165 protein-coding genes, 1 other RNA gene, 9 pseudogenes and 1 riboswitch (1 of these 176 running past the window's edge) are annotated in these 193,075 nt (G+C 55.6%); of the genes and pseudogenes, 92 read left to right on the top strand and 83 right to left on the bottom strand.

The window, feature by feature from the left end; translation table 11 throughout:
- Together DDA898_RS04900 and DDA898_RS04895 are read right to left on the bottom strand one after the other, a co-directional pair.
- A partial coding sequence (locus DDA898_RS04900) for an Ig-like domain-containing protein (protein WP_161624722.1) occupies positions 1–3,141 on the bottom strand: 3,141 nt, incomplete at its 3' end.
- A gap of 284 nt (positions 3,142–3,425) precedes the next feature.
- The gene (locus tag DDA898_RS04895) at positions 3,426–3,821 is read right to left on the bottom strand and encodes a winged helix-turn-helix transcriptional regulator (protein WP_013316671.1); all 396 of its coding nucleotides are present in this window, start codon (positions 3,819–3,821) and stop codon (positions 3,426–3,428) included.
- A gap of 655 nt (positions 3,822–4,476) precedes the next feature.
- On the opposite strand from DDA898_RS04895, the gene DDA898_RS04890 reads away from it, so the two are divergent.
- Positions 4,477–5,724: a conjugal transfer protein TraF gene (locus DDA898_RS04890; RefSeq protein ID WP_038910407.1), complete on the top strand. Its 1,248-nt coding sequence runs from the start codon at positions 4,477–4,479 to the stop codon at positions 5,722–5,724.
- A 66-nt stretch (positions 5,725–5,790) separates the two neighbouring features.
- Here the strand turns inward: DDA898_RS04890 and DDA898_RS04885 are convergent, their stop codons facing one another.
- From DDA898_RS04885 to DDA898_RS04870, 4 genes are all read right to left on the bottom strand, one after another.
- The gene (locus DDA898_RS04885; protein ID WP_038910405.1) at positions 5,791–8,856 is read right to left on the bottom strand and encodes an efflux RND transporter permease subunit; all 3,066 of its coding nucleotides are present in this window, start codon (positions 8,854–8,856) and stop codon (positions 5,791–5,793) included.
- Positions 8,856–10,001, bottom strand: a complete 1,146-nt coding sequence (locus DDA898_RS04880; RefSeq protein WP_081639217.1) for an efflux RND transporter periplasmic adaptor subunit — start codon at positions 9,999–10,001, stop codon at positions 8,856–8,858. Before DDA898_RS04880 ends, DDA898_RS04885 begins: the two co-directional genes overlap by 1 nt.
- A gap of 129 nt (positions 10,002–10,130) precedes the next feature.
- Positions 10,131–11,300 (bottom strand): sensor histidine kinase, encoded by a 1,170-nt coding sequence (locus DDA898_RS04875; RefSeq protein ID WP_038910404.1) that lies wholly within the window; start codon positions 11,298–11,300, stop codon positions 10,131–10,133.
- Positions 11,297–11,992, bottom strand: coding sequence for a response regulator (locus tag DDA898_RS04870; protein ID WP_013316666.1), 696 nt, complete (start codon positions 11,990–11,992; stop codon positions 11,297–11,299). The genes DDA898_RS04875 and DDA898_RS04870 overlap by 4 nt, the downstream gene beginning before the upstream one ends.
- A gap of 142 nt (positions 11,993–12,134) precedes the next feature.
- On the opposite strand from DDA898_RS04870, the gene DDA898_RS04865 reads away from it, so the two are divergent.
- The gene (locus DDA898_RS04865; RefSeq protein WP_038910403.1) at positions 12,135–12,920 is read left to right on the top strand and encodes a MipA/OmpV family protein; all 786 of its coding nucleotides are present in this window, start codon (positions 12,135–12,137) and stop codon (positions 12,918–12,920) included.
- A 411-nt stretch (positions 12,921–13,331) separates the two neighbouring features.
- Positions 13,332–14,441: pseudogene (locus DDA898_RS04860) on the top strand (SDR family oxidoreductase).
- 387 nt (positions 14,442–14,828) lie between these two features.
- On the opposite strand, the gene DDA898_RS04855 reads toward DDA898_RS04860, so the two are convergent.
- Positions 14,829–15,653, bottom strand: a complete 825-nt coding sequence (locus tag DDA898_RS04855; RefSeq protein WP_038910402.1) for a hypothetical protein — start codon at positions 15,651–15,653, stop codon at positions 14,829–14,831.
- A 278-nt stretch (positions 15,654–15,931) separates the two neighbouring features.
- Here DDA898_RS04855 and DDA898_RS04850 point away from each other — a divergent pair, with 278 nt between their 5' ends.
- The gene (locus DDA898_RS04850) at positions 15,932–16,660 is read left to right on the top strand and encodes a sulfite exporter TauE/SafE family protein (protein ID WP_033111655.1); all 729 of its coding nucleotides are present in this window, start codon (positions 15,932–15,934) and stop codon (positions 16,658–16,660) included.
- On the opposite strand, the gene DDA898_RS04845 is transcribed toward DDA898_RS04850, so the two are convergent.
- The 3 genes from DDA898_RS04845 to DDA898_RS04835 all read right to left on the bottom strand — a co-directional run bounded on the left by DDA898_RS04845 (position 16,657) and on the right by DDA898_RS04835 (position 18,830).
- On the bottom strand, positions 16,657–17,121 hold the full coding sequence (locus DDA898_RS04845) for an NUDIX domain-containing protein (RefSeq protein WP_033111654.1): 465 nt from the start codon (positions 17,119–17,121) through the stop codon (positions 16,657–16,659). The two genes, DDA898_RS04850 and DDA898_RS04845, sit on opposite strands and share 4 nt — an antisense overlap.
- Before the next feature lie 116 nt (positions 17,122–17,237).
- Complete coding sequence (locus DDA898_RS04840) at positions 17,238–18,131, bottom strand: LysR substrate-binding domain-containing protein (protein WP_038910401.1); 894 nt, start codon at positions 18,129–18,131, stop codon at positions 17,238–17,240.
- Between the two features lie 165 nt (positions 18,132–18,296).
- Positions 18,297–18,830 (bottom strand): TIGR00645 family protein, encoded by a 534-nt coding sequence (locus DDA898_RS04835; protein ID WP_013316660.1) that lies wholly within the window; start codon positions 18,828–18,830, stop codon positions 18,297–18,299.
- Between the two features lie 331 nt (positions 18,831–19,161).
- Here DDA898_RS04835 and DDA898_RS04825 point away from each other — a divergent pair, with 331 nt between their 5' ends.
- The 4 genes from DDA898_RS04825 to queF all read left to right on the top strand — a co-directional run bounded on the left by DDA898_RS04825 (position 19,162) and on the right by queF (position 23,894).
- Complete coding sequence (locus tag DDA898_RS04825) at positions 19,162–20,892, top strand: polysaccharide lyase family protein (RefSeq protein ID WP_038910398.1); 1,731 nt, start codon at positions 19,162–19,164, stop codon at positions 20,890–20,892.
- 663 nt (positions 20,893–21,555) lie between these two features.
- Positions 21,556–22,170, top strand: a complete 615-nt coding sequence (locus tag DDA898_RS04820; protein WP_038912441.1) for a helix-turn-helix domain-containing protein — start codon at positions 21,556–21,558, stop codon at positions 22,168–22,170.
- Positions 22,171–23,046: a queuosine precursor transporter gene (locus tag DDA898_RS04815; protein WP_038910397.1), complete on the top strand. Its 876-nt coding sequence runs from the start codon at positions 22,171–22,173 to the stop codon at positions 23,044–23,046.
- Positions 23,047–23,051: 5 nt separating this feature from the next.
- Positions 23,052–23,894, top strand: a complete 843-nt coding sequence (queF, locus tag DDA898_RS04810; protein ID WP_038910396.1) for an NADPH-dependent 7-cyano-7-deazaguanine reductase QueF — start codon at positions 23,052–23,054, stop codon at positions 23,892–23,894.
- Here queF and DDA898_RS04805 read toward each other — a convergent pair.
- Positions 23,869–24,825, bottom strand: a complete 957-nt coding sequence (locus DDA898_RS04805) for a LysR family transcriptional regulator (protein ID WP_038910395.1) — start codon at positions 24,823–24,825, stop codon at positions 23,869–23,871. The genes queF and DDA898_RS04805 overlap by 26 nt on opposite strands.
- A gap of 121 nt (positions 24,826–24,946) precedes the next feature.
- Here DDA898_RS04805 and DDA898_RS04800 point away from each other — a divergent pair, with 121 nt between their 5' ends.
- Positions 24,947–26,032, top strand: coding sequence for a tartrate dehydrogenase (locus tag DDA898_RS04800; RefSeq protein WP_038910394.1), 1,086 nt, complete (start codon positions 24,947–24,949; stop codon positions 26,030–26,032).
- A gap of 314 nt (positions 26,033–26,346) precedes the next feature.
- Here DDA898_RS04800 and DDA898_RS04795 read toward each other — a convergent pair whose 3' ends face one another.
- On the bottom strand, positions 26,347–27,015 hold the full coding sequence (locus DDA898_RS04795; RefSeq protein ID WP_236616704.1) for a hypothetical protein: 669 nt from the start codon (positions 27,013–27,015) through the stop codon (positions 26,347–26,349).
- Between the two features lie 193 nt (positions 27,016–27,208).
- A complete protein-coding gene (gene azuC, locus DDA898_RS23885) occupies positions 27,209–27,286 on the bottom strand; it encodes a stress response protein AzuC (RefSeq protein ID WP_224063015.1) in 78 nt (25 codons plus the stop codon).
- A gap of 329 nt (positions 27,287–27,615) precedes the next feature.
- On the opposite strand from azuC, the gene DDA898_RS04790 reads away from it, so the two are divergent.
- The 8 genes from DDA898_RS04790 (at position 27,616) to ydfZ (ending at position 35,213) form a co-directional block, all read left to right on the top strand.
- Positions 27,616–28,809: a multidrug efflux MFS transporter gene (locus DDA898_RS04790; RefSeq protein WP_038900445.1), complete on the top strand. Its 1,194-nt coding sequence runs from the start codon at positions 27,616–27,618 to the stop codon at positions 28,807–28,809.
- A 159-nt stretch (positions 28,810–28,968) separates the two neighbouring features.
- Positions 28,969–30,261, top strand: coding sequence for an ABC transporter substrate-binding protein (locus DDA898_RS04785; RefSeq protein ID WP_050570310.1), 1,293 nt, complete (start codon positions 28,969–28,971; stop codon positions 30,259–30,261).
- A 60-nt stretch (positions 30,262–30,321) separates the two neighbouring features.
- The gene (locus tag DDA898_RS04780; protein ID WP_038910393.1) at positions 30,322–31,194 is read left to right on the top strand and encodes a carbohydrate ABC transporter permease; all 873 of its coding nucleotides are present in this window, start codon (positions 30,322–30,324) and stop codon (positions 31,192–31,194) included.
- Positions 31,191–32,018, top strand: coding sequence for a carbohydrate ABC transporter permease (locus DDA898_RS04775; RefSeq protein ID WP_038910392.1), 828 nt, complete (start codon positions 31,191–31,193; stop codon positions 32,016–32,018). Before DDA898_RS04780 ends, DDA898_RS04775 begins: the two co-directional genes overlap by 4 nt.
- A 9-nt stretch (positions 32,019–32,027) precedes the next feature.
- Positions 32,028–33,116 (top strand): ABC transporter ATP-binding protein, encoded by a 1,089-nt coding sequence (locus tag DDA898_RS04770; protein ID WP_013316647.1) that lies wholly within the window; start codon positions 32,028–32,030, stop codon positions 33,114–33,116.
- Complete coding sequence (locus DDA898_RS04765; RefSeq protein ID WP_038910389.1) at positions 33,106–33,873, top strand: MBL fold metallo-hydrolase; 768 nt, start codon at positions 33,106–33,108, stop codon at positions 33,871–33,873. The genes DDA898_RS04770 and DDA898_RS04765 overlap by 11 nt, the downstream gene beginning before the upstream one ends.
- Positions 33,866–34,852 carry a LacI family DNA-binding transcriptional regulator gene (locus tag DDA898_RS04760; protein ID WP_038910388.1) on the top strand — a complete coding sequence of 329 codons (987 nt, stop codon included), beginning with the start codon at positions 33,866–33,868 and terminating at the stop codon, positions 34,850–34,852. The genes DDA898_RS04765 and DDA898_RS04760 overlap by 8 nt, the downstream gene beginning before the upstream one ends.
- A gap of 154 nt (positions 34,853–35,006) precedes the next feature.
- Complete coding sequence (gene ydfZ / locus DDA898_RS04755; RefSeq protein WP_013316644.1) at positions 35,007–35,213, top strand: putative selenium delivery protein YdfZ; 207 nt, start codon at positions 35,007–35,009, stop codon at positions 35,211–35,213.
- A 71-nt stretch (positions 35,214–35,284) separates the two neighbouring features.
- On the opposite strand, the gene DDA898_RS04750 is transcribed toward ydfZ, so the two are convergent.
- Positions 35,285–36,187, bottom strand: coding sequence for a LysR family transcriptional regulator (locus DDA898_RS04750; RefSeq protein ID WP_038910386.1), 903 nt, complete (start codon positions 36,185–36,187; stop codon positions 35,285–35,287).
- Positions 36,188–36,361: 174 nt separating this feature from the next.
- Here DDA898_RS04750 and DDA898_RS04745 point away from each other — a divergent pair, with 174 nt between their 5' ends.
- The 6 genes from DDA898_RS04745 (at position 36,362) to DDA898_RS04720 (ending at position 42,980) form a co-directional block, all read left to right on the top strand.
- On the top strand, positions 36,362–37,336 hold the full coding sequence (locus DDA898_RS04745) for an alpha/beta hydrolase (RefSeq protein ID WP_038910385.1): 975 nt from the start codon (positions 36,362–36,364) through the stop codon (positions 37,334–37,336).
- Positions 37,337–37,916: 580 nt separating this feature from the next.
- On the top strand, positions 37,917–38,615 hold the full coding sequence (locus tag DDA898_RS04740; protein WP_013316640.1) for a 4Fe-4S dicluster domain-containing protein: 699 nt from the start codon (positions 37,917–37,919) through the stop codon (positions 38,613–38,615).
- Positions 38,608–39,564, top strand: a complete 957-nt coding sequence (gene nrfD, locus DDA898_RS04735) for a cytochrome c nitrite reductase subunit NrfD (protein ID WP_038910384.1) — start codon at positions 38,608–38,610, stop codon at positions 39,562–39,564. The genes DDA898_RS04740 and nrfD overlap by 8 nt, the downstream gene beginning before the upstream one ends.
- Before the next feature lie 2 nt (positions 39,565–39,566).
- On the top strand, positions 39,567–40,946 hold the full coding sequence (locus tag DDA898_RS04730; protein WP_038910383.1) for an MFS transporter: 1,380 nt from the start codon (positions 39,567–39,569) through the stop codon (positions 40,944–40,946).
- Positions 40,947–41,007: 61 nt separating this feature from the next.
- The gene (locus tag DDA898_RS04725) at positions 41,008–41,358 is read left to right on the top strand and encodes an FMN-binding protein (RefSeq protein ID WP_013316637.1); all 351 of its coding nucleotides are present in this window, start codon (positions 41,008–41,010) and stop codon (positions 41,356–41,358) included.
- Positions 41,359–41,420: 62 nt separating this feature from the next.
- Complete coding sequence (locus DDA898_RS04720; protein WP_038900435.1) at positions 41,421–42,980, top strand: FAD-dependent oxidoreductase; 1,560 nt, start codon at positions 41,421–41,423, stop codon at positions 42,978–42,980.
- 31 nt (positions 42,981–43,011) lie between these two features.
- On the opposite strand, the gene alkB is transcribed toward DDA898_RS04720, so the two are convergent.
- Positions 43,012–43,665, bottom strand: a complete 654-nt coding sequence (alkB, locus tag DDA898_RS04715; protein ID WP_038910382.1) for a DNA oxidative demethylase AlkB — start codon at positions 43,663–43,665, stop codon at positions 43,012–43,014.
- Positions 43,666–44,281: 616 nt separating this feature from the next.
- Here alkB and DDA898_RS04710 point away from each other — a divergent pair.
- On the top strand, positions 44,282–44,956 hold the full coding sequence (locus tag DDA898_RS04710) for a DNA-3-methyladenine glycosylase family protein (RefSeq protein ID WP_013316634.1): 675 nt from the start codon (positions 44,282–44,284) through the stop codon (positions 44,954–44,956).
- A 100-nt stretch (positions 44,957–45,056) separates the two neighbouring features.
- On the opposite strand, the gene DDA898_RS04705 is transcribed toward DDA898_RS04710, so the two are convergent.
- Positions 45,057–45,521, bottom strand: a complete 465-nt coding sequence (locus DDA898_RS04705; RefSeq protein WP_050570197.1) for a multidrug/biocide efflux PACE transporter — start codon at positions 45,519–45,521, stop codon at positions 45,057–45,059.
- A 106-nt stretch (positions 45,522–45,627) separates the two neighbouring features.
- Here DDA898_RS04705 and DDA898_RS04700 point away from each other — a divergent pair, with 106 nt between their 5' ends.
- Together DDA898_RS04700 and fumA are read left to right on the top strand one after the other, a co-directional pair.
- On the top strand, positions 45,628–46,494 hold the full coding sequence (locus DDA898_RS04700; RefSeq protein ID WP_013316632.1) for a LysR family transcriptional regulator: 867 nt from the start codon (positions 45,628–45,630) through the stop codon (positions 46,492–46,494).
- 449 nt (positions 46,495–46,943) lie between these two features.
- A complete protein-coding gene (gene fumA / locus DDA898_RS04695) occupies positions 46,944–48,587 on the top strand; it encodes a class I fumarate hydratase FumA (protein WP_038900430.1) in 1,644 nt (547 codons plus the stop codon).
- A gap of 443 nt (positions 48,588–49,030) precedes the next feature.
- Here the strand turns inward: fumA and norR are convergent, their stop codons facing one another.
- Complete coding sequence (gene norR / locus DDA898_RS04690; protein ID WP_038910380.1) at positions 49,031–50,557, bottom strand: nitric oxide reductase transcriptional regulator NorR; 1,527 nt, start codon at positions 50,555–50,557, stop codon at positions 49,031–49,033.
- Between the two features lie 162 nt (positions 50,558–50,719).
- Between norR and norV the strand changes: the two genes are divergently transcribed.
- From norV to tehB, 3 genes are all read left to right on the top strand, one after another.
- Positions 50,720–52,216, top strand: a complete 1,497-nt coding sequence (gene norV / locus DDA898_RS04685; RefSeq protein WP_038910379.1) for an anaerobic nitric oxide reductase flavorubredoxin — start codon at positions 50,720–50,722, stop codon at positions 52,214–52,216.
- A 9-nt stretch (positions 52,217–52,225) separates the two neighbouring features.
- Complete coding sequence (gene norW / locus DDA898_RS04680) at positions 52,226–53,389, top strand: NADH:flavorubredoxin reductase NorW (RefSeq protein WP_038910376.1); 1,164 nt, start codon at positions 52,226–52,228, stop codon at positions 53,387–53,389.
- A 130-nt stretch (positions 53,390–53,519) separates the two neighbouring features.
- The gene (gene tehB / locus DDA898_RS04675; RefSeq protein WP_038912438.1) at positions 53,520–54,383 is read left to right on the top strand and encodes an SAM-dependent methyltransferase TehB; all 864 of its coding nucleotides are present in this window, start codon (positions 53,520–53,522) and stop codon (positions 54,381–54,383) included.
- Positions 54,384–54,459: 76 nt separating this feature from the next.
- Here the strand turns inward: tehB and ribB are convergent, their stop codons facing one another.
- Positions 54,460–55,113, bottom strand: a complete 654-nt coding sequence (ribB, locus tag DDA898_RS04670) for a 3,4-dihydroxy-2-butanone-4-phosphate synthase (RefSeq protein WP_038900426.1) — start codon at positions 55,111–55,113, stop codon at positions 54,460–54,462.
- 125 nt (positions 55,114–55,238) lie between these two features.
- Positions 55,239–55,400, bottom strand: a riboswitch (FMN riboswitch).
- A gap of 160 nt (positions 55,401–55,560) precedes the next feature.
- On the opposite strand from ribB, the gene ubiK reads away from it, so the two are divergent.
- Positions 55,561–55,845, top strand: a complete 285-nt coding sequence (ubiK, locus tag DDA898_RS04665) for a ubiquinone biosynthesis accessory factor UbiK (protein WP_038910375.1) — start codon at positions 55,561–55,563, stop codon at positions 55,843–55,845.
- 52 nt (positions 55,846–55,897) lie between these two features.
- Here ubiK and yjeH read toward each other — a convergent pair whose 3' ends face one another.
- A complete protein-coding gene (yjeH, locus tag DDA898_RS04660) occupies positions 55,898–57,151 on the bottom strand; it encodes an L-methionine/branched-chain amino acid transporter (protein WP_038900424.1) in 1,254 nt (417 codons plus the stop codon).
- A 163-nt stretch (positions 57,152–57,314) separates the two neighbouring features.
- On the bottom strand, positions 57,315–58,241 hold the full coding sequence (zipA, locus tag DDA898_RS04655; RefSeq protein WP_081639216.1) for a cell division protein ZipA: 927 nt from the start codon (positions 58,239–58,241) through the stop codon (positions 57,315–57,317).
- Positions 58,242–58,463: 222 nt separating this feature from the next.
- On the opposite strand from zipA, the gene cysZ reads away from it, so the two are divergent.
- The 5 genes from cysZ (at position 58,464) to crr (ending at position 63,354) form a co-directional block, all read left to right on the top strand.
- Positions 58,464–59,234, top strand: coding sequence for a sulfate transporter CysZ (gene cysZ, locus DDA898_RS04650; RefSeq protein WP_038900423.1), 771 nt, complete (start codon positions 58,464–58,466; stop codon positions 59,232–59,234).
- A 162-nt stretch (positions 59,235–59,396) separates the two neighbouring features.
- Positions 59,397–60,365 carry a cysteine synthase A gene (gene cysK / locus DDA898_RS04645; RefSeq protein WP_013316621.1) on the top strand — a complete coding sequence of 323 codons (969 nt, stop codon included), beginning with the start codon at positions 59,397–59,399 and terminating at the stop codon, positions 60,363–60,365.
- A gap of 405 nt (positions 60,366–60,770) precedes the next feature.
- The gene (gene ptsH, locus DDA898_RS04640; protein WP_013316619.1) at positions 60,771–61,028 is read left to right on the top strand and encodes a phosphocarrier protein Hpr; all 258 of its coding nucleotides are present in this window, start codon (positions 60,771–60,773) and stop codon (positions 61,026–61,028) included.
- 47 nt (positions 61,029–61,075) lie between these two features.
- On the top strand, positions 61,076–62,803 hold the full coding sequence (gene ptsI, locus DDA898_RS04635) for a phosphoenolpyruvate-protein phosphotransferase PtsI (protein ID WP_013316618.1): 1,728 nt from the start codon (positions 61,076–61,078) through the stop codon (positions 62,801–62,803).
- 41 nt (positions 62,804–62,844) lie between these two features.
- Complete coding sequence (gene crr / locus DDA898_RS04630) at positions 62,845–63,354, top strand: PTS glucose transporter subunit IIA (protein WP_013316617.1); 510 nt, start codon at positions 62,845–62,847, stop codon at positions 63,352–63,354.
- A 289-nt stretch (positions 63,355–63,643) separates the two neighbouring features.
- Here crr and DDA898_RS04625 read toward each other — a convergent pair whose 3' ends face one another.
- Entirely contained in the window at positions 63,644–64,198 is a 555-nt protein-coding gene (locus DDA898_RS04625; RefSeq protein WP_038910374.1) for a winged helix-turn-helix transcriptional regulator, read from the bottom strand.
- A gap of 536 nt (positions 64,199–64,734) precedes the next feature.
- On the opposite strand from DDA898_RS04625, the gene DDA898_RS04620 reads away from it, so the two are divergent.
- On the top strand, positions 64,735–65,700 hold the full coding sequence (locus DDA898_RS04620; protein WP_038910373.1) for an enoyl-CoA hydratase-related protein: 966 nt from the start codon (positions 64,735–64,737) through the stop codon (positions 65,698–65,700).
- A gap of 103 nt (positions 65,701–65,803) precedes the next feature.
- On the opposite strand, the gene DDA898_RS04615 is transcribed toward DDA898_RS04620, so the two are convergent.
- Positions 65,804–67,207, bottom strand: coding sequence for an ATP-binding protein (locus DDA898_RS04615; RefSeq protein WP_038900420.1), 1,404 nt, complete (start codon positions 67,205–67,207; stop codon positions 65,804–65,806).
- A gap of 2 nt (positions 67,208–67,209) precedes the next feature.
- On the bottom strand, positions 67,210–67,890 hold the full coding sequence (locus DDA898_RS04610) for a response regulator transcription factor (RefSeq protein WP_013316613.1): 681 nt from the start codon (positions 67,888–67,890) through the stop codon (positions 67,210–67,212).
- Positions 67,891–68,117: 227 nt separating this feature from the next.
- Between DDA898_RS04610 and DDA898_RS04605 the strand changes: the two genes are divergently transcribed.
- A complete protein-coding gene (locus DDA898_RS04605) occupies positions 68,118–69,335 on the top strand; it encodes an efflux RND transporter periplasmic adaptor subunit (protein WP_038900419.1) in 1,218 nt (405 codons plus the stop codon).
- A gap of 3 nt (positions 69,336–69,338) precedes the next feature.
- Positions 69,339–71,285 (top strand): MacB family efflux pump subunit, encoded by a 1,947-nt coding sequence (locus DDA898_RS04600; RefSeq protein WP_038910372.1) that lies wholly within the window; start codon positions 69,339–69,341, stop codon positions 71,283–71,285.
- Positions 71,286–71,320: 35 nt separating this feature from the next.
- Here DDA898_RS04600 and cysM read toward each other — a convergent pair whose 3' ends face one another.
- From cysM to DDA898_RS04580, 4 genes are all read right to left on the bottom strand, one after another.
- On the bottom strand, positions 71,321–72,202 hold the full coding sequence (gene cysM, locus DDA898_RS04595; RefSeq protein WP_038910371.1) for a cysteine synthase CysM: 882 nt from the start codon (positions 72,200–72,202) through the stop codon (positions 71,321–71,323).
- A gap of 85 nt (positions 72,203–72,287) precedes the next feature.
- Complete coding sequence (locus DDA898_RS04590; RefSeq protein WP_038910370.1) at positions 72,288–73,187, bottom strand: Dyp-type peroxidase; 900 nt, start codon at positions 73,185–73,187, stop codon at positions 72,288–72,290.
- Positions 73,188–73,413: 226 nt separating this feature from the next.
- Positions 73,414–74,709 (bottom strand): cytosine permease, encoded by a 1,296-nt coding sequence (locus tag DDA898_RS04585; RefSeq protein WP_038910369.1) that lies wholly within the window; start codon positions 74,707–74,709, stop codon positions 73,414–73,416.
- 14 nt (positions 74,710–74,723) lie between these two features.
- Positions 74,724–75,413: a helix-turn-helix transcriptional regulator gene (locus DDA898_RS04580; protein ID WP_038900415.1), complete on the bottom strand. Its 690-nt coding sequence runs from the start codon at positions 75,411–75,413 to the stop codon at positions 74,724–74,726.
- Between the two features lie 361 nt (positions 75,414–75,774).
- On the opposite strand from DDA898_RS04580, the gene DDA898_RS22065 reads away from it, so the two are divergent.
- Entirely contained in the window at positions 75,775–76,062 is a 288-nt protein-coding gene (locus DDA898_RS22065) for a helix-turn-helix domain-containing protein (protein WP_071604503.1), read from the top strand.
- A gap of 120 nt (positions 76,063–76,182) precedes the next feature.
- Here DDA898_RS22065 and DDA898_RS04575 read toward each other — a convergent pair whose 3' ends face one another.
- From DDA898_RS04575 to DDA898_RS04545, 7 genes are all read right to left on the bottom strand, one after another.
- Positions 76,183–77,457, bottom strand: a complete 1,275-nt coding sequence (locus DDA898_RS04575; protein WP_152490668.1) for a glycosyltransferase — start codon at positions 77,455–77,457, stop codon at positions 76,183–76,185.
- Positions 77,458–77,904: 447 nt separating this feature from the next.
- Positions 77,905–78,495: an RpoE-regulated lipoprotein gene (locus tag DDA898_RS04570; RefSeq protein WP_038910368.1), complete on the bottom strand. Its 591-nt coding sequence runs from the start codon at positions 78,493–78,495 to the stop codon at positions 77,905–77,907.
- Between the two features lie 191 nt (positions 78,496–78,686).
- The gene (locus tag DDA898_RS04565) at positions 78,687–80,348 is read right to left on the bottom strand and encodes an ABC transporter ATP-binding protein/permease (protein WP_038910367.1); all 1,662 of its coding nucleotides are present in this window, start codon (positions 80,346–80,348) and stop codon (positions 78,687–78,689) included.
- Positions 80,345–83,119 carry a M16 family metallopeptidase gene (locus tag DDA898_RS04560; protein ID WP_038910366.1) on the bottom strand — a complete coding sequence of 925 codons (2,775 nt, stop codon included), beginning with the start codon at positions 83,117–83,119 and terminating at the stop codon, positions 80,345–80,347. The genes DDA898_RS04565 and DDA898_RS04560 overlap by 4 nt, the downstream gene beginning before the upstream one ends.
- A 100-nt stretch (positions 83,120–83,219) precedes the next feature.
- Positions 83,220–85,790: a TonB-dependent receptor plug domain-containing protein gene (locus tag DDA898_RS04555; protein ID WP_038910365.1), complete on the bottom strand. Its 2,571-nt coding sequence runs from the start codon at positions 85,788–85,790 to the stop codon at positions 83,220–83,222.
- Positions 85,791–85,832: 42 nt separating this feature from the next.
- Positions 85,833–86,702: a TonB family protein gene (locus DDA898_RS04550; RefSeq protein WP_038910364.1), complete on the bottom strand. Its 870-nt coding sequence runs from the start codon at positions 86,700–86,702 to the stop codon at positions 85,833–85,835.
- Between the two features lie 356 nt (positions 86,703–87,058).
- Positions 87,059–87,484: a GNAT family acetyltransferase gene (locus DDA898_RS04545; RefSeq protein WP_012770957.1), complete on the bottom strand. Its 426-nt coding sequence runs from the start codon at positions 87,482–87,484 to the stop codon at positions 87,059–87,061.
- A gap of 211 nt (positions 87,485–87,695) precedes the next feature.
- Here DDA898_RS04545 and hemF point away from each other — a divergent pair, with 211 nt between their 5' ends.
- A complete protein-coding gene (gene hemF / locus DDA898_RS04540) occupies positions 87,696–88,634 on the top strand; it encodes an oxygen-dependent coproporphyrinogen oxidase (protein ID WP_038910363.1) in 939 nt (312 codons plus the stop codon).
- Positions 88,631–89,080 carry a YaiI/YqxD family protein gene (locus DDA898_RS04535; RefSeq protein WP_038910361.1) on the top strand — a complete coding sequence of 150 codons (450 nt, stop codon included), beginning with the start codon at positions 88,631–88,633 and terminating at the stop codon, positions 89,078–89,080. The genes hemF and DDA898_RS04535 overlap by 4 nt, the downstream gene beginning before the upstream one ends.
- Before the next feature lie 435 nt (positions 89,081–89,515).
- Here DDA898_RS04535 and maeB read toward each other — a convergent pair whose 3' ends face one another.
- Positions 89,516–91,795, bottom strand: coding sequence for an NADP-dependent oxaloacetate-decarboxylating malate dehydrogenase (gene maeB, locus DDA898_RS04530; protein ID WP_038910360.1), 2,280 nt, complete (start codon positions 91,793–91,795; stop codon positions 89,516–89,518).
- Positions 91,796–92,168: 373 nt separating this feature from the next.
- On the opposite strand from maeB, the gene tal reads away from it, so the two are divergent.
- Positions 92,169–93,119, top strand: a complete 951-nt coding sequence (tal, locus tag DDA898_RS04525; protein WP_013316591.1) for a transaldolase — start codon at positions 92,169–92,171, stop codon at positions 93,117–93,119.
- Between the two features lie 80 nt (positions 93,120–93,199).
- Here tal and nudK read toward each other — a convergent pair whose 3' ends face one another.
- The 3 genes from nudK to grpE all read right to left on the bottom strand — a co-directional run bounded on the left by nudK (position 93,200) and on the right by grpE (position 96,161).
- Positions 93,200–93,784, bottom strand: a complete 585-nt coding sequence (nudK, locus tag DDA898_RS04520; protein ID WP_013316590.1) for a GDP-mannose pyrophosphatase NudK — start codon at positions 93,782–93,784, stop codon at positions 93,200–93,202.
- Between the two features lie 158 nt (positions 93,785–93,942).
- The gene (locus tag DDA898_RS04515; RefSeq protein ID WP_050570194.1) at positions 93,943–95,178 is read right to left on the bottom strand and encodes an Nramp family divalent metal transporter; all 1,236 of its coding nucleotides are present in this window, start codon (positions 95,176–95,178) and stop codon (positions 93,943–93,945) included.
- Positions 95,179–95,573: 395 nt separating this feature from the next.
- On the bottom strand, positions 95,574–96,161 hold the full coding sequence (gene grpE / locus DDA898_RS04510) for a nucleotide exchange factor GrpE (protein WP_013316587.1): 588 nt from the start codon (positions 96,159–96,161) through the stop codon (positions 95,574–95,576).
- 153 nt (positions 96,162–96,314) lie between these two features.
- Between grpE and nadK the strand changes: the two genes are divergently transcribed.
- The 3 genes from nadK to bamE all read left to right on the top strand — a co-directional run bounded on the left by nadK (position 96,315) and on the right by bamE (position 99,394).
- The gene (gene nadK, locus DDA898_RS04505; protein WP_013316586.1) at positions 96,315–97,193 is read left to right on the top strand and encodes an NAD(+) kinase; all 879 of its coding nucleotides are present in this window, start codon (positions 96,315–96,317) and stop codon (positions 97,191–97,193) included.
- An 83-nt stretch (positions 97,194–97,276) separates the two neighbouring features.
- On the top strand, positions 97,277–98,938 hold the full coding sequence (gene recN / locus DDA898_RS04500; RefSeq protein WP_038910358.1) for a DNA repair protein RecN: 1,662 nt from the start codon (positions 97,277–97,279) through the stop codon (positions 98,936–98,938).
- Positions 98,939–99,049: 111 nt separating this feature from the next.
- Positions 99,050–99,394, top strand: coding sequence for an outer membrane protein assembly factor BamE (gene bamE / locus DDA898_RS04495; protein WP_013316584.1), 345 nt, complete (start codon positions 99,050–99,052; stop codon positions 99,392–99,394).
- A 56-nt stretch (positions 99,395–99,450) separates the two neighbouring features.
- Here the strand turns inward: bamE and DDA898_RS04490 are convergent, their stop codons facing one another.
- On the bottom strand, positions 99,451–99,744 hold the full coding sequence (locus DDA898_RS04490; protein WP_013316583.1) for an RnfH family protein: 294 nt from the start codon (positions 99,742–99,744) through the stop codon (positions 99,451–99,453).
- Complete coding sequence (locus DDA898_RS04485) at positions 99,737–100,171, bottom strand: type II toxin-antitoxin system RatA family toxin (RefSeq protein ID WP_038910357.1); 435 nt, start codon at positions 100,169–100,171, stop codon at positions 99,737–99,739. The genes DDA898_RS04490 and DDA898_RS04485 overlap by 8 nt, the downstream gene beginning before the upstream one ends.
- A gap of 155 nt (positions 100,172–100,326) precedes the next feature.
- On the opposite strand from DDA898_RS04485, the gene smpB reads away from it, so the two are divergent.
- The 11 genes from smpB (at position 100,327) to DDA898_RS04440 (ending at position 112,123) form a co-directional block, all read left to right on the top strand.
- Positions 100,327–100,809, top strand: a complete 483-nt coding sequence (gene smpB / locus DDA898_RS04480) for an SsrA-binding protein SmpB (RefSeq protein WP_013316581.1) — start codon at positions 100,327–100,329, stop codon at positions 100,807–100,809.
- Positions 100,810–100,859: 50 nt separating this feature from the next.
- Positions 100,860–101,240, top strand: a transfer-messenger RNA (tmRNA) gene (ssrA, locus tag DDA898_RS22060).
- Positions 101,241–102,023: 783 nt separating this feature from the next.
- Complete coding sequence (locus DDA898_RS04475; RefSeq protein ID WP_012883992.1) at positions 102,024–102,542, top strand: Hcp family type VI secretion system effector; 519 nt, start codon at positions 102,024–102,026, stop codon at positions 102,540–102,542.
- A gap of 163 nt (positions 102,543–102,705) precedes the next feature.
- Complete coding sequence (locus DDA898_RS04470) at positions 102,706–105,015, top strand: type VI secretion system Vgr family protein (RefSeq protein ID WP_038910355.1); 2,310 nt, start codon at positions 102,706–102,708, stop codon at positions 105,013–105,015.
- A 14-nt stretch (positions 105,016–105,029) separates the two neighbouring features.
- Positions 105,030–105,641 (top strand): DUF4123 domain-containing protein, encoded by a 612-nt coding sequence (locus tag DDA898_RS04465; protein WP_038910354.1) that lies wholly within the window; start codon positions 105,030–105,032, stop codon positions 105,639–105,641.
- Positions 105,628–106,014, top strand: a complete 387-nt coding sequence (locus tag DDA898_RS04460) for a hypothetical protein (protein WP_027713009.1) — start codon at positions 105,628–105,630, stop codon at positions 106,012–106,014. Before DDA898_RS04465 ends, DDA898_RS04460 begins: the two co-directional genes overlap by 14 nt.
- A gap of 28 nt (positions 106,015–106,042) precedes the next feature.
- Positions 106,043–107,008 (top strand): HNH endonuclease, encoded by a 966-nt coding sequence (locus DDA898_RS04455; protein WP_038910353.1) that lies wholly within the window; start codon positions 106,043–106,045, stop codon positions 107,006–107,008.
- Between the two features lies 1 nt (position 107,009).
- Positions 107,010–107,534 carry an SMI1/KNR4 family protein gene (locus DDA898_RS04450; RefSeq protein ID WP_038910351.1) on the top strand — a complete coding sequence of 175 codons (525 nt, stop codon included), beginning with the start codon at positions 107,010–107,012 and terminating at the stop codon, positions 107,532–107,534.
- A gap of 48 nt (positions 107,535–107,582) precedes the next feature.
- Positions 107,583–108,347: a cell division cycle protein 123 family protein gene (locus DDA898_RS04445; RefSeq protein WP_038910350.1), complete on the top strand. Its 765-nt coding sequence runs from the start codon at positions 107,583–107,585 to the stop codon at positions 108,345–108,347.
- A gap of 11 nt (positions 108,348–108,358) precedes the next feature.
- A complete protein-coding gene (locus DDA898_RS22055; protein WP_071604502.1) occupies positions 108,359–108,658 on the top strand; it encodes a PAAR domain-containing protein in 300 nt (99 codons plus the stop codon).
- A gap of 393 nt (positions 108,659–109,051) precedes the next feature.
- The gene (locus tag DDA898_RS04440; protein WP_038910348.1) at positions 109,052–112,123 is read left to right on the top strand and encodes an NACHT domain-containing protein; all 3,072 of its coding nucleotides are present in this window, start codon (positions 109,052–109,054) and stop codon (positions 112,121–112,123) included.
- A 464-nt stretch (positions 112,124–112,587) separates the two neighbouring features.
- Here DDA898_RS04440 and DDA898_RS04435 read toward each other — a convergent pair whose 3' ends face one another.
- From DDA898_RS04435 to DDA898_RS21700, 3 genes are all read right to left on the bottom strand, one after another.
- Positions 112,588–114,267 (bottom strand): hypothetical protein, encoded by a 1,680-nt coding sequence (locus DDA898_RS04435; protein ID WP_038910347.1) that lies wholly within the window; start codon positions 114,265–114,267, stop codon positions 112,588–112,590.
- Positions 114,264–115,166 (bottom strand): hypothetical protein, encoded by a 903-nt coding sequence (locus DDA898_RS04430; protein ID WP_038910345.1) that lies wholly within the window; start codon positions 115,164–115,166, stop codon positions 114,264–114,266. Before DDA898_RS04430 ends, DDA898_RS04435 begins: the two co-directional genes overlap by 4 nt.
- Before the next feature lie 123 nt (positions 115,167–115,289).
- The gene (locus DDA898_RS21700) at positions 115,290–116,477 is read right to left on the bottom strand and encodes a DUF6932 family protein (RefSeq protein ID WP_152490667.1); all 1,188 of its coding nucleotides are present in this window, start codon (positions 116,475–116,477) and stop codon (positions 115,290–115,292) included.
- 522 nt (positions 116,478–116,999) lie between these two features.
- Between DDA898_RS21700 and DDA898_RS22765 the strand changes: the two are divergent.
- Together DDA898_RS22765 and DDA898_RS04415 are read left to right on the top strand one after the other, a co-directional pair.
- Positions 117,000–117,286: pseudogene (locus DDA898_RS22765) on the top strand (damage-inducible protein J).
- Complete coding sequence (locus DDA898_RS04415) at positions 117,283–117,594, top strand: type II toxin-antitoxin system RelE/ParE family toxin (RefSeq protein ID WP_033569625.1); 312 nt, start codon at positions 117,283–117,285, stop codon at positions 117,592–117,594. The pseudogene DDA898_RS22765 and the gene DDA898_RS04415 overlap by 4 nt, the downstream one beginning before the upstream one ends.
- Before the next feature lie 47 nt (positions 117,595–117,641).
- Here DDA898_RS04415 and DDA898_RS04410 read toward each other — a convergent pair whose 3' ends face one another.
- From DDA898_RS04410 to DDA898_RS22045, 14 genes and pseudogenes are all read right to left on the bottom strand, one after another.
- Positions 117,642–118,880 carry a TraB/TrbI/VirB10 family type IV secretion system protein gene (locus DDA898_RS04410; RefSeq protein WP_038910344.1) on the bottom strand — a complete coding sequence of 413 codons (1,239 nt, stop codon included), beginning with the start codon at positions 118,878–118,880 and terminating at the stop codon, positions 117,642–117,644.
- 2 nt (positions 118,881–118,882) lie between these two features.
- Positions 118,883–119,781: pseudogene (gene trbG / locus DDA898_RS04405) on the bottom strand (P-type conjugative transfer protein TrbG).
- Positions 119,778–120,482, bottom strand: a complete 705-nt coding sequence (trbF, locus tag DDA898_RS04400) for a conjugal transfer protein TrbF (RefSeq protein WP_038910343.1) — start codon at positions 120,480–120,482, stop codon at positions 119,778–119,780. The pseudogene trbG and the gene trbF overlap by 4 nt, the downstream one beginning before the upstream one ends.
- A 2-nt stretch (positions 120,483–120,484) precedes the next feature.
- Positions 120,485–121,648 carry a P-type conjugative transfer protein TrbL gene (trbL, locus tag DDA898_RS04395; protein WP_038910342.1) on the bottom strand — a complete coding sequence of 388 codons (1,164 nt, stop codon included), beginning with the start codon at positions 121,646–121,648 and terminating at the stop codon, positions 120,485–120,487.
- Positions 121,648–122,379 (bottom strand): P-type conjugative transfer protein TrbJ, encoded by a 732-nt coding sequence (trbJ, locus tag DDA898_RS04390; RefSeq protein WP_038910341.1) that lies wholly within the window; start codon positions 122,377–122,379, stop codon positions 121,648–121,650. Before trbJ ends, trbL begins: the two co-directional genes overlap by 1 nt.
- Complete coding sequence (gene trbE / locus DDA898_RS04385; protein WP_038910339.1) at positions 122,379–124,829, bottom strand: conjugal transfer protein TrbE; 2,451 nt, start codon at positions 124,827–124,829, stop codon at positions 122,379–122,381. The genes trbJ and trbE overlap by 1 nt, the downstream gene beginning before the upstream one ends.
- 10 nt (positions 124,830–124,839) lie before the next feature.
- Positions 124,840–125,112, bottom strand: a complete 273-nt coding sequence (locus DDA898_RS04380; RefSeq protein WP_038910338.1) for a VirB3 family type IV secretion system protein — start codon at positions 125,110–125,112, stop codon at positions 124,840–124,842.
- Positions 125,109–125,456, bottom strand: coding sequence for a TrbC/VirB2 family type IV secretion system protein (locus tag DDA898_RS04375; RefSeq protein WP_050570190.1), 348 nt, complete (start codon positions 125,454–125,456; stop codon positions 125,109–125,111). Before DDA898_RS04375 ends, DDA898_RS04380 begins: the two co-directional genes overlap by 4 nt.
- Complete coding sequence (gene trbB, locus DDA898_RS04370) at positions 125,453–126,463, bottom strand: P-type conjugative transfer ATPase TrbB (protein ID WP_038910337.1); 1,011 nt, start codon at positions 126,461–126,463, stop codon at positions 125,453–125,455. The genes DDA898_RS04375 and trbB overlap by 4 nt, the downstream gene beginning before the upstream one ends.
- Entirely contained in the window at positions 126,460–126,900 is a 441-nt protein-coding gene (locus DDA898_RS04365) for a ribbon-helix-helix protein, CopG family (protein WP_038910336.1), read from the bottom strand. The genes trbB and DDA898_RS04365 overlap by 4 nt, the downstream gene beginning before the upstream one ends.
- Positions 126,897–128,846 carry a conjugal transfer protein TraG gene (locus DDA898_RS04360; protein WP_038910335.1) on the bottom strand — a complete coding sequence of 650 codons (1,950 nt, stop codon included), beginning with the start codon at positions 128,844–128,846 and terminating at the stop codon, positions 126,897–126,899. Before DDA898_RS04360 ends, DDA898_RS04365 begins: the two co-directional genes overlap by 4 nt.
- A gap of 217 nt (positions 128,847–129,063) precedes the next feature.
- Positions 129,064–129,324: an entry exclusion lipoprotein TrbK gene (locus tag DDA898_RS22050; RefSeq protein WP_201765884.1), complete on the bottom strand. Its 261-nt coding sequence runs from the start codon at positions 129,322–129,324 to the stop codon at positions 129,064–129,066.
- 37 nt (positions 129,325–129,361) lie between these two features.
- Positions 129,362–130,264 (bottom strand): LysR family transcriptional regulator, encoded by a 903-nt coding sequence (locus DDA898_RS04355; RefSeq protein ID WP_038910333.1) that lies wholly within the window; start codon positions 130,262–130,264, stop codon positions 129,362–129,364.
- Positions 130,265–130,440: 176 nt separating this feature from the next.
- A complete protein-coding gene (locus tag DDA898_RS22045; protein ID WP_071604501.1) occupies positions 130,441–130,746 on the bottom strand; it encodes a helix-turn-helix domain-containing protein in 306 nt (101 codons plus the stop codon).
- Between the two features lie 139 nt (positions 130,747–130,885).
- On the opposite strand from DDA898_RS22045, the gene DDA898_RS04350 reads away from it, so the two are divergent.
- From DDA898_RS04350 to DDA898_RS23040, 3 genes and pseudogenes are all read left to right on the top strand, one after another.
- On the top strand, positions 130,886–131,224 hold the full coding sequence (locus DDA898_RS04350; protein WP_050570188.1) for a helix-turn-helix domain-containing protein: 339 nt from the start codon (positions 130,886–130,888) through the stop codon (positions 131,222–131,224).
- Positions 131,225–131,626: 402 nt separating this feature from the next.
- Positions 131,627–131,781: pseudogene (locus tag DDA898_RS22760) on the top strand (ISAs1 family transposase); the annotation flags it as partial.
- Between the two features lie 185 nt (positions 131,782–131,966).
- Positions 131,967–132,098, top strand: a pseudogene (locus DDA898_RS23040) (ISAs1 family transposase); the annotation flags it as partial.
- A gap of 188 nt (positions 132,099–132,286) precedes the next feature.
- Here DDA898_RS23040 and DDA898_RS04345 read toward each other — a convergent pair.
- The gene (locus tag DDA898_RS04345; RefSeq protein ID WP_038910332.1) at positions 132,287–133,909 is read right to left on the bottom strand and encodes a hypothetical protein; all 1,623 of its coding nucleotides are present in this window, start codon (positions 133,907–133,909) and stop codon (positions 132,287–132,289) included.
- Positions 133,910–133,987: 78 nt separating this feature from the next.
- On the opposite strand from DDA898_RS04345, the gene DDA898_RS04340 reads away from it, so the two are divergent.
- Both DDA898_RS04340 and DDA898_RS04335 read left to right on the top strand, forming a co-directional pair.
- Positions 133,988–135,277, top strand: a complete 1,290-nt coding sequence (locus tag DDA898_RS04340; RefSeq protein ID WP_038912430.1) for a site-specific DNA-methyltransferase — start codon at positions 133,988–133,990, stop codon at positions 135,275–135,277.
- A 348-nt stretch (positions 135,278–135,625) separates the two neighbouring features.
- A complete protein-coding gene (locus tag DDA898_RS04335) occupies positions 135,626–135,955 on the top strand; it encodes a helix-turn-helix domain-containing protein (protein ID WP_107768169.1) in 330 nt (109 codons plus the stop codon).
- A gap of 35 nt (positions 135,956–135,990) precedes the next feature.
- Here the strand turns inward: DDA898_RS04335 and DDA898_RS04330 are convergent, their stop codons facing one another.
- From DDA898_RS04330 to DDA898_RS22035, 5 genes are all read right to left on the bottom strand, one after another.
- Positions 135,991–137,931 carry a relaxase/mobilization nuclease and DUF3363 domain-containing protein gene (locus tag DDA898_RS04330; protein ID WP_038910331.1) on the bottom strand — a complete coding sequence of 647 codons (1,941 nt, stop codon included), beginning with the start codon at positions 137,929–137,931 and terminating at the stop codon, positions 135,991–135,993.
- A 200-nt stretch (positions 137,932–138,131) separates the two neighbouring features.
- Complete coding sequence (locus tag DDA898_RS04325; protein WP_050570186.1) at positions 138,132–138,677, bottom strand: S26 family signal peptidase; 546 nt, start codon at positions 138,675–138,677, stop codon at positions 138,132–138,134.
- Between the two features lie 310 nt (positions 138,678–138,987).
- The gene (locus DDA898_RS04320) at positions 138,988–139,815 is read right to left on the bottom strand and encodes a replication initiator protein A (protein WP_027711209.1); all 828 of its coding nucleotides are present in this window, start codon (positions 139,813–139,815) and stop codon (positions 138,988–138,990) included.
- An 11-nt stretch (positions 139,816–139,826) separates the two neighbouring features.
- A complete protein-coding gene (locus DDA898_RS04315) occupies positions 139,827–140,123 on the bottom strand; it encodes a helix-turn-helix domain-containing protein (RefSeq protein ID WP_012768890.1) in 297 nt (98 codons plus the stop codon).
- 83 nt (positions 140,124–140,206) lie between these two features.
- Positions 140,207–141,004 (bottom strand): DUF2285 domain-containing protein, encoded by a 798-nt coding sequence (locus tag DDA898_RS22035; protein WP_071604500.1) that lies wholly within the window; start codon positions 141,002–141,004, stop codon positions 140,207–140,209.
- Positions 141,005–141,308: 304 nt separating this feature from the next.
- Here DDA898_RS22035 and DDA898_RS23960 point away from each other — a divergent pair.
- The 3 genes and pseudogenes from DDA898_RS23960 to DDA898_RS22030 all read left to right on the top strand — a co-directional run.
- A pseudogene (locus DDA898_RS23960) lies at positions 141,309–141,565 on the top strand (IS5 family transposase); the annotation flags it as partial.
- A 382-nt stretch (positions 141,566–141,947) separates the two neighbouring features.
- Positions 141,948–143,456 carry a dGTPase gene (gene dgt, locus DDA898_RS04310; RefSeq protein WP_038910329.1) on the top strand — a complete coding sequence of 503 codons (1,509 nt, stop codon included), beginning with the start codon at positions 141,948–141,950 and terminating at the stop codon, positions 143,454–143,456.
- Between the two features lie 5 nt (positions 143,457–143,461).
- A complete protein-coding gene (locus tag DDA898_RS22030; protein ID WP_071604499.1) occupies positions 143,462–144,097 on the top strand; it encodes a primase 1D-like protein in 636 nt (211 codons plus the stop codon).
- A 368-nt stretch (positions 144,098–144,465) separates the two neighbouring features.
- Here the strand turns inward: DDA898_RS22030 and DDA898_RS04305 are convergent.
- Positions 144,466–144,778 (bottom strand): annotated as a pseudogene (locus tag DDA898_RS04305) (DUF736 domain-containing protein).
- 595 nt (positions 144,779–145,373) lie between these two features.
- The gene (locus DDA898_RS04300) at positions 145,374–145,883 is read right to left on the bottom strand and encodes a JAB domain-containing protein (RefSeq protein ID WP_038910328.1); all 510 of its coding nucleotides are present in this window, start codon (positions 145,881–145,883) and stop codon (positions 145,374–145,376) included.
- 393 nt (positions 145,884–146,276) lie between these two features.
- Here DDA898_RS04300 and DDA898_RS23575 point away from each other — a divergent pair, with 393 nt between their 5' ends.
- The 4 genes from DDA898_RS23575 (at position 146,277) to DDA898_RS04280 (ending at position 151,641) form a co-directional block, all read left to right on the top strand.
- The gene (locus tag DDA898_RS23575) at positions 146,277–146,486 is read left to right on the top strand and encodes a hypothetical protein (RefSeq protein ID WP_027711199.1); all 210 of its coding nucleotides are present in this window, start codon (positions 146,277–146,279) and stop codon (positions 146,484–146,486) included.
- Complete coding sequence (locus tag DDA898_RS04290; protein ID WP_038910327.1) at positions 146,441–147,616, top strand: tyrosine-type recombinase/integrase; 1,176 nt, start codon at positions 146,441–146,443, stop codon at positions 147,614–147,616. The genes DDA898_RS23575 and DDA898_RS04290 overlap by 46 nt, the downstream gene beginning before the upstream one ends.
- Before the next feature lie 358 nt (positions 147,617–147,974).
- Positions 147,975–149,174: an integrase domain-containing protein gene (locus tag DDA898_RS04285; RefSeq protein ID WP_038910326.1), complete on the top strand. Its 1,200-nt coding sequence runs from the start codon at positions 147,975–147,977 to the stop codon at positions 149,172–149,174.
- Between the two features lie 25 nt (positions 149,175–149,199).
- Complete coding sequence (locus DDA898_RS04280) at positions 149,200–151,641, top strand: ATP-binding protein (protein ID WP_038910325.1); 2,442 nt, start codon at positions 149,200–149,202, stop codon at positions 151,639–151,641.
- Here DDA898_RS04280 and DDA898_RS23375 read toward each other — a convergent pair.
- Both DDA898_RS23375 and sid read right to left on the bottom strand, forming a co-directional pair.
- Complete coding sequence (locus DDA898_RS23375) at positions 151,638–151,781, bottom strand: hypothetical protein (RefSeq protein WP_162471544.1); 144 nt, start codon at positions 151,779–151,781, stop codon at positions 151,638–151,640. The genes DDA898_RS04280 and DDA898_RS23375 overlap by 4 nt on opposite strands.
- 134 nt (positions 151,782–151,915) lie before the next feature.
- Positions 151,916–152,680: a capsid size-determining scaffold Sid gene (sid, locus tag DDA898_RS04270; protein ID WP_038910323.1), complete on the bottom strand. Its 765-nt coding sequence runs from the start codon at positions 152,678–152,680 to the stop codon at positions 151,916–151,918.
- Positions 152,681–153,223: 543 nt separating this feature from the next.
- On the opposite strand from sid, the gene DDA898_RS04265 reads away from it, so the two are divergent.
- From DDA898_RS04265 to DDA898_RS22020, 6 genes and pseudogenes are all read left to right on the top strand, one after another.
- Positions 153,224–153,484, top strand: coding sequence for a helix-turn-helix transcriptional regulator (locus DDA898_RS04265; protein WP_038910322.1), 261 nt, complete (start codon positions 153,224–153,226; stop codon positions 153,482–153,484).
- Between the two features lie 49 nt (positions 153,485–153,533).
- A pseudogene (locus tag DDA898_RS23570) lies at positions 153,534–153,833 on the top strand (ash family protein); the annotation flags it as partial.
- A 47-nt stretch (positions 153,834–153,880) separates the two neighbouring features.
- Positions 153,881–154,078 (top strand): host cell division inhibitor Icd-like protein, encoded by a 198-nt coding sequence (locus tag DDA898_RS23565; protein ID WP_038910320.1) that lies wholly within the window; start codon positions 153,881–153,883, stop codon positions 154,076–154,078.
- Positions 154,071–154,283, top strand: coding sequence for a hypothetical protein (locus tag DDA898_RS23560; RefSeq protein WP_038910319.1), 213 nt, complete (start codon positions 154,071–154,073; stop codon positions 154,281–154,283). Before DDA898_RS23565 ends, DDA898_RS23560 begins: the two co-directional genes overlap by 8 nt.
- A gap of 10 nt (positions 154,284–154,293) precedes the next feature.
- On the top strand, positions 154,294–156,618 hold the full coding sequence (locus DDA898_RS04250) for a primase-helicase zinc-binding domain-containing protein (RefSeq protein ID WP_038910317.1): 2,325 nt from the start codon (positions 154,294–154,296) through the stop codon (positions 156,616–156,618).
- 241 nt (positions 156,619–156,859) lie between these two features.
- Positions 156,860–157,453 (top strand): hypothetical protein, encoded by a 594-nt coding sequence (locus DDA898_RS22020; protein ID WP_071604498.1) that lies wholly within the window; start codon positions 156,860–156,862, stop codon positions 157,451–157,453.
- 238 nt (positions 157,454–157,691) lie between these two features.
- Here DDA898_RS22020 and DDA898_RS04240 read toward each other — a convergent pair whose 3' ends face one another.
- From DDA898_RS04240 to DDA898_RS04225, 4 genes are all read right to left on the bottom strand, one after another.
- Positions 157,692–158,609 (bottom strand): nucleotidyl transferase AbiEii/AbiGii toxin family protein, encoded by a 918-nt coding sequence (locus DDA898_RS04240; protein ID WP_038910315.1) that lies wholly within the window; start codon positions 158,607–158,609, stop codon positions 157,692–157,694.
- Positions 158,593–159,138 (bottom strand): type IV toxin-antitoxin system AbiEi family antitoxin, encoded by a 546-nt coding sequence (gene abiEi, locus DDA898_RS04235; protein WP_038910313.1) that lies wholly within the window; start codon positions 159,136–159,138, stop codon positions 158,593–158,595. Before abiEi ends, DDA898_RS04240 begins: the two co-directional genes overlap by 17 nt.
- Positions 159,139–159,773: 635 nt before the next feature.
- On the bottom strand, positions 159,774–161,183 hold the full coding sequence (locus tag DDA898_RS04230; RefSeq protein ID WP_038910312.1) for an MATE family efflux transporter: 1,410 nt from the start codon (positions 161,181–161,183) through the stop codon (positions 159,774–159,776).
- A gap of 32 nt (positions 161,184–161,215) precedes the next feature.
- Complete coding sequence (locus DDA898_RS04225; RefSeq protein ID WP_038910310.1) at positions 161,216–162,694, bottom strand: efflux transporter outer membrane subunit; 1,479 nt, start codon at positions 162,692–162,694, stop codon at positions 161,216–161,218.
- Positions 162,695–162,819: 125 nt separating this feature from the next.
- On the opposite strand from DDA898_RS04225, the gene DDA898_RS04220 reads away from it, so the two are divergent.
- The 6 genes from DDA898_RS04220 (at position 162,820) to DDA898_RS04195 (ending at position 170,806) form a co-directional block, all read left to right on the top strand.
- Complete coding sequence (locus DDA898_RS04220; protein ID WP_013316478.1) at positions 162,820–163,437, top strand: TetR/AcrR family transcriptional regulator; 618 nt, start codon at positions 162,820–162,822, stop codon at positions 163,435–163,437.
- A 93-nt stretch (positions 163,438–163,530) separates the two neighbouring features.
- Positions 163,531–164,646, top strand: a complete 1,116-nt coding sequence (locus DDA898_RS04215) for an efflux RND transporter periplasmic adaptor subunit (RefSeq protein ID WP_038910309.1) — start codon at positions 163,531–163,533, stop codon at positions 164,644–164,646.
- Positions 164,643–167,708 carry an efflux RND transporter permease subunit gene (locus tag DDA898_RS04210; protein WP_038910308.1) on the top strand — a complete coding sequence of 1,022 codons (3,066 nt, stop codon included), beginning with the start codon at positions 164,643–164,645 and terminating at the stop codon, positions 167,706–167,708. The genes DDA898_RS04215 and DDA898_RS04210 overlap by 4 nt, the downstream gene beginning before the upstream one ends.
- 43 nt (positions 167,709–167,751) lie before the next feature.
- Positions 167,752–168,558 carry an oxidoreductase gene (locus DDA898_RS04205; protein WP_038910307.1) on the top strand — a complete coding sequence of 269 codons (807 nt, stop codon included), beginning with the start codon at positions 167,752–167,754 and terminating at the stop codon, positions 168,556–168,558.
- 45 nt (positions 168,559–168,603) lie between these two features.
- Positions 168,604–169,890, top strand: a complete 1,287-nt coding sequence (fabF, locus tag DDA898_RS04200; RefSeq protein WP_038910306.1) for a beta-ketoacyl-ACP synthase II — start codon at positions 168,604–168,606, stop codon at positions 169,888–169,890.
- A gap of 100 nt (positions 169,891–169,990) precedes the next feature.
- On the top strand, positions 169,991–170,806 hold the full coding sequence (locus DDA898_RS04195; RefSeq protein WP_038910304.1) for an SDR family NAD(P)-dependent oxidoreductase: 816 nt from the start codon (positions 169,991–169,993) through the stop codon (positions 170,804–170,806).
- A 206-nt stretch (positions 170,807–171,012) separates the two neighbouring features.
- On the opposite strand, the gene DDA898_RS04190 is transcribed toward DDA898_RS04195, so the two are convergent.
- A complete protein-coding gene (locus DDA898_RS04190) occupies positions 171,013–171,387 on the bottom strand; it encodes a winged helix-turn-helix transcriptional regulator (protein WP_038910303.1) in 375 nt (124 codons plus the stop codon).
- Between the two features lie 92 nt (positions 171,388–171,479).
- Here DDA898_RS04190 and DDA898_RS04185 point away from each other — a divergent pair, with 92 nt between their 5' ends.
- The 4 genes from DDA898_RS04185 (at position 171,480) to DDA898_RS23880 (ending at position 174,692) form a co-directional block, all read left to right on the top strand.
- Entirely contained in the window at positions 171,480–171,887 is a 408-nt protein-coding gene (locus DDA898_RS04185) for a DoxX family protein (protein WP_038910302.1), read from the top strand.
- 56 nt (positions 171,888–171,943) lie between these two features.
- A complete protein-coding gene (locus tag DDA898_RS04180; RefSeq protein ID WP_038910301.1) occupies positions 171,944–172,579 on the top strand; it encodes an NAD(P)-dependent oxidoreductase in 636 nt (211 codons plus the stop codon).
- A gap of 490 nt (positions 172,580–173,069) precedes the next feature.
- Entirely contained in the window at positions 173,070–173,852 is a 783-nt protein-coding gene (locus DDA898_RS04175) for a transporter substrate-binding domain-containing protein (protein ID WP_038912427.1), read from the top strand.
- A 684-nt stretch (positions 173,853–174,536) separates the two neighbouring features.
- Positions 174,537–174,692, top strand: coding sequence for a double zinc ribbon domain-containing protein (locus DDA898_RS23880; protein ID WP_071604587.1), 156 nt, complete (start codon positions 174,537–174,539; stop codon positions 174,690–174,692).
- A 52-nt stretch (positions 174,693–174,744) separates the two neighbouring features.
- Here the strand turns inward: DDA898_RS23880 and DDA898_RS04165 are convergent, their stop codons facing one another.
- The 3 genes from DDA898_RS04165 to DDA898_RS04155 all read right to left on the bottom strand — a co-directional run bounded on the left by DDA898_RS04165 (position 174,745) and on the right by DDA898_RS04155 (position 178,095).
- A complete protein-coding gene (locus DDA898_RS04165) occupies positions 174,745–175,677 on the bottom strand; it encodes a nucleoside recognition domain-containing protein (protein WP_033111613.1) in 933 nt (310 codons plus the stop codon).
- A 246-nt stretch (positions 175,678–175,923) separates the two neighbouring features.
- Positions 175,924–177,036 (bottom strand): o-succinylbenzoate synthase, encoded by a 1,113-nt coding sequence (gene menC, locus DDA898_RS04160; protein WP_038910299.1) that lies wholly within the window; start codon positions 177,034–177,036, stop codon positions 175,924–175,926.
- Positions 177,037–177,063: 27 nt separating this feature from the next.
- Positions 177,064–178,095: an MFS transporter gene (locus DDA898_RS04155; RefSeq protein WP_236616728.1), complete on the bottom strand. Its 1,032-nt coding sequence runs from the start codon at positions 178,093–178,095 to the stop codon at positions 177,064–177,066.
- 364 nt (positions 178,096–178,459) lie between these two features.
- On the opposite strand from DDA898_RS04155, the gene DDA898_RS04150 reads away from it, so the two are divergent.
- Complete coding sequence (locus tag DDA898_RS04150) at positions 178,460–179,383, top strand: LysR family transcriptional regulator (RefSeq protein WP_038910298.1); 924 nt, start codon at positions 178,460–178,462, stop codon at positions 179,381–179,383.
- A 102-nt stretch (positions 179,384–179,485) separates the two neighbouring features.
- A complete protein-coding gene (mltB, locus tag DDA898_RS04145; RefSeq protein WP_038912425.1) occupies positions 179,486–180,589 on the top strand; it encodes a lytic murein transglycosylase B in 1,104 nt (367 codons plus the stop codon).
- Positions 180,590–180,962: 373 nt separating this feature from the next.
- Here the strand turns inward: mltB and iolB are convergent, their stop codons facing one another.
- The 8 genes from iolB to iolG all read right to left on the bottom strand — a co-directional run bounded on the left by iolB (position 180,963) and on the right by iolG (position 190,599).
- Positions 180,963–181,790, bottom strand: coding sequence for a 5-deoxy-glucuronate isomerase (gene iolB, locus DDA898_RS04140; RefSeq protein ID WP_038910297.1), 828 nt, complete (start codon positions 181,788–181,790; stop codon positions 180,963–180,965).
- A gap of 24 nt (positions 181,791–181,814) precedes the next feature.
- On the bottom strand, positions 181,815–182,705 hold the full coding sequence (iolE, locus tag DDA898_RS04135; RefSeq protein ID WP_038910294.1) for a myo-inosose-2 dehydratase: 891 nt from the start codon (positions 182,703–182,705) through the stop codon (positions 181,815–181,817).
- 26 nt (positions 182,706–182,731) lie between these two features.
- Positions 182,732–184,696 (bottom strand): bifunctional 5-dehydro-2-deoxygluconokinase/5-dehydro-2-deoxyphosphogluconate aldolase, encoded by a 1,965-nt coding sequence (locus DDA898_RS04130; protein WP_038910293.1) that lies wholly within the window; start codon positions 184,694–184,696, stop codon positions 182,732–182,734.
- 54 nt (positions 184,697–184,750) lie between these two features.
- Entirely contained in the window at positions 184,751–185,884 is a 1,134-nt protein-coding gene (locus DDA898_RS04125) for a Gfo/Idh/MocA family protein (RefSeq protein ID WP_038910292.1), read from the bottom strand.
- A gap of 17 nt (positions 185,885–185,901) precedes the next feature.
- Positions 185,902–186,936 carry an ABC transporter permease gene (locus DDA898_RS04120; protein WP_033112216.1) on the bottom strand — a complete coding sequence of 345 codons (1,035 nt, stop codon included), beginning with the start codon at positions 186,934–186,936 and terminating at the stop codon, positions 185,902–185,904.
- A 16-nt stretch (positions 186,937–186,952) separates the two neighbouring features.
- Entirely contained in the window at positions 186,953–188,500 is a 1,548-nt protein-coding gene (locus tag DDA898_RS04115) for a sugar ABC transporter ATP-binding protein (RefSeq protein WP_038900355.1), read from the bottom strand.
- A 56-nt stretch (positions 188,501–188,556) separates the two neighbouring features.
- Positions 188,557–189,495, bottom strand: a complete 939-nt coding sequence (locus DDA898_RS04110; RefSeq protein WP_033111610.1) for a substrate-binding domain-containing protein — start codon at positions 189,493–189,495, stop codon at positions 188,557–188,559.
- Positions 189,496–189,612: 117 nt separating this feature from the next.
- Positions 189,613–190,599, bottom strand: a complete 987-nt coding sequence (iolG, locus tag DDA898_RS04105; protein WP_038910291.1) for an inositol 2-dehydrogenase — start codon at positions 190,597–190,599, stop codon at positions 189,613–189,615.
- 152 nt (positions 190,600–190,751) lie between these two features.
- Between iolG and DDA898_RS04100 the strand changes: the two genes are divergently transcribed.
- From DDA898_RS04100 to DDA898_RS23955, 4 genes and pseudogenes are all read left to right on the top strand, one after another.
- Positions 190,752–191,165 carry a hypothetical protein gene (locus DDA898_RS04100; protein WP_038910289.1) on the top strand — a complete coding sequence of 138 codons (414 nt, stop codon included), beginning with the start codon at positions 190,752–190,754 and terminating at the stop codon, positions 191,163–191,165.
- Positions 191,166–191,308: 143 nt separating this feature from the next.
- The gene (locus DDA898_RS04095) at positions 191,309–192,058 is read left to right on the top strand and encodes an AAA family ATPase (RefSeq protein WP_038910288.1); all 750 of its coding nucleotides are present in this window, start codon (positions 191,309–191,311) and stop codon (positions 192,056–192,058) included.
- Positions 192,059–192,365: 307 nt separating this feature from the next.
- The gene (locus DDA898_RS23020) at positions 192,366–192,611 is read left to right on the top strand and encodes a hypothetical protein (RefSeq protein WP_152490666.1); all 246 of its coding nucleotides are present in this window, start codon (positions 192,366–192,368) and stop codon (positions 192,609–192,611) included.
- A 299-nt stretch (positions 192,612–192,910) separates the two neighbouring features.
- Positions 192,911–193,075: pseudogene (locus DDA898_RS23955) on the top strand (PAS domain-containing protein) (its annotated part continues 618 nt past the right edge of the window); the annotation flags it as partial.

Genomic DNA, 193,075 nt, shown 5'->3' with positions numbered 1-193,075 from the left:
AGCGTTAATCACCACGGTGCCGTTGCCGGCGGTAGCAGCAGTGACGGTTAACAGGTTGCCGTCCACATCGACGTCATTCGCCAGCACGTCGACGGTGACCGGGGTGTCTTCCGCTGTGATAGCGGTATCCGCGCCGGCCACCGGGGCGTCATTGACTGCAGTCACGGTAATGGTCAGGGTGCCCGTAGCCAATCCTCCCTGACTATTGCTGACGGTATAGGTCACCGTATCGGTGCCGTTGAAATTGGCATTCGGCGTGTAGGTCAGCGTACCGTCCGAATTAATGACTACAGTTCCATGCCCCGCAACAGCCCCTTGTATTGTCAAGGGCGAGCCGTTTGCACTGGTATCATTTGCCAACACATCCACCGTTACCGGCGTATCCTCCAATGTACTTGCGCTGTCTGGGTTTGCCGAAGGAGCACTATTCACCGGCGCGATTGTCACCGTTAACGTCCCCTGCGCTGTGCCGCCGGCACCATCGCTGACGGTATAAGTCACCGTATCGCTACCACTGTAATTCGTGTTGGGCGTATAGGTCAGGGTACCGTCAGCATTGATCACCACCGAGCCATGCCCGGCACTGGCGGCAGTGACCGTCAGGCTGTCGCCGTCCACATCGCTGTCGTTGGACAGCACATTGACCGTCACCGGGGTATTTTGACTGGTGGCTGCCATATCCGCCCCGGTAACCGGTGTATCATTCACAGCGGTAACCGTCACGGTCAGCATTCCTGTCGCCACGCCGCCGGCACCATCGCTGACGCTATAAGTCACGGTATCGGTGCCGTTAAAGTTGACATTGGGGATATAAGTCAGCGTGCCATCAGCGTTAATGGTGACGGAACCATGCCCAGCCGATGCGGAGGTCACCGTCAGACTGTCGCCGTCCACATCGCTGTCGTTCGCCAGCACATTCACCGTCACCGGGGTGTCTTCCGCCGTGGTCGCGGTGTCGTTCACCGCCACCGGCGCGTCATTGACCGGGGTGACGGTCACCGCCACCGTGGCCGTGGCGGTGCCGCCGTGGCCGTCGCTGACGGTATAGCTGATAGTGTCGCTGCCGTTGTAGTTGGCCGCCGGGGTATAGGTCAGGGTGCCGTTGGCGTTGATCACCACCGTGCCGTGGCCGGCGCTGGCGGCGGTGACCGTCAGGCTGTCGCCGTCCACATCGCTGTCGTTGGCCAGCACATTCACCGTCACCTGGGTGTCTTCCAGCGTGGTGGCGGTGTCGTTGGCCGCCACCGGCGCGTCATTGACCGGGGTGATGGTGACCGTTACCGTACCCGTCGCGCTGGCGCCCAATCCGTCACTGATCTTATAGGTAATGGTGTCGCTGCCGTTGTAGTTGGCCGCCGGCGTGTAGGTCAGCGTACCGTTGGCGTTGATCACCACCGTGCCGTGTCCGGCCGTCGCCGACGTCACGGTCAACGTATTACCATCAGCATCGGTGTCATTCGCCAGCACGTTCACCGTCACCGATGTATCTTCCGGCGTGGTAGCGCTGTCCGGGTTGGCGACCGGCGGCGTATTAATGTGGATGGTAACGGTGGTGGTTTCCGTGGTGCCATTACTGGTAACGGTATAGGTAAACGAATCATTACCCAGATAACCGCTATTGGGGGTGTAGACCGCGTTGCCGGTGCTATCAATCACCACCGTACCGTGTGATGGCGTGCTGTAAGACGTCACCCGCGCGTTGATATTTTCAAAAGTATCGTTCGCCATCACGTTGAAGCTGACCGGCGAGCTGACATTGGTGATGACGGAATCACTGACAATATCCGCCACCGGCGCAATGCCGATTGGCAACGTGGCGGTAATCGGTATCGCCAGCAAGGTGTCGGTTAACCCGATAGTAATGGTTACCGGACCGTTATAGTCCGCGTCCGGGGTATAGATCAGGCCATTCAGCGCGGCATTAATATCTGCAATATTACCCTGCATGGTGATGTTGCTGTCGTTGATGCCGTCGCCCTGGCTAAACGACAGATTGGCGGTCTGGGATAGCGTCAGCGACCCCAGCGGCACCGACAATGAGATCCTGGCGATGCTGCCGTCGAGGTCGCCAATGCTGATTTTGGTGCCCAGAACATTGGCGAAGACTATCGGCGTATCTTCATTGAACAGATTAACCAGCACTGGTAACGACAAGGTAGGCAAGCTATTGACCGTGACCGCCACCGTACCCGGCAGCAACGCCGACAGTCCTTTACTGTCCGCAATGGTATACGTGATGGTGTCGACGCCGAAATAACCGGCATTAGGGGTATAGGTCAGCGTGCTGTCGGCATTGACCGTGACCTTGCCAAATAGCGCGCTGGCTCCGGTTACCTTGATGGCATCGCCTTCCAGATCGATGTCGTTCGCGGTCACATTAATGATGGTCGAGCTATTTTGGCTCACCAGCGCCACATCGGCCACGGCGGTAGGCGCGGTGTTTATTCCCAACAACAGGTTGGCATGCCAGCCTGTCGGATTGATGGATTCGGTTTCGATACTGCCGACATGGCTTTCCAGCACCCAGTCGCCATCAACCCCGGTAATATCGGATGACGCCGCCACGTCCGAATCCAGCGATGACGACAGCGCGCTCAATAACTGTTGCCCGGCTTCATCCCCGACATTACAGCCATAAATTAAAACATCGGCGGAGCTGTTTAGAGATAAATTGATTTGCTCCAATATAGTTTGGTAGCTATCAATATTTTCCGCCGAGACTAGGCTATTCCCTAATTCAATCTGTCCACTATCACCGTGTGAAATAATATGAATCGCATCGACATTTTTATAATTAGAAAGAATATCAGCAATTTGATTCAACCCATCCTGATTACTATCCAGAATATAAACCGACGCATTGGCTGGTAATTGCGAGACCAGCGCGTCTTTATTTGGCAACGCGCCGTCAATAAAGAATACCTCGACGCGAGCGGGCGGCGTCTCGATCTGGCTAACAGCCTGAATTAAATCGGTATTGGTATGTTCCTGCGCCGTAGAATCGGCACTACCGTCATGGTTGGCGGCGTCTGGCTGGTCATTGGCGACCTGATCCGCCGTGGCAACAGCGGCGGCATCAAACATTAAACGGCGCTCAAGCACCATGCGGGTCGCGTTATACAGAGTTCGTTGCTGAGCCATAAGCATCACCGATATTGACAGGTTTGAGAAACAGGCAGCCGCCCCCTGCGCCAACCGGCAGGATATCCATGGCAAAAATCTGTTATTAATTTAAAAAATCAAACCTGGTGTAAAAATCGATAACGCTAAAATAGAAAAATGCGAAAGCATTAACTTAAAATTAAACACAGCTTTCTGGTTTTATCAACAATAAAACCGGTAGAAATCATTAGGCTGTGATCATTCACTCGCGCATAAAATATCGCTAAATGAAGGCGGAAATCCGGCATGATTCCCACCACATTTCAGGCAGAGGTTTTCCGCGATCGCGTCGTCCCCGACTCGCGCCAGTGTTCAGCGATGCGCGGCATGCTTTCTTCAATCCAGTCCACCAGCACCCGCACCTTCTCCGCGGCTTCTTTCCCCAGCGGGGTCAGGCTGTATTCCACGTGCGGCGGCACCACGTCATAAGCCACCCGGTTGATCAGACCGTCGCCTTCCAGAGATTGCAATGTCTGGGCCAGCATACGTTCGCTGACGCCATTGATCAGGCGGCGCAGTTCGCTGAAACGGAGCGTTTTCGATTCCAGCACAATCAGAATCAGGATGCCCCAACGGCTGGTGATGTGCTGTAGCACTTCGCGTGACGGGCAGGCTGCCACCAGCAAGTCACCGCGCTGAAATTTTTCAATTGTCCGCATACCTTACCCTTTGCCGCTCACTGAATCGCATTGCGCCTGTACGTTTCAGGGTAAGGAGGCCCCCTTAAATAAGCAATCGCTTTCGTGCGTCAATCTCTTCGGCCGCATCAGGCATCGACAAGCCGTATCAGCATAAAAGAATCTGATGGAATAGCGGTTGATTTAATGCCGCCGAATACGATTGTGGAAAAAGCAGTGAAAGAATCCGGATTACCGCAAAGTGAATATTCTTTTTATCTGATGGGGACTATGGTTTAAAAATAGACATAAGCTATTCAGCAATTCAAGAATTTCATTCCCTCAAATAAGATGAATTAAACCCCTTTATTCGCTCAATCAATAAACCCAATAAATTCAATCAATTAATTAATCACTATACCCCATCACACCGGAAACCGGGTAAAGGGCTATCGCCGCCGGAAATGAAAATGCTAGGCTGTGCCACTATTGTCGTAATGACACACCGAAAAGCAGTCTCAGTTTGACGCGAGATATTCATTCCTTTCAACCAAGGTCTGTTTTTGCTCAGCCTGCACAAGGGTGTCCTCTGGTTTTATTTATTTTAGTTACCGCGTTTATATCTATAAAAAAATTACGAGCACACAGCAAAAAGGAATTTTTTCCTCAATACCTTCGTTGATAAAGGAATGCTCGTATGCATAAAAAATCACTCGTCCGCGCCATGACGGTAGCGGGTCTGTTTTCTCCTGCCATAACCTTTGCCGCCGGAACCTGGTCGGATGCCAGGAACGATGCCATGGGCGGAACCGGGGTCGCTTCATCGCACTACGGCTCCGCCGCGCTGGCCAACCCGGCGCTGCTGACCAAAGCGCAAGCCAGCGACAACGTCAGCTTAATCCTGCCGTCGGTAGGCGTGGTGGTGTCCGACCCTGAAAAAGTCGAAGATAAGTTTGACCGCATCAAAAACAGTTGGGATAGCATCAAAGACGTGCTGAATTCCAGCAGCGGTATCACCAATCCGCTGCTGCGTCGGTTGGCGCTGCAACAGGGCATCTCCTCCTTCCAGTCGCTGAGAAGCGATCTGAATAGCATCAATGATGACCGTGCTTACGGCGATGCCGCCGCCGCTACCGTGGTGGCGGTTCCCAACGAAACGTTGCCTTTCGCCGTCGTCGTCAAAGGCTGGGGCGTGGCGAATGCCAAAGCCGTGGTGACCGACCGCGATCTGGCTTATCTGGATAGCGTGGCGGCGGGCACCACCATTCCGACGTCGGCCGACCTGAACAATTTCACCTCCCGGGCCGAGGGCGCAGGCGCGCTGGTGACCGAATACGGCGTAGCGATGGCGAAAGCGTTCAGCATCGCCGGTCAGCCGTTTTCCGTGGGTATCACCCCCAAACTGCAACGGATCGACACCTATAACTATATTGCGTCGATCAATAACTACAGTTCTTCTGATTTCCGCAATTCGGAATTCAAGAAATCCAGCTCCGGCGCCAACCTGGATCTCGGTTTCAGTACCGATCTGACCTCGCGCTGGAGCGCCGGGCTGGTGGCGCAGAACCTGATTGGCCGCCGCATCGACACCAAAGAGGTGCAGGGCATACAGCGAACCTTCCACCTTCGGCCGCAGGTCACCGCGGGCACCGCCTGGAGCACGGACGCACTGACGCTGGCCACCGATATCGACCTGACGCCCGCCAGCGGTTTTGATTCCGAGAAGAAAAACCAGTACGCCGGGGTGGGAGCGGAATACCGCGTGCTGTCCTGGGCGCAGTTGCGCGTCGGTTACCGCGCCAATATGCGCGACAGCGACAAGAATCTGGTTACCGCCGGTCTCGGTCTGTCGCCGTTTGGCGTACACCTTGACCTGACCGGCATGGTCGGCACCGAAAGCAAACACACCTACGGCGCCGCCGCCAAACTGAGCTTTACCTTCTGATCCTACGCCCCCGGCATCGTGACGGATGCCGGGGAACGGCTCGAATGATTCGTCCCCTTACCCGCGTTACCCCTGCGTTTTTCCGCGCGTTTCCCACTGCATCACCAGACTGATCGCCGCTGGCAACACCGTCAGCGTCAGCAGCGTAGCGACGATCAACCCACCGATGATGGCGTAGGCCATCGGCCCCCAGAATACCTGGGTAGCGATCGGGATCATCCCCAAAATCGCCGCCAGCGCGGTCAGCAAAATCGGGCGGGAGCGATGACGGGCGGCGTGGATAATCGCCTCGTTGATCGGCATGCCTGCGGCCGTGTTGGTGTCTACTTCGCTAATCAGGATCACCGCGTTACGGATGATCATCCCCGCCAGCGCGATCACCCCCAGCAGAGCGACGAAGCCCATCGGCGTGCCGGTCGGCAGCATCGCCGCCACTACGCCAATCAGCCCGAACGGCGCCATCAGCAGCGCCAGCATCATGCGCGAGAAACGCTGCAACTGCACCATCAGCAAAATCAGCATCACCAGCAACGTCACCGGCAGCACCTGATACACCGAATTGTTGCCTTTGTTGGACTCCGCCACCGACCCACCCTCTTCGATGTGGTAACCGGTCGGCAACGACGCCTGATAGGCCGCCACCTGCGGCGCCAGCGTGGCCGATAAGGTCTGGGCGCGCACGCCCGGCGCCAGGTCGGTCTGCACGGTGATAAAGGGCAGACGCTGCCGGCGCCAGATGATCGGCTCATCCACGCCGTACCCGACGGAAGCAATTTGCCCCAGCGGCACCCGCTGGCCGTTAGCGGCGCGCAGTTGCAGGCTGGCGACGGTATCCAGATTCTGACGCTCCTCATCCCGGGCGCGTACCACCACCGCCACCATCCGGTTGCGATCGCGTACGCTGGTCACGGCCGAGCCGGAGAAAATGGTCGCCAGCGCGCTGGCGACATCCTGCGAGCTGATGCCCACCGCCCGCGCTTCGGTCTGGTTGACGCCGACGCGGATAGCGCGTTCCGGTTCACCGGCGGTGAGGTTAACCTCGCGCGCATCAGGATTGTTGCCAATCAGCGTCGCCAGCCCGGTGGCGTACTCGCGTACCTTGTCGATATCCGGCCCGGTAACCCGGTACTTAAGCGGCCAGCCGACCGGCGGCCCCAGTTCCAACGGCGATACGCGGGTCACCAGGTGGCTGAAATCCTGCTGCACGCGTTTTTCCAGCCGGGCGCGCAGCGCATCCCGTTCTTTTAGCCCTTTCGCCACCACCACCAGTTGCGCGATGTTTTCATTCTGCAACAGCACATCCATCGGTAAATAGAACCGCACCGCGCCGGACCCGACATAGGTGGAGAAATGATCCAGGTCCGGATCGTTCTTCAGCGACTGCTCCAGCCGCACCACTTCCCGTTCGGTGGCCTCTTGCGTTGCATTACGCGGCAGCGTCAGGCTGACCAGCAGTTCCGGCCGGTCCGAGGCCGGGAAAAACTCGCCCTCCAGCCGACCGGCAGCCCATACCGCCAGCGCCAGCAGCGCCACCGATAACAACAGCGTGCGGCCGCGATAGCGCAGCGCCGTCGACAACAGACGGTCATAGGCCCGCGACAGGCGGCCGGCGTTGTGATCATGGGCCTTCATCGTCTTCGGCAGCAGCCAGACGCCAATCAGCGGCGAGAACAGCACCGCCACCACCCAGGAGCTGAGCAGCGAAATCAGCACCACAATAAACAGCGAATAACAGTACTCACCGGCGCTGGAGGCGGCAAATCCGACCGGAATGAAACCCGCTATCATCACCAGCGTGCCGGTCAGCATCGGAAACGCGGTGGTTTCGTAGGCGCGGGTGGCGGCCTGCTCGCGGGCCTCGCCCTTCTCCAGGCTGGACACCATCGCCTCTACCGTGATCATGGCGTCGTCCACCAGTAGCCCAAGCGCGATAATCAACGCGCCCAGCGAAATGCGCTGCAAGCCGATACCGGCTATCTCCATGCCGGTGAACGTCATCGCCAGCACAATCGGAATCGATGCGGCCACCACCAGCCCGGCGCGGCTGCCCAGCGAGACGAACGACACCGCCAGCACGATCACTACCGCTTCCAGCAGCACCTTAACAAAACCGCTCACCGAGGATTTCACCACCGATGACTGGTCCGCCACGTTGGTGACCTCAATGCCGTGCGGCAGCGATGCGCTAATCGTCGCTATTTTGCCGCGCAACGCCTGACCGAAATCCAGCATGTTGCCGGTCGGCGCCATGGAGATCGCCAGCCCGATGGCCGGCTGCCCATTGACGCGAAACGCCGGCGCCGGCGGCTCTGCCGCCTGACGGTGAACCGTGGCGATATCGGTCAGCGGGATAAAGCGACCGCCGATGCGCAGCGTCACCTGACGCAGGCTCTCTTCGGAAACAAACGCGCCGCTGACGCGCAGTTCCACCTTGTCGTTCGCCGTGCGAATAGTCCCGGTCGGACTGACGGCGTTTTGCGCCTGTAACGCCGCCGTCACCTGCTGTAGGTCCAGCCCCATGCCGGCCAGTTGTCGCGGGGAAAACGCCACCACGATGTGCTCTTCCTGCACGCCCAGCACATCAATTTTGCCGACATCCGACGTGGCAAGCAGTTCAGTGCGGATATCATCCACCTTGTCGCGCAGCTCGCGCGGCGAGTAGCCGTCGGCGGTAAAGCCATAAATCGTGCCGAAGGTATCGTCGAACTCGTCGTTAACCGCCGGTTCGCTCACCCCGTCGGGCAGACTGGGGGTAATGTCCTTCATCTTTTTGCGGACGGTGTACCAAATGCCCGGTACCTCGGATGGCGGCGTGCTGTCGCGCAGGTTGACGAAAATCACCGCTTCGCCGGGGCGGCTATAACTCTCGATAAAATCAAGGTAAGGGGTTTCCTGCAGTTTCTTTTCCAGCACATCGGTGACGAAACTGACGGTGTCCTGCACCGTGGCGCCCGGCCAACTGGCGGACACCACCGCGGTTTTGATGGTAAAGGCCGGGTCTTCGTTGCGCGGCAGGCGTTCGTAACTCATGACGCCCGCCGCCACGATCACCAGCATAAAAAAGGCCACCAGTTGCTGATGAGCCAGCGCCCAGGCAGAAAGATTCCACTTTTGCTTGAATCCGGATGACATTATTGCGCCTCCGCCAGGGTGACCTTCTCGCCGGCCCGCAGTTTACTCACGCCGGCGGTGACCACCTTATCGCCGGTGGACAGACCGTCGGCGACAACGATTTGCGAATCGCTGTAATGACGCAGGGTGATCGGTTGCAGCCGCAGCGTCTGCGTCTGCGGGTCGACCACAAACACCGCGGGGTTATCGCCCTGACGGGTCAGCGCCGACGCCGGCAGCGCAATGGCGGTACCACCGGGCAGCGTTACCTCACCCTGTACGGTGGCGCCTAGCACCATCTCTTTCGGCGGTTCAATCAGCGAGACGCGTACTCGCCAGGTGCGGGTTTCGGCATCGGCCAGCGGGCTGACGTCGCGCACATGCCCCTGGGTTTTGATAGCCGGGTTGGACAGCAGGGAAACCGTCACCAGCGGATCCGTCAGGCCGCTGGTAATCAGACGTTCGGAAACATTGAACACCGCGTCGCGGCCGGCAAACGTCGCCAGCCGTACCACTTCCTGACCAGCATTCACCACTTGACCGGGATTGGCGCTAACCGCGGTGATCACGCCGGCGACCGGCGCGGACAACCGGGTATATTCCAAACGATCCTGCGCGCTTTTGACGCTGGCCTGGGCGCTTTCACGTACGGATACCGCCGAGGCCCAGTTCGACTGCGCCTCATCCAACTGCGATCGGGCAATAGCACCGTTGGGCACCAGTTGCTTCATACGGTTAAGATTCTGTTCCGCCAGCCGTTCCGAGGCTGCTGCGCGGGTCAGATCGGCTTTGGCGCTCTGCAACTGGTTTTCGCTGTCGCGGGTATCCAGCGTGGCGATCACCTCGCCTGCCTTTACCACCGTCCCCACATCTACCGCGCGCGACACCACCCGCCCATCCAGACGAAACCCCAGCGCGGTCTCTTCCGCCGGGCGAATCTCCCCGACCTGCGACAGCACTTCACCGGTGGCTGACGGTTCGACGGTGACCGTGCGAACCGGACGCGGCGGTGCAGGCGCCGGTTCATTACTGGCGTCGTTGCAGCCAGACAACAGGCTTGTGACCAGCAACAGCAGCACGCCCAGCCCGCCGGCGCGAAAAATAGCGTTTCCCCCATGATGGGCTACGTGATGAAGGGCGCAAAAGGTGGATTCGGTATTCGTCATGATGGGCTTCCTGTTACTCACTGGTCGCCATTACACCGCACGCATTTCCAGATTGTTTCCACGCTTCATCAAGAAACCGTCAAGGACGCTGAAAAATCGGTTCGCTCCCGGCCGCCTCCCTTGAGTGAGTCACACCGCCGGCAGTTCGAGAGTAAAGCACATGCCGCCTTGCGGGTGGTTTTCCGCCGTCAGGCTGCCGCCGAGCGCTTCGCAAATCGCCAGGGCGATGGACAACCCCAGTCCGCTGCCGCCGGAATGGCGTGCCCGCGAGGTATCGGCGCGGGAAAAGCGCTCGAAAATATGCGGCAGGAATGTCTCGCTGACGCCGGGGCCGTAGTCGCGAAAGCAAATCTGCCAGCGGTTCTGCTGCCGCGCCACCTCAATCCGCTGCATTTTGCCTTCCACCGCATAACGCAGCGCATTATCCATCAGGATGGTAAATACCTGCCCGAGCCGAATCGGGTCCGCCAGACAATACCCTTCCTCATCGGCATGCAGCGTAATGGTAAAACCGACCGTTTCCGCATTCGGCTTCAGCCAGGCAATACGGTCGCGCAGCAGTTCCACCGGGTTCAGTCGGGTCTTGTCGATAGCCAGTTGCCCGGCGCTGGCCATCGATAACAGATGCAGATCTTCAATCAGGCGATTAAGGTTGAGCATCTGGTTCATCACCATCTGCAGTTGTTGGGCATCAGGCTCGAACACGCCGTCCAGCATCCCTTGTAACCGGCCCATCGCCGCCGTCAGCGGCGAGCGTAATTCATGCGCCATCGCCACATGCGAGGCATGCAACTCACGCTCGTAACGCTCCAGTTGGGCCGTCATGGCATTGAAGTCCTGGGTCAGCAGCGTCAACTCCGCCGGTGCGCCCGGCACCGTACGCGCTCGGGTGGCGAACTGCCCGCGAGCCACCGCGCGGGCCGACATCGCCAGTTGGCTGAATTGCACCGACAACGGCCGGGCCGCCCACAGCCCCAGCATCACAATCAATGGAATAGCAACCAGCACCAGTACCCCCAGGATCAACCAATCCTCGGAGACAATAGACAGGTCGAAAGATTTAGGACCGTACCAGGTATCCAGAATCTCGTAATAGCGGGTGCGGTTCAGATCGGGATTGATCTGTAATGCCGCAAACTCATGACGCACCGCTTCCGGCATGGTATGGCGCACCCACAGATTCCAGATGGCGAACCGCAGCCACATGCAGGTGGCGATCAGCACTACCGTACCAATCGCCAGCGACAGAATGCGAATACACAGCCAGCGCCACAGCGAGAGAGGAGGCAGATTATTCATGGCTGACGAAACCTGTAGCCAACCGCACGCACCGTCAGCAGCACCCCGCCGATACCGACCGCTTCAAGTTTTTTGCGCAGATTATAGATGTGGGTATCCACCACCCGCTCCAGCGCGTCGCTGTCCGGCAGGCACGCCTCCAGCAGTTCCTGCCGGGAAAAGGCGCGGGTCTGAGCGCGCAACAGGGTCGCCAACAGGCTGAACTCCGTCGGCGTCAAATCCAGCAACTGGCGCTGGCCTTGTGCATCGGCCACGGTAGCGACCATCGCATCCAGATCCACCTCCAGCGAGCCGAAGGTCAACGATCGACCGGGCGTCATCACCCCACAAGTGCGCCGCAACACCGCCTGCACTCGCGCCACCACCTCGCCGGGGTGATAGGGTTTGGTCACGTAATCGTCTGCGCCGTACCGCAGCGCGCCGATCTTGTCGGTGTCGTCGCCCATCGCGGTGACCATGATCACCGGCACATCGCTTTTGCGGCGCAGAGCGGTCAGCACTTCGGTGCCGTTCATGCCCGGCAGCATCACATCCAACAGGATCAGATCCGGCTTCAGGCGCTGAGCCATATCCAGACCGTTCACCCCATCTCCCGCCAGCAACACCTGGAAATTGTCGCGTTTCAGGTAAGCTTCCAGCACGCCGGCAGCATCCGTGTCATCTTCGATTATCAGAATGCGTTTCGGACTCATCGTGGTTCTCTTGATAATTTCTTCATGATTTGCTGACAGTACATTGACGCTGATGCGTATACTAACCAGCATCTCGTACAGGGATGCACGAAAACACCTGTTACAGGCAACAACATTTACCCGTCTTAGGAGTCAAGTCAGGATGATAGTGCGACATATTCCTTTTTATATAGCTACTCTTTTCTTCGCCGGCAGCAACATCAGTTGGGCCGACGATAGCGCACCCGGTCAGCAAGACGGCGTCACCCTCGGCCTCGCCGCCCACAATGGGCCGCGCTACAGCGGCTCGGATGAACGCCGTTGGGATGTGCTGCCGGTGATTCAGGCTCGTCAGGGCGCGTTCTTTTTCGATACCGCCAAAGGCGCGGGTTATGACCTGCAGTTCGGCCAGTTCTACCTTGAACACACGCTGGGTTATTCCATCGGGCGCACCGACAAGAAATCCTCTTTCCGTCCCGGTTCCGACAAACTGCGCGGCATGGGCGACATTGACAGCGCCCTGAACACCGCCGTGGCGCTGGGCTGGCAATTTACCGACCAGTTGTCGGTGGAAGCCAAGGCGATTCTGCCGCTGACCGACAGCCAGGGCGTGCAATACCAGACATCGCTGACCAGCATTCTGTTCCAGGACAAATCGGATACGCTGGGCGCTCAGGGCACCTTGCTGTTCGGCGACGCCCGCTATAACAACCTGTTTTACGGCGTCAACCAGCAGCAGAGCCAGAACTCCGGCTATCGCGCCTATCAGGCCGGCAGCGGTTTGTACGGCCAGTCAGTCTCGCTGTTCTGGACCCATCAGTTTGATCCGCATTGGGCCACCACGCTCAGCGGCAGCTATACCCGCCTGAACGATAAAGCCTCGAACAGCCCCATCGTGTTTCGCGCCGATCAGGGCGAAGGGACATTTGCTGTTACTTATACGTTTTAATTCAATCTCTGTCGCCACCGACCACGCTTGCAGCGCTCGGTGGCGACAGGCTGCTCTGTTCTTTTCTTCACTCCACCTTCACCCCGCCGCATAGCGCGAAATGTTGACCGCCGCCGATGACAGGCGCGCAGAAATCGACGGCACTCGCTCCCCCCAGACGTTGACACCCGCGCCAGGTTTAATAATTCAGCGCTTGATTTCTTAATTCGTACACAATCAATTACAGCAATGGCAGCGACATTAAATTAAAAAAAATAACGGAACAGTTAAAAAACTAAACGGAACGACAACAAGATAAGAAAAGCCGACCGGGAAATTGAAAAGCGAAAACCCACTGAAATAGAATGTCGCCGCTGCATCTGAGCGCAATTCAGACAGCACCTCCCTATTACATAAAATGGTCTTAACATCATGAAAACGGTACTCATCACCGGAGCAACAGGCTTCCTGGGCGGTGCTGTTATGGAAAAAGCGCTGCAGGACGAGCGAATTGAAAATTTGTTTATGTTAGTCAGAGCCAGCAATAAACAGAACGGACTTAAACGAATCCTAAATAACTTGCGTAAATTTGATATTTCGGAACCATTATTATCTCGTTTAACAGAAGACAATATTATTATCGGCGACCTGGCGGAGCCTGAATCATTTCTTCAACATCCGGCGCTGGACAGCGTCACCTATGTTATCAACAGCGCGGCAATCGCCTCGTTTGGCAACAATCCGCTGATCTGGAAAGTGAACGTGGAAGGCACGCTGGCCTTTGCCAAACGGATGAGCCAGGTTAAATCGCTGCAAAAATTCATTCAGATCGGCACCGCGATGTCCTGCGTACCGAATCAGGACGAAGTGGTGGTGGAATCCAACCTGCTGGATACGGAAAAATCGCACATCGTCGAATACACCCTGTCCAAAGCCACCATCGAAAACCTGATGCGTGAACACTGCCCGGCCATGCCGCTGCTGATTGTGCGCCCGTAGATCATCGTCGGCCATTCCCGTCTGGGCTGTAAGCCGTCCAGCAGCATCTACTGGGTGTTCGAGATGGCGATGAAACTCCAGAGATTCATGTGCTCGCTTGACGATAAAATCGATGTCATCCCGGTGGATTTCTGCGCCGAAGCCATCCTGATGCTGTTGCACAGCGATCAGGCGGTCGACGATATCTACCATATTTCCGCCGGCGAAGCCTCCAGCGTGAGTTTCAGCGAAGTGGATATGGCGATGGCGCAGGCAGCGGCGCGCCCGCCGATGGGCGAGGCCTACCGTCAGGTGAGTTACCACGACCTGATCAAACTGCGCAGCAGCTTCAGCGAACTGTACGGCCCCTGCAACGAACGCCTGATGCTGCGCGCCATGCGTCTGTACGGTTCGTTCGCCCAGTTGAATGTCAAGTTCAGCAACCGCAAGCTGTTGCAACTGGGTATGAAAACCCCGCCGCGCTTTACCGAATATGTGGGCAAGTGCGTCGAAACCACCCGTCAATTCAGCGTGCCGGAATTGATGACGGTAGATTTCAAATAACATCGTTTACCGCGCTGCCCTGCTATCGTTACCGAAGATGGCGGGGCAAATAAATATACGCCAAACCATCGCCCTGCATGTTACGACCCATTATTTATTTTACTGCCCATCAATAAAGAAATATCCTCGCAAGAATAATTAACGCAGCGCCGATTGATAATAAAAACAAATACCGTTGATATAAAAAACAAAACCAGATAACGAATGACGCCACCACAGAACAATCTCAACAAGCGAATAAAAATAGATAACACTCTGCTTGTAAAGCAGTTATTAAAATCTGTCATAAAATAGAAATGACGTTTCAATACGCTCTATTTTCAGCATCAAATAAAACAACGCCCCGCAATTACGGGGCGCCAATCGATATTATCAGGCTGCGTTATTTCACGCATCGCCGATAGGCTGACGGGAGCCGGGACAAACCAGCTGCCTGCTCTTGATATGGTACATCTCCAGATTGGGCCGCAGGAAAAACGCCATTTCCCACGGGTTTTTATTGATGAACGCGTGACGGACGTCCTCAAACAACGGCGTTGCCGGGTCGATCAGGTGAGCATCGCCTTCAATCAGGGTGTAATTCCATTCGATTGAACGTTCAAAGGTGTAGTGCGAGCGTTCATCCATGGCGAAAAAGCAGTGCGGGTTACGTTTGAGCAGTTTGGATTTGAACGTTTCCGGGAAGGTAATCAGGAAAATATCGTCCTCCACCGAGGAGAGGAACGCCAGCACCGTGGTGTGCGGCTGCTCTTCCGCCATCGTCACCAGCACGCCGACCTTATTGGTAAAATCTTTGCGTTCGGTATCCGGCAGCGCGGTCATGGAGGTAAACGGCACCGGTCGTTCCGGCCGGAGATCGGTCGGGAACGCATAACCCGGCTCGCGGATATCCACCACCGGCGTAAAGCCATGCAACAGCTGGCACTCGCGCGGCGCCAGAATCACCCAGTCGTCATCCACGCTGACCACCCGCCCCTTGTATGAGGCGCGGTACACCGAAATATTGGCGTCGAACTCATCAACGCCGGTGCGATTGTCGAGGTGCACTGTCGCCAGATCACCCACCGTCAGGTCATGCCCCTTGGGGAAAAATACCCGCAGGCTGTTGTCGGCGCGCGGATAGACCCCACAGATATGAATTACCACATTTCCTTGTTGGTAACAGGCCAGCACCCCCAGCACCTGTTTGCCAAGATACGTCGTCAGACTCATGTTGCAGCACCTTGTTTATTATTCTCGTTACCGGATACGTCAGGCTGTGTGTAAAACCGCCATTGGCGTCGGCCGGCGGATTTCACCCGTCCATCGCGCCTGCCGTTTCCACCCTATGCGAGCGGAAGATTGGCTGTCAAGGCGTTTGCGGCCGTAGCCTCCGCGTCACCCAATGTGTGAATTTAACTCACGTATTCGTGATTTTTTCGTCAGAGATATTCACTTATCACACAGGTATGCTCGCCGCAGACAACTCAATCCGCACAGCGAGGTCACTCGTGAGCTACATCCTGATTCTTCTTCTCGGCCTGTTCGCCGGCAGCGTCAGCGGCATCGTCGGCACCGGCGGCTCCATCATTCTGCTGCCCGCGCTGGCATGGGCGTTCGGCCCGCAGGCGGCGGTGCCGATCATGGCGATCGCCGCCACCATGAGCAACATTTCCAAGGTTATCCTGTGGCGTAACGCCATCAACTTGCGGGCGTTGGGCTGCTACTGTCTGCCCGGCATCCCGGCGTCGATAATCGGCGCCAGCCTGCTGTGGGCGATGCCGGTACGCTTATCCAGCCTGTGCATCGGTCTGTTTTTTCTGCTGCTGATTCCGCTACGCCATCTGGCCCGACAGCGCGCCTTCAGCCTGAACGATAGCCAACTGGCGGTGGCGGGCGGCGTGGTCGGCTTCCTCACCGGCGTGGTGTTTTCCACCGGCCCGCTGACGCTGCCGCTATTTGCCGGTTACGGCCTGCTGAAAGGCGCGTTGCTGGCGACCGAATCGGCCGCGTCGCTGGTGATCTACCTGACCAAAGCCGCCACCTTCGGCGTGGTCGGCGCGCTGCCGCTGTCGGTGTTGTGCGCCGGGCTGATGGTCGGGCTAACGCAGGTGGCCGGGGTGTATATCGGCAAACGCTTCGTACTGCGCCTGTCCGATGCCCTGTTCAACCGGCTGGTGGACGGCATGATGCTGATCGCCGGTCTGTCGCTGCTGTGGGAAACGCTGCCCGCGCATTAGCGCGGCAATGACGGTAATAACGGCAATGACAGAAAATAATCAAGGTATTCGCGGTACTCATCGCCCAGCGTCGGCAATGCCTGAAGATCAAAGAAACGCACGTCCCGCGATTCGGTTTTATCCACCACGATATCGCCCTGCCAGCTATGGGAGACATACAGAGCGGTAATCACGTAGATCTGATCCTGATTAGGCAAGGTAAAAAAATGATCGGGACCGGAGAACACCTTCAGAAAATCGAGCGCGTTCAGTTGCAAGCCGGTTTCTTCACGCACTTCCCGAATCGCCGCCTCTTCCAGCGATTCACCCAATTCCAGCAGACCGCCGGGTAATCCCCAGACGCCCTCCAGTCGGTGCTGCAACAGTACCTGCCGGCGCGCATTGAGCACAATCACGTTAGACCCGGCCAGCAGTAGCGGGCGATGCCCGATCAACTGACGCATTTCCTGCACATAATTCATGGCTACCACCTCCTTATTCGGTCATTCCGCCCCACCGTACCGTTGATGCATGACAATAATGTGAGCCAGATATCAGTTTGAGTCAGGTATCAGTGTGGGTCAGGAATCAGTGCGGGTCACGCATTATCCGGTTTGGCGCCTTCTTCCTGCAGCCAGCGCTCAAAACGATAATGCAGACGAGTTTTCGCCAGCCCGGCCGGCGTCAGCAAATAGTAGGTGCGCTCGGCGATACGCAGATCCGGCAACGGCACCGTCAGCCGGCCTAGCGCCACGTCGCGCGCCAGTAGCGGCAGCGGTCCCGGCCCGACGCCCAGCCCGTCGATCAAGGCGGCGTAAGTGACGTAGAAGTGATCAAACCGCAGCCAGTTGAGAGTACCGGGGTCGACCACCCCGCCCAAATCAAACAGTTGCGGCCAGAAGCCCGGGCGGGTTTCGGTGTCGAGCAGCGTGTGGTTCGTCACCGCCGCCAGTGTGGCGAGCGGCTGACGGGCCAGCAGCGAAGGCGCGGCCAGCAAGGTGTAATGCTCCTGCATAAACGGCAACGCGCTGAAGCGGTCGCTGTTGAACACGCCAAGGCGAATCACCAGATCAAAGCCGCTGGTCATCGCCAGTTGCTGGGTGGTCGCGGTGTGAATCTGAATCAGCGTACCGGGGTTGGCCTGATAAAATGCCGGCAGTCGCGGCGCCAGCCAGCGCATGGTGAAGGTAGCGGGCGCGCTGATGCGCAGCACCTGGGTGGCTTCACCGCGACCATAGCGGCGGGCGGCTTCGTCCATCACCGCCAGCACGTCGTTCATCTCTTTAGCAAACGCCTGCGCATGCAGCGTCGGCACCATGCACTGGCCGGCGCGTACGAACAGCGTCTGCCCCAGCCAGGTTTCCAGAATACGGATCTGGCGGCTGATGGCGCCGTGGGTGACATTCAGTTCTTCGGCCGCGGCGGTATAACTTCCTGCCCGGCAGGCGGCCAGAAAGGCCCGCAACGCCGGCAGGGGAGGAAGTCGGTGCATGGCTCATCGTCTCCGTAGATCGCACACAGCACAAACTGTATCACACGACAACAGCGCCGCTGTCGCCCGGTTTCGCGCCTGACGGGCGAAAAAAACGCCCCCGGCGATCGACCGGGGGCGTCGTTCATGGCAGCAACGCATCGTTATCAATGCTTATGACGAGACTTAATGCTTATCCTGAGCCTTGTCGGCGCCATGATGGGCATGATGTTCGTGGCGGGACAGCCAATCCAGATAGCCCATAACAAAGGCCGACAGCACAAAAGTCAGGTGGATGATCACATACCACATCAGCTTGTTGTCCGGTACGTTCTTGGCATCCATGAACACCCGCAGCAGGTGGATGGACGAAATCGCCACGATCGACGCCGCCACTTTGTTTTTCAGCGAGCTGGCGTCCATTTTGCCCAGCCAGTTCAGCTTCTCCTTGTCCTCGCCGATATCCAGCGCCGACACAAAGTTTTCATAGCCGGAAAACATCACCATCACCAGCAACCCGCCCACCAGCGTCATATCCACCAGCGACAACAGCGTCAGGATCAGATCGGATTCCGCGATGGAAAAGATGTTCGGCAGGACATGCCAGATTTCTTCAAAGAACTTGATGGCCAGCGCCAGTAATCCCAGCGATAACCCCAGATAAACCGGAGCCAGCAGCCACCGTGCAGCGTACATCGTATTTTCCAGAAAACGTTCCATAGCGCCTATCAGGTACAGGTTTGAGAGGAATGCATAATAGCGAAAAACCGCAGCGGAGTGTTATTCAATTACTTATCGATATAATTTGTTGATTTTAAAAAAAATAACCTGATTTTCACCGAATTATACCGCCAATAGCCCAAGTGCAGCCCCACACCATCCGAATCGACAAATATGATCCCGATCGCGCCGATCTTCGCGCTATTGCCACCTTCGCCCCGCGGATGACCATCCAACAAAGGAGCGCCATTCATCACCGCGTTAGGCTGTGTACTGCTGTATTCCTCTCCCTACAACGCACCACACATCACAAGACAAATGGACGATGCACATGAATAAACCTCTGCAGGCATGGCGTACCCCGTTGTTGACACTGATATTCGTGCTGCCGCTGACGGCGACAGGCGCGGTGAAACTGACGCTCGACGGCATGAACAGTACGCTGGACAACGGGCTGCTGAAAGTCCGCTTTGGCGCGGACGGCAGCGCGAAGGAAGTGTGGAAAGGCGGCACCAACCTGATTTCCCGCCTCTCCGGCGCGGCGCGCGATCCGGATAAAAACCGCAGTTTTTACCTCGATTACTACTCCGGCGGCGTCAACGAATTCGTGCCGGAACGACTGGAGGTGATCAAACAGACGCCGGATCAGGTCCATCTGGCCTATATCGACGACCAGAACGGCAAACTGCGGCTGGAATATCACCTGATCATGACCCGCGACGTCAGCGGCCTTTACAGTTATGTGGTGGCCGCCAACACCGGTTCAGCGCCGGTGACGGTCAGCGAACTGCGCAACGTTTACCGTTTCGACGCCACCCGGCTGGACACGTTGTTCAACAGCATCCGGCGCGGCACGCCGCTACTGTACGACGAACTGGAGCAGTTGCCGAAAGTGCAGGATGAAACCTGGCGGTTGCCTGACGGTAGCGTCTACTCCAAATACGACTTTGCCGGTTATCAACGCGAAAGCCGCTACTGGGGGGTGATGGGCAACGGTTACGGCGCCTGGATGGTGCCCGCCAGCGGCGAGTATTACTCAGGCGACGCGCTGAAACAGGAACTGCTGGTGCATCAGGACGCGATTATCCTGAACTATCTTACCGGTTCTCACTTCGGCACCCCGGATATGGTGGCGCAGCCGGGTTTTGAGAAACTCTACGGTCCGTGGCTGCTGTACATCAATCAGGGCAACGACCGGGAACTGGTGGCGGACGTCAGCCGCCGGGCCGAGCATGAGCGCGCCAGTTGGCCCTACCGCTGGCTGGACGATGCGCGCTATCCACGCCAGCGCGCCACCGTCAGCGGCCGCCTGCGCACCGAGGCGCCTCACGCCACGGTGGTGCTGAACAGCAGCGCGGAAAACTTTGATATTCAGACTACCGGTTACCTGTTCAGCGCCCGCACCAACCGCGACGGCCGTTTCAGCCTGAGCAATGTGCCGCCGGGTGAATATCGGCTGTCGGCCTACGCCGATGGCGGCACGCAAATCGGCCTGCTGGCGCAACAAACCGTGCGGGTAGAAGGCAAGAAAACCCGACTCGGCCAAATTGACGCGCAGCAACCTGCGCCGCTGGCATGGGCCATCGGTCAGGCCGACCGCCGGGCCGACGAGTTCCGCTTCGGCGACAAGCCACGTCAGTATCGCTGGCAAACCGAGGTGCCGGCCGACCTGATCTTCGAGATCGGCAAAAGCCGCGAACGTAAGGACTGGTACTACGCCCAGACTCAACCGGGTAGCTGGCATATCCTGTTCAACACCCGCACGCCCGAGCAGCCTTACACCCTGAATATCGCTATCGCCGCCGCCAGCAACAACGGCATGACCACGCCGGCCAGTTCACCGCAACTGGCGGTGAGGCTCAACGGCCAGTTGCTGACCACGCTGAAGTACGACAACGATAAGTCCATCTACCGGGGCGCCATGCAAAGCGGTCGTTACCATGAAGCGCATATTCCGTTGCCCGCGGGCGCACTGCAACAGGGCGGCAACCGCATCACGCTGGAACTGCTGGGCGGCATGGTGATGTACGACGCCATTACGCTGACGGAAACGCCGCAATAACCCGCAGCGCTCATCACGCCTCGTCCCGCGTCGGCATCAGGTCGGCGCGGAACGCCCGTCTTTCTTTATAACGATATTCATATCCATGCGGGCGGCTGTCGGATCAAGATCAAGCCAGCGACGTGATAGGTGACCGGAGATTAATTTGACTGGAGATTGATGTGGCTGGCGGCAAATAGCCCCAGAAACGCCAACGCTGCGTCAAAGCGCAGCGTCGTCGGCGTGTGTCATCGATAATGACGCTCCCTTATTTTCTCACCTCTCTGCTAAGCGTCCGTTCTGGGTTCCCTGGTGTCGGATTGATGGTGGTCTGCGTCAGTGACGTCAGAAACAACCAATTAGTTTATTAACTATATCTTATGGTTATAGTAAATTATCTGTATCACACAGATTAATTAATTTTTCTAAACCTTATAGCAATAAAAACAGTCAAGTCAACAGATTAATGGACACATTATGATCTTTAGTGTCTATTTTTAACGGCGCCATTACAGCAACCACCAATAAACTGAATAAGTTCATACTATCCCCCCTGTTTTTCTCCGTCATACATGCCCGCTACACGCCGCGGTTGCCGATTTTTTTCTTTCCGGCGGCATAGGTGAACGTAACGCTTTATCGTAAGATGAACCTGTCTGAGAACTGACCTGAGAAGGGATGACCATGAAAACAACGAATGCTCAGCGCAAAACTAATATCATTAAAAATATTGAATATCTGATGCGTACCCGAGGCGAAACCAAAGCCTCGTTTTCTAATCGTACCGGGGTAACGCGCACCACTATCTACAAAATTCTTGAAGGTAGGGTAAACAAGGTTCAGCAATCCACCATCAATCGTATTTCCGATTTCTTCGGCGTGTCCTGTGAGGAAATCGAAGATTACGATCTGGAAAAGGTCGAGCGCCTGAACAATACCGTCTCTTTTGAAGGCAATAAAAACCCGGCGGCGATTCCCATCGTTCCGCAGTCGCAACTGTTGTTGGCACGGCAGCACAAGATTGGTCAGTTAGCGGTTCAATATCCGTTGACCTATTTCTTCGGAGAGGAATCCAACATGGTGGCGGTACAGATCGAATCGCCGATTGGCGACGCTTTCTACCCCGGCGCGCTGCTCATCATCAAACGGCCGCCTGCGCTGGTGCCGGATACGCCGATACTCTGTCACTCTCCTGCCACCGGATTTTTTGTCGACATCCCGGATTCGCCGGACATGGCAGACAGAAAACGCCCCGAGGACGCAGTCCTGCTGGGATATATCATAGAGGAAAGGATATAAATGGATGCAAACAGGAAATTCAAGCTGCTGGGGTTCAACCACAGCGGCGAACTGTCAGCCAATATCATGGTGTTATCGACCGGCAAGATGATCCACATGGATCTCAAGGAACTGGTCGACAGCGAAATCTCCGATGACCTAAGCCGGCACGAACTCAATGCTCTGTACAAAAAACTCTATTCCGGCAAAGACATCACCACCGCCTACGACATCAGCGACAGAAACGAACGATCCTGGCTGGCATACCTCATCATTACCGCCGCGCTTTGCGTCATTTATATTTTTTCCACCGTCAGCGGCGTCAAACCAATATTTATTCCGGCCCTGAATCTGGTCGTGCCCCCCGCCGTTTTCGTCTACCCGCTGACCTTTATTCTGGTGGATATTCTGAATGAATTTTATGGGCTGCGGCTGGCGCGCCGCACCATTCTCATCGCTTTTTTCTTCCATCTGGCGTTTGTGCTCGGGCTGTGGGTCACCAGCCTGATCCCCGGCTTGCCGGAATGGGAATACAGCAAGACCTATAGCGGCATCGTCGAAAGCATGATGGCGGTGCTGGTGGCCTCATCGCTGGCCTACCTGATCTCCGAAAACATCAATGCCTGGGTGCTGCACAAAATCAAGATTCTGACCAAGTCCCGCTACCTGTTTATCCGCGTGATCACCAGCACGGTCACCGCCTCTGCCGTCGACAGTGTGATTTTCTGCACCATCGCGTTTTATAATGTGCTGAGTTCTGACGTGATCCGCACCATGATCCTGTCGCAATTTCTGATCAAAGTGGTCTATGCGGTGTTGGGCGTCGGCCCTATTTACGGTACCCGCAGGCTGTTCAGAAAATACATTCATGCCATACCCGTACCAGCAAGGAACTGAGCGATATGCATATTACAGAAAACGATAGCATTACCCATCTGGGGGTGCGCTCCAGCTACCCGGACAAATACGACCCGACGCTGCTGGAAGCGCTGCCGCGCGCCCGCGGGCGCGATCTGGTCGGCCTGACCGGGTCGGACCTGCCGTTTGACGGTTACGATCTGTGGACCGCCTTCGAGCTGTCGTGGCTCAACCACAAGGGAAAACCGCTGGTGGGCATCGCCGAATTCATCATCCCGGCCAGTTCGGAAAACCTGATCGAGTCCAAATCGTTCAAGCTGTACCTTAACAGCTTCAACCAGACCCGCTTTCGCGACATCGGCGAAGTGCATGCTACCTTGATCAAAGATCTGTCCGCCGCCGCCAACGGCGACGTCAAGGTCACACTGTACCCAGGCCTGACCGGCTACCCGTCGCAGATCGATACCCTACCCGGCATCAACATTGACGAGCTGGACATCGAAGTGAACGGTTACGGCTTCAACCCGGATTATCTGCAGCATGCGGTACGCGATAAGGCGCCGGTGGTTGCGGAAACCCTGTGTTCCAATCTGCTGAAGTCCAACTGTCTGGTTACCTATCAGCCGGACTGGGGCAGCGTGGTCATCAAGTACGAGGGCCGGCAAATCGACCGGGAAGCGCTGCTGCGTTACCTGATTTCGTTCCGCCAGCACAACGAATTCCACGAACAGTGCGTCGAGCGTATCTTTAATGACCTCAAGCGCTACTGCCAGCCGGAAAAACTGACCGTGTTCGCCCGCTATACCCGTCGCGGCGGTCTGGACATCAACCCGTTCCGCAGCAATTTCGAAACCGAAGCCGCTACCGGCCGTCTGGTGCGCCAGTAATTCTCCGCGCTTCCCCGCCGGGGAGGCGCGGCCTGCCTTCCTCCCCTTGCAGCAACTGCTGTTTCAGCCAGACGATAAACGCGGAAATGCGCGCCGGCACATGCCGACGCTGCTGATAGACCGCGTAAATATCCGCTTCCGGCATGATGTAGTCCGGCAACAGCGCCACCAGCTCGCCGCTGGACAGCCAGGGGCGCACATCCCACAGCGAACGCAGGATAATGCCGTGCCCGTCCAGCGCGTAGCGCATGATCACCTCGCCGTCGTTGGCGGAAAGATTGCCGAAAGCACGGTGGGTAAACTCGCGGCCGTCGCGGTAAAAACGCCATAAACCGTAGTCGCTCTCGTACTGACGCAACACCAGACAGTTGTGCCCGGCCAGATCCGCCACCGTCTGCGGCGTGCCGCAGCGCGCCAGATAAGCCGGCGCGGCGCACAGCACCCGCGGATTTTCCATCAGCCGATGCGCCACCAGCCGCGAGTCCGGCGGCGCGCCGAAGCGAATATCGATATCCACGCCGGCGTCCAGCATGTTGAGCGGCTGACTGGTGAGCTGCAACTGCACTTCCAGCTCGCCGTGCTGACGGGCGAAGGCGGAAATCAGCGGCGCAATATGGCGACGCCCGAAACCGAACGACGCATTGACGGTCAGCCGCCCGCGCAGCGTTAGCTGGTTACGGCGAACCTGACTTTCCAGTTCTTCGATTTCATGCAGAATCGGCAACGCACCTTCGGCGTACAATTGCCCCTCCGGCGTTAAATCCAACCGCCGGGTGGTACGCCTGATCAGCTGTACCCCCAACCGTTGCTCCAGTTGCGTCAACCGTTTGCTGACGGCCGGCAGCGATAACCCGCTTTCGCGCGCCACCGCCGTCAGGCTGCCAAGCGCGGCGATACGGCTGAAGAACAACAAATCGTCGATTGCACTCATTTATTCTTCTCTTTTATTCAACAATGCCTTTACCGGAAGCGAAATTGTTTACATCGAACAGAATAAATACACTCTCTGTTACCCAAGTGCAATCGATCAGAAAAACCGTTCAGGAGTTGCCATGTCTCAACCGCGTTACCGCATTGCCGTCATTCCCGGCGACGGCATCGGCAAGGAAGTGATGCCGGAAGGGGTACGGGTGATCGCCCGTGCCGCCGAACTGTTTGATATCCAGCTGGAGTGGGAATGGTTTGATTTCGCCAACGCCGATTACTACCTCCGGCACGGCAAGATGATGCCGGACAACTGGTTCGCGCAGCTCAAGGACTTTGACGCCATCTATTTCGGCGCGGTGGGCTGGCCGGAGGTGGTGCCGGATCACGTGTCGCTGTGGCAATCGCTGCTGCTGTTCCGCCGTGAATTCGACCAGTACGTCAACCTGCGCCCCTGCCGCCTGATGCCGGGCGTGAAAGCGCCGCTGGCCGGGCGTCAACCCGGTGATATCGACTTCTACATCGTGCGCGAAAACACCGAAGGCGAATATTCCAGCGTCGGCGGCACGATGTTTGCCGGCACCGAGCGCGAAGTGGTGATTCAGGAAACGGTGATGACCCGCGTCGGCGTCGATCGCATCCTTAAATTCGCCTACGAACTAGCGATGAAACGCCCGAAAAAGCATCTGACTTCCGCCACCAAATCCAACGGCATCGCCATCACCATGCCGTACTGGGACAGCCGCGTCGCCGACATGAGCGCCCGCTACCCGGAAGTGAAGGTGGACAAATATCACATCGATATCCTCACCGCCAACTTCGTGCTGCACCCGGACTGGTTTGACGTGGTGGTCGCCAGCAACCTGTTCGGCGATATTCTGTCCGACCTCGGCCCGGCCTGTACCGGCACTATCGGCATCGCGCCGTCGGCCAACATCAATCCGGATCGCACCTTCCCCAGCCTGTTCGAACCGGTGCACGGCTCGGCGCCGGATATCGCCGGCAAAGGCATCGCCAATCCAATCGGCCAAATCTGGTGCGGGGCGATGATGCTGGAACACCTCGGTCACGACGCCGCCGGCGCGGCGGTGCTAAGCGCCATTGAACGGGTGCTGGCACAGGGGCCGGGAAATGCGCCGCTGACGCGGGACCTTGGCGGCAGCGGCAACACCGCCGCGCTGGGCGAGGCGATTGCGCAGGCGCTGAGTCGTTAAGACTATAATTTTTTTAAACTATAATTTTTTAAAACTATGATTTGTTAAAACTATGCTTTGTTAAAACTATGATTCGCCAAGACGATGAGCCGTTACACACGTGAGTTGAAATAAAACCGACGAAGCAAAAAGCGAAGATATGAAAAAGGCCGCTGTCATAGCGGCCTTAAAACTACAGACAAAGTCCTGACTCGCCGGCAGGGACTTTGTCAATAGGTATGAACTTCTACCACAAGTTAGACGCTGCAAGTTTTTGCGCAGGTTGAGGCTGCATCAAACTGCTGATTCATCTCGTTTGCGTTCAGCTACCAGCACTACCCCTTTTCGCGATTCATTCGGCGCAAGACTCCAGATGTCGCTCTCTGGAATACTGCGGCCATCGTATCGGATCCGTTCACCGTCATACGGCCAGAAAGCACGCCGTTCTGAGTCGAATACAAACCATCAATACCCATCTCTTTACGTGCCATACGCGCCCATAGTGCTTTCCCTCCAGGGAATTGAAGGTTATCACTAACCAGCACAATGCCGTCGTTAATGAGCGCCTTATACATGGCGCTGGCGACATTGGCGTTTCGTTCACGCTTGGCGACAATCACGCCTTCAACCTGGGCAGGATGGGTATTCACCGGTTGCAGATTCTCGTAATAACCGATGACAGCCAAAATAGTTTCGGTTTCGTCGTCGCTGTTACGGGATTTCAGGTCAATCTTTGCTACCACAACATGCCGTAAATCACCATCAACGTCATCGGGTTCGCCATATATTGCCACTGCATGGTGCCGATCACTGTGAATATAAATATCCACCGCACGACCGTTCACACCCGTTTCGCCAATTTTCCGGTATTCCCGCGCCATAGTGGCAGGACTATATGACATTGGAAGAATCGCCATATCAAAACTCCCGCTATCGTTGAGGACTGGTGACATTGTAAGCATAGCCTGTTGTACTTTGTTAAGATTGATAATATCAAAAACCATGTGTGTTTATTAACCAATTTAAACAATAGCACCCGGCCCACCGCTGCTGCTACGCGGTTGAACCCATCTTCCAGCCCTAACAGACGCAATAACCCAAGAAATTACAGCCCGCCTGTATGTTCATACCTAACGAAAAATAAGAAGGCCGCTGTCATAGCGGCCTTCTTATTTAATTTTGGTCTGCTCAGGGCAATTAATGCATGGCACCCGGCGGGATGTCTTTGTAAGCATTGATGTAAGCGACCAGAAGTTTTTTCAGGAATTTACGCACGTCGATCACCTTGGCTAATGAATGATTTGTGAACTTTCTGGTAAAAGATTGTACGTTTTGTTGAATCCTGACGCAACACTTTTGTGATTCAAATCACAAAAAATTCAGAATCACGTTTTGGTTTTCTTGTTTATCTGGGCACCACAGTGTGTTCGACGACCGCTTTGCAACCAAAAACCCATCAATCACCGGGGTTGGATTATTCTTTGATATATAAAATTATTTCCCGGCTAAGACAAAAGCGGCCATACTAGCGGTGTCGCGTAATTCAGCGTGGCACTGGCGCGGGAGCGACCCGGCCTTTCACTGACGACGTAAAAACCTGCCCTATGGAAACCTGGAAACTCAACCTTTTCTCCGCCTGGCTGGGATGTTTTTTCACCGGCATGGCCATGAGCCAGATACTGCCGTTCCTGCCGCTCTACATCGAACATCTGGGCGTTAGCGATCACACCGCGCTCAATCTGTGGTCTGGGCTGGTGTTCAGTTCCTCGTTTCTGATTTCGGCGATTGTCGCGCCGCTGTGGGGCAGCCTGGCCGACCGCAAGGGCCGCAAGCTGATGTTGCTGCGCGCCGCGCTCGGTATGTCTATCGTCATGGCGCTACAAGGCATGGCCACCAACGTCTGGCAGCTGTTTATCCTGCGCGCGCTAATGGGGCTGACCTCCGGCTACATTCCCAACGCCATGGCGCTGATTGCCTCGCAGGTGCCGCGTAGCCGCAGCGGTTGGGCGCTCGGCACGTTGTCCACCGGGCAGGTGGCGGGGGTGTTGATCGGTCCGCTGCTCGGCGGCTTCATGGCCGATACCATCGGTCTGCGCATGGTGTTTTTCGTCACCTCCGCCATGTTGTTTATCTGCTTTCTCATCACGCTGTTCGCCATCCGTGAAAATGCCGTTACCGTCAGCAAAAAAGCGCAGCTCAGCGGCCGGGCGGTGTTCGCCTCGCTGCCTTATCCGCTGCTGATTGTCAGCCTGTGCTTCACCACCATGATGATTCAGATGGCGAACGGCTCCATCAGCCCGATCCTGACGTTGTTTATCCGCGACCTCTCCCCCAACATTGATAATATCGCGTTTATCAGCGGCGTTATCGCCGCCGTGCCGGGAGTGTCGGCGCTGTTGTCCGCGCCGCGCCTCGGCCGGTTGGGGGATCGCATCGGTTCCCAGCGGGTGCTGATCGTGGCGCTGTTCCTGTGCGCGCTGCTGTTCTTCCTGATGTCGGCGGTGCAAAGCTCGGTTCAGCTCGGGATTTTGCGCTTCGCGCTGGGTTTCGCCGACGGCGCGCTGATGCCGGCGGTGCAGGCGCTGCTGGTGAAATACAGCAGCCAGCAGGTGACCGGCCGCATTTTCGGGTATAACCAATCCTGCATGTATCTCGGCAACGTGGTCGGGCCGCTGCTCGGCTCTACCGTTTCCGCCACGTTGGGCTACCGCTGGGTGTTTCTGGTCACCGCGCTGCTGGTGCTGATTAACGGCGTACAGTTGATGGTGAGCTTCGCCCGCATGCCGAAAAAAGGCTGACCGCTTTAGGGAAGCCGGAATCCGGCTTCCTCCTCACCCCAGCATCTCGGATTGTTCATCCCGCATTCATGTTTCTGTCATCCTTGTCGCCAAAGATAGCGCCTGTGCAAACGTATGCACTCCTGACAAAAGGCGCTCACTATGTTTGGCAACAACGACATGTTTGTTAAAAACAAGATGTTTGGTAAAAACAAGCCTGGCAACACCACGCTGACAACAAAACCGCACAGCACAAAAACCCTTTCCCGCCTGCTGCTCGCCATCGGTCTGGCGTGCGGCATGACGGCGCAAGCCGCCGACCTGGTCATCGCCGGGCGCGATGACGTTTACGGCAAGGCGCTCGACAGCACGTTGGCCCGCTTTCAGCAACAATACCCCGGCAAACAAATCGAACTGCTGAAACTGCCCTACGCCAACCTGTATGAAAAACTGGTGATTTCCCTGCGGGAAAACGCCTCGGCCTACGACTTGATGTTGATGGACGACAGCTGGAGCCCGGAATTCGCCGGTAACGGCTGGCTACAACCGCTGCCGGAAAGCCTGCAAAGCAGCGACTTCATTCCAGCGGTGCTGAACGTCTCACGCGTGCCGGAAAACAGCGGCCCGGCGTATAGCCTGCCGGTGGTCGGCAACGTGGCGATGTTCGCCTATCGTCAGGATCTGTTCGATAAACACCAGCTCAAAGCGCCCGCTAACTGGGACGCGGTGCTGAGCGACGCCAAAACCCTGCAACAGCAGGAACCGGGCGTTTCCGGCGTGGTGTTCCGCGGCATGAAAGGCAACCCGATCGTTTCCGGCTTTATGCCGATGCTGTGGGCCTACGGCGGCAACGTGATAACTAACGGCAAAGCGTCGCTGGACTCCCCGCAGGCGCTACAGGCGCTCAATACCCTGAAGGCGCTGAAGGCATTCGCCCCCACCGGGGTTGAGGTGTACAACGCCGCCGACGTACGTCAGGCGATGGAACAGGGCAAAGCGGCGATGGCGATCGAAGTATGGCCGGCCTGGGCCTCGACGCTGGACGACGCAACTAAATCCAAAGTGGTCGGAAAAATGACGCTGCAACCCGCGCCGGGGCAGAGCGCCGGTCCGTCGCCGATGCTCGGCATCTGGCAGATGGCGATCGCCAAAAACAGCCAGCACAACGAACTGGCGCAACAATTCCTGAGCTACCTCACCAGCGCGGAAAACCAGAAAGCACTGGCGCTGGAACTGGGGCTGCCGCCGACTCGCCGCAGCGTCTATCAGGATGCGCAGGTGGTGCAGAAGTACCGTTGGTATCCGGCACAGCTGGCCGCGCTGGAAGCGGGCAAAGCGCGTCCGCGCATCCGCAACTGGCAGGAAGTGGAAAGTATTCTCGGCGACTACCTGCAACTGGCGCTGATGGATCAGATGCCGGCGCAGGTCGCGTTGCAGCAGGCCAATCAGAAGATCGCGCAGGTACTGAAGTAACGGGCACTGCAATCACCGTTGTCAGGCGGGCTACACAGCCCGCCCATGCAAGGACATCCCATGCATTTTGATTCACGCTGGCAACGCTGGCTGCTGCTGATGCCCGCCGCCACGCTGCTGCTGCTGCTGACGCTCTATCCCATCGGCCAGATGCTGCTCTACTCCTTCAGCAAGGTGGATTACGCCGCCGCCAGCCGCAGTTGGGTCGGGCTGGAAAACTACCGCCAGCTGTTCGCCGACTGGTTCTTCACCACCAGCCTGAAAAACACCCTGCTGTTCTCGTTCGGCAGTTCGCTGTTGCAGGTGCTGCTGGGACTGGCGCTGGCGTTGTTGCTGTATCGCCATTTTCCCGGCCGCCAGTGGGTGCTGAGCCTGCTCATCTACCCGATGATGATCTCCACGCTGGTGTGCTCGGCTATCTGGCGCGTCTGGTTTCATTACGATTTTGGTCTGCTCAACAATTGCCTGACCGTGCTGGGGCTGATGCCGCAGCCGTGGCTGTCCAGCCCGCATCTGGCTTTATGGTCGCTGATGCTGGTGGACATCTGGCAGTGGACGCCGATGGCCTGCCTGGTAATCCTCGCCGGGTTGCAGGCGATTCCCAAAGACGTGCTGGAAGCCGCGCAGAGCGACGGCGCCAACGGCTGGAAACGGCTGTGGTACGTCACGCTGCCGCTGATCCGCCAGCCTCTCATGCTGGCGCTGCTGCTGCGCTCCATCGACACCTTCAAGCTGTTCGATAAAGTCTACGCCCTGACCGGCGGCGGCCCCGGCTACGCCACCGAAACCCTGTCGCTGTATATCTATCAGCAGGGCTTCAAGTTCTTCAATCTGGGGCTTGCCAGCGCCGGCGCGGTGATCATGCTGCTGTTCGCCGCCGCCATGAGCCTGATCTACGCCTGGCAGTTGCTGCGCGGAGGGAAAACCGCATGAGACTCCCCTACTGGCTGACGGCGCTGCGTGCGCTGGCGCTGGCCGTCGCGCTGCTGTTTTTCACCCTGCCGATCCTGTGGATGGTGGCGGCGGCGTTTAAGTCCACCGCCGAATTCTCCAGCCTTGCCAGCCCGTTCTGGCCGCAACAGTGGACGCTCACTCACCTGAAAAGCCTGCTGAATAACGGCGTCGGCGCACGGCTGTTTAATACGTTGTGGGTGGCCGCCGGCGCTACGGCGTTATCGCTGCTGACCGGGTTTCTGGCCGCCTACACGCTGGCGCGCCACCGCTTTCCGGCGCGGCTCGACAGTCTGTTCCTGCTGCTGGTGCTGCTGATCAAGATGATGCCGCCGATGGTAGTGGCGATCCCGCTCTATTCGCTGCTCAAATCGCTGCACCTGCTCAACAGCCTGACCGGGCTGATGCTGGCTTATCAGGTCTATACCCTGCCGTTTTGCATCTGGATGCTGCTCAGTTTTATCCGCGACGTGCCGCTGTCGCTGGAAGAGGCGGCGGCGATGGACGGCGCCGGGCTGTGGCGACGGCTGCGCTACATCGTGCTGCCGGTGTGCGCCCCCGGTCTGGTCGCCACGGCGATCTTCACTCTGATCATGGCGTGGAACGAATTTCTGTTCGCCCTGCTGTACCTGCAAACCCCGCAGCAGTTCACGCTGCCGCTGTTTATCGCCAACTTCATGACCGAAAACCAGATCTACTGGGGAGAACTGATGGGCATCGGGCTGCTGTCTTCGCTGCCGGTGCTGCTGGTGGCGGGCTTTGTTCAACGTTATTTGCTGCGCGGCTTCGCCGTCAGCCAGAAATAGGACTCGCGGATGAGTGAATTACGGTTACATCAGGTCGCCAAGCGTTACGGTCGTCAGCCGGTGCTGCACGGCATCGACCTGCATATCCGACAGGGAGAACTGGTGGTGTTCGTCGGCCCGTCCGGCTGCGGGAAATCAACCCTGCTGCGCACCATCGCCGGGTTGGAGGAACAGGACAGCGGGCAAATCATGCTGGGCGACGAGGATATTTCGCGCCAGCCGCCGGGCCAGCGGGAAATGGCGATGGTGTTTCAGTCCTACGCGCTTTATCCGCACATGACCGTGGCGGAAAACATGGGTTTCGCGCTGAAGATGGCGGGCGAACGGCGTCAGGCGATTGAAGAGAAAGTGGCGCAGGTGGCGGAAATGCTACAACTGACGCCGTTGCTGCACCGTAAGCCCGGCGCGCTCTCCGGCGGCCAGCGTCAGCGGGTGGCGATTGGCCGCGCCATCGTGCGCAAGCCGCGCCTGTTTCTGTTTGACGAACCGCTGTCCAATCTGGACGCCAAACTTCGCACCCATACCCGCGTGCAGTTAAAAGCGCTGCATCAACAGTTAGCCGCCACCATGATTTACGTCACCCACGATCAGGTGGAGGCGATGACGCTGGCCGACCGCATCGTGGTGCTGCACGAGGGCCGCATCGCCCAGCAGGGTACGCCGGAAGAACTGTACCACCATCCCGCCAATACCTTTGTCGCCGGGTTTATCGGCACGCCGGAAATGAATTTCTTTCCGCTGTCGCCCGGCCAAATGCCGTCGCCCAATCAAATTTTGTCGCCGTGGCTGCAACGCCTGGAACGGGATGAACGCGCCGTCACCCTCGGCATTCGCCCGGACGCCTTTGACATCGCCGCGGGCATCCCGACGTTTCAGGTCGATCTGGTGGAAAATCTGGGCGCGCACTATCACCTGCACGGCCACTTCATCCACGAACCTTGCCTGACGCTGGTGGTGGAAAGCCGCCAGCCGGCGCACATCGGCCAGGAATTGGCGTTGCAGGTCGCGCCGGAACGCTGCCACTGGTTCGACGCCGCCGGTCAGCGCTTGCCGCAGCCCTCGTTGTTCACCGGGCAGGAGGGCCAGCATGGAGCTTGAGATTCTCGGCAGCGGCGAAGCTTACGACAGCCAGCGGGTCAACGCCGCGATACGGGTCAGCGAAGGCGGATTCCAACTGCTGGTGGATTGCGGTCCGACCGTACCGCAGGCGCTGTGGCAGCGCCAGACCGCGCCGGACGACATTCACGCCATCTACATTACCCACGCTCACCCCGACCACGCGCTCGGCCTGACCACCTGGCTCAACTGGTGCGAATCCTGTGGGCGCACCGCGCCGCTGGCGATTATCGCGCCGCGTCAGCAATTGCCGCCGTTGCAGCGTCTGGCGGATTTCGCCTTCTGGCCCGCCGGCCGGCCGCTGTTTGCCCTTAACTGGCAGGACAGCGAAAGCCTGAACGAACTGGGTCCGTGGCGTTGCCAGACCGCGCCGACCCGCCACTCGGTGCCCAACCGTTCCCTGTGGCTCGACGGCGAACAGGGGTCGCTGTTCTACAGCGGCGACGGCCAGCTGACGCCTGCGGGCGCCGCGTTACTGGCACAGTCGGATCTGGCGCTGGTGGAGTGTTTTTCGCCGCAGGCGGCGGACAATGCCTACCACGGCAACTGGCCGCAGGTGCAGACGCTGACGCGAAAACCGGGCGCGCCGCTGGGCCTGTACCACGTTCAACAGTCGCAAAAAGCGGCGCTGCAACAGGTTATCGCCGCCTCGCCCGGCGTGTTTCTGCCGGAACAGGGCGACCGGGCGCAGTGCCGCAACGGGTATTGGCACGTCATCAGGGACTCGGAACATGAATAAGAAACGCATCACCTCGATTGACGTCGCCCGCTGCGCCGGCGTTTCGGCATCGGCGGTATCACGCACCTATTCCGCGCCGGGTAAGGTCAGTCAGGCAACCCGCTCAAGGGTACTGGCGGCAGCGGATCAACTGGGCTATCGCCCTAATGCGCTGGCGCGGGCGCTGGTCAATTCCGGGCGGCATGGCTCCGGCATCGTGGCGGTGGTGATGGGCGAGTTCGACAACCCGTTCCAGCCCTGGCTGTTCAGCCTGCTGACTCAGGCATTGCAACAGCACGGGCTGGTGCCGATGCTGGTCAGCGTCACCGAACAGTGCGACATCCGCGCCCGCTTGCAGCAGGCGCAGTCGTGGCAGGTGGAAGCGGCGATCATCTCCGCGGGCAGCCTGTCGCGGGAGGCCACCGGCCGCTGTCTGGAGCTGTCGCTGCCGATGGTGCTGATGGGCCGCGAGGATCAGCGAGAAACCGTCACCGCGGTGCTGTCCGATAACCGGCTGGCGGGCGAGCTGGCGGCGGATCACCTGATCTCGCTGGGGCTGACCCGGCTGGCGTATATCGGCGGCCGTCAGGACGGGCAGGCGTCGCTAGAGCGGCTGGCGGGTTTTCGCCAGCGACTGGCCCATCACGGCCTGCCGGAGCCTGTCGTGACGGATAATCCGGATTACGCCTACCACAGCGGCTATCACGCCATGTGCCGGTTGCAGCAACAGCATCCGACGATCGAAGGCGTGTTCTGCGCCTGCGACGCGCTGGCCTTCGGCGCCCTTGACGCCCTGCGTCTGACCGGCGGCCCGGCGTGCAAGGTGGTGGGCTGCGACGACACCCCGCAGGCGGCCTGGGAAGGATACCGGCTAACCACCGTCCGCCAGCCGGTAGAGCTGTTGGTGGCGCAGGTCATGCGCCATCTGCAACGGGTGCTGAGCGGCGAGGCGCAGAAAGGGGAAACCGTCCGTATTAAACCGACGCTGATCGTGCGTTAACGGTATGTAGCCAGACGGCCGGTTTTACTCCCCGGCGTTACAACGGCGTGCCGGGATAGAGGAATTGCGCATAAACCAGCCGCCGTTCTGGCCCGCACGACTGGTCGGCAGTAGGATCGGGAACGGTTTTTGTCGTCAAACGAAGGAGGTAATAATGTATACAGCGTATGACAGATACAGAAATCCGCTCGACACTGGCTGCCGGGTTATGCAGAACGGTTCACATCTGGTAGGCACCATCGCCGCCATTCACGCCGAAAATCTGCCACAGGACGAAGTGCGCCATGCCAGATGTGTCGAACTGAAAGGCGTTAACGGCTATTTCGCACCGGAAGAGTTGATGCGTCTGGGCCGTAGCTGAGCCGCTGATTGCGTTCAAGCTTATCGGGCGATCGTCGTCGCCCGATTGTTGCTGTGTTTTTCCATGAGCCGTTATCCGCGCAGCATCGGATGATGCCGCTCCATAAAATCCAGAAAGCGGCGCACCATCGGAATACCGGCGCTGCGTTTAAGGTAACTGACCGCAAACGTACGGGTGATCGGCGTCGCCACCGGGCGAATCACGATATCGTACCCTTTCAGGCTGTTTGCCACCGACGAACACAGAAACACCACCCCGCCGTGGTGCATCACCAGATCCATAATGATGTCGAGATTGCTGCACTCCCGAAAGCAGGTGTCTTCCAACCCGGCGCGGCTGAACGCCGCCGACACCGCCGCATGTTCGCCGGTGCCCTTCTGCGGCACGATCGGCCGCTCCTGCGCCAGTTGATTGAGCGTCAGGCTCGGTTGATCCGCCAGCAGATGGTCAGCCGCCATCACCGCCACCAGATTGTCGTCCAGAAAGATGGTGTGGTTAAACAGCGGATCCTGTAGGTAGTCGTCAAACGGCGTGGAAAGCGACACGTGGATCTCGGCGTTTCTGACCTTTTCCAGCAGGTCGCTGCTGACGCCATCAATAAAGGACAGTTCGATATTCGGATGCTGCTTTTGGAACAGCGTGAAGACATCGTAATATCTCAGCCGGTTGAAGATCGGAATTACCCCCACCATTAGGGCACCGTCCTGACTGTCTTCGTACGATTGCACAAATTGTTCGACATCATAATATTCCCGAATCAACGGTTTTATTTTTTCGTCAAACGCTTCGCCGAATGGCGTCAACGCAAATTGCCGGGTAGTGCGGTTAATCAGTTTCCTTTCCAGTTCCTGCTCCAGCCGGGATATTTCCTGGGAGAGAAACGCCTGTGAGATATTGAGTGATTTGGCCGCGCGGGTAAAACTCCCTTTACGCACCAGCTCATGGTAATAGAGTGCTCGCTTTATACTTATCATGATTATATTTATTTATAACCTTAACGAATAATAATTATATGAAATTACAAAAATACTAATGTGAGATTAAGCACATTTGTATTAATCCCAGCTGTGATAGCCTGCCTCCTGATTTTTTCCTTCCTGTATTGATACGACAAGCATCGGCTAAATAATAATTTTAAGGAATACTTCATGCGTACCCTCCCGCTAAAAATGCTACTGTTGTCCGCTGTTACGATTACCGGAGCCGCACAGGTGACCAGCGCCATGGCCGCAGACAACATTCATGAACTGACCCTGACCCCGCGCCAGCCGTCGGTTAAACTGATTTCCGACGTGGTTTACGCCCAGGTGCCGATGCGCGGTTATGCCAACGTGGCATTGAAGATGGACATTCTGCAGCCGGAAACAAAATCACCGCAGCCCGCCGTGTTGTTTATCACCGGCGGCGGCTTCATCAACGCCAATAAAGACAGTTACATCCAGCAGCGGCTGAAACTGGCGGAAGCCGGCTACGTGGTAGCCAGCATGGAATACCGCGTGGCACCGACCGTGCTGTTCCCGGCACCGCTGGAAGACGTGAAATCCGCCATTCGTTACCTGCGCGCCAACGCGGGCAAATTCGGCATCGATGCCGGTCATGTGGCGGTATTCGGCGCTTCCGCCGGCGGCTATCTGGCGGCGTTTGCCGGCACCACCAACGGCAACAAGCAATTTGACCGCGGCGAACACCTCGACCAGAGCAGCCAGGTACAGGCGGTGATCGATTTCTACGGTCTGTCGGACCTGACCCGCGTCGGCGAAGGCTTCCCGGATGAAGTGGTGCAGAAACACGCCTCGCCGTCCTCCACCGAAGCCATTTGGGTCAACGGCACCTCGGTGTTCAATGACGGCGGCCCGATTACCCGCTTCCCGGAGAAAACCGCCGCCGCCAACCCGATCACCTACATCGGCCAGCATACCCCGCCGTTTTTGATCATGCACGGCAGCGCCGACACGCTGGTGTCCCCCCGTCAGACCGAAATCCTGCACCGGGCGCTGATAGCCCACGGCATCGACAGCACCTATTACGTGGTGAAAGGCGCGGAGCATGGCGGCGTTTACTGGCTGCAACCGGAAATCATGCAGAAAGTGATTCAGTTTCTGGACCGTCAGTTGAAGCCATAATTGGCTGGTGTTCGTGGCTGTTAACCAACAGCCGCGTTGTATTGTGCGTTGCACTTAAAGGATTCGTCAGACATCTGAAACACCTCGCTGGAGGTGTTTTTTATTTTCCGGCCAAATAACTCACCTGAAATATCCATTATTGCGCCACATCATTTTTATTCATTTTGGCCAAAAAAGGGTTTTATTACAAAAATCAAAAAAGACATTTTAATAACACAAACAAACAACAAAAATAACATTAACAATAAAAGTCTCGACAATAATAACACTATCCGCGCCAGTTATCGTTTTTTGCAATTATTTTTATCCCGATATACAAAAAATTAAATGTGAGGCGTGCCACATCTCCCGCCAGGCACGCATGTTCCAATTATTCGCACCAATACATTTTATTTCCCGACACACGGGCTTTGTCGTTATTTATCGCGCTCATTAATACCCATGAGTAAGAAAATAAAAAGCTTTATCACTGAAAAATGGTTCTATCACTGAAAAACAGCTTTATCACTGAACACGAGTGTTATCGCTGAACAGATATCGGTTGCGCTAGGCCGATTTTCGATTTCTGAAAGGTTATTTTATGGAAAATTACACCCGACGCCGTTTTATCGCCATTATGGGCAGCGCACTGGCCGTTTCCGGCAGCGGCTTGCCGGCGATCGCGCAGGAAACGGCAACGCCCGCCGCCGGCCCGCGCCCCGTCAAATACGGCATATTGCATAACGAGCTACGCTGTATCGGCTGCAAAGCCTGCATGACCGCCTGCCGCAAAACCAATCAGGTGCCGGAGGGCGTCACCCGGCTGGATATCATACAAACCGTCGATATCCCGGCCACCGACAGCAGTAAACCGATCAAACAGTTCTTTCGTCAGTCTTGCCAGCACTGTGATAACCCGCCCTGTGTCTCCGTTTGCCCGACCGGCGCCTCGTTCAAAGACGCGCTGACCGGCATTGTCGACGTCAACGACAAGCGCTGCGTCGGCTGCCGCTACTGCATCGCCGCCTGCCCGTACCATGTGCGCTTCATCAACCCGGTGACCAACACGGCGGATAAGTGCAACTTCTGCCGGGAAACCAATCTGGCGGCGGGCAAGAGACCGGCCTGCGTCGAGATCTGCCCGACCAAGGCGCTGGTGTTCGGCGATCTCAACGATCCGGATAGCGAGATCTCGAAAATGATCAAAAGCAATCCGATCTACCGCAGCAAAGTTTATCTGGGCACCGGCCCCAACCTCTACCGCATTCCCGGTAAATACGGAGAGAGCGACCATGCATGACGCCTTTCATTTTCACTCGCTGGTGTGGGACTGGCCGATCGCCGTCTATCTGCTGCTGGTGGGGATCTCATCCGGGATGATGGTACTGACGCTGCTGTTTCGCCGCTACCTGCCCGCGGAGAATCAGCACACCAACCCGTTGATGACCGCCACGGCGATCGTTGCGCCGCTGTCGGTGATAGTCGGGCTGGTGATCCTGATTTTCCACCTCGCCCGTCCTGTCACCTTCTGGTACCTGATGATTTTCTATAATCCCCATTCCATCATGTCGCTGGGGGTAATGCTGTTTCAGGTGTACATGCTGGTGATGTTCCTCTGGATTGCCAGCCTGTATCAGCAACCGTTGCTGGCCTGGAGCGAACGCCATTTACCGGGTGCCCTGCACGGTTTGCTAAACCGGGTCATCGTGCTGGTAACCCGCTGCATACGTCCGGTGGAAAATCTGCTGCTGGTGCTGGCGTTGCTGCTCGGCTGTTATACCGGTTTTCTGCTTTCAGCGCTGAAATCCTTCCCGTTGCTGAATAACCCGGTGCTGCCGGTGCTGTTTCTGGTGTCCGGCGTCACCTCCGGCATCGCGGTGTTGATGATGGTCGGCGCATCGGCGCGCAGCCATTGTGACTGCCCGCAGACCCTGCATCTGCTGCACAAACTGGAAAAACCGGTCGCACTGATCGAACTGTTCCTGCTGTTCGCCTTCTTTATCGGCCTGCTGCTGGGCGGCGGGCAGAAAGCGGTGGCGGCGCAGGTGGCGCTGAGCGGATTCTGGGGCAGCGTGTTCTGGATCGGTATTATCGGCATCGGCATGCTGGTGCCGCTGGCGGCGGGTAGTCTGCCCGCCATGCGGCGCCATGTCACGTCGCTGCCGCGGATCGCCGCCGGCCTGACGCTACTAGGCGTATTCCTGCTGCGACTGTTCGTGCTGTACGCCGGACAGATGACGGTGGCCTGATCATGGCCGGCTCGCGCGCGTTATTCTGGCTGGCGTCGGTGGCGTTCTTCATGCAATCGCTGGATACCACCATGCTGTATGTCGCCGTTCCGGCGATGGCGCATACGCTGCGCGAGCCGGTACTGCGCATGGAGCCGGTGGTGATGGCTTATCTGGTCGCCGTGGTGGCATTCACCCCGCTCAACAGCTGGCTGAGCCAGCGGATGGGGGAACGACGCACCTGCCAGTTGGCGCTGCTGACGTTCATCACCGGCGCGCTGCTGTGCAACCAGGCCACGTCGGCCGCCGCGCTGGCGATTTGTCGCTGCCTGCAAGGCATCGGCGGGGCGTTGTTGCTGCCGGTGCTTCGCACTCAGGCGCTGCGCGTCACCACCCCCGCGCAGAAACTGTCTTTTCTTAACCGTATGACGCTACTCGGCCTGCTCGGCACCCTGACCGGCCCGTTGGCGGGTAGCCTGCTGACCGATACTTTCGGCTGGCGCGCGATTTTTCTCGCGCCGATTCCGCTGTCGTTGCTGTGCCTGTGGCTGACCGGGTACGCCATTCCTGATGGCGTCACGCCGTCGCCGCGCCATATTCCGCTGCGCAGCCTGCTGCCGCTGACCACCGCGCTGTTATTGCTCGCGCTGCTGCTGGTCGCCGCCCCCAAACACCTGCTGCCGCTACCGGCGTTGATACTGATTACGCTGGCGGGCTGCGGCTGCGGCTGGCTGTATCTGCGCGGCGATCGCCGGGCGCGCGAGGCGCTGCTGCCCGCCGCGCTGTTCGGCATTCGCACCTTTTATGTCGGCGTGTGGGGCGGCGTGCTGACCAGACTGTTGCTGGCGTCACTCCCGGTGGTGATCTCACTGGTTACCCAGACCGCGCTGGGTCTGACGCCGGCTACCGCCGGGATCATCATGCTGCTGTTTTCCGCCGGCGCCTTGCTCGCCAAGCTGCTGTTTGAACCGCTGGTGCGCCGCGCCGGTTACCGCCAGTTGCTGATCGCCGCCACGCTGCTGGCGGCGATCGCGGTGCTGGCGCTCGGTGTCGCCATCCAGCACCGCTCGCTGCCGTGCATCGGCGCTCTGTCCGGCCTGCTCGGCGTGCTGACGGCGCTGCTGCACTCGGCGGAAAGCACGCTCGCCTGCTGCCATCTGGAACACGACACCTGCAACAGCGGCAACAACATCCTGCTGCTCAGCCAACTGCTGGCGGTGATGCTGAGCATGGCGTTGACCTTTCCGGCGCTGCGGGCGCTGTCGCACCTGTCGCCGTGGCTGCACATCAGCCCGTTCAGCCTGCTGTTTGCGCTGCTCGGGGTCGGACTGGCGCTGAGTTGCCTGCTGTTTCGTCATCTCGGTCACGAGGACGGGAACGTATTACTGTCGCCCGCTCCCTGACCGGGCAGCCGGATATTTTTATTAATCAACATTCCGTTAATCAAAAGAGTGAAATCACGTTATGAAGAAAAATTCCATTAAATTATTGGCTTGCCTGTTGCTGATCGCCGGAACGGCCGTCGCCGAAGACGCGGGTCAGTTCAAAGCCGGAACCTATTCGGCCACCGGACAAGGCATCGGCGGTGATGTGACGGTCACTCTGGATATCGATGACAAAGGGGTGGTGCAGAAAGCCACTATCGATGCGCCCAATGAAACCCCGGAAGTAGGCGGGGACGCCGCCAAAGAGCTGGCGAAAACCATGACCGAGAAAAAAACCATCAACGTCGACGGTGTCTCCGGCGCCACCATGACCAGCGGCGCGGTGCATGAAGCATCTCAGGCGGCTTACGCTCAAGCCAAAGCCAAATGAATACCGGGCGACGCGCCGGTGTTTGGCGCGTCATTCCACGCGTAAAATAAAAGGAAAATAATATGGTTCAATACCGAAAAAAACTCCTTGCGGCTTTGTGCCTCTCGGTTCTGGGGATCACATCCGTTCAGGCATCAGGGCCGGCCGAGCCGGCTAAAAGCGCCGAACCGGCCAAACCGGTCGAGCTCCCCAAAAGCGCTGACGTGGTGATCATCGGCGCGGGAGCGGCCGGCACCGCCGCTACCATGGCAGCGGCCGAGAAAGGCGCCAGCGTGGTGTTGCTGGAAAAACAGGGCGTGGTCGGCGGCACCGGCAACTTCGCCGAAGGCATTTTCGCCGCCAACAGCACCATGCAGAAACGTCAGGGCATCGTGGTGACGCCGGACATGGCGTTCAAAACCATCATGGAATACAGCCACTGGATGGCGAACCCGTTTGTGGTGCGCGCCTTCGTCAACCGCTCCGCCGACACCATCGAGTGGGTCAAATCCAAAGGCATCAAGTTTGAATACATCGGCCCCGGCGGACCGGGCGGGATGTTGACCTGGCACGTGATCGACGGCCCCGGCCACGGCCGCCACCTGATCAAAACCTTCCACGAGCAGTTCAAAGATATGAAGGTCACCACGCTGGTGAAAACCGCCGGTAAAGATCTGGTGATGAAGGACGGCAAAGTCGCCGGGGTGATCGCCGAAGGCAGCGACGGCAAACCGTTCCAGATCGACGCCAAAGCGGTGATCATCGCCACCGGCGGCTACGCCAACAACAAGGAGATGCTGCAAAAATACGTGGCGGTGCCGGACACCATCATGGTGGGCAACGTCGGTAAAGACGGCGACGGCATCAAAATGGCGTGGAAAGCCGGGGCCAAAGAGGAAGGCATGGGCGTCGTACAGTCCTACCGCCCCGGCCTGCCGGACTATGCGCCTAACTCTCAGTTGCTGGCCGCCGCTCGTCAGCCTTATCTGTGGATAGATCAACACGGCCGCCGTTTCACCGACGAATCCATCGTCATCATCTGGCCGCACGCCGGCAACGCGCTGGCTAAAGCCGGTGGGGTGATGTATTCGGTGTTTGACGAAGACGCCCGCAAGCACTTCGTCAACGACGGCATCGATGTGCCGATCGGCGAATGGGTGATCGCCAACACCAAGCTGGTGAAATTCGATGATGAGTTCACCAAAGAGAGCCAGAAAAACCGCGGCTTTGTGTTCAAGGCCGCCACGCTGGACGAACTGGCGAAACAGATGGGCGTCGACGCCAGCGTGTTGAAACACACCGTTGACGAAAACAACCGCTTCGCCGCACAGAAACGGGACGAGGTGTTCAACAAGAACATGGACTACCTGCGCCCGATGAAAACCGGCCCGTTCTACGCGGTGAAAATGCTGCCGGCCGCGCTCGGCACACTGGGCGGCGTGAAGATCAACGAGAAGATGGAAGCGATATCGCCGGCAGGCAATGCGGTGCCGGGGCTGTACGTCACCGGTAATGACGCCGCCGGCATGTACGGCGACACCTACGATCTGCTGCTGGGCGGCGGCACCTTCGGCTTCGCCCTCAACTCAGGTCGCATGGCGGCAGAAAACGCCCTCGATTATCTCCGCTTCACCAAAAAGTAATGCCTTTCGTCCCCCACTCGTGGGGGACCTTTCACACTTTACGAAACGTTAGATTAACGCGAACCTCATCCGACATTCCCGCCGGCAACGGTCCGTTTTTGAGCGGCAAAATGGCGTGGTAATACAGCCGGGACGGGCCGCCCCACACCACCACATCGCCATGCATCAGCGCCAGCCGCTGGCACGGGTCGCTGCGTTTTGCCCCGCCAAACAGAAACACCGCGCTTAACCCCAGCGAGACGGAGACGATCGGCTGGCGCAAATCCTGCTCGTCCTTGTCCTGATGCAGCGACAGTTTGGCCCCCACGGCGTACCGGTTAATCAGGCAGGCATCCGGCGCAAAACCGTCATACCCAGCCTCGCGAGCCGCCGCCTGCGCCAGTTGCCAAAAGCAGGCCGGCATGGCGGGCCACGGCTGGCCGGTCAGCGGATCCTGAGCGCTGTAGCGATACCCCAGTTCGTCGCTCACCCAACCCAGCGGCCCGCAGTTACTCATCGCCACCGACATGGTATGCCCGCCCGGCGTCACCATGTGGCGAAACGGCGACCGCTGCGTCACCTGTGCCAGCCCGGCCAGCAACTCACCGGCCTGTTGCCAGGCAAAACCGCGCAGCAGCATGGCGCCGGGCGCCAGCGTGTCATTGCGGCGTTCCGGCGGCTCATCGGCAAACAGTTCGAAATTCATGCAGACCTCTGTCTAAATAACCAGTATTATCGAGTGTACGCGGTCAATGAACAGCTTGCCCGCGTTGTTTTACACGACACGATAATTATCTGAAACAGAAAAACATATTGCTGAAAAAACCTTTTATTTACAGGCAATAGGATTTTACGGCGTCAGAAACTGTGCTGAGACGAGCGACTTCGCCGGATGCGCGGCAGGGAAGCCGCGCAAGCTCGTGCCGTGTCTGACAAAAACGCCGGGAGCGTTTTTGAACAGCGTTTACGCTGGCCCGCAGGGCGAGCCCCAGGGATGGGGCGAGTAATCACGTCACGAGCGGTTCGAACAGCGAAGGCGAACGTCGAAGGGAGCGCGCAGCGCCACACCATTTTGCAACGCAAAATGGAACAGCGCTTGCGCTGGCCCGCAAGGGTGAACCCGTCAGGGTTCATAATTTAGCCATCAGCCAGTGGTCAAGGAGAGGTGGCGTTGAACCTCTCCTTGTCGGGCGTGTGATGATGTTGCAAAGAAACAACCGACGTTATCACGCACGAAACTTTCCACTGCTCTGGCATAAATTCATCTGTAATAAAACAACATGGCTGTTTGTCAACAGCCTCAATAATAAGGATGCCGCAGGATGACCACATCACCGCTCCCATTCGACGAACCCCAGGCTCTCGCCCATCTGGCCGCCATTGACGCGCACTGGGCGCGGTTGATCGACGGCGTCGGCCATATTCGTTTTGAAAGCCGCCCGGCGCGGGAACCTTACGACGCGTTGATTCGGGCGGTCGCCAGCCAGCAGCTCAGCAACCGCGCCGCCGCGGCCATCATCGGCAAACTGCAGCAACGTTTCGCCGTGGGTGAAAACGGTTTTCCCTCCGCCGATCAGTTGGCGACATGCGAACCGGAAGTCTTGCGCCAGTGCGGCTTTTCCGCCCGCAAAATCGACACGGTCAAAGGGATTGCTCAGGGTGTGCAGAATGGGCTGGTGCCAAGCCGGGCGGAGGCGGAACATCTGGATGACGAGACGTTGATCGAACGACTTTGCACGCTGAAAGGCATCGGCCGTTGGACGGTGGAAATGCTGCTGATCTCCACGCTGGAGCGGATGGACATCATGCCGGTGGACGATCTCGGCATCAAACAGGGGTTTCGTTACCTGTACCGCCTGCCGCAAGACCCGACGCGTAAAGCGATGCTGGAGATGAGCGAAGCCTGCCGCCCTTACCGCACGCTGGCCGCCTGGTATCTGTGGCGTATTCCCCATATGCCGGATTACGCCGAGTACCGCGCCTCGCTGCGTCAGTAACGCAAGCGGTCAAGCCGACAGCCCCGAACCCGGAGAGGCGACGTCGCCTCTCTCCTTTGCCGTATCGCTTTTACCGTGTGGTTTTTGCCGTGTCACACGTCTAACGCCCTGGTACCGCGGTCGCCAGCAGCCGCTCGCGCAGCAGGTCATACAACCAGTTGTAGGCCATGGTGTACGGCAGGAAGAACAGGAAGAAACCGATCTCCACCATCAGCGCCTGCCACAGGGTGATATTCAGCATCCACGCCGCCAGCGGCAAGCCAATGAGGATAAAGCCGCCCTCGAAGCCCAGCGCGTGCCCCATCCGCACCCACAGACCCCGTCTGACACGGCTGACCGGCCACAGGCGATCAAACACGCTGTTGTACACCACGTTCCAGATCATCGCCACGCTGGACAGCATTATCGACAGCGCGCCGACCTGCAAGATCGAGCGCCCGAGCACCCAGGCGCCGATCGGGGCGCAAATCAGCAACGCCATCACCTCGAAACCGATGGCATGCACCATCCGTTCACGGAATGTTTTTCGTTCATGACGCGCTTTCCGCTGGATTTGCTGTTGCATGTTTTCCTCCTTCTGCCTGCATGACTGCGATTGCGGGTTGTCATTCTCATCGAAATAACCAATAGTGTTAAATGAGTTTCCATCTAAAAAAGCGATAGAGACAGCGATGCGTTATTCTCCTGAATCCCTGCTGGCGTTCATCGCCACCGTGAATACCGGTTCTTTTTCCGCGGCGGCTCGTCACCTGCAAAAAAGCCAGTCCACCGTCAGCACGGCGGTGGCGAATCTGGAGGCGGATCTGGGCCTGACATTGTTCGACAGGCGCGGCCATCAGCCGGCGCTGACCGACGAAGGACGCAAGGTGCTCAGCCACGTCAAAGCCATTCTGTCCGCCAGCGAAGCGCTGGACGAACTGGCGATCCGGCTGGCGGATAAGGTGGAGCCGCGGCTGACTTTTGTGCTGTCGGACACCTGGCAATGCCGCCACTACTATCCAGTGTTGCAGCGCTTCGCCGAGCGTTTTCCTGATGTGGAGTTCGAGTGTCTGATTGCGGAAGACGAGGACGTGGTGGACCTGCTGCAATCGCAGCGCGCCCATATCGGCGTATTGCAGTCGCAGGCGCATTATCCTATCGATATCGCGGTATCCCGGTTGCAGGTGAAAACCGAAATGGCGATCTACGCGGCCCGCACTCACCCGCTGGCGCAGCACACGCCGGTGACCCAGGAACAGCTCGCCACGGCGCGTCAGCTGTGCCTTCACACCTATAGCCAGCGGGAACGGCCGCAGTCCGAAGGCGCCACCTGGTCGACGCCGTCGTACCTGATGCTGCTGGAAATGGCGGAACAAGGATTTGGCTGGAGCATCCTGCCGCGCTGGCTGGTGAACGAATACGCGCGAAACCGACTGGTAGAACTGGCGCTGCCCGGCTGGCCGCGGCAAATTGAGGTGGACATCGCCTGGTCGCGCCCTTTCCCTCCCGGCCCGGCAGGGCTGTGGTTGATCGATACCCTGCTGGAACAGCGCGAATGAACATCCGTCTGTGAAACCGAATGCGCAATTTAATTGGGCAATCAATAAACCTTATTTATTTAATGGATATTTAGCTGTCGCACGCCACACTTAATTAATTTAAATAAATGACTTAATATGACGCGCCCAGGGGTCATTTTTGCCGGTAACAGCGTTATGTTTCTGTCTGAGATATATTTTCAACGAAAACATGACGGAGATAAAAATAATGTGACTTGTCAGCGTGGTACTCCCGGTCATAAAGCCATAGTATGTGAGGCGGTATCCCTCAAGGGGCGCGATACTGGCGCAAGTTAAGGAATATCACCCGACGTTTATTGCTTTTGTCGTCGTGCCCGAGGCGATTGACACCACAACGATTGACACAACAATAAGACCGGCACAAAAGCCCTAGACGGAAAATAAGACCCGATGAATCATTCCATTATGCGGCTGCAAGTGAGAAGAAAATGTCGAATAAACCGTTCTATTACCAAGATCCGTTTCCATTAGCGAAGGATAAAACCGAATATCGTTTAATCAGCAGCGATTTTGTTTCCGTTAGCCAGTTTGAAGGCCAGGATATTCTTAAAGTCGACCCGCAGGGGCTGACGCTGTTGGCCCAGCAGGCATTCCACGATGCCTCTTTCCTGCTGCGCCCTTCCCACCAGCAACAGGTCGCCGATATCCTGCTCGACCCGGAAGCCAGCGAAAACGACCGTTATGTCGCGCTGCAGTTCCTGCGTAACTCCGAAATCGCCGCCAAAGGCATCCTGCCCACCTGTCAGGACACCGGCACCGCCATCATCGTCGGCAAAAAAGGCCAACGCGTGTGGACCGGTGGCGACGATGCCGAAGCGCTGTCGCGCGGGGTGTACAACACCTTTATCGAAGACAACCTGCGTTATTCTCAGAACGCAGCGCTGGACATGTACAAAGAGGTCAACACCGGCACCAACCTGCCGGCGCAGATCGACCTCTACAGCACCGAAGGCGATGAATACAAATTCCTGTTCGTCACCAAAGGCGGCGGTTCCGCCAACAAGACCTACCTGTATCAGGAAACCAAAGCGCTGCTGTCGCCGGGTAAGCTGACCAACTATCTGGTGGAAAAAATGCGTACGCTGGGCACCGCGGCCTGCCCGCCGTACCACATTGCGTTCGTCATCGGCGGTACCTCGGCGGAAACCAACCTGAAAACCGTCAAACTGGCCTCCACCCGCTACTATGACGAGCTGCCGACCGAAGGCAACGAGCACGGTCAGGCGTTCCGCGATGTGGCGCTGGAACAGGAATTGCTGGAAGAAGCCCGCAATCTGGGGCTCGGCGCCCAGTTCGGCGGCAAATACTTCGCCCACGATGTACGTGTGATCCGTCTGCCGCGTCACGGCGCTTCCTGCCCGATCGGCATGGGCGTGTCCTGCTCGGCGGACCGCAACATCAAGGCCAAGATTAACCGTCAGGGTATCTGGCTGGAACAGCTGGAAACCAACCCCGGCAAATACATTCCGGAACACCTGCGTCAGGCCGGCGAAGGCGAAGTGGTGCGCATCGACCTGAACCGCCCGATGGCCGATATTCTCAAAACGCTGTCGCAGTACCCGGTTTCCACCCGTCTGTCGCTCAACGGCACCATCATCGTGGCGCGCGACATTGCGCACGCCAAGCTGAAAGAGCTGCTGGATAACGGCGGCGAGCTGCCGCAATACGTGAAAGATCACCCGATCTACTACGCCGGCCCGGCCAAAACGCCGGAAGGTTACGCCTCCGGTTCACTCGGCCCCACCACCGCCGGCCGTATGGATTCCTACGTTGATCTGCTGCAATCCCACGGCGGCAGCATGATCATGCTGGCAAAGGGCAACCGTAGCCAGCAGGTGACCGACGCCTGTCATAAACACGGCGGCTTCTACCTCGGCAGCATCGGCGGCCCGGCGGCGATTCTGGCGCAAAACAGCATCAAGAGCCTGGAATGCGTGGAATACCCGGAGCTGGGTATGGAAGCTATCTGGAAAATCGAAGTAGAAGACTTCCCGGCCTTCATCCTGGTGGATGACAAGGGCAACGACTTCTTCCAGGTGATCCAGTCGCAGAATTGCACCCGCTGCGGTTGATGATTCGTCAGGCTAGGGGACAATATTGCTGACAGCCCCTTACAGGTAAGGTGACGGTTTTTCCGGCGTTAAAAACTGTGCCGAGGTGGGCGAATTCGCCGGGTGAGCCGCATGGACGCGGCGAAAGCTCGTGCCGCGTCTGACAAAAACGCCGGAAGCGTTTTTGAACACCGTTTACGCTGGCCCGCAGGGCGAGCCCCAGGGATGGGGCGAGTAATCGTGTCACGAGCGGCCCGAATAGCGAAGACGAACGCCGAGGGAACCGCGCAGCGGCACAGTTTAGCCCCCAGCCAGAGGTCAAGGAGAGGTGGCGTGAACCTCTCCTTGTCGTGCGTGCGATGCTGCTGCAAAGGGACAGCCAATGTCATCACGCACGAAACATCTCGCCGCTCCGGCATAAATTCTCCAGTAACAAAATAATCAAGCTGTTTATCAACACAAAATTATTTTATCCCCAGCCGTTTTGCCATCCGGTGCAAATTACCGCTATCCACCGCCAGCTCGCGGGCGCAAGATGACCAGTTGCCCTGATGTCGCGTCAACGTGTCGCTAATCACCTGCCGTTGATACTGATCCGTCGCATCCCGCAGGCTGACGCCACGCCACGGCGGTACGGTATCGGCGGCGGCCGAATGAGGCTCGTCAGGCAAAACGCCATCCAGATTCAAATGCTCCGGGCGTAATGTCAGATCGCCGGTCGTTCCACCGGCCCGCGCCACAATGGTCGCCCGGTAAATCACATGTTCCAGCTCGCGCACATTTCCCGGCCATGGATAGCTCGCCAGCAACTGCGTCGCCTCCGACGACAACGCCAGCCGCTGCAACCCCAACCGGGCACGGCTGCGCTCGCAGAAAAAACCGGCCAGCACGGCAATATCCTGACCGCGCGCGCGCAGCGGCGGCACCGACAGCGGAAACACGCTCAGACGATGGAACAGGTCGGCGCGGAAAGCGCCTTCCTGTACCGACTGTTTTAAATCCCGGTTGGTGGCCGCCAGCACGCGCACATCCACTTTCAGGCTACTGTCGTCGCCTACGCGCTGCAAATCGCCGTACTGCAATACCCGCAACAGTTTGGCCTGTAACGTCAGCGACAATTCGCCGATTTCATCCAGAAACAGCGTACCGTTGTCCGCCAGTTCGAACTTGCCAGTACGGTGGTGAATGGCGCCGGTAAACGCCCCTTTCACGTGACCAAACAGCTCGCTTTCCGCCACCGACTCCGGCAGTGCGGCACAGTTCAGATACACCAGCGGGCGGCCCGCACGCCGCGATCCCTGATGGATAGCCCGCGCCACCAGCTCCTTGCCGACCCCGGTTTCCCCCATGATCAGCACGTTAAGATCGCTGTCGGCCACGATAGCCACTTCTTTTTTCAGCTGCTGCATAGGCTCAGATAATCCCACCATCTCGTCAGCCTCCGCATCCGCCATCGGAGCGGCATCCGGCAGCGGCGCCAGCGTTTGCCGTTCCAGTTGCTCCATCAGCAACGCATTGCTCAAGGCAACGGACGCCATCGCGCCAATCAGCCGCAGTTCCTCATCGCTGAAATGATCGAACTGGTGAGGGTCCATCCCATCAATGGTCAGCGCGCCGATCAGCGTATGGTGAGCAAACAGTGGCAGGCCGACGCAGGCGTGGACTTTCAACGCTTCCTGACCGGGAATCAGGCCATCGTAAGGATCGGGAAGCTGGCTGTCCGCCGGGAAACGCACCACATCGCCCGCCCGGGCTATCGCCTCCAGCCGGGGATGCTCGGACAACCGGAAACGCCGCCCCAGCACGTCCGGCGCCAGTCCATCGGTCGCCAGCGGACGCAGCAGTTGGCTTTCATAACACAGCAACGCAGCGGCATCGCAACACAGCAACTGGCGCAAACTATTGAGCAGGCGCTGAAAGCGGTCCCGGGTTGAAAGCCCTTGTTGCAGTTCAATGGCAATGTGCGCAAAGGAATCTATCGATAGCGGCATGGTCTGTCTTTTTCACAAAGGAGTGTCAAAAAGACATTACTCAGTTATTGTCATAATGACAAAGAGTATTTTTAAAGTACTTAATAATCAAACAGATAAAATTTGGCACGGCTCATGCAATGACATCGCATCCACCTTTACTACATTCACTGGAGTATTACGATGTCTATTCATGTTAAAAACAATATTCACTGGGTCGGGCAGCGGGATTGGGAAGTGCGCGATTTCCACGGAACCGAATACAAAACGCTGAAAGGCAGCAGCTATAATAGCTACCTGATCCGGGAAGAAAAAACGGTGCTGATCGACACCGTTGACCACAAGTTCAGTCGTGATTTTGTACAGAACCTGATGACGGAGATCGATCTGGCGCAGATCGATTACATCGTGATCAACCATGCCGAAGAAGACCACGCCGGGGCGCTGAGCGAACTGATGGCTCACATCCCCGAGACGCCGATCTACTGCACCCATAACGCCATCGACTCCATTACCGGCCATCACCATCATCCGGAATGGCATTTCCACACCGTCAAAACCGGCGATTCGCTGGATATCGGCAACGGCAAACAGCTGGTCTTCATCGAAACCCCGATGCTGCACTGGCCTGACAGCATGATGACCTATATGAGCGGCGACGCGGTCCTGTTCAGCAATGACGCTTTCGGCCAGCACTACTGCGATGAGCATCTGTTCAATGATGAGGTCGATCAGGGCGAACTGTTCGAACAATGCCAGCGCTATTTCGCCAATATCCTGACGCCGTTCAGCCGCCTGGTCACCGCCAAGATCAACGAAGTGCTGGGGTTTAACCTGCCGCTGTCGATGATCGCCACCTCCCACGGCGTGGTGTGGCGCGACGACCCGGCGCAGATTATTCATCACTATTTGCGCTGGGCCGACAGCTATCAGGAAGATCGCATCACGCTGTTCTACGACACCATGTCCAACAATACCCGCATGATGGCTGACGCCATCGCGCAAGGGATCCATGATGTCGATCCGGGTGTCGCCGTAAAAATCTACAATGTCGCCCGCCACGATAAAAACGAAATTCTGACGCAGGTGTTCCGCTCCAAAGGCGTACTGGTCGGTTCTTCCACCATGAATAACGTGATGATGCCGAAAGTGGCCGCCATGCTGGAGGAAATCACCGGTCTGCGTTTCCAGAACAAGAAAGCCTCCGCCTTTGGCAGCTACGGCTGGAACGGCGGCGCGGTTGACCGTATCCAGACCCGGCTGATGGATGCCGGCTTTGAAACCACGCTTTCGCTGAAAACCAAGTGGCGTCCGGATGGATCCGCGCTGGCAATCTGCCGGGAACACGGCCGTGAAATTGCCCGGCAGTGGGCGTTGCATCCGTTAACCGTATCGCCTGCCGCCGCTATCGACGCCGCCGCTATCAACACCGCCAAAACGGCCGAAACGGCTGAAACACCGGCGATCATGGCGGCGCCATCTGCCTGCGCCTGTACCAGCGCGTCAACGTCGCAAGATAATGACCGGATGCAGTGCAGCGTGTGCCAGTGGATTTACGATCCCGCCATCGGTGAACCGATGCAGGACGTGACGCCGGGCACCCCCTGGTCTGATGTGCCCGACAGTTTCCTGTGCCCTGAATGCGGCTTAGGCAAAGACGTGTTTAATCCCATCCACTAAGGAGCGGTCATGTCTGACGACATCATTGTTATCGGGGCGGGTTTCGCCGCCCGGCAACTGATTAAAAACCTGCGTAAGCAGGATACCCAACGCCCGATTCGCCTGATCACCGCCGACAGCGGCGATGAATACAACAAACCGGAGCTGAGCCATGTGATCAGTCAGCATCGCCCCGCCGACGATCTAACGCGCATGAGCGCGGCGCAATTTGCCGAAGAACAGCGGATTACGCTGCTGGCGCACACCTCCGTCACCGGCATTGATGCCGGGCGACGGCAGGTTATCTGCGATACCCGGCACTATGATTATCACACACTGGTGCTGGCGACGGGCGCCAGCGCCGTGATACCGCCGGTTCCCGGTCATGAGTGGATGCTGACGCTCAACAGCCAACAGGAATATCGCCGGGCGGAAACACGTCTGACGCAGGCGACTCGCATTCTGATACTGGGGGCGGGTTTGATCGGCAGCGAACTGGCGATGGATATGGCGCAGGCCAGCAAGCACGTCACGCTGGTGGATCGGGCATCGCATCTCCTTTCCGCGCTGCTGCCCGTCGACATCAGCGCCCGGCTGCAAGACGCCTTGCTGCGACAAGGCGTAGAGCTGATGCTCAATAGCGGACTTCAGCGGTTGGAGAAAACCGACGCCGGCCTGGAAGTCACGTTGATGTCCGGGCGCACGCTGGAGGTCGACGAAGTGATCTCCGCCATCGGATTGCGCGCCAATACCTCGCTGGCAACTGCCGCCGGTCTGACGGTGAATCGCGGCATCGTTACCGACAGTCAGATGCGTACCTCCGATCCGCATATTTACGCACTGGGCGACTGCGCCGAAATCAACGGCAAACTGCTGCCCTTTTTGCAACCGATTCAGCTAACCGCCAACATTGCTGCCAGCAGCATTATAACCAGCACCAGTAATACGGCTGACCAGATACGGGGAGGGAACGGTTCCCTCACCCTACCCGCAATGCTGATTAAGGTGAAAACCCCGCTGTTTCCATTACAGCTGGCTGGCGAAACACAGAACCCGGAGCTGGTCTGGCACACCATCGCCGATCGTGGCGGAATAGTGGCAAAAGGGATGGAAGGAGAGCAACTGCGGGGGTTCGTCGTGGGTGGCGATCGCATGAAAGACGCCTTTCCGCTGTTACGGCAACTGTCATCATGAGTCGCCATCATATCGATGTAATGGTCGCCATACGGTCAGCAGATTATTTGATGTATTTACAATACATATTTCTGGTCACACCATCGCGTGATTAATAGAATAGCCGGATACGCGGATGCACGAGGTTTTTATGCAAGAACTGATTTGTTATAAACACATGCCGGTATGGAACAGCAGCACGCTGCCTGCGGCATTCCAGGAAAAACACAACACTAAAGAAGGTACCTGGGCAAAGCTACAGATTTTAAAAGGCGAGCTGACGTTCGACCTGCTAACAGAACAGGGTGACACCAAAGAGCGCTTCCAGTTCTCACCTCAGCAGCAACCGCCCTATATTGAACCGCAGTGCTGGCATCGCATCGTCTCATTTTCAGACGATCTGGAATGCCAGTTGGGCTTTTACTGCTCGGCGGAAGACTATTACCACAAAAAGTATGAGCTGACACGCACCCACTCGGAAGTGATCAACGCCCTGCGTTATGTTCAGCCGGGAAAAGCGCTGGATCTGGGCTGCGGCGGCGGGCGCAACGCGCTCTACCTGAATCTGAAAGGGTTTGACGTCACCGCCTGCGACAAAAACGCGATGAGCATTGATTCACTTAATAGCATCATCGCCGGCGAACCGCTCAGCCGGATTGATGCGTTCGTCCACGACATCAATCTGGCCGATATTCGTCACCAGTACGATTTCATCCTGTCGACAGTGGTGTTTATGTTTCTGGAGCGGGCGCGGATCCCGGCTATCGTCAGCAACATGCAGCAACACACCGTCGCCGGGGGCTATAACCTGATCGTCGCCGCCATGTCCACCGACGATTTCCCCTGCCCGATGCCGTTCTCGTTCACCTTCGGGCACAACGAGTTGCACGACTATTATCGTGACTGGGAGATCGTGAAATACAACGAGGATGTGGGAGAACTGCACAAAACCGACGCCAACGGCAACCGTATCAAACTGCGCTTTGCCACGCTGCTGGCGCGCAAACCTGCCTGAAGCCGACGCCTGAAAACAATCAGGGCCGGAAAACCGGCCCTGCGGGAACAACAGTCAGCGGCACGCCGCCGGATAATCAGCTGGCTTTACGCTCAGCCGCCTGGCGGTAGGCCACCAAATCTTCGATGGTCAGTACCGGCATAGCGTGCTGTTTCGCGAAGGCGATCACTTCCGGCGCGTGGGCCATGGAACCATCATCATTCGTCAGTTCGCACAACACGCCGAACGGTTTGAACCCGGCCAGACGCATCAAATCCACCGTCGCTTCGGTGTGGCCGCCGCGCGCCAGCACGCCGCCCGGCTGCGCACGCAGCGGGAACACATGGCCGGGACGGTTCAGGTCGCTCGGGCGAGCGTCATCGGCAGTCGCCACGCGAATCGTGGTCAGACGGTCAGCGGCGGATACGCCGGTGGTGACGCCTTCGGCGGCTTCAATCGTGACGGTGAACGCGGTCTGGAAATGGCTGGAGTTGTTTTCCACCATCATCGGCAGTTCCAGCTTCTGGCGGCGTTCCTCGGTGAGACACAGGCACACGATGCCGCTGCCGTGACGGATGGTCAGCGCCATCTGCTCAACGGTCATGGTTTCGGCCGGGAAAATCATGTCACCTTCGTTTTCACGATTTTCATCGTCCAGCACCATCACACCGCGGCCGTGACGCAACGCATCCAGCGCACGTTCAACACGTTCGACAGGGGTACCGAATTCGGAAAGTAAAGTCTGATTCATGGTAAAGAAACCTCATTGTTAATATGGATTACCAGAATCAGGGCGAACTTGAGGAGCCGCTTTTGCACTGAATAAACAGGCAAAAACGCAAAAATAACGCGGGCAGGCGTAAGCCTGTCAGAAACCGTTACTCTCTCCCATCCGGACTATTACCGTCGGCCCCGGAATTGCACCGGATCTGCTGACCTCAAACGATACCGCCTGAGCGCTCGCGGGCTTCCAGCTGGCCTGATGGCGCAAACTGGTTTACCGCCGGTGGGGAATTACGCCCCGCCCTGAGAATAAGCAGGGCTACTATAGCGCTAACCGGAGGGACGGGCAATCTCTAACGCCGCTTATGGATCGCAAAATTCATCGCATGAAAATCACTTTTTGTTTATACCGCTTCAGTCTGGCATTACACTTGGGCTATATAGGCCATTTCGTCAAACAGTTCAGGAAAGCGTCATGATTGACCCGAAAAAGTTAGAGCAGATTGCCCGTCAGGTGCAGGAATCCATGCCAAAAGGCATCCGGGAATTTGGCGAGGATGTGGAGAAGAAAATCCGTCAGATTCTGCAATCGCAACTGGGCAAACTGGATTTGGTCAGCCGCGAAGAGTTTGATGTGCAAACCCAGGTATTGCTGCGAACCCGCGAGAAACTGGCGCTGCTGGAGCAGCGTCTGAGCGCGCTGGAAGCGAAAGCCGCAGGCAGCGAGCCGACATCACAGCCGCCAGCCGATCCGCAGTAATCCCTGCCGGCGCGGTGCCAGACAGGGCTTTCTGCCCTGTCTGCTTTCACTTTCACCCAGCCGTCACGGCCTCGCGTCTGGCTGGCAGCAGCAACCACAACGCCGCCAGCATCCCCAACGCATACAACGACTTCCAGCCGAGCGTCAGCAACAGCGCCGCGCACAGTACGCTGCCGACGCTCGCCATCACGCGGGAACGCCCGCGCAACAGACGCCACCCCGCCAGCATGCACAGCAGATAAATCAGAATGAAAATGCCGTTGGCGTAAACGATCAGCTCGGATAGCGGCAAGTTCAGCCAGTAAATGACCAGACAGCAGATCAAACAGCAAGCCACCACCAGCGATAACGCATTCACCGGCGTACGCGACGCCGATAAACGGGCCAGCCGGCTCTCTTCTGGCGCCTGCGACCACACCAGCCGGGCAAAGCCCTGAGTATAGATATTCACGCTGGCAAAACAGGCGAGATAGCCCACTATGCAGGCCAGCCACAATGCATGATCGCCGAACAGACGCACCACGATACCGGGCAAAGACGCAGTAGCCGCCTGATGAGGGCCATACGCGCCGAAATGCAACACCGCGACAGTACATCCCCAGTAAACGGCGCCCGCCAGCAGCATACCGATCAGCAACGCGCGTGGAAAATCCCGCTCGGGCGATTTGAACTCCGTCGCCAGATGGGCAAAAGCCTCCAGCCCGACGAAGCACCAGAACATCACCGCCAGCGCATCCAGCATCTTCGTTCCGCTAATGTCCGCCAGCGCAGGCCACGGAATCTGGGACGGCATAATCCGACCCTGCCACCAGATCGCCGCCACCAGTAAGACCACCAGCAGCGCAATCAGCGTCTGTATCGTGGCGCTGGAACCGGCGCTGCGCATGCCCAGCAGCCAGATCACGGCCAGCGTCAGCAATTGCACCAACAGTAAGCCGCCCGCCGTCAGGCCAAAGGCCGCCTGCCAGAAACCGGCGGCGATTTGCATCGCCGCGGGCAAACCGACCGGGATGACCGACAAAAATAACCAACCGGTGACCCGGGCCAGACGGGGGCCAAACGCCAGCCGAACAAAATGCGCCGCGCCGCCGGCATTCGGGAAGTGCCGGCCAAGCGACGCAAAGGCGATAGCGATTGGAAACACCAGCGCAATCAGCAGCGGCCAGGCCCACAGGCTATCGCCTCGCGCCTGCTCCGCCACCAGTGCGGGCACGGCAAACACGCCGGTCCCCAGCAACGAGGTCGACAACAACCCGATGCCCTGCACCAGCCCCAACTCCTGTTTTAACGTATTACTGCCGCCCACTGTCTACACCTTGTCGCCAGCTGGCACGCATCTTGCCCCGCGCCGACGCATTGAACGTGAACGCCGCACGGACGAACACGGTGAAAGTAAAAAGCCCCCGCGGACGGAGGCTTCTGAAAACTACAAGTATTAACGACACATTCGCCGTTATTCGCCCTGAACGTTATTCGCCATTAGCCTTGAGTACCGCACGAATACGAGCTTTATAGGCTTCCACTTTCTGCGGCGTCACCAGACGACGCTCGTCGTCCAGCACAACGCCGCCCACGTCATCGGCGATACGCTGAGCCGACTGCAGCATCAGCTTGAAATTCTGGCTGGCGTCGCCGTAAGACGGCACCATCATGAAAATCGACACACCCGGCGTGGTGAACTCGGACATCGCGTCCACATTGAAAGAACCGGGTTTGACCATGTTGGCCAGGCTGAACAGCACCGGGCCGCTGCCCGCCGGATTGACGTGACGGTGGAAAATGTTCATTTCGCCGAACTGGAAACCGGACTGCAACACGCTTTGCAGCAACAATTCGCCGCCGATCACACCGCCCTGATGCGCCGCCACATGCAGCACCAGCACGGCTTCCTGCTGCTGTGCGGCCGCGGGCGCGTCTGGCGCCGGCGGTTCGGGTTGCCGGTCATAGGCTTCCGACACAGTCTCGTCGACAGTGCGCGCAACGGGTTCGGATACCGGCTGCGGTTGCTGATACTGGGGAGTGGGCTGAGGCTCCGCACGCGGTGCCTCAGGCTGAACGGGCTGACGCAACGGCGCTTGCGGCTCGACGTCATCCAGCAGCGGATCATAGGCCGCCGGTTCCTGCCCGAAGGACGGCGCTGAACGCTCGCCCGAAGGCGTATAGTTGCCGGGCGAAGGATTCTGCTGGCCGCGGGAATGCGTTACCCGCACCTCGCCGACCCCTTCATCAAGCTCCTCCAGCGGGGCGTCGTCACGCTTTGGCTTCAGGCGTTTTACCGGACGATCGCGGAAAAGGGACGAGCGCTCCTTACGGCTTGTCCAAAGACCATGCAGTAACAGTGCTATAATTGCGATCGCGCCAACAACAATCAAGATCAGACGCAGGTCCTGCATCATTGCTATCCCAGTTATTCCAATACGTTGCCACTACGGCAAATACACATACCTCTAACTGTATTTGCCTGTGTACCCAAGTGCAAGTCTGGGCGCTAGTTTATGATAATAAAGATCGACTGCGGGCATTTTTTTGCCGTTTTTTCATGCAAATCGCAACTAGCCAGCTGAAAATCATCCCGATATGATGCCGTAACCTGCATATCATAGGGTGAGAACAGCACCATGTCTTACACGCAACACCTTGATCCCAAACACAGCGGCCTGCATTACTTTCTGAAAGGCTGGCAACTTCTCTCACTGCCCGGCATCCGCCGTTTTGTCATTCTTCCCATGCTGGTTAATATCCTGCTGATGGGCGGCGCTTTTTGGTGGTTGTTCCACCAGCTTGGCACCTGGATACCGCAACTGATGACCCATGTGCCGGACTGGCTGCAGTGGCTGAGCTATCTGCTCTGGCCGCTGGTGACCCTCTCCGTGCTGCTGGTGTTCAGCTATTTTTTCAGCACCATCACCAACCTGATCGCCGCGCCGTTCAACGGCCTGCTGGCGGAACAGTTGGAAGCCCGGTTGACCGGCCAGCCGCTGCCGGCCAGCGGTATCCTTGATATCGCCAAAGACGTGCCCCGTATCATGCGGCGAGAAATTCAAAAACTGGCCTACTATTTACCGCGGGTACTGGTATTGCTGCTGTTGTATTTCGTGCCCGGCATCGGCCAGACGGTGGTGCCGGTGGTGTGGTTCCTGTTTGGCGCCTGGATGCTGGCAATCCAGTACTGCGATTACCCGTTCGACAACCACAAAGTCGGCTTTTCAGCCATGCGGCAGGCGTTGCGGCAAAACAAGCTAACCAATCTACAGTTTGGCGCGCTGGTCAGCCTGTGCACCATGGTGCCGGTGCTTAATCTGTTGATCATGCCGGTGGCGGTCTGCGGCGCCACGGCCCTGTGGGTTGATCGTTATCGTCACCTTTCCGGCACACTGCACCGAAGCTGAGTGGGAAGGATATTGGCGCTAATATGTTCTATAACTGGATATTGATGAAAACATATTTCCTCAGAACATATCGATATAGCGATTCTTTCCTTCACTGGCTGTCCCGAACGAGTATTCTCTCTACGGTTCGCAAAAATTTCATACAGTTATTAAGGACGGGCTATGAGTAAGATCTACGAAGACAATTCTTTCACTATCGGCCATACGCCGCTGGTTCGTCTGAATCGCATCGGCAATGGGCGTATTCTGGCTAAGGTGGAGTCGCGTAACCCGAGCTTCAGCGTGAAATGCCGTATCGGCGCCAACCTGATTTGGGATGCCGAAAAACGCGGCGTGCTGAAGCCCGGCATCGAACTCGTAGAACCGACCAGCGGTAATACCGGTATCGCACTGGCGTATGTGGCGGCGGCGCGCGGTTATAAACTGACGCTGACCATGCCGGAAACCATGAGCATTGAACGCCGCAAACTGCTCAAGGCGCTGGGCGCCAACCTGGTGCTGACCGAAGGCGCCAAAGGCATGAAGGGCGCTATTGCCAAAGCCGAAGAAATCGTGGCCAGCGACCCGCAACGTTACCTGCTGCTGCAGCAGTTCAGTAACCCGGCCAACCCGGAAATTCACGAAAAAACCACCGGCCCGGAAATCTGGGAAGACACCGACGGCGAAGTGGACGTGTTCATTTCCGGCGTGGGCACCGGCGGTACGCTGACCGGCGTTAGCCGTTACATCAAGAACACCAAGGGTAAAGCCATCATCTCCGTTGCCGTTGAGCCAACCGACTCGCCGGTCATCACCCAGGCGCTGGCTGGTGAAGAGATCAAACCCGGTCCGCACAAGATCCAGGGGATCGGCGCCGGTTTCATTCCAGCCAACCTGGACCTGAAACTGGTCGATCGCGTTGAGCGCGTCACCAACGAAGAGGCTATCCACACCGCGCGCCGTCTGATGGAAGAAGAAGGCATTCTGGCGGGGATCTCTTCAGGCGCAGCGGTAGCGGCGGCCCTGAACCTGCTGAAAGAAGAGGAATTCGCCAACAAGACCATCGTGGTGATCCTGCCCTCTTCCGGCGAACGTTACCTCAGTACGGCGTTGTTTGCCGATCTGTTCACCGAACAGGAACTGCAGCAGTAAGCTTCCCCTGGTCACAAATGTGATTTAAAAGTTAAAAAAGCACCCTCCGGGGTGCTTTTTTGTGGCCGAGTTCAAACTTTCTGTTACTTACACATTGCTTTTCCCAGTCAGGTTTAGTATTTAACCGGACAATTATTTTGATGCGTGAAATTAATATCCGTCGAGGCCCCCACATACGGATATCATTCCAGCGACATGGAGCAGCATGGCCGGACGCTTCATCATCGCAGGAAACAGCACGGGGCATTGTCGACGTTAACCAGGGGTAAGCGCACACCGTTTTCCTCAACCGCATCCCGGCCTGTCCTGAACCATTCAGGGCAACCAAACAGGCTAAAGTTAAGTACATACACTAAACTTTAGTTCCACAACATGAACCTAATCCAACAAGTTGGGGAAAACAGAATGTTCCAGCAAGAAGTAACGATTACCGCGCCGAATGGCCTGCACACTCGTCCCGCCGCACAGTTCGTGAAAGAAGCCAAAGGATTCACCTCTGAAATCACCGTTACCTCCAACGGCAAAAGCGCCAGCGCCAAGAGCCTGTTCAAATTGCAGACCCTCGGTCTGACCCAGGGTACCGTGGTCACCATTTCCGCCGAAGGTGAAGACGAGCAGCAAGCCGTTGAGCATCTGGTTAAACTGATGGCTGAGCTTGAGTAAACGGCCCGCTCTCTTTAGTGAACATCAGAATCAAGTAAGGTAGGGTTATGATTTCAGGCATATTAGTATCACCGGGAATTGCTTTTGGTAAGGCGCTGCTACTGAAAGATGACGAGATCGTCGTCAACCGGAAAAAAATCTCTGCAGACCAGGTCGATCAGGAAATCGAACTCTTTCTGACGGGTCGCGCCAAAGCCTCGAAGCAGTTGGAAGCGATCAAGCAAAAAGCGGCTGAAACGCTGGGGCCAGAGAAAGAAGCCATCTTCGAAGGGCATATCATGCTGCTGGAAGATGAGGAATTCGAGCAGGAAATCATCTCCCTGATTAAAGACGACCACGCGTCCGCGGACGCGGCGGCGTTTTCCGTCATCGAGACCCAGGCGAAAGCGCTGGAAGAACTGGATGACGAATACCTGAAAGAGCGCGCCGCGGATATGCGCGACATCGGCAAGCGCCTGCTGAAAAACATTCTGGGCCTGCACATCGTCGACCTGGGCGACATCCAGGACGAAGTGATTCTGATTGCCAAAGATCTGACCCCGTCCGAAACCGCGCAGTTGAACCTGGACAAGGTGCTGGGTTTTATTACCGATATCGGCGGCCGTACGTCCCATACCTCAATCATGGCGCGTTCGCTGGAACTGCCCGCTATCGTGGGCACCACCGATGCCACCCAGAAAATCAAGAATGGCGATTTCATCATTCTGGACGGGGTAAACAACAAGATTTACCAGAATCCTGATCAGGCTACCATTGACCAGCTCAAGGCCGTTCAGGAACAGTACAACACCGAGAAATATGAACTCGCCAAACTGAAAGATCTGCCGGCCATCTCGCTGGACGGTCATCAGGTGGAAGTGTGCGCCAACATCGGTACCGTGCGCGACGTCGCCGGCGCTGAGCGTAACGGCGCGGAAGGCGTGGGCCTGTATCGCACCGAATTCCTGTTCATGGATCGCGATGCCCTGCCGACCGAAGAAGAGCAGTTCCAGGCCTACAAAGCCGTCGCGGAAGCGGTGGGCGAGCAGGCGGTGATCGTGCGCACCATGGACATCGGCGGCGACAAAGACCTGCCGTACATGGACCTGCCGAAGGAAGAGAACCCGTTCCTTGGCTGGCGTGCGATTCGTATCTGCCTTGATCGCAAGGAAATTCTGCATTCGCAGTTGCGCGCTATTCTGCGTGCGTCCGCGTTCGGCAAACTGCGCATCATGTTCCCGATGATCATTTCGGTGGAAGAAGTGCGTACGCTGAAAGCCGAACTGGAGATGCTCAAAGGCCAGTTGCGTGCGGAAGGCAAAGTGTTCGACGAAACAATCGAAGTCGGCGTGATGGTGGAAACCCCGGCCGCAGCGGCCATCGCCCATCATCTGGCGAAGGAAGTTGACTTCTTTAGTATTGGGACAAATGACTTAACCCAGTATACTCTGGCGGTAGATCGTGGGAACGAGCTGATTTCTCATCTCTATAACCCGATGTCTCCGGCCGTGTTGACCCTGATCAAGCAGGTGATCGACGCCTCGCACGCCGAAGGCAAGTGGACAGGCATGTGCGGTGAACTCGCGGGTGACGAACGTGCTACACTACTGCTGCTGGGGATGGGTCTGGATGAATTCAGCATGAGTGCCATCTCGATTCCTCGCATCAAGAAAATTATTCGCAATGCCAACTACGAAGATGCGAAAGCGCTGGCGGAGCAGGCATTAGCCCAGCCGACAGCAGAAGAGTTAAGCAGTCTGGTAAGCCGGTTCATTAAAGAAAAGACGCTTTGCTGATACCGCTGTGCTGACCCAATATTAATGCTTAGGAGAAAATCATGGGTTTGTTCGATAAACTGAAATCTCTGGTTTCTGACGACAAGAAAGAAACCGGCAGCATCGAAATCATTGCCCCGTTATCCGGTGAAATCGTCAACATCGAAGACGTGCCTGATGTGGTATTCGCAGAGAAAATCGTCGGCGATGGCATCGCTATCAAACCTAGCGGTAACAAAATGGTCGCGCCGGTGGACGGCACCATTGGTAAGATCTTCGAAACTAACCATGCTTTTTCCATCGAATCAGACAATGGCATCGAACTGTTCGTTCACTTTGGTATTGATACCGTTGAACTGAAAGGCGAAGGCTTTAAACGTATCGCGGAAGAAGGGCAGCGCGTCAAAAAAGGCGACGTGGTCATCGAGTTTGATCTGCCGTTGCTGGAAGAGAAAGCCAAGTCTACCCTGACCCCGGTCGTGATCTCCAACATGGATGAGATCAAAGAGCTGATCAAACTGAGCGGCACCGTTGTCGTTGGGGAAACCCCGGTTATTCGCATCAAGAAGTAAGCGAATCTCCATGTACCTGTAGGTGCAATGTATAACGCGTTAATTCTTTAAGAACGCCGCAACAGCTAACTGTTGCGGCTTCTTTTTTTAGCGCGCCAAAACAATATAGTTATTGCCGGGCCGATAGTTATTGCCGGACCGATTGTATGGGACTTGCCGTCACCGCCTCATATCACATCAATTATTCGCCACACGGGTAATAACGTCATACCGATTTAAAGCGTCGTTGTGTAGAACCGGAATGACGTCATAAAGAACGTCGTCATCGCTGGTAACATCCCGTTTTTGCTCATTTAGTCTTAGGCTCTGAGATTGAGTTCTCGCTCAAGAGAGTCGTGGTGTCGCCTTCATAACGTCGATTAGTATGAGAAAGTCGCCAGCGCACCAAATCGTCCGCACCAGGCCCTTCCGCAAAGGCAATATCCTCGCTGCCTAACGGCTCCCCTGTTTTCTGATCGATGAAGCTCCACCGCACATCGGCACCCGTTTTTCGATTCACAAATTTTAGTGGCGGAACTGAAGCGCCGGATAGGCCTAAACCATCCCCAATCTGGGAGAGCACCACCATGACCGGGGCAAGCTGCTGACCATGCGGAGTTAATAGGTATTCAAATCGTTCAGGATTCACTTGATAGCGGCGCCGCTCAACAAGACCATTGGCCTCAAGATGTTTAAGTCGGTTGCTTAGCGTCGCATTGGTTACGCCGGATGATTGACGTAACTCGTCATATCGGCTGATGCCAAAGACAAGATCACGAATAATCAACAACCCCCAGCGATCGCCAATTGCGGCCATCACGCCGGCAATTGAACACACCATTCCATCAAAACCTTTCGATCGCATTGATCACCCCAAGCCAGCCCCTTGGATAAACCATTAATTATAGAAATCCCCCCATCAACCGCAAAGCCTTATTTAGGCATGCGGTAGCCGATGAGCTCAGGCCACTCAGGGAGTGATCCCCGCAGATCCAGCATTCGGTCGGGCGCTTGCGTGGCAAGTTACTCTTATTATAAGATTAACTATACGTACTGATGCTTCGGCAGGTTGACGTCACAAGGTGATCCTGTCTCACCATGATCACGGCAACGCCCCAGACAGAGGCGTTCACACTTGCTGTCGCACAAGACAACCAACGTCATTCCCCCACCAGCGTCAGTCTCAAGGCTGCCTGGTGATTCTTTGCCATACACCAGGGCTTTTTAATACTCGGGTTTATCTGTAAGCGTCATACGACTCATCGACCGTCTGACGATGTTCACCGGGTCACAAGTCAGCACTTCATCGAGCGGATGGGCTGAATCTGGGCATCGGTGGTTTTTTCAGTGTGATGTTGACCGAGCACAGCAGGCTAGACTACCCAAACTGGAGCGTAATAAGTGGAAGAAAAACTTGATCTAACGCGCCGTACATTGATTAAGGCAACAGCCACCCTCGCCGCCGCCGTACCGACAATAGCGATGGCGACATCCGCAGCACTTGGTGCAGAACAGACACCATCCCCCGCGACAGAAACAGCGACGCAACCAACAACCCTCGTTGACGTTCCTCCAGGGCCAAACACAAAATTATCGATCGAACGCCGGGGGCAAGTGGTGTTACTGGGGCTCAATCGCCCTGTCGTCCAAAACCGTATCGATCCTGAAACATTCCAGGCACTGGCAAGAGCCATATACGACTACGATCATGATCCTTCTCTGCGAGCGGCTATCTTATTCGGTCACGGGGACAATTTTTCTCGGGGTATTGATGTGGATGCCTATAAAGCAACCGTCAATAACAACGGAAATATTCTGGCGGGCCTGAATCATGTCATCAGTCCGCTTAACTATGGTCCGACCCGGCGTTCCAAACCGCTCATCGCCGCCGTGCACGGCGACACTTGGAATATGGCTCATGAGCTATTCTTGTCAGCGGATATCCGGGTAGCGGCAGAAAATACGAGGTTCGGTCAGGATGAAAACTCCCACGGACGTTTCCCCGGAGGCGGCTCAACCGTTCGGTTCGTGCGCGAAGCGGGATGGGGTAACGCCATGCGATTCATGCTGACAGGGGACCATTGGGGAGCGGAGGATGCATATCGCATGGGAATATTGCAAGAGATCGCCGAGACGCCTCAGGCAACGCTAGACAGAGCCATAGCTATCGCCAACAAAATCGCGGCATGCGGCCCAATCGGCGTGCAAACCACGCTGGCATCGGCGCACCTGGCCGTCGATTCCAGTGACGCCATAGCCTTCTCCCAACTCGGCACACAGTACAGCGCGCTTTATCGCACCAAGGATTTTATCGAAGGTATGGCTGCACAAGCCGAAGACCGCCCCCCCGTATTTCATGGTCATTAATCAGGCGGCGAGTATCGCCACCGACAAATGATTCAGGACGCCAAATCACCACAGGGCAGTGGCTGTTTTGGCGTCAACTTGCTACAGGAATCAGTAAGCCAGGCTACTGCCAGCGAGGAATGCAGATACGGATCTGCAACCCGCCCTGGTCGCGATTCTCCGCTTCGATGCGGCCGCCGTGCGCCACCACCGCCTTGCGGGCGATAGCCAGCCCGAGTCCGTAACCTTTGCCCGACTGCGGCGAATCAATGCGCATGAAGGGATCGAAAATGCTGGAGAGCTTGCTTTCTTCCACGCCCGGCCCGCGATCCGCTACGCCGATACACCACTCTTTCTCATCCCGTGACAGCGTGACCAACACCTGCTGACCGCGCGAAGAGAAACGCAACGCATTGCGGATAATATTATCCAGCGCATGCCGCATCAGCTCCGCCGAACCCTTGACGGTGTAATCGTCGTAATCGCTGATGCTGAGCGCGATATCCACCCCCGGCACCTGCGCTTCGTAACGGGCATCGTTGACTACCGCATTCACCAGCCCGAGCAGGTCGAAATACTCTTCGTTGTTGACCGCGTTGTTTTCGGCACGGGACAGCGTAAGCACTTCGCCGATCATCTTGTCCATCCGTTCCGCTTCACGCTCGATGCGCTGCAACGCATTTTCCACGTTGTCGGGATTCTGCCGCGCCAGCCCTATCGCCAGTTGCAGCCGGGCCAGCGGCGATCGCAACTCGTGGGAGACATCGTGCAGCAGTTGCTCGCGCGCGCCGACCAGCACCGACAGGCGGCCAACCATCGCGTCAAAATCGCGCGCTACATCGCCGATCTCATCGTGGCGGCGACGCATCGACGGATAAAGCCGTACCGACAGGTCTCCCTGTGCGACCCGCTCAAAACTGGCCCGCAACCGGCTCAGCGGACGCGCCAGATTCCAGGCCAGCATGCCGCTGAACAACAGGCCGCCCAGCGCGCCAATCCAGATCATCGGCGGCGGCAAATGCAGGAAAAACGGCAACGGCGCAGGGATGTCCTTCGGTATGACATCATTCCGCCAGCGAGTGGTATCGAAGCTAATCCGGTAACGCTGCCCATCGGGGCCGTCCACCACCTGCTTCGACATCTTCTCAAATTGATCCAGTAACCCATCCGGCCCCGGCCCAAACCCCGGCAGCTCGGGTCGCCCAAGTGGCCCACCCGGTATCCCCATTCCCGGCAGCGAGGTATTCCCAGCCATATCTTCGTTATCGCCGATAACCGAAACGTTGATATAGACACGTTCGTTCTTCGGCCAGTCGGCCAGGGTACGACCCAGCTCAGCCATCCCCCCCTGACGCAGCGCCTGCGCCGCCAGCGCCATTTGCAACGACATGGTATGTTTTCCCTGACGCACTTCCGGCGGCTCGGGGCGCTCGCCGTAAAATGAGAACCCTACCCACAGCAGTTGTGAAATGACGAAGAACGTCAGCCACAAGCCAAGCAGGATCTTCCAGAACAGCCTTCCATGCATAATTAACGAATCCGGTATCCGACGCTGCGCACCGTCTCGATGGTCAGGTTACACCCATCCAGCGCCGCCAGCTTTTGACGAATATTGCTGATGTGCACATCCACGCTGCGGTCATAAGCTTCCCGACGGCGTCCCAGGCATTTCTCCGACAGCTCATCCTTGGTCACCACCCGCTCGGACGAGCGCATCAGCAGCTCCAGCAGGTTGAATTCCGAAGCGGTAAGATCAAACGCCTTGCCGCGCCACTCGCTGCTGCGGGTGGAAGGGCAGATCGCCAGCTCGCCATAGTTCAACGTCCCGGTGTCTTCGCTTTTTTCCGCCTTGTCTTCATAACGGCGCAGCACCGCGCGCAGACGCGCCACCAACTCTCGCGGATAGCAGGGCTTCGGCACATAATCATCTGCCCCCATTTCCAGCCCGATCACGCGATCGATATTATCGCCCTTGGCCGTCAGCATAATGATGGGAATCGAGCGGTTGCGACGCACCTGCCGCAGTACGTCAATTCCGCTCATATCCGGCAGCATGATGTCCAAAATCATCGCGGTATACTGATCGGACATGGCGCCGTCCACCCCTTCCTTGCCGGTCATCACCTGTGAAGTGCTGAACCCTTCCGCCGTGAGGTATTCACACAGCATGTGCCCCAGTTCAGCGTCATCGTCTACCAGTAAAATTTTCATATTTCATTCCCATGCATTGTTACCGCTCCTATTGTCAGGGCTGGTTGCAATCCGCGCAGCACCATTTACGGAATCCTTACCTTTCATTGTTCAAAACATAACGCATCCGAAGCGGGATGACGGGTAAATTATACGTAGCCCGTGTTCCCTGATTCAGGGACACGCCGCGTGTTCTGTCTATGTTCTTCGTTTCGGCGTTTTACTCAGCCAAGGATGCTTCTGTTTTGATGAGATACCGACCCCGCTCCAGCCGTTTCTGGTGGATTCTGACCGGCCTTGCCGCGCTTACCCTGTTCGTCGCCTTTCGCCTGTCCCGACCGGCGCCCCCGCCGAATTATATTACGGCCACGGTGGATGTCCGCGATCTGCAACAGACCGTGCTGGCCGACGGTACCGTCAACGCGCGTAAACTGGTGAGCGTCGGCGCGCAGGTTTCTGGGCAAATCAAAGCATTGCATGTCTCGCTGGGCGATAAGGTGAAACAGGGGCAGTTGCTGGCCGAAATCGACGATTTAACCCAGCAGAACACGCTGCGGGACAGCAAGGCGGCGCTGGATAACATTCAGGCGCAACGTGCCTCCAGACAGGCCACGCTGCGCAATAACCAGCTCAGTTGGCAACGCCAGCACAGTCTGATGCAGAAAGGCGTCGGCGCGCAGGCGGATTACGACAGCGCCAAAGCCACGCTGGACGCCACGCAGGCCGATATCGACGCGTTGGACGCCCAGATTGTACGAGCGAAAATCGCCGTCAACACCGCGCAGGTCAATCTGGGTTACACCAAGATTGTCTCGCCGATGAACGGCACCGTGGTGGCGTTGCCGGTCGAACAGGGACAAACCGTCAACGCGGTGCAGAGCGCGCCGACCATCGCCAAGGTCGCCAACCTCGACACCATGACGATTGAAGCCAAAATTTCGGAAGCGGACGTTATCAACGTCAGGACCGGCATGCCGGTGTGGTTCACTATTCTCGGCAATCCGAACAAGCGCTATCAGGCGGTGCTGCGCGCCATCGAACCGGCGCCGGAATCCATCAGCAGCGACAGCAGCAGCACCAGCGGCAGTGGTACCACCACCAGCAGTACCAGCAGCAGCTCCTCCAGCTCCGCCATCTACTACAACGGCCTGTTCGATGTCGACAACCCGGACGAAACCCTGCGCATTTCCATGACCGCACAGGTTTATATTCTGCTATCGGAAGCCAAACGCGCCATCGTGGCGCCGGTCAGCGCGCTGATTAACCGCCAGGGAAAACTGTTTGTCCAGGTGACCCAGCCGCAAGGCCGGCCGGAACTACGCGAAGTGACCACCGGCATCAGCGACAACGCGTATATCCAACTGCTCTCCGGCGTGCAGCCCGGCGAGGAGGTGGTGATCAGCCAACAGACGGCAAGCGACAGTAGCGGCGCGTCGTCTGCACCGCCGCCGCCGATGGGGTTTTAAGCCATGAGCACGCCTCTGTTAGCGCTGCGCCGGCTCCACCGCCGCTTTATCAACGGTGAACAACGCGTCGATGTGCTGAAAAACATCAATCTGACGATTCATGCCGGTGAAATGGTGGCGATTGTCGGCGCATCCGGCTCCGGCAAATCCACGCTGATGAATATTCTCGGTTGTCTGGATAAACCGACGCAGGGGGATTATCAGGTTGCCGGCGTTTCCACCCTGACGCTCAATGACGACCAGCTTGCCGCGTTGCGCCGCGAGCACTTCGGGTTCATCTTCCAGCGTTATCACCTGCTTAATGACCTGAACGTCGGCGACAACGTAGAAATGCCAGCGGTGTATGCCGGTCAGTCTCGCCACGAACGCCGCCAGCGCGCCGCCGCCCTGCTGGCGAGACTCGGCCTCGCCGGTCGCCTGCGGGACTCGCCCAGCCAGCTATCGGGCGGGCAACAACAGCGCGTCAGCATCGCCCGCGCGCTGATCAACGGCGGCCAGGTGATTCTGGCGGACGAACCCACCGGCGCGCTCGACAGCGCCAGCGGCGAGGAAGTGCTGTCGATTCTTCACGAGCTGCATCAGCAAGGGCATACCATCGTGCTGGTCACCCACGATATGCGCATCGCCCGGATGGCCGGCCGCATCATCGAGATTCACGACGGTGAAATCGTGGCCGACCGCAAAACGGCCGACGACATGACGCCGGCGCCCCCGACTCCCCCGGCGCCGCTACCGGCCAGAACGCTGACCAGCGGGTACGACCGGCTGCAGAATGCCTTCAGGATGGCGCTGCGCGCCATGAACGCCCAGCGGATGCGCACCTTCCTGACCATGCTGGGAATTATTATCGGCATCGCCTCGGTGGTGTCGGTGGTGGCGCTCGGCAAAGGCTCGCAGCAGCAGGTGCTGGAACACATCAACGCCATGGGCACCAGTACGCTGGAGATCTTTCCCGGCAAGGATTTCGGCGATATGCGCTCCGCCGCTATTCAGACGCTGCGCGTCAACGACTTGCGGCCGCTGGAACAGCAACCCTATATCCACAGCGTCACGCCCACCGTCTCCACCTCGGTAACGCTGCGTTACGCCAGTAAAGCGGTATCGGTCAGCGTCAGCGGCGTGGGCGAGCAGTTCTTCACCGTGCGCGGTTATGTTCTGTCGCAAGGCAACGGTTTCTCGTCGCTCAGCGTTGAACGCCTGACGCAGGAGGCGGTGATCGATCAGAACACCCGCAATAAATTATTCCCCAACGGCGAGAACCCGCTTGGACAGGTGATTTTTCTCGGCACGTTGCCCTGTCGCATTATCGGCGTCGCCACCCGTAAACAGTCTGGCTTCGGCAGCGATGAAAACCTGAATATCTGGGTGCCCTACACCACCGTGATGCGTCGCATGGTCGGCCAGTCGTACCTGCGCAGCATTACCGTAAGGGTTAAAGACAACATCGACCTGAGCGTGGTGCAACAGGGCATCACCCAGATTTTGACCCGCCAGCACGGCAACAAGGATTTCTTCGTCATGAACACCGACAGCATCCGTCAAACCATCCGGCAGACCACCGCCACCATGACGCTGCTGGTGTCCGCCATCGCGCTGATTTCGCTGATTGTCGGCGGCATCGGCGTGATGAACATCATGCTGGTGTCAGTGACCGAGCGCACGCGGGAGATAGGCGTACGCATGGCGGTCGGCGCGCGTACCGGCGACATCATGCAGCAGTTTCTGATTGAGGCGGTGCTGGTGTGCCTGTGCGGCGGGGTATTGGGCGTAATGCTATCGTTGCTGGCGGGCGCCATCGCCAGCCGCGTCAGCAGCGTGGCGTTCCTTTACTCTCCCACCTCAATGGTGGCGGCGTTTCTCTGTTCCAGCCTGATTGGCGTGATTTTCGGCTTCTTCCCGGCGCGCCGTGCGGCCCAGTTGCAACCGATTCACGCGCTGGAACGGGAATAACCGCCGGGATAGCGGTGATGGCTGGCGTCTATCCGTCAGCCAAACACACCGGTAGACAAGTAACGATCGCCGCGGTCGCACACCACGGTGACGATCAGGCTGCCGGGCTGTTCGGCGGCGATACGCAGCGCGCCCGCCACCGCGCCGCCGGAGCTGACGCCGCAGAACACCCCTTCCACCCGCGCCAGTTGTTGCATGGTGGTTTCCGCCTCCTGCTGCGACATATCCATAATCCGGTCCACTAGCTGTGGCTGAAAGATACCCGGCATATAGTCCGGCGACCAGCGACGGATCCCGGGGATCTGACTACCGTCCTGCGGCTGTAGCCCGACGGTACACACCGTTTCGCTCTGGCTTTTCAGGTAACGACTCACGCCGGTGATGGTGCCGGTGGTGCCCATGCAGGAAACGAAATGGGTGAGGCGCCCCTGCGTTTGCCGCCAGATTTCCGGGCCGGTGGTGGTGAAGTGCGCCAGCGGGTTGTCCGGGTTGTTGAACTGGTCGAGCAGCTTGCCTTCACCCGCCTGCGCCATCTGCCGGGCCAGATCGCGCGCGCCCTCCATTCCCTGTTGCTGGCTGACCAGCAACAGTTCCGCACCGTAGGCGCGCATCGCGGCCTGCCGTTCCAGGCTCATGTTTTCCGGCATCAGCAGACGCAGCCGGTAGCCTTTCATCGCCGCCACCATCGCCAGCGCGATACCGGTGTTGCCGCTGGTGGCCTCAATCAACGTGTCGCCCGGCGTAATCTCGCCCCGATGCTCCGCCTGCCGGATCATCGACAACGCCGCCCGATCCTTCACCGAACCGGCCGGATTATTGCCCTCCAGCTTCAGCCAGATTTCGCTGCCGGTGTGCTGAGCCAAACGTTGTAATTTAATCAGCGGCGTATTGCCGACGCAGTGTTCAAGCGTGGTCACATTTTCTCTCCGGGGGGGGCGTCAGGCGGCGCCAAAAAAACAGGCACCGCGGTGCAGTGCCTGACTGTAGCAAAACCGGATTCTGTTATAGCGACAATAGACGATCAATAGAAGGGGCAAAGAAGTAACTGCCGCTGACCGCGCGGGTAAAGCGCAGCATATCGTCGCGTTTGCCGTCGCGGTCGCCGAACATGCTCAGCAGTTGCTGCTCAATGTTGTAGAGACGGGCGCAGTAAGCCGTGAAATACAGGCCGTGCTTGCCGCTGGCGGTGCCGTAAGGCAGGCTCTGACGCAGGATTTTCAGCCCTTTGCCGTCTTCCTTGAGGTCGACGCGGCTCAGGTGCGAGGTCACTGGCCGCGACTCGGACGACAGCTCTTCGTTATCGTGTTTGGTGCGGCCGATCATCTGTTCCTGCTGTTCCACGCTCATGCGATTCAACTGGCGCAGATTGTGTTCCCAGCGCTGGACAAACACGTAGCTGCCGCCTTCACCCGCCTGACCGTCCGGCACGATGGCGACGTCACGCCGGGCGTCGCCCTGCGGATTTTCGGTGCCGTCGACAAAACCGCTCAGATCGCGGTCTTCCACCCAGCGAAAGCCGTGGGTTTCCTCTTCGATGTTGATGGTGTTGCCGAATGCCGCCAGCACCGCCTGCGCCAGCGAAAAGTTGACGTCATGACGCAACGACTGGATGTGAATCAGCATGTCGCGCTGAGTGGCCGGCGCCAGTCCGTTACCCAGCGGCGTGAAGGGTTTGAGTTCCTGCGCGCTGTTGTCGCTATCCAGTTCGCGCCAGACGTCGTAGCCAAAGGCGATCACCGCGCCAAGACCCGCGTCAGGGAAACGTTGCTGCAACTCGGTCAGCGCCTGACAAAACTTCTTACACCCCTGGCGGATGGCATCAAATTCACCCTGTACCATAGCCTCCATGAAGATGGCAAAACGGCGATGCTCCAGCAAAATACCGCTTTGAATTTGTGTCATCTGTTGCTTCCTCACATTACTCGGTGCAGTTTCGCGCGCGCCGGCAAACCATGCCGGGCTGCTATCTCAATGCTGCTATATCAATAAAAGACGCGAGGCGTGACCACCACGCCTCAATCTGTTCACATGATATCAGACGATGTTGACGATAACAGGATAACCTTACCGATAAAGGTGGAAAGCGTAGGTGACTGTTTTCGCAAGGATGATCAACGTAGCGGTCGCATTACCTACCCCGGATGGATTTCGCCGTCGGTAACGTCGCCTTGATCATCCAGTACAGCACACTGGCCGCCAGCAGCGAATTCAGCGCCGGAATCCCCCATGCGGTAAACAACCCAACGGCGCTCCCCATCAGACTGGCGATAATCGCCGGCCAGCCGACGTAGGGCGTGCTGCCCGCATCCGGTAGTTCGCCGCGCCGACGGCTTTCGTCCAGCAACCGCCGGCTGGTACGCAGAATATAGTAATCCACCAGCATCACCCCGATAACCGGCGGGAAGAACACCCCCAGCAATGTCAGGAAATCCACGAACCGGTCCAGAATGCCGATCACCGACAGAAAGGTGCCGATAAAACCGATCAACAACGTGATGGCCTTGTAACTCAGCTTTCTGCCGGTGATGCCTTCCACCGCATTGGCAATACCCAGTGACGATGAATACAGATTGATGTCGTTGATGCGCAAGGTAGAAAAAATTACCGTAATCAGCCCGATACCGCCCGCCGTCTGCGACATGATGGTCACGATGTCGGCGGTATTGAGCGCGCGGGCAATCAGGATCGCCAGTCCGTTGACGATAAATTCGCCGATAATGATCGACAATATGGTGATCCAGAAAACATGCCGCCCGCGACGAGAATAGCGCGTCATGTCAGGGGTGATCAGACTTGCCACAATACAACCGCCGACCACCATGGTCGCACCGGCGCTCACCGAAATAGCCTCGCCAGATACGCTTTTTTGCAGCAACTCGGTAATGTTATGCCCGGTCAATGTCATGGTCGAAATATAGCCGACTACCATGATAAACAACGGCACCGCAATTCTGGCGGTGTAGCGTAACGCACTGAAGCCGAAGGTAACCAGTAACGTCAGTACACAACCGGAAAGCGCCGCCGACCAGCCAAACCCTAATTGATCGCCTAACGCAAAATTAAGCGATTTGGCAAACACCGCGTTTTGTACGCCAAACCAGCCCAACAGGCTGACGGCGATAATCGCGCCGATAAACACCGCCCCCATCCGGCCAAAACCGCACCAGCGCGCCAGCAAACTGCCGGACAATCCCTCCTTCATGCCCGCGTAACCCAGCCCCAGCGTGACGACGCCGAAAATCGCGCTGCCGATGGCGATCGCCAGAAACGCCTCGCCGAGCGTCATCGAATTCCCCAGCACCGCCCCCAGCATAAACTGGTCCAGCGCGGTGAGCATGCCGATATGAACCAAAGCCACATTGAAAAATGGCAACCGGACCGACGCCGGAACCCGGCTCACCGGATAATCATCAATGTTTTCCATTTCACCCATCCTTGCTAGATAAATAAAATACCTTTGGTCAGCAATGAGTGAGGTATAAAGCCGTCCAGCCCCTGTTGATAACAAAACTCTTCAAACTGATTGAACGAATGCACACCGGCTTTTTGGTACATGTTTTGTATTCTGTTTTCGATCGTTCTGTTGGACAGGTTGAACCGCTTTGCGATTTCTTTGCTGGAAAAACGCCGCAACACCAGAAAGAGTGTATCCAGTTCAGCGCGAGTAAAAAGATCGGTGGTTATTTCGGCTTTCAATACGGTTGGCTTACGCTGATCAATATGAATCAGCGGCGATAATGTGGTCATCGGCCGGGCATTCCACAAAATGCCCACGCATTCTTTTGCCTGATTAAAAAGAGGAATTTTTTCACTGATATACGGCGACAGTTCTGCTTTGCCAAACCAGTAATGGGTTTCAATAACAGTAACCCGTTCAGCACGGATCTCCGTTCGACGATCGTGTTCAATAAAATCACCCGATAATTCCGCCCAGGCGATCGGAAATTCTTCGTCGGATTTTCCCTCAATATCAAAACGTACCGGCGTATTAGTGTAACTGTATGCTGGCGTGTTCATATACACATGGCGAGACGCCAGATCCTTGATTCCCCATGGCTCATTCATCCCATCCAGCAAGGGAATAAACGAGCGCAAATAATCGTGGTTAACGGTCATTACAAGCGACATCCTGTTTATTAAATATCTTTCGCCAAATTTTAGGATGGTATTTGGTATTCAGCATCACCAATTATTAACCAGATAATTAGTTTTAATTTAAATATATTCCATTGAATTTATTTCATCCATCATACTTTCACAACCGCAACATCCAACACGTTTCCATTCATTAACTATATCAAACACTTCCTTGCCTTATCCTTCATGTAACCAAACAAATACCTGCTTTCATCAGATTCATGGCACATGATATCCCTAATTTTATTAAATTAAATTTAATTCAAGAGTATTTTTTACCTATAAAAGTGTGTAATAGTAAAAGTCTGTCACAACCAAAATAACAACCAGCCACAAGCATCGAGGATAAGTCATGCGCGCAAGGAGAATGGACTGGCATTCCGCCGATATCATTGCTGCATTGAGGAAGAAAGGAACATCACTCTCAGCGGTCTCACGAGAAGCAGGATTAAGTTCAAGTACATTGGCAAACGCCTTATATCGCCCCTGGCCGAAAGGGGAATTGCTGATTGCCAACGCATTAGGCGTTAAGCCGGAAGAAATATGGCCGAGCCGTTATTATGACCCTCAGACCCATACCTGGGTTGATCGTAAAAAACTGATGCGAAATACCGCTAATAAATCCCAGGCATCAGTCTGAATATTCGCCAACACGCAACAGGGAAACGTACCGCCTCACCCACAGGTGAAAAAAAACCACCGTACAAATGACAGTGGTTTATCCAGACAACGTGCTTTAGATATAAGCGACGTAAAACGCTTACCCGATTGCCGCCACCTCTTCCGCAATCGCCTCCAGCGCGTGATGACGCGCGCAATCCGCCTGAACCCAACGCGCCCGCTGGGTATAACCGGGTTGTTCGAGGATGCGCGTCACCGCGTCGGCAATCTGCTGCTCGCCCGGCGTGCTGGTGCCGAGATTCAGCCCACAGCCGGCAAACACCACCCTCGCCGCGGTTTCCAGTTTGTCTTCTCCCGTACCGGCCACAATCAACGGCACGCCGTGAGACAACGCCGCGTTAAGCGAACCGTATCCCCCGTTGGTAATCAACAGCGCCGCCCGCGGCAGCCAGTGCTCCAGCGAGACAAAACGGCACACCCGTGCGTTTTCCGGCACCGAAGCGGCCAGCGCTTCCACCGGCCGGCCGCCGGTGGTCGCCAGCACCCGGACGGGCAGGTCGGCCAGCGCGCGTAACGTCGGGCCAATCAATTGCTGCAAATCCACATTCGCCAGCGTTCCCTGCGACACAATCACCAGCGGCCGGGTGTCCTGCGGCGGCCACAGCGCCTGTTCCGCATCCTCCTCTGTCACCTTCAACGGCAACGGCCCCACAAAGCGTACGCACGACGGCAAATCATCGCGGTGATATTCCAGTTCGGTGGTGGACAATTGCAGGAAACGGTCGCAGCCGCTGATCAGCGCGTCGGCAAAGGGTGCGGTTAGCGGCTGTTGTCCCGACTGCACCATCACCGTATCGAACGCCTCTTTCACGCCGGCGATCAGTTCGCGGGTTTCGTCGTCGATCAGTTGTTCGCGGGTCAAATCCGGCGGCAACAGCGCGGGCGGGATACGCGGCCCGTAGAAGATCGAATCGCGGGAAGAAAAGGACAGCGGCGTCACGCCAATGCCAATCACCGGCGGGCGATCCTCGCTGGCCAGCAACGGCAGAATGCCGTAGAAACAGTTTTCCGCCATCACCACGTCCGCCTCGGTTTGCGCCAGCACCGCGCGCAACTGGCGGTCGATCAACGGAATAGGCGCGGAGAAGAATTCGCGCAGCGCCAGCGCCATCTGCGCGTTGCCGGGCGGCAGAGTGGCGCGCCTGGGAAAATGGCGCTCCAGATAACGGTAGTCAAAATCGATCGCTTCATCGAACGCGATAAACCCGACGCCGGCGGCCTGCGCCTGCTCACGAAACAGCGCACCGCTGAACAGGGTTACCCGGTGCCCTTTGGTCAGCAGATGACGGGCGATGGTCAGCATAGGATAAACATGCCCCGGCGTTGCCACCGCGGCCATCAGGATGTGGGACATCAAAACTCCTTATTGAGCATTATCGGTGTGCGGATCCAAACGCGATGCGAATACGCACATCAGACTTCCTGTACAGGTGATAGTCGCAGCCAACGGAACCACTATCGGCTGCCGGTCACACACAGCGCATGGTGTCAGCAATCTGTATGCAGATTTATATGTTAGCGTCAGGCGAGTGCGGATACAGCACCGGATGCGGTCCGGATCATATTCAGAAGAAATGATAAATCAGCAGGGTAAGACGCAGATAAAGCGATGATGAAAGGCAATAAAGGCAGTGAGTCATCAGGGGATTTTTCAGTAATTCAGCACAGAATAAGCACCAAATACTTTAACAAAATTAAACAATAAATCTGATGAAAATGACATTACGACGTAAAACACGGCGGCGATATGAACCGGGACAGCGTCATCCCGGCGCATGAATTCATAAACTATACTGATGAATTATTCTCGTCCCTGCGCGTGCCAGACGATCTTGCTGACCTTCCAGCTTTTGAGAATATCGTCGGATGGCATCAAGCCTTCCGGTCCGCTCCAGTTGCCGGAGAACAGGTAGCTGACGTGTTTACCCTGCGGCGCCACGCATTCTACGCTGCGAGCATCCGCGCCCTGTCCCGGCTGACAGAGGCCAAACGCCTTGCTGTAAAGCGAACTGAATTCATCACCGATTTTCACACCCCACTCGCTGGCGATCGCCTTGTCCATCACCGCCACCTGCGTGACCTGGCCTTTCGGCGCGCCGCTGATTTCCAGCCTGACGCTGTCATCCTTAAGCGCTTCATAGATCGATACCAGCTTGCCGTTGCGGGTTTCCATACCGCCGCGCAGGCGATAATCGCCGTTCAACGCGTCGTTCAATACCGACTCCAGCATCGGCGTCCTGGCATTAATGTCACCAACGCCGGCGTCCGATACCGCCAGACGATGACCGAACCAGTTAAACGGCGACAAACTGGACCAGGAAAAACCGGATAGTGTGCTGCACCCCGCCAGCAACAGTGGGAAAGCCAGAAACAACGGACGCACTTTTGTCACTCTCGACTCCTCAACATAAAACGGCGCCGACTCAAAGAGCCGGCCCTGCCATAGCGCTGGCTCTTTGAGTCCGCCGCCGGCAGAAAGTGCCGTAAAATTCGCGCCGGTTGATCCACGGCGCGCACATGCCGCCAAGATTACCATTGTTCAGACGGGCCGGGGAAAACTTCACCCGGCCGAAGGGAAAGAAGTTAGCGGAAAGCGGCCAGATCGATGTGGTAATGGAACAGATCGGCCAGTTCCTGCTGGTGAGTGACCGCAATCACGGTGCAATCCGGCAATGCCTGTCGGATCACCCCCAGCAGATGTCGGGCCGCCTGCGGGTCGAGATGGCTGGTGGCCTCGTCCAGATACAGGTGATCCGGGCGATTGACCAGCGCCCGCGCCAGCGCCAGCCGCTGTCGCTCGCCGCCGGAGAACACCCGATCCCAGTTCATCTGCTGCTGTAATCGGTCGCCCCAGTCGCCCAGCCCAACCTGATCCAACACCTGACGCAACGCCGCTTCATCGTCCAGCCGCGCACGCGGATAGCAGATCACCTCCGCCAGCGCCCCCTGCCCTAAATAGCTTTGCTGCGGTAACAGCAGTGAATTGCCGCGCCCGGCCTGCCAGGCACCGTTGTAATAGGGCCACAGCCCGGCCAGCGTGCGCAACAGGGTCGATTTCCCCAGTCCGCTGTGGCCGGAAAGCCGGTTCCAACTGCCGGGCGCGCACTGGAATGTTACGTTGCGCAGCAGCGGTTGCCCCTGCGGCGTGGAGAAACTGAGCCGCTCTACCTGCAGGTGTTCGCCTTGTACGATAGGTATCGTCGTGTTCTGATGCGCCGCGATTTCCCGCCGGAATTGATCCAGACGCGTCATGCTGGCGGAGAGTTCCACCAGCGAGTAATACACCCGGATAAACCAGCTCAGCGCGCTGTGTACCTGCCCGAACGCGCTGCGAATCTGCATCAGCCCGCCAAGCGTGACGGTCTTGCTGAGAAACGCCGGCAAGGTGGCGAATACCGGCACAATCAGGCTGACGCGGGTATAGCCGACGGTAAACAGGCCCAGATTGCGCTCGGCGTTCATCAGTGAGCGCCAGTTGCTGACGATCGACGCAAAATAGCCGCCCAGTTGACGTTTTTCCTGTCGTTCACCGCCGTACAGCGCAATCTGCTCCGCGCTGTCGTGTTTGCGCAGCAGCGAGGCGCGGAAATCCGCTTCCGCCTGCTGCTTATGATAGTTGATGCCGTGCAATCGCTTGCCGATCCACTGGGTAATCAGGCTGCCTAACAGGGTATAGAGCACCGCGACCCAAACCAGATAGCCGCTGACGGTCACGCTGTGCCCCCACAGCGTGAACTGCTGTACGCCGGAAAGATCCCACAGGATCAACAGGAACGATAACAGTTGGGCGAAGGTGATGATAAACGACACCGACAGCCGCACCGTCTGGGTAACGAACAGGTCGACATCCTGCGCGATGCGCTGGTCCGGGTTATCCACCCGGCCGCTCAGCGACAGGCGGTAGAAAGCGCGTTTCGCCAACCAGCTGTCGATAAACGCCGCCGTCATCTGTTCGCGCCAGCGAATAATCAGCAGTTTGGTCAGCCACTCCTGATACACGAAGACGCCGATATAAATCAGGATATAGAGGCAATATTCTTTGATCAGGCGGTAAAGCAGGCCACTGTCGAATGCCCCCAGCGCATCATAAAAGGTTTTGCTCCAGTCATTGATACGGACGTTGAGATACACAATGCTGCCGCCCATCGCCACGATAGCGGCCAGCAACAACCAGCTTTGCCAGTAGCGCCGGTTAAACCAGAACGGACGGCATAACAGGGCAAAAGCCCGCAGAAACGGCTTCACGATTTTTTCTCCCGTGGCAGCGTGATATACAGCACCTGATTTTGCGGATGCCACAGCCGGGACGCCGCTTCGCGTACCGCCTCGATGGTAATGGCCGGCGCCAGGCTATCCAGTTGGGTCAGATAGCGGGGATCGTGGTAGTTGCGATAACTCAGCATCAGCCGCGACATCAGGGTGCTGTTGTCCTGCTGGCGGGCGCGCTCGCTACGGATAAACTGCTGGCGCTCCTGCTCCACATCCTGCGGCGTGATGCGCGTCGCCAGCGTTTCCAGTACCTGCTGCGCGTTGCGTCTTAACTCTTGCGCCCGCTGCGGCGAGGTGGTGAAACGCAGCAACGTCTCAACACGCTGACTGTTGTCATTCAGACGGCTTTCCATCTTCAGGTTATAAATCCCCTGCGCGTCATCCCGCAGGCTGGCCTTGAGATAACGGGCCGCCAGCCGGGAGGCGATATTCACCTGCACCGCCTGCTGCGGCGTCCACGGCTGCGGCGAGAAACTCCACAGGTAGATGTCCGCTTTCGGCTCCAGATTGATGGCGGAGACACGCTCGCGTTTCCCCGGCAACGTCAGGTTCTGCGGGCTTTCAGCTCCGGCCTGACGCGGCAATGAAGCCAGATAGCGTTCCACCAGCGGGCGCAACCGCTCCGCCGGCAGATCGGCCAGCAGGTAGTAAGTCACCGGCGCCGCCACCGTCTGCCGCCACTGCTGTGCCAGTTGTTCGGTAGTCACGGTGTCCAGCTGTGCCGACGTCGGGAAAGGCGTGGTCGTTTTGCCAAACTGCAGCATGGCGATCTCCTGCTCCCGCCGGAAGCCGACGCTCTGTTCACGGGTGACCTGCTGGCGTTTCAGCACCGACAGGCTGTCCCGCATATCGCTTTCATCAATAGCGGCCGACCGGTTCATCGCATGATAGAGATGCAGCAGCGCGTCCAGCTTGTCCGGGCTGACGCTGCCGCTCCAGCGCAGCGCATCCGGTTGGTAATCCAGGCTGAGCGATAGCCGCTGCTCTTTTTTCCAGTCAGTCAGATCGCGGCCTTTCCAGCCAGCAGGCCCGCTTTGACTGATCAACTGACCAGCCAGTTGGGACAACCACGGCTCGCGTCCCGGCGTCATAAAGCCGGCGGGGGACTGTACGGTCAACGATACCGCTTTGCCTGCCTGAGCACTGCGCAGCCACACCAGCCGATCGCCGTTGCCCAGTTGCCACTCTTCCACCTTCTGCTCCGGGAACGAGCGCACGCTGGTGACCGCGCCATGACCGTCGACTGCCGGTAGCGTGGGCGCGACCCGCACAACAGATTGTTGCAACGGCGACAGCTCGCCGCGAGCCGCCTGCTGACGCAGTTGCTCAACGTCGGCCGCTGACGGCAAGGTAAAAGCCAGGTTGCCGGGGACGCTGAACTGCACCAGTTGATCGGGCGAGGACAGCCAGCGTTGCAGGCAGGCGTTGATGTCGGCGGCGGTGATGCTGTTCAGCGCCGCCAGAGCCTGTTGCCCCAGCTGTTGTTTGCCGGTATAAGGGCGCTCTTGCTGCCAGGACACCACCAGTTGCTGCACCCAGTCGGAGAACTCGCGCTGTTCCGGCGTCGCCGCCATGTTCTGCGCCGACTGACGAATCTCGTCTTTGACGGCCGCGATGTCCGACTCGTAGAGCGGGTAGCGCTGCAACCGGGCAATCTCCTGCAGCAGCACGTTCAACCCTTGCTGGTGACCGTCCGGCAACACCGAGGCGAACAGCCCCAGCGCCACGGTGGTGCGCCCGATGTCGGACTTGCGTACCACCAGGCTGCTGACCGCCGCTGCCGATGAAATCGGCTGGCGCTGCACCTGCCGGCTCAGGGTGTCCAGCGCGATCTGGTTGATCAAACGATGACGCAGCCCCTGCTCGCCGGTCGCTCTGGCCGCAGCATCGTCAAAACGGAACACCAACGACACCTGGCTGACGCTGCTCTGGCTGTCCTGCAAGCGAACCACATGCAGTTGCGGACGCAACGCCGGTTCATACTGATCACGCTGCGGTATTTTGCCGTCCGGCAGCGTCCCCATCGCCTGCGTAATCGCCTGTTTTACCTGTTCAGGCTCCAGGTCGCCGATTACGAGCAGGCGCATATTCCGGGGGTGATACCAGCGGGCATAAAAATTGCGCAGCACCGTCGCCGGCGTGGTCTGGATCGCGTGTTCAGAACCGATAACCGGACGGTCGGGATAGCGCGAACCATGCCGGATAGCGGCCACCCGCTGTTGGTTCATGCGTTCCGCCACACCAAGCTTGCCGCGCCACTCTTCCAGAATCACCTGCCGCTCGCGCTGCCAGTCCTCCGGTTCGAAGCGTGCCTGCCCGGCGATCTGCGCCAGCACATTCAACGCCAGCCCCAGAGATGGCTTGCCGGCAGGCGGGCTCAGCATGTACACCGTGCGCTCGTAATTAGTCATGGCATTGTAGTGCTGAGCGCGAACCCAACCCTGCTGGCCCAGCGTTTGCGCCAGACCGGCCGGGTAATCCCGCGTAGCGCGGAACACCATGTGTTCGACCATATGCGCCACGCCGGACTCGCCGTCTTGCTCATCCAGCGAACCGGACTCAACGCTGAGCCGGATATCCAGCCGTTGCTGCTGCCCGGCCAGCGGCACAATGGTGTAACGCAGGCCATTGTCCAGTTGCCCCTCAGTAATCACCGGCAGCGGGCTGGTGACGGTTTGCGCTGAGGCCAGCGTACTGAACAGGCAAAAACCAATTATGCCTGGCCAGCGGGAAGTCATTTTTCTCATTAATCGCTCAATCATAGGTATGTAAAACCGACGAGATATCTCATTAAGTTACTGTTTTATCGCCGGGGGCGGGACGTACCCGCGCCCCGGCGTCAGGCCATTACCAGTTGTAAGCCACACCCAGCCAGAACTGACGACCCAGCTTGTAGGTCACCGTATCGCCGGTGGATTCCTGTGAGGTGGCGATCACGTTGTCGAATACGTTGATCACGTCCAGCGTCAGGTCCAGCGACTGGTTTTTATAGGTGGGCAAGGAGTAGTTGAATCGCCAGTCGTAGGAGACGTAATCCTGATACTGGCGCTCGGTGTACAGCGTGGCGCTACCGGTGTAATCGCCGCAGGCGCTGACGCTGCTGGCGCTGCCGGAGCAGGTCACGCTGGAGGTACGGTAGCCTTTGTAACCGGAGGTATAGGCCAGGTTATGATCCCAGTTAAGGCGAATGGCCGGGAAATAGGTGTTGATGTTCAGCGCCACCGACCAGGGGGTGTTGTAGTCCAGCGCATCCATGTCACGACGATCGGTCAGGCGGCCTTTGAAAATCACTTTGCGGTCGTCCAGGTTGCCCTGGTCGTAGTAAATCTGCGAGCTGGTCTTGTTATCCGCCATGCTGGCGCTAAGTCCCCAGCGAATATCGGCGTATTTCAGCTTATACGGACTGATAGGCTCTACCGTCAGCGAAACCGTATTGCCTTCGGTACGAGCGTCATTGGTCAGGTAGTAATAGCGTTGGCCGCTGTCATCGGTTCTATTGCTGCGGCCAAACTGGTCGCGCCCCTGACGATTAACCCATTTCAGCGTCCAGACGGTGTCGTACACCCGTTGCGACAGCCCCAGCGACAACTCGTCGCTGTACGGCGTTTTCAGGTCGGAAATATCGTAGTCATTAGTGCCATAGCTGGTATTGCCGCTGGTCCAGGCGCTGCTGGCGCTGGTACGACTCTGCACTACCGACTCGTTGATTCCGGCGCGCAGTTTATACGCCAGCATGTTCTGGGCGTAGTAACGGTTGGCGCCGCCGAAAATGCGGGTAGCGCGATCGCCGAACACATCGTAAGACGCCGCCAGACGCGGGGCGATATTCAGGTTTTTCAGATAGTCGTCATACTGCAGACGCACGCCCGGCGTCACTTCCAGATTCTTGTAACTGACGCTGTCCTGCAAATACACGGCATAGTTGACGTAATTGCCTTCCACCTGACGCGCCGGGAACAGATTGCGGTTGCGGTAGTACTGCTCGCCATTGATACAGAAGGCGTCGCCGGCCTGGCACACCACGTTGGTGCTGATGGTGGGTGTATTACGATTGGTATACACATCGCTAAAACGGCGATATTGCGCGCGGTAAGAATCCACCTGCCAGCCCATATCCATCTGATGGCTGGTGCCCCACAACGCGAGCGGATTTAACTCGTAATCCTGTTTGAACGTGAAGGTCTGTTTTTCCGTGGCATATTTGCCATAACCGCCGATCCCTGATAACTGCGCGTTATTTCCCGCAACCCCCGTTCCCCAGTCCACCACTCTGGACACAAATCGGGACGACAGGTTATAGCGATACCAGGTCTGATAGGTATCGGCCTCATGTTCAATGCGGTTTTCCTCAAACTGATACCCCGCCAGACTGCTCACTTTCCCCCAGTCCGCATGGTGTTCCCATTCAATATTGCCGCGATAGCCGCCGCCGGTATTGGTATAACCGCCGTTTTTGATGTCTTTTTTGTAATAGCCGGACTCATGCGGCGCGTACATGCCGGTCAGGCGGAAAATATCGCCGTTATCCGCCAGATAGGTGCCTTTAAGCAAATAGGTTTCCGCCTCACGCGTCTGCGTGACCCATTCGTCCATGACGCTGTTGTAAAACGGGATCGACGATTGCTGGCGGTTATAGGCAAAAATAAATCCGGCCTTGTCGCTTAATGGCTGATTAAAGGTGGCGGAATAAAAATTCTTGCGGAATTTCGGCTGATAATAGAGCTGACTGGCTGAATAAAAATCGCCCTCAATATCGTCGTCAATATGATAACGGGCCCAGCTGTCGCGAGTAGTACGATAAGAAACCTTGCCGGAAGCGCGGTCTAGTTTCGGGTCTTTTAATTTGGCATCGACCACGCCGCCGGTAAAGTCGCCGTATTTCGCGGAGATATTGCTGTCGAATACCTGTAATTGCTCGATCAACTCCGAATTAACCCAGAATGATTGCGCACCGCCGGCGGGCAGGTCGGTTGGCGAATATCCATCCGGTGTATTGCTCAGCTCGCCATTATTAGCGCCGGGGTTGATGACATTATTATTGGATAACCCGTCGATCATGTAGTTATTTTGGTAAAACTTCTCGCCATGAAACGACACGTTTTCCGGCGCCAGTTCACCGGGCGTCTGGCTGCTGTCAAGGCTATTGGAAAATCGCACGTTTGGGTTGGAGCGCAATAATTCAGTGACGCTGCCGTTACGAGTCGGCCGACGCTGAATCTGCTCGCTGTTGATAATCTGCGTACCCATGCTCTGACTGGTGGGAGTGGAGCGCACCAGAATAGTATCTTCATCGGCATTTTTCTTTTCTGCCGCCACCGGTTTATCGGTAGCGGTATTTTCTGTTTGAGCCGTCTGTTCGGCAGCCGTGGCCGTTGATGATACGCCGAGTATCATCATCAAATAGAGATGCTTATTCATGTCGTTATTCCTGTACCCCTGATGATATTGAAAACAAAAAAATCAATTCTGAATTTCGATATGGCCATTCAGCCGAAAAATGACGGATACCGTCTGGTCGGCAACCGCTGAACCGGCCTGATAACGCCAGCGCGCCATGTCTTTGATAACGTCGCTGCTAAACATCCCGTCAGGGTTCTCCGACAGCACCCGAATGTTGGTGACCGTGCCGCTGGCCGTGACGTCAAACCGCAGCCTCACCAGCCCTTCCACGCCCATCGAACGCGCCCGCACGGGGTAATTCACCCGGCGTTGCAGCGCTTTCAACGCGCCGGTTTGGCTGGTGCCTGCGCCCTGACTGGCCTGCCCCAGCGTACTTTCCCCCGCCGGTGCGGCCTGCCCGCCTGCCGAGGCGCTGGCGTTAGCTGACGCCATGGTGTGATTTCCCGGCTCAGCCGGGCTTGTTGCGCCCGCCACAGGCGCCGGCGCATCACGGGTTTCACTGCGTGGTTCAGCGGGGGTTGTCCTGACGTCCGCCTTTTCTTTCGCCCGCACCGGTGCAGGGTCTTTTGGCGGGTGCGGTATTTCGCGGGTCTTCTCCGTTGGTTTTTGCGGACGCGTTGTCGCGGTGGAATTAGAAGACGCGACCGTCACCACGGCGCGATCGTTAACCGGCATCACCGTCGGTGCTACCGCAACAGGCGTTGCGCGGGAAGTTGTAACCGGTTCGTCGGCGGGCGATGTTGCGATGGTGGCGGAAAGCAACCGCACGGCGTGGGCGGAGAACGACGTAACATGCATGCCGGTCATGCTTTCTCCGGCGCGCCCGGCCTGCAGCACCGGTCGATCGTGAGACGCATACCCCCACAACAAGGCCCAGACCAGCGACAGATGTACCCCAACGGACAACAGAAGAGAATGCGTAGATTTCAACGTAATACCATGTTTTATTTATAGAAATAAGTATCAAATCATGGACAGAACAACGGCGGCGCCCCCTGATTTCCCATCCCAAAAGCAAGCAGAAACGTCCTTTTATAATAATGAGAATTATTTTACAAATGATACCCATTATCAATTGATTTTTACATTACGCCAGCACAAACCTAACCTTTAGGACAGGTAGAAAACCGCTAGCGGGAACATTGCGCGGATGCGCGAACAGAAACAGAAAAAGAAAGGAAAAATGCAGCCGACGGGCTAAGGATAGCGCTCGGCGTCAGACGGAGATAAGGCGGCATCTCCCCGTCAACAACCGACGGATTGCAAACACGGTCAGAGGGGAACGGTCAATACTCCTGGTCTTCAATCAGGCGCTTGCCCAGCGTGATACTGTCGACCATATCGTAATTCATCTTTTCATACATGCTGATGACGGCCGTGTTGCTTTGACGCACCATCAGGTGGATCTTCGGGCAACCACGCGCGATCAGTTTTTTCTCCAGACGGCTAATCAGCGCGTTGGCGATGCCGCGGCCACGGTAATCGGGATGCACCCCCAGATAGTAGGCCGAGCCACGGTGGCCGTCATAGCCCCCCATCACCGAGCCGACCACCTCACCGCCCACTTCCGCCACCAGAAACAGGTCGGGATCATGGTTGAGCTTGCGCTCAATATCCATTTCCGGATCATTCCAGGGGCGCAGCAAATCGCAACGTTCCCAGAGGGTGATCACTTCTTCAAAGTCATCTTGCCTGAATATGCGGATTTCCATCGCTGCTCGCCATCTAGAGTCAATAGGTGATACCCGATTATCCCGTGATTCACCGCAGACGCAATATCTCCGTCATACACTTTTCAGCAATGACGCCGATTCTCGCCGGCGGCATGACCGGTGATAGGCGAGCTGCCGAATTTCGATATACTAAGACTAGTAAACCAGGGAATAAGCCCAACCGCCTTTCAACCTCATCATAAGGGACATTATGAGCTCACCTGACATCAACGCGATCAAGCATTTTCTGCTCACGTTACAGGACGACCTGTGCCGGCAGTTGGAACTGACCGATGGCTCCGCCACGTTTATCGAAGACGCCTGGCAGCATGCTTCCGGCGGCGGCGGACGCAGCCGCGTGCTGCGTCAGGGACGGGTATTTGAGCAGGCTGGAGTGAATTTCTCTCACGTTTCCGGCGCTTCGCTGCCGCCGTCGGCCAGCACCCACCGCCCGGAACTGGCCGGACGCAGTTTTCAGGCGATGGGCGTTTCGCTGGTGATGCACCCGCTGAACCCATATGTACCGACCAGCCACGCCAACATCCGCTTCTTCATCGCCGAAAAACCGGGCGAACCGGCGGTATGGTGGTTCGGCGGCGGTTTCGATCTCACCCCGTACTACGGTTTTGAGGAAGACGCCATCCACTGGCATCAGACCGCGTTCGATTTGTGTAAACCGTTCGGCGACGACGTCTACCCGCGTTACAAGCAATGGTGCGACGACTACTTCTTCCTCAAACACCGCAACGAAGCGCGCGGTGTCGGCGGCCTGTTCTTCGACGACCTCAACGCACCGGACTTCGACACCAGCTTTGCCTTCATGCGCGCGGTGGGCGAAGGTTTCCGGCACGCTTATTTGCCGATCGTCAATCGCCGCAAAGACATTCCGTGGGGCGAGCGGGAGCGCCAGTTCCAGCTTTATCGTCGCGGGCGCTATGTGGAATTCAACCTGGTGTGGGACCGGGGCACGCTGTTCGGCCTGCAAAGCGGCGGGCGCACCGAGTCGATCCTGATGTCGCTGCCGCCGCTGGTGCGCTGGGAATACCAGTACCAACCAGAGCCGGACAGCCCGGAAGCGGCGCTGTACCGCGACTTCCTGCCCGCCCGTGACTGGCTGGGCCTGAATACGCCGTCGGGAGCACACAAATGACCGCCATCTGGGTAGACGCCGACGCCTGTCCCAATGTGATTAAAGACGTACTCTACCGCGCCGCCGATCGCACCGCGACCCGCCTGACGCTGGTCGCCAACCAGTCGATCAAAACGCCGCCTTCGCCGCACATCCACAGTTTGCGCGTCGCCGCCGGATTCGATGTAGCGGATAACGAAATCGTGCGCCGCGTTCAGCCGGGCGATCTGGTGATCACCGCGGATATCCCGCTGGCGGCCGAGGTGCTGGAAAAACACGCGATCGCGCTCAACCCACGCGGCGAACGCTACACGCCGGATACCATCCGCGAGCGGCTGACGATGCGGGATTTCATGGATACACTGCGCGCCAGCGGAGTACAAACCGGCGGCCCGGCTACGCTAAGCCAGCGCGAACGCCAGCAGTTCGCCAACGAGCTGGAGAAGTGGCTGCGCCAGCAGGCGTAAAAAAAAAAACCGGCAGGTTACCCTGCCGGTGAGACTGTTGACAAACAGCCATGTTGTCTTACGAACGGTGAATTTTGTCTGGTAAGTGAATAGTTTCGTGCGGGATAAACGGTGTCGTTTCTCTGCCATTCCATCGCACGCACGACAAGGAGAGGTTCAAAGGCCACCTCTCCTTGACCTCTGGCTGGTGGCTAAACTGTGCCGCTGACGCGGTCCCTTCGGCGTTCGCCTTCGCTGTTCGGGCCGCCCGCGACGCGTTCCAGACGCGGCACGGGCTTTCGCGGCATCCATGCCGCTCACCCGGCGAAGTCGCTCACCTCAGCACAGTTTTAACGCCGGGAAAACCCTTCATTTTGCACTTATAGGGTTTGTCAGCAATCTAAACCGGCAGGTTACCCTGCCGGTTTGGTCTTTTCGCTACGACAACGCGCCGAATTATAGCAATTCGGTCTGCGCTTCCACCACCGCCAGCGCGACCATGTTGACGATACGGCGCACGGAGGCGATCGGCGTCAGGATGTGCACCGGTTTGGCAACGCCCATCAGTACCGGCCCGACGGTCACGCCTTCAGAAGAAGAGACGCGCAGCAGGTTGTAACTGATGCGGGCGGCTTCCATGTTCGGCATGATCAGGATGTTGGCGGCGCCTTTCAGCGGGCTGTTCGGCATCTGCTCACGACGGATGGCTTCCACCAGCGCGGCGTCGCCGTGCATTTCGCCGTCGATCTGCAGTTCCGGCGCCAGTTGGTTCACCAGTGCCAGCGTGGCGCGCATTTTCTTCGCCGTCGGCGAATCAGAGGTGCCGAAGCTGGAATGCGACAGCAGCGCCACCTTCGGTTCGATCCCGAAACGGCGCACGGTGCGGGCCGCCATCAGGGTGATTTCCGCCAGCTGTTCCGGCGTCGGGTCCGGATTGACGTAGGTATCGGCGATAAAGGTGTTGCCGCTCGGCAGCAGCAGCGCGTTCATCGCCCCCGCCACATGCACGCCGTCACGGTAGCCGAACACCTTCTCCACCACGCCGAAGTGCTCTTCATAGTTACCGACCGTACCGCAGATCATCGCATCCGCTTCGCCGCGATGAACCATTATGGAACCGATCAGCGTCGGGTTGCCGCGCATGTCGCGCTGCGCCTGCTCCTGAGACACGCCGCGGCGTTTCATCATCTCGAAATATTCGGTCCAGTAGGCTTTGAAACGCGGGTCGGATTCGTTGTTCACCACCTCGAAATCCTTGCCGATGGCGATCTGCAAGCCCAGCTTCTGGATGCGTTTTTCGATCACGCCCGGACGGCCGATCAGCACCGGAAACGCCAGCCCCAGCGACACCAGCTCCTGCGTGGCATGCAGCACGCGCGGGTCTTCCCCTTCCGCCAGCACCACGCGTTTCGGCTGGGTGCGGGCCTGAGCGAAGATGGGCTTCATGAACAGGTTGGTTTTATAGACGAACTGCGTCAGTTTCTCGATGTAATCGTCGAAGTTTTCAATCGGACGGGTCGCCACGCCGGACTCCATCGCCGCTTTCGCCACCGCCGGCGCGATCTTGATGATCAAGCGCGGATCGAACGGTTTGGGAATCAGGTATTCCGGCCCGAAGGAGAGATCCTGATCGCCGTAGGCGGACGCCACCACTTCGCTCTGCTCCGCCAGCGCCAGATCGGCAATGGCGTGCACGCAGGCCAGCTTCATCTCTTCATTGATGGTGGTCGCGCCCACATCCAGCGCGCCGCGGAAGATGAACGGGAAACACAGTACGTTGTTGACCTGGTTCGGATAGTCGGAACGACCGGTGCACACGATGGCGTCCGGGCGCACTTCTTTCACCAGCGGCGGCAGAATTTCCGGCTCCGGGTTAGCCAGCGCCATGATCAGCGGACGCGGCGCCATGGTTTTCACCATATCCTGCGTCAACACGCCCGGACCGGAACAGCCGAGGAAAATATCTGCGTTCGGGATGGCATCGGCCAGCGAACGACTGCCGTTATCATCGATAGCGTAAGCCGCTTTGGTTTCCGCCATGTTGGCTTCACGGCCTTTGTAGATCACGCCGCGAGAGTCGCACACCACAATGTTTTCATGTTTCAGACCCAGCGCCACCAGCAGGTTCAGGCAGGCGATGGATGCCGCGCCCGCGCCGGACACCACCAGCCGGACGTCGGAAATCTGTTTTTCCACCACGCGCAGGCCGTTAAGCACCGCCGCGGTACAGATGATAGCTGTGCCGTGCTGATCGTCGTGGAATACCGGAATCTTCATGCGCTCACGCAGCTTCTGCTCGATGTAGAAGCACTCGGGCGCCTTGATATCTTCCAGGTTGATGCCGCCGAAAGTGGGCTCCAGCGCCGCGATCACGTCGATCAGCTTGTCCGGATCCTGCTCGTCCACTTCGATATCGAACACATCGACGCCGGAGAACTTCTTGAACAGCACCCCTTTGCCTTCCATCACCGGCTTGCCGGCCAGCGCGCCGATGTTGCCCAGCCCCAGCACCGCGGTACCGTTGGAGATCACCGCCACCAGATTGCCGCGCGCGGTATATTTGTAAGCCGCCAGCGGGTCTTCAGCTATTTCCAGACAAGGCGCAGCAACGCCCGGGGAATAGGCCAGCGCCAGGTCGCGCTGCGTGGCCAGCGGTTTGGTCGGGGAGACCTGGATTTTTCCCGGCACCGGATATTGATGGAAGTCCAGTGCGCTTTGCTTCAGTTGTTCATCCATAGTTTATTACCTTGTCTTATCGCTTTGTGGGTAGGGTGGCGAGTCGCTCAGTGTACCGTGTCTGTGATTTTCGAAACCATGAAGCATTACAAAATCCGCAACGGAATACCGCTTAATATAGTTAATTAATGAGATTGAAAATCACTCACCATAACGACTGTTTTCCTGGCCAAACATCACCAAATATCGATGATATCGCTCCCTGTGCTCTCCCCTGTCACCAGCCGAGCCCAACACAAATTGACTATGCTTAGCCTGTGTTACGGCATCGGAGATCACCCTGCTGATAACTGCAATCAGAAAAAACGCATGTCATTGCGCCACAGAATCCTGCAGGGTGGTTCCGCCAATTTTCTCTTCTGGGAGCCAAACCATGAACCAACTAGACGCATTGAAACAATTCACCGTGGTAGTGGCAGACAGCGGCGATATCGAATCTATTCGCCACTTTTCACCGCAGGACGCCACCACCAACCCATCCCTGATTCTAAAAGCCGCCAGCCTGCCGGTTTATCAGCCGCTGTTTGCCGATGCGCTGGCTTACGCCCACCAGCAGGGCGGGTCCAGAGAAACCCTGCTCATTAACGCCGGCGACCGTCTGGCGGTCAATATCGGCGCCGAAGTGCTGAAAAGTATTCCCGGACGGATTTCCACCGAAGTGGACGCCCGTTTGTCGTTCGATCGCGGAATGTGTGTGGCTAAAGCGCGCAAACTGGTGACGATGTACGAGGAAAAGGACGTACATCGCTCGCGAATTCTGATCAAGCTGGCGGCTACCTGGGAAGGGATCCGCGCCGCCGAAGAACTGGAAAAGGAAGGGATTAACTGCAACCTGACGCTGCTGTTTTCGTTTGCACAGGCCCGCGCCTGCGCCGAAGCCGGCGTCTATCTGATTTCGCCGTTTGTCGGCCGCATCTACGACTGGTATCAGGCCAGACAACCCTCCGCCGACTACGATGCCGAACAGGATCCGGGCGTGCTGTCGGTGCGGCGTATTTACGAGTACTACAAACAGCATCGCTATCGCACCATCGTGATGGGCGCCAGCTTCCGCAAGGTGGAACAGATTCTGGCGCTGGCCGGGTGCGATCGCCTGACTATTGCCCCGCCGTTACTGGAACAGTTGAAAAACAGCACCACGCCAGTGGAACGCATTCTCAGCCCGTCAACCGAAGGCTTCCATCAGCCGGCGCCGCTGTCGGAAACCGAATTCCGCTGGCAGCATAATCAGGATCCGATGGCGGTGGAGAAACTGTCCGAAGGCATCCGTCTGTTTGCCGCCGACCAGCAAAAACTGGAAGATCTGCTGGCCGCCCGGTTGTAAACACGGTTCCGCCACAAACAACAAGGGGCCAGCCGGCCCCTTGTTGTCTATCGTATTGATATTATAGTTTTTATATGTCGTTAGCGCACGTTGGCGAACCAGCCGTTAATTTGCGCATGCTGCAGCAGCATGATGGTTTTACCATCACGGATACGCCCGTCCTTGATCATCGCCAGCGCATTGTTAAACGGCAGTTCCAGCACTTCGATATCTTCATCGTCCACGCCGCCGCCGTTGGTTTTACGCTGTGAATCGTCATATTCCGCGGCAAAAAAGTGCACCAGCTCGGTGATACCGCCCGGCGACATGTAGGCTTCAAACAACTTCTCCACTTCGCCTATCTGGTAGCCGGTTTCTTCGATCGCCTCATTACGAATGCACTGTTCCGGCGACTGATCATCCAGCAAACCGGCGCACGCTTCCAGCAGCATCCCGCTTTCATTGCCATTCAGGTACGTCGGCATCCTGAACTGTCTTGTCAGTACAACGGTTCCCCGGACACGGTTGTAAAGCAGGATCGCGGCGCCGTTGCCACGGTCATACACTTCCCGCATCTGGCGCACGATGCCGCCATTCTTACGTTTCAAATCGAACACATATTTATGCAGCACGAACCAGTGATCGGATAACAATTGCTTATCAAGGATAGTAATGGGCGACGACATCATTGAATCTCTGTATCAAAAAAATCAGTCCCAGATAATAGGACGGAGCTTACCGGAATGCACGTGATCGTAAGACGAAACCAGAAAAGTCGGAACCGGAAAAGACAAACGCCCCCGACCATCACCGGCGGAGGCGTCGTAAACCACAAGCGAGCGAATTAACCCAGCAGCGTATCCAGCACCAGATACAGATTGAGCGCGATCACCATACAGACGATCACTTTACCAATATTCTGTACCCGGCGGCTGTTCACCAGGCACCCCATCAGTTCGCGGTTGCCGGTAAAAACCAGCAGCGGAATCAACGCCAGCGCAATACCGAAACTCAACAGCACCTGGCTTAACACCAACACCCGGGTGGGATTCATCCCGGACAGAATGACGATAAAAGACGGCAGCATGGTCACGACGCGGCGAACCCACAGCGGAATATGGAAGCGCACAAACCCTTGCATCACCACCTGGCCGGCCAGCGTCCCCACCACTGTGGAAGACAGCCCCGCCACCACCAGACTCAAACCGAAAATCGTCGCCGCCGCCTGACCCAGCAAGGGCTTCAGCGTCAGATACGCCTGATCCAGCTCGGCAATCGACGTGTTGCCGCTGAAGTGAAACGCCGCCGCCGCCGTCGCCATCATCGCCAGATTCACAAACCCGGCGATAGTCATCGCCACCGCGACATCCACCTTAGTGGCGGAATAGCGCTCGGCACGGGTGATGTTGCTTTGTTGCTGCGTCAGCGACGAATGCAGGTAAATCACGTGCGGCATAATAGTCGCACCCAGCACGCCGGCGGCCAGCAGCACCGCGTCGGAATTGGGCAGGCTCGGCACCACCATGCCTTTCGCCAGCGATGCCAGCTCCGGGCGAGAGAAAATCAGCTCGACGATATAGGCCGCCGCCACGAACAGCAACAACCCGCCGATCACCATCTCCAGCGGTTTTTGCCCGCGTTGTTGCAACGTCAGAATCAGAAAAGTGGCAATCCCGGTGAGAATCGCGCCTTCCAGCAACGACACGCCAAGCAATAACTTAAAGCCGATCGCCGCGCCGATGAACTCCGCCAGGTCGGTCGCCATAGCGATGATTTCGGCTTGCACCCAGTAGGCCCAGACCGCGGGTCTCGGAAAGCGATCGCGAATATGCTCCGCCAGATTCTTGCCGGTGGCGATCCCCAGTTTGGCGGAGAGTAATTGAATCAACATCGCCATCAGGTTGGCCCACACCACCACCCACAGCAACTGATATCCGTAGGCGGCGCCCGACTGAATATTGGTGGCGAAATTACCGGGATCGATATACCCGATCGCCGCGATAAAGGCCGGCCCCATCAGTGAAAGCTTGAGCTTCCTTGACGTACGGCTGACTGACTCCACTACACGACTCCCCGGCATATGAGTAACCCTTCTAACACTATTGTTTTATTACTCTCGCAAAGTTGATAATGATTATCAAGTGCATTTAGAATGGAAACGATGATTGCTCTGATAGGCTATGATAATGATGCATTCACCCGACAAACGACACACGTTTTAATACATAAAGATTAACAAAATACAAACAAAAAAACGACCGGCACGGCATTACGCGGATAAATAACGACCATGTGATGACGTCAGGAAAAAACGCATAAGTAACAGGAAAATGTTTTCGTGAAATCACCGGGAGAGAGCGGCGAGGGAAATACCAGGGGAAATAAAGGAAGAGAAAGACCGACCAGAGCCGATTCACTCAACACGCATCCGGGAAGAAGCCTGCTGGCCGCTTCCCGGAGAAAGCCGGAAAACGATTATTCCTTAGCTTTGGACACCGCAACCATCGCCGGGCGCAACAAACGACCATTCAGGGTATAACCCTTCTGCATCACCATCATGACATGGTTCGGCGCGTGATCGGCGGATTCAAGCAGGGTCATGGCCTGATGAATTTCCGGATTAAACGGCACGTTCACATCCGCCACTACCTCAATACCGAACTTGTTCACGGCGGAAAGCATCGCTTTCAGCGTCAGCTCGACCCCTTCAATCATGCCCGACAGTGCTTCATTGGATTTGTCCGCCATCTCCAGCGCACGCTCCAGATTGTCGATCACCGGCAACATTTCGCCCGCAAACTTCTCCAGGGCAAATTTATGTGCTTTTTCCACATCCAGCTCGGCACGGCGGCGAATGTTCTCCATTTCGGCGCGGGCGCGCAGCGCGCTTTCACGTTCACGCTGCTGAGCATCGTTCAGCTGAGCTTCCAATTCTGCGATACGCTCATCACGCGGGTCAGCGACATCTGTCGTCTCAGGCACGGCATCCGTTTGCTGACCTTCCGCTGCTCCCTTTTGATCCAAGACTTGCTCGTCAGGCGACTTCTGTTCTTTACTACTCATGAAATTCTCCGCGTTTTTCGCATTCATCTCGCTAGTTCGCTTATTATGGGGATCAAAACCGGGGTTTCAAGGGAACCACTCACATATTGTTGGTCCGGCTATCGGTCCAAAAACCGTGAGCCTCCGGTGCTCTCATGAGGATAAGGCACCCAAATGAACAGATCGTTTAACTGCATTGGCATTGTCGGTCACCCGCGTCATCCAAATGCCCTGACCACCCACGAAATGCTGTATCACTGGCTGCGCGCACAGGGTTACCGCGTGGTGATCGAGCAGCAGATCGCCCGCGAGTTGCAGCTAACGGACGCCGCCACCGGCAGCCTGTCGGAAATCGGTCAGCAGGCGGACCTGGCGGTGGTGGTCGGCGGCGACGGCAACATGCTGGGCGCGGCGCGGGTGCTGTCGCGCTACGATATCAACGTCATTGGCGTCAACCGCGGCAATCTCGGTTTCCTTACCGACCTCGATCCGGATCATACCCAGCAACAGCTAAGCGAAGTGCTGGCCGGGCGTTACATCCGCGAACAGCGTTTTATGCTGGAAGCACAGGTGTGCCGCGCTAATCACCCCAACAGCAGCAGCACCGCCATCAACGAGGTGGTGCTGCACCCGGGCAAAGTAGCGCACATGATTGAATTTGAAGTCTATATTGACGATAGATTCGCGTTCTCCCAGCGCTCCGACGGTCTGATCATCTCTACGCCTACCGGCTCCACCGCCTATTCGCTATCCGGCGGCGGTCCGATCCTAACCCCTTCGCTGGATGCGATCGCGCTGGTGCCGATGTTTCCGCACACCTTGTCGGCGCGGCCGCTGGTGATAAACAGCAGCAGTTCTATCCGGCTGAAGTTTTCCCACATCACCCAGGACCTGGAAATCAGCTGCGACAGCCAGATTTCGCTGCCGGTACAGGAGGGCGAAGAGGTGCTAATCCAGCGCAGCCAGTATCATCTGAACCTAATACATCCTGAAAATTACAGTTACTTCAATACATTAAGCAGCAAGCTCGGCTGGTCGAAAAAATTATTCTGAAAGTAGCGCTTGCTACTTTACTGTACAAAAAACCAGTCTATACTGTACGTAATAACAGTTGTTGTTACATACAGGAAACTATCATGCTGGCGCAACTCACAATCAGTAACTTCGCCATTGTGCGCGAACTGGAAATTGATTTTCAGGCAGGGATGAGCGTCATTACCGGCGAGACCGGGGCGGGAAAATCCATTGCTATTGACGCCCTTGGCCTCTGTCTCGGCAATCGCTCCGACGCCAGCATGGTTCGCCCCGGCGCCAGCCGCGCCGACATCTGCGCCCGCTTTTCGCTGGCGGACACCCCGGCCGCGTTGCGCTGGCTCGAACACAACCAGCTTGATGACAACAATGAATGCCTGCTGCGCCGGGTTATCAGCGCCGACGGCCGCTCCCGCGCCTTTATCAACGGCACGGCGGTGCCGCTGTCGCAACTGCGTGAACTGGGCCAGCATCTGATTCAGCTTCATGGGCAGCATGCCCACCAGTTGCTGCTCAAGCCGGAACATCAACGCCATCTGCTGGATGCCTATGCCGATGAATCGCAACTGCTCAGCGCCATGCGCCAGATCTGGCAGCAGTGGCATCAAAGCTGCCGCGAACTGGCGCAGCTCCAGCAAGCCACCATCGAGCGGGAAGCGCGCCGGGAATTGCTGCAATATCAGCTCAAAGAGCTGAACGAATTTGCGCCCCAGTCGGGCGAGTACGAGCAGATTGACGTCGAATACAAGCGGCTCGCCAACAGCGGACAACTGATGTCCCTCAGCCAGCAGACGTTGCAGATTCTCAGCGAAAGCGAAGATCAAAACCTGCTGAGCATGCTGCACAGCGCCAGACACCAACTTTCAGAACTGGTGAGCCTGGATGAAAAACTCTCCGGCGTGTTTTCCATGCTGGAAGAAGCCGGCATCCAGATCAGCGAGGCCAGCGACGAACTGCGCCATTACTGTGACAGTATGGATCTGGACCCAATCCGACTGTACGAACTGGAACAGCGCCTGTCGCGTCAGTTAACGCTGGCGCGTAAGCATCACGTGACGCCGGAAGAACTTCCCGCGTTTCATCAGCAGTTATTGCAGGAACAACAACAGCTGGAGCAGCAGGAAAGCGATCATGAAACGCTGAATCGCGCGGTGCAAGAGTTCCACCAGCAAGCCCTACATGTGGCCGAACAACTTCACGCCCGACGCAGTCAGCACGCCAATGAACTGGCGGAGTTAATCACCACCAATATGCATGAACTGGCGATGCCGCACGGCCATTTCACGATTGATGTGACCTTCACGCCGGATTCGCTGACCGCCAACGGCGCCGACCACATTGAGTTCTGCGTCACTACCAACCCCGGCCAGCCGCATCAGCCGCTGATCAAAGTGGCGTCGGGCGGTGAACTGTCTCGTATCGCGCTAATTATTCAGGTTATTACCGCCCGCAAGATGGACACCCCAGCCCTGATTTTCGACGAAGTGGATGTCGGTATCAGCGGCCCGACCGCGGCGATTGTCGGCAAGATGCTGCGTCAGCTTGGGCAATCCACTCAGGTGATGTGCGTCACCCATCTGCCGCAGGTAGCAGGATGCGGCCATCACCACTACTTTGTCAGCAAGCACACTGACGGCGCTGCGACCGAAACGCTGATGCAGCCATTGGGTAAACGCGAGCGTCTGCAGGAACTGGCGCGCCTGCTCGGCGGTTCGGCCGTCACCAAAAACACGCTGGCAAACGCCAGAGAATTGCTGGCGGCATAGTGAGGCTCAACTTTTTCGAATTCCCGCGGTCTTACAGACGTCTTGCAGGTTTTCAAGTCAGGCAAGGTCTATTATCATCTGCAACCTATGCCCTTAAGGAATGTAATCACTATGCGCTGTAAAACGCTGACTGTCGTCGCCGCGGTGGTTGTTGTTATGTTGACTGCCGGTTGTTCCACATTGGAACGTGTAGTCTATCGGCCTGACATCAATCAGGGGAACTATCTGGCACCCGCTGACGTTGCCAAGATCCGTAACGGAATGACCAAACAACAGGTTATCTACACGTTGGGCACTCCCATGCTGCAGGATCCGTTTGGATCAGACACCTGGTACTATGTCTTCCGTCAGCAACCGGGGCACGAAGCCGTGAAACAGCAAACACTGACTCTGACCTTCAACAGTCAGGGCGTGTTGGCTAATGTGGACAACAAGCCCACGTTGCAGACGCAGTAAGTGAACAGGCCCGGTGAGGTTAGCCTCGCTGGCTGACCCAGAAAAAATAAGGCACGTTACCGTGCCTTATTTTTTGAACGTTCCGCGCGCTGACGGCGTAACTCCTTGGGATCCGCCAGTAACGGCCGATAAATTTCCACCCGATCACCATCGCTGAGCACATCGGTCAGTTTCGCCGGGCGGCTAAAAATGCCGATTTTATTGATGCCAAGATCGATATCCGGGCGCAGGGCCAGCAAGCCGGAAGCCTGAATAGCCTGCTCCGCTGTACTCCCTTCTTCCAGCGTCAGCGATCGCAAGTACTGGCGCTCCGGCAACGCGTAGACCACTTCGACACGAATTTCAGGCACAATAAACCTCTTTGGCGCGCAGGGTGAACGCCTGCACCATATTATTGGCCAATTCTTTGAAAATTTTGCCAAATGCCATTTCAATCAACACATTCTTGAATTCAAAATCCAGATTCAGCTCGACCTTACAGGCGTCATCGCTCAGCGGTATAAAACGCCAGTCACCGGTCAACTGACGGAACGGACCGTCCACCAGTTGCATTAAAATACATTGATTATCAATAAGCGTATTGCGGGTGGTAAACGTCTTACTGATACCGGCTTTCGACACATCAACCGCCGCCGTCATTTCACTCCCGGAGGAAGACAGTACCCGGCTACCAGTGCATCCAGGCAGAAAAGCCGGGTAAGACGAGACATCATTCACTAATTTATACATCTGCTCGGCACTGAACGGGACCAGCGCAGACCGGCTGATTTTAGGCATACAATTTTCCGTGATTCATAAAACGCGCAAAATAATACCATCGATGAGCGGTCAGACAAAAATTCTGCGAGGGGCATCGCACCCGTTCACAAAGAACGGTATGAATCCCGGCGAGGGATTTCATTCACGACGACAACCAGTATAATGACGGCACTATGACAAAGAAAAAAGCACATAAACCCGGTTCTGCCACCATTGCGCTCAACAAGCGCGCCCGCCATGAATACTTCATAGAAGAAGAGATTGAAGCGGGATTGGCACTTCAGGGGTGGGAAGTCAAATCACTGCGCGCAGGCAAAGCCAATATTAGCGACAGCTATGTGTTGATGCGTGATGGCGAAGCTTACCTTTTCGGCGCCACATTCACACCGCTGCACGGCGCCTCCAGCCATGTGGTTTGCGATCCGACGCGTACCCGCAAACTGCTGCTGAACCAGCGCGAGTTGGATTCGCTGTACGGCCGTGTCAATCGTGAAGGCTATACGGTAGTGGCACTGTCGCTGTACTGGAAAAATGCCTGGTGCAAGGTCAAGGTTGGCGTCGCCAAGGGTAAAAAAGAGCACGACAAGCGTGACGACATCAAAGAGCGCGAATGGAAGCTGGATAAAGCGCGCATCATGAAAAATGCCGCCCGCTAACGGTCGCTAGCTTAGTACGCCATCTTTCTGTTATAATAAAAGAATATCTTGGGGCTGATTCTGGATTCGACGGGATTCGCGAAACCCAAGGTGCATGCCGAGGGGCGGTTGGCCTCGTAAAAAGCCGCAAAAAAATAGTCGCAAACGACGAAAACTTCGCACCTGCTGCTTTAGCAGCTTAATCAGCCTAAGAAACTGAAGGTGTCCTCTCTCCCTAGCCTCCGCTCTTAGGACGGGGATCAAGAGAGGTCAAACCTAAAAGAGATCGCGTGGATGCCCTGCCTGGGGTTGAAGCGTTAAATCCAATCAGGCTAGTTTGTTAGTGGCGTGTCTGTCCGCAGCTGGCAAGCGAATGTAAAGACCAGACTAAGCATGTAGTACCGACGGTGTAGGAATTTCGGACGCGGGTTCAACTCCCGCCAGCTCCACCACATTTGATAGGACAGCAGCAGGACAACGTCTTTAAATACAACCAATTAAAGACACAGGCCTGACAGTGACTGGACTATAAAAGGACTAGATTATGCACGTGAACTGCACGTGCATTTCACGTCTATCCCGACAACCCCTGAGTCGAAATCAGGGGTTTTCTGTTTGTAAGAAAATGAAATAAGAAATCCTGCACTGCTATCCTTACCCGAATCGAGTGCTGCTTTTTCCCATGCCGGAATACCTTTCTCTATCGATTGGCAGGATATATACGGTGTGACAATGTACTGCAAACACGCTGGAATCCTGATGTTCCTCTCTCTGTATTATCTCAATAGTGCGGATGGCGGATCTGAACGCCTTTCCTCAACAAACAGCAAAGCTTCACCAAAACCAGACAACCGCGAATAGAGTGAAGTAGATGTACTTGCTTCCTGTTTATCGCGCTTCCTGACGCACATTCCTCTGCCAGACTCCAGCGATCGCACAGAACACATTACGTGATATTTGTCACATAAAAACAGGTGTCAGATGCTCACAAAACAACCACCAACAGAACAAATGCAAAATCTGCGCAATTTCTTGCTCACTTTCCAGCATAAATCCCTGTTTGCGCAATGGATGCCGTTTTTTCGGGAAGTCTGCGCAATTTTTTGCTCAAATTTGACTTAGGGAAAATGGCGATATTATTTTTCTCTTTAAAAACAATAGAATAAAAACTGGCACAGTCATTGCTTTGTAAACGGTGAAGTCACACTAACCGTTCAACAACAAGGAGCAAGACTATGCCAACCCCATGCTATATCAGCATCGAAGGTAAAACGCAGGGCAACATCACCGCCGGTGCCTTCACCTCCGACTCCGTCGGCAACATCTACGTGCAGGGCCACGAAGACGAGATGCTGGTGCAGGAATTCAAACACATCGTCACCGTCCCGACCGACCCGCAGTCCGGCCAGCCTGCCGGTCAGCGCGTGCACAAACCGTTCAAGTTCACCGTCGCGCTGAACAAGGCCGTCCCGCTGCTGTATAACGCGCTGGCCTCCGGCGAAATGCTGCCGACCGTGACCCTGAAGTGGTACCGCACCTCCGTCGAAGGCAAGCAGGAGCATTTCTTCACCACCAAACTGACCGACGCCACCATTGTCGACATCAACAACCAGATGCCGCACTGCCAGGACCCGTCCAAGCAGGATTACACCCAGCTGATCGAAGTGTCGCTGGCGTACCGCAAAATCGACTGGGAACACACCGTGGCCGGGACTTCCGGCTCTGACGACTGGCGCGCGCCGATCGAAGCGTAATTGCCATCAACCCGGACTCCGGTCCGGGTTTTTCTGTTTTTGTCTGCGCTGAGCGATGGTGTGCCCATCTCTGAGTGCAGGCGCATTCATTGTGATAGTGCACTGACACACGGCACAGACCGGGTGTGCGGTAGCTATGGAGCCGGGGAAAGGAGGAAGCAGGGTGGCCAACAGTACAGGATTGCAGTTTACCGTGAAAATCGGCGCATTGGCGGACACCACCTTCGCGGTGGTGGATTTTGAGCTGAGCGAGGCGCTGAACCAGCCGTTTGCGCTGTCGCTGAGCCTTGCCAGCAGTCAGGCGGATATCGACTTCGGCGCGGTGCTGGACCAGCCATGCGAGCTGCTGGTGTGGTACGAAGGCGAACTGCAGCGCCGGGTCAGCGGTATCGTCAGCCGCTTTGCCCAGGGCGACACCGGTTTTCGCCGCACCCGCTACCAGGCCGAGGTACGCCCGGCGCTGTGGCGGCTCGGTCTGCGCACCAACGCCCGTATCTTCCAGACCAAAAAACCGGATGAGATCATCACCGAACTGTTGCAGGAAGCCGGTATCAGCGATTTTGCCTTTGCCCTGCGCCACGACCACGCGGTGCGCGAGTACTGCGTGCAGTACCGCGAAAGCGACCTGGCGTTCATCAACCGGCTGGCCGCAGAAGAAGGGCTGTTCTACTTCCACGAATTCGAAGCCGGCAAGCACCGGGTGGTGTTTGCCGATGACGCCGGTGCGCTGACCAAAGGCCCGGAGCTGTTCTTCAATCTCGCCACGCAGGGGCTGAGCGAAGGGGCGTATGTGCGCCGTTTCCGTTATGCCGAGGCGGTGAGTACCGCTGAGGTGGCGCTGAAGGATTACAGCTTCAAGACCCCTGCCTACGGGCTGCTGCACAACAGGATGAGCAGCGAGCTGGACCATCAGCGTGAATCCTACCAGCACTTTGATTACCCCGGCCGCTTCAAGCAGGACCCGAGCGGCAAGGCGTTTACCGGCTACCGGCTGGACGCGCTGCGTGCCGGGGCGATGACCGGGGCGGGTGAATCCAACGCCGCCGAACTGATGCCGGGTGGCACCTTTACCCTCACCGAGCACCCGAACCCGGCATTCAACCTGGCCTGGCAGGTGGTGGCGGTGACCCACAGCGGGCAGCAGCCGCAGGCGCTGGAAGAGGAAAGCGGTGGCGAGCCGACCACCATCAGCAACAGTTTCGAGGTGGTGAAAGCCACCACCACCTGGCGGGCGGCCATGCCGTACAAGCCGATGGTGGACGGCCCGCAGATTGCCACCGTGGTCGGCCCGGCGGGCGAAGAGATTTACTGCGACGAGTTTGGCCGGGTGAAACTGCAATTCCCGTGGGACCGCTACGGTGCCAGCGACGACCAGAGCTCCTGCTGGGTGCGGGTCAGTCAGGGCTGGGCCGGTGGTCAGTACGGCCTGATTGCCATTCCGCGCATCGGTCATGAAGTGGTGGTGAGCTTTCTGGAAGGGGACCCGGACCAGCCCATCGTCACCGGGCGCACCTTTCACGCCACCAACCCGTCTCCGTATACCCTGCCGGAACATAAAACCAAAACGGTTATTCGTTCAGACTCCCACCGTGGGAGCGGATACAACGAGCTCTCTTTTGAGGATGAGTCAGGACAGGAGAATATTCATATTCATGCCCAGAAGGATATGTCAGTGAAGATATTGCACGACATGACGACACGGGTGGATTCCAGCGCAGTGGAAAGCATTGGAGAAAACCGAAGTACAGAAATCGGTAAGCATCACCAGCACCGTGTTGGCGGTAATATGAATCTGACGGTAGGAGGACAAGGGCTCGGACTGTTAGGGGGATTGTTCAGCCTGATATCCAATAGCGGCAAGTTTATGAAGAAAGAATCGGCCAAGGTTGGTGAGCCGGGTGTGGAACAGTTTGCGGATGACATCAATAAAGTCGGTGCAGCCGCAGAAACCCTGTCATTAACAGCAGGAAAATCATTTACTGATGCAGGCGGCTTCAGGTCCAACGCTGGCGTGGATATGGTATCGAAAGGCACATCGCTGGCCGGGCTACTTTCCAGCCTGATGCCGGGCTCTGGTATTTTTAATACGGTAGTCGAAAAGTTTCGTTCGGATACAACAGGAATTGCCAGTACCGAACAGGTCGGGCTTTATAAAAATACGCTGGTGGGCCACACCCAGACACTGTCCGTCGGTCAGGTATTGAAACTGTTGGTTGGCGATAAATATGACATCGAAACCAAAGGCTCTATTTTCTCCCGCACATTGAAACATACGCTGTATGCCAAAGAGAAAGTCGTCATCGGTGGTCCAGGGGGCTCGATCACTATTGATGACAGCGGTATCACCATCAAGGCGAAGACAATCAAGATGAAAGCCTCATCAATTGATATGTCCGGTGGCGCGGCAGAACAGGCAGCAGCACTGAGCAGTGATAAACCATTCTCGGAAGAATGCCCGTACAAAAAGAAATAAGCAGGGAGCTAACCATGCTGGAAAATCCGTATGACGCGGTGAGTGATAGCCTGAAAACAACGGTATTCACGCCTGCAATGATCCATGAAGATGACCAGGAAAAAACGTTACACACCTTTCTGTTACTGAATGCAGCAGCCAGTCCAGACATTGCTGTCTGCCTGGAGGGTTTTGCACCGATCTACCGCTCGTTATTCGATGTGTCCGTTCTGGATAATCTCGGCCATGTCGCACCTTACCTAGTGCAGGTTGATGCGCACAGCGATGTGCTGGACTGGTGGCTGGCAGACGGCTATATGCGGCAGTGGGGAATCATCGTGCGCAGTTCCTTGTCACTGATACCACTGGTCAGGCATTTCAAAAAATTCACCAAAGTGACTAATGGTGGAAAAACCTACTTTTTCCGTTTCTATCAGCCGAAGACGTTTAACCAGTTTATTCCACGCCTGACGCAGGAACAGTTGGCGGCATTCTTTGCCCCGCTTTATGCGGTATATGCGGAAACCACGGATGAGCCAGAGCGATTGATGTATTACACCCATGACACGAATAAATTGCATGTGGCGCAACTGGTCTTGCCTATCACACCATCACATAAGGAGAGCCCAACGCATGTGGCACTTTGACGACCTGCAAATGGAATCGCATTTGATGAGCGATAAAGACTTCTCCCGATGGTTTGTCGACGAGGTGATGGAAGCATCGCTGCCGGAACACAAGCAAGGGCATACGCCGGAAACGCTGTATACGATGACGCTGAATGGCAGGGAAATCGCTAAAAAACTCAATATCCACAAGCCGACTAACCAGGCGAAATTCCTGTATTTCATGTGGGGTATCGGATCGAACTTCTTTGAATTTGATGGCTTTAAGCAAATCCTTACGGATACAGAGCGGAGTGAAGATGAGCGGCTGGAGGCACTCTTCACCGACGTCAGCGAAGATCAAGGTGCAGATGCCGTTATGAAGAGTCACCCGAATTACTGGTTTCCGGAGTGAACCGGTTAGACCATCAAAGGAGAAAGCCATGGCGAATATCAGATCGCGAAGCGAAAGCCCGGAGATCGAAGCCGATCGCAAAAAAGTGATGGATATGGAGTCACAATATAACGACCTGATCGTGGATAGCGGTCTGGCAGCGGCAGGGGCTGCGCCACCGCCGTTTGGTACGGCGGCGGACGTCGTATCGTTAGGACGTTCATTATTTAAAGGTGACTGGGGCGGAGCCGCCCTTGATGCTTTAGGGTTTATCCCGATACTGGGTGATGGGGCTAAAGCTGGAAAAATCGCGGCAAAAGTGGAAAAAGTCACCGCTGCGCTGTCGAAAGCCAAAGCAGCCCTGAATACAAAAGTATTTGCGACAACACGGGAAAACGCCAAGAAATACTGGAAAGAGCTAATAGCAAAAAGAAAGCAGGAAAAACTGGATAAAGAGCTGGGGAAATGTAAAACAGAAGAATGTAAAAAACTGGCCAAAGAAAAATTTGAGAAAGATAAATCAATGGATCCAGGACGCCTCCCCTCCTCCGAAAAAGGGAGTTGGGTGGGACCTGATGGTAAACCCTGCCCACCCGGTACGGGTATGTACAAGCCTGATCCAGAGAAGAATAAAAGTCTCTATGAAGTGGTTACACGCCATGGCAAAGAAGGTGTTCCTTTCAAAGACGGACACCCCGATTTTTCAGGTTTCCCACCATTAAAAGATGGCAAACCCATCGGTGATGGGGGCAAGCCCTATCAAGTAGAAATTGATATGAAAGGTAATGGAAGCGATTTCAGCTCAGCAAGAAATGCCTTTTCAGAAAAATACGGCAAAAAACTACCTAAAGACCAAGAGCGGCTTGGCACATGGCACCATGAACCGGATGGCGTTACAATGAGCTTAGTCGACAAAGATATACACACTGCATATAAAAATAGTGAAACAGGTAGTGTAAATAGTGGAACACCACATGTAGGCGGTGACTCAATGTGGCGCAGCGAGGATTTTTAGTATGGAAATACAGAAAGAAGATTTGGTTAAGTGGGAAACGGATGATCCTGATTTAGTTATTGAATCTGTAACGATCAACAAAAGAATCGGGGATATCGAAGAAAAACTTCAGGTTCACTTGCCAGATGAATATAAAGATTATATTCATCTGGTTGCCGATCAAGCTTGCGGTCCGCTAGAAGATATAGATCATTTTTTAGTGCGGTATGATGGAAGAGTGAGAAAAGCATTAATGGCTATCTTATTCCCCACAGAACAGGTAATCAGCTCGACTAATCTTTTAAAAGAATCAATATACGAAAACAGATCACTATTACCGACTGGTCTTATCGCAATTGGTTCAGACTATGACGATGATGGTGATGCATATATTATATACGACGTAAGACCCAACTCCCCAACATATAAAAGTGTATTTCACTGGCGATATTACATCGACAATCTATCGGTTGGTGATGGGTTAGGATTGTTAGCTCTATCGCTAAAAGAATTTCTATACACACCAACGTCAGAAGATAAGTTGTAATTTTGGTACGCAGGCGCAATAACATTATAACGTCAAGGCTGAGTTGGTATGTACACTGAGCACAAACAGACTTTTATCGAAAACTGGCCGGAAACGCTTTTGACGCTTTCTTTCCAGAGCGAAGGCATTGAGCTTCATGAACGGGACGTTATAGCGATCGGTGCTTGTACTAGCGAGTTCATGGATGCGAAACGATTACTGGAAAAGCCACTATTTTCTGAACAATTACGCGATGATATCGAGTATATATTGTCGAAATTTACTACGCCGGTTTTCGTGAGATTTGGTGGTGTCAGTTATCATGAAGCAACCATTCCGCGGGCCAACAGCGTGGATGACGTGATCAGGCAATTGTCTGTTTCCAGTCATCGAGTGGCATCCTATCTTTGGGATTGTCTGCAATCATCAACACCAGCCTGGCTATTTTTGCGGGGATGGCATGATATTCCACGATGGAGCGAATTCAGGTGCTTTATAAAGGATGGTAACGTCGTCGGTGTATCCCAATATCATTGTCTGGAATATTTTCCTTTCTTAACCGAACATGCCGATGAAATACGCCAACAAATCATTCAGTTTCTGCAAAAATTGATACCGTTACTACATATGGATAGTGTTGTTGCAGATATCGCAATTACCCATCAGAACGGACAATACGACACAATGTTGATCGAACTTAATCCGTTTATTCAGCGTACTGATGCCTGCCTGTTTTCCTGGCTGAATGGCGGGGATTTTAATGGCCGCATAAGAGTGAATCTTAGTCAGGCGGATGCGTTGGCAGAAAAGCGCAGAAGGCCTTATCTACTATAGGAGAAATATCCATGGGAAAACCCGTCGCAATACTCGGTCACATGCATGTCTGTCCAAAAGTCGAACCCGGCCCAGTACCGCATGTAGGTGGCCCAATTATTGATGCAGGACAGTCAGTTGTTACTATCAATGGAACCCCTGTTGCCGTTGTCGGGGGAAAAGCGTTGTGTACTGGTGTAGGCATGCAGGATGGACTGGTTTCGGGGTCATCTCTCTTTACTATTGAAGGCAAGCCAGTTGTAAGAATGGGCGATGGATGTGCTCACGGTGGAAAAATAGTACAAGGTTGGCCAACAATAACATCTGATTGAATAGATGTACTCCCTCTATATCTGCAGCACCAATACCATCGGCTCACTAAGCAGCCTTGATCTACCCAACGATAAAGAAATACAAAAACTCGTTGAGGCGAGTCTTTGCTGAAAGAATAAAAACCTTGTCGAGCGCCTCAGAGCGTGAAGCGGACATTTTAACATTCTAATCCAAAATAACTGTTAGGTACTAATGAAGACATTATTAATATCGGTTTTTCAATCAATGGATAGCGGGCAGTTTGTTTGAAAATTCTTTTAATTTTCATATATAAATAAGATAAATTTTACTATTGACTTAAATACTTGGGTGTTGCAAATAATGAGCTAACACTTTAGATGTCAGAAAATGCCTTCGCCTCAAAGATAACAAATTATTAGCAAGGAGTTGTTGTGGCAAAAGAAGATGAATCAGTTAGCATTTCAGAAAAAGGATTGGAAATCATTGAAAGAATATTTAATTCATTATGGTCTAATAATACATCTCAAGATATATGGCACTGGTTGATTTTGGCTTTATTTATTATTACAATAGGGGGATGTATAGTAATATTTTTATTAAAATCGTTTGGGGAAGTAATTGAGCTTCTCATAAAATTCATTGAGATATACAAAACCAGTGGCCTTCCTGTTTGGTTAAGCAAAGACAATGAAAAAAGAGTTAGAAGAAGAAAGCAATTTTGTGCAGTACTTGAAGCAGACCTTGCTTATTTGGCTAAAGCAGAAAACTGGAATGATCAATATTTTACTGACCTTGAAGCTGAGGTGGAATCTGAGGGAGGGTATTATGCTTCTGCCATAGACAAGTTGCGCAGAAAAAAATCTTTTGGATTACGTAAGGAACGCTCGCTTGTTCGAGCCATCACATCCAGTACTGAGCGTGCGATGCAACTGGTCGGTGAACCTGGGTCAGGGAAAAGTGTGGCATTACGGCATCTTGCAAAGCAGTTAGCTGAGCAAGGTAAAAAATCAAATGATAAAAATGCAACAGTCCCGCTTTATATCAACCTTCGTGAGATGGAATTCAGTAATGCTGATGCAGTAAACGTGGATACCGTGCGTGAATTCATACTCGATAATATTCGTCGAGGAGATGCTGATACTTCAGCATTTGTTAAAGAAAACTGGGACGACTACTGTAACAGAGGATTATGGCTATTCCTATTTGATTCATTTGATGAAATTCCCGCCGTTCTCCATTCGGTAAGTGGAGACAACATAATAAGAAGTTACTCTCAAGCACTCAGGCAGTTCTTGGAGGGCATGGGAGAATGCAAAGGGATATTAGCATCACGGGAATTTAAAGGCCCTGAAGCTCTCCCCTGGAAAAAACTGAGGATTCTACCACTGAGTGGGGATAAGCAAGATGAACTGATACGTAATTCTTTCCTTAAAGAAGAACATATGAATTTGGTTCGTCAACACCTTGCTGGCTCTCATAGCAGTATAGGTTCAACACCACTATTCTTAACACTACTGTGCCGATACGTCAGGGATGAGCAACATGCTCCTAGTAACGATCATGACATATTGCTGCAGCATATTGAAAGGCTGGCAAAACGTGAACCAGATTATTTGTTTCGTAAGTATACGTTAAATCCTGAAGAACTGATCATCGGGGCCGAGCGCTTAGCCAGGCTATTTGCAGAAGATGATACATTGAGTCTGGCACCTTCTCTCGACCAGATACGGGTGAAATTAAAAAATGAAGAGCTTCCTGGGAAATCTCTTGAGAATCTCATTTCTGCACTAGTTGATTCTAAAATTGGAAGGGCCGATGTTCCTAATGCAGCTCCGGGCGACCGTCGTTTTGCTTTTGCTCACCGTCGTTATCAGGAAGCTCTATTTGTCCGCTACCTTACAGGCCACCCGAATATTCTCTCAGCGACAGAGCTTCTTACACAGGACCGTTGGCGTGAATACACTGTTACGCTTTTGCAAACCTGTAGTTTTGAAGCAATAAACAGCATCTTAGTGCAAGCCAGTGTCATACTGGAAGAAAGTTGTACGGTAAATAAATATACTCACTGTGGGACTCCCCCTCTTCCAGAAGATTTGATCTATTTTGACTGGACCTCTGAAAAGGCAATTCCTCTTCTTAGTTTGCTACAGGAAGGACTAGCTCATCGCATTCATGACGTACCTGAATACCTCTCTCTGGCTGCGTCTAAGTTTCTAATGCCTCGTTGGGAAAAAGGCGATTCATGGGATCGATGCGAGGTACTTCGTTTAGGTGGGCTTTTGCCACAGGATACTTTAGTTGCCTGTCTTGTAGAGACGTTCAATCATGGTACAAAATCTGAGCGGCAAAATGCTTTCAGGCAAGCGGCATTTGCTTCTAAGCTTCCAGACGAGGCAAGAGCGGTTGTTTTGAGAATGCTCTCAGACCAAGTTATACTCGCTAAAAATAGAGAGGAATTACTAACTATTGAAGCTTTGGCGGCGAGGTTACCTTCAGATATGGGGGCAAATATTGTTGTCTCGCGAGGTAAGCGTTTGAGAAACAACCTTGAATTTTTCAAAAAATCTCTACCACGGTTCTTATTAATTAACCCCTTTTCTATTATTACCACTGTAGCAAACTCAATGCTTGTTGCAATGGATATGCTACCACGACACTCGTTAAGGCACATTAAAAATAATTACCAAAGCTCAAAAATTGAAATAGATTTCACGTTTTCTTTCGCGATTCTGCTGGCCTCTTGGATTATAATTACAGTAAATTTAGTAAACAAACCAACAAACTTAACAGTAATATCTTTTATTTTATTTTCACTTTTGATATTGCTAGTTATTATTATGTTTTCTCCTTTTTTGGTTCGCCATCAAGGCAAGAAGATTAAATTTCATGATGTTATGATCTGGATTATCAAACATCTAAATATCAAGGTTTTTTTGAAAGCTTCAACTATTTTAATTTTTTTTGGGGCTGTTTTTCTATCAATTTGCTTGGCGCTGGGGTATAGCTTGTGCTGGCTGGTCAAAAAGTTTATCCCTGCACATATTTTTGACTTGGGTGAGGTGACTTTAAATATCATCTTCTTGATAGGGTTAGTTAATGTCATTGGGATTTTTTACTTATATATTGTTTTTAATTTTTTGGCTAATTACAAACGAATTAGGGTGATGAATAAAGATTCAGCTTTTAAGTTGAGAGATGAAAAAAATAAGCAAATCTCTGATTTATCAATTCTCTACTCTGCCGAAAGTTATGAGCAACTGATTTTCTGGCTTCACCATGATGACGGTTTGATTAGTAATACGCATTCAATTCGTTCCTTTTCAAGTTTTATCATGAGTTTTTTACGACATGAAAATTATGCTGGTGAAAATCCAGATAAACTAAGACCTATGTGTTTGAAGGCAAGAAAACCTTCCCCAACACCTCAGGTTGTTGAATCAGTCAGGGAACTTAAAACTTTGCGCCAATCTTTAGAAGACAGATTCGCTAAGTGTAGTAAATAAAAATCGCCCCTGCTTTCCTTCTTTAATATAGCTGAGCAGGGGATAATTATTTATCACTCTTGGAAGACCAAAACCCGTTATAGCAAAGCGAGATATTTGTTGGCACTTGGACAGAGGAAATCGCCCTTACTGAAGCCATAAAAAGCTTGCTGAATACCTCAGGGCATGAAGCGAAAGTTCTCGCATAGGTATGAAGGTATGAAGGTATGAAGGTATGAAGGTATGAAGGTATGAAGGTATGAAGGTATGACTAGGCTGTGTCCCGTAACTATTTTTTGTACAGTTCAGCATTGCTATAACTGTGCAAAAAAACGCTTTTAAGCGATAAAGAATGACCAAAATAGACGGATATTTAACCAAAAATCAAATCTCGGAAATGATTCTTGCAGCACTTTTTAGCGTGTAGGGAGGTTAAGGGACAGACCCTAACATTGACGCGTGTTGCTCTACGGGGAACTGGTCAGCTACTCAGTGAAATGTTCCGGTCGCCTGTACTCAGCAATAAACCAGGTGGGTAAGGGATGTCGATGCAGGCGTGCTGACAGCGCGATCAGCACCTGCCAGCGACCTGACCATCTGAAGTCCGAGGGGGACGCCATACCGTCAAATGTTTTAATTGACGCCTCAGCCTCTTCCCTTGTTGAAGGCCTGAGTCCGGACAGCGCTCTGGATATACCGACACTCTGAACCCCCCGCAGTGATCCGCTGAGCGTTTCGAGTAACGAAGTGGGATACCAGCGCTCAAGCGTGACTCCTTTCATCAATGGCAGCACGTGACTGCGCAAGGCTTCAAGATTTTCTTCGTCATCGAGCACTGACGCCACAGTAGCCAGTGCCGGTACAAGCGTTGATGTCTGGAAGAAATCCCGGCTGGCGGCATGTCCTCTGTCGAGCGCGATGGCATCTTCCAGAGAGTCGGTGTCGACAGGCAGGTAGCAATCTGTTTTCAGTGCACAGAGGAGCCGGGCGACAACTTCACCAGCAAGAATCTGGGTGTTGCTCCAGTCCGACTCCCCCATCAGTGCACAGAAGATCAGGGTGAGGTCAATGGTATGTCCGTCATACAGAGGAAGCCGTACACCCGGATGCTGGTTCACCAGGTGAATGATGGCCGTCAGGATCCGTGTCCGAAACTCCTCCTGATCGGGTTTTCGCTGGAGTAGTAACAGAAGGGTGGCCAAGCGTCCCAGTTCCTCAAACATAAGCTCCAGATAGAAGATGCGTTCCGGACGATACGAGAGGACCGCACGCGGTATCTCTAGTGTGGGCATCACCTTCTCAAAGTAGTCCACCAGAGCCTGCGTCTGCATGTCCACCATGGTTTCAAATCGGTTGATAAACGCGCGGTCAGCATCTAGCTGAAGTTTTACCGCCTCGGCCCACATGCGCAGTAGCAAATACTCCCCAGTAACAACGCCAGGTTTTAGATTCCCCTCGCTTTTGCCCCAGACTAGTAGTACCGCCCAGCCCATAGCGGCTGCAGCGCAGCGTCTCAAAAACTTTTTCTTGCGCGTTGCTTTACTCTGCTTCATTTCCTCGGTAGGGCATTCAAAACAGGCATCAACAAAGCGAACGAAACGACCTATTGCTGCTCCCGACTCTTCAAGACCCGCAAGGGCTGCACGCAAATCGGATTTTCCTTGGGCCAACAGCAATGTTTCGTCGAACAGAAACCGCTCTATCAAGGGTGTGAGCTGATCGCTACCCCAGAATTCGAGTCTACAGAGCGGCCGTTCAGCGACGTCTTCCGTCAGGGCTGAAAAGCCAGCCTGAGCTTCCTGTAACAACACGCCATTCGACACTAGAATAATCTTTTTGCGCAAAGGCTTGAGGTGTTCCGGCAGGCGATTTCGGAGGAAGTCGGTGCATGCTTCTCGCACGGACGGATCGATGGACTGCTGACCGCCATAAAAGTCTGCACGTCCGAGATCGCCAAATTTAATGATGAAGGCGTACACTTCATCGACACCGTTCCCATCCGGTCTGGTCGATAACACATCAACGCCTGCCTGCCCTGGGCCAATCTGCGGGCGGCTGAGCACGGAGTGCCCCATGGCTTTAAGTAATTCAGGCAGCAGTGCATCGAGCTCGTTGCGCTCGCGCAGACCGGCCAGATAATGAGAAAGAACCAGTTGAATGCTCATTCCAACACTCCTTCCCACTGTCTGTTCATGGCAAGGTCTCCGGAAACCGGATCGGTAAGCCAGGTCGAAGGTAGCTCTGTCGCGATCTGAAATGGCATCATCTCCAGGGTGGTTTCCCTGACATCATCGCCGGTAAGAACCTCAATAGCTGTCTTACTGGCGTACTTGAAATGCTGCCTGGTGATGAACTGGTCAAAAATCGATTTTTCTTCTGACTGCCTTTGAATATCCCGGTTCTCGCTGCGCTTCAGACTGGCGTATATCAGGCGCATTTCAGGTGGCATCACAAGCTCGCGAAGTTTCGGCAGTGCGTTCAGATGGCTTCGTTGTTGTTCCAGTCGTTTGAGCACGGTTTGCGCCAGTAACAATGAAGAAAACGAGGAGTTCGGGCTGGAAAGAAGTCGTAGCGTGGTCGACGGATAATCCTTCATATGATGCTGCAGGAGCGCCTGAGCCGTGTTGAGTGTAGTTGCGCTTGCAGGGAAGGAGGTTGCCAGACTTAAGGTCCAGCCGAGGGATATCGCCGGAGAAACATGAAGTGCACAAAGCCGGCACGCTGCCAGTCTGGCGCGTGATTCTTCTGTGGAAGAAAGATCATACGCAACTGGGCTGTTTGCCTGTAAGTGGCTTACACTCGCTTCATGCGTAAGCACTTTTGCCAGGTCGATACATTTATCCTCGGTAAGCCAGCAGGCTAGGGCTACTGTGAAAAGCTGCTCTGACTGACCAATTTCACGGAAGCAGAGAGCTGCGACCGCTAGGCATTCTTGCAAGGAGGAGTTCCTAATTGTTTCGAGACACAGCCGGGTCAGCTCCTCAATAATGGGATGACAATCAGCGTTACTGGTTTGTAATGCAGCAAGCCGACTATAAAGTTCATAAAACTGATTATTAGTCATATTACTCTTTACGTTGAGTGAACACTATTATCGCTAGACAGAAGCCTCTCATTAATAATGGTCAGTTATCTGCTGAAAAGACTCATCCCGGTCATAAGAAATCGTGCGAGTCTGGCTTCCTCATTATTGGCCGCCATTTTTAGAATGCCCCATGTAGCGCTTATAATATTCTTCATCTGACGCGTACTTATTGCTGTTCAGAAACGGCATCCACATTGATGTTATGACATCTTTTTTAATGACATTATTGTGATCGAAAATTTTATTGGTGTGCTGCGTAAGAATACGACTCTGAGAGGTAAAGCCTTTTGCTCCTGCTTGGCCAAAGAGTGGATCGAGGCCAAGCCATTCTGATGGATTCCTCTGCATCAAGCTTACCCACTGGTCGTTGGGTGCTATTTCGTTTCTGACCCGCGCAACTTTATAGCCGATACAACTTTCCCAATCATAGCCTTCATTCAGAATGCTGCCGGTAAGAATAATTGTGTTGAAACGGACCGGAGAAACTTCATTGAAACCATCAAGGTAAGCACCTATCAGATAGGTTCCAAAGGAGTGTGCAATCACTGAAATCGCTTCACCGTTCCGGCAAAAATCCTGCTTAATCGAATAAATCCAGTCCCTAAAGGCGTCCACCGCTTCTTTTCGTTTCCCTTTATTCAAAAGGATGTCAGGAGTGGTATAACCGTAAATGTAAGGGGCGACGATCCACCCTTGACTGCTCGCAATAGGGATAATATTCGCATTCCATTCCGCATGCGTCATTATCCCGTGGATAGTAACCAGCACCCCCGATGCCTTGTTCAAGTCGACCAGATGTCGGTTGAAATAGGTTCTTTTGATGACTTCGTAGGTATTGTCATCTGGTTCATGATGAGTCGTCCACGGTTCATCTGTGTGGTCAAGATTGATTTGAATTACACCCACGCTACTGCCGTAGCGCTCGAAAGACAGCAGTTTTATAAATGACGCGGTAACGACGGGATCGTCAGCCGAGCAAAACATAATATCTGTACGCTTTCCATCAATAATCCATCGTTCAGATCTCGATGGGATGTGCTCTTTGTTCCGAAATACGATTACGACATCCAAATCGTTTGGATTTTGTTTCCTTGTAACATAAGAACCGCCGACGTAAACACATATTGCATTGCGCGTGTTTGCGAAATCCAGAATATCGATAAATGCTTGTTTTAGATCCGAGCGTTCTTCGCTGATCGTACAGAAGCGCTCAATAAATTGTTGCTCAGAACAACTGTGGGTGCCTTCTGGCAGATACCCTTTCTCATTAAAAGCAGGAATATTCGTCATAAAGTTATTATAAGTTTTAAGGAAACTCGCCGTATGGTTGGGAAAGTATGCCATTATTCGAAGGAATTTGATTAGCAACACCTGTACCCTTAACCCCTTATTTTAAAAACCTATGAAACTGCGATACTGCCAAAGCGCAAGCTCTGAAAAGGCTAATGCCATGCATCCATGTATAAGGGCTGGCTTTAGGGAAATTGACTGATACGTGTTTCGATGTCCACTAAGTCGATGTAGCTAAAAACGGCAATTCCGATTCCAATTAGACTGATATTGTATGCCCGCTCCTAGCACAAAGCAGCCTGTCAGATTAAGTTTAGTTCTGCGCAGTAAACAGTGCCAGTTCAGGTCTGAGCTAATATACATTATGTTAGATGCTAGCCTCTACAACAAAACCGCCACTGTATCCTGAGAGCAGCGTTACACGGTAAGCCGATTCTCCCCTTCAAAAAAGCAGCAAAAACTGACGAGATTGGATAAAATGACACCACAAGTGACAACACATGCAATCTATTGGAGGCTGTCATGGGGACAATACACTTCAGAATTGACGAGGAAACCAAACGTACTGGCTATGAAGGCTGCTGAGCGTCAGCAGGTCAGTCTTACCGAACTGATGCGCCAGCGTGCGGAAGAACTGGCCGAGGAAGAGCGGCAGTACCAGCGCCATACCGGTGATGAATGGCTGGAAGCGAAAATTCAGGAGGCTTTCGCCCGTTACGATGCTGGTGAGGTCCAGTTCATCAGCAATGATGAGGCCAGTCAACGTATGGCGGCGACTGAAAGCGCAAGCCGCCCGGGGGGAACTGTGACGGCAACGGTTCGCTGGGAAAGGCAAGCTATCGCTGACCGCGAAGACATTTACCGTTACCTGTACCAGAACGCGGGACTGGAGGTCGCCAATGCCACCGATGACAAATTCGCCGCCGCAGTGGCGTTGCTGGAAACCACCCCGGAAGCGGGCGTCAGCATAGGGAAATCGGGAGAACGGCGTAAACTGGTGCTGGCCCGGCTGCCGTTTATTTTGGTCTATGCGCTGAAACGCCACAGCGGCGACGTACATATCTTACGGCTATTGCATACCGCCCGGGATGTGTCGGCACGCTACCGTTCCAGATAAACGCCCATTCAGGGCCCCTGCTTCGTTCCTTCTCGTCCATACCCCATTCAACGTGCACTCCCCTGATTAAAAAACAGTGGTTGATACGGCCTTAACACCAAATCCCTGTTGACGATGATACGAACCGGCAGACCTGGCCGTTCGGTCAGTGTCGGCTGAATATCGAGGTTACGCCGGGTGAGCTCTTGTCCCACCTGACTGACCGAATCCTGCAAACTGTCACGTCCGGCAAGGATAATACGATCGCCATGCTGTCGGTTCTCCGGGGCAGCGAGTTCGGCTCCCACCCCCAGTAGTGTGGTCATTGCTGCACCGGCAATCACACGATCCCAATGCCAGTCCACCTGATCTTCCAGCCCGACGTAACCGGCCGGGTCGGCACCGGCCAGATTATCCAGCGTCAGCGATGACGTATCCGGCAGGATAATGCGGTTCCAGACCACCTGAACCCGGCTTTGCCCATAGCTGACCTGGCTATTGTATTTCCCCAGCAAGCGCGAGCCTTGCGGGATTAGCAGATAATGTCCGGTCGCGCTGTCGTAGACCGGTTCGGTGACGGTGGCGATCACCGGCCCCGGCAGGTCGGAACGAATACCGGTCACCAGCGCCCCGGCAATCACCGTTCCCGCCATCACCTGATAAGGCGAAGCCGGTAGCCGCAGATCGCCGTGATTTCGGGTATCGGTCATGTCACCGAGCAGGAACGCCTCTTTCTGATCCTGCCGGATACCGGAAACCGCCCCCTGCTCGGCCATAGGGTCAGTCGCAATCGGGGCCGGAGATGGGCTGGTGGACGCCGGTGGTGGTGCCGGCTGGCTGCCACGACGAAAGAACACCGGCGAGGCGGCGGCGTCTTCGGCTTCTTTCAGGCGTGCCTGACTCGCCGACTCATAAGCATCTGGCCCGGATGGTGTGACCGCCTTAGCGGCACGGATCATGGGCGGCCCCATATCCCCCGGCAGCGGCGGCCCCAACACAGGCGTCACCTCCGCAGGTTTCGTCGGCAACCGGGTGTAATCCGCCGGCAACCGGTTCAGTGCTTCGGTTTTCGCCACCCGCTCGACGTTATAGCGTTCAGCCAGTTCACCGTTATCATGCGGCCTGGGGCGCTGTAACGCCCACAGCGTCGCCGCCAGCACCGCCAGCGCCAAACCGCCGGTCAGGATGAACAGCGAGCGCCGGTTCAGCCGGGTCACCGGGCGTGGCCTGCTGCGCAGCACCAGTGTCTCGGAGGCCACCTTCTCTGACGGTGCTGGCGTGCTATCCGCCTGTGATTCCGGTTGCATATTCACGGGCTCCGTCCGTCGGTACGCGTAATGCGCACCACCTCGGCGCTGTCATTGCCCAGCCGCAGCTCGGCCGCCCCGAACAACCGGTCCACCACGTAGTACGGCGGCTGGAACCGGTAATTCACCAGTTGTCCGTCCCCCTGTGGGCCGATGACGAACAGCGGTGGCAGTTCACCCTGCGCGATACCGGCCGGAAACCGGATATAGACCTTTTCCCCGTCATCAAACACCTGTCGGGGGCACCACGGCGGGCGATCACCGCTGATAGCGTAACGAAAGTGGAGTCTGTCCGGTGCCAGAGTGCTTTCCGGTGACCGGGGCGATGTGGCTGGTGAGGGTATCGACGCCGGGTCGGCCGGGTACTGCCACGACACCGTCGCCATCCAGCGCGTGCCGCCGGAGGTCATCAGCAACAGATAAACCCGCCGACTGGTGGTGATCACCAGGTTGGTTTTCAGCCCGGCCCGCACCGGCTTGACCATGATATTGACGCGCTGTTCGCTGCCCGAGCCGCTGGTGGTATCGCCGACAATCCAGCGCGCCGTATCACCGGCCGCCACATTTGTCAGTGTTTCCCCCGGTTGCAGGGCAATCACGGTGACGCGCTCCGGTGCCGTATAAAGCCGATACATCGTCCCCTCAGCGTAGCGCCAGGACGACAGGTCGCTGTTATCCGCGGCGCGCCCGGTATTACCACCCGACAGTTCGCTCCCCATTCGTCCGCCCCCTCCGTTCTCCCCCTTCCCCACCACTATGGAAGCTGGTGGCACCGGGAACCGGGGCTGTGGGAGCCGGTTCGTCCAGATCGACGACCGGTGGCCGGTTTCCCATACCACGACACCCGGTCAGTGCCAGTATCAGGTAACAGACCAGGACCGTAATGCCGCCACGTTGTCATGGCTGGCCGCCTTCCGGCATCGCCAGTTCCCGGCTCCACGACAGGCCGTTGATATAGATGCCCAACGGGTTCAGCCGTAACTGCTGCTCGGTACGCGGCGTGTGCTGCACAACGGTCAGCATGGCAGTCCAGCGTTCGGTCTCCGACGGAGTGCCTTGGGCAAAGTGTTGTTCGCTCCAGCGCACTTCAAACGATCGATCGCTGGAGCGCACCACACTGGCAATCTGCACCGTGACGGACTCGTTACCAATACGGCCAAAGGGATCTTGGGCGCGGGCATAGGCGTTGAGCACCGCTGCACCCTGATCGGTGGTATAGGCATAGGCCTCCAGCCAGTTCTGCCGCACCACAACCGGGTCAAGCGAGAGTGAACGCACCAGCGTGATAAAACGCGCCAGATGGTAGGCGATTTGCGCCTCGCTGGGCTGGTACGTCGTCACCGCCGGGGCCACCGCCCGCACCTCGCCGGATTTCTCCACCTCCACCACATAGGGAACGAGAGCCGATTGCGTCGCCCGCCAGACCAGACCGGCCGCCATCAGCAACGCCAGCAGCAGGCAGCCAAAGGCCATCAATCGCCAGTTCCTGGCTTGCACCCGGGCGGTGCCGATACGGGTATCCCACACCTCGGCGGCCGCCTGATACGGCGTGGCGGGGGATGGCGTTTCGCCGTAGTGCACCTGCGGTCGCCGAAAACGCATGGTCAGCCCCCTTCCCGGTCGGATTCACGCAGAGTCGGGCCGCTGCTGCCGCCACCGTGCTCGGCACTGCGCAGCGTATGCGCCACCGTGCCCGCCGCCTGCGCCAGTTGCTGACGGCGATATAGCCGCTTCGCCCAGTCCGGCTGTGCCGTGGCTGACGAACCGGATGAACCGGCCTCCCGCCCCGGTTGTCCGGTAGCCGACGGGGTCGTATTGGCTTGCGGCCCGCGTAACGCCGTCGGCAGCAGACGCGCCCCGGCCCCCACCGCACTGCCTATCCGCCCCGCCAGCACGCCGGTTCCCGCCGCGACGCCGGCCACTCCCAGCGCCGTTCCGGCCAGCGTTCCGGCTCCCAGTTGCGGCGCGCCACTGACCAGCCCGGTGGCAATCCCCGGTCCGAAAATCCCCAGGGCCAGCAGCGCAAGCGACGCCAGCATGGCGACCAGCGCCTGATCCATCGACGGGTCATCCGGGTTCAGGGTCAGCGAACCGAACAGACCGGTGCCGATCCCCACGATCACCGCCAGTACCAGCACCTTCACGCCGGAGGCCACCACATTACCCAGCACTTTTTCTGCCAGAAACGCCGTCTTGTTCCACAGTGCGAACGGCACCAGCACAAACCCCGCCAGTGTGGTCAGCCTGAACTCCACCAACGTGACGAACAGCTGTATCGCCAGTGCGAAGAAACTCAGGACCACCACCAACCAGGCCAGCAGCATGACGGTGACGGGCACAATATTGATGAACACATCTGGGAAGCCACTCAAGCGGTCGATTTGATGCAGCAGAGGGGCAGCCGTCTCTATACCGGTTTTGGCTAACCGCCCGGGTTGTAAAAACGTCGCCAGAGTCAACGCCGCGCCACCGGCCTGCAGGCCCAGCCCGGCAAATGAGCGAAACACTATTCCCGACAGCCCGTTGAAGTTGTTGAGTATGTAAGCAAACGCGCCGACATAGAGCACCTTGCGGATCAGCCGTGCCATCACATCCTCTCCCTGCCCGCCCGCCTGCGACAGCGCCCAGTACAACCCCGCCAGCGTCATGTCGATCGCCACCAGCGTGGCGGTCAGAAAGGAGACTTCACCGCGAACCAACCCAAACCCAGAGTCGATGTAGGTCGAAAAGGTATCGAGGAAGCGGTCAATCACCGACACATCGTCCATCACTCACCGCCGTCCTTACCGTAAAAGTTCACCGGCTGCGGCGTGTAAGGGGTTCCCGTACCCAGAAAACGTCGCGTGATTTCCCGGCCGCGTTCAACCGCCGCTGCCTGTCGCGCCAACTCCAGCGCAACCGCCCGGTCCTGCGTCAATTGGAGCTGCTGGCCTTGCATCGTTTGTTTCGCCTGCAACGCCAGCAACTGGTTTGTCGCCTGCATGGCCTGCAGGGCACCGGTGGCCGCCTGACTTTGCCCGACCAGCGCGGACAGCGTGCTTTCGTCCGCCGACAGGCTCTGCACCATCTGTGCCTGCATCTGCAAAGCGGTATGCAAGCCTGCCAGCGTGTTGACCCAGCGCGCGCGGGCATCCTGATACAGGCGATCGTGGCCCACCGTGGCGGCATACTGTTCGGGGTAGAGCCGCGCAAAATCCGAGTCCATGCGCTGCACCTCATAGGCCAGTCCACGCGCCTGGGCGATCAACCGGTCCGTGCCCGCCAGCGTGGTACGCAGTTGATCGGTTACCGTGAACGGCAGACTAGTCAAGTTGCGGGCCTGATAAATCAGCATCTGCGCCTCGTTCTGCAACTGGATGACCTGATTGTTGATCTGATCCAATGCCCGGGCGGCGCTCAGCGTGTTCTGCGCATAGTTGGCAGGATCAAATACCGTCAGTGCCTGCGCTGGACGCAGCGGCAGCAACGCCAGCAGGATGACAAGCCACACAGTTTTCATCACGGTGTCCCCCTGCACGGTGGAGAGGAAATCGGCTGCGCTGCTGGAGTAAACCCCGGCAGCAGGTCGGCCGCCCACGCCAGCCCCCGGTGACGCAACCAGGCGCTGGCGAAATCCGGACGAGGGTCCTGTGCCAGCAGGCGGTCTATATCACGCTGACTCTGTGGTGAGGCCGCCGCGGCAAACGCCAGCGCCACCGGCCCCAAATCGAGATCGAACCGGCGGTTGCCCTGTCGGGACTGGTAGTAGTAATCCCGTTTGGGCTCTGCGGCAGCCAGCATGGCTATCTGCCGGGCGTTAAGACCAAACCCCTCATAGATGACCCGGATCTGGGGTTCGCTGGCCTGTGGATTGGGCAGGAAAATCCGGCTGAGGCAACTTTCGATGATGGCCGGTGCCAGGGCAGAGCGTTGGATATCCGCCAACGACTGGGTGGCGAATATCACACTGACGTTTTTCTTGCGCAGTGTCTTGAGCCACTGCCGGATACGCGCCGCAAACACCGGTTCATCAAGAAACAGCCAGGATTCATCCAAGAGCAACAGCGTCGGCGCGCCGTCAAAACGGTTTTCCAGCCGGGCGAACAGGTATTCCAGCACCGCCAGTACCGCGGCCTTGCTGGGCATCAGCGCCTCCATTTCAAAGCACTGCACATCAGCGTCGCCCAGCCGTTCCCGATCGGCATCCAGCAGGTTGCCGTACGCCCCGCCCAGCACATACGGCGCCAGTGCCTGACGCAACGTCAGCGACTGCAACAGGACCGACAGGCCGGTCAGGGTACGCTGTTCAACCGGCGCACCCGCCAGGCTCTCCAGCGCCGACCAAATGGCAGCCTTCTCTTCCGGCCCCACGGTCACCCCCTCCTGCCGGGCCCGTCCTGCCACCCACTCCACCGCCCAGCGACGCCAGCCCGCCTGATCGATTCGGGCCAGCGGCTGAAACGCGATCGCCCCGTCCGCTCCCAGATCATAATGCTCGCCCCCCAGCCCCAGCGTGGCGGCCCGCAACGAGCGGCCGACATCAAAAAGAAATACGCGCGAGCCGGGATAGCGACGAAACTGCATCGCCAGCATGGCCAGCAGCACCGATTTGCCCATCCCGGTGGGCCCCACCACCAGCGTATGCCCCACGTCGCCAATGTGCGTCACCAGCCGAAACGGCGTGGCGCCATCGGTCCGGGTCACGATAAGTGGCGGCCCGTCAAGGTGAGCATTGTTCTCCGGCCCGGCCCAGACCGCCGACAGCGGGATCAGGTGCGCCAGATTGAGGGTGGAAATGATCGGCTGGCGCACATTGGCATACACCTGGCCGGGCACCGACGACAGCCAGGCGTCCACCGCGTTCAGCCGCTCCGGACAGGTCACGAAGCCCCGCCCCTGGATCACCTGCTCGGTCTGTCGCCGTTTTTCCTCCGCGTCCTCCGCCTCATCGGCCAATACGGTCACGGTGGTGGTGACGTAACCAAACGCCGCCTGATCGCTGCCCAGCGCCTGTAACGCCGCATCGGCATCGGCCGCCTTGTTGCCAGCATCGTTATCCACCAGCGGACTTTCCTGCTGGAACACGGTCTCGCGCAGCAGTGTCGCCACGTTTTTCCGTTTCACAAACCACTGTCGGCGCAGGCGGGCCAGCACTTTTTCCGCCTCCGCCTTGTCCATGAACAGAAAACGCACCGACCAGCGGTAGGCAAACCCCAGCCGGTTCAGGTCGTCCAACATGCCCGGCCAGGTGGAGGACGGAAATCCCCGCACCGTGATCGTCCGCAGGTGTTGGTCGCCCAGCATCGGGGCTACTCCGCCCGTCATCGGGCTGTCGGCCAGCAAGGCATCCAAATGGAACGGCACCGCCGGCACGCCAAGCCGGTAATGCCGGGTCGATACCGTGCCATGCAGGTAGGTCAGCGTCTGGCTGTCATCCAGCCAGGCGAGTTCCGGCATGACGCCGGTCAACAGGTCAGACAGGCGATCGGTTTCCGCCCCAAAGGCCGTAAGCCGTTCCCGCCAGTCCACACGCCCCGACGGGGTGTTTTCGTATAACCAGGCCATCGTGCGTGACCGCACGTCCTCCGGCGGCAGATACCACAGGGTGAGGTGGTACAGGCTGTCAAAATGGCCACCCGCCACCTGAAACGCGGCACGTCGCTCTTCGTCCACCAGCCAGGAGAGCGCCTCGGGGAAGCGGGAATGCGGATACGCGGCGGCAGGTCGCCGTTCGGCGTCGGTAAACAGCGCCCAGTTGCTGCCAAGACGGCGCAGGGCGTTATTCAGGCGGGCGGCCATGGCGATCAGTTCGCCGGGGGTGGCACTGTCCAGATCCGGCCCGCGAAACCGGGCCGTGCGCTGGAACGACCCGTCCTTGTTCAGCACCACACCGGGTGCCACCAGCCCCGCCCACGGCAGCCAGTCGGCCAGTAAGGCCGGGCGCTGACGGTATTCGGCAAGGTTCAGCATGGTACGCCCCTCAGACATCCAGCAACGACGGGTGGCGGATATGCCGGGCAAACACCGTCATGAACTGCGGATCCTCCCGCGCGCCCCAGACTGCCAGCGTATGCCCAATCACCCACAGCACCAGCCCCGGCAACCACAGCTGCAACCCCAGCCCGACGGCGGCGGCCAGCGTGCCATTGGCAATCGCCACCGTGCGCGGTGCGCCCCCCAGCAGGATCGGCTCGGTCAGCGAGCGGTGCAGCGGTACGTCAAAGCCGGGTAACAACGTGTATTCGTCACTCATACCACCGCCCCGCCGGCAAAGCTGAAAAATGACAAAAAGAACGAGGAGGCGGCAAAGGCAATCGACAGCCCAAACACGATCTGGATCAGCTTGCGAAATCCGCCCGAGGTATCGCCAAAGGCCAGCGCCAGCCCGGTGGTGATAATGATGATGACCGCGATAATGCGCGCCACCGGCCCCTGTATGGATTCCAGGATCGACTGCAGCGGCGACTCCCACGGCATACTTGAACCACTGGCGTAGGCCGTCAGCCCCCACAACAGGCTGACGGCCAGCACGGCTCCAGGCAGACTACGTCGAACGAGCCAGCGTGCGGAAAAGCGAAGAGCAGACGGGAGCATCATGATGAGCCTCCGGGTAAGGGTGTCGATACCGCAGGACCGGGAGAGCCAAGGTTACTGAGCTGGTAGTGCGAGCCGTCAAAGCCGGTCACCCGGACCAGCGAGGCGATACGGCGTGCCTGCCCACGCCCGGTCAGGTGTACGATCAGGTGGATGGTGTCGGCGATCAGCGCCCGGGGCGGGGTGATCGCCACTTCGAGGATCAGTTGTTCCAGCCGCAGCAATGCCCCCAGCGCAGACCCCGCGTGCAGGGTGGCTATCCCGCCGGGGTGACCGGTTCCCCAGACCTTGAGCAGGTCCAGCGCCTCGCCGCCACGGACTTCACCGACGATAACGCGATCAGGGCGCAACCGCAGCGTGGTACGCACCAGTTCGGCCATGCTCACCACACCCGGCCGGGTACGCAGGGGCACCTGATCGCGTGCCACACATTGCAGCTCCACGGTGTCTTCCAGCACCAGCACCCGATCGCCGGTCTCGGCAATCTCGGCCAGCAGGGCGTTGGCGAGCGTGGTTTTCCCGGTACTGGTGCCCCCGGCAATCAGAATGTTTTGTCGCTCACGTACCGCCTGACGCAACACCCCGGCCTGCGCGGCGGTCATCATCCCGTCGGCGACATAGCGCGCCAGCGGGATCACGCCGACGGCGCGCTTACGCAAGGCGAACGCCGGTCCAGGCGCTGCCGGCGGCAGTATGCCTTCAAAGCGTTCACCGGTCTCCGGCAATTCCGCCGTCAGCAGCGGCCGGTGGCGATGCACCTCGGTACCGACATGGGCCGCCACCAGTCGGATGATGCGTTCCCCCTCGGCAGCAGACATCCCCCCCTCCAGCGGAGCCAGGCCGGTGGACAACCGATCCACCCACAAGGTGCAATCTGGATTAAGCATGATCTCCACCACATCGGGATCGTCCAGCGCTGCCGCAATCAGCGGCCCCAGTGCGCTGTACAGCATATGTCGGTGGCGCGTACGGGATGCACACATCGTATCGTCCGCAGATATGTTGCTCATGGCATCTCCTGCGTCGTCTCGTCTGACGTGTCGGGCTGAAGTTCCCGACAGACGTCTTGCACCAGACTGTGTCCGCGCAGCAAGTGGCGGCCCAGTTGCTCAACAAACTGCCCGAAACGCGCACGGCCTTGTGCGTTGGCGGCATCTTGATGGGCGTCAGCCACTGGCGGGCTGACGGTCAGGTAGTAGCGGATAAACAACGCCAGCGTTTCAATCTGAATGGTTTGATCGCGCTCCAGCCGCCCAAACTGGCGTGACAGCTGATCCAGTCGCCGGCTCAGGAGGCTGTCCCGTTGCCCTCCCGCATCCGGCGACAGCCAGGCGGCCAGAGCAGCCGCGACAATGGAGGATTTCGAGACCCCTTTTCGGGTCGCCAGCTCGTCCAGCCGCCGGGCGTGTTCAGGTGGGATAAATAGATTCAGGCGATACTGACTCATGGTGCTTCCCCCCTTTCCGGAGCCGACGTGGATCGTGTAAGGAACCGGTTCACCGTGTCATCCGACAGCCACGACAGGTCGCTGGCCGGTGCCACCGACGCCGGCATGGGGACAGTGATCTCGTCTTGTCCGGCTGATGGGTGCCCTTCCCTGTCATCGTCAGCCAGTCCGGTCATCCCAGGAGGCACCGGCACCGTCGGAAGGCGCAGATCGCGCCAGTCATCCGGTCTGGGCTCAGGCACATCGGTGTAATGACCGTCTGTCAGCGACGGCGGCGGGAGAACACGCGACTGAAAGTTGGCATCCGCGAAGTAGCGCATCTTTCTGGCGCGGATCGGCGGCTGGCTGCCCACCATCACAATGGCGTCACTGGCGGGCAACTGCATCACCTCACCGGGTGTCAGCAATGGCCGGGCCGATTCCTGACGCGCAATCATCAGGTGCCCCAGCCAGGGGGCCAGCCGATGACCGGCATAGTTGCGCTGGGCACGCAGCTCCGTGGCGGTGCCCAGTGTGTCGGAAATGCGTTTAGCCGTGCGCTCGTCGTTGGTGGCAAAGGCCACTCGCACATGGCAGTTGTCCAGAATCGCGTGGTTCGGGCCGTAGGCCTTGTCAATCTGGTTAAGCGACTGGGCAATCAGAAATGCGCGCAGACCGTAACCGGCCATAAACGCCAGCGCCGATTCGAAAAAATCCAGCCGCCCCAGTGCCGGGAATTCGTCCAGCATCAGCAGCAAGGTATGCCGTCGGGTGCTACCGTCAGCGTCTTCCAGCGACTCCGTCAACCGACGGCCAATCTGGTTGAGGATCAGCCGAATCAACGGTTTGGTGCGGCTGATATCCGATGGTGGCACCACCAGATACAGCGACACCGGATGACGGGCCGCGATCAAGTCGGCGATGCGCCAGTCACACCGCGAGGTCACCGCCGCTACGGTCGGGTCGCGGTACAGCCCCAGAAAGGACATGGCGGTGGACAAGACGCCGGAGCGCTCGTTGTCAGATTTATTGAGGACCTCGCGGGCCGCCGAGGCAATCACCGGGTGCGGCGCATCGCCCAGATGTGCCGTGGTCATCATCCGATACAGCGTGATCTCAAACGGACAGTCTGGATCGGAGAGAAAATTGGCGACGCCGCGCAGGGTCTTGTCTTCCTGTGCATAAAGCACATGCAGAATGGCCCCTACCAGCAGCGCATGGCTGGTTTTTTCCCAGTGGTTGCGCCGCTCCAGCGCCCCTTCCGGGTCCACCAGAATATCGGCGATATTCTGCACGTCGCGCACTTCATGTGCACCACGCCGCACCTCCAGCAACGGATTGTAAGCCGCCGAGCGGGTGTCGGTCGGGTTGAACAGCAGACAGTGGCTGAAGCGGGCGCGCCAGCCTGCCGTCAGTTGCCAGTTCTCGCCTTTGATATCGTGCACCACGACGGAGGCTGACCAGCTCAGCAGTGTGGGCACCACCAACCCGACGCCTTTCCCTGAACGGGTGGGGGCAAACGCCAGCACATGCTCCGGCCCCTCGTGACGCAGATATTGCCCGTTATGCAGTCCGAGGAACAGCCCCGACGGCCGGTACAACCCCGCCCGACGAATATCCTGTGCCCTGGCCCAGCGTGCCGAACCGTAGGTCGTGACATGTCGGGACGAACGGGCACGCCATACCGACAGGGTCATCGCCACCATTGAGGCCAGTAAACTGCTGCCACCCGCGATGGCACCACCGATATCAAAGATACGCGGCGCATACCCACCAAACAGAAACCACCATTCAAACAGCCGCCACGGTGGATAAACGGGCACGCCAATGCCCTCGAACCACGGGGAGCCCAGGCGCGGGGAATACCCCAGCGCTGCCGCGGTCCATTGTGTGGCGTACCACACACCGGCAACAACGACACTGAACACCACCGCAACCTGCCCTACCAGTATGCCCTGCCCCTGCATTGCCGCCCCCTTCTCGCCCTCAAGGCGGCACAACGGTTATGCCGCCTGCGAGAGAGCATCGGTGCGGGCTCAGCCCAGTGCAAAGACCGTTCCCGACTCAATCAGGGAGCAAAAAGTCACAATGCGTACAGGGGAGAACGTGAGCACAGTGCAACCCGCCATGGCGTAACCGGGCGTAGCGGGTGCCGGGAGTGATTTTTGTGATGATGGCGACGACTCAGAATTTGGGCGGCGTTTTTGGTGGCGTGTAGGGGGTTCCCGTCCCCAGAAACTGTTTGGTGGTGGCATGCCCGACTCGATTGCACAACGCATTCCCCACGCGCTCCCAGTCGTCATGGCACTGCTGGCGCAGTTCCTTTAATCGCTTCGGGTTAGCCAGTAATGACTCTACCGTCTCCGTTGCCGGTACGGCGCCACTGCCGATACACCACAGCACGATGCATAAGAAAACACGAAATGAAAACATAAGATTACGCATGAGGATCCTCCGATAGTCGTCGAATCAGGTGATAACATCAGGCGATGTTATCGTCCGCCCACGCCAGCGCGTCAAGCCGCTCGATAAAGCGGGCCACCGTTTCTGGCGGATCTCCGGCATGGCGCAACAGATAGGTGGTCATCATGGGGGTTTTCCCGGCCAGTGGGCGAGCCACCACTCCAAAAGCCCGGCTAGCCGCAATATGAGAAACATCAGCCAACCCCAGTGCAAACCCGGCGGAAACCAGGGTCATCATCAGGTCGAATGAGATAACCTGTTCGACAATCAACGGCTCCTGCGCAGAACAACGCAAAACCCGCGCCACCTGACGAGCATGCCCTTCACACACTCTCGGGTCACACAACACCAACGGGTAACGCAGCACTTCGTCCAACGGGATCTGGCTGTAGGCCAGTAAAGGATGTCGGGCAGGAACGGCCACCATTAATGGTTCGGCCCAGACCGGTTCAGCAGTGATATGCTCGCCCACTGCATCAGACAAGGCAAAACCCACATCGTACAGTTCATCCTGCAATCCCTGAATTTGCTGAAAGAGCGGCATTTCAAACAGACGAATATCCACCTCGGGTTCTTCCTGGCGGCACAGCGCCAGTAAGGTTGACAAGCGCACAGGGGTAATGCCGTCTGACAGCGCAATGCGCAACTGGTCATGGTAACCGTTGGCTACGGACTGCACGCTGTCGCGTGCCTGTTGCAACACCGCGAACACCCGGGCGACATGGTCCAAAAACAACTTACCGGTGCGAGTCAGCCGGGTACTGCGGGTGGTGCGCACAAACAGTTTCACCCCCAGCTCGTCTTCCAGTTCCTTGATGGCACGGGACAACGGTGACTGCTCAATATGCAGCCGTTCCGCCGCCCGGGCAAAGTGCAGTTCTTCTGCAACCGCCCGAAAGTAACGAAGATGGCGAAGCTCCATACCCGATACCTACATCTCATCATCGAACAGGTGGCCCGGCATCGGGCCACGGAATACTGAGTGTAGGAAAGCGCGTTAGCACAAAGTTGAACAGAACTCACACTGATAAGACGATTCAGGCATTATCAGGGCATTCTTATAGCAGCCCCTGCTTACCCCGATGGACACAGATACGGCTAACTATCGGGCGCGGGGGTTTCTTCCTGTTCAGACCGGAGCCGAGAGCGGGGAACGCGTGGGATTAGCCGCCCCTGTTCGTCAAAATAACGGCTCGGCCAAATCTCATAGGGTGGCACCCCCAGTGCATCAGCAATCAGTTGCTCCCCTTTAGGCCACGGACGATTAAGCGCATTACCCAGTGTGGAGGAATTCAGCCCCGCCGCCCGCGACACAGCAGCCATTGTGGTTCCCCGTTTGTGAAGCCCGGCAATAATGTCGGCAGAATGCCAGTCAGCCAAGCCATGCCTTTGAATAGAGCTCATTCACTGCACCTCTCAAGATAAAGAGTTACTTTCCATAATAAAGGATAGTTTATTTTAAGATTAGATATCAACCAAAAATAAAGTTTAACTTTATTTTTGAAAAATAATCTTTAAGAAAGAACCGTTAGCGGCAGAGATAATGCCATCATGCCATTTAGATGATTGGGATATCGCCGTGATCGGGAAACGACTGAAACTGGCCAGAGTCAACGCAGGCTTAACGCAGCTTGAGCTTGGATGTCGGGCCGGTCTGGATGAAGAAACCGCCAGTTCGCGTATCAGCCAGTATGAAAGGGAAGTCAATGAGCCAGACTTTGGTCTGGTCTGTCAGTTTGCTGCGGTTCTCGATGTCCCCGAAGCTTACTTCTATGCAAGAGATGAAGAGTTGGCACTAATTATCCTGCAATATCATTATCATAAAAAAGTACATCCTGATGCGGTGTTTGGTGCAGCTTTCTGGCTGGAACATGGGCAGTAAGCAGCCTCTTTACTAATTCCGCCCCCTGAGCATTACCTAAAATACTGTTGCTCGGTATCGGTAAGTGTCAAGATAGTTAGCGCCCCAGTTGATTTAGACTGTCTGTTTTTTTCCGTTCTGGATTCAGCATGACCTCGTCTGTCGGCTACCATTTCCTTGTCCTGCCTGACCAGCGTTCTGAGTGTTGCGCTTTTGTTTTTTGATACACCTCTTCCCGATTTTTCAGCAGCGCACGATCTTCACCTCGGTGCCGTTGACCACCCGATAAAACGCTCTACCCATTCACGCGCATCCTCTAAGGGACACCCCAGTACTGATACCTAACCGAGCGGAAGAACGCCTGCGCGGCGGGTTGGATGAGATAGTCGATGCATGATGTCGCCGGGCGGGGGAAACAGTTTTGAAAAAATGGAAAAAATTCCGATGGAGTATCGCTACTACATCAGTTCGACAGAGCTAACGCCAGAGCAATCTGGGGGCATTGGGCGATTGAAAATAGCCTGCACTGGATTCTGTATGTTGTGATGAATGATGATGCCTGCCAGATATATCGAGGTGCCCCTCCGATATTAGGGTCTGTCCCTTAACCTCCCTATACGCTAAAAAGTGCTGCAAGAATCATTTCCGAGATTTTATTTTTGGTTAAATATCCGTCTCTTTTGGTCATTCTTTATCGCTTAAAAGCGTTTTTTTGCACAGTTATAGCAATGCTGAACTGTACAAAAAATAGTTACGGGACACCGCGCAGAACATATTGCGAGCGGAAACTAGCTGAAAAGCAAGCTTACGGAAGAAGCAGCAATTTGCGGGCATGAGCAGTTCATATCTGGAAAAAATTCTGGATGTGCGACTGGCTGCACTGACTTCAACTTAACAATTAGTTCACACTCTCGCCCTTAGGTTAGTCAAAGTGGAATCGCTATCTAACACCGCAAAAGACTTTGCCTGAATCGAAGGGCGTTGATAGTGTGATAACGACAAAATCGTCCGGTAATTATTCCGTCAGTATCCTTTGGTAATCACACTAATACAACTTAGCCTCAAACAACTCCCTAATAATATTTATCGCCGCTTAAAAACTCCCTCATCTAACAGCCATTCAATGTCATCAGCGAATACTGGTGCAGTAATTAAACACTGCTTGCATATAGAACAAACAAGATGAGACAATTCTGACTCAAGTATAGCTTGATTTGCACCATAACCAGGTACAAGCAGGTATTTTAAGCTCGCTCTCTGAACATCATTTATTTTGTATGAATTATTAGCAGTGACATCCAAAATCAATAGTCTTCTGGCTATATCTATTCGACTAGGAGCTATTTCTAACCTATCTCCATTCTCTAAAACATAACCAAGGTCATTACATACAGACGCAATTCGATTTATTTCTTCGACCGGATAACCATCTTCTTTTAGTGCACGAAAAACAGACTCCTTTGAAGCATCGTCGCTCATTATAATTGCGTGCTCAAACTCAATAGGAGTTAGAAACGCAATATTTTGTAACTCCCGTCGCAGCCTCACTAAAATGCTTTTCACTTGAAAAAAAGAGGCTGTATCTTCAAATGACAACATATGAGCAAGGTCGCCACGTAATGATGCGTAGTAACCTGCACCATCAAGATACTCCACAAATCTTGCGGATGGATATTTCTCCAAAGTAAATTTTCTAGAGCTTTGTGTTTGGTCTACAACTTTATGAGAAACGCTTCCAGAATCACCCGCATAAAACTGTGATTGAATAAATAGTTTAGGCTTAGGTTCCCAGCCATCTATTTTATAGGGAAGAATAAAATCATATGCCCGTGTCTTTTTTTTCCTTTTTCCATCTTCAACAATTTCCTCCTCACCTATAGTCACATCATTTACATTGAAGTCAGAGTGAGGCCGAAGACCCATTCCAGCTAGTTTTTCCCGAAGGATATCTTCTGTTATGTGACCACCAGAAGCTGATACGCTCCCTCTTACCTTGAAGATCGTACAGGAATTGAGTAAATATTTACCAAGTGGCAAGTCATTTGAAAGTCTATCTAAATCCATGAATGAACGACAAACAGCCCAAAACTGCATCGTTTCTTCGTTATCTTCCAAAATTAAACTTGTATATTCCTTCAGCAATACTTTTAGGTATAGCCTTAGATCAAAAACAGGTTCTGTTTTAACATAGGAAACATAACACCTATGAGACCCCACAAAACATGAAGCTAATGATTTTGCAATAAAATCAGATTTTGTCATTGGTGGAATTACATTCAAGCGGAATCTTATGTTTTTTTGTGATGAGCCTCTTTTTGGTATAAGAGGTTTTATGTCATCTTCCTTTAGCTTTATAAGAAAGTGATTCTTAAGGTTGTTATCTGTAGCACCAGACGTCAAAAATAGCAGATTAAAAAATGCCTCATAAAAATTAGCAACATTTTGCTCATCATCAACAAATGAATCGCCAATTATTAGTTCGTCGCTGGCACTTATTACTGCCTCACACAAACTTTCAATATTACACGATTGATAGCTAGAAAAGTTATCAAGGTAACATGATATAGAATGAATACACTCACAGAGTGAGTTTATTTCAGTGTTGAATTTTTCACTATCTTTGATTCTCTCGAGCTTCGCAGTAAGCCATTGATCAAACTCCGCTAGCTGCTCCGAAGTTTCAAGATTTTTAGTACGAAGCCGCATCCCTTATCCTTCTGTTAAAATTAGAATCAAATCTTGTTATAATACCTCGAATAGAGAGGGTTTGATATGTTATCAATAATGGATATAAAAATCAGCAAGTTAGAGAGAGAGCTTGGGTTTGAGCCCCAACATTATCTGCCTCTTAGTGAGAGGGAAGTCTGTGATGCTGTACAAGAACGGCGCGAAGCTGACACAACCCTCTTTGTTGGCGACAACTTACCATACCTTAAAGAAATTGCGTTACGCAGCCCTGGGATTGTGGACTTTTGTTACATTGATCCCCCGTACAATACAGGCTCGAAATTTCTATACAATGATTCTAGAAAGTCTGATTCTAGTGGGCATTTTGGTACTCACTCGAGTTGGATGACGTTTATGCTGTCTCGTCTAGTTGCAGCTAGAGAGATACTAAAGGATTCAGGCGTTATAGCTATTAGTATTGATGACTATGAATGCGCCTACCTTAAGATACTTATGGATTGCATCTTTGGAGAGGAAAACTTCATTGGTAATGTAATCGTATGCAGATCGAAAAATGGTAAAGGGAGCAAAAAGAATCTTGCATCTAACCATGAGTATTTGATGATTTATGGGAAATCGGATAAAGCTTTTCTTCGCGGTCAGGCTGATGAAACAAGCTACGATAAGCAAGATAAATTTGGTGGATATCGCATCGATGGACTTTTCCGCAAGAAGGGTGAAGCTAGCCTAAAATCAGATAGACCAAATATGTTCTACCCACTCTATTATAATCCTGAAAGTGGGGAGGTTTCCGTTGATCCTATTGATAATTGGAAGATCACCTATCCAGTAGATTCAAAAGGTATAGACAGACGCTGGCTTTGGGGAGCCGACACAGCGAGAGAAAGAGCTTGGCAGCTTTACGCTAGTAAAAATGGGGTTATTTACGTCAAAAACTACTCTGGCGATGCTGCAAAGGAAAAAAGAACGAAAGTTCGCTCTCTTTGGAGTGAGACCGACTTCTACACAGAGAGAGCTACAAATGAAATTAATAAGCTATTCGGCGGGAAGGTGTTTGATACGCCTAAGCCACTTTCTTACATAAAAAAAATAATTGATGTTTGCTCATCTGATAATGCACTTATCCTCGACTTTTTTGCTGGTTCAGGAACGACCGCTCACGCAGTTGCGGAACTGAATGAAACTGACAGAGGGAAAAGAAAATGCATTCTGATGGAATCTGATTGTGAAATTCCAGTCAAACATCTAGCTAGAAAAATGGGTTTTAATAAAATCTCAGACATTACAGAGAAAAGACTCCAATTGGTCAGTGAAAAATATAGTAATTTTAGCTTTCAAATCATTGAAATACAAGAAAAAACAAGACAGAGAAATCACATCGCCTAGCTAATAAAGGGCGGTCATTTACCGCCCTTCAGCATCCTTTTCAATCGCTCTATGTGCTGCTTGGCTACTTCTGAGTCTACTGGCCGTGGTGCTGGTTGCCTAGGGAGGGCTTTATGAATCTCTGCATTATGCTCTTCACCAGCAAGGGCGCGTCGCACAGCAATTTCATAATTCCGCTCAAAAATCGGCTAGGTCTCAGCCAAACCGACACTCTCCACATAAACGCGGTCATCATTAGTAATCCTTTTTATCACTAAGAATTACTTTATTTAAGACCAAAAAAAGTACAAAAATAAAGTATTACTTTTATTTTTAAAGGATTTTTTCAAGAAGCGTAGCCACGATACCGTGATAATCAATCATCGTTTGATAAACAGACAAGGTAACACGGTGATTGGTAAACGCTTGAGGCTGGCAAGGGTCAATGTGGGGTTAACCCAGGCAGAGCTAGGAAGACAGGCCGGGATTGATGAAGAGTCGGCAGGTGCGCGAGTCAGTCAGTATGAGAAGGAAACCCATGCGCCCGACTTCAAACTGGTTTGCCGGTTCGCAGCAGTGTTGGATGTACCTGAAGCTTATTTCTATGCCGTGGATGACGATTTGGCAACACTGATTTTGCAGTACCACCGGTACAAGAAAAACAACCCCAACTCGACGCTGTTGATTACGCCGCAGTAAGCCATTAAACCTGTCCGCCTCCAGGACACAACACCTCAGCCAATAGCCGGTCCCCGCTGCCGGCTGAATTCCCAGGCCACACGGTTACCACGGATGGTCGCCGTCATTGACTGACCTAGCCGTGGTTCGATGACTGGTTTCCACGGCACCAGGCTGAAGCCCAGCCCGTCATCCAGCATCGCGTAGCGCCCGCTGGCAAGTAACAAACTGCGTCGGTAGATACCGCTTATACATTGCTCGTCAGTCGCGGGGCGATATACCAGTCCGGTTTCCCGGGCAATATCCTGCGCAGTTTTCTCCAGCTCACGCTGGCGCAGTGTCGCCAGCAGGTTACGCACCAGGCGCACTCGTTGCCCTTCCTGTACCGCCAGCCCTTGCGAGATAAGAAAGTCAACACGCTGGCGGAGCGCTGCCCGCACCTCGCACCCAAAGCCACGTACATCCGGCGATAGGTTTCCACTGAGCAACTGCTGATCGAGCCAGGTCGCCCCGATTGCCCGGATCTGGCGTTCAACCGGCAAGGGTGATTGCAGCGAGACAGCAGCCCCACCAGCCAGACGCTGTAAATCGTACTGACGGCCACGCTCAGGCAAATCGTCAGGAATTCGCCAGACACCTTGTGTCACACGCTCGACAATCTCTGCCCGGCGTAACGCCTCCAGCCGGCGCACATGGAAAGCCACCTCGTCATGTGGATCGAAACCGTCATCCCGGTGCTGTGCTACCCTCAGATGATGTTCGGTGCGATAGATACCCGCGGACGCCAGACTTGCAATATTCCGGTCAGTCTGGCGGATAGCGGCCCCGTTCACCGCCACCACCGAACCACTAGGAAACTGCGCTAGATCGGCGCCGGGCGGCAACACCACGTAGTGAGCCTTGCCGTCCACACCGTCAATCACCAGATATCCTCTGTCATACAGTTCATCAGCCAACCCTTTACCGGCCACCCGGCCGATGAGTGGATGAGGGTCTTCACCGGGCTGGAACACCGCCAGCTCACGGGGTTGACCGTGCATGGCGCGTTGCATAGCCCGGATGATATCGCCACGCTCACCCATCGCTCTCAGCGTCTTTTCCGCGTCTGCCTGTACGTCCCAGACACCGGGCGTCTGCTCACATGCCAGCCCCATCCGCGCTAAATATTGTAGTCGGCCAATCAGCAGCTGCCGCTGGTGTCGCAAGGATGACGCTGAAAGCTTCGCAGTATGCACCCGGCCGTTGTCGGCAAGACGCTGAAGCGTACGATCCAGCCCCGTCCACCGCGCCTGCTCCACTTCATGCTGGCGGGTTTGCTGCATTTCCAGCTCGGTGCGCGGCCCCAACCATTCCGTAGCCAATGCCGCGGCCCGCAACCGCATCCCCTCGGCAATATAATCCCGCGAAATAATCAGATCTCTGCCGGTCTCGTCTTTGCCCCGCAATACAATATGGGTGTGCGGATTATCGGTATTCCAGTGATCCACCGCCACCCAGTCCAGCCGGGTGCCCAGATCGGCTTCCATACGCACCATCAGTTGACGGGTATAGGTTCGCAAATCGTCGAGAGACTCCGCGTCTTCAGGCGAAACGATAACGCGAAACTGATGCCGATCTTCACGTCCGCGTAGCTCGAACGCATCCCAATCGGCGTGATCGGTCAGTGGGCCATAAGCCTGACCCGGTTCCCCCTGTCGGCCGACACCGTCACGCTCGATATAACGCAGGTGTGTGGATATTGAACGGGCACCGGCTTTCGTCAGATTTACCAGCCGGGTCTTTATCGTCACACGCCGCCAGTCTGGTGAATAGGCATCATGGGCAAATCGCGCAGCAACCTGGCCGCGCCCCAGTCGGGCACCGGGGCGTCGCCCATTTTTAGCGGTCCTGATACCGGCCTTGTTTATCTGGCGAGCCACCTGACGTACAAAGGCATCGCCATGCTGCTTCGGCCTGCCCGGACGAGGGGTAAAACGCTCATCATGCTTCTGGCTCATCACTTCCTCCCAGCTACTTGTCAGCACAGGAAATAGCCATGATTAATAATCAATTAGTGGTTCCACAGCACGCCAGCACACCGGATGCGTGCCGCCCTTTCCCCGTGTGCAGACGGCATGTCGGCGTCACCGCGTGTCGCCCCCTTTTATCTTGCCCTGCCCTTCGTCTATTCCACGACGCGCTGTTCAGCCGTAAGCCGCTACCTTGTCAGCAGGGGTTGTGCCGCTCCCCGCACAGAGGCCATCGGTACCGGTCCAAAATAACGACTGTCAAACGATGCCGGGTTCGTGGTGCTCAGCAGGAACACCTCGCCTGGATACAGGTGCCGGCAGCCCGGCCAGGCCGATAACGGCCGCCCCAGCCGGTCGGCCCGCAGCACGCGAGCCACAACCACGCCGTTAATACGCACCGTGTCGGCGATAACACACACCTGTTGGGGTGCCATAGCCCCAATCGGTTTAAGCAGTGGCACTCCCGCTGGCAGGTAACCACGCTGCGCGGCCAGCAGTGCGGCCTCAACCGGAGGCGACACCAGTACCACGCTGCCGACAGACAGCGGTGGCAATGGCGGGCGAAGCGGCTGAAGGCGATACCAGCCTGGGGCAATACTGTCCGTCGGGTTGTAGACCAGATACGGCGTAACGTCCCCCACCGCTGCCCAGGCCAGTGAAACCAGACCGGATAACGACAGGCCCGCCAGCCACAGTGAAGGCGATCCCCACCGGACGTGATGTGTCATGCTCATCGGGGTATGTTCTCCTGCCATCCGCGCTCTTTTGCGGTGATGTTGCCGCCCGTCCTGCAAGGACTCAGGGTGTTGAACCACGGCTTTCTGCCAGCGGTCTGGGCGTGCCGTTTACCGGTTATCCACCGGTATCGCCGTCCCCAACAATTCGTTAGTTTTTTTATGTTAGAACCGTTAGCGCGATGCCAAACCCGCGCCAACAGCGGGATACGGGCTCGCCGATGCGCCTGATAGCACGAGGGGGGTACGCTCGATAGCACGATAGCCCGTGCGCCTGATAGCACGACCGTCTTCACCGTTTTTTCCCAGGTTATCCCCGTGCTGCGGATGACACCGGCCGGAACGTGAGTAGCTCCCCGCCTCCCGGCAAACGCCCGATACCGAGCACATACCCCGGCAGGGACTGGCGGGCCACCAGCGTGCGCAGATCGCAGGCGAAATCGCTGTACCGGGCTGCGCTGCCGGATTTGCGGTACAAATGGCGAAAATCGAACCGCCACCCAGCAGCCTGTCGGCCGCCATGTTTGCGCACCAGACGATACAGCCAGCGCTCGATCCCACCGGTCAGTCGGAAGTAAGCCGAATCGATGGTCAGGACCAGCGCCGCATCGAGAACACCGGCGTAAAACCAGTCCGGCAGGATCAGCTCGATGCCCAGCGACATGCCCCGGGTATCGGTTCGCTCGTGCCATTCGTTGAGCCAGGAGAAACGGTGTAACCGCCGTCCACTTTCGGCTCGAATCGAGGTGGCAACAGTAGTGGACTGCAGCCGGTCGAGGGCAGCTTTCAGCCGCTGATAGTCCCGCTGCGAAGTGCCACGACCGATAAAAGTCAGGATCTCGTAGGGCGTGGCCCGCATCCGGCGTGACGTCGGAATGCCCGCGTCGCGGGCTTCGACGATTTGGCTGGCCGCCCAGATCAGAATGTCGGCGTCCCAGATGGTGGCAATACCCTGTTCGGCAGTACCTTCCACCCGGATCCTCACGGTACCGATGCCATACTCGATCGGCACCGTGCGGCGTGATTTCGACAGGGAAAAGAAGGGATACGCCATCAGATCCCGGGCATCGCGCGGTGCCATGCGTCCCGGCAATGCCTGGAACAGGTCGAGCGAACCGGACATCAGACGTGCGGCCAACGCGCCGCCATTCAGCGTACACGGCTGTCGGCCGAGTGGTACTCGGCATAGTCAGGATCGGACGTGGTTTCAAAGCTGTGCTGATTAGCCCAGCTATCCAGATCCGATACCGCATACATGACACGGCGGCCAAATTTGCGAAAGCGCGGCCCACCACCAATGACCCGCTGCTTTTCCAGCGTGCGCGGTGATAATCGCAGATAGGCAGCCGCTTCGTCGTTGGTCAGATAACGGGGCGGCTGCGGGGAACGGGCAGGCTGCGGCGTAACCGCAACAGCAACATCAGGGCGAACAGGAACAGGGCGCATAGGATCAACCTCCAGTAGTCAACAGGGTCAGCCACGCCAGCGCAGCCAAACGGAGACAGTCTCGAAAAAATACGTTCGCCTGCTCAGGGCCGTTTTGCGCCGGAAACAGAACGGCCCTTCCCAGCCACGGACGGGGAAACAAGACAGCGATACCCGCCCCACATCAGCCGCTTGCCGCGAGAGACCAGCCGCCGGACTCGGGAGCGGAGGCCGCTATCCGCGTGCCAGGCGTCAGCAAGGCCCTCCGCGCCCATTAAACCGGCCGCCACGTCACGCAAGGAAGCACCAGCCAGCGACGCATCCAGCGCCTGCAGGGTATGTAACTCCCGCAATGCGGTGGGGGAAGGCCGGGGACAAACCATCCTATCCGGTACTGCATTGCGCCTTTCCGCCCCGTGACTCAACGCGGCCGCTAATGGCCGGTAACGGGAACGCAGCAACACACCGCCCCTGACGGCACAGACATACGCCATGCCATCAGCCGGCATCGGTACACACACCAGCCGCAGGCAACCGCCGGGCCAGCGCGTCAACAGCAGTAAACGTCGGCCATCATGCACCAGCGTATGACGACCCGGCATGTGCCAGAAGGCGAAAACTGGGGCATCGGGCGGTGGGTCGGCATCCGGGTAAAGCAGCACAACGCTGTCAGGGTCGGGATACCAGACGGGATGCGCCTCACGCGCATCCAGGGACGGATCTTCCCACAGGCGTAGGCCCCAGCGTTGGGCTCCACCGGCCCGACGCGGGCGGTGGAGCCAGTCACAGCGGTAATCCGGATTTCGGCGCAGGTATTCCCAGGCCAGCGCGGGGCCATCAAGATGTAAAACGTAAAGGTAAGCGGCAATAGGGCGGCAATGCCCGGAGGGATGAGGCGTCATGATACTTTCTCCTGTCAGAAACCGTGTTCATCACCACAGGCATTGAAAGGACCATTGACAAAAGAGAAGCCGATAATACAAATCATTAGTGGGTGTTAATGGCATGACCCGTCACGCCAGCGTTTACGACCTTACCCGAAACCGTACCCGGGATCATGACCGTTCCAGTCAGGGGGATAAGCGTCAAACGGCAGAATGCCGATTAAGATCGATAGCGCCGTGAGTCTGATCGAAGTTGTCGTAATGCGAAGTCAGTAGCCACGTTATTATCTTAAAAACAATCACCACCTCTCGAGGAGGTGATTTAAAGCTGACAATAAAAGGAATAAAAACCGTTATTCCGTTCAGGTCGAATGAAAAATCCAGCCGGGAGAAACGGCGAAAACTCGATATCCGGTGGTATAAAAAGCGCAACGTCGTTGAACGCTGTTTTGCCCAGCCTTGGCCTGGCTGAACGAACATCGCCGTATTGCCACCCGCCCGGAAAGAACAGCCAGAAACTACTTGAGTATACTTAAACTGGGTGTTGTCCGGTTATTTTTGAAGCGACTGTTAAGTTAAGGGACACAGCCTAAATAGCTGCGGCTAATACCGCTACACCTACCGTTTACTGACATGTGGCATGTTGCGTAAGGGCAACACATCCGAGGCCTTATGTAGAACAGCCAGACAGAGAAAACAGCTCCAACGCCTTACCCTGCAAGAGCTGGCCGAAAGTGGAGCACTATTCCGCACAGCTATTTAATCATCTCACTTTGGATATTAATCATAGAGTCAGTCTTTATAGGAAGAACTCCACTTGAGTTTAACTTGGCCAACGAGATATCTATCATGCAGTAGCAAAAAAAACTTTTTCTGTTAGAATTATTCGACTACAATAGATAATTGCACATAAAAAACAGAATCAATAATAATGAGTCAAAATTAACTCTGGAGATAATAAATGGATAAATTAATTAAAACGGATAGATATAGAAAGTCTAGTGCAGATCACTCATCAATTCTTGCAGCCACTCAAAGTGATCGAGCAAGGTTAATATATTCTGCAGCTTTTAGACGATTACAGCAGAAAGCTCAAGTATTCTCATTAGAAAGTAATTCTTCTGTTCGTTCTCGCTTGACCCACTCAATCGAAGTTTCACATATAGGCCGCTATTTAGTAGCCTCTATTTTTGAAAAAATATTAGCAGCCGATAGAATCGATAGTTCAATAAAAAACCTCTGGATGAAAAACAACCTAACAATTTCCAATATTGTAGAAACCGCATGTTTAATGCATGATATTGGCAATCCACCTTTTGGTCACTTTGGTGAGTCCGCAATAGTAAAGTGGAGTAAATCTGACGAAATAAAAAAATCAATTAAAACATCAATAAATAAAGAATTAAATAATGAAGAATTTGATGATTTACTTTGTGATATAAATAATTTTGACGGCAACCCTCAGGGTCTGAGAGTTATAACTCGCTTACAGGGAGAGGACGGATATTATGGACTCAATTTAACATATACACAACTAGCTGCCTTCCTTAAGTATACATTTTGTCCTAAAAGCATTAATTCCGAAAAACCATTTAGTAAAAAAATCGGATACTTCTGCAGCGAAAAGAATATAATAGAAGGAGCTTGGAAAAGCCTTGACATGCCACCTAATTCAAGACACCCTCTGGGTTTTTTAATGGAGGCTTCAGATGACATATCTTATTGCATAAGCGACATTGAAGATGGTATAGAGAAAAAAATAATTTCTTTTGAAAACTTCAAAGAATTTACAACCAAAAAACTTTCAGATCTCAAAAATTCCATCCCCAAACAAGAAAAAATATGCGAAGAATTAATTAACAGTTTATCTGTTACTCCGAACTCACCGATTGGTAGTTTTTTATCTTTTAAAACAAAGCTCTCTAATTATCTCGTAGAACAAGTTGCTCTTCGCTTTGTGGAAAAATATGACAGCCTTATAAAATCACAATATAATAAAGAATTAATTTCAGAATCAGATTTCGAATACAATCTATTGAAAATCCTTAAAGATTATACATCTCAATACTTATTCACCTCTGAAGAAGCCGAAAGAATGGAGTTATCAGGATTTTCTATAATAAAAGGGATATTGGATGAATACTTACAATTATTATCACTTTCAAAAAACGATTTTTCACTCCTATTAACAAAAGATAACAAAAAAATCAGAAAAAACAATTTAGACATTCAAAGACGCTTATTCAACAGGCTTCCTTCTAAGCATCTCAATGCATATAAAACATCTTTATTAGATTTGCCATTAAATGACCCTGGTTATTCTGAAGAAAAAATCAAAAACAGATTAGAGTCAATTGATAGTACTATCGAATGGAAACTTCGCGTCCACCTTATAGTTGATTTTGTTTCCGGCATGACAGATCAATTTGCAATGGAAATGTATCATATGCTTAAAGGTATAAAGGTATAAATAAAATGAACGAATTACTAACAAATTATCCATTTTTTAGTAGGCATCCAATATTATGGGTGACTAATCTTATAGAAACCCAGATAAAGAATAGTGTCGTGTCTAGTAGCATTTCTCTTACATTTAGTAAGTACCGTTATTTACCTCAAAGCTTTACTGATGAGAGATATATTTTTAGCCTACCGATATGGCAACTTAACGAACAAACTTTATTAGATATGATAGCAAATTTACAACATGGTGAAGAGTTAGCACTCCATTCACAACTTTTTGACTTTGGCTCGGAACATCACATTCCATTAATCGATTTTGGTAATGTTGATAGAGGTATAATTGATAGCACACCACTAAGAGACTTAGCATCCCATTGGAATTTAAGCTTTTACATTTTTAATAGCGGTAGGTCTTTCCATGCTTATGGAAACAGGTTAATAAAAAATCATGAATGGATAAAATTCATGGGCAGTTTATTACTTTTGAATAAACCAAGCGGTTTTAAATTGATCGATGAAAGATGGGTTGGACATCGAATTATGGCTGGTTATTCCGCCTTAAGGTGGTCTTGCAATACAACTCATTACAAAAAAAAACCGACCTATGTAGGCTATCTAAATCCGTATGGATTATTTATGGAAAAATAATTTTTAAATTAGCTGTGTTGGCTCTTTATAAATCAACGGTAAGCAACAGCATTTCGCTAATTGGCTGTAGGTAGCATGTTCATGGGCGTAATAGAGATAGCTCATTGAGGGTTACCGAGATTATAGAACGGTTCGATCTAGCTGATTTTTTCCGCACAGCATCTACATCGTAACCACCGTCCGTCTGATTACACAGAATCGCGGACAGGCTTTTCCCTTCACTATCCTCGACCGCAGCACATCCCACATATGCCGCAATACCCGATCAGGGTCTGCCATGTCCGCTTGGCGTTGAGCGGAAAAGCCGATGGTGTGGCCCATTCTCTACCGGTGGCTACCCCGCCATTCGGCGGGGTGCTGTGTTTTCGTTAAACCGTCGCTTTGCTGCGCGACCAAATCAGGTTATAGGTGCCGTCATCGTCCTCGATCAGGCGGGCGTAAATGGTCGCCGGAAGGGACGGGTCATCGAGCGTGACCGACAGGTAAGGCCGTTCGGCCTGGCTGATTTTTTTCCACGCTGCGCCGATGTCGTAACCGCCTGCCGTCTGGATGCGGTAATCGTGGGACGCTGTCGCCGCTTCGGTCATTGGGAACAAACTTCACCTTGACGTTAAGGGTCAGGGTGTGAACCGTGCCGGTAAAACCGTTTGTCTGGGCGGTGAAGGTGCCGATGTTAGCCATGATCATTTCTCCTTTCGGGTTCATCAAGGTCGCGCCATCGCGTCCTTGTTGTGAGCCGACAGACGGGGACCGGGCTGGCCGCACCTGCGGCCGTAACACCGTGAAGGACCAGCAAACGCCAGGAATTTGCTGCGCGAGGAAGGCGCTGGCGCCGGGGACATTGCTGGTGCTTGCTGGTTGCGGCCATCAGGCCCGAGGCGTAGCCGTGCCACCCGTCAGGATTCACAACGACACAAGGACGTATGGCCCTACCGCTCCCGAAAGGCACCATGACTAACGCACCTGACCGACACAACGGCGTTACCGATTCGCCACGCCAGTGTCAGCCTCACGCTGTTCCCATGACGGGCGACAGCACCTTACCTCACCGGGCAACGGCAGAAGTCATCACGCAACGCAACGTCGTAGCCAGGCTGCCGGCATATCGGCCACGCCGCCTTCACGACCTTACGGCAGTCGATCACCAGTGTCGGGGACGATGCACGGCCACACAACCTGATGCAGCACATCATGGCGAGTCACAGCGCTGCGCCGAATGACGGGGTATCCAGTCAGGGGCAGGCCACCGCAAAAAAGGGGGCTCACGCCCCCACGGTCACAGTAATGCCCGTTCAGCAAATGACAACGTGTCATTACCGCCCACAATGATGTGATCCAGAACCCGCACGTCCACCAGTGCCAGCGCCGCACTGACCCGGCGCGTCAGCATCAGGTCGGCCTGACTCGGCTCCGTATTTCCACTCGGGTGATTGTGCGCCAGGATCACCGCCGCGGCATTGCAGCTCAGCGCTTTTCTGACGATTTCGCGCGGGTACACCGCAGTGGTAGCAAGGGTGCCGTAAAACAGTTCGGCATACTCAATGAGGCGGTGTCGTGTCGTGAGAAACAGCACCGCGAACACTTCGCGCTCAAACCCGGCCAGCTTGGCGCACAGGTACGCCTGGGTCTGGCTCGCTGACGTGAACTCCGTGCCTAAAGGCATTTTGCAGTCTATGGCCTGACGTGCCGCCAGCAAGATTTGCTCAGTCGTCGCCGGCAGATAAAGCCCGTGTGTATCCCGCACCAGCAGTGGCGCGGTCAACAAAGAGAACGTGGGTTGTGACATGACAATACTCCGGTTGCTCGGGCGACATTGCCCGGAGCCGACGCAGCACGGCGCAGCGCACGCCGTCACAGGGTCGCAGACGGCTTTGCCGCCAGCGCGCAACGCGCGCGCCGCCCTTGACGGCGAGAACGCCGTGGTACGATGGGCGAGACAGCAAGGCCGCCTTCATTCTCCCCCTGACATTCCGTCTTCACCGTTACCTATCCTCCTTACGCTGGTATACGCCCTGACCGGTTTTGTTCAACTGCGCTTTTTTGCATGATGATCCCCTCTGCGGTCGCCTTATTCGAAGACGAGCAGGAAAGGATGACGAATGGCAGCCGTGAAGACTTGCCGCGGGCCCAAACGTATGACTCGTCAGGCAAGCGCAAATGCACCAACCGGAGGCGATCGATGAACCTGGATTGCATACCCATTTCAGCCTACTGCCGGGAGTCCGGTGAATCGCTGGATGCCATTAACAAACGGATACAAAGGGGAGTATGGATTGAAGGCGTCCAGGTATTAAAAGTTGATGGAGTGAAAGAACGCTGGATAGACTTAACGGAGGTTGCCAAATGGGCCAGAAAGAACAGAGATCCCTATCACTTCCCAGAGGTATAACCCTTCGCCAGCACAAAACCGGCTCCACACTGGTGATGACCTTTACCTATAAAGGGCTGCTGTGCCGGGAGCCCTTGTCATTGATGGACGTGAACACGAAAACCATCAAATATGCCGAACGACTACTGGGCGAGATCCAGAATAAAATCGCGGCTGAGAGCTTTGCTTACATCGATTATTTCCCTCACTCCAGAAAGCTAAAGATTTTTGGCTCCATCACCCGTCGCCGGGCTGTTATTGACTATCTGGATGAGTATCTGACGATCTGTAAAAACCGGAATCTTTCACCGTCCACCCTTGTGGGGTATAAAAAGTGCCGTTCAGTGCTGTCTGCACTGCATAAGCTGCCAGTAACAAGCCTGACCCCAGCAATCCTCAAAAACTGGATCAGTCAGCAAAAAACAACCCTGAAAACCACCAGGAATCGCCTCTCATTTCTGCGTAGTGCGCTTGATGAAGCCGTCACAGATGGGCTGATCGAGGTTAACCCGGTAAAATTGGTCAGCGCGGCCAGATACCAGACAAGCAGGCCGTTGAATAGCGGCCGTCATTATGAGGTCGACCCGTTTTCCCCAGCAGAAGCAACGGCCATCTATATCGCCGCAGGCAACAAGCAGTGGGAAAACCTGTTTCGATTTGCCTTTCATACCGGTATGCGCAGCTCTGAACTCTGTGCGCTACGCTGGGAAGATATTGATTTCACCGGAAAACGCGTTAACGTCAAATCTGCCCGCGTTGTTGGCGTTATCAAAGAAACCAAAACCAAGGCTGGCCGCCGTAGTGTCGATCTGGACACGGAAGCGTTAACCGCTCTTGAGGAGCAAAAACCGTTCACGCTTATGCGTAGCAAATTCGTGTTTGACGATCCGAAAACCGGCGCACCGTGGGCAGGCGCAGATGCCATCAGGAAGAAAGCCTGGGTTCCCACGCTCCAAAAAGCCGGAATACGCTACCGCAATCCCTATCAGACCCGCCACACCTTTGCCACCCGGCACATCAGCCGAGGTGCCAACCTGTTCTGGCTAGCCGCACAAATGGGCCACAAAGGACCCGAAATGCTCTTTCGTCACTACGGTTCTTACCTGTCCGATTATGACGGGAATGCGGGGCGCGAATTCAACATACAATGAACATCGCGTCCCCCAGCCTCGTTTTTCATCCTCACCCAATGCGTCCCGACAGCACCGGCAAAACCGGGAAATGCACGTAAAATGCACGAGCTCGAACCTTAATAAAAATAAATCTTATAATTCAACTAGTTGAATCAAATGCGGACGCGGATTCAACTCCCGCCAGCTCCACCACTTACATATCCGGATACGTCCGGGAAAGTCCTTAAAGCCCGCATCCCACCTAGGTTTGCGGGCTTTTTTGTTTCCGTCATTGTCCGACGATATCCGGCTAAATCCGCTGATTATTGGTATACGTATTGGTATACGGTACGATATATACCAAAAGGCGTATACCAATCATCAAGGATATCTCCCAATGGCACGGACAACCCGCCCCCTCACCCATACCGAAGTGCAAAAAGCCAAAGCGGCAGACAAAGACCTGACGCTGCATGACGGCAACGGGTTATTTCTCTTAGTCAAAATCACCGGGAAAAAACTGTGGCGGTTCCGTTACCAGAAACCAACCACAGGCCAACGTACCATGATTGGTTTTGGCGCTTACCCGGCATTGTCATTAGCCGATGCCCGCGCCATGAGAGACGAAAAACTGTCCTTGTTAGCCAAAGGAATAGACCCACAGGAAAAAGTGGCTAAGGAAGTCGAAGAAGCGCAAATAGCGGTAGAAAGCATCTTCATCAATGTGGCACGTAATTGGTTCACGTTGAAGCAGACCAAAGTCAGTGCGGATCACGCCAAAGACATTTGGCGGTCACTGGAAAAAGACGTGCTCCCGGCGATTGAAAATATCCCCGTGCAACAAATCAAAGCCCGCACACTGATACAGGCGCTGGAGCCGATTAAAGCCCGTGGCGCACTGGAAACCGTCAGGCGGTTAGTACAACGCATCAACGAAATTATGGTTTACGCGGTTAACACCGGGCTGATTGATGCTAACCCCGCCTCCGGCATTGGTATGGCCTTTGAACGCCCCAAAAAACAGCATATGCCGACCATTCGGCCAGAAGAGCTACCCGCGCTGATGCGCACCATTGCGATGTCTAACCTCTCCATTCCTACCCGCTGCTTGCTGGAATGGCAATTATTGACACTTATCCGCCCGGCTGAAGCCTCCGCCACAGCATGGGCTGAGATCGATATCGAGAAAAAAACGTGGAGCATTCCGGCTGAAAGAATGAAAGCCAAGCGCGATCATATTGTGCCGCTCAGCGAACAGGCGCTGGAACTGCTCGACATCATGCGCCCTATAAGCGGCAACCGGGAGTATGTTTTCCCCAGCCGTAACGATCCTAAAAAGCCGATGAACAGCCAGACCGCCAACGCAGCACTAAAACGCATCGGCTACGGTGGAAAACTGGTTGCTCATGGTTTACGCTCAATAGCCAGCACCGCCATGAATGAAACCGGTTTTAATCCTGATGTGATTGAAGCGGCGTTAGCGCATTGTGATAAGAATGAGGTTAGACGAGCTTATAACCGCTCTACTTACTTTGAACAGCGTATAGAACTGATGGAATGGTGGGGATTTTTTGTTGATAATCGCCAAAATAAATGATTTCTCATAAACATAGGATTTAAAAATGAATAATATGGCTGAATGTGAGAGTGCATTGAAAGAACTGGTCGCTGTCTATAATGATAGTGATAAAATTAGAAATGAAGCTCAAACGAGGCACCATATTATAAATAAGATAATAACCAATGTACTCGCATGGCCAGAGGATCAAGTTGAAGTAGAAAGCTATGAGGAAAAAACATTTACAGATTATGAATTAGGAAATCCGAGGCAGGTTATTGTTGAGGCAAAGAGAGAAGGCAGGGCATTTGAAATACCTGCTGGACTGTCAACAAAAAACACAATAGACATTTCAACCTTATTAAAATCAAATGAAGACTTAGGCGATGCAATACGGCAGGTTCAAAATTATTGTTCATCCAGAGGCACTCCAATTGCTATAGCTACCAACGGACATCAGTATATTTCATTCATTGCAAGCAATCAAAATGGTTGTTCCCCCCTAGAAGGAAAAGCCTTAGTCTTTGAAAGTTTAGAAAGCATGCTGATTAATTTTACTCTCGTATGGAATATGATTTCATATTATGGGATAAAAGAACAGAAATTAATGAAATATCTCACATCTGATACAAGAGGAATTCCGAATAAATTATCATCGTATCTAGCCACATATCCAAAAGTTAGATATGCAAGCGACTTACAAACCTCTCTTCGTCAAATATCCGAATTAATAATCCAAGATGTACTTGAAAGTAAAGAGATTGAAGATGTGTTCTATCAAAAGTGTTATTGCGAAAGTGGTGCACTTTCTAAGTATGCATTATTAAGTAAAGAAATGCTGCAAGCACGGTATGCAGCTTTATTTAGCGATAGCGAATCATCACCTCAAATCACATCAGTAAAACCAGATCGTAAAGAACAGGGACTTGATCCAAGCATAATGGCTGAAGCGTTATCAAAACGCCCCATTGTTTTGATAGGCGACGTTGGCGTTGGTAAAACATCCTTCGTAAAAAACCTGATTTATTCAAGTGCATATAAAGAATTCAATGAAGCAATATATTTATATATTGATTTAGGGGCAAACGCAACTTTAGCTGAAAATCTTAAAATATTCATTCTCAACGAGATTGAAAACCAGTTATTAGAAAAATATAAAACTGACATTACAGAAATTAAATTTGTCAAAGGTGTATATTCAAGAGAAATTCAGAGATTCTCAACGGGTATATGGGGAGGATTACGAGAAAAAAACAGAGAGAAATATGAAGAAAAACAAACTGAAATGCTCGAAAACAAAATCAACAACAAGGATGAACATCTAAAAAATTCAATAGGTCATATATCAAAACAAAATAAAAGACAGATCATTATCTGTTTAGATAATGCAGATCAACGTGACTTTGACACCCAGCAAAGAGCATTCGTCATCTCTCAAGAGTTAGCAAAAGAATGGAATTCATTAGTGTTTATATCTGTTCGGCCGCAAACTTTTTTTAAATCAAAATCCTCTGGTGCATTAACTGCATATCCACACAAGGTATTTACTATATCCCCACCAAGAATAGACCAAGTTCTTGATAAACGTCTTCAATTCGCTCTAGAAATGTCTGAAGGTAAAATACCTTTAGAACAAGCTGAATTCGTCAGAATACATATAGATAATCTTTCAATATTTATAAAAGTACTTCTTGATTCGTTAAGAAAAAACAAAGCACTTGGTGAGTTCATCGAAAACATAACAGGAGGTAATGTACGGCAAGCGTTAAGCTTCATTACTGGATTTATTGGAAGCCCCAATGTAGAAGCAGAAAAAATAATTCACACATATGAGAAGGAAGGACGATATCAAATACCAGTACACGAATTCTCAAAACAGGCATTGTTAGGAGATTTTTCACATTTCGACCCCAATACCTCTCTAGCGATGAACATGTTTGATATTTCTATTGCTGATGAGTCAGAACATTTTTTAGTGCCATTGATCGTATCTTTTTTATCTGAAAAAAGTGAAATACAGGATCGAGATGGATTCTGCGAGACAAGAAAAATAATTGAAGAAATGCAAAATTTAGGTTTCATACCTAAGCAAACAGAAAATGCATTAAGAAAATCAACAAACAAAAAACTCATTGAAACCTCTCAACGCTTCACATTTGAAGAAGATGAAACAGGCTTAATTGGTGATATGCCAACTAAATTTAGAACAACATCAATAGGACAATATCATCTAAAACGTTGGATTAGTGATTTCGCTTATCTTGACGCAATGCTCTTCGATACACCTATATTTAACCCTGAAATAGTTAATAGCATGCGTACATCATGTGAATCATTTAACATTGAAGATCGATACAATCGTGCCAATGCTTTTAAAATTTATTTATCCACTACTTGGAATAAAATCATAAACAAACCTAACTATTTTGACATGAACGAAGCCCTAAAAATGGGTGATCCTTCTTTTGAAAATGTCAAACGCGCTATCGATAATTCTCGGGGTTAAAAATAATCATGGAGGGTAGCGCGCAATTGTGCCCCCGCCACGCCTACCCGCTTCATGTAGCGGTTTTCATGCAGTTGCATGGAGAAGCTCAGGCCACACCAGCACTGGCGCGACAGGGCAAATTGAGAGGTAAGTTCCACATGCAAATTCATGCACTGTACACATGCACGATCAAAAAATCGCTAGCCAGAGAAAAACCTCAAAAAAAAGCCCGCGCGATGGCGGGCGATATGCTGATATTAAAATTAATGAAATGATAATTCGGCTAATTAATTCAATCCACCATATTGCGCCCGCGCGTTGTTAACGCAGCCTCTTTTTCTTTTAAGTCGCGGAAAAAATTCATTCGGCCGATCGGATTTGCCACGGGGGGAAAATCTGCATGTGGCAACGAAGGTGAATCAAGCCCCAGCACGGACAAGACTGGCTCGTTGTCCATTTCAAAGCGATAGTTATTCGACTTGGCTATCAGGCAGTTGACCACCTGTTCCATGACCACCTTATCGGGTTTTTGATAGGAAAGTCCTTCGGTAAATTCAGACGTGGTGATACTCAGCATGTGCCGCTTTAACGTGATAGCCCGAATCAGCGCTGTACTAATACGGTCTAACGCCTGGCTTAATTCCCACTCGGCGTAATCACGCAGCGCGCTGGCATGTGCATGACAGCACGCTTTGGCCGATGCATGGCACGTTGCCTGCTGCCGGAGCTGGTCGATTTCCAACTGCGCCAGCAACCCATCATACTCGTGCGCCAGTTCACGCTGTGCCAGACGCTTTAACTGCTGGGCCTTCAGTTCCTCCGTCATTTCCCCACGCGCTTTAAGAAAACGGGTGCGCCATTCGGTATCAGAAAGCTGATTTTCTGCTTTGGTAGCGGCCTGCTGCGCGTTGGCTCGCATCATCGCCGTCGTGATGTTATCCAGTTCACTGGCGTTAGCGAGGTGTGCTTCTCGCTTCTTCAGGTAAGTGTCAGTCATTTTTTTCAGAACATCCGGGATATCAACCGGATTATTGCTTTGTGGCGTTGTCTGGCTCATGGTCGTTCTCTGTATGGGTTATCATCTGGCTGCTATGGTGCAATTCACCACACAACGCCGCTATCTGGGCCGATTGTGCCCATTCCCACACAAGACCGGGTTTATGACAGGTTGCCTCCCTCTATCAACCGCCACACTTTTATAAAACTGTTAACCACTCTTCACCTGATAGAAAAATCAGATAAATCAACAGACAAAGGGATGAAGAGTGGATATAACACTCATCACCCGGTGTTCACACTGTTCACCTGAATTGTTGGCGCTTTTTTCTGGCGAGCGGTTTTCAGATGTTTTTTACTATCAATTCAGGCCATATAAATAGCCACCAATAATTTGATTTTTATCGAATAAGGAATATTGGCAAACATTGGGCAATATTCAGTAATCATCGGAATTGGTGGCAATCTCCGACTGTTTTTTGTTCACCTTTTCCTGTTTTTCCCTTTGTTGCCACCCCTGAAAATATTCACATAATAGCGAGCTACCAGAGAAATCCAGCGCCATCCGGCCAGAGCCGGACGGACATTAACGAGGTAGCGCCCTATGTTGTCAACCACACCCCAAGCTCCCCTTCCCACTGTGCCTCCTATGCCACAGGTTCCGGCCAGAGAGCGCTTAATGCGCCTGCCGGAAGTGTTGCACGTTACCGGTATTTCCCGCTCGACACTGTACGAACTGAGCAGCCGCAACGCCTTTCCCGCCCGTGTTCCGCTGGGTGGGAAGAATGTCGCATGGGTTGAGTCCGAAATTCATCACTGGGTGGCTGAACGTATCGCCGCCCGCAGACAGGAGGAGCATGCATGATCATTTTAATCCCGCACTGGCGACGTGCTGACCAACTGCCGAGGCTGTTATGAGTACGCAATTTATCCCTTTCCCCGGCTTGCCTGCCGGGGCTTCTTGGCGTTATAGTTCCATCGCTGTCGCAAAATCGACAGCCGGGATTGGCGTCCCGATTAACTTCAAGGCGACTCAGACGCGCCATGCGTCTTTTTTTTACGTCGCAGCCTTAGCACACTTGCATAACGTGCGGCACACTTTATGCCGTCACTGCATCCAAATTATGGTGGCTCAGGCGGGGGCTTCTTCGGAAGCGCCGGTTTCCTTGAAGTCCGGTTACGCCAACCCCGTCTGGGCTACCACCCCTGAAATTGGCGTTTCTGGTGGTAGCGGTAACCGTTACTTCAAGGAGGCTGCCACATGGCTGCCACCCCAATCCCGTCACACCCGCTATTTACCTTTCTGTTTCTGGCCGTGCGCCGCGCGGAATTACGCGCCTTACCGCACCGTGAAGCCGTTATCGCCCCGGATGAAATCAGCGCCCGCCGTTTGCTGGCACGTGACTACGTGTTGTCGTTTGCTGGCCGCCTGCCGCTGCGGGGTGCCCGCCATGTTTGATGCCACGCCCCTGACCGCAGAAGAAATTACCGACCAGTGCCGCGCCCTGACCTATGCCGTGATTGAGCTGGATAACCCGATGGCAAAAGAAGTGCTGTTGTTTGTGCTGGCCGAACGCTTAGAAGTGCTCTCGGTCACGCTGGATAGGCCCGACGCTATCGACGACCAGAACGACCCCGACCAGAACGACTCCACACTGCACTGAAGGGCAACACATGGCACAACCTACCGTGACACAGGCCGTGAAACGCGCCAGCAGCCACTGGCCGCAACTCCTCCCCCTGCTGGGGATTTCTATTGACGCAGCCGGGCGGCATAGCGCCTGCCCGATATGCGGTGGCAAAGACCGTTTCCGCTTCGATAACAAAGAGGAGCGCGGCACATGGTTCTGTAACCAGTGTGGCGCGGGTGACGGACTGAATCTGGTTGAGAAAGCCCTGAACCTGACGACAACCGACGCCGCCCTGAAAGTGGGCGCGTTGCTGGGGGCGCTGCCGGATAGCCCGGCAGCATCAACTTCCGACGATGATGATAACGACGCCGCCCGACAACGGGCGGCAGTTCAGGCACAGGCCAAAATCAAAGAAACGGTTACACAGTCCGGCAATGCCTACCTGAGCGCCAAAGGCTGGCCGGACGTGGACGTACTCACCCTACAGGGCAAACCGCTGCGCGTGGGCGGCATCGTCTATCAGCCCGGTGATGTACTGGTGCCGCTGACCACGCACGATGGCGAGGTGGTAAACATCCAGTTAATTAATGCACAGGGCGACAAACGCACGCTGAAAGGCGGGCAGGTTAAAGGCACGTTTTACTGCTTCAGTGGCAAACAGACCACCGTTATCTGGCTGGCTGAAGGCTATGCCACCGGGTTAACACTGCATCGGCTAACCGGTGATACTGTGTATGTCGCACTCAGCGCTAACAACCTGCTATCCCTTGCCCGTGAACTGAAAACACGCCACCCGGCGGCGACCTTGCTGATCGCCGCTGACCGGGACGAGAACGGCACCGGCCAGTCCAAAGCCGGTCAGGCCGCTTCTGCTGTACATGGCCGTGTCGCTCTGCCGCCGGTATTTGGTGACTGGAACGATGTGTACCGCCGTGAAGGCGCAGACGTCACACGGCACTACCTGACTGAGTTTATCCAGCCGGAAAAGGCCAGCCCGTTTGAGTCGCTGGGCGAGGCCGAATTCAAGGCCATGGGCGCCAGTGAGAAAGCGGAGAAGATATGCGACCATTACCGCGACACGCTGGCTATTGATGCTTTTGGGGAAACCTTCTTCCAGTATCAAAACGGTGCATGGAAAGCCTTACCCTACCGCTTGTTAAGCCGGGATATCGCCGCGCTGTTTCAGAAGATACAGGCTCCCTTTACCGCATCCAGCATTGGCAGCGTGTTAGACACCCTGAAACTGATTATCCCCATGCAGGCCAAGCCGCAGCGCCGGTTAATCGGCTTTCGTAACGGCGTGTTTGATACCGTCAGCGGGGAGTTTAAGCCACACCGCAGGGAGCACGGGTTGCATACCGTTAATGACGTGGACTACACGCCGTTTAAGGAAGGAGAAAACCTTGCCGACAATGCCCCGCACTTCTGGCGCTGGCTGACCCGTGCGGCAGGGCACAACGAAGATAAACAGGCACGTATTATGGCCGCGCTGTTTATGGTGCTGGCAAACTGCTACGACTGGCAACTGTTCCTTGAAGTGACCGGCCCCGGCGGCAGCGGGAAAAGTATTCTGGCCGAGATTGCCACTATGCTGGCCGGCGAGGACAACACCACGGCGGCGACCATCAACACCATTGAATCTTCCCGTGAACGCGCGTCGCTTATTGGTTTTTCATTCATCGTACTGCCTGATCAGGAGAAATGGAGCGGTGATGGTGCCGGTATCAAAGCCATTACCGGCGGCGATGCGGTGATGGTGGACCCGAAATACCGTGATGCCTATTCCACCCGCATTCCGGCAGTGATTCTGGCCGTCAACAACACCCCGATGCGCTTTAGCGACCGCAGCGGCGGCGTGTCTCGCCGCCGGGTGATTATTCACTTCAGCGAGCCCATTCCGGCAAGCGAACGCGACCCCAAGCTGAAAGAGAAAATCCGGGCGGAACTGGCCGTGATGGTGCGTCACCTGATGAAACGCTTTGCCGACCCCAACGATGCACGGACATTGCTACAGGCACAACAACATTCCGCCGAAGCGCTGGAAATCAAACGTCAGGCCGATCCATTGGTTGATTTTTGTGGCTACCTACGGGCACACAGTAGCTCCACCGGGCTGTATATGGGAAACGCCAACATCACGCCCCGTAATCCCCGTAAATACCTGTACCACGCCTATCTGTCATTTATGGAGTCGCACGGCCATCAAAAGCCCATAAGCCTGACGGCTTTTGGCAAAGTGCTACCTAACATCATGTCGGAATATGGGCTGACCTACCTCAAGGGCAGAACCAAACAAGGCGTACAAACCAACCTTGAACTGAAAGACGAATCAGACGCCGACTGGCTGCCTAAATGTGACAGGGCTTGATCCCGCATAGACAGCGGCACAGCCGGCTCCGGCCGGTTTTGCCGTGAATACTTTTTCACCAAAAAACTTAGAATATAATTAATCTCAAGATTATAAGGAAAAGTTATATCATGATTGATATATTAGCTGAATATTAAATAATAATAAAATAATCACCAATCACCCACCCTTAACAAATCATTGTCCAAATGATTAACCAGTGATATTTTCCCTCATAACAATGACAATACGGAGAAATACTATGCCATCACTAGGTGTTGCTGAGTTTTCATCAATTGCTGTTAATACCTCACCTCAAACAAAGATCAACAAAATAAAATCCATAGCAAATAGACCAGATTATCATCCGGGTAAGGATTTTTATAAGAAAATAAGAGATGCAATAAAAAAATTAATAGTAAAAAAAGGACATATATCAGAGCTCTATGATTTATGCAGAAAAGAAAAAAATTCCTCAAAAAAGATATACTTTGAAAAAATAGTTAACGTATTCAATGAGTGGCAATCAGGAAAAAACATTACCGGATTCCCCGCACCCAAAAGATACTATCACTATGCAAAAACAGATATATCATGCAACCCTGAATTAAACGTAAACCTACAAGGAAAATCAAAATTAGTAAAACTACATTTTAGCAATAGCGAGAAAATGACTCAAGAGAGAGCTAATTTCATTTGCTTTTTAATGGAAAGGGCAATTGGCGATCAGGGTTTTGAATATTCAGTACTTGATCTTACGTCAGGGAAAGAATTTTTCTTTTCGGGAAATAAAGAAAAACAAGAAGTTAGAGTTAATAAAGAAATACAGTTCATTGAAGCCCATTGGGAGGATTGATAACTCACTTAACAGGGACGTTAAAAATTTCTACTATATTATCACCATCCCACTCATTTTATTGTTCTCACTAATAGTCGCAGTCTTTAGCCTCTTAGCTTGTCAGGAGAGAGTGATGAGTCACCGTCACTTTCTGAGTTACTCATCACCCATTAATGCATTGATTATAAATAACAAAACTATCGAGTGAAGAGGGTGAACAGTTTTTCGAAGAATCTTTTTATTTGGGCATGGATGTTCACATGATGAAAGGTGCTTTCCCTCCCTGCCCTTTTAACTCCTGCTGTAACGTGCTCAAGAGTGTTTTTAACTCACCACTCAAATATTGGCTAAATGCCTCACGCCCCAGTGTTCTGTCAAATACCGCTTGTGGCAGGAATCGCCGCATTTCCGCGCTAAAGCGACCATCCCCGACAATCTGCTCAATGCTCTGTATCCGCTGTGCCAATAGATCAGCATAATTTGGGATTTGGTAGTCCTGTATTTTCTTGCGGATCAGGTCGAGATCATAGGTTGCGTTCTGCTGGATTAACCACGGTAAGTCCCAAACGTCACGGTAGCGGATATATTTTGTGGTGGCGACAAGAGAAACCAGTTTGTCGCACATTACTTCATTCAGTGTTTCACACATAACCAATGTATCGGAATAACCATCCGGTAAAACATCATAGTTACGTTTTAATGCCATCGGCGTTCTTGTGTAGGCTGGAATATTGGCGATCTCAATCTTGACTCGCTGCCTTGGCATATCACGTTTTTCCGGTGCCGTGGTAACAGACACTTGCCATTTATCGATACGCACTTCCTCATAACCGGGCTCATGACGTAACTCATGGGGTTCTTTTACGTTTACTTCAAGGCCGTAGCGCCCCCCTAAATACTCTTCAATACAGGTTTTCATGTTCTTCAGGTCTGCACCGGAAAACGCGATCCCCCCGGCAAAATCCAAATCCTCGCTGAACCGATTTCCGCCGTGACACAACCTTAACGAGGTTCCCCCCTGGAAAGTAAGTTGTTCCAGTAAACCCGCACTATCCAGACAGTAAAGAATGTCATAGTGCAAAAGCTCCTTTTCCACCACGTTACGAAGACCTTCAAGCTCGGCCGATTCCATCGCTTTGCTGACCAGCTCGGCAAAGTTAACTTTCTGATTCATGGTATAGCTCCGATTCGTCGATCAGATGGGTGTTACGTCCGACGCGGCGTAAATCCCTCACCGCAGTTTGTTTAGTCGCTTGCCTTAATGGGGAATGACCAAAATAGGTATCCTGCAAAATCTGCTCAGGCGGCCTCTTGGTATGGGTAAATTCGATCACACCGAAAGGCGTTTTATGTTCTTCTGAACGTCCTGTTGTCATTACCGTGATCCGGCCAATCGGGATTTGAGAAATGACACCATACTCAGACAACGCTGATTCAAGGCTGAGATAGTTATACTCGCCACGTCGCAGCGCTAACACGATGCGCTCAAGCGTATAAGCGTCTTTGCTTTTGGCATGGTTATAGACGTACACCCCGCGAATCGCACGGGTCAGAATGCCATCTTTTACCAGTCGATTTAGCCCGGCATTAAACGCTCTGGGGCGATCTTCATGAAAAATTTTGGCTAAATCGCGGGAAGTGAAAACATAGCGCCCTTGCTTATCGAATGCGTTTAAACGTTCAATAGCCGTGATTCTGTCCATTCACAAGTCCACATGAAAACCACATAATTATGTTATTCACGTATACTTGAATAACCTCACTCAGTCAAGTACACACGAAAACCACCAAAAAGTGATATTCGCGTGTACTTATAAAAATGGCGTGGAAGACGGTGATGAAAAGACGTTGCCTGACAAGGCAAGCCGCAGGCAAAACGCCCCATCACTTTTCAACATTGGTATACGTTTAGGTATACACACAAAGTCTGAATTCATATTTATATGATTAATATCATAATATTACGTTGAAAATTCAGATTCCCCCAGCCCGATGAAGCCCTAAAAGCCCGCATGGCGCAAGCCCGCGGGCTTTTTTGTGCCTGTAATTTGTCCCGTGAAGTCTGATGCAAACTAATTAAATCCGAACCTTTTAGGCACCTTGTTAGGTCTGTAAGTATCCCACTAAACCGAACCCTTCATTTTTAGAGATCTTCCGACATACTGATATCGCCCTCCCCTGAGGATCTCGTCATGCACAATACAACCGCGAGCCCCCCATGAATCCCTGAATAACCTGACGCCGGAAGAATACAGATTGATGGCTGAAAACCTGGAAATATCAAAAAACGGGTGTCACTAAACAGTATTCACTCACAATTAGTTGCAGTAACCACCACTCAAGTTATCGTCGGCGCAGCCGCGCGAGTTGTCCGTCCAATGGCTAAACTGGCTGCAACAGTGATGGCACCATAAATAAAAGCACTCAGCGCGACGATCTTGAAAAGCGATGACAAGTCAGCATCAAACTGTACGACAGCCAGCCATCCCGCAAAAGCCGCGATCGCCATGCGTGCGGTTCCTGCTAATACAGGCCAGAGCACGCGTTTCGCTCCCTGACCGGCGAAATAGAGCGCCATGGCGATGCCAATGGCACCATAAAACGGCGCGACGTTTTGCAGGTAGCTGGTCCCTGCCGCCAGAATGGCGTGATCGTCGCTAAACAGCGAAAGCCAAAGGCGCGGGTAAACCGCCACGACAAGCCCGATTAATTCCGTAAACGTAAACGCGACGGCGGCGCCAACCCAGGCAATACGTTGTGCGCGCTGCTTTTTCCCCGCACCGATATTGACGCCGACCATCGTCATGATCGCCGTCCCCAGCCCAAACAGCAGCGGGATTTGCAGATAATCCAGCCGTGAAGCGATGCCATACCCGGCGATGGCATCAGGCCCGAACAGCCCGACAACGGCAGTCACTACGGTAACGGTCAAATTGATCTGCACAGTACCGATGGCCGACAGGAAACCAACGCCAAGCACATCTTTGAATAATCGGGAACTCAGCGGTGCGATTGACAGCCTGATAACACTGTTGGCTGAACGCATATGCCTGACCAGTAATAGCGTGGCAAAGAGATAGTAGATCAGTATCGCTATCCCCGCGCCGGCAACGCCAAACGACTGTATCGGCCCCCATCCCATTATCAGCGCAGGAGACAGCGGCAGCAGGATAGCGCCCCCCAGCAAGGTGATACGCGCGGGGGTTTTCGTGTCGCCCGCACCGCGCAGAGCGGCAGACAACAACGCAACCAGCCAGACTAGCGGCGACCCTGCAAACACAAGATTGGAATAGGCCAACGCGGCAGAAAGCGACGGCCCTTTAACCCCCATTACGCGATACAGCGCCTCACCGCCGATGAGGATAATGGCGGCAAAGGCGGCCCCCAGCACACCAGCAATAATAACGCCATGCCATACCAGCGCCTGTGCATCCTGCCATCGACCTGCGCCGGATGCCCGCGATATCGCCGATGATAATCCCCCGCCGATGCCGCCGTTCGCCATCATCTGCATCAGCATCAAGACGGGAAATACCACCGCCACCCCGGCTAATACATCAGCGCCAAGCGAGCTGACAAAGTAGGTTTCCACTACCCCCACCAGCGCCTGAACCACCAGCACCGCAACCGTCGGCAACGCCAGCCGCAGCATGACCGGCAGGATGGGGCCGACCAGAATATCCGTGGTCAACTGTTTGGCGGTCGGCTCATGGCTTCGATTTGCGTTCGGTAATAATTTAGTCATCATGCGGGCCCAACGCTCAGTGTTATGAATAAAATTTAAACGCCGCTATTGCTGTGCTGACTGGGAGCCGCCGCCGTTTCACCGGGTTGCCAGCCGCCGCCAAGCGCTTTGAACGCCGCGACCGCCGCGCGTGCGGATTCGGCTTGCGCCTGAAGTCGCGCATCAGAAGCCCGCAGCATACTTTCGTCGGCTTGCAGCACCTCTATCAGGCTAAGGGTGCCGTGCTGATAGGCCGCAAACGCGGCATCCCGCGCCCGGCTGAGTGAATCAACCCCTTGCGTCAACACGCGGGCCTGCTCCTCATGGTTAACCAGCGCCGAGAAGGCATTTTCCACATCTTCAGTCGCCTGCAATACCGCCAGCCGATAGGCGGCCAACATCTCAGCCTCCTGGCCTTTGGCCTGGTTGATCTGCGCATTGATGCGGCCAAAATCGAACAGCCGCCAGCGCAAACCGATCACACCGGACGATTGGCTGGCGCCGTTGCTAAACAGGTTGCCGCTGGATACCGTCGTCGCGCTGCCAAGCAGCCCACTCAGGGAAAATTTGGGGTAATACTCGGCAACGGCGATACCAATACGCGCGTTGGATGCGGCTAAGCGACGCTCAGCCACGATCAGGTCCGGCCGGCGTCGAAGCAGCTCGCCCGGCGTGCCGGTCGCGGCGATTTGCGGCGCGGCGGGAATGGCGCTGGTCTCCGCCAGTACTGCCCGGTTCGTGCCCGGCGCCGCCCCCAGCATCACATCCAGTGCGTTCATCGCCGTATCCAGCGCGGTTTGTAAAACCGGCACCGATGCCTGCACCTGCGCCAACGCGCCTTCGGCCTGTCTTACCTGAAGCTCCGCCGCCAACCCTTTGTCATGCAAGCGGTTGATGATTGCGAGCAAATCCTGCTGCGTTTGTACTTGCCGACGGGCGACGTTCAGACGGGCCTGTAGTCCACGAATCGTGATGTAGATGTCGGCGGTTTGTGCGGCTACCGCCAGACGTGTTGCCACCACTCCCGCTTCAGACGCCTGATACTCGGCAAGAGCCGCTTCCCGCCCGCGGCGCAGGCCGCCGAACACATCCAGTTCCCAACTGGCACCGAGATTGGCCTCGTAAGAATTACCGTAGCGGTCGAAACCCGGCGTCGAATTCAGTACTTTCCCCAACGGGGTTTCGACAGACTGGTAGGCACGGCCCGCCTGACCGGAAATGTTGCCGGAAGGCAGCAGTGCGGCATTCGCCGCGCCAAGACCGGCGCGGGCCTGCACCACGCGCGCGGAAGCCTGCGCAAGATCGAGATTCTGCTGCAACGCCTGCGTGATAAATCGGGTTAATTGCGGATCGCCGAACCCCTCCCACCACGTCAGAAGCTCGGCACGGGCGGCGGCATGTCGTTGATTTACAGCCTCCTGACCAAGGTATTTTTCCTGCATTGACACAGCAGGCCGGGTGTAATCAGGGCCGACAGCACAACCGGCTAACAAACCAGCCACGGTAAGGACGATAACGGGAGACTTGGGTAACATATTTTTCCACCATAGACATTGCACCGATTTGTGACCATATTACAAATTGGTCACTCGTTGTCAACGAGAAGGTCAGGGGGTAAACTTCCCCCCTTGTGTATTACGTCAGGGGCAAATTGCAAACTATGAGTAAAGAAAACCCTTATCCCGTGTCGAACCGGGGCCCGGCTGATCATGATGTACGGGATCAGATAGTGAGCGCCGCTACTGAGCACTTCAGACTTTATGGCTATGAAAAAACTACGGTTTCTGACCTCGCCAAAGCCATCGGTTTTTCCAAGGCCTACATTTACAAGTTCTTCTCATCCAAGCAGGTCATTGGCGAGATGATTTGTGCCAACTGCCTGCAAGAGATCGAAGCAGAAATTCGTGCCGCCATTGAGGAAGCCGATCAGCCGCCGGAAAAATTGCGACAAATGTTTAAATCCGCCGTCGAAGCCAGCCTTCGTTTGTTCTTCCATGACAGAAAGCTGTATGAAATTGCCGCTTCCTCCGCCAGCGAGCGCTGGCAGTCGGCGATCGCCTATGAAGAACGCATCCAGACACTGCTGCATGATATTTTGCTGGAAGGCCGACAAAGCGGGGATTTTGAACGAAAAACGCCGCTTGATGAAACGGCGGCGGCGATTTATCTCGTCATGCGTCCTTATCTCAACCCACTGATATTGCAGCACAGTTTCGATTATGCCGAGAAGGCGCCGACACAGCTGTCCAGCCTGATACTGCGTAGCTTATCGCCCTAGTTCGGCAGCGGACATGAAATAGTGACTATTGACTAAATTGGTCACTTGATTGAAGATGGGTCTCCTGATTAATCCGTCAAGGGGACTCTACATATGGCTCGTCGCCGCCTCCTTTCATTTGCAGTCATCTGCGCATTGCCGTTTGCCCTGGCCGCCTGCGGCGAAAAAACATCCTCCGACCCGCGAACGCAGGCGCCACTGGTACGATCCGCAACGATACAGGGCTCAGAAGTTGAGTCACGGACGTTCACCGGAACGATCGCCGCCAGAATAGAGAGTGATTTAGGGTTCCGGGTCTCCGGCAAAGTGCTGGAACGGCTGGTCGATACGGGACAAGCGGTCAAACGTGGTCAGCCGTTGATGCGCCTTGACCCCATCGATCTGGAACTCGCCGCTCGCGCGCAGCAGGAAGCGGTAGTCGCCGCCCGTGCGCGGGCGTTACAAACCGCAGAAGATGAGGCCCGCTACCGCGGCCTGCAAGGAACCGGCGCGATATCGTCATCCGCTTACGACCAGGTGAAAGCCGCGGCAGACGCAGCCAAAGCCCAGCTCAGTGCGGCACAGGCCCAGGCCGACGTGGCCCGGAATGCCAGCCGCTATGCGGTATTAGTCGCCGATGGTGATGGCATCGTCATGGACACGCTGGCCGAACCGGGCCAGGTGGTCAGCGCCGGGCAAACCGTCGTACGTTTGGCTCAGGCCGGACAACGCGAAGCGATTATCCAGCTACCGGAAACACTGCGCCCCGCGCTCGGTTCAACCGGGCTGGCAACACGTTTTGGTCAGGCAGGCACCGGCAGTCCGGCCACCCTGCGACAACTCTCCAACACGGCAGACAAGCTGACGCGCACATTCGAGGCGCGTTATGTACTGCAAGGCGAGCTGGCCAATGCACCGCTGGGAACCACGGTGATGATCCGTATCCCCGACCAGCAATCTGCTACGCAGGGAAGCCTGCAAGTGCCGCTGGCCGCCTTGTTTGACGCCGGCAAAGGGCCGGGCGTGTGGGTGATTCACGGCGAACCGGCAACGGTAACCTGGCGCCCGGTCACCATTCAGAACATGAGCGACGACACTGCACGCGTCACCGGACAGATACAGCAAGGCGAGCAGATCGTCGCGCTCGGCGCACATCTGCTGCGCGAAGGCGAAGCGGTGCGGGTCGCTGACGTTGCCGCCACGACTGCTGCTGCGGGAGGTCGCCCGTGAGTGAAAGCCGTTTCAATCTGTCGGCGCTCGCGGTACACGAACGCGCCATCACATTGTTCCTGATTTTCCTGATCTCCGTCGCCGGTATCCTCGCGTTTTTTCAGCTCGGACGTGCCGAAGATCCGCCGTTTACCATCAAGCAGATGACGATCATCACCGCCTGGCCGGGAGCGACGGCGCAGGAGATGCAGGATCAGGTCGCCGAACCGCTGGAAAAACGCCTGCAGGAGCTGCGTTGGTACGACCGTGCGGAAACTTACACCCGCCCCGGCCTGGCTGTCACCATGCTTTCTCTGCTTGACAGCGCGCCGCCTTCGGAGGTTCAGGAGGAGTTTTATCAGGCCCGTAAGAAGATGGGAGATGAAGCCAAAAAATTGCCTGCCGGCGTCGTCGGCCCCATCATCAACGACGAATATGCCGACGTGACGTTCGCGCTGTTTGCGCTCAAAGCCAAAGGCGAACCGCAGCGCCTGCTGGTGCGGGATGCGGAAGCATTGCGCCAGCAACTGCTGCACGTTCCCGGGGTGAAAAAGGTCAATATCATTGGCGAGCAGCCTGAACGCATTTTCGTTTCGTTCTCCCACGACCGCCTGGCTACGCTTGGCGTCACACCGCAGGATATCTTCGCTGCGCTCAATAACCAGAACGTACTGACCCCGGCCGGCTCCATCGAGACCAAAGGGCCGCAGGTGTTTGTGCGCGTCGACGGCGCGTTCGATAACCTGGAGAAAATCCGCCAGACCCCTGTCGTGGCGCAGGGACGGACGCTGAAGTTATCGGATGTGGCAACCGTCGAGCGCGGTTATGAAGACCCCTCGACCTTCATGGTCCGCAGCAACGGTGAACCGACGCTGTTGCTGGGCGTCGTGATGCGTGACGACTGGAACGGGCTTAAGCTCGGCCAGGCGCTTGAAGCGGAAGTCACCAATATCAACGCAGGGCTTCCCCTGGGCATGACCTTGAGCAAAGTGACCGACCAAGCCGTCAACATCAGTTCGGCGGTCGACGAGTTCATGGTCAAATTCTTCGTCGCCTTGCTGGTCGTGATGGTGGTGTGTTTTCTCAGCATGGGCTGGCGCGTCGGTATCGTGGTCGCCGCGGCGGTTCCGCTGACGCTGGCGGCCGTGTTCGTCATCATGGCCGCCACCGGCAAGAATTTCGACCGCATCACGCTGGGCTCGCTGATTCTGGCGCTGGGCTTGCTGGTGGATGACGCCATCATCGCCATCGAAATGATGGTGGTGAAAATGGAAGAAGGCTATAGCCGCATCAAAGCGTCGGCCTATGCCTGGAGCCACACGGCAGCCCCGATGCTTTCCGGTACGCTGGTGACGGCCATCGGTTTCATGCCGAACGGGTTCGCCCGCTCCACCGCCGGTGAATACACCAGCAATATGTTCTGGATCGTCGGCATCGCGCTGATCGCTTCCTGGGTGGTGGCGGTGGCGTTCACCCCTTATCTGGGGGTGAAAATGCTGCCGGATATCAAGAAGGTTGAGGGCGGACACGACGCCATCTACAACACCCGTAACTACAACCGTTTTCGGCAGGTGCTGGGCCTCGTCATTGCCCGCAAATGGATCGTCGCCGGTGCGGTCATCACGCTGTTCGTGGTATCGGTGCTCGGCATGGGGGCAGTCAAGAAGCAGTTCTTCCCGACGTCCGACCGGCCAGAAGTGCTTGTTGAAGTGCAGATGCCGTATGGCACCTCGATTGAACAAACCAGCACCGCAACCGCGAAAGTCGAAGCCTGGCTGGCGCAGCAGAAAGAAGCGCAGATCGTGACGTCCTACATCGGCCAGGGTGCGCCGCGTTTCTTCCTGGCAATGTCGCCTGAATTGCCCGACCCATCGTTCGCCAAAATCGTGGTGCTGGCCGGTAACGACAAAGAGCGCGAAACCCTCAAGTTCAGGTTGCGCGAGGCGATAGCCGGCGGCTTAGCGCCGGAGGCGCAGGTACGTGTCACTCAGATCGTGTTTGGCCCGCCGTCACCGTTCCCCGTTGCCTACCGCGTCATGGGGCCGGATCCGGACAAGCTGCGCGCCATCGCCGATGAAGTCGGGACAGTGATGCGCGCCAGCCCGATGATGCGCACCGTCAATACGGATTGGGGACCGCGTGTTCCAACCTTGCACTTCACGCTCAACCAGGACCGTCTCCAGGCGGTAGGGCTGACCACCAACTCGGTGTCCCTGCAACTGCAGTTCCTGCTGAGCGGAGTACCGATTACGGAAGTACGCGAAGATATTCGTTCGGTGCAGGTTGTCGGCCGTGCGGCGGGTGATATCCGCCTTGATCCCGCCAGGATCGCCGACTTTACACTGGTCGGTTCCGCCGGGCAGCGCATCCCGCTGTCTCAGGTGGGGTCGGTCGATGTACGCATGGAAGACCCGATCCTGCGACGTCGTGACCGCACGCCGACCATTACGGTTCGCGGCGACATCGGCGAAGGACTGCAACCGCCGGATGTTTCCACCGCCATCATGACGCAGTTGCAACCGATCATCGAGCATCTGCCGGCAGGCTACCGGATCGAACAGGCCGGCTCGATCGAGGAATCCGCCAAGGCGACAAAAGCCATGCTGCCGCTTTTCCCGATCATGATCGCCCTCACGCTGCTCATCATCATTCTGCAGGTGCGCTCGATTGCGGCGATGGTCATGGTGTTCGCCACCAGTCCGCTGGGTTTGATCGGCGTGGTCCCGACTCTGCTGCTGTTCCAGCAACCGTTCGGCATCAACGCGCTGGTTGGCCTGATTGCGTTATCAGGGATCCTGATGCGCAACACGCTGATACTGATTGGGCAGATCCACCACAACGAACAGGAGGGACTGGATCCGTTCCGTGCAGTCGTCGAAGCCACCGTACAGCGAGCCCGACCGGTGCTGCTGACGGCGCTGGCGGCAATTCTGGCGTTCATCCCGCTCACCCATTCGGTGTTCTGGGGAACGCTGGCCTACACACTGATTGGCGGCACGTTGGCCGGGACAATCCTGACGCTGGTGTTCCTGCCGGCCATGTATTCCATCTGGTTCAAGATCAGAGCGGTCCGTCATGCATGATCTGTCTACTGACCATTAATTATCTGATTTGAGAGGACTTACTATGTCAAAACAAAAGGTTGTGGTGGTTACCGGCGTATCGTCAGGCATAGGACGTGCCGTAGCAAAGAAATTTGCCAGTCAGGGCTGTGTGGTCTTCGGCACCGTACGCAACATCAATACGGCGAATGCCTTGCCCGGTGTGGAACTGATCGAAATGGATGTGCGTGACGACGACGCCGTACAGCGCGGCATTCAGTCTATCGTTGGGCGAACTCAACGTATTGATGTGCTTATCAATAACGCGGGAACGGGCTTAGTCGGCGCGGTGGAAGAGACGTCGACGGCGGAAGCGGCCGCCCTGTTCGATACCAACGTGTTCAGTATCTTGCGCACGGTACAGGCGGTGCTGCCGCTCATGCGGGCGCAGGGTAGCGGGCGGATCGTCAATGTCAGTTCGGTGCTCGGTTTCCTCCCGGCGCCGTACATGGGGCTGTATTCAGCCTCCAAGCACGCGGTGGAGGGGTTAACGGAAAGTCTGGATCACGAAGTACGCCAGTTTGGTATCCGCGTCACGCTGGTGGAACCGTCTTTCACCCGAACCAATCTGGATATCAATGCGCCGCAGACCAGCGCCAAACTCGACAGCTACGATCGCGAGCGGGGACTGGCATCACACGCCATCGTCAACAGCGTCAAAAATGCTCCCGATCCTGAAGGGGTGGCCGCCACGATTGTCGATGCCGCGCTGGGACCGTGGCAGATGCGTCGTACACCGTCGGGGCAAGCCTCTCTGCTACGTAAATTGCGCCGCTTTATGCCTGCCGGACCGGTCGATTCCAGTTTACGCAAAACCTTCGGGCTCAATTGAACATCTGTTTATCAATAATATCAGTCTGTTAGAGGTAAATACGCCATGAGTACGGGAAACACTATACGTATTGTCGTGACAGGAACCGGTATCGTCGGGCCGTTGGGGTGTGGTAGCGAAACTGTATGGTCCCGCCTGCTGGCCGGACAATCAGGTATTCGAACGTTACCTGTCGAGATTACCGAGGGTACAGGCACGTTGATCGGTGGGCAGGTGCCGGATCGCAATGACGATCCGCTGGCGGGTTATGACGCCGGGGACGTTATTGCGCCCAAAGAACGCAAGAAAATGGATCGCTTCATTGAGTTTGCGTTAATGGCTGCCAAAGAAGCGCTCTCTCAGGCGGGATGGAACCCAGCCGAAGAATCTCAACGCCAGCGAACGGCCACGATCATTGCCTCTGGTATCGGTGGTTTTGGCGCCATCGCCGAGGCGGTGCGTACCACCGATGAGCGCGGGCCGCGTCGGTTGTCGCCATTTAGCGCACCGTCCTTTCTCGCCAACATGGCGGCGGGCCATGTTTCTATCGCACATGGCTTCAAAGGGCCGATTGGTGCGCCGGTCACCGCCTGCGCCGCAGGTGTGCAGGCTATCGGCGATGCGGCACGGCTGATACGCAGTGGCGAAGCGGACATCGCCTTATGCGGCGGCACCGAGGCGGCGCTACATCGCGTCTCACTCGGATGCTTTGCAGCGGCTCGGGCGCTGTCAACCGCATTCAACGATCGCCCTCAGGAAGCTTCTCGCCCCTTTGACAGGGATCGGGATGGTTTTGTGATGGCCGAAGGCGCCGGGCTGCTGGTCATCGAGTCCCTCGACCATGCACTGGCGCGCGGCGCTCGCCCGCTGGCGGAGCTGGTCGGCTACGGTACCAGTGCCGATGCCCACCACCTGACGGCTGGTCCGGAAGATGGCAACGGCGCTCAGTACGCGATGCAGCAAGCACTACGACAAGCCGGCATCGCCCCCGGCGAGGTTCAGCACATCAACGCACATGCTACCTCCACTCCGGTCGGCGATCGGGGAGAGCTGAGCGCGATTCGGGCTGTGTTCGGAACCGACTCCAACGTCGCGATCACATCAACCAAATCCAGTACCGGTCATTTACTGGGAGCGGCCGGCGGCATCGAGGCCATTTTCACGGTTCTGGCGCTGCGCGATCAAATTGCTCCCCCGACCCTCAACCTTACTCATCCCGATGAGTTAGCCAGCAACCTTAACCTGGTGGCGACATCCGCGCGGGCAATGCCGATGCAGTATGCCTTGTCGAATGGATTTGGGTTCGGCGGAGTGAACGCCAGCGTGCTGTTTCGCCGTTGGGACGCGGAGTAAGAGGATCGCCTGGGCAGGCATTCATCAGGCGGAGCGCTGACACAACGTGCTCCGCCAGGCGTTATCAAGTCATCACCAGGTCAACATCAAGGGGATTTCTATGAGTAAAATTTGGTTTATCACCGGCGCCTCTCGCGGTTTCGGCCGTCGTTTTGTTGAGGCGGCACTGCAGCGTGGCGATAAAGTTGCCGCCACCGCGCGCACTACCGATTCATTGGCCGATCTGGTTGCGGCTCATGGCAGCGCGATTTTACCGTTATCGCTGAATGTGACCGATAAGTCGGCCGTAACCGACGCCGTCAGTCAGGCGCACGCGCACTTCGGGCGGCTGGATGTCGTCGTCAACAATGCCGGTTATGGCGTTTTCGGCATGATTGAAGAGATGAGTGAACAAGAGGTACGCACCCAATTCGAGACCAACGTGCTGGGTACGCTGTGGGTAACGCAGGCAGCGTTGCCCTACCTGCGCGCTCAGGGCAGCGGCCATATCATCATGTTATCCAGCCTGCTCGGCCTCGCCTCCTTCCCGACAACCGGCATCTACAGCGCGTCTAAAGCGTCTGTCGAAGCCTTTGCCGACGCGTTATCCCAGGAGGTCGCCGCCTTCGGCATTAAAGTGACGATTGTCGAACCCGGCCCGTTCAGCACCGACTTTTCCGCTTCTGCGGTGTATGCCTCACCGCTGGAATCTTACAGCGGGGTGCATGATGCGTTTAACGCCAGTTTCTCCGCTATGCCGATCGCCGATCCCGATATCGTCGGCCCGGCGCTGCTGAAAGTGGTCGATGCCGACGACCCGCCGCTGCGGATCTTCTTTGGTCCGCTTGCCAGCCAGGTTATCCCGTATGTCTATGCCGAGCGGCTCAAGACCTGGGAAGCGTGGGGAGATGTGGGCGTCGGAACCCAACACCGCTAATCCTCGCCTTGTTGGCTTGAGCGTGAAACAACATTTCACGCTCAGGCCCTGTACCATTTGCCTAAGCCATTGTAATGAAAAGCATGAGCAATACACTGGCTTAACCAACCCGTCTTCTGTATCTGTTGCAGGCCCATCCTCCGACACGCAGCTATCTACGCTGGCAGGCTCATGGGGGAAGGTCGCCTCTGCTCTTACCCCCGGTTCTATTTAGCCTTGCGCCCGCGCGCGGTCGGCCGCTTCGGTATCGTGCCGCCATACACCTGCCACCACGCCGTCAACGCCTCCATCGTTGGCCCCAGTCCGCGAGCCTTCTGGGTGATTTCATATTCGACGCGCGGCGGTACTTCTGCGAAGACTGTGCGTGATACCAACCCATCCGCTTCCAGTTCACGAAGCTGAGCCGTCAGCATGTGCTGCGTAATACCGGGAATGGCTTTGCGCAATTCACCAAAACGGTAGATTCGCTGACTGAGCAACCACATGATCTCCAGCTTCCATTTACCCGAGAGCAACGCGAATGCCCGACGCATTTCTTCGTGCATATTGATCTCATCATCTTCATTAGTATGGTTTTCCATACTTATCACCATTTTTTCATCCTACTTGCGAATTATCATCTTAGACGACATTCTTGCCACTGTCGCATCCCAAACATGAATGTGAGAACCTTATGGCCGCTACCTATACCTATTGGATCAGTACCGTTCTACTCTCTCTGCTCTATTTCACTTCAGCCGCGCTATATGTCACGAAGAGCGCCGATGTTCGAAAGATACAGGCAGAGCTGGGCTACTCCGCTTCCAACCTCGTTCCCTTCATGATCGTGGTAAAAGTACTGGGCCCGATTGCAATTCTGTCACGCTTCAATGTGGCACTCGGCGATCTTGCGTATGCCGGCATCTTGTATCACCTGATTTTATCCGGACTCGCACACCTTGGTGTTCACAAATCCAAAGGCGCTATTCCGGCAGCCGTAGGGCTCATCCTTCTGGCAGCCTCTTTCGCGACACAAAACGTTGCTCGGGAACCTTCATCGCCCTACGCACCTGTTGCAATAGCAATCCAGGCACTTCGTTAACTAAAAGACCCGGCCGTTCCACCGGCAACATACCTTCCATTTCCCCGAGGTTTAACATGAAAATAACCCTTTTCGGTGCAACCGGAAAAACCGGCAGCTATCTGATTGATGAAGGATTAACGCGCGGCATGGATATGACGGTCTTTGCCCGACCGAACAGCCCATTTGAAAACGCCAACGTACGAGTCATACACGGAGAACTCACCGACAGAGAGCGTCTAAGAGAGGCTATTTCGGGTGCTGACGCGGTGTTGTCGGCACTCGGCCCGACTTCACTAAAACACCCCAAAAACTTGCCGATTACCGCCGCCATGAGCGCCATCACTGCGGTAATAAAGCAGGAAGGCGTAAAGCGCCTGATTGCCGTATCAACCGGTACAGCCCCAGATCCTGAAGACAGATTTGATCTAAAAATCAGGTTCCCGGCATTACTTATCCGGTTTGCGATGCCCGGCTCCTTTCAGGACATTATCGGATTGGCAAACACGATACGCGCTTCAGAGCTGGACTGGACGATGGTCCGTGTGCCATTCCTGAAAAACACGCCCGCGTCAAACCGCCTGAATGTCGGGCTGTATGGACGCACAACACATTCGCAGACGGTCTCTCGTCAGGACGTTGCCCTATTTATGTTCGATCAAATCTCGAACCCCGAATTTGTTAATCAGGCACCCGGCATCAGCTCACGATAGCCTGATCGGGTATACCTGAGTGATATCAAGATGATTCAGATTACGTTGATCGTGACGACAGCATCATTCCGCCACGAGGATTAGCTCGTGGCGTGCCGTCATCTGCTCTCTATGGATTGCGCGTCCAACAACACACCCGCCCAGTGATTCACAATGCAAAAGCAGTCCTTTCGTCTTACCGCACATAGATATTCATAACTCTTACACTCTGCAAATAAAATAATAACATTTTGTTATTATTTCACGATAACTTAACGTCCGTTTTCCGGATGTGGGGCTGAGTGATAATGCAATGTCTGGCGTATTGCCTGTCTTCACTAACAACCGCGATAGACGCGGTGCTGCATACGCTCCGGAAATATGGCCTTGTTATGTCCAAATTAAGAGGGCAAGCCAACGCAGTATCAGCTCATTTCCTTCTACGGGTAATGATATGGATACCGAAATATTTACATTCATTTTTATACGGTTAAAAGAGGTTTTATTGCATATGTTCAGAAAATTATCTCTCCTGAAACTCATTGTTATTTTTACTATTTCACCGTTTGCATTTGCCAAGCAGGACGTCATTCGCATTGGCGTCGATTTGACTTTTCCTCCCTTTCAAGAAAGAGATAAATATGGCAACCCAGCGGGGTTTGATATCGATATAACCGACGCCATCTGTAAATCAGTAAATGCAAAATGTGACTATATCGTAAACACATTCGATGCTCAGATCCCGGCCCTTCTCGCCAAAAAAATAGACGTTATTTCACCACTTGGCGTGACAAAAAAGAGAAAGGAATCGATAGATTTCAGCGACTATCTTTTTCATATACCAACCCGATTTGTCGCCAGGAAAGAGGCTAACCTTCTTCCTCAGGTCGACATGCTGCGAGGGAAAAATATAGCGGTACAACAAGGAACCATTCAGGAGGCCTACGCCAACAAACACTGGCTGCCGGAAGGGGTTAACGTTATAACCTACCCTGATCAGGAAGCCATTTACGAAGATTTATATGCCGGGAGGGTTGACGGTGCGCTGAGCCCATCGGTTGCTCTGACATTCGGATTCCTGCAAACCCCGGAAGGTAAGGATTTTGAGTTAAAAGGCCCGGAAATAACCGATGCGGATTTGTTCAGTATCGGTTCAGCATACGGTATACGCAAAGGCGATACGGAAACAAAGCAGATGCTCAATCAGGGCCTGAAAAACATAATGAACAGCGGTGAATTTTCCAGTATCAAGAAACGGTATTTTGGCGATATTGATTTAAGCGTAAAAGAATAGTGTCAGACGCAGTTAACTGATTTTTTTTATAAATACTGTACTATTCCTTTCCGTCTCAATCATTCCCTTACCCCGGCCACAACAAGGCCGGGGAAAATACAAGGCACCGCTGCGCCAGATACTAACCATGCGGGTATAGCACAGCAAGATGGAATATCGCGTCGTGGGAAGTATCGTTAACCTATGATTTTTCTTCCACATCAATGCGGACTTACCGATCGTATTCGTTCAGATACTGTCCGGACAATAACCGCCGTTGTTTCTTTAAACGCGCTGGATGACTCACCAATAAACAATCTTATTCATAAATGGCTGAATCAAGCCGCCCGGTGTGGCATCAAACTGTTGTTGTTCTGGCAGTCTGAATCCTTTCAGAAAACGGGAGCGCTCGGAAAAATGTTTCCCGCTTGACCCTGTAGTAACTCTTGCCCCTGTAATAACTCTTGACCCTATAGTAACGCTTGACCCTATAGTAACTACAGGGTGTTGAATAAGCCGCATACAACGGGTGGCGCTTATCCACAGCGTCGGTCGTCTGGCAAATTCCAACAGTGCGCGGAGAAATATCTATGGGTATTTTTGACAAATTATTTGGCGGTCATCACGGAGGGGCATCACGGATATCATCACGGCAACGGCCATCGTGATTCTCATGACCGTTACCCAACCGGGAACAACGCGGGGATGAGTTGTCCGAATTGCCGGTCGCTCAATGCCGCCACCGCGCGTTTCTGCCAGCAATGTGGCTCATCGCTCGTGCCGGCAGCTTGCCCGCAATGCGGCACCTCGGTACAGGCTGGCGCGAAGTTTTGCGGTCAGTGCGGGAACACCATTACCTGATACTACCGTCACCTGATCCCAGACGGTGTCCCGCAATGATGCGCGACGCCGCCTAAAACACCGCCACGTGCAACAGGGTTCTGACCAGAATGCCGAACACAGCCCCGAGCGCGGCGTAGCGGAACAGGCGGGTGAAGCGGGAACCAACCCCCAGAAAAATGCCGATGCCCGGTAAATCAAAGGTCTGTATCAACAGACCGGCGGAAGCATTGATCTGACTGGCGGTCATTTTTCCCTGCTGAATCAGATCTGACATCACGCCAAAATAAGCGGTGCCGCCCGCCAGACATTTCACCAGCGTCGGCATCACGAAAACAGGAGAAATATTGGCCGACGCCAGCAGCGGCGAGAAAAAGCGCTCAAGCGCCGTCACCGCGCCGGCGGATTCCAGTATGCCGACAATCGTCATAGAGAGAATCAGCATCGGCACCGATCCGAGCGCCAGTCTGATGGCATCCGCCCCCGCGCTATTAATGATGCCGATAACGCCTCTGGCCGCCGGCTCTTCGGCCGGAACGTCGCCGGAACGCCCGCCTTCCACGGCGGATAATTTGCGCCCCAGCACATGGTAGGTCAGCGCGGCCGCCGCCAGCCCGCCGATAATCGATATTACGATGGCCGCCGCCCAGTGCAGGCCAAACGGCGTCAGCGGATAAAATACGTTGCCCTGCCCCATCGCGAACACCATCGCCAGCGTTGCCGCCATATGGCGATCGGACACGCCGCGCTTATCCATTATCGACAGCGTCGCCAGCGGCGCGGCAAAACTGACAAAGTTGAGCTGAATCAGCGCAAAGGTGCTCATACCGGTTAGCCCGAAGGGCTTAAGAATCGGCGCCATCCACCGAACCAGCGCATCGACAACGCCTTTCACTTCCAGAAAACGCATGATGACCAGCATCACGACCATAATCGGCAACAGTGTATACAGCGCAACGTCAACGGAGGCTTTCCCCGATGACATGATGATTCCAATCACGTTCATGTAATGTCCCTGCACGGGTGAATCTGTCCCGGTATGTGCCGTAAACGGGCGCATACCGGGCTCTCAGTCCGGATATTTTCGTGATAAACATCACAATATTCCAGAAGGTTTTTCACCACATTCGGACGAACGCATCGCCTGCCGTTATCCGACGCCGGCAATCGGAACATCGCTATTGGCGACGGTGGCGCAGTTATTGGCGACTGTAGCGCGGTAGCGAGCGGCCGCAGCCGCTTTCCCCGGTAATTAAAAGTGGATGGTTTCCTCACCGTAGCAATAACGAGCATAAAGTTCCGGATTGATCTCAAAGCCGATGCCCGGCTTATCCGGCACCGCCACCATGCTGTCCTGATCCAGCGTCACTTCCGGCAGCATGAAGTCCTGCGCCCAGTAGCGTGATGACGGCGGAATGTCATGCGCCAGCAGGAAATTGGGCAGCGTCGCGACCGCAATGTTGTGCGCCTTACCCACCGCGGTATCCAGCATGCCGCCACACCATACCGGAACGCCGGCATCCTGACAGAAATCGTGGATCAGTTTGGTTTCGGTGATGCCGCCCACCCGCGCCACCTTGATATTGATGATGCGGCCGCTGCCCAGCTCAATGGCTTTGCGGGCATCGTCCACCGAAGCAATGCTCTCATCCAGGCAGATCGGCGTCTCAATCGCCGCCTGTAACTTGCGGTGATCGACGATATCGTCGTGCGCCAGCGGTTGTTCGATCATCAGCAGGTTGTATTTGTCGAACTCACGGAACAGCGGAATATCGTCCAGCGAGTAGGCGGAGTTGGCGTCCACCATCAGGGTAATGTCGCCGAATCCACTGCGCAGCGCCTGAATATAGGCCAGATCCTTACCCGGTTTGATCTTAATCTTGATACGGCGATAGCCTTCTTCCCGGTAGCCCGCCACCACACGCACCAAATCCGCCGGCGTCGGCTGAATACCGATGCTCACACCCGCTTCGACCCGATCGCGCACGCCGCCCAGTTCACGCCACAGCGGCGTCTGTTTTTGCCTGGTGTAGGCGTCCCATATCGCGCCCTCCACCGCCGCCTTGGCGCAATTGTTGCGGCGTACCGGCGCAAAAATGTCGCGCACCTCGGAAGGATGGCGAATCTCGCCGACCTGACGCAACATCGGCACCAGAAAATCGCGCATGATGTGCCAGGCGGTAACGTTGGTTTCCTCGTTGTAAAACGGTAGTGAAATCGCCGAACAGTCGCCGTAGCCCACCACATCGCCGCTATGCGCTTCCACTACGGTGAAGTACTTTTCCGTCTGGGTGGCAAAGCTGGTGGTAAACGGGGTTTTCAGCGTCATTTTCATCTGACGCAATACAATTTTGTCTATTTTCATCCTCTGTCCTTCACAACACGTTTAACGTCAAACCTGCGCTGCCATGTCGGTTTTCGCCGACGGGCGCGTATGAATAGTCAGGCTCACCACCGCCGAGAACGCGGCTGCCGCCATGAGAAACAAAAACGCCGAGGGATAGCCGAAATACTCCACCATCGCGCCAATGACCAGCGGCGCGATAAACCCGGCCGCCTGACCGCCAACGTTGATCACCCCGATGCCGGACCCCACCATGCGCGAAGCCAGTACCTTGGTCGGCAGCGCCACGGCGATCGCCAGCACGAACGATTTGAAAAAGTAGGCGCAGGACTGCGCTATCACCACGGCGGTAACGGTCGACGCGCTGTACATCAGATACAGGAACAGGGCGGTCAGCAAAGCGCATCCCATCAGCATCAGCCGCTCGCGGCCATCAAAGAAACGGGTCATCACCCAGCCGCCGCAGGCGGTCGCCACCCCGGCCATCACGTAGGGAATTGGCAACAGTACCCCCACCGCTTTCAGGTCCAGATGGCGTTCGGTCATCAGGTAAATCGGCATCCAGGAGTCCAGCCCCTTGTTGATCAAACTCAGGCCGAACCAGACCGCCGCCAGCCGCCATAACAGCGGATTTTTCATCACGTCGCGCCACTCCGCACCGCTCAGGCGCTCCGGTTCATCGGACACCCATGCCGGCCTGGCGCTGACGGTCAGGGTATAGACCAGCACGAAGGCGATACCGAACAGACCAATCACCATGAACGCATGACGCCAGCCCAACGCCAGAATCAGCGGCGCGATCAGCAACGGCGCAATCATGCTGCCCACATAGTTGGAAGACATCAGCAGCGAGGTCATGCGCGGTTTATCACTCGGCGGGAACTGCTCCGCCGCATTCTTGACGGAAGCGGAAGGGTAGGCGCCTTCCCCCAACCCGAACAGAAAACGAATCACCAGTAACGCCGTCAACGACCAGGCGATACCGGTCAGGAACGTAAACAGCGACCACATGGCTATCGCCATCGCCACCACCACCCTGGCGCCAAAGCGGTCCGCCAGCCAGCCGCCGGGCAACTGCATCAACCAGAAGCCAAAAATAAAACGCGCTCAGCACCAGCCCAACCTCGCTGGGCGACAGCGACAGCTCTTTCGCCATCTGAGTCGAGCCCATACTCAGCACCACGCGATCGATAAAAGCCACGCACCAGCCGATATAAAGCAGGAACAGCACCCAATATGATTTTTTTCTCGTGTAATACCCCATCTGCCCCGAGTCCTCTGTGTGATGTGTTCATTGTCTGAAGCCAGTACGTTCTGCGACACCTTTTCCTGTGCCGATAACACCTCCTGATTGCATACTAAACACCCGCCATCCATACTGCTATTTCAACTTTTTCACCACCTCATTGCCGAAATGGCAAACTTCAATCATTGAGGGAATCGCATGACCGCACGTTATCTGCAGGACACCGCCCTGCGCTATTTTCTGGAAGTGGTGCGTTGTGGTTCCATCAGTGAAGCCGCCTTGCGGCTCAACGTGGCCGGCTCCGCCATCAGCCGCCAGGTCAGCGGGCTGGAAGACCGGCTCAACACCACGCTGTTTGAGCGGCGGAAAAGCGGTATGATCCCCACCGCCGCCGGAGAACTGCTGGCGGCCTACGCCTTTCGCAATCAGTTGGAAACCGAGCAAGTGACGCAGGAAATTCGGGAGTTGCAGGGTTTGCGCCGCGGTGACGTACGCATTGTGTCCACGGCGGGATTTAGCCTGGATTTTATTCCGATGGCGATCGCCTCGTTTCGCCGGCATTACCCCTATATTCGCTTTCAGCTACTGGTGGCGACGGCCGAAGAAGTGGCGCGCCGGCTGAATGAGGGCGAAAGCGACATCGGGCTGACGTTCAGTCAGATACCAACCGCCAACATTCATGTCGCCTACCGGCTGCATTCGCCGCTGGTGGCGGTGATGCAGCGCCACCATCCGCTGGCGGAGAAATCGAGCCTGCGCCTGTCGCAACTGGCGGGTTATCCGCTTGGCGTGCCGGTTCGCCACATCCTGACCCGGCGGCTATTCGACGCCTGCTGCAGCCGTCAGGGATTGCTGATCGATCCGGCGTTTGAAACCACCTCCATCAGCGCCCTGCTGGCGTTCGCCCGTTACTGCGACGGCGTGGTCATCTCCACCGAGCTGGTGGTGCGGCAATACCTGAAGGATCACGATATGGTGGCGGTGCCGATTACCGGTCAGGACCTAAACGGACTCAACATCGAACTGAACACGCTGGCAGGCCGCACGCTGCCGAAAGCGGTTTCCGCGTTTACCGACCACCTGATTCGGATTATGGAGCAGGAACAGCAGCCGGATGCATAATCGCCGATGCCGTCAATCGGACCCACAATTCGGTTTTTTCCCTATGGACGTTGCGCTACCATGGCCGCCACGTTGTTTTTGACCAAATTATATGGATATCTGATGCGTCGCCTGGTTGCTGTTTTTCCGCTGTTGCTGGCGCTGTCCGCCTGCAGCAATAAATCCGCTGAGCCCGCCGGGGCTGAAATTATCGGTACGCCCGCCGCCAACGCTCCATCCGGCGGCTTTTTGTTATCCCCCGCTCACGCCGGCGGTCTGCTGACCAGCGGCGATTTCGCCAACAGCCCGGATGTGGACCGTTTCGTCGACAAAATGGCGCGGCAGTATGGCTTCGAACGCCAGCAACTGCACGATGTGCTGGCACAGGCGCAGCGGCTGGACTGGGTGATCCGGCTGATGGACAAACAGGCGCCGTCGCCGTCAACGGCAACCCCTTCCAACATTCCCAATGGCGCCTGGTTGCGCTATCGCAAACAGTTCATCACCCCGGATAACGTGCAGAACGGCGTGGCGTTCTGGAACCAGTATCAGGACGCGCTGGATCGCGCCCAGCAGGTCTACGGCGTACCGCCGGAGATCATCGTCGGTATTATCGGGGTGGAAACCCGCTGGGGCCGGGTGATGGGCAAAACCCGCATTCTGGATGCGCTGGCGACGCTGGCCTTCGCCTACCCACGCCGCGCCGCGTACTTCCAAAGCGAGCTGGAGTATTTTCTGCTGATGGCGCGGGAAGACGGTTTTGACCCGCTGTCGCTGCGCGGCTCCTTTGCCGGCGCGATGGGCTACGGCCAGTTCATGCCGTCCGCATTCAAGAAATACGCGGTGGATTTCAACGGCGACGGCATTCCCAATCTGTGGGACCCGGTAGACGCCATCGGCAGCGTCGCTAACTACTTCAAATCAAACGGCTGGCAGCCTGGCGGACAGGTGGCGGTGACCGCCAGCGGCCAGACCTTCGCGCTGGAAACCGGCTTCAAGACCCGCTATTCGCTGTCGACGCTGGCGGCCGCCGGGCTACGCCCGACCGCCTCATTAGGCGCTGTGCAGGAAGCCAGCCTGCTGCGCCTCGACATGGGCAGCTACTACCAGTTCTGGTACGGCCTGTCGAACTTCTACGCCATCACCCGCTACAACAACAGCGTGCATTACGCGATGGCGGTATGGCAGTTGGGGGAAGAAGTCAGAAAAGCGAGAATGGGGTATTAAATCTGGACTGGCTGTTGAACAACAGCCGGGTTGTTTTATTACTGGCAAATTTATGTCAGGACAGTGGAAAAGTTTCGTGCGTGATAACGTCCGTTGTCCCTTTGCAACGTCACCGCACGCACGACAAGGAGAGGCTCAAACGCCGCCTCTCCTTGACCACTGGCTAGGGGCTAAACTGTGCCGCTGCGCGGTTCCTTCGGCGTTCGCCTTCGCTGTTCGGACCGCTCGTGACGCGTTCCAAACGCGGCACGAGCTTGCGCGGCTTCCCTGCCGCGCATCCGGCGAAGTCGCCCACCTCAGCACAGTTTTTGACGCCGGAAAAACCTCTCACCTTGAATTCAAGACGTTTGCACAACAAGTCTCATCCGTCGCTCTATCCACTATGCCGCACGGCATATTCCGCGCTGTTCACCCACTGGTGGTCCTGCTCCCAGCTAAAACGCCACTGGCGCACCGGCCCAGCCATCACGTTGAGGTAGTAGCTGTCGTACCCCGCCAGCGTCGCCACCGGATGATAACCGCGCGGCACCATCACCACGTCCCGGTCGTACACCGCCATGCACTCGTCCAGCGCGCGATCCTCGGTGTAAACCCGTTGCAGGCAGAACCCCTGCGGCGGGTTGAGCCGGTGATAGTAGGTTTCTTCCAGATACGTTTCCTGCGGCGGGTTGTCCACGTCGTGCTTGTGGCTGGGGTAAGAACTGGTGCAACCTTCGTCGGTGTAGACCTCCACCACCAGCAGGCTGTCCGCCACCTTGTCCTCCGGCAGGATATTGTGCACGAAGCGCCGGTTGCGCCCGACGCCTCGCGCTTCCGCGCCGATGTCCGGCGGGGCGATCAACCGGGTGGGATAGTTGCTCCACCCCGGCGCGGCGCAAACCGCCAGTTCCAGCGGCGTATCGGCGGTGATGGTCACCGTTTCCCCCGGCGAAACGTACACCGCCCAGGGCTTCTTGCGCTCGAACGGGTTCATGCGATCGCCGATATGCTCAAACCGCGCCTGCGGCGTCGCCACCGTCGCCCGGCCGCCCACCAACACCAGACAGCGCTCCTCAGCCACCGCCGGCAGCACCAGCGTCGCGCCGGTCGACAACTGGTAAACCTCAAACCCAACATGACGCCAGCCCGCGCGAGCCGGGGTAATCTGCTGGATGCGGCCCTGCTCATCCGGCGCATGATAACGGGACAGTAATTCAGACATCGCCCACCTCCCTGCCTGCAACAGTTAGATCAGACCCGCATCGCGGGCAAACCGCTGCAGATTGTTAAACCCCATAGTGGCATAAGTCAGCGGATGCGCCACCGCCGGGTCCTGTTCGGCTTCCACCACCAGCCAGCCCTGATAATCATGGGTTTTAAGCAGCCGGAACAGCGACGGGTAATCGACGCAGCCGTCGCCCGGCACGGTGAACACGCCGCTCAGCACCGCATCAAGGAAGCTGGACTTGCGGTTCTTCACCTCTTTCAGCACCTCGGAGCGAATGTCTTTGCAATGCACATGGTTGATGCGTTGCGCCCAGCGCTGCGCCACCGCCAGCGGGTCGGCGCCGGCAAAGGTAAGATGACCGGTATCCAGCAGCAGGCCCACTTCCGGCCCGGTGTGGGTCATCAGTTGGTCTACGTCGTCGGCGGTTTCAATCACCGTGCCCATATGGTGGTGATAGGCGATTTGCACCCCCTGCTGCTCGGTATAGCGGGCGAATTCGCTGAGCTTATCGCCATACTCCTGCCAGCGCGCCGCCGGGAAACGCGGGCGCAAATGCACCGGCGTGCCCTGCTCGCCGTGAATGGCTCCGGTGACCTCGGCGAACACCAGCACGGTGGCGCCCAGCTCACGCAACAGATTGAGGTGATCCTGCACCGCGGCGATTTCCTCTTTGACCGAACGAGTCAGCAACTGGCCGGAATACCAGCCGGAAACCAGACTCAGCCCGTGTTTTTTCAGAATCGGCCCCAGCACGCCGGACTGGCGCGGGAACTTGTTGCCCAGTTCAAACCCGGCGAAACCGGCCTGACGCCCTTCGCTCAGGCAGGTTTCCAGCGGGGTTTCCGCGCCCAGCGAGGGCAGGTCGTCATTGGTCCAGGTCAGCGGATTGATACCCAGTTGAACAGTCATTCTCGATTCCCTCTCATTAAATGGATTTAACCGCGCTGACGCCACAGGGCGATCAGTTGCAGGTAGTTATTTTTGACGTCGGCGATCAACCGTTCGTCGTTGATGTCGCCGCGCAGCCACTGCTGCGCCGGCTGCGCAAACAGCGTGCGCCCCACCGCAAACCCTTTCACCACCGATTGACCGGCGGCGGCGTTGAACCCCTGCCGTAATGTCTCGATCGGCGCGTCCAACCCGAGGATCACCACGCCGCGACAATAGGGATCGCGCTCGGCCAGCAGATGTTCCAGCCGCTGCCAGCCGTCGGCGGACAACGGCGGCAGTTTCCACCAGTCCGGTCGGATGCCAAGATTGTAGAAACGCTGGATCGCCCGCAGATACAGATCGTCGCTGCGCGGCATATCGGCCGGGAGAATCACCTCCAGCAGCAGTTCATGGCCGGACTGGCAGCAGGCGCGATAGACCTCGGTCACCTGCCGTTCCTGCGCCAGCCGCAACGGGCTGTCGTCTTCCGGATGGAAAAACACCAGACACTTCACGATGTGCTCCAGCGGCCAGTTCACCAGTTGCGAACCGATGTTGCCGTGTTCCAGCGCCAGCGGGCGCGAGCCAGGCAGTTCGATCGGGCGGCCGATCCACCAGCCCTGCCCGGTAATGGTATTAAGCGCGCCCTGCCCGAAGGTGCCGTCGCACAATAATCCGGCTTTGCCGGGCGTTAATCCGGCTCTGCCGGCCGCTAATCCGGCTTTGTCGGGCGACCCGGCATCACCCAGCAGCCCGGCTTGCTGCGCCGCCTGCTGGCTGGCCTGAAGAATCAACTGTTTGAGCGCCGGGATCCGGCTGCGTTCGGCGCCGCAGGCCAGCGCCATTTCTTCCAGTTGGATGCGATGATCAAAGGCAATCACGCACAGCTCTTCCCAGCGCTGACGGCGGGTGGTGACGCGATGTAAATGGTTCAGCTCCGGGTCCAGATCCGGCCGCGGCACCGCATGGGCGCGCGCCAGATAGTTATCCAGTTCGATGCGGCTCGGCATCGCCGGCGCACAGCCGTGGCGAGACACCACCAGCGCGCCGCAGGCGTTGGCGTAGGCACAGGCTTTTTCCCAACCCTCGCCGCTCAAATAACCGCGCAGCAGGCCGGACATGAAGGCATCGCCCGCCCCCAGCACGTTGAGCACCTCGACGCGCACGCCTTTGACGGTAATGCCCTCATCCAGCGACGCCGGAATGTCGCCGGTGAACACCGAACAACCGAGCGGGCCGCGCTTGCACACCAGTTCCGCCGCGGTATGCGCCCGCACCTGACGCAACGCCTGTAGGGTGTCGGTGCTGCCACCGGCGATATGAAATTCCTCTTCGGTACCGACGATCAGATCGAACAGGTTCAGCACCTGTTGCAGTTGCGCCGTCACCGCCGCGGACTCGATGAAACGGGTTTCGCCGTCGCCCGGCGAGGTCAGCCCCCACAGCACCGGCCGGTAGTCGATATCCAGCACCGTTTTCACGCCGTGGCGGCGGGCGTAACGCAGCGCGGTCAGCACCGCCTCGCGGGTATTCGGATGCGACAGATGGGTGCCGGTGATCGCCAGACAGCGCGACGAAGCGATGTAATCCTCGCTGACGTCTTCCGGCGTGATCGCCATATCGGCGCAGTTATCGCGGTAGAAGATCAGCGGAAAGGTTTCCCGATCCTTGATGCCGAGCAGCACCAGCGCGGTCAGCCGTGTCGGGTCGGTGATCAAGTGGCTGGTGTCGCAGCCGACCTGCTGCAACTCTTCACGCAGAAAGCGCCCCATGTGCTCGTCGCCCACCCGCGCCAGCATGGAGGAGCGCAGCCCCTGCCGGGCGGTGCCGTAGGCCACGTTGCCGGAAGAACCGCCCAGATATTTGGCGAAGCTGCCCATGTCTTCCAGGCGCGACCCGATCTGTTGACCGTACAGGTCCACCGCCACTCGCCCCATACAAATCACGTCAAACTGCTTTTGCGTACTCATAACGTCCATTCCTGCAAGTCAAAAAAGGAAATCGACAACACGTCGGCACGACCGTTATCCCGCCTCATGCACCGCCACCCAGCGCGCGGCCTGATGCGACAGCACGATGGCATCCAGCACCCGGGAGACGCGCCAGCCTTCTTCAAAATCGGGCCACAGCGGCTGGTCGGCGGCGATGCCGTCGATCAGGTCGCGCACCTCGACGGTTTTCTGATCGTTAAAGCCGACGCCGTGCCCGGCGCTGGCGCAGAATGCGGCGTACTCCGGGTGCTGCGGCCCGATCAGCAAGGTCTGAAACCCCTGTCGGTTAACCGGGTCGTCATGCCGATACAGTTTCAGCTCCGCCATCCGCTCCTGAGTAAAGCTGATGGCGCCGCGGGTGCCGGTGATGACATAGCTCAGCCCCATTTTGCGCCCACACGCCACCCTTGAAGTTTCGATCACCCCGCGCGCGCCGCCGGCGAAGCGCACCATCGCATGCGCCTGATCCTCGTTTTCCACCGTCACCCGCTCGGCGGAACCGGCGCTAACCGGCCGCTGCGTGACCACCGTCTGCAGATCGCCGCATACCTCGGTAATCTCGCCCACCAGGTAGTGCGCCATATTGACGATGTGCGCCCCCACGTCACCCAACGCGCCCAGCCCGGCGGTGTGCCGAAAACAGTGCCAGTCCGCCGGTTTTAGCGGGTCGGCCAGATAGTCTTCGTTGTGGGTGCCGTAGAAATGGGTGATGTCGCCGATCTCGCCGCGCGCGATAATCTCTTTCGCCAGTTGCGCCGCCGGGTTCTTCATGTAGTTGAACCCCACCAGCGTTTTCACCCCGGCCCGACGGGCGGCATCCACCATCTCGCGCGCCTCGGCGGCGTTGAGCGCCAGCGGTTTTTCCGAATAGACGTGCTTGCCGTGGCGAATTGCTTCCATCGCCATTTCCTGATGCAGAAAATTAGGCGCGCAGATATCCACCACGTCGATGGCCGGGTCGGCCACCAGTTGATGCCAGTCGCCGGTGGAACGAGCGAAACCCAGTTCCTGCGCCCGCTTTGCCGCCAGCTCCGGCGAGACTTCCGCCAGCATTTCGCACACCAGTTGCCCTTTCAGCGCATACACCACCGGCGCCTGCGCGTAAGCGATGGCGTGGGCACGGCCGATGTAGCCGGTGCCGATCAAACCGATTCGTACCTGTTTCATGCCTGTCGCTCCCTGTGTCAGATGGCGCCGCGCCGGCTCTTGGCGTAGGTATCAAACGCTACCGCCAGCACGATGATGAGGCCGGTGATAATCTGCTGGTAGTAGGCGGAAACGTTCATCAGCACCAGCCCGTTAATCAGGATCCCCATGATGATGGAGCCGATGATGGTGCCGCTGATACGCCCGTAGCCGCCCATCAGCGAGGTGCCGCCAATCACCACCGAGGCGATCACCCGCAGTTCGAACGAGATACCGGCCACCGCTTCGGCGCTACCCAGCCGGGCGCTGAGAATAAAGCCCGCCAGCCCCGCCAGCGCGCCGATCACCACGTAGACGCTGACCAGCACCCGCTGCACGTTGACCCCGGCCAACCGCGCCGCCTCGGTGTTGCCGCCGATGGCGTAGACGAAACGCCCCCAGCGGGTTTTATGCAGCGCCAGCCAACCGATCAGCGCCACCAGCGCGAAGATCCAGATTGGAATGGAGACGCCGAGCAGTTCGCCGCGTCCCCACCAGCGGTAACCGGGGTCAAACCCGGCTATCGGCGCGCCGTCGTTGATCACCAGCGTCAGGCCGCGCCAGATGGTCATGCCGCCCAGCGTGACGATAAACGGCGACAACCGCAGGCGGGTAACGCCCAGCCCGTGCAGAAAGCCGATCACCGTGCCCATCGCCAGGCAGATGCCCAACCCCACCAGCCAGCTCATGCCGCCCCAGGCTTGCGCGTCGACGGTGGTGAAATTATCGCCTTTGATCACGTAGGCGGCGGTCATGGCGCACACCGCCAGAATCGACCCGACCGACAGGTCGATACCCGCGGTCAGGATCACAAAGGTCATGCCCACCGCCATGATGCCGTAGATCGACACCTCGGTAAGGATGTTGGTGATGTTGCGCTCGGTCAGGAAGTTGCTGTTCTGCGACTGAAAAAAGATCAGCAGCAGGATCATGAAAATGAACACCCCGAAACGTTCGAAGAAAGCGATCGGGTCGATGCGTCCCCGGCCGTTAGCCGGCGTCGGCAGTTTAGTACGGGATAAGGGTTGCTGCATGCTCATGGTATCTCCGTTATGCGGCCTGTTGTGCGTCATGGCAGATGGCCATCAGGGTCATCAGCCGCTCTTCCGTGGCGTCATCGCCGTGCAGTTCGCCGGTGATCCGGCCTTCGCTGAGCGTGATGATGCGATCGGAAATCGCCATCACCTCCGGCAGATCGGAGGAAATCACGATCACCGCCACACCGCGTTTCGCCATATCGAACAGCACCTGATGCACTTCGGACTTGGTGCCGACGTCGATGCCGCGCGTCGGTTCATCGACGATCAGCACCCGGGGGTTGAGCGCCATACAGCGCGCCAGAATCACTTTCTGCTGGTTGCCGCCGGAGAGCTTGCGCACCTCCTGCTCGCTGTCCACCATCTTGATGCGCAACGCCTGCCGGTAGGATTCGATCAGGTCGTCTTCGCGGCGAGTGTCGACGAAGTAGCGCCAGCGCAGCAGCGACGACAGGCTGGAGAGCGACAGGTTGTTGCGGATCGACAGGCCCAGCACCGCGCCCTCTTTTTTGCGATCTTCCGGCACCAGCGCGATGCCCTGATCGAGCGCGTGCAGCGGGTCGACCGGCCGGTAGGGCTGGCCGTCGAGCCAGAATTCACCGGAGGTAAACGGGTCGGCGCCGAACAGGCAGCGCGCCACCTCGGTGCGACCGGCGCCCACCAACCCGGCGATGCCGAGGATCTCCCCCTCATGAACCTGAAAACCGATGTGGTCGAGCGCGATGCCGTGCGGGTCGAGCGGCGGTTTTTCCCGACACAGCCCTTTCACCGCCAGCCGCACCGGTTTGTCCTGATGATGGGTTTCCGACGGCGGGCGGCGGGTGAACACCACGTCGCGCCCGACCATCATGCGGATGATGCCCGCCACATCGATGTCGGCCACGTTGCCGGAGCCGGTGTAACGGCCGTCCTGTAATACGGTGAAGCGGTCGCACAGCTGGAACACTTCGTGCAGCCGGTGGGTGACATAAATCACGCTGACGCCGCGCGCTTTCAGCTCGCGCACCACCCGGTGCAGGCTCTCCACCTCGCTGTCGCTCAGCGCGGCGGAGGGTTCATCCATCACGATCAACCGGGCGTTGAGGGTCAATGCGCGAGCGATTTCCACCATCTGCTGCTGCGCCACGCTCAACCGCGCCACCTGCGTGGTCGGCGCTATGTTCAGTTGCAGATACTCCAGCACCGTGCGGGCTTCCTGATTGACCGCCTGCGCATCGACAAACAGCCGGCTGCGTTGCAGCTCGCGGCCGAGAAACATGTTTTCCGCCACCGTCATATTGGGCAGCAGGTTGAATTCCTGATAGATGGTGACGATGCCGCGATTCTGCCGTTCCACCGGCGAGTCCTGCGGCGACAAGAGTTCGCCGTTGAAGCGGATATCGCCGCTGGTCTGGGGTTGCGCCCCGGCCAGCGCCTTGAGCAACGTAGACTTGCCGGCGCCGTTTTCGCCCAGCAAGGCGTGGATTTCTCCCGGCAGCACCGTCAGTTGCACCTTGTTCAGCGCCCAGACGCCGGAGAAATTCTTGGCCAGATCGGTGATAGCCAGTAAGGGTTCAGTCATGGGATAGCCCTCCGTCATCACCGGCCGCCCGGCCGGTGAGTGAGTGGTGTGTCCGCTTATTTGCCCGCTTCGCCGATACGTTCCGCGTCGTTGAGGTTGTCTTTGGTGATCATGGTCGGCGGGTAATCCGCGCCGGTGATCGGCGACTTGGTGCGAATATTGTTGGTCAGTTGGGTCATCGCCTGCGTCACCGCGTAGCCGGGGCGCTGATCGGCGGTCACCGACAGCCAGCCGTCACGCACCCGAGCCAGCGCTTCCGGCACCGCGTCAAACCCGGTCACCATTACCTCGCCCGGCTTCAGCCCCTGGCTTTGCAGCGCTTCGATCGCCCCCAGCGCCATGTCGTCGTTGGCGGACAGAATCACCTGCGGGCGTTTAGGCAGCGACGGCAATACGCTTTCCACAATGCGCATCCCTTCGGAGCGCATCCAGTTGCCGGTCTGATCCGCCACCAGACGGTACTTGCTGCCGCCGGCTTTCAGGCTGTCGCGGATGCCCTGGGTGCGTTCAATGTTGGATGACGACCCCGGCTGGCCGGTCAGCAGCACGATGTCGGCGCCGTTCGGAAAGCGCGCTTTGACGAAATCGGCAATCGCCTGACCACCCTTGTAGTTGTTGGCGCCGAAGTGCGGCACTTTCTTGTCGGTCTTCACCGAACGGTCCAGCGTGACCACCGGCAATTTGGCGTCCTGAATCTCCGTTACCGCGCCCGACACCGCATTGACGTCGTTGGGCGACACCACAAAGCCCTGCGCGCCGCGGGTGATGGCGTTTTCCAGATCCGCTACCTGTTTCGGGGAACTGCCCTGGCTGTCCAGTACCTGCAGGTTAACGCCCAATTCTTTAGCGGCCTTGACCGCGGTGCGCTGCATGTGAACTTCGAATGGCATCGCCAGATTAGGCGTACTGAACACAATCTGTTCGTTCTGGGCCTGCGCCAGACCGGACGACATCGTGAAGGCCATCGCGGCGGCCATGATGGTTATCTTTTTCATGGTGTTGTCTCTGTATTTGGGTGTAGGTAGAAGGTCAGGTCATGCTGTTATGTTATGCTGTTATTTAATTCATATCGTTATGTCAGGGGCCGCGGCAATAATCGGCCCCCGGTTATGTCAGAGCGAAACCGCACGCCCCGTTGCCAGCGACTCCAGCGCTTTGTCGGCCAGATACAGCGCCCGCTCGCCGTCGACGCCGCTGCACTCGGGCTGGGTTCGCCCGTGCAGCACCTCGACGAAATGACGCCATTCCGCCGCGTAGGCATCGCGGTAACGCTGCAAGAAAAAGTGTTCCGGTTTGGCGGCGAGGCATCCCGCATCGCCCCAGTGTTCCACCTGATTTTCACGGATATTGCCCGCGCTCAGCACGCCGCGCTCGCCGTGCAGTTCCAGCCGCTGGTCGTAGCCGTAGCCGGAGCGGCGGCTGTTGACGATGGTGGCCATCGCGCCGGACGCGAATTTGAACACCACAAAAGCGGTATCGATGTCGCCGGCCGCGCCGATGGCCGGGTCCACCAGATTGCTGCCCTGCGCGAATACCGATACCGGCTCTTCGCCCATGATGAAACGCACCATGTCGAAATCGTGGATGGTCATGTCGCGGAACATGCCGCCGGACACGCTCACATACTCCGCCAGCGGCGGCGACGGGTCGCGGGAGATAATCATCAGCGACTCGGGCTTGCCGATGCATCCTTCGCCCGCCAGCGTTTTCACCCGGCGGAACTGCGGGTCGTAGCGACGGTTAAAGCCGACGAACAACGGCACCTGCTGCTGTTCCACCACCTTCAGGCAGTCGCGCACCCGGGCGATATCCAGGTGCACCGGCTTTTCGCAGAAGATGGCTTTGCCGTGGCGAGCGGCCAGCTCAATCAGGTCGGCGTGGGTATCGGTGGCGGAGGCGATCAGCACCGCGTGTACCGCCGGGTCGGCCATCGCCTCGTCGACGGTTTGCAGACGGGCCTGATACTTATCGGACAGCGCCCGGGCGTTGGCGAGGTTGGGGTCCACCACCGAATAGAGGCAGGTTTCCAGATGTTCGGCGATGTTGACGGCATGAACCTGGCCGATGCGGCCGGCGCCCAGTAAAGCAATGTTAAACATGGCTACTCCCTCGATACCGCGGGGTATCACTGGTTAGTTGTAGGGGTCAGGGTCTGTTCTGCTTGTTAGAGTAAAGACAATAAAACGTTTATTTCAATTTCAGTAAAACTGGAAATTATGTTTTTGCGCGCCAGGTAACATTTTGGTGACATATGAGCAAAATAGTGTTAGCACAATCACGAAACCGCGACCGGGTCGCCAGCGCGTTGCAGAACGAAAAAAAACGTAATCAAGGCATGGAATTAGTAAAGAAGGATGATGTAGCGCCTTACAGCTGGCGCATTGATAAAACGGCCAGCCGGCGTGCGGGCATCGCCGTTCAGCCGCTTATTGCCGCGAAGGAAAATGAAATAAATATTTCAATAGCCGTCTTTATCACGGTTTGTCACGGATTGCCTGTCGTCAGCCATTCGCCTAGCTTTTTTGAACACCACAGCGTTTTTGAAAACCCATCGTTTTTGAAAAACACATCGCTATCGATTTTCCTAAGTATCGGTTTTCCTAAAACGCCGTTGATCTTGATAATGATAACCATTACTATTAATGGAGTTACTGATTTTCGATAAAATTCACGCAATCGGATGAATCCCCGGGATATTGCATTAGCAAGTGACTGACAACCACGTGGCCGGGAATAAAATTATTGGAATGATTAGCCCGGTGTGGTAGTGAATATTTTTGGGCTGTCCATGGCAGGAAATGACGCAGAATGATTTCAAATCAATATATCAGCCGTATCTCTCTCAACCGCGATAAGGTGGAATCATTCGACCTTTATCCATTTTCTATTCCAGCTATTCATTCGTTTGACTTTATTGACCCGCACCCCAAGGTTACCTTTTTTATTGGCGAGAACGGCAGCGGAAAATCAACATTGTTGGAAGCGATTGCCGTTGCAATCGGGTTTAACCCCGAAGGCGGCACCCAAAATTTTAATTTCAGTACGCGGGCGTCGCACTCAAATCTATCCAGTTACCTGAGAATCGCCAAAGGCGTTAAACGTCCCCGCAATGGATTCTTCTTCCGCGCCGAGAGCTTTTTTAATCTGGCCTCCGAAATTGAACATCTTGATGCCGAACCGTCCTTTGGACCGCCGGTGATTAATTCCTATGGCGGCCACTCGTTACATGAGCAGTCGCACGGCGAGTCTTTTCTCTCATTAATGATGAACCGCTTTGGCAGCAAAGGGTTATACCTGCTTGACGAACCGGAAGCCGCGCTATCGCCGGCCAGGCAGTTGGCGATGCTCGCCAGAATGCATGACCTTATTCTGGATGATTCGCAGTTTATTATCGCCACCCATTCACCGATTCTTCTGGGCTACCCGGATGCATTAATTTATCAGTTTGATGGCGATAATATATCCCAGGTGAATTATAAAGACACCGATCACTATCAAATCACGCGTGCGTTCCTGAACAATCCTGAAAAAATGCTTCAGGAGTTAATGAATCAATAATAAAAAACCCATTAAAACCACTTAGTGCATTCAATTACCCATAAACCATTCATTCTCATTCTATCCATAAAAACATGGAGGAATATCGACAGTTAATTTTCAGGATAGCCATATAAGACCACACAAAATAGATTTAATTTAGTCCCTAAAAAGCCATGCTGCTGAGGACATCTTCAAAGGGATAACAGATGAACAATCTATCAGTAAAAAGAGTGTTATTTACTTCCACGCTATTAACCATGACCTTTTTTATCAAAAAATAAATATCGCCGATGGAGGTATCAATGCAAAATTGAGATACAAAAAAATGGTGTATACACAGACATTAACCGATCGGGCTATAGAAATTGAAGCGGTGAGTTATATAGCAGGAAAACCGGTATCACCGGGTCAGGCTCTCGTGCCAAAGCAATATGGCGCTTCCATCGTGAAAACAGCAGGTCAAGCCTTGCAGAGCGCCATGACCGCCTCATCAACGCATCGGCATGAAATAAAAATTTTACTGATTGCCGTGGCATCACAAAACAGGCTCTGGAAAAAACCGGTGCGGTAACGCCTGATGATGCTGTCATTTCGACGCTGATGCCGCGCCTGTCAGGCCAACGCCTGAAACGCGGTCAACCCGGCTAAAACGGTATAACCCGCCAAAAATGAATAAAACAGCATGAAGGGCTGCCATAAATCTAAATCTGCACTATTACTTTCTTATCAACTCAACATCATTTACCCGTCGTGCTTAAGGTTGCAGGCACGCAGCCCTTGCTGCAACCCGCCTTGCTTAGCGCATAAATTACTTAGGGCATAAATTGCTGCAGGCATAAAAAGGTCACTGATATGTTTCCGATATAGGGGATGGCGATGTTTGGATTATCAAAAGTGCTGAGCACAGAAGGAAAAAAGATTACGGCAGCGAAGGCAAGCACGTCAGAACATGATATGAACGCGATTAAGCAAAGCATTGCTTATATCGAATTTATGCCTGATGGCACCATTCTCTATGCCAACCCGATTTTTCTC

The organism is Dickeya dadantii NCPPB 898, from assembly GCF_000406145.1.
Lineage (GTDB): Bacteria > Pseudomonadota > Gammaproteobacteria > Enterobacterales > Enterobacteriaceae > Dickeya > Dickeya dadantii.
This window is presented reverse-complemented; position numbering and strand designations above follow the sequence as displayed.

Bases quoted from the DNA above. Each gene is read 5' to 3' on its own strand.
- DDA898_RS04895 (WP_013316671.1), bottom strand. From the start codon at position 3,821: ATGCGGACAATTGAAAAATTTCAGCGCGGTGACTTGCTGGTGGCAGCC.
- DDA898_RS04890 (WP_038910407.1), top strand. From the start codon at position 4,477: ATGCATAAAAAATCACTCGTCCGCGCCATGACGGTAGCGGGTCTGTTT.
- DDA898_RS04885 (WP_038910405.1), bottom strand. From the start codon at position 8,856: ATGTCATCCGGATTCAAGCAAAAGTGGAATCTTTCTGCCTGGGCGCTG.
- DDA898_RS04880 (WP_081639217.1), bottom strand. From the start codon at position 10,001: ATGACGAATACCGAATCCACCTTTTGCGCCCTTCATCACGTAGCCCAT.
- DDA898_RS04875 (WP_038910404.1), bottom strand. From the start codon at position 11,300: ATGAATAATCTGCCTCCTCTCTCGCTGTGGCGCTGGCTGTGTATTCGC.
- DDA898_RS04870 (WP_013316666.1), bottom strand. From the start codon at position 11,992: ATGAGTCCGAAACGCATTCTGATAATCGAAGATGACACGGATGCTGCC.
- DDA898_RS04865 (WP_038910403.1), top strand. From the start codon at position 12,135: ATGATAGTGCGACATATTCCTTTTTATATAGCTACTCTTTTCTTCGCC.
- DDA898_RS04855 (WP_038910402.1), bottom strand. From the start codon at position 15,653: ATGAGTCTGACGACGTATCTTGGCAAACAGGTGCTGGGGGTGCTGGCC.
- DDA898_RS04845 (WP_033111654.1), bottom strand. From the start codon at position 17,121: ATGAATTATGTGCAGGAAATGCGTCAGTTGATCGGGCATCGCCCGCTA.
- DDA898_RS04840 (WP_038910401.1), bottom strand. From the start codon at position 18,131: ATGCACCGACTTCCTCCCCTGCCGGCGTTGCGGGCCTTTCTGGCCGCC.
- DDA898_RS04835 (WP_013316660.1), bottom strand. From the start codon at position 18,830: ATGGAACGTTTTCTGGAAAATACGATGTACGCTGCACGGTGGCTGCTG.
- DDA898_RS04825 (WP_038910398.1), top strand. From the start codon at position 19,162: ATGAATAAACCTCTGCAGGCATGGCGTACCCCGTTGTTGACACTGATA.
- DDA898_RS04820 (WP_038912441.1), top strand. From the start codon at position 21,556: ATGAAAACAACGAATGCTCAGCGCAAAACTAATATCATTAAAAATATT.
- DDA898_RS04815 (WP_038910397.1), top strand. From the start codon at position 22,171: ATGGATGCAAACAGGAAATTCAAGCTGCTGGGGTTCAACCACAGCGGC.
- queF (WP_038910396.1), top strand. From the start codon at position 23,052: ATGCATATTACAGAAAACGATAGCATTACCCATCTGGGGGTGCGCTCC.
- DDA898_RS04805 (WP_038910395.1), bottom strand. From the start codon at position 24,825: ATGAGTGCAATCGACGATTTGTTGTTCTTCAGCCGTATCGCCGCGCTT.
- DDA898_RS04800 (WP_038910394.1), top strand. From the start codon at position 24,947: ATGTCTCAACCGCGTTACCGCATTGCCGTCATTCCCGGCGACGGCATC.
- DDA898_RS04795 (WP_236616704.1), bottom strand. From the start codon at position 27,015: ATGGTTTTTGATATTATCAATCTTAACAAAGTACAACAGGCTATGCTT.
- DDA898_RS04790 (WP_038900445.1), top strand. From the start codon at position 27,616: ATGGAAACCTGGAAACTCAACCTTTTCTCCGCCTGGCTGGGATGTTTT.
- DDA898_RS04785 (WP_050570310.1), top strand. From the start codon at position 28,969: ATGTTTGTTAAAAACAAGATGTTTGGTAAAAACAAGCCTGGCAACACC.
- DDA898_RS04780 (WP_038910393.1), top strand. From the start codon at position 30,322: ATGCATTTTGATTCACGCTGGCAACGCTGGCTGCTGCTGATGCCCGCC.
- DDA898_RS04775 (WP_038910392.1), top strand. From the start codon at position 31,191: ATGAGACTCCCCTACTGGCTGACGGCGCTGCGTGCGCTGGCGCTGGCC.
- DDA898_RS04770 (WP_013316647.1), top strand. From the start codon at position 32,028: ATGAGTGAATTACGGTTACATCAGGTCGCCAAGCGTTACGGTCGTCAG.
- DDA898_RS04765 (WP_038910389.1), top strand. From the start codon at position 33,106: ATGGAGCTTGAGATTCTCGGCAGCGGCGAAGCTTACGACAGCCAGCGG.
- DDA898_RS04760 (WP_038910388.1), top strand. From the start codon at position 33,866: ATGAATAAGAAACGCATCACCTCGATTGACGTCGCCCGCTGCGCCGGC.
- ydfZ (WP_013316644.1), top strand. From the start codon at position 35,007: ATGTATACAGCGTATGACAGATACAGAAATCCGCTCGACACTGGCTGC.
- DDA898_RS04750 (WP_038910386.1), bottom strand. From the start codon at position 36,187: ATGATAAGTATAAAGCGAGCACTCTATTACCATGAGCTGGTGCGTAAA.
- DDA898_RS04745 (WP_038910385.1), top strand. From the start codon at position 36,362: ATGCGTACCCTCCCGCTAAAAATGCTACTGTTGTCCGCTGTTACGATT.
- DDA898_RS04740 (WP_013316640.1), top strand. From the start codon at position 37,917: ATGGAAAATTACACCCGACGCCGTTTTATCGCCATTATGGGCAGCGCA.
- nrfD (WP_038910384.1), top strand. From the start codon at position 38,608: ATGCATGACGCCTTTCATTTTCACTCGCTGGTGTGGGACTGGCCGATC.
- DDA898_RS04730 (WP_038910383.1), top strand. From the start codon at position 39,567: ATGGCCGGCTCGCGCGCGTTATTCTGGCTGGCGTCGGTGGCGTTCTTC.
- DDA898_RS04725 (WP_013316637.1), top strand. From the start codon at position 41,008: ATGAAGAAAAATTCCATTAAATTATTGGCTTGCCTGTTGCTGATCGCC.
- DDA898_RS04720 (WP_038900435.1), top strand. From the start codon at position 41,421: ATGGTTCAATACCGAAAAAAACTCCTTGCGGCTTTGTGCCTCTCGGTT.
- alkB (WP_038910382.1), bottom strand. From the start codon at position 43,665: ATGAATTTCGAACTGTTTGCCGATGAGCCGCCGGAACGCCGCAATGAC.
- DDA898_RS04710 (WP_013316634.1), top strand. From the start codon at position 44,282: ATGACCACATCACCGCTCCCATTCGACGAACCCCAGGCTCTCGCCCAT.
- DDA898_RS04705 (WP_050570197.1), bottom strand. From the start codon at position 45,521: ATGCAACAGCAAATCCAGCGGAAAGCGCGTCATGAACGAAAAACATTC.
- DDA898_RS04700 (WP_013316632.1), top strand. From the start codon at position 45,628: ATGCGTTATTCTCCTGAATCCCTGCTGGCGTTCATCGCCACCGTGAAT.
- fumA (WP_038900430.1), top strand. From the start codon at position 46,944: ATGTCGAATAAACCGTTCTATTACCAAGATCCGTTTCCATTAGCGAAG.
- norR (WP_038910380.1), bottom strand. From the start codon at position 50,557: ATGCCGCTATCGATAGATTCCTTTGCGCACATTGCCATTGAACTGCAA.
- norV (WP_038910379.1), top strand. From the start codon at position 50,720: ATGTCTATTCATGTTAAAAACAATATTCACTGGGTCGGGCAGCGGGAT.
- norW (WP_038910376.1), top strand. From the start codon at position 52,226: ATGTCTGACGACATCATTGTTATCGGGGCGGGTTTCGCCGCCCGGCAA.
- tehB (WP_038912438.1), top strand. From the start codon at position 53,520: ATGCAAGAACTGATTTGTTATAAACACATGCCGGTATGGAACAGCAGC.
- ribB (WP_038900426.1), bottom strand. From the start codon at position 55,113: ATGAATCAGACTTTACTTTCCGAATTCGGTACCCCTGTCGAACGTGTT.
- ubiK (WP_038910375.1), top strand. From the start codon at position 55,561: ATGATTGACCCGAAAAAGTTAGAGCAGATTGCCCGTCAGGTGCAGGAA.
- zipA (WP_081639216.1), bottom strand. From the start codon at position 58,241: ATGATGCAGGACCTGCGTCTGATCTTGATTGTTGTTGGCGCGATCGCA.
- cysZ (WP_038900423.1), top strand. From the start codon at position 58,464: ATGTCTTACACGCAACACCTTGATCCCAAACACAGCGGCCTGCATTAC.
- cysK (WP_013316621.1), top strand. From the start codon at position 59,397: ATGAGTAAGATCTACGAAGACAATTCTTTCACTATCGGCCATACGCCG.
- ptsH (WP_013316619.1), top strand. From the start codon at position 60,771: ATGTTCCAGCAAGAAGTAACGATTACCGCGCCGAATGGCCTGCACACT.
- ptsI (WP_013316618.1), top strand. From the start codon at position 61,076: ATGATTTCAGGCATATTAGTATCACCGGGAATTGCTTTTGGTAAGGCG.
- crr (WP_013316617.1), top strand. From the start codon at position 62,845: ATGGGTTTGTTCGATAAACTGAAATCTCTGGTTTCTGACGACAAGAAA.
- DDA898_RS04625 (WP_038910374.1), bottom strand. From the start codon at position 64,198: ATGCGATCGAAAGGTTTTGATGGAATGGTGTGTTCAATTGCCGGCGTG.
- DDA898_RS04615 (WP_038900420.1), bottom strand. From the start codon at position 67,207: ATGCATGGAAGGCTGTTCTGGAAGATCCTGCTTGGCTTGTGGCTGACG.
- DDA898_RS04610 (WP_013316613.1), bottom strand. From the start codon at position 67,890: ATGAAAATTTTACTGGTAGACGATGACGCTGAACTGGGGCACATGCTG.
- DDA898_RS04605 (WP_038900419.1), top strand. From the start codon at position 68,118: ATGAGATACCGACCCCGCTCCAGCCGTTTCTGGTGGATTCTGACCGGC.
- DDA898_RS04600 (WP_038910372.1), top strand. From the start codon at position 69,339: ATGAGCACGCCTCTGTTAGCGCTGCGCCGGCTCCACCGCCGCTTTATC.
- DDA898_RS04590 (WP_038910370.1), bottom strand. From the start codon at position 73,187: ATGACACAAATTCAAAGCGGTATTTTGCTGGAGCATCGCCGTTTTGCC.
- DDA898_RS04585 (WP_038910369.1), bottom strand. From the start codon at position 74,709: ATGGAAAACATTGATGATTATCCGGTGAGCCGGGTTCCGGCGTCGGTC.
- DDA898_RS04580 (WP_038900415.1), bottom strand. From the start codon at position 75,413: ATGTCGCTTGTAATGACCGTTAACCACGATTATTTGCGCTCGTTTATT.
- DDA898_RS22065 (WP_071604503.1), top strand. From the start codon at position 75,775: ATGCGCGCAAGGAGAATGGACTGGCATTCCGCCGATATCATTGCTGCA.
- DDA898_RS04575 (WP_152490668.1), bottom strand. From the start codon at position 77,457: ATGTCCCACATCCTGATGGCCGCGGTGGCAACGCCGGGGCATGTTTAT.
- DDA898_RS04560 (WP_038910366.1), bottom strand. From the start codon at position 83,119: ATGAGAAAAATGACTTCCCGCTGGCCAGGCATAATTGGTTTTTGCCTG.
- DDA898_RS04555 (WP_038910365.1), bottom strand. From the start codon at position 85,790: ATGAATAAGCATCTCTATTTGATGATGATACTCGGCGTATCATCAACG.
- DDA898_RS04545 (WP_012770957.1), bottom strand. From the start codon at position 87,484: ATGGAAATCCGCATATTCAGGCAAGATGACTTTGAAGAAGTGATCACC.
- hemF (WP_038910363.1), top strand. From the start codon at position 87,696: ATGAGCTCACCTGACATCAACGCGATCAAGCATTTTCTGCTCACGTTA.
- DDA898_RS04535 (WP_038910361.1), top strand. From the start codon at position 88,631: ATGACCGCCATCTGGGTAGACGCCGACGCCTGTCCCAATGTGATTAAA.
- maeB (WP_038910360.1), bottom strand. From the start codon at position 91,795: ATGGATGAACAACTGAAGCAAAGCGCACTGGACTTCCATCAATATCCG.
- tal (WP_013316591.1), top strand. From the start codon at position 92,169: ATGAACCAACTAGACGCATTGAAACAATTCACCGTGGTAGTGGCAGAC.
- nudK (WP_013316590.1), bottom strand. From the start codon at position 93,784: ATGTCGTCGCCCATTACTATCCTTGATAAGCAATTGTTATCCGATCAC.
- DDA898_RS04515 (WP_050570194.1), bottom strand. From the start codon at position 95,178: ATGCCGGGGAGTCGTGTAGTGGAGTCAGTCAGCCGTACGTCAAGGAAG.
- grpE (WP_013316587.1), bottom strand. From the start codon at position 96,161: ATGAGTAGTAAAGAACAGAAGTCGCCTGACGAGCAAGTCTTGGATCAA.
- nadK (WP_013316586.1), top strand. From the start codon at position 96,315: ATGAACAGATCGTTTAACTGCATTGGCATTGTCGGTCACCCGCGTCAT.
- recN (WP_038910358.1), top strand. From the start codon at position 97,277: ATGCTGGCGCAACTCACAATCAGTAACTTCGCCATTGTGCGCGAACTG.
- bamE (WP_013316584.1), top strand. From the start codon at position 99,050: ATGCGCTGTAAAACGCTGACTGTCGTCGCCGCGGTGGTTGTTGTTATG.
- DDA898_RS04485 (WP_038910357.1), bottom strand. From the start codon at position 100,171: ATGCCTAAAATCAGCCGGTCTGCGCTGGTCCCGTTCAGTGCCGAGCAG.
- smpB (WP_013316581.1), top strand. From the start codon at position 100,327: ATGACAAAGAAAAAAGCACATAAACCCGGTTCTGCCACCATTGCGCTC.
- DDA898_RS04475 (WP_012883992.1), top strand. From the start codon at position 102,024: ATGCCAACCCCATGCTATATCAGCATCGAAGGTAAAACGCAGGGCAAC.
- DDA898_RS04465 (WP_038910354.1), top strand. From the start codon at position 105,030: ATGCTGGAAAATCCGTATGACGCGGTGAGTGATAGCCTGAAAACAACG.
- DDA898_RS04460 (WP_027713009.1), top strand. From the start codon at position 105,628: ATGTGGCACTTTGACGACCTGCAAATGGAATCGCATTTGATGAGCGAT.
- DDA898_RS04455 (WP_038910353.1), top strand. From the start codon at position 106,043: ATGGCGAATATCAGATCGCGAAGCGAAAGCCCGGAGATCGAAGCCGAT.
- DDA898_RS04450 (WP_038910351.1), top strand. From the start codon at position 107,010: ATGGAAATACAGAAAGAAGATTTGGTTAAGTGGGAAACGGATGATCCT.
- DDA898_RS04445 (WP_038910350.1), top strand. From the start codon at position 107,583: ATGTACACTGAGCACAAACAGACTTTTATCGAAAACTGGCCGGAAACG.
- DDA898_RS22055 (WP_071604502.1), top strand. From the start codon at position 108,359: ATGGGAAAACCCGTCGCAATACTCGGTCACATGCATGTCTGTCCAAAA.
- DDA898_RS04435 (WP_038910347.1), bottom strand. From the start codon at position 114,267: ATGAGCATTCAACTGGTTCTTTCTCATTATCTGGCCGGTCTGCGCGAG.
- DDA898_RS04430 (WP_038910345.1), bottom strand. From the start codon at position 115,166: ATGACTAATAATCAGTTTTATGAACTTTATAGTCGGCTTGCTGCATTA.
- DDA898_RS21700 (WP_152490667.1), bottom strand. From the start codon at position 116,477: ATGACGAATATTCCTGCTTTTAATGAGAAAGGGTATCTGCCAGAAGGC.
- DDA898_RS04410 (WP_038910344.1), bottom strand. From the start codon at position 118,880: ATGCAACCGGAATCACAGGCGGATAGCACGCCAGCACCGTCAGAGAAG.
- trbF (WP_038910343.1), bottom strand. From the start codon at position 120,482: ATGCGTTTTCGGCGACCGCAGGTGCACTACGGCGAAACGCCATCCCCC.
- trbL (WP_038910342.1), bottom strand. From the start codon at position 121,648: ATGGACGATGTGTCGGTGATTGACCGCTTCCTCGATACCTTTTCGACC.
- trbJ (WP_038910341.1), bottom strand. From the start codon at position 122,379: ATGAAAACTGTGTGGCTTGTCATCCTGCTGGCGTTGCTGCCGCTGCGT.
- trbE (WP_038910339.1), bottom strand. From the start codon at position 124,829: ATGCTGAACCTTGCCGAATACCGTCAGCGCCCGGCCTTACTGGCCGAC.
- DDA898_RS04380 (WP_038910338.1), bottom strand. From the start codon at position 125,112: ATGAGTGACGAATACACGTTGTTACCCGGCTTTGACGTACCGCTGCAC.
- DDA898_RS04375 (WP_050570190.1), bottom strand. From the start codon at position 125,456: ATGATGCTCCCGTCTGCTCTTCGCTTTTCCGCACGCTGGCTCGTTCGA.
- trbB (WP_038910337.1), bottom strand. From the start codon at position 126,463: ATGAGCAACATATCTGCGGACGATACGATGTGTGCATCCCGTACGCGC.
- DDA898_RS04365 (WP_038910336.1), bottom strand. From the start codon at position 126,900: ATGAGTCAGTATCGCCTGAATCTATTTATCCCACCTGAACACGCCCGG.
- DDA898_RS04360 (WP_038910335.1), bottom strand. From the start codon at position 128,846: ATGCAGGGGCAGGGCATACTGGTAGGGCAGGTTGCGGTGGTGTTCAGT.
- DDA898_RS22050 (WP_201765884.1), bottom strand. From the start codon at position 129,324: ATGCGTAATCTTATGTTTTCATTTCGTGTTTTCTTATGCATCGTGCTG.
- DDA898_RS04355 (WP_038910333.1), bottom strand. From the start codon at position 130,264: ATGGAGCTTCGCCATCTTCGTTACTTTCGGGCGGTTGCAGAAGAACTG.
- DDA898_RS22045 (WP_071604501.1), bottom strand. From the start codon at position 130,746: ATGAGCTCTATTCAAAGGCATGGCTTGGCTGACTGGCATTCTGCCGAC.
- DDA898_RS04350 (WP_050570188.1), top strand. From the start codon at position 130,886: ATGCCATCATGCCATTTAGATGATTGGGATATCGCCGTGATCGGGAAA.
- DDA898_RS04345 (WP_038910332.1), bottom strand. From the start codon at position 133,909: ATGCGGCTTCGTACTAAAAATCTTGAAACTTCGGAGCAGCTAGCGGAG.
- DDA898_RS04340 (WP_038912430.1), top strand. From the start codon at position 133,988: ATGGATATAAAAATCAGCAAGTTAGAGAGAGAGCTTGGGTTTGAGCCC.
- DDA898_RS04330 (WP_038910331.1), bottom strand. From the start codon at position 137,931: ATGAGCCAGAAGCATGATGAGCGTTTTACCCCTCGTCCGGGCAGGCCG.
- DDA898_RS04325 (WP_050570186.1), bottom strand. From the start codon at position 138,677: ATGAGCATGACACATCACGTCCGGTGGGGATCGCCTTCACTGTGGCTG.
- DDA898_RS04315 (WP_012768890.1), bottom strand. From the start codon at position 140,123: ATGCGCCCTGTTCCTGTTCGCCCTGATGTTGCTGTTGCGGTTACGCCG.
- DDA898_RS22035 (WP_071604500.1), bottom strand. From the start codon at position 141,004: ATGACGCCTCATCCCTCCGGGCATTGCCGCCCTATTGCCGCTTACCTT.
- dgt (WP_038910329.1), top strand. From the start codon at position 141,948: ATGGATAAATTAATTAAAACGGATAGATATAGAAAGTCTAGTGCAGAT.
- DDA898_RS22030 (WP_071604499.1), top strand. From the start codon at position 143,462: ATGAACGAATTACTAACAAATTATCCATTTTTTAGTAGGCATCCAATA.
- DDA898_RS04300 (WP_038910328.1), bottom strand. From the start codon at position 145,883: ATGTCACAACCCACGTTCTCTTTGTTGACCGCGCCACTGCTGGTGCGG.
- DDA898_RS23575 (WP_027711199.1), top strand. From the start codon at position 146,277: ATGAACCTGGATTGCATACCCATTTCAGCCTACTGCCGGGAGTCCGGT.
- DDA898_RS04290 (WP_038910327.1), top strand. From the start codon at position 146,441: ATGGGCCAGAAAGAACAGAGATCCCTATCACTTCCCAGAGGTATAACC.
- DDA898_RS04285 (WP_038910326.1), top strand. From the start codon at position 147,975: ATGGCACGGACAACCCGCCCCCTCACCCATACCGAAGTGCAAAAAGCC.
- DDA898_RS04280 (WP_038910325.1), top strand. From the start codon at position 149,200: ATGAATAATATGGCTGAATGTGAGAGTGCATTGAAAGAACTGGTCGCT.
- sid (WP_038910323.1), bottom strand. From the start codon at position 152,680: ATGAGCCAGACAACGCCACAAAGCAATAATCCGGTTGATATCCCGGAT.
- DDA898_RS04265 (WP_038910322.1), top strand. From the start codon at position 153,224: ATGTTGTCAACCACACCCCAAGCTCCCCTTCCCACTGTGCCTCCTATG.
- DDA898_RS23565 (WP_038910320.1), top strand. From the start codon at position 153,881: ATGGCTGCCACCCCAATCCCGTCACACCCGCTATTTACCTTTCTGTTT.
- DDA898_RS23560 (WP_038910319.1), top strand. From the start codon at position 154,071: ATGTTTGATGCCACGCCCCTGACCGCAGAAGAAATTACCGACCAGTGC.
- DDA898_RS04250 (WP_038910317.1), top strand. From the start codon at position 154,294: ATGGCACAACCTACCGTGACACAGGCCGTGAAACGCGCCAGCAGCCAC.
- DDA898_RS22020 (WP_071604498.1), top strand. From the start codon at position 156,860: ATGCCATCACTAGGTGTTGCTGAGTTTTCATCAATTGCTGTTAATACC.
- DDA898_RS04240 (WP_038910315.1), bottom strand. From the start codon at position 158,609: ATGAATCAGAAAGTTAACTTTGCCGAGCTGGTCAGCAAAGCGATGGAA.
- abiEi (WP_038910313.1), bottom strand. From the start codon at position 159,138: ATGGACAGAATCACGGCTATTGAACGTTTAAACGCATTCGATAAGCAA.
- DDA898_RS04230 (WP_038910312.1), bottom strand. From the start codon at position 161,183: ATGATGACTAAATTATTACCGAACGCAAATCGAAGCCATGAGCCGACC.
- DDA898_RS04225 (WP_038910310.1), bottom strand. From the start codon at position 162,694: ATGTTACCCAAGTCTCCCGTTATCGTCCTTACCGTGGCTGGTTTGTTA.
- DDA898_RS04220 (WP_013316478.1), top strand. From the start codon at position 162,820: ATGAGTAAAGAAAACCCTTATCCCGTGTCGAACCGGGGCCCGGCTGAT.
- DDA898_RS04215 (WP_038910309.1), top strand. From the start codon at position 163,531: ATGGCTCGTCGCCGCCTCCTTTCATTTGCAGTCATCTGCGCATTGCCG.
- DDA898_RS04205 (WP_038910307.1), top strand. From the start codon at position 167,752: ATGTCAAAACAAAAGGTTGTGGTGGTTACCGGCGTATCGTCAGGCATA.
- fabF (WP_038910306.1), top strand. From the start codon at position 168,604: ATGAGTACGGGAAACACTATACGTATTGTCGTGACAGGAACCGGTATC.
- DDA898_RS04195 (WP_038910304.1), top strand. From the start codon at position 169,991: ATGAGTAAAATTTGGTTTATCACCGGCGCCTCTCGCGGTTTCGGCCGT.
- DDA898_RS04190 (WP_038910303.1), bottom strand. From the start codon at position 171,387: ATGGAAAACCATACTAATGAAGATGATGAGATCAATATGCACGAAGAA.
- DDA898_RS04185 (WP_038910302.1), top strand. From the start codon at position 171,480: ATGGCCGCTACCTATACCTATTGGATCAGTACCGTTCTACTCTCTCTG.
- DDA898_RS04180 (WP_038910301.1), top strand. From the start codon at position 171,944: ATGAAAATAACCCTTTTCGGTGCAACCGGAAAAACCGGCAGCTATCTG.
- DDA898_RS04175 (WP_038912427.1), top strand. From the start codon at position 173,070: ATGTTCAGAAAATTATCTCTCCTGAAACTCATTGTTATTTTTACTATT.
- DDA898_RS23880 (WP_071604587.1), top strand. From the start codon at position 174,537: ATGAGTTGTCCGAATTGCCGGTCGCTCAATGCCGCCACCGCGCGTTTC.
- DDA898_RS04165 (WP_033111613.1), bottom strand. From the start codon at position 175,677: ATGAACGTGATTGGAATCATCATGTCATCGGGGAAAGCCTCCGTTGAC.
- menC (WP_038910299.1), bottom strand. From the start codon at position 177,036: ATGAAAATAGACAAAATTGTATTGCGTCAGATGAAAATGACGCTGAAA.
- DDA898_RS04155 (WP_236616728.1), bottom strand. From the start codon at position 178,095: ATGCAGTTGCCCGGCGGCTGGCTGGCGGACCGCTTTGGCGCCAGGGTG.
- DDA898_RS04150 (WP_038910298.1), top strand. From the start codon at position 178,460: ATGACCGCACGTTATCTGCAGGACACCGCCCTGCGCTATTTTCTGGAA.
- mltB (WP_038912425.1), top strand. From the start codon at position 179,486: ATGCGTCGCCTGGTTGCTGTTTTTCCGCTGTTGCTGGCGCTGTCCGCC.
- iolB (WP_038910297.1), bottom strand. From the start codon at position 181,790: ATGTCTGAATTACTGTCCCGTTATCATGCGCCGGATGAGCAGGGCCGC.
- iolE (WP_038910294.1), bottom strand. From the start codon at position 182,705: ATGACTGTTCAACTGGGTATCAATCCGCTGACCTGGACCAATGACGAC.
- DDA898_RS04130 (WP_038910293.1), bottom strand. From the start codon at position 184,696: ATGAGTACGCAAAAGCAGTTTGACGTGATTTGTATGGGGCGAGTGGCG.
- DDA898_RS04125 (WP_038910292.1), bottom strand. From the start codon at position 185,884: ATGAAACAGGTACGAATCGGTTTGATCGGCACCGGCTACATCGGCCGT.
- DDA898_RS04120 (WP_033112216.1), bottom strand. From the start codon at position 186,936: ATGCAGCAACCCTTATCCCGTACTAAACTGCCGACGCCGGCTAACGGC.
- DDA898_RS04115 (WP_038900355.1), bottom strand. From the start codon at position 188,500: ATGACTGAACCCTTACTGGCTATCACCGATCTGGCCAAGAATTTCTCC.
- DDA898_RS04110 (WP_033111610.1), bottom strand. From the start codon at position 189,495: ATGAAAAAGATAACCATCATGGCCGCCGCGATGGCCTTCACGATGTCG.
- iolG (WP_038910291.1), bottom strand. From the start codon at position 190,599: ATGTTTAACATTGCTTTACTGGGCGCCGGCCGCATCGGCCAGGTTCAT.
- DDA898_RS04100 (WP_038910289.1), top strand. From the start codon at position 190,752: ATGAGCAAAATAGTGTTAGCACAATCACGAAACCGCGACCGGGTCGCC.
- DDA898_RS04095 (WP_038910288.1), top strand. From the start codon at position 191,309: ATGATTTCAAATCAATATATCAGCCGTATCTCTCTCAACCGCGATAAG.
- DDA898_RS23020 (WP_152490666.1), top strand. From the start codon at position 192,366: ATGGTGTATACACAGACATTAACCGATCGGGCTATAGAAATTGAAGCG.